Below are 228,617 nucleotides of genomic sequence, written 5' to 3'. Positions count from 1 at the left end.
GACCGTGTTCGCGGGCGTGGACCCGGACTCGACGATCGCGCAGGAGGAGATCTTCGGCCCCGTGTTGTCGATCATCCCGTTCGACGACGAGGAAGACGCGCTGCGGATCGCCAACAACTCGAAGTACGGCCTGCACGGCGCGGTGTGGTCCGGGGACCAGGACCGCGCGCTGGCGTTCGCGCGCCGCGTGCGCACGGGCCAGATCGACGTGAACGGCGGCGCCTACAACCCGCTGGCGCCCTTCGGCGGCTACAAGGCCTCCGGCGTCGGCCGCGAGATGGGCCGCCCCGCGCTCGACGAGTTCACCGAGATCAAGTCCATCCAGCTCTGAACCAGTTCTCAAGCGCGACGAAGGAGAAGACACCGTGGTCAAAGCCGTGGTCGTGCGCGAGCCGGGTGCCGTGCCCGAGGTCCGCGACATCGTGCTGCCGCCCGTCGGACCGGCCGACGTGCGGGTGCGGATCGCCGCCGCCGGCGTCTGCCACTCCGACCTCTCGATGGTCGACGGCACGCTGAAACCGCAGTACCCGTTCGTGCCCGGGCACGAAGCTTCGGGCATCGTCGCCGAGACCGGCGCGGAGGTCACGCACGTGAAGCCCGGCGACCGCGTCGTGCTCAACTGGGCCGCGGCGTGCCGCGAATGCTGGTTCTGCCAGGCCGGGGAACCGTGGCTGTGCTCCACGATCGAAGGCATCACGACCTTGCCGCGTGGCGAGGTCGACGGCGAGCCGCTCAACGTCGTGCTCGGCGTCGGCGGCTTCGCCGAGGAGACGGTGCTGCCCGGCAAGTCCGTGGTGCCGCTGCCCGACGGGGTGCCGCTCGACCTGGCGGCGCTGATGGGCTGCGCGGTGCTCACGGGCGTCGGCGCCGTGCGCAACACCGCGAAGGTCCGCAGCGGGCAGTCGGTGCTCGTGATCGGCCTCGGCGGCATCGGGCTGTGCGCGGTGCTGGGCGCGAAGCTCGCGGGCGCGTCGCCGATCATCGCCGTGGACGTCTCGCCGGAGAAGGAAGAGCTGGCCCGCGCGGCGGGCGCGACGCACTTCCTGCTGAGCGAGGAGAAGCTCGCCAAGCAGGTGCGCGGCCTCACCGAGGGCCGCGGTGCCGACCACGCCTTCGAGTGCGTGGGCGCGGCCGCGACGATCCGCACGGCGTGGAGTTCGGTGCGTCGCGGCGGGCACTGCACGGTGGTCGGCGTCGGGCGGCGCGACCAGGAGGTGGTCTTCAACCCGTTGGAGATCTTCCACTTCGCGCGCACGCTCACCAGCACCGTCTACGGGGCGTCCGACCCGGACCGCGACATCCCGGTGCTCGCCGAAGAGGTGCGCGCCGGTGAGCTGAACCTGGAAAGCCTGGTGACGCACCGCATCTCTCTCGACGAGGTGCCCGAGGCGTTCGACCGGATGCGCGCGGGCCAGGGCGCCCGCTCGCTGATCCGGATCGCGGCGGAGGCCTGATGGGGGAGCTCGACACCGAGGAACAGGCCATTGTGGACACAGTGGCCGAGTTCGTCGACCGCGACGTGCGCCCGGTGACGCGCGACCTCGAGCACTCGGACACCTACCCCGAGGCGCTGATCGAGCGCATGAAGGAGCTGGGCGTCTTCGGGCTGGCCATCCCGGAACCCTACGGCGAGGTCAAGGTGTCCACGCCGTGCTATGCGCTCGTCACGGCGGAGCTCGCGCGTGGCTGGATGAGCCTCGCGGGCGCGATGGGCGGCCACACCGTCGTCGCGAAGCTGCTGCTCATGTACGGCACGGAAGAGCAGAAGCAGAAGTACCTGCCGCGCATGGCGACCGGTGAGCTGCGGGCCGCGATGGCGCTCACCGAGCCGGGTGGCGGCTCCGACCTGCAGGCGATGCGCACGCGCGCCCGCCGGGTCGACGACGGGTACGTGGTCGACGGAACCAAGACGTGGATCACCAACGCGCGTCGCGCCGGCCTCGTCGCGTTGCTGTGCAAGACGGATCCCGAGGCCGAGCCCCGGCATCGGGGCATCAGCGTGCTGCTGATGGAGAAGGTGCCCGGCTTCGAGGTCTCGCGCGACCTGGGCAAACTCGGATACAAGGGCGTGGAGACGTGTGAACTGTCCTTTTCGGACTGTCATGTGCCCGCGTCGGCGTTGCTGGGCGGGGAAGAGGGCCGCGGCTTCGCGCAGATGATGCGCGGCCTGGAGATCGGCCGGATCCAGGTCGCCTCGCGCGCGCTCGGTGTGGGCCGGGCCGCGTTCGACGACGCGTTCCGCTACGCGCAGGAACGCGAATCGTTCGGCAAGCCGATCTGGAAGCACCAGGCGGTGGGCAACCACCTCGCCGGCATGGCGACGAAGCTGACGGCCGCGCGGCAGCTCATCCTGCACGCCGCGCGCCAGTACGACTCCGGCGCGCGCTCCGACCTCGAGGCCGGCATGGCGAAGCTGTTCTGCTCCGAGGCCGCGATGGAGGTGGCGCTCGACGCCATCCGCGTGCACGGCGCCTACGGCTACTCCACCGAGTTCGACGTGGAGCGCTACTTCCGCGACGCCCCGCTGATGATCGTCGGCGAGGGCACCAACGAGATCCAGCAGGACGTGATCGTGCGCCAGCTGATCGCCCGCGGTGGTCTCTGACCGGCCGCGGGCGATCGGCGCGTCAGTCCGCGACGTCCAGCGCGGCGCGGATGATGCTGTCGGTGTCGATGCCGTGGTGGCGGTACACGCTCTCCAGGTCGCCCGACTGCCCGAACCGCGTCACACCCAGGTGCGCGGCCCGCACGCGGTGCACGTTGGCCAGGAACGCGAGCGTGTGCGGGTGCCCGTCGAGCACCGTCACCATCGGCGCGGAGCGCTCGGACGGCAGCGCCGAGTCGAGGATCCACGTGTCTGCGGTGTCCTGGCCCGAGCGCGCCTGCAGCGCGCGGAAGAGCAGGCCCGCGCTCGTCACGCACACGACGTCGGCGTGCTTGCCCAGCGCGTCGAGGCGGTCGGCGGCGGCCAGCGCCTCGGTGACCATCGCGCCCATCGCCACGATCGTCACGTCCGGGCGTGCGACCGCGGCCGTGCGGATCGGGTAGGCGCCGGCCACGACCTGGCGGCGGCGGCGTTCACGCGCGGCCGGGTCGGTGGGCACCGCGGCCAGGTTCTGCTCCACGGGCCGGGTCGAGAGCCGCAGGTACGCCGACGTGCCGTCGGGCCGGCCGAGGCGCGCCAGCGAAGCCAGCAGCGTCCACTCGACGTCGATCGCGAACGCCGGCTCGTAGGTGATGCAGCCCGGCTGCTCGAGCCCGACCGACGGTGTGGTCACCGACTGGTGCGCACCGCCTTCCGGCGCCAGCGTGACGCCCGAGGGCGTGCCGACGAGGATCGACTGCCCGCCGCCGTAGATGCCGAACGACCACGGTTCCAGCGCACGCTCCACGAAGGGGTCGTAGAGCACGCCGATGGGCAGCAACGGCCGGCCCCAGCGCGACCACGTGGTGCCCAGCTCGCCCAGTGCGCTCACCAGGTTCACCTCGGCGATGCCCAGCTCCAGGTGCTGTCCGGTGGGCCGCTCGCGCCAGTGCAGGATGGTCTCGGGGTCGTCGGCGAACCAGTCCACGCGCTCCTGCGGCGACCACACGCCGACCTTGTTGACCCAGCCGCCGAGGTTGGTGCTCGACGAGACGTCGGGGCACAGCGTCACCACGAGCTTCGCGGCTTCGGGTGCTTCCCGCGTCAGGTCGAGCAGCGCGCGGCCGAGCGCCGCCTGCGTGGTCGTGCGGCCCGACGGCGTCCGGCCGATGTCGGTGGGAATGGCCGGAACCTCGTGGGCGACAACGGGTTCGCGGTGCAGCCTGGTCGCTGTTTCGGCGCACAGCCGAGCCGCGGCCGAGCCTTCGGGGAACTTGTGCCACGGGTCGTCGAGCGACGTGCCGACGCGCTCGGCGAGCTGCCCGAGCTGCTCGGCCGTGAGCAGCGACGAGTGGTTCTGCGGGTGGCCCTCGCTCGCGAGGCCGAAGCCCTTGACGGTGTAGGCGAAGATCACCGTGGGGCGGCGGTCGTCGATGGCGTCGAACGAGTCGAGCAGCGCCGACAGATCGTGGCCGCCGAGGTTGCGGATCGCCGCGTGCAGCGTCTCGTCGTCGAGCGAGTCCAGCAGCGGGGCCAGCTCGGCCGACGCGAGGCGCTCGCGCAGCTGGGCCGGCGTGCAGCGCAGCAGGCGCTGGTACTCGGGGTTGGGCATGTCATCGATGCGCCGGCGCAGGGCCTCGCCGCCCGGGCGCTCGAACAGCTCCTGCAGCAGGCGGCCGTACTTGACGGTGAGCACCTGCCAGCCCGCCGCGTCGAACATGCCCTGCAGGCGCGTGGCGCCGATGTTGGGCACCACGCGGTCGAGCGACTGGCGGTTGAGGTCGACGATCCACACGACCTCGCCGAGCTCCTGGACGTTCGGGTCGAGGATCGACTCCCAGACCGCGCCCTCGTCGAGCTCCGCGTCGCCGACGAGCGAGTACTGGCGGCCGGTGCCCGCGCCGCCGGTGGTCGACTCGACGTAGCGCCGCGCCAGCGCGCCCCAGATCGGCGCGGTGGCGCCGATGCCGACCGAGCCCGTGGAGTAGTCGACCTGGTCGGGGTCCTTCGAGCGCGACGGGTAGCTCTGCAGGCCGCCGAACTCGCGCAGCGACGTCAGGTACTTCTCGTCGAGACCGTCGAGCAGGTAGTTGATCGCGTGGAGCAAGGGGGAGGCGTGCGGCTTCACCGACACCCGGTCCTCGGCACGCAGCCGCGCGAACCACAGTGCGGTCATGATCGAGACCATCGACGCGCTGGAGGCCTGGTGGCCGCCGACCTTGAGCCCGGTCGGGTTCGGGCGCACGCGGTTGGCGTGGTCGATGATCGCGGTCGAAAGCCAGAGCACGCGGTCCTGCACCTCGCGCAGGACTTCCGTGTCCGATGCGGTTCCCGGTGTGCGCTCGGCGGCTGGACTGCTCACGACGACAACGACCTCTCTGCGATCTTCTTGGGCGTAACGCGGTCTTCAGTCCAACAGAGCTGGGTATGCTGCACAACCGATGGTCTATTCAGTGAGCAGAACGCCCAGAATCGCGCCTCAGCGCGCCGAGAGGACTGCGCATCATGCCCAGTGGCCAGCGGCTCGACGCCACCGACGCCCGGATCCTGCTCGCGCTCAACCGCAACCCGCGCGCCACCGCGGTCGCGCTGGCCGATGAGCTCGGGCTCTCGCGCAACACCGTGCAAAGCCGCCTCGCGCGGCTGGAACAGGGCGATTCGCTGCGCTCGGTCGAGCACCGGATCGACCCCGCGGCGCTCGGCTACCCGCTCACGGCGTTCGTGACCGTGCAGGTCACGCAGCGGCTGCTCGACGAGGTCGGCCGCGCGCTGGCCGCCGTGCCGGAGGTGCTGCAGGTGCGCGGGCTGACCGGGCAGTCCGACCTGCTGGTGCACGTCGTGGCCCGGGAGGCCGACGACCTCTACCGCATCGCGGGGCAGATGCTCGAGATCCCCGGCGTGGAGCGCACGCACAACGCGCTCGTGATGCGCGAGATGGTGCCCTACCGGATCACACCGCTGCTGGAGCGTGCCGTGGCCGGGAAGTGAGCCGCGAGGGCACACTGGAGCCGTGAACGATCTTGTCGCGCGGGCGCGGGAGCTGCGGCCCCTGCTCACCGCCGAGGCCGCGCAGGGGGAGACCGACCGCAGGCTCACCGACAAATCCGTGCGCGCACTCGACGACGCCGGTCTGTTCCGGCTCGGCACGCCGGCGCGCTTCGGCGGCCACGAGGCGAGCCTGCGGACGCTCCTCGACATCGGCGCGGAAGCGGGCGAGGCGGACGGCGCGACGTCGTGGGTGCTCACGCTCGTGAACGCGTGTGGGTGGGTGGTGAGTCTCTTCCCGGAGCGAGCGCAGGAGGACGTTTTCGGGGCGGACGCGCGGGCGAAGATCGCGGGCGCGCTCGCGCCGACCGCCCGGGCCGAGCGGGTGCCCGGCGGGTACCGCGTCGGCGGGCGCTGGCCGTACGCGTCGGGGATCGCGCACGCGGGCTGGGCGCTGCTCGGGATTCCCGTGGGGGAGAGCGGCGAGCCCGCGATGGCGCTCGTGCCGGCGCGCGACTACGGCATCGAGCACACGTGGGCCGTCGCCGGCATGCGCGGCACGGGCAGTGACACCGTGGTCGCGGACGAGCTCTTCGTGCCCGAGCACCGCGTCGTGCGCACGGCCGCGCTTCTGGAACGTGTTTCAGTCTTCGCGCCGTACCTGACCGTGGTGCTGGCGGCGCCGCAGCTGGGGCTCGGCCGGGCCGCGCTGCGCCTGGTGCGCGAGGCCGCGTCGGCAAAAGGTGTGACCGGAACCGCCTATGCGCGCCAAGCCGACTCGGCGGTGTTCCAGGTGCGCTTCGCCGAAGCCGCGTTGAAAATCGACACCGCGCACCTGCACTCCGCGCGGGCCGCGGACGACGTCGACGCGGCCCTCTCGAGCGGCGAACCGATGACCGAACTGGCGCGGGCGCGGGTGCACGGGGACATCGGACTGGCCGTGCAGAGCGTCGTCGACGCGATCGGGATTCTCGTGGCGGCGCACGGCACGGGAGGGTTCGCCGACGGGCACCCGTTGCAGCGCATCTGGCGCGATGCGAACTTCGCACTGACCCACGCGATGGCACAGCCGGCGGTGAACCACGAGATCTACGGCAAGGCGCTGCTCGGTGTCCGGCCGAACATCACCGCGATGCTCTGAGTCTGCGCTAGGCCTTGGCGTCGTCGGCCGTGTGGTCGCGCTTGCGCATGAGGATCGACCGGTGGATCCAGACGAGCACCGGGATCGTGACGAGGCCCCACAGGAACATGCCGGTGCTGCCGGCCAGCAGCCCGACCACGATCATCAGCACCACGGTGACGTCGGCGAGGATCAAGGTGGTGAGCCACGCGCGTGACCGCACGGGCGGGGCGCCGGCGCTCAGGGCCGCGACGAAGTCGGGGTCGCTCGCGGCCAGCTCTTCTTCGATCTTCCGCAGTGCACTGCGGTCACGATGGGGAAGCATGACCCCCTCCTCAGGACGGATCGGGCCGGGTGATCGCCCTACCAGTTCAGTCCTCCGGCCCACCCCACGTCAAGCGCCGCTTTTCCAGGAATAATCGCCAAACCGGACGGGCGGTGCGGTGCTCCGTGGCTCGAAGGCCACCTGCTCCCTGTAGAACACTTCCGGCGGCCAGGCGGATTTCGTTGCAAACTGAAACACGTTCTAATACTGTCGGGAGTCGTGAGATACGGCATCGTGCTCTTCACGAGCGACCGCGGGATCGCCCCCGCGGCGGCGGCGCAGGCGGCCGAATCGGCCGGGTTCGACACCTTCTACGTCCCCGAGCACACGCACATCCCGGTCAAGCGCACGGCCGCGCACCCGCGCACCGGCGACGCGAGCCTGCCCGACGACCGGTACCTGCGCACGCTCGACCCGTGGGTCTCGCTCGCCACCGCGGCCTCGGTCACCACGCGCATCCGCCTGGCCACGGCGGTCGCGCTCCCGGTGGAGAGCGACCCGATCACGCTCGCCAAGGCGATCGCCACGCTGGACCACCTCTCGGGTGGGAGAGTCACGCTCGGCGTCGGGTTCGGGTGGAACACCGACGAGCTGGCCGACCACGGCGTGCCCGCGGGCAAGCGCCGCACCGTGCTTCGCGAGTACCTCGACGCGATGCGTGCCTTGTGGACCGACGAGGTCGCGAGCCACGACGGCGAGCACGTGGCGTTCGGTCCGAGCTGGGCGTGGCCGAAACCGGTGCAGGAGCGGGTTCCCGTGCTCGTGGGCGCGGCCGGAACCGAGCGCACGTTCCGCTGGATCGCGCGCTCGGCCGACGGCTGGCTCACCACACCGTCCGAAGTGGACGTCGAGGAGAACGTCGGCCTGCTGCGCGAGATCTGGCGCGCCGAGGGTCGCACCGGCGAGCCGCAGGTGGCCGCGCTCGGCCCGCGGCCCGATCCGGAAGGCCTCGCGCGGCTCGAAGCGGCGGGGGTCACGGAGGTGATCTTCGGGCTGCCGGACCGCGAGCCGGCCGAGGTCGTGGCCTGGCTCGGGCGGCTCGCGGGCAAACTCGATCACGGAACCCTCATCCGGCCCTGACAAGTTCCTGACCGGTTCGGCCCGCCGTTCTGCCAGCCTGGCGCGGTGCTGAAGAGAGTGTGGGCGACCGCGGTCGCCACCGGCTCGATCCTCGTGCTCGCCTCGAGTACGGCGGTCGCCGCCCCGAGCCCCGGGTCCGACGGCGTCGGCGACCCGCTGTTCCCGCAGGACGGCAACGGCGGCTACCGCGTGAGCCACTACGACGTCGCGCTGGACTACGACCCCGCGAAACCCGATTTCCTCACCGGCGACACGACGGCCGACGCCGTCGCCACCCAGGACCTGAGCCGTTTCGACCTCGATCTCGAGGGCTTCACCGTGCAGAGCGTGACGGTGGCGGGCGTGCCCGCGGCTTTCACCCGCACCGGCGAGCACGAGCTCGTGATCACGCCCGCCGAACCCCTGCGGCGCGGGCAGTCCTTCCGGGTGCGGGTGCGCTACCAGGGCACGCCGGGCTTCTTCTGGATGACGGCCGACGACGCGGGCGCAGTGCACGCGTTCGGCGAGCCGCATTCAGCGTCGAGCTGGTACCCGGTGAACGACCACCCGTCGGACAAGGCGACGTTCCATCTCGCCGTGACGATGCCGGACCTGCCGGGCTGGGCCGTGGTGGGCAACGGGGTGCCCGCGCCGCCGGTGGTGCGCGGCGGGCGCAAGACGTTCTTGTGGACCGAGGACCACCCCGTGGCTTCCTACCTGACAGGCGTGGCGATCGACCGGATGACCGTCCACACGGGACGCCTTGCGAACGGGACCCCGGTCGTCGACGCGTACACCACGGGCGCGGAGGCCGCGAAGCCGTTCGAGGACCGGCTGCCCGAGGTGCTCGGCTTTCTTTCCAACCGCTTCGGCGAGTACCCGTTGTCCTCGGCGGGCGGGATCTTCTACCTCGGCGACACCGGTGGCGGGTTCGAACTGCAGGACCGGCCGGTCTACCCGGGCGGGGTCCCGCCGGAGCGGTTCACCGACATCGTGCACGAGCAGGCGCACCAGTGGTTCGGCGACAGCGTCTCGGTGGCGCGCTGGTCCGACATCTGCCTCAAGGAGTGCTTCGCCACCTACGCGGAATGGCTGTGGCGGGAGGCGAAGGAGGACCACGACCTCGACGCCGACTACCGCGCCGCGCTCACCGCCGCCGCCGACCCGGGCTTCTGGAAGATCCCCCTCGCGAACCCGGGCGACGGGTTCTACGGCGGCTCTTACACCGTCGGCCCGCTCATGCTGCACGCGCTGCGCCGCACCGTCGGCGACCCCGTGTTCTTCCGGACGCTGCGCGATTTCCTCGGCCGGCACCGTGACGCCAACGCTTCCTGGGCCGACTTCGAACACCTCGTGGCCCGCGAGTACGGCCACGACCTCACCGGTTTCTTCACCGCGTGGGCCCACAGCACCGTGATCCCGCCCGAGCCCTACCTCCACCCCGGAACCCTGAAGGAACAAGCATGAGCTGGTACAAAGCGCTGGCACTCGTCGCGAGCGGAGCGGCGGCGCTCGGCATGGCGCGGCCGTCGGCGATCGGCGCGGACGGCGTCGGCGACCCGTACTTCCCGCAGGACGGCAACGGTGGTTACGACGTCTCGCGCTACGACGTGAAGGCGTCCTACGACCCCGCGAACCCGGGTTCCTTCACCGGCGACACCACGGTCCACGCGGCCGCGCGCCAGGACCTCGACCGGTTCGACCTCGATCTGGAGGGCTTCACGGTCTCGGCGGTGACCGTGAACGGCGTGCCGGCCAAGGCGATCGCCCGGTCGGGCGCGCACGAGCTGGTGATCACGCCGCGCACGCGGGTGCGGCGCGGCAGCACCTTCGCGGTGCGCGTCGTGTACTCGGGCCCGCCGGTGGGCGCGAGCTGGCACCGGCTCGTGGGCGGCGGCATCGACGTGAGCGGCGAGCCGCACTCGGCCACGGCGTGGTTCCCCTTGAACGACCACCCCTCGGACAAGGCGGCGCTGCACCTGGAGGCGACCGTGCCGACCGGGTGGACGGTGGTGGGCAACGGGCTGCCCGGCCCGACGACCACGAACGCCGGCCACACGACGTTCCGCTGGCACGAGGACCACCCGATCGTCTCCTACGCCACGACAATGGCGATCGACAAGTTCACCGTGCACACCTCGAAGCTCGCCGACGGCACTCCCGTGATCACCGCGTATGGGCAGAACACGAGCATCCTCCCCGACTCCGAGGCGCTGCTGCCGAAGATCATGGGCCTCCTGACCGACACGTTCGGCCCGTACCCGTTCGACTCGACCGGTGCGATCGTCGTCGAGCCGGAGGCCACCGAGGGCAGCCTCGCGCTGGAGACGCAGACCCGCCCGACCTACGACGGCGCGTTCTTCGACGCGTCGGCCGTGCACGAGCTGGCGCACCAGTGGTTCGGCGACGCGGTGTCCTTTTCGGACTGGCGCGACGGCTGCCTGGCCGAATGCTTCGCCCAGTACGCGGGGCAGCTGTGGGACGAAGCCGAGAACGGGGCCGACCTCGACGAGAGCTACCGCTCGATCGTCGAGCAGAACGCGGGCGACGCGGCCTACTGGCAGGTGCCGATCTACGACCCGGGCAAGGACCGGCCGCTCGACTACGCCCTGTACGACCGCGGCTCGCTCATGCTCCACGCGCTGCGCCGCACGATGGGCGACGACAAGTTCTTCGGCCTGCTGAAGCACTGGATCGCCGCGCACCGCGACGGCAACGCGTCCTGGCCCGACTTCGAGCACTTCGCGTCGGCGCAGGCGGGGCAGGACCTGTCGGGCTTCTTCACCGCGTGGGCGCACAGCTCCGTGATCCCGCCGGCCCAATACCTGTACCCGGGCTCGCTCGCGCGCTGAGCGGGGCACACTTCACTCGAAAAGGTGACGTGCGTCCCCACGCGTCATTCTGTTCACCGGATGGCCTCTCGGTGGGTGTGGCGGTGACCGGCCGGCACGCCCCCCGACTGGCCGGTCACCGCTGTACGCATCCGGCATTCGGGTGCCGCCCGGCGAGGCGATTGGCGCGCCCCGGCGCGGGCCGCGACACTGGGCCGGTGCAGAGCCCGACCGCCTCCGGATCACCGACCCCCGACGTTTCGCCCGAGCTGGCCGAGCTGGCCGCCGCCTACGGCGTGGCGACCCACTACGAGAACTCCGACCGCGTGGAAGTCCGGGTCGAGGCCGAGGTGGTCGTCGCCGTCCTCGCACAGTTCGACGTGGACGCCTCGAGCGCGGAGTCGATCCGCCGGGCACTGGAGCGCGTCCGGGAGTCCCGGGCGTCGGCCGACCTGCCGCCCACGATCGTCGTACGCGCCGGTGACAGGCGCGAGCTGGGCCGCGAGGTCACCGTCGAGCTGGAGGACGGCACGACTCGCGACGTCGGCACCACGCTGCCGGCCGACCTGCCGCTGGGCTGGCACCACGTCGTCGCCGGCGAGCGCCGGGTGCCGCTGGCCGTGGTCCCGGCGAAGCTGCCCGAGGTGCCCGCCGCGTGGGGCTGGATGCTGCAGCTCTACGCCCTGCACTCGGCCGGGTCGTGGGGGATGGGCGACTTCGGCGACCTCCGGACCACGGCCACGCGCTCGGCCGCCGAGCTCGGCGCGGGTGTGCTGCTGGTCAACCCGGTGCAGGCGTTCAGCCCCGCGCACCCCGTGGAGCGCTCGCCGTACTCGCCGTCGAGCAGGCGCTTCGCGAACCCCGTGTACCTGCGGGTCACCGACACCGAGGCGTTCGCCAAGGCCGACGAGGCCACGCGCACGAAGGTGCTGGCCCTGGCCCCGGACGCGGTTCCGGACCTGATCGACTACGACGCCGTGTGGGACGCCAAGCGCACCGCGCTCGAGCTGCTGCGCCCGCACCACCCGCGGCCCGTCGAGCTCCGCGGCGATCTGCGCGACTTCGCGACGTTCGGCGCGCTGGCCGAGGTGCACGGCGCCGACTGGCGCGAGTGGCCCGAGGCCCTGCGCGACCCGGCGAGCACCGAGGTGGCCGCGGCCCGCGAGAAGCTGGCCGACCGCGTCGAGTTCCACGGCTGGCTCCAGCAGCTGTGCCACGAGCAGCTCGACGAGGTCCGTCTCGCGGCGCGTGAGGCCGGGATGACGGTGGGTGTCGTGCACGACCTGCCCGTCGGCGTGCACCCCGGCGGCGCCGACACGTGGGCGCTGCGCGACGTGTTTGCGGCGCGTGTGCGCGTGGGCGCGCCGCCCGACGCGTTCAACCAGCAGGGCCAGGACTGGAACCTCCCGCCGTGGCGGCCCGACCGCCTCGCCGAGGCCGGGTACGCGCCGTTCCGCGACGTCATCCGCGGCGTGTTGCAGCACGCCGACGGCATCCGCGTGGACCACATCGCCGGACTGTGGCGCCTGTGGTGGATCCCGCCGGGCGAGCCCGCCGGCCGCGGCACCTACGTGCACTACGACGCCGAGGCGATGCTCGGCGTGCTCGCGCTGGAGGCCCACCGCGCCGGCGCCGTGGTGGTCGGTGAGGACCTCGGCACGGTCGAGGAGACCGTCACCGAGACCATGCACGAACGCGGCGTGCTCAGCTCCGCCGTGCTGTGGTTCCAGCGCGACTGGGACGCACCGGGCAAACCGTTCGTCCGCCCTGCGGACTGGGACCCGCACGCGATGGCGAGCATCTCGACCCACGACCTGCCCACCGTGTCCGGCTGGCTCGAAGCGGAGCACGTGCGCGTCCGGGCCGAGCTGGGCCTGCTCGACCGGCCCGTGGAGCAGGAGTACACGGAGGCGGCGGCCGAACGCAGCGCGCTGCTCGACCTCGTTGCGCGCGAAGGCATCCCCGCCGACGACCCGGTGGTGGCCTTGCACACGCTCCTGGCCTCGGCGGCGTCACGCCTGGTGCTCACCTCACCTGCCGACGTGGTTGGCGAACGGCGCCAGCCCAACCTGCCCGGGACGATCGACCAGTACCCTAACTGGCGGATCCCGCTCCCCGTCAGTGTCGACGGGTTCTTCGCCGACGCGCGGGTGCGTGCGGCGGTCGCCCCGCTCAAGGCCGCCCGCCCGCTCCCGTAACCGCCCGGGCCGGCCTTCGTGGTTCGAGACCCGCCCGCGCGGGTAAGTCAGTCTTCCCCGAGAAACCCGACAAACCGATGTCCCCCAAGGAGAGTCCCGTGCGTCCCTGGCCCGGAAGGCCCTACCCGCTCGGCGCCACCTACGACGGGGTGGGCACGAACTTCGCCCTGTTCTCCGAGGTCGCCGAGTACGTGGAGCTCTGCCTGTTCGACGAGGACGGCACGGAAACGCGTTCGCGCCTGGAGGAGGTCGACGGGTTCGTCCACCACGGCTACCTGCTCGGCATCGGTCCCGGCCAGCGCTACGGCTTCCGCGTGCACGGCCCGTACGACCCTGACCGCGGCCTGCGCTGCAACCCGAACAAGGTCCTGATCGACCCGTACGCCAAGGCGCTTTCGCGTGGCGTCGACTGGTCGGAGGCGCTGTTCGGGTACGAGTTCGACAACCCGGAGACGCGCAACGACCAGGACTCGGCCGGGCACGTGCCGTACTCGCTGGTGGTGAGCCCGTTCTTCGACTGGGCCAACGACCGCGCACCGCGCACGCCCTACCACGAGACTGTGATCTACGAAGCGCACGTGCGCGGCATGACGATGACGCACCCGTTCGTGCCCGACCGCCTGCGCGGCACGTATGCCGGCCTCGCGCACCCCGCCGTGATCGAGCACCTGAAGAAGCTCGGCGTCACGGCGGTGGAGCTCATGCCGGTGCACCAGTTCGTGACCGACCACGGCCTGGACCAGAAGGGCCTGCGCAACTACTGGGGCTACAACACCATCGGCTTCTTCGCGCCCCACGACGCCTACGCGGCGATGCCGGGGCAGGGCGGGCAGGTGCAGGAGTTCAAGGGCATGGTCCGTGCCCTGCACGAAGCCAACATCGAGGTGATCCTCGACGTCGTCTACAACCACACCGCCGAGGGCAACCACCTCGGGCCGACGCTGTCCATGCGCGGCATCGACAACGAGGCCTACTATCGGCTGGTCGAGGACGAGCCGAAGTACTACATGGACTACACGGGCACGGGCAACTCGCTCAACGTCCGCAACCCCCACACGTTGCAGCTGATCATGGACTCGCTGCGCTACTGGGTCACCGAGATGCACGTGGACGGGTTCCGCTTCGACCTGGCCTCCGCGCTGGCGCGCGAGTTCTACGACGTCGACCGCCTGTCCACGTTCTTCGAGCTCGTGCAGCAGGACCCGATCGTGAGCCAGGTCAAGCTCATCGCCGAGCCGTGGGACGTCGGCCCCGGTGGCTACCAGGTGGGCAACTTCCCGCCACTGTGGACGGAGTGGAACGGGCAGTACCGCGACACCGTGCGCGACTTCTGGCGCGGCGAACCTTCGACGCTGGGGGAGTTCGCCTCCCGCATCACGGGCTCGTCGGACCTCTACCAGGACGACGGCCGGCGGCCGTTCGCGTCGATCAACTTCGTCACCGCCCACGACGGCTTCACCCTCGAGGACCTGGTGTCCTACAACGAGAAGCACAACGAAGCCAACGGCGAGGACAACCGCGACGGCGCCGACGACAACCGGTCGTGGAACTGCGGCGTGGAGGGCCCGACCGAGGACGAGGAGGTCCTCGCGTTGCGCGCCCGTCAGCGCCGCAACCTGCTCGCCACCGTGCTGCTGTCCCAGGGCGTGCCGATGCTGCTGCACGGCGACGAGCTGGGCCGCACGCAGCAGGGCAACAACAACGCCTACTGCCAGGACTCCGAGCTGTCCTGGATGGACTGGGCGCTCGCCAAGGAGAACGCCGACCTCGTCGACTTCACCGCGGCGCTCACCGCGTTCCGCAAACGCCACCCGGTGTTCCGCCGCCGCCGGTTCTTCCAGGGCAAGCCGGTGCGCAAGGGCGAGGAGCTCGGCGACATCGCCTGGTTCACCCCGGCCGGCGAGGAGATGACCGAGCAGAACTGGGACGACGGCTTCGGCAAGTCCGTGGTCATCTTCCTCAACGGCGAGGGCATCTCCGACCTCGACCCGCGCGGCATGGCGGTGGTCGACGAGTCGTTCCTGCTCGCGTTCAACGCGCACTACGAGGACATCGCGATGACCTTGCCCGCCAACGGGTACGGCACCGAGTGGACGGTCGTCGTCGACACGGCCACCGGCCAGGTCGGACAGTCCGATGTGGACCCGGTGCCCGGTGGCGGCAAGCACACGCTCGCCGCGCGGTCGCTCGTGGTGCTCCAGCGCACCGGCCGGGAGGAGCAGGCGTGAACGCGCCGTCCTCGACGTACCGCGTGCAGCTGCGCCCGGAGTTCACCTTCACCGACGCCGCCGGGATCGTCGACTACCTGCGGGCCCTGGGCGCGGGTGCGCTCTACGCGTCGCCGGTGCTCGACGCGACCACCGGCTCCGCGCACGGCTACGACGTGGTCGACCCGACCCGCGCGCGGCCGGAGCTGGGCGGTGAGGAAGCCCGCCAGGTGCTGGTGGCGCGGCTGAAGTCCGCCGGGCTCAAGCTCGTGGTCGACATCGTGCCGAACCACATGTCCGTGGAGGTCCCGAAGCTCAACCGCTGGTGGTGGGACGTGCTCCGCCACGGGCAGGCGTCGGAGTACGCGGGGTTCTTCGACATCGACTGGAGCCACGGCAAGGTGCTGCTGCCCGTGCTCGGCGAGGACGCGGCCGTCGCCGAGCTGACCGTGGACCGCTCCGGTGACGACGACGAACTGGTCTACTACGACCACCGCTTCCCGATCGCGCCCGGCACCGGCGAGGGCACGCCGCAGGGGGTGCACGCGCGCCAGCACTACGAGCTCGTCGGCTGGCGCCGCGGCAACGCCGAGCTGAACTACCGCCGCTTCTTCGACATCACCAACCTCGCGGCCGTCACGGTCGAGAAGGCCGAGGTGTTCGCCGAGACCCACGGCGAGGTGCTGCGCTGGGTGGCCGACGGCGACGTCGCCGGCCTGCGCGTGGACCACCCGGACGGCCTGGCCGACCCGGGCGGCTACCTGCGCCGCCTGCGCGCGGGCGCGCCCGACGCGTGGCTGGTCGTGGAGAAGATCCTGCACCCGGGCGAGGCCCTGCCGCAGAGCTGGCCGGTGGACGGCACCACCGGCTACGACGCGCTCAACGAGATCACCGGCGTCTTCGTGGACCCGGCCGCGAAACCGGTGTTCACGCGGCTCGCGGGTGAGCTGGGCGGACGCACCGACTACCTCGCTGTGGAAGAGGAAGCGCGGCGCCTGGTCACCGACCGGATCCTCGTGGCCGAGGTGCACCGCATCGCGGGCCTGGTCGAGGGGATCGAGCCGGACGCCGCGCGCGCCGCGGTGGCCGAGGTGATGATCGCCTTCGGCGTCTACCGCTCCTACCTGCCGGAGGGCACCGCCGAGTGGACGGGCGCCGTCGAGCGCGCACGCTCGCGCCGGCCCGACCTGGGCGAAGCCTTGTCCGCGCTGGACACGCAGGTCCGCGCGGAACCCGGCGGCGAGCTGGCGACGCGCGTCCAGCAGACGTCGGGCATGGTCGTGGCCAAGGGCACCGAGGACACGACCTTCTACCGCTTCACCCGCTTCGCCGCGCTCAACGAGGTCGGCGGCGACCCCGACCGCTTCGGGCGCGGCGTGGCCGAGTTCCACGAGCTGGCCGCGGGGCGCGCCGCCGGACGTCCGGCGAGCATGACCACGCTGACCACGCACGACACCAAGCGCTCCGAGGACACGCGGGCGCGGCAGGCGGCGTTGTCCGAGCTGGCCGAGGAGTTCGGCGCCGCCGTGCGCCGCTGGACGAAGCGCCGCGGCATCGACGAGCCGGCGTTGAACCTGCTGGCCTGGCAGACGCTCGTGGGCGCGTGGCCGATCGCGCCCGAGCGCCTGCGCGACTACCTCGACAAGGCGGCGAAAGAGTCGAAGCTCCGCACCACCTGGACCGACCACGACGAGGCGTTCGAGCAGGCCGTCGCCGCGTGGCCCGAGCAGGTGCTCGGCGACGCCGAGCTGGTGGCTGAGGTCGAGGAGTTCGTCGCGAAGCTCCGCGGTCCGGGCTGGGTGACCTCTCTGGGCCAGAAACTGGTGCAGCTGGCCGGGCCGGGCGTGCCGGATGTCTACCAGGGCACCGAGTTGTGGGACTTCTCGCTCGTGGACCCGGACAACCGGCGCGAGGTCGACTACGGCGCGCGCCGCGAGATCCTCGAGCGCGTGCTGGCCGGCGAGCAGCCGGAGGTCGACGAATCCGGTGCCGCGAAGCTGCTCCTGGTCCACCGGACGCTGACGCTGCGGCGCGAACGGCCCGAGCTGTTCACCGGCTACCGCCCGCTGAAGGCCGAGGGCACGACCGCCGAGCACCTGCTGGCGTTCCAGCGCGGGGAGGACCTGGCGGTGGCCGTGACGCGGCTGCCCGTCGGGCTCGAGAAGTCCGGCGGCTGGCGCGACACCGTGCTGCCGCTGACCGACGGCTTCTGGACCGACGTGCTCACCGGCCGCGCGGTCGGCGACGCGCCCATGGCCGCGACGCTGTTCGACAAGTACCCGGTGGCTCTTCTGGTGCGAGGGGATTCCTGAATGTTCACCGTGTGGGCGCCCGCCGCGGAGCGCGTGCGGGTGCGGGTCGACGGCTCTGACCACGAGATGCGCCAAACCGCCGGCGGCTGGTGGCAGGCCAAAGTCACCGGTACCGACTACGCCTTCCTCCTCGGCGACGACGACAAGCCGCTGCCGGACCCGCGTTCGCTGCGCCAGCCGGCCGGCGTCCACGAGGCTTCGCGCGTGTACGACCACGCCGAGTTCGAGTGGACCGACGGCGCGTGGACGGGCCGTCGGCTGCCCGGCGGCGTCGTGTACGAGCTGCACCTGGGCACCTTCACCGAGGGCGGCACGTTCGACTCGGCGATCGAGCGGCTCGGCCACCTCGTGGACCTCGGCATCACGCACGTCGAGCTGCTGCCGGTGAACTCGTTCGACGGCACGGCCGGCTGGGGCTACGACGGCGTGCTGTGGGGCGCGGTGCACGAGCCCTACGGCGGACCGGACGGCTTCAAGCGGTTCGTCGACGCGTGCCACTCCCGCGGCCTCGCCGTGGTGCTGGACGTCGTCTACAACCACCTGGGTCCCTCTGGCGCCTACCTCGACCGCTTCGGCCCGTACTTCGCCGGCCACACCGACTGGGGCGCGGGCCTCAACCTCGACGGCCCGGGCTCCGACGAGGTGCGCCGCTACGTGCTCGACAACGCGCTGGGCTGGCTACGCGACTTCCACGTGGACGCGCTGCGACTCGACGCCGTGCACGCGCTGGTGGACAAGCGCGCCACGCACCTGCTGGAGGAGCTGGCCGCCGAGGTCGGCGAGCTGTCCGCGGCCGTGCGACGCCCGCTCACCCTGATCGCCGAGTCGGACCAGAACGACCCGCGGCTCGTCACCCCGCGTGAAGGTGGTGGCTACGGCGTGCACGCGCAGTGGTCCGACGACCTGCACCACACGCTGCACGTCCGCATCACCGGCGAGACCTCCGGTTACTACGCGGACTTCGCCGCGCCCGGCGCGCTCGCGAAAACGTTGCGCGAGGTGTTCTTCCACGCCGGAAGCTGGTCGTCGTTCCGCGAACGCACCCACGGCCGTCCGGTGGACACGCGCAAGGTGCCGGGCGACCGGTTCCTCGCGTACCTGCAGAACCACGACCAGATCGGCAACCGTGCCACCGGCGACCGGCTCTCGGCCACTGTCGCGCCGGGCCTGATCGCGGCCGCGGCCGCGGTGGTGTTCTGTTCGCCGTACACGCCGATGGTGTTCATGGGCGAGGAGTGGGCGGCGAGCACGCCGTGGCAGTTCTTCGCTTCCTTCCCAGACCCGGAGCTGGCCGAGGCCGTGCGCACGGGCCGGCGGCGCGAGTTCGGCCGCCACGGCTGGGGCGAGGCCGACGTGCCGGACCCGATGGACCCGGCGACCGTCGCGCGCTCGCGGCTCGACTGGTCCGAGCCGGAGCAGCCGGCGCACCAGGAGATGCTGCGGACCTACCGCACGCTGATCCGGCTCCGGCGCGAACGGCCCGAGCTGGCCAACCCGAGCCTCGACGGATTCGTCGTGCGGGCGGCACCGGACGATTCGTGGCTCGTGCTGCACCGCGGCGCACTGAGGCTCGTCTGCAACTTCGGCGAAACCACGGCGACCGTCCCACTGGCCGGGACGCCGGGGGAGGTCCTGGCGTCCTGGGACACGCCGGAGTTCGACCATGCCGGTGAATCCGTGCGGTTGCCTCCCGCGTCTTTCGTGCTGGTGGCGACCTCCTGACCGGCGTTTACGCGGGAAATCCGGCACTTTCCCCGGAAAGTTCAGCCGGGTAGCCGGACCCGCGGGACGGGCCGGTTTGGGAGGATCTCCCCATGGCAACACGACCCGCTTCCGACACCCAGGTCCTGGCCGGCCGCCCCTTTCCGCTCGGCGCTCACCCGGAAGCCGGAGGGGTGCGGTTCGCCGTAACCTCGGCGGTGGCCGACGCAGTGGAGGTCTGCCTCCTCGGTGACGACGGCACCGAGCGCCGCATCGAGCTGACCGAGCGGACGTTCGGCGTGTGGCACGGGCTGGTCCCGGGCGTCACGCCGGGGCAGCGCTACGGCTACCGCGTGCACGGCCCGTACGACCCGGGACGAGGGCTGCGCTGCAACCCGGCGAAGCTGCTCGTGGACCCATACGCGCACCGGATCAGCGGCCGGCTGACCGACCTCGCGGCCGCGCAGGGGTTCGTGGGCGACCCGGACCGCGGTCCCGCGTCCACTGTGGACTCACTCGGCAACGTGCCGCTGTCGGTGGTCACCTCGCCCGGCGGGCCGGACACGGGCGTGAGGCCCGAGGTGCCGTTCGAGGAGTCGGTGATCTACGAGCTCCACGTGAAGGGGTTCACCGAGCTGCACCCGTTCATCCCGGAAGCGCTGCGTGGCACCTACCTGGGTCTCGCGCACCCGGTGGCGATCGAGCACCTCACCCGGCTCGGCGTGACCACAGTGGAGCTGCTGCCGGTGCACGCGTTCGCCGACGAACCGTCGCTGGTGAGCGCGGGCCGGCACAACTACTGGGGCTACTCGCCGCTGGGCTACTTCGCCCCGCACCCGGGGTACGCGAGCGAACCCGGCCGCGAGATCGAGGAGTTCCGGACGATGGTGGCGGCGCTGCACGCGGCCAACATCGAGGTGATCGTCGACGTCGTGTTCAACCACACCTGCGAGGGCGGCCCCGACGGGCCCACGCTGTTCCTGCGCGGGCTCGACGCGCCGGCGTACTACCTGCACACCAAGCGCGGGCAGATGGCCGACATCACCGGCTGCGGCAACACCCTCGACTCGGGCTCGCCGACCGTGGTCCGGCTCGTCACCGACTCGCTGCGGTACTGGACGCAGGAGCTCGGCGTGGACGGCTTCCGGTTCGACCTCGCGAGCACGCTGGGCCGCCCGCGCGGCGGCATGTTCGACCGCGACTCCACCATGCTCACGGCCATCACCACCGACCCGGTCCTCTCGCGGTGCAAGCTCATCGCCGAACCCTGGGACGCGACGGGGGAGGGCTACCGCGTCGGCGACTTCGGCGCCCAGTGGGCCGAATGGAACGGCCGCTATCGCGACACCTTGCGCGACTTCTGGCGTGGGGTCACGGGTGTGCGCGACCTCGCGTTCCGGCTCTCGGGTTCGTCGGACCTCTACGACCACAACCTGCGCCGGCCGTGGCAGTCGGTCAACTTCGTGACCGCCCACGACGGCTTCACGTTGCGGGATCTGGTGTCCTACAACGAAAAGCACAACGAGGACAACGGCGAGGACAACCGCGACGGCACCACCGACAACCGCTCGTGGAACCACGGCGTGGAGGGCGAGACCGCCGACCAGTCCATCGTCGCGCTGCGCACCCGCCAGGCGCGCAACCTCTTCGCCACGTTGCTGCTGTCCACCGGCACGCCGATGTTCGTCGCGGGCGACGAGATGTGGCGGACCCAGGGCGGCAACAACAACGCCTACTGCCTCGACGACGAGACGTCGTGGGTCGACTGGACGCCCTCGGCCGCGTCAGAGCCGATGCTCGCCTTCGCCCGGCGCGTGGTGCGCCTGCGCGCGAGCAGCCCCGCGCTGCGCCAGCCGGAGTTCTTCGAAGGCCGCACCACGCCGACCGGCAAACCGGACCTCATCTGGTTCCGGCCCGACGGCGAGGAGTTCGACGAGATCGACTGGTTCGACGAGAGCCGCCGCACGCTGTGCATGTGGATCGACGGGTCCAACTCCCAGGCCCGCAACCGCGAGGGCGAGCTCGTCACCGACCACTCGTGGCTGCTGATCCTGCACGCCGGCGAGGACGATGTGGAGGTGGTGCTGCCCGGACCCGAGTACGGTGCCACCTACAAACCCACGCTCGACACGGGCACGGCCGACGGCAGCCCCGCGTACGTCGGGGTGCTGGAACCGAAGAGCCGCATCGTCGTGGCGGCCCGGTCGTTGCAGCTGCTCCGAGCGCCGCGGGACTTCGTGTCGGGCCCCCAGCCGCTTTAGCGCGGGGACCCGGCGGTCCCCGAGGTGCATCGATCAAGAGGTTTCGCAGAAATCGGTCAAGAGATCACTCTCACCTCGGATCGCCGGAATCCCCCTCGTCATCCGGATCGTTGGATGTTGAAATCCAGCGTGGCTATCCCCGAGGAGAAGTGCATGAGCGACGACGGCACCGGATCCGAGCCCGGTCTGCGTATCGGACTGGTCGCGGAGTCGACGAAAACCGAGACCCGCGTCGCGCTGACGCCGGACACCGTGCGCAAGGCCATCGGCCTGGGTTACCGCGTGCTGGTGGAGTCCGGGGCCGGCGTGCGATCGGGGTTCGACGACGAGGCCTACCTGTCCGCGGGCGCCGAGGTGTCGGCCGATCCGGTGTGGGACGCGGACGTCGTCGTCACCATCAACGCGCCCGACCCGGGCGAAATCGAGAACTTGCGCCCGGGCACGACCCTGGTGTCGATGCTGGCTCCGGCGCTGGAGCCGGACCGGCTGGCGGCGCTGGCCGCCCGCGGCGTCACGGCGCTCGCGATGGACGCGGTTCCGCGGATTTCGCGGGCGCAGTCTCTGGACGTGCTCAGCTCGATGGCGAACATCGCCGGCTACCGCGCCGTGATCGAGGCCGCGCACGTGTTCGGCCGGTTTTTCACGGGCCAGGTCACCGCGGCCGGGAAGGTGCCGCCGGCGAAGGTGCTGGTGGCGGGAGCCGGGGTCGCCGGGCTCGCGGCGATCGCCGCGGCCAACAGCCTGGGTGCCGTGGTCCGCGCGACCGACCCGCGGCCGGAGGTGGCCGACCAGGTCCGTTCGCTCGGTGGCGAGTACCTCGCCGTCGAGGTCGAGCAGGAGGCCAGTACCGACGGGTATGCGAAGGCGACCTCGGAGGCCTACGACCGGCGGGCGGCGGAGATCTACTCCGAGCAGGCCGCGGACGTGGACATCGTCATCACGACCGCGCTCATCCCTGGCCGGCCCGCGCCGAAGCTGCTCACGGCCGAGCAGGTCGCGTCGATGAAGCCGGGCAGCGTCGTCGTCGACATGGCCGCCGCGCAGGGCGGCAACGTCGCCGGCACCGAGGCCGGCGAGGTCGTGACGACCGACAACGGGGTCACGCTCATCGGCTACACGGACCTGCCGGGACGGCTGCCCACGCAGGCCTCACAGCTCTACGGCACCAACGTGGTCAACCTGCTGAAGCTGCTCACGCCCGAGAAGGACGGCCGGCTCGCCCTCGACTTCGAGGACGTGGTGCAGCGCGGGCTGACCGTGGTCCGCGACGGTGAGGTGTTGTGGCCGCCGCCGAAGGTGTCGGTGAGCGCGGCACCGCCGCCCGCACCCGCCCCGCAGGCTGCGGCACAGCCGGAGAAGCCCAAGTCGCCGTGGGCCCGGGCGGTGGTCGCGGTGATCGGCGCGGTGGTCCTGTTCCTGGCGTCGGCGTTCGCCCCGCCGGAGCTGGCCGGGCACCTGACGGTGTTCGTGCTCGCCATCGTGATCGGCTTCTACGTGATCGGCAACGTGCACCACGCGCTGCACACGCCGTTGATGTCGGTGACCAACGCGATCTCGGGGATCATCGTCGTCGGCGCGATCCTGCAGATCTCCGGCGGCGGGATCGCCACCACCATCCTGGCCGCCGCCGCCGTGCTGCTGGCCGCCATCAACGTCGTCGGTGGGTTCATGGTGACCCGCCGGATGCTGTCGATGTTCTCGAGGAGCTGAGTGACCAGTGCACGCTGAAACGTGGAAGTCGGCGGCGTACCTGATCGCCGCCTTGTTGTTCGTGGCCAGCCTCGCGGGGCTCGCCAAGCACGAGACCTCGCGCCGCGGGGTCTGGTTCGGGATCGCCGGCATGGCGATCGCACTGGTCGCGACCGCGGCCACCGCGCTGGGCCTGGCCTCAGGCCTCGGCATCACGCTGCTGCTCATCGCGCTCGTGATCGGCGCGGCGATCGGAGTGTGGCGGGCGCGCGTGGTCGAGATGACCGGCATGCCCGAGCTGATCGCGCTGATGCACAGCTTCGTCGGCCTGGCCGCGGTGCTGGTCGGCTGGAACGGGTTCCTCGAGGTCGAGGGGAACGACGCACAGACGGAGCTCGTGGGGTCGCTGCTGGGCATCCACCACGCCGAGGTCGTGATCGGCGTGTTCATCGGCGCCGTGACGTTCACCGGCTCGATCATCGCCTTCCTCAAACTGTCGGCGCGGATCCCGTCCAAGCCGCTGCAGCTGCCGGGCAAGAACGTGCTCAACCTCGGCGCGCTGGTCGCGTTCGCGGTGCTCACCGTGTTCTTCGTGATCACCCCCGCCACGTGGCTGCTCGTGGTGGTCACGGTGCTCGCGCTGGCGCTGGGCGTCCACTTGGTCGCCTCGATCGGCGGCGGCGACATGCCGGTGGTCGTGTCGATGCTCAACTCGTACTCGGGCTGGGCCGCGGCCGCGTCGGGTTTCCTGCTGGGCAACGACTTGCTGATCATCACCGGCGCGCTCGTCGGCTCTTCCGGTGCCTACCTGTCCTACGTGATGTGCAAGGCGATGAACCGCTCGTTCATCTCCGTCATCGCGGGTGGCTTCGGCGCGCCGGCGACCAGCGGCCCGGCGGAGGTCACGGGCGAGCACCGCGAGATCGACGCCGCCGGGGTGGCCGAGCTGCTGTCGAACGCGAGCTCGGTGGTCATCACGCCGGGTTACGGCATGGCGGTCGCGCAGGCGCAGTCGCCGGTGGCCGAGCTGACGCGGCGGCTGCGCGAGCAGGGTGTGAACGTCCGGTTCGGGGTACACCCCGTCGCCGGCCGGCTGCCCGGGCACATGAACGTGCTGCTCGCGGAGGCGAAGGTGCCCTACGACATCGTCCTGGAGATGGACGAGATCAACGACGACCTCGCCGACACCGACGTCGTGCTCGTGATCGGGGCCAACGACACGGTGAACCCGTCGGCCGCGGAGGACCCGGGCAGCCCGATCGCCGGCATGCCGGTGCTGCGGGTCTGGGAAGCCGGCAACGTCGTGGTGTTCAAGCGGTCCATGGCACCGGGCTACGCGGGCGTGCAGAACCCGTTGTTCTTCCGCGACAACAGCCAGATGCTCTTCGGCGACGCCAAGGAGCGGGTTCAGGACATCCTCGCCGCGCTCCCGGCCCGCGTCGGGTAGCACCCCGAGCAGTCCCGCCTGACACCCGCGCCGCCGGCTCCCGGAGCCGGCGGCGCGGTCGTGTTCGGAGCCCATTGTGGACAGTCGGGTGCGAACCACCGCGCGGCGACTCACGCCTGATTGTGAACGGCGCTCGACTTCCGTGTTACGGGAAAACCGCGGAAACCATGCGCGGGTGATTGTTCCGGCGTTCGAGTTGCGATCGAACCGAACGTGTGGGAACGGCGAAAACTTCGTCCGGCCGGAGCCGTTTCGCCCGACCGGGTGGCGGGTACAACCGTAAAAGGCCCCGCTGTCAAGGGCTTTGAGGGAATCAGGCACACTGACCGTGCTCGCGTTCGCGGGGGATCAGCGCAGTCAAAAGAGGGGCGTTGCCATGACCGGCCGGCTCGGTATCGACGACGTCAGCCCCACGGTCAGCTGCGGCCGGTACCCGGCCAAAGCCGTTGTGGGGGAACACTTTCCGGTGTCCGCGACGGTGTGGCGCGAAGGTCACGACGCCGTGTCGGCCACCGTCGCGTGGCGCGGTCCTGGCGACCGCGTGTCGCGGCAGACGCGGATGGCCGAGCGCGGCAAGGGACTGGACCTCTTCGCCGCGGTGATCGTGCCCGACACCGAGGGCCTGTGGACCTACCGCGTCGACGCGTGGAGCGACCCGTGGGCCACGTGGGAACACGCCGTGGAGGTCAAGATCGCGGCGGGGCAAGGGCCCGAGGACCTCGCCAACGACCTCGAGAACGGCGCGCGCCTGCTCGAGCGCGTGTCCCGCCGGCCCGAGCGCAGGGCCGAGCGCGCGTTGCTCGCCGGCGCAGCCACCGATCTGCGCGACGCCGGCCGCGACCTCGCCGAGCGCGTGGGCGCCGCGCTTTCGCCCGAAGTGCGTCACTTGATGCACGAATTCCCCGTGCGGGAACTGATCACCAAGGGCAAACCGCTGAAGCTGTGGGTCGACCGCAAGCGCGCGGCCTTCGGTTCCTGGTACGAGGTCTTCCCGCGTTCCACCGGCGGGGTCGACGAGTACGGCAACGCCGTCCACGGCACCTTCGCCACCGCCGCGCGTTCACTCGACCGGGTTGCGGACATGGGCTTCGACGTGGTGTACCTGCCGCCGATCCACCCGATCGGGCGAGTGAACCGCAAGGGCCCCAACAACACGCTCGTCGCCACGCCCGAGGACGTCGGCTCGCCGTGGGCCATCGGCGCCGACGAGGGCGGGCACGACGCGATCCACCCGGACCTCGGCACGTTCGAGGACTTCGACGCCTTCGTCGCCCGCGCCGACGAGCTCGGCATGGAGGTGGCGCTCGACCTCGCGCTGCAGGCCGCGCCCGACCACCCGTGGGTGCTCAAGCACCCGGAGTTCTTCACCACCCGCCCGGACGGCACGATCGCCTACGCCGAGAACCCGCCGAAGAAGTACCAGGACATCTACCCGGTCAACTTCGACAACGACCCGCGCGGCGTCTACGACGAGGTGCTCCGCGTCGTGCTCCATTGGGTGTCGCACGGGGTGCGCATCTTCCGGGTCGACAACCCGCACACCAAGCCGCCGGACTTCTGGGCGTGGCTCATCCAGTCGGTCAAGGACGCGCACCCGGACGTGCTGTTCCTGGCCGAGGCGTTCACGCGCCCGGCGCGGCTGTGGGGCCTGGCGAAGCTCGGCTTCACCCAGAGCTACACCTACTTCACCTGGCGTACGAGCAAGGAGGAGCTGACCGAGTTCGGGACCGACCTGGTCGAACACTGGAACGAGGGCCGCCCCAACCTGTTCGTGAACACCCCGGACATCCTCCACGAGTCGCTGCAGCACGGCGGCCCGGGAATGTTCGCGCTGCGGGCGGCGCTGGCCGCCACGCTGTCGCCGACGTGGGGCGTCTACTCCGGGTACGAGCTCTACGAGCACAAGCCGGTGCGCGAGGGCAGCGAGGAGTACCTCGACTCGGAGAAGTACCAATTGCGTCCGCGCGACTTCGAGCGGGCGCTGGCCGAAGGCCGCTCGCTGGAGCCGTGGATCACGAAGCTCAACACCATCCGCAAGACCCATCCGGCGTTGCAGGGCATGCGGACCCTGCGGTTCCACCACGTCGACAACGGCGCGCTGCTCGCCTACTCCAAACAGGACCCGGCGACCGGCGACACCGTCGTCACAGTGGTGAACCTCGATCCGCACGGTGCGCAGGAAGGCACCCTGTGGCTCGACCTGGAGTCGCTCGGCTTCGACTGGCACGAGCGGCTCATCGCCCACGACGAGGTCACCGGGGAGACCTGGGACTGGGGCCAGGCGAACTTCGTCCGGCTCGAACCGTGGCGTGCGGTCGCGCACGTGGTCGCGGTCCGACGCCGGCTCGCGGCATAGCCGTGCTTCTGGTTCCCGATCCGACCACAGCCACGGCGGGAACGGTTGCCACACGCAGTAACGCTCAGTTGGGTGCCCGCCTACTTTTGGTCGGATCGGGAACGGGGCCCTGAACGATTTTTTGCAGCCACCCTGCACGCACGGCACGCGGCAGGGACGATCGAACGTACCGCCGGAACGCGGGACGAGGTGGAGTTTGATGGACGACGAGAGCCGGCCCGACGCAGCTCTGGGCCTGGACGGTGTTCCGCACACGGGTGAGGCGATGACCGCCGAGGGCCTGCTCGTGGAACCGCAGGCCGACGAGTTCGCACACGCCGAAGCGGCGCCGCGCGACCCGCACTGGTTCAAGGGCGCCGTGTTCTACGAGGTGCTCGTGCGCGCCTTCACCGACTCGAACGGGGACGGCACGGGCGACCTGCGCGGCCTCGCGAGCCGGCTGGACTACCTGGAGTGGCTCGGCGTCGACTGCCTGTGGCTGCCGCCGTTCTACGCTTCGCCGCTGCGCGACGGCGGTTACGACATCAGCGACTTCCGCTCGGTGCTGCCGGAGTTCGGCACCGTCGAGGACTTCGTGTACCTGCTCGGCGAAGCGCACAAGCGCGGCATCCGGGTCATCACCGACCTGGTGCTGAACCACACCTCCGACGCGCACCCGTGGTTCCAGCAGTCGCGTTCGGACCCGGACGGCCCGTACGGCGACTACTACGTGTGGAGCGACGACGACTCGCGCTACGCCGACGCGCGCATCATCTTCGTCGACACCGAGACGTCGAACTGGACCTACGACCCGGTGCGCGGCCAGTTCTACTGGCACCGCTTCTTCAGCCACCAGCCGGATCTCAACTACGAGAACCCGGCCGTGCAGGAAGCGATGATCGACGTGCTGCGGTTCTGGCTCGACCTCGGCATCGACGGGTTCCGGCTCGACGCCGTGCCGTACCTGTTCGAGCAGGAGGGCACCAACTGCGAGAACCTGCCGCGCACGCACGAGTTCCTCAAGCACTGCCGCAAGGTCGTCGACGACGAGTTCCCCGGCCGGATCCTGCTGGCCGAGGCGAACCAGTGGCCCTCGGACGTGGTCGAGTACTTCGGCGACCAGGCGGTCGGTGGCGACGAGTGCCACATGGCGTTCCACTTCCCGCTGATGCCGCGCATCTTCATGGCCGTGCGGCGCGAGTCGCGGTTCCCGATCTCGGAGATCCTGCTGCAGACCCCGCAGATCCCGAGCGGCACGCAGTGGGGCATCTTCCTGCGCAACCACGACGAGCTCACGCTCGAGATGGTGTCGGACGAAGAGCGCGACTACATGTACTCCGAGTACGCCAAGGACCCGCGGATGAAGGCCAACATCGGCATCCGCAGGCGCCTGGCGCCGCTGCTGGACAACGACCGCAACCAGCAGGAGCTGTTCACGGCGATGCTGCTGTCGCTGCCGGGCTCGCCCGTTCTGTACTACGGTGACGAGATCGGTATGGGAGACAACATCTGGCTCGGCGACCGCGACGCGGTCCGCACGCCGATGCAGTGGACCCCGGACCGCAACGCCGGCTTCTCCTCGTGCGACCCCGGCCGCATCTACCTGCCGGTGATCATGGACCCGGTCTACGGCCATCAGGCCGTCAATGTCGAGGCCCAGTCGAACAACGCGTCCTCGCTGCTGAACTGGACCCGGCGGATGATCGAGGTGCGCAAGCAGCACCACGCGTTCGCCGAGGGCGACTTCGTGGACCTCGGCGGGTCCAACCCGAGCGTGCTGGCGTACAAGCGCGAGTGGCGTCGCCCCGACGGGTGCATGGACGTGGTGTTGTGCGTGAACAACCTGTCGCGGTTCCCGCAGCCGGTGGAGCTCGACCTGTCCGGTCACCGCGGGTCCGTGCCGGTGGAGCTCACCGGCGGGGTGCGATTCCCGGAGGTCGGTGAACTGCCGTACCTGCTCACGCTGCCCGGTCACGGGTTCTACTGGTTCCAGCTCCTCGAGCGGGAAGCCGAAGGCGAAATGAGGTGAGTGCCTTGACCGACCACGGGCACCTGGTGGAGCAGCTCGTCGCCGAGCTGCCGGCCTGGCTTCCGGCGCAGCGGTGGTTCGCGGGCAAGGACCGGCCGATCACGGCCGTCCGCGCGCTCGCGTCCACCGAGCTGGTCGAAGGCGACCCGCAGCTGCTGCACGTGGTCGTCGAGGTGGTGCAGGGCGAGCGGTCCGAGCCCTACCAGCTGCTGGTCGGGCGCCGTTCGCACCCGCCGGAGATCTCGTCGTCGGCGTGGCTCGGCGCCGATGGCGGCCTCAACTTCTACGAGGCGAGCGGCGACGCGGACCTCACCGCGGTGCTGCTCGACCACATCGTTGCCGGCGACCGCGTCGGCCCACTGGTGTTCGAGCACGAGCCCGGCGCGCAGCTGACCGGCGGGCTGCGCGCGCGGCCCATCACCTCCGAGCAGAGCAACACGTCGCTGGTGTACGGCGGGCAGTACATCCTCAAGCTGTTCCGCAAGCTCAGCCCCGGGACGAACAAGGACCTGCTGCTGCACCGCGCGCTGCAGAAGGCGGGCTGCGAGCACATCGCCGAAGTCGTCGGCTCGATCACCGGCGAGCTCGCCGGTGAGCCGGCGACGATCGCGATGCTGCAGGTGTTCCTGCCCGACGCCGTCGACGGCTGGGCCATGGCCACCACGAGCGTGCGCGACCTGATGGCCGAGCCGGAGCTGCGCCCGGACGAGGTCGGCGGCGACTTCGCCGGCGAAGCCGAGCGCCTCGGCGCGGCGGTGGCGCACGTGCACACCGACCTCGCGGCGGCGCTGGGCGCGCACCCGGTGGACGAGTCCGAGCTCGCCCGCACGGTGGCGGGCATGACCGAGCGGCTCGACCGCGTCGCGCGCGACGTCCCGGAGCTGGCCGAGCACGCACCCGCACTGCACAAGGTGTTCGCCGCGCTGCACGAGCTGCCACCGGGCCGGCCGGAGATCTCGATGCAGTACATCCACGGCGACCTGCACCTGGGCCAGGTGCTGCGCACGGTCGGCGGCTGGCTGCTGCTCGACTTCGAGGGCGAGCCGGCCGCGCCGCTGGAGGAGCGGCACGCGCTGCGCTCGCCGCTGCGCGACGTCGCGGGCATGCTGCGCTCGTTCGACTACGCGGCCCGGCAGCTGCTGGTCGGGCAGCCGGAAGACCCGGCCACGACGGAGCGCGCGCTCGAGTGGGCGCTCCGCAACCGCACGGCTTTTTGCGACGGGTACGCCGGGGCCGCGGGCCCGATCGGCGACCCGCGCGAGCACGGAGAGCTGCTTCGTGCGTTCGAACTCGACAAAGCGGTGTACGAAGTGGCCTACGAGCACGCGAACCGGCCCGACTGGCTGGCCGTGCCCATGGCGGCGATCGCCCGCATCGCCCACGGAGGTGTGTGAAGACGTGAACGCGGTTTCCAGGGATCTGCCCGCGGCGGCTCCGTCCCCGCAGGACATCGACCGGCTGCTGGCCGGCTCGCACCACGACCCGCACTCGGTGCTCGGCGTGCACGCCCAAGGCACGGTGGGCATCGGCAGCACGAGCCCCGGCACCGTCGTGGCGCGCGCCTTGGTGCCGGGGGCGAAGTCCGTCTCCGTGCTGGCGGGAGACCGGCGGTTCCCGCTGGAGCGCGTGGCCGACGCGTTGTTCGCGGCCCCGCTGCCCGAGCACCCGGGCGACTACCGCCTCGAGGTCGACTACGACGGGCACACCGTGGTCACCGACGACCCGTACCGCTGGCTGCCCACCGTCGGCGAGCTCGACCTGCACCTCATCGGCGAAGGCCGGCACGAACGGCTGTGGGACGTCCTCGGCGCTCACGTGCGCGACTACGACACGCCCCACGGCGCGGTCGGAGGCGTGTCGTTCGCGGTGTGGGCGCCGACCGCGCGTGGCGTGCGGGTGATCGGCGACTTCAACGGCTGGGAGGGCCGCGGGCACGCGATGCGCTCGCTCGGCTCGTCGGGCGTGTGGGAGCTGTTCGTGCCCGACGTGCCGGTCGGCTCCTGCTACAAGTTCCGGATCCTCGGCGCCGACGGGCACTGGCACGAGAAGGCCGACCCGATGGCGTTCGCCACCGAGGTGCCGCCCGCGACCGCGTCGAAGGTCACGAAGTCGGCCTACACCTGGGCCGACGACGAGTGGACCGCGCGGCGCGAGGCGACGAACTGGGCCGACGCCCCGATGAGCGTCTACGAGGTCCACCTCGGCTCGTGGCGGCCCGGGCTGAACTACCGCGAGCTGGCCGACCAGCTCGCCGACTACGTGAGCGACACCGGCTTCACCCACGTCGAGTTCCTGCCCGTGGCGGAGCACCCCTTCGGCGGTTCGTGGGGCTACCAGGTCACCTCGTACTACGCGCCGACCTCGCGGTTCGGCTCGCCCGACGACTTCCGCTACCTCGTGGACCACCTGCACCAGCGGGGGATCGGCGTGCTCGTGGACTGGGTGCCCGCACACTTCCCGCGCGACATCTGGGCGCTCGCGCGCTTCGACGGCAGCCCGCTCTACGAGCACGAGGACCCGCGCCGCGGCGAGCAGCCCGACTGGGGCACGCTCGTGTTCAACTTCGGCCGCAACGAGGTGCGCAACTTCCTCGTGGCCAACGCGCTGTACTGGCTGGAGGAGTTCCACCTCGACGGCCTGCGCGTGGACGCCGTCGCGTCGATGCTCTACCTCGACTACTCGCGCAAGGACGGCGAGTGGCTGCCCAACGAGTACGGCGGCCGCGAAAACCTCGACGCCGTGCGGTTCCTGCAGGAGCTGAACGCGACCGTCTACAGGCGACACCCGGGTGTGGTGATGGTGGCCGAGGAGTCCACGGCGTGGCCGGGCGTCACGCGGCCGACGCACCTCGGCGGGCTCGGCTTCGGCTTCAAGTGGAACATGGGCTGGATGCACGACACGCTGCGCTACCTCGGCCACGAGCCGATCCACCGCGCGTACCACCACAACGAGATGACGTTCTCACTCGTCTACGCGTGGAGCGAGAACTTCGTGCTGCCGCTCTCGCACGACGAAGTGGTGCACGGCAAGGGTTCCCTGTGGCAGCGCATGCCGGGCGACGACTGGAACAAGGCGGCGGGCCTGCGTTCGCTGCTGGCCTTCATGTGGGCCCACCCGGGCAAGCAGCTGCTGTTCATGGGCGGCGAGTTCGGGCAGCCGCGGGAGTGGTCGGAGTCGCGCTCGCTCGACTGGCACCTGCTGGAGCAGCCGCTGCACCGCGGGGTGCAGGACCTGCTGCGCCGGCTCAACGACATCTACCGGTCCACGGCCGCGCTCTTCAGCGGTGACGTGCGGCCGGAGGGTTTCCAGTGGATCGACGCCAACGACTCGGCCGGCAACGTGCTGAGCTACCTGCGCATCGGCTCCGACGGCTCGCGGCTGGCGTGCATCGCGAACTTCGCGGGAGTGCCGCACCACGACTACCGCGTGGGCCTGCCCGCCGCCGGGCGCTGGACCGAGCTGCTGAACACCGACGCCGAGGTCTACGGCGGGTCCGGGGTCGGCAACCTGGGCGCGGTCGAGGCGGTCGCCAAGCCGTGGCACGGCCTGCCGGCGTCGGCGGTGCTGCAGCTGCCGCCGAACGGTGTCCTGTGGCTGTTGGAGGAGGCCACGGTTACCGCCTAGTGATGCTGTCGGAAAATTCCTCACGTTAATCCTTGCCGGTGAACAACCGGTCGGGTTAGCTTTGTTGTGATCCACAACAAACCCGGGGTGGCGCCGCCAGGCCGCCCCTCGAGTGACGAGGGATGACGACGATGAAGTCTCTGAAGACGTCTGCCCGGTGGCGGCTGCTGGCGATTCCGGCGGCATTGGCGGTGGCCGGCGCCGTGACGCTCACGGCGACACCGGCCGGCAACGCGGCTCCGGCGAGCCCGGCCGCCGCGTTCACCGACGACTTCGACGGGCCCGCGGGCAGCCCGGCCGACGGCTCGAAGTGGAACTACGAGACCGGCGACAACGTGAACAACCACGAGCGCGAGTGGTACACCTCCGGTGCGGCCAACGCGGCGCTCGACGGTCAGGGTCACCTGGTGATCACGGCGAAGAAGGAGAGTTCGGGCAACAACTGCTGGTACGGCCCGTGCGAATACACCTCGGCGCGGCTCAACACGTCCGGCAAGTTCTCCACGAGCTCCGGCCACGTCGAGGTCCGCATGAAGCTCCCGCGCGGGCAGGGCATGTGGCCCGCCTTCTGGATGCTCGGCGGCGGCAACTGGCCGACGGACGGCGAGATCGACGTCATGGAGAACATCGGCAAGGAGCCGAACACCGTGCACGGCACGATCCACGGCCCGGGCTACTCCGGCGCCAACGGCATCGGCGCGGCCTACAACGGGCCGAACTTCTCCGACGACTTCCACACCTACGCGGTGGACTGGTCCACGAACAAGATCGTGTGGTCGGTGGACGGCAACGCCTACGAGACGCGCACGCCGGCCGACCTGAACGGCAACAAGTGGGTCTACGACCACCCGTTCTTCCTCATCCTCAATCTCGCCGTGGGCGGCGACTGGCCCGGTGACCCGGACGGTGGCACGCAGTTCCCGCAGCAGCTCGTGGTCGACTACGTGCACGTGAGCTGAGCGTCCACTTCGGACGTTTCACCCGGGCGGTTCACGCCACCGGACGCCTCCGCGAATTCGGGCAGCGGCGGCGGGCGGAGATCAGGCGGGCGCGGATCTCCGCGGCTTCGCCCGGCTCGACTTGCGGCGAGCCGGGCGAAGCTCCGGAAACCCGGCCGCCCGGGGTGATCAGACCTGGCCCGGGCCGGGGTTTTCCGTTGCGGCGGCAGGAAACCCCGGCTCGGGCCGGAACCACGTCCGCGGTTCTCTGGACCTAAAGCCAGCCGCGAGCTTTCGCGTTCATGCCGGCCTGGAACCGGGTCGTGGCGTTGAGCTCGGTCATCAGCCGCTGCACCCGCCGCTGCGTGGTGCGGGGGCTCCAGCCGAGGGCGCGGCCGATGCCGGCGTCGGTCTGACCGGCGGCGAGCAAGGTGAGCAGTGTCGTCGTTTCGGGATCGCGATCCGGGGCCGGGTCGGTGAAGGCCTCGCCCATCGGCACGGCGCGGTCCCACTCCGCTTCGAACAGCGTGACGAGCGCGTCGAGCAGGGCCGAGGCGTGGATGATGTAGGCCGCGTCCACGACGTGCGGTGACGAGCTGATCGGGATCACCGCGACCTCCTCGTCCGCCATCACCATCTTGATCGGCAGCTGCGGGCGCACGCGCGAGCGTTCGCCGTGGGTGCCGCTGACGAGGATGTCGTTCTGCAGCCGGCCGGGGAAGGCGATCGCCTCGCGGTCGTAGATCACGCGGAAGACGATGCCGGCCTTGAGCCGCTGCCGTTCCAGGTCGAGGTTCTCCCCGGGCACGCTGACGTACGGCGGCCGGTCGAACCCGCGGATCTGCGTGCGGGCCTCGTCCTGCAGCCGTCGCACGCGGACGTCGATGTTCTCCGCGCCGGTCACGACCTCGACGAGCTCGGCGGGGTGGGTGAACCGGCTGGCTTCGCGGTGCACGGCCATGAGGTCCTCGATCGCCGCGCGGGCGCTGCGCAGCTCGGCCGCGCGTTCGGCCGCGAGCGCACCCAGTGCGATGTCGGGGGCCGCGGCGAGGTAGCGCGGGGGGCGGCCGGGCACCCGGCTCGCCATGCCGCTCGCGGTGAGCCGCGAGAGCGCCCGCGCCACCTGCTGGGCGGAAAGTCCGCATTGTTCCACCAGGTCCACGGCCCGAGTGCGCGGATGGCCGAGCAGTGCCGTGTAGACACGCGCGTCGGTGGCCGGGACGCCGAGCGCGTCGAGGTCCCGCAGCTGCTGGCGGGAACCCGCCACCTGGCGACTATTGGTCATGGTGGCTATCTTGCGCCACCGCTGCCACGGCTGGGAAATTGATCCGATCACTGGCCGACCGCACAGTGTTTCCCCGCCAACGACCCTGTGAACTCCCCGTCCCCCCGACCCGAAAGGGAGCCAGGTGCCCCGCGCCCGAACGATCCCGTTTCGCCGTGTCCTGACCGCTGTCACCGCAGCCGTGACCCTCACCGGTCTCGCTGTCGCACCGGCCACCGCCGCACCCGAGCCCGATCAGCCACCACCGTCGAGACACGTCGCGATGCCCGACGGCGGCGCCATCACCGTCGCCCCCGACGGCACCGCGACCCGCGCCGACGCCCACGGCAAAACGCTCGGCAAGACCGTGCTCGCGCTGCCGCAGGGCACTTCCGCCCTCGGCTCGCTGGCCCCGACCGACGACGCCGTGCGCGCCGCCTTCACCCAGGGCGCCACGCCCGAGCAGCCGAGTGACGTCCTCGTGCAGCTCGCCGCGTCCACCGCCGTGACCGGCGCCCCGCTCGCGGCCGGTCGCCGCGCGGCCAAGACGTCGGACAACGGCGTCAACGCGGCCCTGTCCGCGGTCGGCGCGACCTCCGTCGAACCGGTCTTCCCCGACGCCACCGACGTGCCCGCGCTGGCCAAGACCGTGCTCGTGCACCTGGCCGACAGCTTGCACACCGATGCCGCCGTGCAGAAGCTCGCCGCCACGCCCGGTGTGGTGAGCGCGCAGCCCGACCGTCGCGTTTCGGCGATGTCCACCGGCCCCGTGCCCTTGCCCCAGCCGGCAGTCAAAGCGGCGAAACTGCCGCAGGCGCACCAAAAGCCGCCGACCGGCCTGCCCTCGAACTACGGCGTGACGTCGTCGGCGCAGAGCTACCTCAACGCGGGCGGCACCAACGCCCTCGGCGCGTACAGCCTGCTGCACGGGAAGCTCCCGGGCAGCGGCGAGATCATCACCAACGTCTCCCTCGGTGACCTCACCGACCAGGGCATGGCCGACGCGGGCGACACCTACGTCCGCAACTACGGCCCGACCACGGTCGTGCAGGGCGGCCAGCGCTACCTCGACGTGCCGTCGATGCCGCTGATCCCCACCTACACCGCCGACTCCTCGGGCCGGCTCGACCCGCTCGGGTCTGTGGAGAACGAGGATCCCGCGCTCGGCGAGGTGCTGCTCGACTTCGGCGTGATGGCCCCGCTGCCGCACGACGCGCAGCGCGCCGGCGCCCAGGGCGACGGCTTCACCGACCTGCTCGGCATCGCGCCCGGCGCGCAGTACCGGCTGGTGGTGCCGCAGGAGCCGACGCTCGACCAGATCTCCGTGGCGCTGCTGGCCGCCGCGCGCCAGACGCCGCGGCCGGACGTGATCACCGCGAGCCTCGGCGTCGGCACCGACAGCGCGGGCTTCCCTGGCCGCTACCTCGAAGACGACCCGGTGGCGCAGGCCGTGATCTCGACGATCGTGAAGCAGTACCACATCGTCGTCACGATCTCCTCCAACGACGGCACGCGCCTCTACACCCCGGCCGCGGTCGGCCCGGACGGCGGCAGCACGCCCACCGACGTGACCAAGGACGCCCGCGACACCACGGACATCGCGGACGACCAGTTCTCCACCACACCGACGAAGGTGGTCGACAGCGGCGCGATCGCGGTCGGTGGCACCACGCTGGACGACACGCTCGCCGTGCCGCAGCAAGCCGGTGGCGCGGCCGCGCACAACCCGACCTTCGCCACCACCCGCACCGACGGGGCCGGGAACTTCTCCTCGGGCTTCGGCACGCGCGTGGACGTTTCCGCGCCCAGCGACGGCATCCTCGTCGTGGAGCACACGCAGCGCGGCGGCGCGCAGGACGTGACGCCGGTGCTCAACGGCGGCACGTCGGCGTCCGCGCCGATGACCGCGGCCGCGGCGGCGGTGGTGCTGCAGGCGGCGAAGCTGGCCGGCCGGTCACTGAGCCCGGCCGACGTCCGGTCGGTCCTGCAGCACACGGCGCGGCCGGTCGCGTCACCGCCGCAGATGGACCGCCCGGTGACGGTCGGTCCGCAGATCGACGTGACCGCGGCCGTGCAGTCGGTGCTCGGTGATCGTCGTGGTGACCCGGCGATCACGAGGGTTTCCGTAGCGCACCGCGTGACGGTGGGCGGGCTCGGCGGTTCCTTCACCGAGAACGCCGACGGCGGCCGCATCGACCTCGACACCGGTGGCACGGGGGAGGGGCTGGTCGGCCCGGTCACCGTCGGCGCCGACGTGGTGGGTGCTCCGGCGAACGCGACCTACGCGGTGAAGATCCACGGCCACGAGTTCACCTCGGCCGTGCCCGCCGTGCGGCTGAGCCCGAAGGAAATCCTGGCGGCAGCGGGACTTCCCGTAGTGTCCACAGAGGACCGCTCGGTGCCCGTCACCTTCGAGGTCCGCTCGGGGCACCGCGTGGTGGCGTCGGCAGCGCAGACGCTCACCCTCGGCCCGACCGACGGCACCTACGCCGAGGCGCTCGCCCCGGTGGCGCCGGCGACCGTGGCCGTGGGCAAGGACGTGCGGGTGCACTACGACCTCACCGGCGTGCGGAACCTGTCGAACCCGCAGGTGGTCGTGTCCACGCTGGGGCACTGGAACCCGGTCAGCGCGCCGCTGTTCGGCACGGGGTTCGTCGCGCCGATCACCGCGACCTCCGGTGACGTGGTCGTGCCGGCTTCGGCTTTCGCCGGCGGCGCCGGGATCTACGGCATCGGGATCGTGCAGCGTTCGGTGACCGGCACCGCCGGTGACCCGACGTACGGCGAGTTCACCGCGATCCGCGTCGGTGGCGCGGCGCAGCGGCCCGACGCGCCGATCCTCACGGCGGGAGGGACTTCCGGGCACTTCGCGGAGATCACCCGGGCCGCGCCGGCGTTCTCGCTCGGCTACGACGTGCGCGGCGTGCCGGGTGCGACCGGTGCGGCGGTGGAGGTGTCGGCTCCCGCGCCGACGTTGTACAACTCGCTCAACACCGTGACCAACGCCAACGGCGACCGGCGCGACCAGGGTGGCCCGAGCGCGGGATCCGTTGCTTATCAACAGCTCCCGGCGCGCAACGGCGTCGCGAAGCTGGACGCGGTGAAGCTCGGGCTGGGTGGTTCGGTGGCGTACGACGTGCGCGTGCTCGCCACCGATAGCCACGGCAAGGTGCTCGGCCAGGCGTCGCCGACGTCGTTCCTCGCGGTCGACGACGGCTACGCACCCGGCAACACCGTGGTGACGAGTTTCGCCGCGGCGGTCCAGGGAATGTCGTACGCCGCGCTGCGCACGCCCGGCGGTGGTGAGTCGGTGCAGGAGTACGACGCCGTGAAGGGCACGTACGGGCGGGTTCTCACGTCCGACGCGTCCGGCGACGGCGGCTACCAGGTGCTCGGCGCGGACGCTTCGGCGCACCGGCTGGCGTTGCTGCACTTCACGAACGCCGGGTGGACGCTGGAAACGTACGACACCACGTCGTTGCAGCGGGTGGCTTCCGTGACCGCGGACGGCTACTCGGTGCAGGGCGGCCGGGTGGACGCGACCCGGCACCGCGTGGCGATCCTCGCCAAGCGGACGGCGGACAACACCGACTTCGTCCTGCCGCTGACGCTGGCCGACGGCGCGCTCGGCACGCCGCTGCTCGCGGACCCGCCGGGTGCCGTGGCGGGCGCGTTCAAGATGATCGAGCTCGACCAGGCCACCGGGCTGGTCTACCTCGCCCGCACCGGCGGCGGCCCGATCTGCTTCGGCGGCGGCGCGGCCTCGATGGCGAGCGTCGACCTCGACTCGGGCGCGACGACCTTGTCGGGCGCGGGCAGCATCTGCGCGAACGCGATGGCCTACGACGACGGCGCGAACAAGCTGTACCAGCTGGTGTACCGCTCGGTGAGCCTCAACATCGTCGGCACCACCTCGCTGGGCTCGATCGCGGGCGACACGCTGACGGCGGGGGACTCGTACACCGTGCGCCAGCAGCAGGCGGCGTTCCTCGCCGTGGACGGGGTGCACCACCTCGGCCTCGTCGCGTTCCGCACGCCACCGGTGATCTCGCAGTTCGGCAAGGTGGGCGGCGTGATCACGGACAACAACGCGACGAGCCAGCTTGCGGTGATCGACCTGGCGACCGGCAAGCAGCTGTCGGTGGTGTCCGGGCTGAACTTCGTATCGGGCCCCTTCGGCGGCGAATACAACTCGCTCACCGAACGCTCGGTCCAACTCGACCCGGCGACGCGCACGGGCTGGGTGCCTTCGTACGACGGGAGGCAGCTGCAGCAGTTCCGGTACTGAGGGTTTGGTGATTGCGGTTTGGTGATTGCGGCGGGGCCGGTCCGAAATGGACCGGCCCCGCCGTGGTGCGGGTGGACAGAACGGGTGGCTTCCGGGTCGGCCGGCGGTTGGCCGCGGATCGGTGTGGCCCGGACCCGAAGGCCGCGCGGTTCGTGCTCGCTCGGTGTGGGCGCGCCGGACGCGTGCCTTCGTGGACCAGCCGTTCGCCGTGATCCGGCGACGCGGGTTAGATCGGGATCATGAACGGAGCTTTGGCGGGCAAGATCGCGGTGGTCACGGGCGCGACCCGGGGCGTGGGCAAGGGCATCGCCCTCGAGCTGGGTGCGGCGGGGGCGACGGTGTACGTCACGGGCCGCACCGCCGAACCCGGGCCGTTGCCCGGCACGCTCGCCGAGACGGCCGCCGAGGTGACCGCCCTGGGCGGCACCGGCATCGCCGTGCGGTGCGACCACCACGACGACGCCCAGGTGGAGGCGGTCTTCGCGCGCGTCGCCGAGGAAGCCGGGCGGCTCGATGTGCTCGTGAACAACGTCTTTTCCGCGCCCGACATGGCAGCCTGGCTGAACCGGCCGTTCTGGGACCTGCCGCTGACTGCGTGGGACGAGGTCCTCGGCATCGGCGCACGCTCGCACTACGTGGCGAGCGTGTTCGCCGCCCCGCTCCTCTTCACCGCGGGCGGCGGCCTGATCGCCAACATCTCGTCCTCGGGCGCGGCGGCGTACCAGCAGAACACCGTCTACGGCGTCGGCAAAGCCGCGGTCGACAAGATGACCGCCGACATGGCGCTGGAACTGCGCGACCGCGGCGTCGCGGCCGTCTCGATCTGGCCGGGCCTCGTGCGCACCGAACTGCTCGCCTTCGCCGGCCGCGCCACCCGCGCCGGCCGCACCGTCCTGGACATCCCGGGCGCCGGCGAGTTCGACCTCGCCGCGGCGGAGTCCCCGCGCTTCGTCGGCCGCGGCGTCGCGGCCCTCGCGGCGGACCCCGCCGTACTCACCCGCTCGGGCCGTGTCCACACCACCACGGACCTCGCCACGCACTACGCCTTCACCGACCTCGACGGCACGCTGCCGGGTGAGGTCGCCGCGTCCTGACCCGACGTCGGCGTTGGGCGGTTGCTTTGGTGTGCCGTCGCGCGAGGTGCGGGGTGGGCTGTCGCGTCTTGGCGGCCACTCGTCGGCTCGGCCGCGCCGGTTCGTCGGGCACAGTTCGCCGCATCGGCCACGTGCGCCGGGCGAAACAGCTCGGCCTCGCTCGTGAGGGGTCCGCGGGGCGCGTGCTCTGGACCGCAGCCGAGACGGGTCGCCGGGCTCGCCGAAGCCACCGTCCCTGGGAACTTTCCAGGGACGGTGGCCGTTTTGTCACCCGCCGATCCGAGGGCCGACCTCCAGCAAACGCCGCCTCACGGCCGAAAAGGGCCGGGCGAAATAACCCTCATTGAGCTGGTTTGACCGAAAAATCCCCGACATACGGCGACAGATCCCCGCAGGTTCACCGCACGGGCCGAGAGGAACACCACTCTCGACCTTCGCTTAGGTTTGCCTAAGCTCACCTTGCCCGACCTGCCGGGCAGTCCTCTTGAGTCCGGAAAGGACCTTCGCCGTGAGTACCCCTGTCACTCAAGCCGCGCCTGTCGCGGGTTCCGTGTCCCCCACCTTCCGGCGGCTGCACGCCGCTGCCGTCGCCCGGATCGTGTTCGGCGTGGTGTGGGCGATCGACGCCACGTTCAAGTGGCTGCCGGGCTTCGTGCACGGCCAGACGCTCGGCAAGGAGCTGGGCAAGGCCGACAAGATCACCATCCCTGTGGTGCACCAGTGGCTGGAGCTGTGGCACACCGTCGCGAGCTGGAGCCCGGCGGCGTTCGCCGTGGGTACCGCGGTGATCGAGACGCTGATCGCGCTCGGGCTGATCTTCGGGGCGTTCTCGAACCTCGTGTTCATCGGGAGCGCGGTGTTCTCGTTCGGCATCTGGTCGGCGGCCGAAGGCTTCCACCTGCCGTGGGACGCGCCGGGCATGACGGACCTCGGCCCGTCCGTCGGCTACATCTTCGCCTCGCTCGGCCTGTACTACGCGGCCGCCGGCTCCGTGTGGAGCGTGGACACGGTCCTGCGGCCGAAGCTCGGCAAGCTCTCCTGGCTGGCCGCCAAACCGGCCACCGTCTAGTCCGAGCCGCCGCCGGACCGCTCGTGGCCGAGGTCGAGCAGCTCCTCGAAGAACCCCCCGATCCGCCGTTCGCGGTCGACGAGGTGGACCTCGAGGATCCAGTGCGACGTCTGCCCGTTGCGGTCCGGCCGGCGCATCGGCCGGTCGCTGCCCGGCGCGATGTAGGACTCGATCCGCTCGCCGTCGATCGTCTCGTGGGGGAACTGGCCGACGAGATGCCCGGAGTGCGCGCCGCCGAACTCCCAGCCGGCCTCGGCGGCGAGCTTGGTGACGTGGTCGTACAGCTCGGCGCCGGTCACGTCCGGGTGGGCCTCGAAGTACTCGCGCCCGGCCTGCCACACCACGGGCAGGCTGTCGCGCAGCCGCAGCTTCACAGGGTCGTCGCCGAGCACGAACGTCCGCCCGAAGTCCGCCTCGAACTCCTCGAAGATCGGCCCGAAGTCGACGAACACGATGTCGTCCTCGGCGATCGCGCGGTCGGGCGGGTTCTCCCGGTACGGCCGCAGCGTGTTCTCGCCCGCTCGCACGATTCGCTTGTGCCAGTAGCGGTCCACGCCGAACAGTTCGGCCGCGAGGTCGCGCACCGCGTTGCTCGCCTCGGTCTCGCGCACGCCGGGCGCGAGCAGCCCGCGCCGCTCGACCTCTTCGAACAGCTCGACGGCCTTGGCCTGCGCGTCCAGCAAACGCGCCGCGCGTCGTGCCTCGTCCTCGATCAGCTCACCCATGCCCCTGACGGTAACCACCGCCGCGCGCGGCCACCAGGCGAGTCCGATTTGGGCGCCTGCGGGAGGAATCACCCGATCCGTGGCCGAACCTGGGAGAACTCCACAGGTTTCCCACGGAGCCCGGCAAGGAAAATCTCAGGTACGGGGTGTGTTCTGGTCGAGGCGGTAGCCAGGAGCGGGACGAGGCTGGAGCGGGAACATGAGCGAACAGGAGCCGGGGTCGACCGGTGAGCAGACCGGCGGTTGGCCGTACGGACACGGTGACCAGACCCAGCCGGGCGCGTACGGGCAGTACGGACAGCCGGGTGCAGCGGGTCAGCCGGGCACGCCGGGTGCAGCGGGTCAGCCGGGCACGCCGGGCGCGGCGGGTCAACCGGGCACGCCGGGTCAGCAGGGTCACTACGGCCCCTACGCCGGCTACAACCAAGGCTGGGCACCGCAGGGTGCGTGGGGCCAGCACCCGGGCACCCAGCAGTTCCCGCAGACCCCGTACCACCGGCCGCCGCGGCCGATGCGCAGCGCGGCGATCGCTGTCGGCGCCATCGGGCTTTCGGTGGTGCTCGGCCTGGGCATCGGGCACTTCGTGTGGACGCCCGGCTCGGAATCCGCCGGGGGCAACCAGAGCTTCGGGTCCGTGGCTCCTCCCGGGGGCACGTCGAGCACGTCGATCGACCCCAACGGGATCGCGACGAAGGTCGACCCGGGCCTGGTCGACGTGAACACCGAGCTCGGCTACCAGAGCGCCGCCGCGGCGGGCACCGGCATCGTGCTGACCTCCGACGGCGAGATCCTCACCAACAACCACGTCGTCGAAGGCGCCACCAGCATCAAGGTGACCGACATCGGCGACGGCAAGACCTACACCGCCTCCGTGCTCGGCTACGACCGCAGCCACGACATCGCGGTGATCAAGCTCAACGGCGCCTCCGGCCTGAAGACCGCGACGCTCGGCAACTCGTCCGCGGTCGCGGTCGGCGACGCCGTGGTCGGGATCGGCAACGCGGGCGGCGCCGGCGGCACCCCGGCCGTGGCGGCCGGCAAGGTCACCGCGCTGAACCAGTCGATCACCGCGTCGGACGAGTCCGCCAGCTCGTCGGAGCAGCTCACCGACCTGATCCAGGTCGACGCCGACATCCAGTCCGGCGACTCCGGCGGCCCGCTGGTCAACGCCAACGGGCAGGTGATCGGCGTCGACACCGCCGCGTCGCAGGGATTCCAGTTCAACGGCGGCCAGGGCCAGGGCGGGCTCGGCCGCGGCCGCGGCGGGCTTGGCCAGGGGCAGGGCGGACTCGGGCAGGGAGGTCTCGGGCAAGGCGGTCTCGGGCAGGGCCAAGGCGGTCTCGGCGGCCTCGGCCAGGGCGACGGCGGTCTGGGCCAGGGGCAGGGCCAGGGCGACGGCGGTCTCGGCGAAGGCGACGGCCAGCAGGGCACCTCGGGCGGGCACCAGGGCTTCGCGGTCCCGATCAACCAGGCGATCGACCTCGCCCACCAGATCATCGGCGGCAAGTCGTCCGACTCCGTCCACATCGGACAGAGCGCCTTCCTCGGCGTGTCGGTGAGCGACGCCGGCCAGGCGCAGCAGTCCCCGGGCGGGCTCGGCCAAGGTCAGGGACAGGCGCAGGGCGGCCAGGCCCAGGGCGGCTCGACCGGCGCTCAGATCCAGGACGTCGTCGCGGGCGGCCCCGCCGCCTCGGCCGGCCTCGCGGGCGGCGACGTGATCACCGCGGTCGACGGCAAGGCCGTCGACTCGGCGACCGCACTCACCACCCTCATGGACACTCACCACCCGGGCGACAAGCTCACCATCACCGTGGTGGATCAGACCGGCCAGCAGCACGACGTCTCCGTGACCCCGGTCAACGGCCCGGTCGGCTGACCTCGAGCACATCAGGAGGGGTTCCGGTCCATCACGGACCGGGACCCCTCTCGTCGTTTCGGCGGCAACTTCGCTGGCGGTCGCCCGGCGCGCACGGCATGTCGGTGACACCGGCAGGTCGGGTCGGCTGGGCGCAAGCACGCCAGGCGGGGCTCACGACCGCGGACCGGGATCCCTCCGCCGTGCAGCAACTAATTCCTCTCGGAACGAGGGAGGGGTGTCATGGACCGCGGAATGATCCACCCCGTGGCAGTCGCCAGGTGCAGGACGGCATGTTGGTGACGCCGGTCGGTCCGGGCGGCTGAGCGTAAGCACACCAGGAGGGGCTCCGGCCATCGCGAACCGGGACCCCTCCCGCCGTCGCGGCATTACCTTCCTCCCGACGCGAGCGAGCGCGCGAGGGAGGGAAGAAGCCCCCATGAACCGCAAATGGCTCACCCCGTTGCTGCTGGCGGTCGCCGGCTGCAGTACCAGCACAACCGGCCAGGCACACCCCGCCGGTGGGGCACTGCCGAACGCGGCCGACGGGCGGAACTACGCCGCCTGCGCCGACGGCAACTGCGAAGTGCTCGTGACGAAGCCGGTCGACCTTCCGGCCGGTGGGCGCGGCAACGTCGACACGCTGGCGATCACCCGCATCGGGCCCGGCGGTGTGGACTACGAGCTCAAGGGCGCGCACGGCAGCGGCTCCGGGAACCTGACCACCGGCTGTGTCTCGACGTTCTACGAGGGTGGGGGCGGGTCGGCGTGCTACTCCGGTGACGTGCCGCAGCCGGATGCGCAGACCGGGGTGCTCGCGGTGCGGCTGACGGGGGCGTCGGCGGTCGGGGCCGTGGTGCAGCTGGTTTCGGGGCCGCCCGGGCCGCCGCCGGAGTCACTCGTGCCTCACATTCCCGGTTTCGGAGGCTGAGCGCGGCCTATTCTCTTCTGCGGCACCGTCGCCGAAGCCGGGAGAGGAATCCGTGGACTCCATCAGCACCCTGTCGTACGAGCCGCTCACCCCGACCGCCTACCTCGACCGCGCAGCGGCCGCGCACGGGGAGCGGATCGCCGTGGTCGACGGTGAAGACCGCTGGACCTACACGGAGCTGCACGAGCGATGCCGCCGGCTGGCCGGGGCATTGGCGCCGCTCGCGGACGGGCGGCCGGTGGCCGTGCTGGCGCCCAACACCCACGTTCTCCTCGAGGCCAACTTCGGGGTGCCGTGGGCGGGCGTGCCGCTCGTCGCGGTGAACACGCGGCTCGCGGCGCGGGAGATCGCCTACATCCTGGAGCACTCGGGGGCGGCGGTGCTGGTGCACGACCCGGTGTTCGACGAGCTCGTCGAGGACGCCGTCGGGCTGCTGTCCGAAACCGCGCCGCGCCGGATCCGCACGGGTGAGGAGTACGAACGGCTGCTCGCGGCCGCCGAGCCGCTGGCGATCACGCCCGAGGACGAGCGGTCCGTGCTGTCGATCAACTACACCTCCGGCACCACCGGCCGGCCGAAAGGCGTGCTCTACAGCCATCGCGGCGCGTACCTGCAGGCGCTGGCGATGGTCGGGCACACCGGCCTGTCGCCCTCGGCCGTGCACCTGTGGACGCTGCCGATGTTCCACTGCAACGGCTGGTGCTTCCCGTGGGCGGTCACGGCGGCCGCGGCCACGCACGTGTGCCTGCCGAAGGTCGAGCCCGCCCGGGTGTGGCAGCTCATCCGCGAACAGGGCGTGACGCACCTCAACGGCGCGCCGACGGTGCTGTCGATGCTCGCCTACGCCCCGGAAGCGGCACCGGTCGAGACGACGGTGCGCGTCGCCACCGGGGGAGCGCCGCCGTCGCCCGCGATCCTGCGGCGCATGAGCGAGCTCGGCTTCGACGTGACGCACCTCTACGGCCTGACCGAAACCTACGGCCCGGCGATGATCTGCGACTGGCGCCCGGAGTGGAACGCGCTCGACGAGCAGGAACAGGCGCGGCTCAAGGCACGCCAGGGCGTGGGCAACATGATCTCCTGCACCGCCCGCGTGATCGCCGACGACGGCACCGACGTGCCCGCCGACGGCGCCACCGTCGGCCAGATCGCCTTGCGCGGCAACAACGTCATGCTCGGCTACCTCGACGATCCCGAAGCGACGCGCGCCGCCGTTCCCGACGGCTGGTTCCGCACCGGCGACCTCGGCGTCGTGCACCCGGACGGCTACGTCGAACTGCGCGACCGCAGCAAGGACGTGATCATCTCCGGCGGTGAGAACATCGCGTCGGTGGAGGTGGAACAGGCGATCGCCGAGCATCCGGCCGTGCTGGAGGTGGCCGTGGTCGCCGTGCCGGACGAGCGCTGGGGCGAGGTGCCCGCCGCGTACGTGACCTTGCGCGACGGCGAGAGCGCCACGGAGGCGGAAATCGTCGAGTTCGTGCGCGAGCGGCTGGCGCGGTTCAAGGCGCCGAAGTCGGTGACGTTCGGGGACCTGCCGAAGACGTCGACCGGGAAGATCCAGAAGTACGTGCTGCGCGAAAAGGCCTGGGCCGGCGTGGAGCGACGCATCCAGTGAACACCTCAGCCCAGCCGGTAGAAGCGCCACATGTCGTGGTCGATCGGCAGGGTCTCGACGCGGTCGAACCCGGCTTCGCGCGCATACGCCTCGACGGTCGAGCGGCGGATCGCGGTGCCGGTGGCGGCCGAGCTCGGGCTGCTCATGCTGTCGGGCAGGCAGATCGACACGCTGAAGCCGTACATCAGCCGCTCGACGGCGTCGCCGGGTGCGGTGAACTCGTCGGCGACCTTCATGTCGGCCACGAGCACCGTCCCGCCGAGGCCGCGCATCGCCGCGAGCGCGCGGACGGGGTAGGGCAGGTCGTGGAGGCATTCGAAGGCCATCACGAGGTCGTACGGCTCGGCCTCGACCGTGCCGATGTCCTGGCGGTGCACGGTGATCCGGTCGGCGAGGCCGGCTTCGGCGACGTTGGTCCGGGCGAGATCCACTGAGGCTTGGTCGAGGTCGTACGCGTCGACGTGGGTCTGGGGGAACGCGCGCGCCAGGGCGATCGCCGCCCAGCCGCCACCGCAGCCGATGTCGGCGACGCGCGACGGTCCGTCGGCCAGGCGCGCGAGCACGTCGGGCATCGCGGGCAACCACTGGGGCGCCAGCAGGTGCAGGAAACCCGGACGGTTGAGCGCCGCCTGAGATTCGCGCATGTCGGCGCCGTAGCCTGCCCACGGGAAGCCGTGGCCGGTGCGGAACGCCTCCGCGACCTCGGGCACGTGCCCGGCGGCGCTCACGAGCTGGCGCGCGAGCGGGCTGAGGTAGGCGAGTGAGTCCTGGTCGGCGAGCACCGTCTCGGCGCCGGGGGCGAAGCGGTAGTGCCGTTCGGTGTCGGTGCCCGTGACCTCCAGGAACCCCGACACCGCCTGCTGTTCGAGCCATTCGCGGGCGCATCGCTCGTCGGTGCCGGTCGTCTCCGCGAGCTGGGCGGGCGTGCGGTCGCCGCCGGCGAGGGAGCGGTAGTAGCCGAGGCGGTCGCCGAGCGCGATGGCGATGACGTCGGAAGTCGCGACGGCGGCGTCGAACACGCGCGCGGCCATGGCTTCAGCGGGGTCTTCGGGCATCACCCAGTATTCGCAGAGCGGTCCGAACCGGACAACGACGGGCTTTTCACCGGGGCCCGGGCTCGTGGCCCGGGCCCCGGCGGTGATCAGCGGGCGATCGCGCTGAGCAGTTCGGCGTTCGTGGTGTCGCCGGAGAGCTCCCACGCGAAGACGCCACCGAGCCCCTGCGACTTCGCGTAGCCGGCCTTGGCCGACGCCGTCGCGGGGGTGTCGTAGCTCCACCACTGCGAGCCGCACTTCGCGTAAGCGGTGCCGGCGATGAGGCCGTTGGACGGGCACGTGGTCTTGAGGACCTTGTAGTCCTCCACGCCGTCCTCACCCGTGGTGGTGCCCTTCACCGGGCCGGTCGCGGTGCCGCCGGGCTGCTTCTGCGTGACGCCGTCCCAGCCGCGGCCGTAGAACCCGAGGCCCAGCAACAGCTTCGCCGACGGCACGCCGTCACGGCGCAGCTTCTGGACGGCGGCGTCGGCGTAGAACCCCGCGGTGGGAATGCCGTAGTACGAGCGCAGCGGCGAATGCGGCGCGGTGGGACCGGTCGGGGTGGCGCCGGCGACGAAGTAGTCGTAGGTCATCACGTTGTACCAGTCGAGGTAGCGGCTCGCGCCCGCGTAGTCGGTGGCGTCGATCTTGCCGCCGGGCGTGCCGTCCGCGGTGATCGCCGCGGTCACGAGCTGCTTCCCGAACTTGGCGCGCAGCGCCTGGACGACCTTGGTGAAGGCGTCCGGGCCGCTGGCGTCGCACTCGAGGCCGCACGCGTTGGGGTACTCCCAGTCGACGTCGATGCCGTCGAAGAGCCCGGCCCAGCGCGGGTCGTTCACGAGGGCGTAGCAGGAGTCCGCGAACTTCGCGGGGTCTTTCGCCGCCTCGGTGAAGCCGGGGGAGAACGTCCAGCCGCCGAACGACCACAGGATCTTCAAGTTCGGGTGCAGCTTCTTGAGCTGCAGGAGCTGGTTGAAGCTGCCGTGCAACGCGCCGGGTTCCGCGCTGTCGGCCTGCCCGTCGACGCTCGTCGCGGCGTCGTAGGGCTGGTCGGCGTCGGCCCACTCGTCGCCGAACGCGCACTGGCCCGCGGAGACGGTGCCGAACGCGTAGTTGATGTGGGTGAGCTTCGCGGCGGAGCCGGAGGTCTCGATGTCCTTGACGTGGTAATTGCGGGCGTACACGTCCCAGTCGGCGAAGTAGGCCATGACCTTGTGGTCCTGCTGGTGGTTCGCTGCCGCTGGGGTAGGTGCCAGTGTGGTCGCCGAGCTCGGCGCCGCGAGCGAGGCGAGCACCAGGGCCACCCCGGCCCCGGCCGTGACCAGACGTCTCAGCACGATCGTTTCCCTTCGACGGGGGAAGAAGACCGCCGGACGCTAACAGGTCCAGACCAATGGGGACAGGGTTCGCCGTGAGAGCGGGCAGCAACGCGGCCCGTTTTGACCAGGTCGACGCGCGGGCACGGGCGGGGCTCCTGGTTCTGGCCCCGCTCGGGTGGTTCTGGCCCCGCTCGGGAACAGGCCGCCGCTCGAACGTGCCGCGGACGAGTCCCCGGCTTGGATCAGGCGGGCTTGACCTCGCAGCGCCACGCGCCGCCGGCGCCGCGGGTGCACGTGAGCTGCTGCTCGTCGGTCGCGCCACCGGGCCGGAGCCACGGCATCACGGTGTCGCCGGCGATGAGCGCGTCGAGCGTCTGCAGCTGCGGGTCGCGCGGCTCGGGGTGGTGCTCGTACCCGGCCCGCCCGAGCGCCAGCGCGATGGCCATCCCGAGCAGGTTGACGTCGTTCGCGTCGGTCGGCAGCTCGCCTCCCTCGGGGCGCAGCCGCACCCCGGCCTCGGGCGAGGGGACGATCGCTGCGATGTAGCTGTCGGACATCAGCCGGCACTCTCCGTTCGTGGACCTTCGGACGGGGTTCAGCCTATTTCGCCCGCTCACCGGTGTCACCGGCGACCCGCCGGGGCTCAGCCCAGCGCGCGCCGCAGCCGGGGTGCGCGCACCAGGACCCGGCACGCGTACCGGATCTGCGCCCAGTGGCCGCTCCTGGTCCGGGCGAGGTCGTGCAGCTCCGAGAGGAACAGCTCGGCGTACTCGGCCCGGCTCCCGGCCGGCAGCAGCGCCGCCGCGCACGTGGCCGTCACGCGGGAGAACGCGATCACCTGCGCCGGGCTCGCCGCCGGTCCCGCCCACCCGCGCCAGCGGGGACGCCGCGAGCCGAACCCGTGGTCGGAGAGCACGGCGGCCACGTCCGTGCGCGCCGCGCAGAGCTGGTCCACCACCTCGATCACGCAGCGGCGCGCGAGGTCGTGGTCGTCGCGCCCGGTGCCCTCGCCGACCAGCGCCAGCGCGCGCCACGCGTAGGCGCGGGCGTTGCCGAGCGCGGGTCCCAGCTCGGCGGCGCCCGCGAGGTCGCCCGTCACGTCGAGCTCGCGGCACAGGTCGTCGAGCCGCCCGCCGACGAGCGGCAGGTCGATCACGCGGTGCGAGCTGCTCAGGTAGGGAAGCAGCTTCGCTGCGACGCGATCATGGGTCCGGCCGAGCAGCCGGTCCAGCCCGAGCAGCAAGTCGAGCGGCGGGTTCACCGCGCGTCCCCCGCCAGGCCCGGGCGCAGCCGCGTCAACGCGCGCGCCGAGGTTTCCGCGCTGTGCAACGCTTCCCGAGCTGCCTCGAGGCCGTCGGGGTCGAGCCGGTAGTAGCGCCGCCGCGGCCGGCCCGCCTCCGACGGATCCGCTTCCTCCCACCGCGACCGCAGCCAGCCCGCCTTCTCGAGGCGCGCGAGGATCGGGTGGATCGTGCCGCTGGGCAGCCCGGCGACAGCGCAGATCTCGAGCCCGTACAGCTCCTGGGCGGGTTCCCGCAGCAGCGCGTGGAGCACCAGCTGGGTCGGGAGGGTCATCCGGGGACCGGCCATGCAAGAACTCTACCTAGCCCCCGTACCCGGGGGAAGCCCCGGCCGCGGCTCGGCGTCCGGGTGGGCTTCGGGAAGTGGTCTGGACATTTCACGCATTGGTCCAGACAATAGGCACCTCCCCGCCGAAGCCGGAGGTACGCGATGAGGCGTTCCCGACTGTCCGTGTTCCTGGCCGCGTTCGCCGTGGCCCTGGGTGGGCTCGTGGCCGTGCCCGGCAGTGCCGGGGCCGCGAACCTGCTGGTCAACCCCGGGTTCGACGGCGGGTCGACGGCCGGGTGGGAGTGTGCGGGCGGGGCGGCCACCGTGGCCTCGCCGGTGCGTTCGGGGGCGGGGGCGCTGGCCGTGACGGCGTCCGCGGCGGACACCGGGCAGTGCAGCCAGACAGTGTCTGTGCGGCCGAACACGACCTACGCCGTCGAGGCGTGGGTGCGGGGCAATCCGGTGTACCTGGGGGTCGCCGGAGGGCCTTCGACGTGGACGGGCTCAGGTGACTACACGCGCCTGGCGCTGTCGTTCACCACGGGCGCGAGCCAGACGTCCGCGCAGCTCTACCTGCACGGCTGGTACGGCGGCGGCACCTACTACGCCGACGACGTCAGCCTCGACGGCCCGGGCGGCGGGACCCCCGGCGCACCCGCCGCGCCGGCAGCGCCCAAGCTCGGCGCGGTCACCAGCACGTCGATCGGCCTGACGTGGACCGCGCCGGCGGGCACCGTGACCGGCTACCGCGTCTACGAGGACGGCACGCTGCGCACGGCCGTCACCGGCACTTCGGCGACGTTGACCGGGCTGTCGCCGTGCACCTCGCACAGCTACACCGTCGCCGCGTACAACACGGCGGGGGAGTCGCCGCGCAGCGCCACCGTTTCGGGCAGCACCGGCGGCTGCACCAACGCCGGCCTGCCGAAGCACGCCCTCATCGGCTACCTGCACGCCAGCTTCGCCAACGGCTCCGGCTACGTCCGCATGGCCGACGTGCCCGACGCGTGGGACATCATCGACCTCGCGTTCGGCGAGCCGACCACGCCGACGTCCGGCGACATCCGCTTCAACCGCTGCCCGGCGACTGAATGCGCCGGCGTGGAGAGCGACGCGGACTTCATCGCGGCGATCCGCGCGAAGCAGGCGCAGGGCAAGAAGGTGCTCATCTCCATCGGCGGCGAGAAGGGCCAGGTGCAGCTCACCACCGCGGCCGCGCGGGACGCGTTCGTCAGCTCCGTCTCCGCGATCATCGACAAGTACGGCCTCGACGGGCTCGACGTCGACTTCGAGGGCCACTCGCTGTCACTGAACGCGGGCGACACCGACTTCCGCAACCCGACCACCCCCGTCGTGGTCAACCTGATCTCCGCCCTCAAAACGCTGAAAGCCCGCTACGGCAGCGGGTTCGTGCTCACGATGGCGCCCGAGACGTTCTTCGTGCAGGTCGGCTACCAGTTCTACGGCGGCTCGTCGGCCGGCGACCAGCGCACCGGCGCGTACCTGCCGGTGATCAACGCCCTGCGCGACTCGCTGACCGTGCTGCACGTCCAGGACTACAACTCCGGGCCGGTCATGGGGCTGGACAACCAGTACCACACCATGGGCGGCGCCGACTTCCACATCGCGATGACCGACATGCTCAAGGCCGGCTTCCCCGTCGCCGGCGGTGCGTTCTTCCCCGGCCTGCGCGACGACCAGATCGCGCTCGGCGTCCCGGCGACCGTCAACGCGGGCAACGGCTACACCGCCCCCGCCGACGTGCAGACCGCCCTGACCTGCCTGGCGAAGGGCACCGGCTGCGGCGGCTACACCCTGCGCGGCGGCACCGTGCCGGGCCTGCGGGGGCTCATGACGTGGTCGATCAACTGGGACCACTTCTCGGGCTGGGCGTTCCAGAACGCGCACGCGCCGTTCCTGGACACGCTGCCCTGAGACAGCCTGCCTGAGACCCACGAGACATGGCGGGACGTGGGCGATCTTCGGCAGACTGGGAACCACCGGCGAAGATCGTGAGGACAACCGATGGACCTGAAACTCCGCGGCAGGCGCGCCCTGGTGACCGGCGCGTCGAAGGGCATCGGCGCGGCCGTGGCCGAGGTGCTCGCCGCCGAGGGCAGCCACCTGCACCTGGCCGCACGCAGCGGCGAGGCGCTCGAAGCCCTCGCCCGGAAGCTGCGGGAAGCGCACGGGGTCGAGGTGACCGTGCACGTCGTCGACCTGCGCGAAACGGCCGATCTCGAACGGCTCGCCGAGGCCACGGCCGACGCCGACATCCTCGTGAACAACGCCGGCGACATCCCGGCCGGCACGCTCGACCAGGTCGGCCCCGACCGGTGGCGGCACGCGTGGGACCTCAAGGTCTTCGGCTACGTCGACCTCACCCGGCTCGTCTACTCGCGGCTTCGCGAGCAGGGCCGCGGTGTGATCGTCAACGTGATCGGTGCCGGCGGTGAGCGGCCGAAGCCGGAGTACATCGCCGGCGGCACGGGCAACGCGGCGCTGATGGCCTTCACCCGGGCGCTCGGCGCCGAAGGTCCGCGCGACGGCGTGCGCGTGGTCGGCGTGAACCCCGGCCCGGTCGCGACCGAGCGGATCACCACCATGCGCGCGGCCAACGACGACGTCGACGCGAGCTTCGCCGCGCTGCCCTCGCGCCGCGTCGCCGAGCCGGGCGAGGTCGCTGACCTGGTGGCGTTCCTTGCTTCGGCCCGCGCCGACTACATCAGCGGCACCATCGTGACCATCGATGGCGGGATGTCCGCCGCGTCCTGATTCACCCGGCGGCGAAGACGTGCCGCCACCGTTCGGCCGAGTCGGCGAGGTCGCGGCCGACGTGGTCGAAGTAGTCGCCCATCGCGGCCAGCCGCGCGGCGGCGGGGGAGCCGGCCAGCAGGCCGGCGCCCTCGCGGGCGGAGGTGGCCCACGCGGTGCAGACGTCGGCTTCGCGGCGGCACGAGCGGTACCACGCGTCGTCGTCGACCCGGTAGTGCTCGCGGCTGCCGGGCTCGCTGACGCGGCGGACGAGCTCCAGCTGCTCCAGGTACGCGATCGCCTTGGACACCGACGCCGGGCTCACGCGCACGCGCGCCACGAGGTCCGTCGCGGAGAGCGTGCGCCGGTCGCTGGTGAGGAGCGTGGCGAGCACGCGGGCCGGCATGCGCGGGAGTCCGGTGTGGACCATCATCTCCGTGAACCGCTCCTCGAACCCGCTCACCGCCGGGGCGCCCGCGGGCACGCGCCGGCCCCGCTCGTGCGTGGCCTCCTGGGCGTGGTCGGCCCGGTAGCCGCGCGGGCCGCCGTTGCGCTGGACTTCCCGGCTCACAGTCGACGTCGGCCGCCCGAGCAGCCGCGCGATCTCGGCGTAGGCGAGCCCGGCTTTCAGCCCCTCGGCGACGCCTTGACGGTCCTCGTGGGTCAGACGGCTTCCCGGCATGCGCCCGAGCGTACCCCGTCATTGCAACAAGGGCGCCCCGTTGCACTCGTGACAGCCATTGCAATACAAGGAAAACCCGAGTTGACGGACCCGGTGATCAGTCGTAGTTTCCGGATCGGGAAAAGGGGGTCACCATGGACACGACGGCGTTCACCGCGGTGGAGAACAGCCTGTACCTCACGCTCGACGGCCGCGCGCTCGACGCCCGCGCACCCCGCCCGGTGCTCGGCGACCCCACGGCCGCGGGCGTCGTGGCGGCACTCGGGCACGACCCCGCGGCGGGGCCGCTGGTGAAGAGCCAGGTGTTCGACATCGCCGTGCGCTCGCGCATGCTCGACGACGTGGTGCGCTCGTTCGTCGGCCGCCACCCCGACGCCGTGGTGCTGGAGCTGGGCTGCGGGCTCGACGGCCGGATCGAACGCGTGCGGCCACCATCCACAGTGGACTGGTACGACCTCGACCTGCCCGCCGTCGTCTCAGTGCGCGAACGGCTCCTGCCGCCGCCCGCGAACGTCCACCCGGTGGCCGCCGACCTCACCGACCCGGCGTGGCTCGAGCGGATCCCGGCCGACCGGCCCGCAGTCGCGGTCGCCGACGGGCTCGTCGCCTTCCTGCCGCAGGACGCGTTCGTCGCCCTGCTCGCCGGGATCGCCGGGCGCTTCCCGACGGGCGAGATCGCGTTCAACAGCTACACGCGCTTCCACGTCTGGGCCATCAAGCACTACCGCGGTACCGGTTCCATCGCGGGCGTCGTGGCCAACCCCGGCTTCGACGACCCGCGCGCCCCGCAGCGCTGGGTGCCGCAACTGGAGCTGGTCGACGAGCAGTTCGCGTCCCGCGCGCCCGAGGTCGCGTTGCAGCCGCCGGCGCTGCGCTGGTTCACCCGGCTGGCGGCTCGCAGCACGGCGATGGCCAGGCGGGGGACGTGCGTGCTGCGCTACCGCTTCTGACTCACGGGCCGGCGTGTCGCGGCCGACGCCGCTGCCTCACGCGTCCGGATACCGCGTATCCAGCGCGACCGCCTCCCACTCGGCCAGGTCCGCCAGCTGCTTCTCCAGCTTCGCCCTGATCCGCGTCACCGCTTCAGGGCCGAGTGGCAGCCGCAGCGGTGCGTCGGGGGTGTCGACGAGCTTCAGGATGGCCGCGGCGGCGCGGGCGGGGTCGTTGGGCTGGTGGCCGTCCTGACCGGAGAACTGGGAGCGCAGCCGGCCGGCAGGGGTGTCGGCGTAGTCGGCGATCGGGTCGGCGAACGTCATGGACCGGCCGGCGAACTCGGTGCGGAACGGGCCCGGCTCGACGATGCTGACGCGGATCCCGAGTGGCCCCACCTCGCCGGCGAGGGCTTCGGACAGGCCTTCCAGCGCGAACTTCGACGTCGCGTAGATCGCGTGGCCCGGGTTGCCGACGACGCCGCCCACCGACGAGAGCTGCACGATGTGCCCGCTGCGCCGCGCGCGCAGGTGGGGCAGGACGGCGCGTGTCACGGCGAGCACGCCGAACACGTTGGTCTCCATGACCTTGCGCGTCTGCTCGTCGGTGAGCTCTTCGAGCGCGCCGATGAGGCCGTGGCCCGCGTTGTTCACAAGGACGTCGATCTGCCCGTACTCGGCGAGCGCGGCGTCGACGGCCGAGCGGATCGACGCGGGGTCGGTCACGTCGAGGCGCGCGACGAGCGCACGGTCGGCGAAGTCCTTCACCGACTCGACGTCTCGCGCGGTGGCCACGACCCGCTCGCCCCGCGCGAGCACCGCCTCGGCGAGCACCCGCCCGAAACCGGCGCTCGTGCCCGTGATGAACCAGACCCGGCTCATGTCCGTCTCCTCGATTCGCGGTATCTTGATACTCAAACCAAACTACCTTGAGACTCAAGGGAGTGTCCAGTGGACCAGGACTCGGTCGGCGCCGGCCTCGCGGCGTGGCTGCGCGTGATGCCCGCCGGGGTCGACGCGGACGTCGAGGCCGCGCGCCAGCGGATCGGCCGGCTGTCGCGGCAGTTCGAGCAGGTGCTGGGCCGCGCGGCCGCCGCCCACGACCTCACCCCCGGCGACTGGCAGGCACTCTCGGCCCTGCACCGCTCCGGAGAACCGCCCGTGCTCACGCCCAAGGAGCTCGGTGACCTGCTGGGTGTCACGTCGGGCACCGTCAGCGTCCGCATCGACCGGCTCGCCCGCGCGGGGCTGATCGAACGCGTCGCGGCCGCCGACGGACGCAGCCGACCGATCCGCCTCACCCGCAAGGGCCGCGCCCGCTGGGCCGCCGCCACGAAGCAGCGCACCGACGACGAACGCGGCCTCTTCGCGGGCGCACTCGAACCCGACCGCCTGACGGCCCTCAACACACTGCTGGCCGATCTCCTGGCCCGCTTCGAATCGGAGTTCGGCCCGGCGTCCACAGTGGACCGGATCGGCGGCGAGGGCTGATCGGCCCTTACGAAAACCGGGCGAGGATGTTGTGCGGGAACGGCAGCTCGGGCGCGCTCACCTCCGTGAGCCGGTCGAGCACCGCGGCGGGCAGGTCCAGCGCCAGCGCTCCGAGCGTGTCCGTGAGCTGCCGCGCCGAGCGCGCCCCGACGAGGGTGCCCGCGATTCCGGGCCGCCGCAGCACCCAGTGCATCGCGACCTGCGCCGGCGTCTGGCCGGTCTCTGCGGCGACCTCACGGACGGCGTCGAGCACCGCCCAGCGCCGTTCGGAGTGCTTCGTGCCGTCGAGCCGGCCGGACCCGGCGCCGTCGCGAGAGTACTTGCCGGTGAGGAAGCCGCCGGCCAGCGCGCTCCAGGGCTGTACCGCGATGCCGAACTCCGCGGCGAGCGGGAGGTGCTCGGTCTCGATCGTGCGCTCCACCAGCGAGTACTCCAGCTGCATCGCCGTGATCGGTGGTCCGCCGAGCATCGCGGCCTTCGTGGCGTACCAGGCGGGCACATCGCTCAGCCCCACCGCGCGCACCTTGCCCGCGCCCATGAGATCGGCAAAAGCCGCCACGACCTCCTCGGCCGGGGTGAACCCGTCCCACACGTGCAGCCAGTACAGGTCCACGTGGTCCACGCCCAGGCGCCGCAGTGACCGCTCCAGCGACGCGATCATGTTCTTGCGCCCGTTGCTGCGCCCCAGGACGTCGCGCACCGGCTCGCCGTCGACGAACCGCGGGCCCGAGTACTTCGTGGCCAGCACCAGCTCGTCGCGGTCGGGCACCTCGCGTAGAAACTCGCCGACGAGCTCCTCGCTGCGCCCGTCGCTGTAGTTGTCGGCCGTGTCGACGTAGTTGCCACCGGCGCCGACGTAGGTGCGGAACACCTCGCGCGAGGTCGCGTCGTCGGAGGAGAGGCCGCTCGGGCCGAACGTCATCGCACCCAGGGCCAGCGGCGAGACCCGCAGCCCGGAACGGCCCAGGGGCCGGTAGTCGTCCAAACCAGTCATGCCCCGAGCGAACAACCCGGACCGAGGTCCGGGTCAAGTCCCGAACCCGGAGCTTGACCTGGAGCGCGCTCCAGGTGGGAGTCTGGACGGGTGGATTCCTACTCACCCTCCGAAGTGACCGCCCGGACCGGCTTCAGCATCGACACGCTCCGCTACTACGAACGCATCGGCCTGCTGCGCGACGTCCACCGCACCGCGGGCGGGCGCCGCCGCTTCACCGAGGACGACCTGCGGTTCCTGCACCTGCTGCGCTGCCTGCGCGACACCGAGATGCCGATTGCGCAGATGCTGCGTTACGTGGAGTTGCTGCGCGAGGGCGACGACACCCAGGCCGAACGCCTCGCCGTGCTGCAGGATCACGAGACGCGCGTGGCCGAGCAGATCGACCGGCTGCGCGGGCACCAGGAGCACATCCGGATGAAGATCGCCTTCTACGGTGCCGCGGTCGACCAGACGCCGCTGGATCAGACCGAAAACCTGGCAAAAGTCTGAGCCGAGCCGGTGGAGCGGCGCCGCGACGCCACCCCACCGGATGGTGCTCAGTTGAGCAGACCGTGCGGGTCCAGCACGTACTTGCGTGCCGCGCCCTGGTCGAACTCGTGGTAGCCGCGAGGCGCGTCGCCGATGCTGATCGGCGTCGCGTTCACAGCCTTTGCGATCTGCACGCGGTCGTTCAGGATCGCCATCATCAGCTTCCGGTGGTACTTCATCACCGGGCACTGGCCCGTGGTGAACGAATGCGACTTCGCCCAGCCCAGCCCGATCCGGATCGACAGCGAGCCCTGGCGCGCCGCCTCGTCGCCGGCCCCGGGATCCCCCGTCACGTACAGGCCGGGAATGCCCAGCGCCCCGCCCGCACGCGTGAGGTCCATCAGCGAGTTCAGCACCGTCGCCGGGTGTTCGGTCGCCGACTCCTTGCCGTGCCCGCGCGCCTCGAACCCGACGGCGTCGACCGCGCAGTCGACCTCCGGCTCACCCACGATGGCGGCGAGCTGGTCCTTCGGGTCGCCCTTCGACACGTCGATGGTCTCGCAGCCGAAGCTGCGGGCCTGCGCGAGCCGTTCGGCGTTGAGGTCACCCACGATCACCACCGCGGCGCCGAGCAGCTGCGCCGACGCGGCCGCGGCCAGCCCCACCGGGCCGGCTCCCGCCACGTAGACCGTCGACCCCACCGTGACACCCGCCGTGACGCAGCCGTGGAAGCCGGTCGGGAAGATGTCCGAGAGCATCGTGAGGTCGAGGATCTTCTCCATCGCCTGGTCGCGGTCCGGGAATTTCAACAGGTTCCAGTCGGCGTAAGGAACCATCACGTACTCCGCCTGGCCGCCGACCCAGCCGCCCATGTCGACGTAGCCGTAGGCCGAACCCGGCCGGTCCGGGTTCACGTTCAGGCAGATCCCCGTCTTGCCCTCCTTGCAGTTGCGGCAGCGTCCGCACGCGATGTTGAAGGGCACCGAAACCAGGTCGCCCACCTTGATGAACTCCACGTCACGGCCGGTCTCGATCACCTCTCCGGTGATCTCGTGACCCAGTACCAGTCCCTGCGGTGCCGTCGTGCGGCCACGGACCATGTGCTGATCGGAACCACAGATGTTGGTCGCTACGTTCTTAAGGATCACCCCGTGCTGGGTTTCCCGGCCCACGTTCGCCGGATTCACCCCCGGCCCGTCCCGGAGCACGAAGCCGGGGTATTCGATCGACTCGACCTCGACCTTGCCCGGTCCCACGTAGCTGACTGCCTTGTTGCCTGCCATGATTTTCTGGCCGCCTTCCTCGTTCGTCGGTGAACAGGTTTGGCGCGGCGTTGGGTCTCCCCGTCACGTCAGGCAGTCCATGCTAACCCTGTTGCTGGTTCCGGCGCGCTGACTTGCCTGCGGCCTCCCCGGTGGGCAAGATCGACGACGGCGGGGGGCCGGTCGTGCAAAGCCTTCGGCATGAGGAGCCAGCGTGGAGATCGTCGAGTTCACCCCCGAACGCGAGCAATACGCGTGGACCTTCGGCGGGGTCGCCCCGATCCGGACGGTGAAGCCCGGCACGGTGTTGAAACTCTGGACCGAGGACGCGTTCAGCGGCCGGCTGCAGAGCGCGTCGGACAAACCGAGTGAAAAACTCGACATGCGGGAGGTCAATCCGCAGACGGGACCGTTCTTTGTGGACGGCGCGGAACCCGGTGACACGTTGGCGCTGCACTTCGTGGACCTGGAACCGGCGCGCGACTGGGCCGCGTCGGCGACCATCCCGTTCTTCGGCGGGCTCACCGCCACCGACCGCACGGCGATGCTGCACGAGCCGCTGCCCGAGCTGACCTGGATCTACCAGCTCGACCGCGAGAAGCAGATCGTGGTGTTCGAGGCGCTGCGCGGCGACTTCCGCGTGGACCTGCCGGTGGAACCGATGCTCGGCACGGTCGGCGTCGCGCCGGCGGGGCGTGAGGTGCGCACGTCGCTGGTGCCGGACATGTTCGGCGGCAACATGGACACGCCCGAGATGAAGGCGGGCGCGACCTGTTACCTCGGCGTGAACGTGCCGGGCGCGCTGTTCTCGGTCGGCGACGGGCACTACCGCCAGGGCGAGGGCGAGGCCTGTGGCACGGCCGTGGAAGGCGCCATGAACGTGACGCTGATCGTCGAGCTGATCAAGGGCGGTGCGCCGGTGTGGCCGCGCATCGAGCAGGACGAGAACTACGTGGTGGTCGCTTCCTCACGCCCGCTGGAAGACGCATGGCGCTCGAGCCAGCACGGCATGATCGGCTGGCTCGGCGAGCTCTACGGGCTCGACCCGCTCGACGCCTACCAGCTGCTCACGCAGATCAGCCAGGCCCCGCTGGCCAACGTCGTCGACGCGAACTACAGCGCCGTCACCAAGATCGCCAAGCGCTTGCTGCCCACGGGCGAGGCGTACGGCGGAATGCACCGGTACCTGCGCGAGCAGGCCGCGAAGCTCTAGGAGGAAAACGCATGGATCTGCGGCTGGCCGGGCGCAAAGCCCTGGTGACCGGCGGTACCAAGGGGATCGGGCGCGCGGTCGTCGCCTCGCTCGCGGGTGAGGGCGCCGCGGTGGCGTTCTGCGCGCGTACCGAATCCGAGGTGCGCGCCACCGAGAAGGAGTTCCGCGACGCCGGCGCGACGGTGTCGGGCGAGGCCGTGGACGTCGCCGACGGCGCGGCGCTGACCGCGTGGGTCGAGCGTGCCGCGGCCGACCTGAACGGCCTCGACATCGTCGTGGCGAACGTCAGCGCCCTGGCCATCGGCCCGACCGAGGAGAACTGGCGCTCCAGCTTCGAGGTCGACCTCATGCACACGGTGCGCGTCGCCGAGACCGCGCTGCCGCACCTGGAACGCAGCGAGGCCGGCTCGATCATCGCCATCTCGAGCGTCTCGGGCCGCGAGATCGACTTCGCCGCCCCCGCGTACGGGACGATGAAGGCCGCCGTCGTGCACTACATCCAGGGCCTGGCGCTGCAGCTGGCGCCGAAGGGCATCCGCGCCAACACGGTGTCGCCCGGCAACACCTACTTCGAGGGCGGCATCTGGCACAGCACCGAGAGCGGCAACCCGGAGCTGTTCAACCAGGCACTGGGTCTCAACCCGATGGGCCGCATGGGCACGCCGGAGGAGATCGCCTACGCGGTGACCGTGCTGGCCAGCCCGCTGGCGTCGTTCATCACCGGCACCAACCTGGTGGCCGACGGCGCTCTCACCCGGGGTGTGCAGCTGTAGGTCTCAGTTCTGTTGGACGCTGTGGTGTTCGGCGCTCCGGGTCCTCGGGCTCGGAGCGCCGAGCTGTTCGCGGAGGAAGTCGATGCCCGCGGTGGTCATGGTTTCGCGGGTACCGAGACCGTAGATGTGGCCGGCGTCCTCGAGCCACCTGAACTCGGCATCGGCGCCTGCCTGCCAGTACGTGGCGACGAGGGTTTCGCTCTGGGTGATGGGCACGACGTCGTCGGCGGTGCCGTGCACGACCAGCAGCGGCGCGGCCGACTCGCTCACGTGCGTGAGCGGGCTGGCCGCGGCGGCGAGCGCCGGGTGCTGCGCGGGCGCGCCGCCGAGAAGCCACGCGTGCGGGTCTTCCCCTGTGGCGTGGAACGGTGAGCTTGGCGGAGGCGGCGGCAGCCGCGTGAAGTCCGACGGCGGGCTCCACGCCACGGCCGCCTGCACGCGGCTGTCCGGGCCGAGCACGCCGATGTCGCCTTCCAGCTCCGGCCGGCCGCCGGTCACGGCGAGCATCACCGCGAGGTGCCCGCCCGCGGCGTGGCCCCACGCGGCGAACCGCTCCGGGTCCAGCGCCAGCGTCGTGTGGTGTTGACGCAGCCAGCGCACCGCGGCCTTCACGTCGTGCAGCTGTGCCGGGTACACCGCTTCGCGGCTGTGTCTGAAGTGGACTAAGCCCACGGCGAACCCGGCCGCGGGCAGGCGCTCCGCGAGGTACCGGCCGAGCGGCGCGTGCTTGGGCGAACCCACGGCGAACGCGCCGCCGTGCACGAACACGACCACCGGCCACCCGGTGGGCGGCGGCGGACCGGCCGGCACGGCGAGGTCGAGCAGCAGCGGCCGGTAGCCGAGCAGGGGCGCGACCACGGCGTCGCGGTAGAGCACCCGGCCGGCGGCGGGCTCGGGGTCTGGCGGGGCCGTCTGCGGGAGAACGGGGAGCACCTGGGTCACGAGCCGACTATCACCCACCCCGGCCCCCGACAGGTAGCCGTACCAGGAAGCGGGACGAGGTGGTGTTTTCCCGGCATCCGGACCGATTTCGCGCAGGCCGTGAGGTGCTGCCCCTCGCCCGGGCGGTGAGGGGCAGCCGTCACAGGGCGAACGCGATCGACCGCACGATCACCGCCGCGAAGAACACCACGGTGAACGCGAGATCGATCGACAGCCCGCCGGCGCGCACGGGTCGCAGCACGCGGCGCACGGGGGCGATCACGGGCTCGGTCGCGCGGTGGCTGTAGTAGCGCGCTTTCCCGAGCCAGGGCGGCCCGGTCGTCGCCAGGCGCGTCCAGTCCAGGATCATGCGCGCGATCAGCAGCAGGATGAACACGGTCAGCACGTACCCGACCAGCGTTCCGATCAGGCTCATCACACACTCCTCAGGGTGGGTCGTTCACCTGGCTCAACGCAGGGAGCGCCCGCGGAGTGTCCCGTTTGCCGGAGTTCTCAGCGAGTTATCAGCCGGGGACCACCGTGACCCGCGGCTGGAGCACGCGGTCGAACCCCAAGACGCGCCGCGATCCCGTGATCGGCACCGCCAGCACGGTGTGCGCGACGGCGCTCGACGGGCCCACGAGCAGCTCCACCGGCCCGGTGTCGACGATCCGGTCGTCGGCCCGCCCGGTGTAGGAGGCGAGGTCCGCGTGCAGGTCCAGGTGCACCACGCGGGTCTGTCCGGGCGGGAGCGGCACGCGCGGCGCGGCGATCAGCTGCCGCAGCGGACGTGCGACCTCGGCGACCGGATCGTGGAGGTAGACCTGCACGACTTCCGACGTCTCCGTGTCGTGCGGGTTGTGCAGCGTCACGCTCACCCGGCACGAGCCGTCGGCCGGCCACACGGGCCCGCCGGCCACCGAGACCCACGTGGCCGGGTGGTAGGTGAGACCGTGTCCGAACGGGAACACGGGCGTGGGGTCGACCGAACTGACGTCGCTGCGCGCGGCCAGCGCCGCGCCGAGGTAGGTCGACGGCTGGCTCGCCCCGGCGGCGGGGAAGCTCACCGGCAGGCGGCCCGACGGCTCGACCCGGCCCGTGAGCACCCCGGCGAGCGCCGCCGCGCCCTCTTCCCCGGGGTAGAACCCGCACACGACGGCCGCCAGGCGCTCGACTTGGCGCGAGAGCTCATAGGGCCGGCCGGACAGCAGCACCAGCACCACGGGTGTGCCCGTCGCCAGCACCGCTTCGAGCAGTTCCTCCTGCCGGCCGGGCAGGCGCAGGTCCGAGGCGTCGCAGCCTTCGCCGGAGGTGCCGCCGCCGAACAGGCCCGCCCGGTCGCCGAGCACGGTTACGCAGACGTCCGCCGCCGCGGCCGCCTCGACGGCCGCGGCGAGGTCTTCGTCCGTGCCGCCGGTGACGCCGCAGCCCTCGGCGAAGGTGACGTCGAACGACTCCCGCAGCGCCTCGGCGACCGTGGGCACGTCGAGGCCGAACGGCACGTCCGGGTGGTGGACGCCGACGTGCATCGGGAACGAGTAGCAGCCGAGCATCGCGCCCGGTTCGTCCGCGCGGGGGCCCACGACCGCCAGCCGAACACCGGAACGCAGCGGCAACGCTCCGGTGTTCGACAGCAGCACCACCGACCGCTCGGCAAGCTCTCGCGCGAGCGCCCGCGACTCGGCGTCGTCCAGCTCGGTCACGGCCGGGTGGGGCGACCACTCGGGATCCAGCAGGCCCAGCTCGAACTTCTGCGTCAGCACGCGGTACACCGCACGGTCCACAAGGGACTCCTCGACGCTGCCGTCGGCCAGCGCGGCCAGGAGCGGCGTGCCGTAACAGTCCACTGTGGGCAGTTCGACGTCGATGCCCGCGCTCAGTGCCTGCCCCGCCGCGTCCGCCGCTCCGGTGGCGACGTGGTGCAGGGCGTGCAGGAACGCCACGGAGAAGTAGTCGGACACCACCGTGCCGGTGAATCCGTAGCGCTCGCGCAGCAGGGTGGTGAGCAGTTCCGGATCGGCCGCGGCCGGCAGCCCGTCGAGGTCGGTGTAGGAGTTCATCACCGACCGCGCCCCGGCGCGCAGCGCGTGCTCGAACGGCGGCAGCAGCACGTCGGCGAACTCGCGCGGCCCGACCGACACCGGCGCGAGGTTGCGCCCGGCCTTGGACGCGGAGTAGCCCGCGAAGTGCTTGAGCGTCGCGACGATCCCGGCCGACTCGAGCCCGGCGACGTAGGCCGCGCCGATCGTGCCGACGAGGTACGGGTCCTCGCCGATGGTCTCCTCGACGCGGCCCCAGCGCAGGTCCCGCGCGACGTCCAGCACGGGCGCCAGCCCCTGGTGCACGCCGAGGGCCCGCATCGTCCGCCCGATCTTCTCGGCCATGCGCCCCACGAGGTCCGGGTCGAAGCTCGCGCCCCAGCACAGCGGCGCCGGATACACCGTGGCCTGCCACGCCGCCAGGCCTGTGAGGCACTCCTCGTGCACCACGGCGGGGATGCCGAAGCGCCCGCGCGCCACGATCTCCTCCTGTGTCCGCGCGAGTCCCCGCGCGCCGATCTCCGGGTCGACCGGCCGGGTGCCGAACGCGCGGGTCAGCTGCCCGACCCCGTGCGGCACGTGCGCGTCCCAGTCCGGCGGGTCGTGGGCGAAGTCGTGCTGATGCGGCGCGACCTCGCCACCGGAGTCCATGCCGACCCAGATTCCCGACAGCTGCGCCACTTTCTCGCGCGTGGTCATCCGGGCCACGAGATCGCGGACACGCTCGGCCACGGGCAGCCGCGGGTCGCGCCAGGGCTCGGGCGCGGTCTCGGTCGTCACGAGCCGGCCCGCGGCGCGGCGCTCGACGAGCGCACCACCAGTTCCGTGTCGAGCACCACGGGTTCACGCTCCTCGGGGTCGCCGTTGATGAGTCCGATGAGGACGGTGATGGCGCGGTGCCCCATCTCGCGGATGGGCTGTTGCACCGTGGTGAGCGGGGGAGTGCACAGCGCCGACTCGGGGATGTTGTCGAAGCCGACCACCGACACGTCGTCCGGTACGCGCAGGCCCAGCGCCGCCGCGGCGGCCAGGGTCGCGATCGCGGAGGTGTCGTTGGCGGCGAACACGGCCGTCGGCCGGTCGGGGCGCGTCAGCAGCTCCCGCGCCGACGCGGCCGCCAGCTCGCCGTCGTAGTCGCCGGCCACGACGAGGGTTTCATCCACCTCGACGCCGGCGGCGGCCAGCGCGCGCCGGTAGCCGGTCTCGCGAAGCTGCGCGGACTGCAGGTCCGGCCGGCCCGCGAGCAGCGCGATCCTCCGGTGCCCGAGCTCCAGCAGGTGCTCGGTCGCCAGCTGTGCGCCGCGCAGGTTGTCGGAGACGATCGCCGGCAGCGGCGAGCGCCCGGTGTGCGGATCCACCGCGACGACCGGAGTTCCGGGCAGGCCTTCGAGTTCGGCCGCGGGCGTCACGAGCACCGCGCCGTCGACGAGCGTGCCGCTCAGCCGCGACAGGTACCGGCGCTCCCACCCCACCGGGTCGCCGGTGCGCCCACCCGCCGAGTACACGACGAGCTCGAACCCGGTGCCGCGTATCGCGTCGGCCGCGCCCTTGAGCAGTTCGGTGCTGAACGGCTCGAGGTCGGCCACGAGGATGCCGATCACGTTGGTCTTGTGGTTGCGCAGGCTCTGCGCCACGAGGCTCGCCTCGTACCCCAGCTCGTCGATCACGGCGCGGACGCGCGCGAACGTGTCGGCGGCGACGCCGTAGCGCTGGTTGATCACCTTCGAGACCGTCGCGACCGACACTCCGGCACGGGCGGCGACGTCACGGATCGTGACACGGGAACGGGGCTGCACCGGCTCAGCCTAGCGATGTAAAACGTTATCGACAACGATTGACACGGGAATTTCGGGCGCGCAGACTCTTCGCCATCCCGGGTGCCGTCACGCCCCGTCCAACTCGGCCGAAGTCGTCAGGAGTGGATCCGTCATGCGTCCCAGCCGGAGATTTCCCCTCGCCGCGCTCGTCGCGGCAGCCGCGCTCGTGCTGTCCGCGTGCGGGGGAGGTGGCGACGAAGGCCCGGCCGCCGCGTCGGGACCGGTCACACTGACCTGGTGGCACAACGGCACCGCGGAACCCGTGCGGTCGCTGTGGCAGCAGGTCGCCGACGACTACCACAAGGCGCACCCCGACGTGTCGTTCACGGTGCAGCCGATCCAGAACGAGGAGTTCCCGACGAAGGTGCCGCTGGCGCTGCAGTCGAACACGCCACCGGACCTCTACCAGCAGTGGGGCGGCGGGGACGAGGCTTCGCAGGTCGAATCGGGTCGCGTGGCCGACCTGACGTCGTCGGTGCAGAGCTGGATCGGGAGCGTCGGTCCGACGGCGCAGGGCTGGCAGGTCGGCGGGAAGCAGTACGGCGTGCCGTACGTGCAGCACGTCGTCGGGTTCTGGTACCGCAAGGACCTGTTCGCCCAGGCCGGGATCACGGCTCCGCCGACGACCATGGCGGACTTCAACGCCGCCATCGGCAAGCTGAAGGCCGCGGGCATCGCGCCCATCGCGCTCGGTGGCAAGGACCGCTGGCCCGACGCGTTCTACTACGACTACTTCGCCGTGCGCGCGTGCTCCGCGCAGGTGCTCAAGGACGAGATCACGGCCGTGAAACTGCAGAACCCGTGCTGGGTCAAGGCCGGCCAGGACCTGCAGGGCTTCCTCGCGACGCAGCCCTTCCAGACCGGGTTCAACGGCACGCCGGCGCAGCAGGGCGCCGGCAGCTCGGCCGGGCTCGTCGCCAACGGCAAGGCCGCGATGGAGCTGCAGGGCGACTGGGACCCGAGCACGATGTCCTCGCTCACCGACGACAAGGACCTCGACTCGAAGCTCGGCTGGTTCCCCTTCCCGTCGGTGCCCGGCGGCGCGGGTGACCCCGCCGTGCTGCTCGGTGGCGGCGACGGGTTCTCGTGCACGACGCGCGCCGCGGCCGCGTGCGCCGGGTTCCTGCAGTACCTCACGAGCACGCCGGTGCAGCAGAAGATCGCCGAGGCCGGCTCGGGCCTGCCGGTGAACGCCGACGCCGTGGCGTCGTTGAAGAGCGAGTCACTCAAGGCCGTGGCCGAGCAAACGCGCAAGGCGTCGTACGTGCAGATGTACTTCGACCGCGCGTTCCCGACCGCCGTCGGGCAGGCGCTCAACGACGCCGTCGCGAACCTGTTCGCGGGGCAGGGCAACCCGGAAGCGGTGGTGCAGGCCGTGAACCAGGCCGCCACCGGGAACAAGTGATGGCGGCTCCCGCTCCGCCGCGGCCGCTCGCGCGGACCGTCCACAGTGCACCCCGGCGCCCGTCGCGGCGCCGGGGCCGCACCCGGCTCGAGCTGGCGCTGCTGCTCGGCCCCGCGCTGGTGCTGTTCGCCGGGTTCGTGCTCGTGCCGATCGGCATCGCGGTGTACTACAGCTTGTACTCGTGGAACGGGTTCGGCCCGCTCACGGACTTCGTCGGGTTCCAGAACTACGCCGACGCGTTCGGCGGCGCGGTGTTCCGTGGCGCGATCGCGCACAACGTGGTCATCGCCGTGCTCTCGATCGTGGTCCAGCTGCCGCTGAGCATCGGCATCGCGCTGCTGCTGGACCGCAAGCTCAAGGGCCGCACGTTCCTGCGGATGGTGGTGTTCGCGCCGTACGTGCTGTCGGAGGCGATCACCGCCGTGATCTGGCTGCTCATGCTGCAGCCGAACGGGTTCGTGGACGAGCTGCTGCGCGGCGTGGGCCTGGGCGGGCTCGTGCACCAGTGGCTCGCGGACCCGGGCATCGTGCTGTACACGCTGTTCGTGGTCATGACCTGGAAGTACCTCGGCTTCGGCATCATCCTGTTGCTCGCGGGCCTGCAGGGCGTGCCGCCGGAGCTGCGGGAAGCCGCCGCGCTCGACGGTGCCACCGCGTGGCAGACCACGCGGCACGTGGTGCTGCCGCTGCTCGGCCCGACGATCCGGATCTGGGTGTTCCTGAGCGTGATCGGTTCGCTGCAGCTGTTCGACCTCGTGTGGATCATGACGCTGGGCGGTCCGGCCAACGCGTCGACCACGATGGCCAGCTACCTGGTGGACCACGGGTTCAAGCGCTACGAGTTCGGCTTCGGCAGCGCGGTCGCGGTGGTGCTGTTCGCGGTCTGCTTCGTGTTCGCGTTGCTGTACCAGCGGTTCGCGCTTCGCCGTGACACCGCGGGTGCGCTGACCAGGGTGGTGGGCTGACGTGGCGGGCCGGCGCTGGGGCCTGGTCGCGGGCTACGCGGCCGCGGTCGTCGTCGTGGTGGTCACGGTGGTGCCGCTGCTGTTCGTGGTGCTCGGCGGCTTCCGCACCAACGGGCAGCTCAACACCGATCCGGCCGGGCTGCCGGGGCCGTGGGTGTGGAACAACTACCGCAGTGTGGTCACCTCCCCGGACTTCTGGCGGTTCCTCGGCAACAGCGCGCTGATCGCGGTGATCGCGACGGTGCTGGCCGTGGGCCTGGGTTCGATGGCGGCGTTCGCCTTGTCCCGCTACGCCTTCAAAGGCCGCGAAGCCGTGTATGTCCTGTTCACGCTCGGCCTGCTGTTCCCGCTGGGCGTCGCCACGCTGCCGCTGTACCTGTGGTTGCGCCAGCTCGGGCTGCTGGAGAACCCGCTGGGCGTCGCGATCCCGGAGGCGGCGTTCTCGCTGCCGGTGACGATCGTGATCCTGCGGCCGTTCATGCACGCCGTGCCCGGGGAGCTCGAGGACGCGGCCGTGCTCGACGGCGCGAGCCGGCTCGGGTTCTTCTGGCGGATCATGCTGCCGCTCTCGGCGCCCGCGCTCACCACGGTGGCGGTGCTCGCGTTCGTCACGAGCTGGAACGCGTACCTGCTGCCGCTGCTGGTGTTCAACGACAGCGCGCACTTCACGCTGCCACTGGGCGTGGCGACGTTCCAGTCGCAGTATTCGCAGGACACGGCGCGGGTGCTGGCGTTCACCGCGCTGTCGATGGTTCCGGCGCTGGGGTTCTTCGTAGTGGCGCAGCGACGGATCGTCGGTGGGCTGACCGGGTCGGTCAAGGGCTGATCACTTGCCCCACCGCGTGGTCTGCGGTGGAGTGGGGGTTCGGGCACCGGGCACGGGAGGTTCGCGTGGAGCAACGGCAGGGCGAGCGGCGCAGCGCGGCTTGGTTCGGCGCGTCGGGCCGCGCCGGGATGATCCACCGGTCGTGGATGCGGTCGCAGGGCTTCGGCTCGGACGTGTTCGACGGCCGGCCCGTGATCGGGATCGCGACGAGTGCGTCGGAGCTGGCGCCGTGCAACGTGCACCTGACGCGCGTGGCCGAGGCGGTGAAGCGCGGTGTGTGGCAGGCCGGTGGGTTCCCGTTGGTGTTCCCGACGATGGCCACCGGAGAGACGCTCATGCGTCCCACCGCCATGCTCTACCGCAACCTGATGGCGATGGAGGTCGAGGAGCTCATCCGCGCCAACCCGCTCGACGGTGTGGTGCTGCTGTCCGGTTGCGACAAGACCACCCCGGCGATGCTGATGGGCGCGGCGAGCGTGGACCTGCCCGCGGTGATGGTGACCGGCGGGCCGATGCTCAACGGCAAGTTCCGCGGTGAGGACGTGGGGTCCGGCACGCACGTGTGGAAGTTCGAGGAGGAGCTCAAGGCCGGGCGGATGAGCCAGGAGGAGTGCTTCTTCGCCGAGGGCTGCATGGCACGGTCCAACGGCCACTGCATGACCATGGGCACCGCGTCCACCATGGCGTGTCTCGCCGAGGCGCTCGGCATGCAGCTCCCCGGCTCGGCGACGTGGCCGGCCGTCGATGCGCGCCGCTTCGAGACGGCGCAGGCGGCGGGGCAGCGGATCGTGGCGATGGTGGACGAGGAACTGCGCCCGTCGTCGATCCTGACCCGTGAGGCGTTCGAGAACGCGATCCGGGTGAACGCGGCCATCGGCGGCTCCACCAACGCGATCATCCACCTGCTGGCGCTCGCCGGCCGCGTCGGCGTGCCGCTGGAGATGGCGGACTTCGACGCGCTGGGCCGCGACGTGCCGACGCTCGTGAACCTCATGCCGTCGGGCAAGTTCCTGATGGAGGACTTCTGCTACGCCGGCGGCCTGCCCGTCGTCGTGCGGCGCTTGGCCGAAGCCGGTCTGCTGCACCCCGGCACGGTCACGGTGACCGGGAAGTCCTTGACCGACAACGTGTCCGACGCCGAGTGCTGGAACGACGAGGTGATCACCCCGGTGGCCGAGCCGTTCCAGCCCACGGATTCGGGCACGGCCGTGCTCAGCGGGAACCTCGCGCCCGACGGCGCGGTGATCAAGCAGTCGGCCGCCTCGCCGGAGCTGCTCACGCACACCGGCCCGGCTCTGGTGTTCGACACCGCCGAGGACTACCACCGCGTCGCCGACGACCCGGATCTCGACGTCACGGCCGACACCGTCCTGGTCATTCGCGGCGCCGGCCCGAAGGGCTACCCAGGCATGCCGGAGGTCGCCAACGTGCCCCTGCCCGCCAAACTGCTCAAGGACGGCGTCACCGACCTCGTGCGCATCTGCGACGGCCGCATGTCCGGCACCGGCTACGGCACGGTCGTGCTGCACGTCAGCCCCGAGTCCGCCGCGGGTGGCCCGCTCGCGCTGGTGCGCACGGGCGACCGGATCACGCTGGACACTCCTGCGCGTTCACTGACCCTGCACGTGTCGGACGAGGAGCTGGCGGCCCGGCGTGTGGAGTGGTCGGCGCCGGAATCGCCTTATGTCAGCGGGTACACGTGGCTGTACACGCACCACGTGACCCAGGCGCACCAAGGTGCGGACTTCGACTTCCTGCACGGCTCCCGCGGCCCTGGTGTGCCGCGCGATTCGCACTGAGATCCACGCCCGCGGGTACGACGCCGAGCTCAGACGTGAGAAAGCTTGTCCGGGTTGATCACCCTGCGGTACGCGGTGATCAGGCCGTCGGTGATCTGCACGGTGTCGACGGAGTAGACGCGGCCCTGCCAATGGCACACCAGGGCGAGCTCGCCGCCCACCTCGATGAACCCGATGTGGTGCGGTCGCCACATCCGGCCCACTCGCACCATCACGTCGGCCATGCGCTCGGCACCGCGGAGGATCTTGCGTGCCGCCGTGACCTTGCCGCCGCCGTCGGTGATGTAGACGGCGTCCGGGTGCAGGAGCCGGACCAGGCCGGTCAGGTCACCGGATTCGTAGGCGGCGCGAAAGGTCGCCAGCAGCCGTTCGCGTTCCTCCTTCGGTGCGTCCGGAGTGGACTGCTTTGCCTGGGCCACTCGCCGTCGCGCCCGGGAGGCGAGCTGGCGGGAGCCGGGTACGGAGACGTCGAGCACTTCGGCGATCCGGCCGAACTCGAAGCCGAAGACGTCGTGCAGGACGAAGGCCACCCGCTCCGGTGGGGTCAGCTGGCCCACGGTCAGGCCCTTGGTGCCGTAGCCCAGTTCGACCACGACACCCGACACGTCGTGCCCAGCCACGCTCGGCGTCCGATCCCGGCCGGCACGGTCGTTCCACGTGCCCGGCCAATCCAGCTCGCCGGTGGTGAAGCCGGCGGCGTGCACCCGCACGAGAACGTCGTTCTCCGCCGTGCGTGGACAAGGTATGTCCTCAACGGACAGTCCGGCGACACCGGCGTCACGTTCGCGGACGGTGATGGCTTGCATGGAGGTCCTCATCTGGTAGCCCGGTTGTCGTCAGGGAGACGAGGCAGCCCCGGCGCGTGTGACAGCCCGAGCGGTCCGACTTGATCACCCCATCGTGGGCACGCTCTCCACCCGACACACGCTCTAGTAGTCGGTTTCGGCTGTCGTGCGGGTGAACCACGCGGCCAGCGCCGAGCGGGGGCGCACGCCCAGTTTGGCGCGGATGCGTTCCAAGTGGGTGGCGACCGTGCGGGGCGCGATGCCGAGGCGGCGCGCGATCTGCTGGTTGGTCAGGCCGTCGGTCACCAGGGCGGCGACGGTGTGCTCCTGGGGGGTCAGCCCGCCGTGGCCCGTGGCGTGGAAGTGCGCGCTCGCGTCGAGGGCGTGGGCGACGGCGGCGGCGAGGGAGACGCGGGCGCCCGCGCGGGTGGCCGCCCGAGCACGGCGCGGGTCCAGACCAGCGGTCGCCGTGTCCAGGGCGTCGCGGACCCGCCGGCGCCACGCGGGTTCCGCCCCGGCGCCCAGGCTCCGGCGGACGGCGTCGGCGCAGGCGAAGAGGCTCAGGGCGCGCTCGTGTTCGCCTCGGGTGGTCAGGACGACGGCGACGCCTTCGGTGAAGTAGGGCACTTTGAGGCCGTCGGTGGGGTTCGTGACGAGCAGGGCCTCCACGAACCGCGCCTCGGCCGTGGCGTGGTCGCCGGCGGCGAGGGCGACGGCACCGGCGGTGTGCAGCACGCTCGCGAGCCGGCCGGGTGTCGCGTGGGTGCGGGCGAGGGGCAGGCCTTCGGTCAGCACTTCGCGGGCGCCGTCGAGGTCGCCCGATTCCAGGGCTCCCCACGCGAGGTCGTTGAGCAGCAACGAGATCACGGCCGGATCGGCGAGGCCACGCGCGATGGCCAACGCCTCGTGGCAGCGCGCGGCGGCGTCCGCTCCCGACGCGCGCAGCCCGGCGGCGAGCAGGTCGAGGACCGAGGCGACCCGAGCAGGGCGGTCCAGTGTGGACTCCAGCGCCAATGCCGCTTCCCCGAAGCGCAGCTGCTCGGCGAACCGGCCGGCGCGGTGCGCGGCCTTGCACAGCCCGGCCAGCAGCGACGCGGTGAGGTCCGGCCGATCGGCGACGTGCGGCAGAGCTTCGCGCAGCAACCGTTCGCTGTCGGCGAGGTTGCGGCCCAGCGCGAGCCACGACCGCGCGAGCCCGCACGCCAGCACCGCGAGCCGGGCGTCGCCGCGGCCGGTGAGCCGGCGGATCACCGCGAGCACGGGCTCGGCGCGCGCGACGAGCCGCCGGCAGAGACCGTCGGGCAGGAGGAAAGCCGGCAGGTGCGGCTCGACCTGAGCCACGAGGTGGGCCGTCAGCAGTTCGAACGCGGCGTCGGTGCCACTCTCGGCGTCGAGTGCCTCGCGGCCGAACGCGCGCGCGGCCGCCCACAGCCGCAGCCCGGTCGTGCCGTCGGCGGCGGGCTCGGGCACCAGCAGCGACACCGCGACCAGCCGCTCCAGCACCTCGGGTCCGGCGCCCAGAACGGCCGCCAGCTCCGGGTCGAACGGACCGGGCAGCACCGAAAGCCGGTGCCACGCCTCGCGTTCGGCGGGTGAAAGCCGCCGGTGGTCGCTCTCGAGGTCCGCGCGCACCTTGCCCGGGGCCAGGTCGAGGGCGGTCGTCAGGCCTTCGGCCGCCCCGGCCGCGCCCAGAAGCCGCACGCGCGGCGCGGCCAGCTCCAGCGCCGCCGGCACCCCTTCGAGCACGCGGCACAATTCCGTGACGTCGGCCGGCGCAACGGTGAGGAACGGGTCCAGCAGGTGGATCCGCTCCACGAGCAGCTGGGCCGCGTCGGCGGGGGAGAGGCCGCGCAGCGGCAGCACCTGCTCACCCTCGACCCCGAGCGCGACGCGGCTCGTGGCCACCACCCGCAGGCCCGGGCGCTCACGCAGCAGCCGCGTGACGAGTGCCGCGCACGCGTCGAGCCCGTCTTCGCAGCCGTCCAGCACGAGCAGGTCCCCGAGCTCGGCCGGAAGCTCCACAGTGGACGGATCGACGCGCACCGCGCCGGTCAGCTCTGCCGCGAGCCGCGTCTTGCCGACGCCGGCCGGGCCCGTGATCGTCACGAGCCGGTGGCCCGTGAGCAGCCGGCGCAGCGTCGCCGTCTCAGCTTTCCGGCCGGTGCACCCGGCACCCGGCCGACGCGCCCGTACCCGCCGCCGGTATGCGCGCTGGCGGCAAGCGCCGGAGCAGAACCGCGGCCGTCGTCCGCCCTGACGCCCGGCCGCTGCCGGCAACGGTGCACCGCAGGTGAGGCAGAGCGTCGACATGGCAGAAGCCTAGATGTAACGCCGCCATTGGCCAATTGATGCGCCTGGTTCTGTGGTTTCGTAACGCCAGGCCGTGCTGCCGACTGGGCTCCCCGTGTTCGACTCCCTAAGTTGAATTCACATATCTGCCAGTTATTCAGATACTTGAACGGAGTTGCAGTGCTGCCTCCTTCACGGTCCCGTTTCCGGCTGGTTCGGATCTCCCTCGTCTTCGCCACCGTCGCGGGCCTGCTCACCACCACCGCGGGCGCGGCCGGAGCCGCCCCGGCGCAGCAGCCACCGAAGTCGGTGTGCGACCTGCCGATCGTCTCGCTCGCTTGCCAGCCCGACACCGTCGTGCTCGACGGGGCGCGGCTGACGAAGAACCGCGTCGGGTTGCTGCTCGGCGGCAGAACCCTGCGCACGTCCCTGACCGACCTTCTCAAGCAGGCCGACACGGCGCTCACCAAGGGCCCGTGGACGGTCGTCGACAAGGAGCGCGTGCCGCCGAGCGGCGACAAGCACGACTACCTGAGCCTCGCGCCATACTGGTGGCCCAGCCAGCCCGCGACGGCCGACAACCCGCAGGGCTGCCCCTACGTTCAGCGCGACGGCGTGCTCAACCCCGAGACCACCGCCGTCCCCGACAAGGCCGAGCGGCTCACCGCGTTCAGCTCGATCTACCAGCTCTCGCTCGCCTGGTTCTACACGCGCAAGCCCGAGTACGCGCAGCGCGCGGCCCTCGACCTGCGCACCTGGTTCCTCGACGCGGCCACGAAGATGAACCCGAACCTGAACTTCGCCCAGGGCATCCCGTGCAAGAACGACGGCCGCGGCATCGGCATCATCGAGTTCGCCTACACCTTCACCCAGGTCCTCGACGCGGCGCGGATCCTCGACGCGGGCGCACCCGGCTGGTCGAAGACCGACGCCACGGCGATGAAAGGCTGGTCGGGCGACTTCCTGACCTGGCTGCGCACGAGCAAGAACGGCACGGACGAAGCCGCCGAGACCAACAACCACGGCTCGTTCTACGACATGCTCTCCGCCGGCATCGCGCTCTACACCGGCGACAAGGCGCTCACGAAGCAGATCGTCGTCGACGCGGAGAAAACCCGCCTCGACCACCAGATCGCGGCCGACGGCAGCCAGCCCGAGGAGTCGACGCGCACGCGCAGCTTCCACTACCACACGTTCAACCTCGTCGCGCTGACCCGCCTCGCGCAGATCGGCCGCCACGTCGGCGTGGACCTGTGGGCCTACCGGACGCCGGAGGGCGGCAGCCTGTTCAAGGCCGTCGACCACCTGCTGCCCGCCGCGACCGGCGGGGCGTCGCAGTGGCCGCTGCCCGACCTGAACTTCCTGCAGTACGCGGCGCTCGACAGCGTCCACGCCGCCGCCGACGCGGGTGACGCCCAGGCGAAGGCCGCGCTCCCGCACATTCCCGCCCCGCCGGGAGGTGATCTCTACCCGGTCCGCCCGGCCGCCGAGCAGCTCGACGACATCTCGGTCACCGGCTGAGCCCGGCGCCGCGGCGGGGGTGCGTTCCCGCCGCGGCAGGCTCGGTCTTGTTATCGGACTCAGCACGTGGGAACGTTGGTTGGAAATTCCTACCGATGGAGGACTCCTCGTGACCGAGCTGCCGCGCAAACTCGCCGCCCACCCGTCGGTGCGGGCCGTGCTGGAGCGCGGCACGCGGCCGAAGCCCGGTCCGATCGACGCCGCGTGGCTGCGCGAGCTCGCGCTGGCCGCGGGCGCCGACGACGTCGCGGCTGTGTCGCTGGAGCACCCCGACGTGGCGGGGGAGCGTCCGCACGTGCTCGCCGCACTGCCCGGCACGCGCAGCCTCGTCTCGCTCGTCGTGCGGATGAACCGCGACAACGTGCGCACGCCGGCACGCAGCGTCGCGAACCAGGAGTTCCACCGCAGTGGTGAGATCATCAACGAGGCGGCTCGCACGATCACCCGCGAGCTGCAGGACGCCGGCTACCGCGCGCTCAACCCGTCGGCGACCTTCCCGATGGAGATGGACCGGTTCCCCGGCCGGATCTCGGTGGTGGCGCACAAGACCGTCGCGGTCGCGGCCGGTCTCGGCGTGATGGGCCTGCACCGCAACGTGATCCACCCGAAGTTCGGCAACTTCGTGCTGCTGGCCACGCTGCTCGTCGACGCCGAGGTGACCGGCTACGGTGAGGCGCTGGACTACAACCCCTGCGTGGAGTGCAAGCTGTGCGTGGCCGCGTGCCCCGTCGGCGCCATCGCCAAGACGGGCGAGTTCGACTGGGCCGCCTGCTCCACGCACAACTACCGCGAGTTCATGGGCGGGTTCACCGACTGGGTGGAAACCGTGGCCGACAGTGCCGACGGCGCGGAGTTCCGCGAGCGCGTCACCGATTCCGAGAACGCGTCGATGTGGCAAAGCCTTTCCTTCAAGGCCAACTACAAGGCGGCCTACTGCATGGCGGTGTGCCCGGCGGGCGAGGACGTGCTCGGGCCGTACCTCGAAGACCGTCGCGAGTTCATGCGCACGGTGCTGCGACCGTTGCAGGACAAGGAAGAAACGATCTACGTGACCCCGGCATCGGCCGCGAAGTCCCATGTGGAACGCCGATTCCCGAACAAGACGGTGAAGGTCGTCCCCGGCCGCACGGCGTGAGTTCACCCGGACGGGCAGGCGGTTCTCACGCCCGCGAGCCCGAACGCGTGGAACGCTTTTCGGTGCAACCAGCCGGAAAGCGAAGGGAAGCGCTCGTGATCAAGACCAGCCGAGGTGGCGGCGGGGTGCGGAAGGTGACGTTCGTCCTCCCGCTCGACACCCCGCCGGGGCCCGTCAGCGTGGTCGGCGACTTCAACGACTGGCAGCCCGGGTGCCACGAGATGCGCAAGCGGTCCAACGGCACGCGCTCGGCCGCCGTCGAGGTGCGGCCTGGTGTGAAGCTGCGCTTCCGCTACCTCGCGACGGGCGGGCAGTGGCTCGACGACCCCGACGTGACCATCCGCGACGGGCACGACTGCGTGTTCGTCGCCGAGTAGAGGAACGTGTGCTCCACAACACCGTTGTTGTGGAGCGCGTGTTCCTTTACTCTCGGGTTCGTGCCCAGGCCGCGGATCCACGACCCCGAACGGCTGCTCGACGTCGCCGAGCGGCTCGTCGCCGAGCGCGGTCCGGAAGAGGTCACCGCGCGCGGGCTCGCGCTCGCCGCCGGCGTGCCCAACAGCGTGATCTACCACAGCTTCGGCTCGCTGCCCGCGCTCGTCGGGCGCGCTTGGCTGCGGGCCGCGACCCACTTCGTCGACGTGCAGGAGGGCCTGGTCGACGCCGCGCTGGCCGAGGCCGGCCCGGTCTCGGCCGTGGTCGCCGCGGCCGACGCGCCGGCCGTCGTGGCTGCGCGGCGCCCCGACGCCGCGCGCCTGATGATCACCGTCTCACCCGACCGCGTGCTCGGCCCGCAGCTGCCCGACGAGGTCGCCGACGCGCTGCACGCGCTGGACAAACGCCTGGTGCGCCTGCTCGTGCGCCTCGCGCGCGAGCTGTGGCAGCGCGGCGACGGCGTGGCCGTCGAGGTGATCACCACGTGTGTCGTCGACCTGCCGAGCGCGATCTACCGCCGTGAGCTGGCCGAAGGCCGCGTCGGCGAGGACAGCCGCCGTCGGCTCGCCGCCGCCGTCCGCGCGGTGCTCGCTCTCCCGCCGCCGAAGCGGCGTTCGTCCCGTACCGCAACCACCGGCTGAAAAGGACTCTCGCGATGCCCGCACTGACTAGCCACGATGCCGTCCGCGTCCTCGACTTCGGCGCCGACGAGAACCGGTTTTCACCCGCGTGGCTGGAGGAGGTGAACACCCACCTCGACACCGTCACGGCCGGCTCCGCGCCCGCCGCGCTCGTGACCACGGGCAGCGGCAAGTTCTACTCCAACGGCCTCGACCTCGAGTGGCTGACCACCCACGGTGACGAAGCCGGCAAGTACGTCACCGACGTCCACGAGCTGCTCGCCCGCGTGCTCGCGCTGCCGGTGCCGACCGTCGCGGCGGTGAACGGGCACGCGTTCGGGGCCGGCGCGATGCTGGCGATGGCCCACGACTTCCGCGTGATGCGCACCGACCGCGGGTTCTTCTGCTTCCCCGAGGCCGACATCAACATCCCGTTCACACCCGGCATGGCCGCGCTCATCCAGGCCAAGCTCACGCCGGCCACGGCGGTCGCGTCGATGACCACCGGGCGCCGTTTCGGCGGCCCGCAGGCCCGGGAGCTGGGCCTGGTCGACGCGACGGCCGACGAGGCCGCGCTGGTCAGCACTGCGACCGAGGTCGTCGCTCCGCTGGCGGGCAAGGACCGCGGCACGCTCGGGGCGATCAAGTCCACCATGTTCGCGCCCGCGTTGACGGCCCTGCGCACGCCGGCGGATCTGGTCCGCTAAGCTGCTCGCGCGGCGGTGGGGCTCGCCGCTCCGGGCCTTCCGGACAACCGCAGCACTCGCTGCCAACAGTCCCTACTCGAACCGAGGGCGTTAGCATGCCCACGTGGAGTAGGAGACGCTGTGCCCGAATCACCTGGGTCTTCCCAACGGACGCCGCTGTGGCGCCGCACGGCCGTGCGGGAGAACGCGCCAGTCCTCGCCGCGGTCGCCCTCGGCGGCGGCCTCGGCGCGCTCGCGCGGTACGGCCTCGCGGAACTGCTGCCCACCGCACCCGGGCACTTCCCGCTGGCGACGTTCCTGATCAACGTCTCGGGCTGCTTCCTCATCGGCGTGCTCATGGTCGCGGTCACTGAGGCGTGGACCGCGCACCGGCTGGTGCGGCCGTTCGCCGGGGTCGGGATCCTGGGCGGCTACACCACGTTCTCGACCTACGTCGTCGAGATCCACGGGCTGCTGCGGCCGGGCACGGTCGGGCTCGCGTTCGGCTACCTCGCGGGCACGCTCGTGGCGGCGCTGCTCGCGGTCGTCGCCGGCATGGCGCTCGCGCGAAGACTGTTCATCCGTCCGGAAAGGACGGTCGAGTCGTGACGGTACTGCTCGTGTTCCTGGGCGCGGTGGTCGGGGCGCCGCTGCGGTACGTCACCGATCGCTTCATGCAGGCACGCCACCACGGCGGGTTTCCGTGGGGCACGTTCACGGTCAACCTGGTGGGATCCTTGGTGCTGGGCTCGCTCGCCGGCGCCGGGTCGGCGTTGCCCGGCACCGTCTCGATTCTGGTGGGCACGGGGTTCTGCGGGGCGCTGACGACGTACAGCACTTTCGGCTACGAGACCGTGCGCCTGCTCGAGCGGCGGGCGTACGGCACGGCGGTCGCCAATTCGGTGCTGAGCGTGGCCGCCGGACTGGGGGCGGCCACGCTCGGGTACGCGGTGGTCCACGCGCTCGTCTGAGTTACGTGGCGAGGTTGGCGTACACCACGATGTTGTCCTCATAGCTGTGCTCGGCGTGGTCGAACACACCGCCGCAGGTGATCAGGCGCAGTTCGGGTTTGGTGCTGTTGCCGTAGACCGCGTCCTGGGGAAACTGGTCCTTGGGGACCTGGGTGAGGTGGTCGACGGTGAACTTCAGCTTCTTGCCGTCGCTGCGGTCGATGTCCACCTCGTCGCCGGGGACGAGATCCTTGAGCTTGTAGAAGATGCCGGGCTTCTTGTCGCCGTCCACGTGGCCGAGGACGATGGCCGGACCGACCTCGCCGGGGACGGGGGAGAGGCGGTACCACGCGGCCTGCATCGGCGTTTTCACCGAGGGCACGGAGATCTTGCCCTCGAGGTTCACCGCGACGGAGACCAGGCTGGACTGCGCCCCGATCTTCGGGATGCTGACGGAGGTCGGGCGCAGGCCCTTGAACGGTTGGGTGACGGCGACGCTGCTCGGGACCGGCTTCGCCGCGGCGGCCGGCGCCGGGGTGGGAGAAGAACTGCAGCCGGCCAGCACCGCGGTGACGGCCAGCACGGTGGCTGCTGTCGCCACGAGTTCGATGCGCTTCATCGGCTCAGAACCAGAACCGCGCGGTGCCGCCGAAGCCGGTCTCGACGCCGCCCTGGGGCGCGTAGCGGACCTGGACCGCCGGGCGGGTGACGACGGGGCCGGGGGTGGCCTTCGGAGTGTCCGAAGTGGACGCCGAAGTGGTCGGGGAGGTGGTGCTGCCGGTCGGGGTGTCGCTGGTGGCCGGGGTTTCGCTGGTGTCCGAAGTGGGCGGTGCGACCTGCTCGAAGGTCACGTCGCCGTGCCCCTCCTGACCGTCGCAGGTCCAGCTGAACGGCGCGGTGGTGCCGGTGAACCCGTCGATCACGCGCACGTCGTAGTTCCAGTAGCGGCCGTCGGCGCCGTCCTGGTCCGGTCCTGCGGTCACGGTGAGGCCGACGGTGGCGACGTTCCCGGGCGCGCCGGACGCGCAGGCGATGACCAGCACACCTTCACCGCCGAGGCCGACGAAGCCGTGGCCGGCGTTGTCGGTGTACGGGTCGGTGGGGGCGGTGGTTTCGGTGGTCTCGTCGGCGTTCTGGCCGTCGTCGGAGTCTTTGGCGTCTTCAGCGGCGCGGGGCTTCGCGGCGGCCGGGGCGTGGCGGCCTTCGGTGGTCTGCACCTCGGGGTCGGCAGGCGTCTCGATGTCGTCGGTCGTGCTCGGCGGAGTGGCGGACGTCGGGGTGCTCGAGTCGCTGGTCGGGGTCTCGGCGGTGCTGGAGTCCGATGTGGTCGGTGCCGGCGAGTCCGTCGACTCGGACGTCACCGTGGTCTCGACCGGCGCGGTGGGGTCGTCCTGTGCGAAGGCGGCCGGCGCGGACGCGAGCGTGAGGGCGGCGCCGGCGAGCACGGCACCTGCGAGACGGCCCAGCGGTTTCTTCACGATGACTCCCTGCTGCGACAGTGCCCGACGTTGGGCAATGGCGGGATTCTGCCGCAGAAAAGCGTCGAAGGGAAATGATTCCCGGGTGGGGAAAACCACGCTCGAATTCTGTAACGTTCCGCGTTTCCGGGCCGATTGAATTGATCCGGTGTGGCCCTCAGGAAACGACCTGATAACGAAGCTGGTGGGCGTGATAACGAAACCGATCGTAACACGCCCACCATTCCAGTGGGCTATCCGGCACTTCTTTTCGATCTTCAGGCGCGGCCGCGGACGAGGTCGATCAGCCGGCCGAGCACGTGCTCGCCCGCCGCGCGCAGGCCGTTGTGCTCGTACTCGTTCGTGACCCACGGGCGCATCGTCGGGATCAGCCCTGCGGTCTCTTCGGAGAACCGGCGGTCCACATACGCGTCCTCGGCGTAGATCGCGGCGGCGCACGGCACTTCGCAGCTTCGCAGCACGTCGGCGTCGTAGAGGCGCGGCCACTCGCGCTCCGCGAGCAGCTCGGCGGCTTCGCGCAGCGGGGCGAGGCCGGGCAGGTCGGTGAACACCGAGGGGAAGACGTGCTCGCCGGTGAAGAGCGTGGCGTCGTCGTCGTACTCCGCCGGGCGCGTGCGCTGGGCCGACCAGCGGGTGGTGTGGCCGTCGGCGTAGCAGGCCTCGTGGATCACCGCGTAGAGCGGGTTGCGCGCCGAGAACGGCAGCGTCGCCGCGACGTCGTGCGCGAAGGCCGGGGAGTCGGGGTCGCGCTCCAGCAGGTAGTGCAGCGTCTCGGCGCCCTCGCTCGACCCGAGGACGTGGCCGAGCTGGCGGAACAGCCGGGACGTGATCGGCGTGCCGTCGGGCAGCGCGAGCTCACCTGCGTCGAGGCGCGTGTGCAGCTTCCGCACGCGCTCGCGGTCTCCGGGGTAGCGCCGGTGTAGCGGCGGTTGCGCTCCAGCAGCGTCGCGTACGTCGCCTTGTACACCTCGTCGGGGTGCCGCTCGACGGGTGGCAGGCCCCCGGTGAAGAACGCTTCCCGCAGGCCCTCCGGCGCTTGCGAGAGGTAGGCGAGCGAGGTGAACCCGCCGAACGACTGGCCCAGCACGCTCCACCGCTCCACGCCCAGCCGCTGCCGGATCAGCTCCGCGTCCCGCACGATCGAGTCGGCGCGGAAGTGCGCCAGGTACTCCGCTTGCTCGGCGGGCGTGCGCCCGGGCAACGTGCCCACGGGGGTGGAGTTGCCGGTGCCCCGCTGGTCCAGCAGCAGCACCCGGTAGTCCCGCAGGGCCCGCCCCAGCCACCCCGCGGCCCGACCCGCGGGCCGCGGCGCCTCGTGCCCGGGCCCACCCTGCAGGAAGACGAGGAACGGCCGCTCCTCCCCGCCACCCGGCTCCGCGACCTCCCGCGCGAACACGGTGATCCGCTCGCCCTCGGGCCTGCCGTGATCCAACGGGACGTCGAACTCGTGCTCGGTGAGAACCAGACCGGGGACGCGCACGGAGGTAGGCATGGGGTCGATCAAATCACGCCGGGGCCTGGTGGGTGGGGTGGTTTTCGGCGGGTTCTTCCGTCCGGGTCTCGGCGGGTGCGGGTTGGGGCGCGAGTGGTCCGCTCGCACTGCTGCTGTGGCGCGAGCGGTCCCGTCGCGGGTCCGGCGGTGTGTGAGTGGGCGGTCCGCGCGGGCCAGGCGCCGCGAGTGGTCCGGTCGCGCCGGGCCGGCGGGAGGGTGTCGATGCGGGTGGTCCGCAGTGGGCGAACGGGAAGCGTCCCGTCTAAACGCCCCCAGGCGCGGCTACGGTGATCTTGTCCGGACTGCGAGGGGAAACCACCTGTGGGCAAGCACCTGTTCTTCGTCGCCGCGCCGGCGGCGGGGCATGTCAACCCGGCGTTGCCGCTCGTGGCGGAGCTGGTGGAGCGCGGGCATCGGGTGACGTTCGCGAGTGGGCCGGCGCACGTGGGGGCCATTGAGGGGGCCGGGGCGGAGGCGGTGCGGTTGCCGTGGACGCTGGATCCCACCGCGTTGTCGCGGGAGACGTTCAGCACCACGAGCTTCGTGAACCTGCTGGACGGGCTACTGGAGGCGGCGGCGCCCGGGATCGATGCGCTCGTGGAGAAAGTCCGAGACGCCGACGTCGTGTGCTTCGACGCGACCGTGGCGCCTGTCGCGGCCGCAGTTTCGCACCGGCTGGGCGTGCCGGCGGTCGCGTTGGTGGCGAGCATGGCCGTGAACGAGCACCTGCCGCTGGCGGAGCTGCTGCCGCCCGACTTCCGGCCGGACAACGAGGCGTTGGTCCGGTTCGCGACGCGCCTGCACGAGTTCTCGCAGCAGCAGGGTCTGTCCGCGCCGCTGGTGCCGATGGCGGCCCCGCCGGTGCCGTTGACGCTGGTGTTCGTGCCGGCCGCGTTCCAGATCGCGGCGGAGACCTTCGACGAGACCTACCGGTTCGTGGGCCCGACGGTGCGCGCGGACGAGGTGGAGCCGCCGGCTGGAAAGCCGGTGCTGCTCGTGTCGCTGGGTACGGCGTTCACCGACCGGCCGGACGTGTTCCGCGCGTGCGCGCAGGCGTTCGCCGACACGGAGTGGCACGTGGTGATGTCGCTCGGCCGCACGGATCCGGCGCTGCTGGGCGAGCTGCCGCCGAACGTCGAGGCGCTGCCGTCGGTGCCGCAGCAGGCGGTGCTGGGCCACGCGAGGGCGTTCGTCTCCCACGCCGGCATGAACTCGATCATGGAGGCGCTCTCGCGGGCCGTGCCGCTGGTGACGCTGCCCCAGGTGCCCGAACAGGCCCTCAACGCCCGCCGCGTCCGGGAACTCGGCCTCGGCGAGGTGCTCGACTCCGAGGCCCTAACCCCGGAGCTCGTGCGTGAGACGGTGCTGCGCGTCGCCGGCGACCCCGTCGTGCACGACCGGCTGGCCTGGCTGGCCAAGGAGATCACAGCCGCCGGCGGCGCGAAAGCCGCGGCCGACGCCGTGCTGGACCTGCTGGGCTGACCGTCCACAAGGGACGTTACTGCTTGCCCATCGACCGGCGGATCTCGGCGAGCTTGTCCTTCGCGGCCTTGTCGCGGTCGGCGATCTTCTTGTCGAGCGACTCGATCGTCTCCGGCCCGCCGATGCCCGCGAGCTCCTGCGCGCCCACCGACGTGTTGTAGCGGTTCTCGATGCGGTCGCGGACGAAGTCGAACGACGGTACGCCGCCCTCGCTGTAGTCGGGCTCGGGCAGGTCCGCCGCCGGCACGCCAGGGGCCGCCGGGCTCTCGACAATCTCGGCGTCCAATGGCTCCTGGTCGCCGGGCTGGTTCGTAGTCATGTGGCACTCCTGTCGTCGCGGTCCCCACCCCCGACCCTAGCCGTTTCCGCAACCTGTCGGCTTTGCCCGGTACCGCCACGGCAGGGGCGTTCCGGACTTTCGGCTGTCCCGGTCACCGACAGGCGCCTTGACACCGGTGAGCCCGGCTCGGAAATGTCGGTGGCGCACGGATTCCTCGGCCCGCACACGCCGCCACGTGTCGTGTCGTGTCGAAAGGACGGTCTCCCCGTTGCCAGCACAGTCCGAACACCCCGACCAGACCCTCGCGAGAAGAAGCTTCCTCGCGCTGGGCGCCGGCGCCGCCCTCGCGGCGACCTCCGCGCTCACCCTGGCGAGCCCCGCCGCGGCAGCACCCGCGACGGAAACCGCGAAAGTGACGAAAACCCCGAACCAAGCCCCGCCCCCGGCCACCCACACCGCCGGCCAGCCCGACTTCGGCCCCAACGTCCACGTCTTCGACTCGAGCACCGCGAACATCCAGGCCACCCTCGACGCCATCTACGCCCAGCAGCGCGGCAGCCAGTTCGGCGAGGGCCGCTACGCGCTGCTGTTCAAACCCGGCGCCTACTCCGTCGACGTCAAGCTCGGCTACTACACCCAGGTCGCCGGCCTCGGCCTGCAGCCCAGCGGCGCCAGCATCACGGGCTCGCTCGGCGTGGAGGGCGACGCGCACGGCAACGGCACGCTCGTGAACTTCTGGCGCGGCGCCGAGAACCTCAACGCCGTCCCGAAGAGCGGCGTCGACACCTGGGCCGTCTCGCAGGCCACCTACTACCGCCGCATCTATCTGCTCGGCGACCTCAAGCTGTCCGACGGCGGCTACTCCAGCGGCGGGTTCATCGCCGACTGCCAGCTCACCGGCCAGGTCAATTCCGGCACCCAGCAGCAGTGGCTGACGCGCAACTCGGTGGTCGGCTCGTGGGTGGGCTCGAACTGGAACTTCGTGTTCGTCGGCTCGCCAGGCGCGCCGGCGACCTCGTTCCCGACGCCGCCGTACACGTCCGTCGAGCGCACGCCGATGATCTGCGAGAAACCGTTCCTGTACGTGGACGGCGCCGGTGCCTACCAGGTGTTCGTGCCCGCCGTCCGCACCGACGCGGAGGCCACCAGCTGGGAGGCGCGCAAGCCCGAGGGCACCTCGCTGCCCATCGACGCGTTCCACATCGCCAAGCCGACGGAGTCCGCCGCCGACCTCAACGCCGCCCTCGCGCAGGGCAAGCACCTGCTGCTCACGCCGGGCATCTACCACGTCGACCAGCCGCTCACCGTCACGCGCGCCGACACCGTCGTGCTCGGTCTCGGCTACGCCACGCTGATCCCGGACAACGGAGTCACCGCGCTCGACGTCGCCGACGTGGACGGCGTACGCGTCGCCGGCCTGCTCGTGGACGCGGGACCGGTCGCGTCCGACCCGCTGATTCGCTTCGGGCCCGACGGGTCGCGCCGCGGCCACGCGCGCAACCCGAGCTCGATGCACGACGTGTTCGTGCGCGTCGGCGGTGCCGGCGTGGGCAAGGCCAAGCGGTGCGTGGTCGTCAACAGCGACGACGTGCTCATCGACAACATGTGGCTGTGGCGGGCCGACCACGGCGCGGGCGTCGGCTGGGACGCCAACACCTCCGACGTCGGCCTGGTCGTGAACGGCTCGGGTGTGATCGCCTACGGCCTGTTCGTCGAGCACCACCAGAAGGCCCAGGTGCAGTGGAACGGCGAGGGCGGCCGCACCTACTTCTTCCAGAACGAGATGCCCTACGATCCGCCGAACCAAGCCGCGTGGATGGACGGGACCCACCGCGGCTTCCCCGCCTACGCGGTGGGCGACAACGTCCGCACGCACGAAGCGTGGGGCCTGGGCAGCTACTGCATCTTCTCCCGTGACCGCACGATCGTGTCCGACCGCGCCATCTCCGCGCCGCACCGACCGGGCGTGCGGTTCCACAGCATGATCACGTTCTCGCTCGGCGGCGGCCAGGGCACGATCGCCCACGTCGTCAACGACACCGGTGGCCCGTCGGACGCCGTCACCGGGCTGGCGATGCTGAAGTCGTACCCGTAAACACCCGACCCGGGCGAAGAAACCCGCGCCGCGACCGTCCATTCACGACGGTCGCGGCGCGGGACCCTCAGTCTGCGAACCCGCGCTCCTTGAGGATCGCGTCGATCCGGGCCTCGTGGTCGGCGTCCCACTCGTCGAGTGTCTGCGCCTCCTCCTTGGCCAGGCGCGCCTGCGCGGCCAGGAGGATCCGCTCCGCGTCGGCGGCCGGCGTGACCACGACGCCCTCCTCGTCGGCGGTGACGATGTCACCCGCGTGCACGGTGACCCCGCCGCAGCTCACGGGCTGACCCAGCGGCGCGACAGCCGCCTTCGTGCCGGGGATCGGGATCAGGCCGCGCGCGAACACGGGGAACCCCAGTTCGCGCACCTCGGCGAGGTCGCGGATCACGCCGTCGAGCACGAACGCCGCGATCCCGTTGCGCTGCGCCACGGCGCAGACGTTGCCGCCCGCCAGCGCGTAGTCCAGGTCGCCGGACTCCACCACGACGATCGAGCCCGCTGGGGCGCGGTGAATGGCCGCGTGCAGCATCAGGTTGTCGCCCGCCGGGCACTGGACGGTGTAGGCCGGGCCGGCGACGCGCGGCACCGGGCCCCATAGCGGGCGCACGCCGATGTCCATCACCTGGTCGCGGCTCAGCAGGTCGGCGAGGGTCGTGGTCGGGATGTCGCGGAATCCGTCGGGCATGGTCCTCCTGTCACGTCTTGGTGTCCCCTGGACGAGACCGCGATCGTCGCAGGAAAGTGCCCCGGAGTCGCGGACTCCGGGGCACGTGTGACGCAGTTCGCTCAGTGCATGATCGGCGGGCCGAGCGGGAGCGCGGACCCGCCCGTGGCCGTCGAGGCCGAGCTGAAGAACAGGTACACACCGACGGCGGCGAACACGAGCACGACGTACCCGCCGACCTGCAGGATGCCGGCCGAGCCCTGCAGCGTGCCGACCAGCACGAGCACGAGCGCGACCTCGATGAGGGCGAACAGCAGGGTGTACGCCACCGGCAACCGCAGGGTGGCGAGTGTCAGCATGCCGACGATGACGAGCCAGGAGATGAGGAACAACCCCTGGGTGGCGACGGCTGCTGTCGCGTCGATCCCGAACCAGTTGTGGGTCAGGCCGAGCACGAGCAGCGCGTAGCTCAGCCAGAACCCGGAGAAGATGGCGAACACGCCCGCCACCGCGCTCTGGCCCACGGCGGCGGCCCAGATCGCCGCGATGACCAGGCCGAGGCCGGTCGCGGCGATGATGACGGCGAGTGACGCGCCGACGGCGGTCGCGGGCACGTAGCCGATGAGGACGAGCCCCAGCGCGACGGATCCGACGACGAAACTGGGCAGACCGATCATCATCGGGTCGGCGGCCGGGGGCGCTTCGGGAGCGGCCTCCGCGGTGTGCTGGGCAGGTACTCGGGGGACACTTTCGGCACTGGCATCGAGGGTGGTCATGAGCGGGCTCCCTGGTCGGGCATCCGGAATGTGCCTGGTCGTGTGCCTGGTCGTCGCGGTGGCACATCGCTCGGTATACGCCTGTCCCCGCAGGGCGGGAGTCTCATTTAGAGACGCCGCCGACCAGGTGGAAACCGGGGCACACCGCCCACATCCGGCCCGTACGCTGCGGTGATCGCCCTCACAGGCCCCGGCCGACGGCGCCGCGTGGCGCTTCACGCGGAGCAACGACTGGGCCACGAAACGGCCTAGCTCCGGCTACGCCGAGTGGATCCGGCGAAATGTCACGCAGGGTGACCGTCGGAGTGCTCCGGCCGGGGAGCCGGTTTCCCGCCCGCGTGGCCCGGAGGTCGTAGTCCGGTCGGACAGGTCCGAACCGGGCGCCCGGGCCGGGCGCCCGGGCCGATACCGTGCTCGCATGTCGCGGGTGCGGAGCCCGTCCACGGCCGGGCTGCTGGCCCGGTTCACGATCGCCGGGGTGGTCGTGCTCGCGGCGCTGGCCGGTCTCATCGCCTACCTCGCGCGCGAAGCGGGCACGGCGCAGGCCACGCAGTCGGCGGTGCAGACCACGTCCGTCACGGCCCGCGGCGTGGTCGAACCGCGGCTCGACGCGGCGGTGGTGAACCGCGACCCGGCCGCGCTGACCGCGTTCGACGCGGCGATCCGGCGCTACGTGCTGCAGGGTTCGCTGGTGCGCGTGAAGGTCTGGGCCGCGGACGGCACGATCCTCTACTCCGACGCGTCCGCGCTCATGGGCGAGCGCTACCCGCTCAGCGGCCAGGAGGCCGAGGCGCTGCGGGTGCAGGGGAGCGTGTCCGAGGTCAGCGACCTGACGCGGCCGGAGAACCGGCTCGAGACGTCGTTCGGGAAGCTGCTGGAGGTCTACGTCGGGATCCGCGCGGCCGACGGGCGCCCGCTGCTGCTGGAGGCCTACTACCGCTACGACGCCGTGACGCAGGCCGGGCAGGCCGCGTGGGCGCGATTCGCGCCGCCTTCCCTGGGCGCGCTGGTGGTGCTGGAGGTCGTGCAGGTGCCGTTCGCGTGGTCGCTGGCGCGGCGCGTGCGGCGCTCGCTGCGGGAGCGGGAACGCCTGCTGCAGCACGCCGTGGACGCCTCCGACGCCGAGCGCCGCCGGATCGCGCGCGACCTGCACGACGGGATCGTGCAGGACCTGTCCGGGCTCACGTTCAGCCTCGACGCCGCCAGGCTCGGTAACCCGGACGAGACCCGCCGCGCCGAAGTCATCGCCGACGCCGCGGGGAGGCTGCGCACGAGCGTCGGCGCGCTGCGCTCGCTGCTCGTGGACATCTACCCGCCGAACCTCGCCGAGGAGGGCCTCTGGCCGGCTCTGGCCGAGCCGGCGGGCGGCCTGGAACGCACGGGCGTGGCGGTGGACCTCGACGCGGACGACGCCGACGGCCTGCCCCGGCCGCGTCGGCGCTGCTGTTCCGCACCGCGCAGGAGGTGCTGCGCAACGTCGTGGCCCACAGCGAGGCCCAGGCGGTGCTCGTGCGCGTGACCAGGGCGGAGTCCGCTGCCACCCTGGTGATCGACGACGACGGCCGCGGCTTCGACGGCGACCGGCTCACCGAGCAGGCGCGCGACGGGCACTTCGGGCTGCGGGCTGTCGGCGACCTGCTGGCCGAGGCCGGTGGCAGGCTGTCGGTGCGCGCCGCGCCCGGCCGGGGCACGCGCGTGGAGGCGGAGGTGCCGCTGTCATGATCCGAGTGCTGATAGCCGACGACCACGCCATCGTGCGGACCGGCCTCACCCAGCTGTTGAGCACCGCGGGCGACCTGCAGCTGGTCGGCGCCGCGGGCGACGGCGAGGAGGCCGTGGCGCTAGCGGCGGAGCTGGGTCCGGACGTGGTGCTGATGGACCTGTCGATGCCCGGCACCGACGGGGTCGCGGCCACGGCGCGGATCGTCGAGGCCAACCCCGAGACGCACGTCCTGGTGCTCACATCGTTCTCCGACCAGGCGCGGATCCTCGACGCACTGCGCGCCGGTGTCCAGGGCTACCTGCTCAAGCACAGCGAGCCGGAGGCGATCCTGGCCGGCATCCGCGAGATCGTGGCCGGCGGCTCGCCACTGGACCCGAAGGCGGCGCGGGTCCTGCTGAGCGATCGGCGGGCCGCGCAGCCCGCGGCGAAGCTGACCGACCGCGAGCGCGAGGTGCTGCGCATGGTCGGCGAAGGGCTGCCGAACAAGTCCATCGCGCGCCGCCTCGGGATCACCGAGCGGACCGTGAAGGCGCACCTGACCAACGTCTACCAGCGGCTCGGCGTCACCGACCGGACGCAGGCGGCGCTGTGGGCACAGCGGCACGCCGACCGGTACTAGGACCACCGGACAATGGCGCCGCACTCGGGTGATCGCGAGGATGAGGCGGTGACCGATCCCGCCGCCGACACCCGGCCCGTGGTGTTCGAGACCCGCGCCGACGCCGGCCCACGCGCGCCCCGGCGGGGGCGGCAGGCGCTCGGCGCGCTCGCCGGAGCCGTGGTGGCGGCCGGCGCCGCGGCCGGGATCGTGTGGGGCGGCACGGCCGTGTGGTCGCTCGTGGACCCGGGCAGCACGGCGAACGCGCCGGCCCCGTTGTGGATCCCGCCGCCTCCGCTCGTCACGGCGGTGTCGACCCCGCCGTCGGACGACAACCCGCACGCCGGCGACAATCCTGGCGCGGGCGAAGGGCATCGCGGCGAGAACACCACGACCCGTGCCTCGGAACCCGGCGACGATCACGGCGGTGGCCGCGGTGGCGATGACGGTGGCGGGCGTGGCCGGGGTGGTCCGGGGCGCTGAACCGCCGTCACGTGAGGAAGAAACCCAGCCCCACCGCGAGAAGCACCCCCACCAATGATGGCACGCGCGCGAGCAGGAGCACGGTGCCCGCGGCGACCAGGGCGCCCGTCAGCCAGCCGGTGGTCGCGTGGGCGGCGAGAGAGCCGCTGGACACCGTGAGCAGCGCGATGACCATGAGGCTGAGCGATTGCAGCACGGCGTGGAACCGTCTGTTGTGGACCAGGCGGCTGCGCACGCGCTCCAGCACGAGCACGAGCATCGGCGGTAGCAGCACCGCCGCGAATGCCACCAGTGCGCCCACCGTGCCGTGGGTGAAGTACCCGATCACCACGAGGTAGAGCCCGTTGGGGCCGGGGCTGATGTTGCCCACCGCGAGCGACTGCAGGATCAGCGCGTCGGGTGCGACGCCGGCCGCGGTCAGCTGGCCCCGCAGCACCGGCAGGGAGCCGAGCCCGCCGAAGCCGAGCAGGCTCGCCAGGAACACGGCGACGAAGAGCTGGTCAATCCGCATCGCCGTGCGCGCCCTCCCCGTCGCCGTCCGGTCCACTGTGGCCGGTCGTGAACACCTGGGGTGCCACGAGCGCGGCCAGCACCGCGATGCCCATCAGCACCAGCGGGTTGTCGATCAGCAGCGCGAGCACCAGGAACGCGCCGTAGCAGAGGAAACCGCGCAGCAGCCGGCCGCGGCGCAGGACGTCGCGGACCAGTTGCAGCGCCAGGGCGATCGCGAACCCGGCGGCGACCGCCGCCACAGCCGCGAGCGGACCGGCCGCGCCGGGCAGGTCCGCCACGCGGGTGTAGCACCACGCGAGCGCGATCGTGATGGTGATCGACGGCGCCATCAGCCCGAGCATTGCCGCCGCCATGCCGGCGAGCCCCGCCACGGCGCGGCCGATGAGCAGCACCTGCGCGAGGATCGTGATGCCGGGTGTCAGCCTGCTCGGCACCACGGTGTCGAGGAACTCGTCCTCGGTGAGCCAGCCCCGCCGCAGGCTCGTGCGCCGCATGGCGGCGATGGTCGCGCTGCCGCCGCCGAACGACGTCGCCCCGATCCTCGCGAAGGCGAAGAACACCGCCGGCCAGCGCCGATCGGAGGACCGACGCCGTGCGCGTCCGGTCGCCGTCATCGATCCCCCGATCGCGTCGTCGGCCTCTCCTGCTGATCCGGTCAGAACTTCCAGCTACGGTCGGGCGTCGCCACGTCGATCTCGACGCCGTCCGGGTCGAGGAACTTGAAGAACCGCGGGGGCCACTGCTCCTTGTCCTCGCCGTAGATTTCGATGCCGAAGTCCTTGAGGGAGTCGACCACGGCAGCGGTGTCGGCGATCTCGACACCGATGTGGTTGGGGCCGAGGGTGCCCTGCGCCCACGGTGCCGTTTCGACGCGCTCGTCCGGGCAGAGCAGCGAGTAGTTCACCTCGCCGTCGGACAGGTCGAGTGCCTTGCCCGGGTAGTGTCCGGGTGTCCGCACGTCACCGAGGCGCTTGAAGCCGAAGACCTTCTCGTAGAAGGTCGCCGTCTTCTCCAGGTCCTTGGTCACGATGCCCATGTGCCGGATCCTCATCGGTCCTCCATGTCCTCATGTAAGAAACTCTGTCCATAGAGCGGACAGTTGAGGACATTAGGCGGGTCCGCGGCACGGGTCAAGGGAACATGTCGCGTTAGTAGAAGAACATCCTTATGATGTCTGCTATGGAGAAAGATGAGGCGGCTTCCGCGCCGAGCTACCCGATCTCGTCGGTGGACAACGCCCTGCGACTGCTGCTGCTCTTCCGGGAGCGCAAGTCCGTGCGGCTCACGGAGGCGTGCGCCTACCTCGGGGTCGCGCACTCCACCGCGCACCGGCTGCTCGCGATGCTCGTGCACCACGGTTTCGTGCGCCAGGACAAGGGAAGCCGCACGTACCGGCCGGGTCCGACGCTCGTCGAGATCGGCCTCGCCGTGGTGCAGAACATGGACGTGCGCGCCGAGGTGCGGCCCTTCCTCGTGCGGCTGTCCGAAGAGTTCGAGGAGACCATCCACCTGGTCGCGCTCGAGGGCAACCAGGCGAGGTTCCTCGACTCGGTCGAGTGCGACCGGGCCCTGCGCGTCGCCGCGCGCACCGGGAAAGCGCTGCCCGCGCACTGCACGTCGGCCGGCAAGGCGCTGCTCGCGGCGTTGTCCGAAGACGAGGTGCACGCGCTCTACCCGGACGGCAACCTCGCCGCGCAGACCGGCCAATCGCTGCGCTCGATGCGCGCGCTCGACGCCTCTCTGGACGAGGTGCGGGCCCGCGGATACGCCACCAACTCCGAAGAGAGTGAAGAAGGTGTCGGGTCTGTCGCGATCGCGCTGCTCAACAAGGCCGGGCACGCCGTGGCTGCCATCGCCGTGGCGGTGCCGGTGAGCAGGCTCAACCCCCGGATCGAGACCCATATCGTGCGGGCGCTGCGGGAAGTCCGCGACGAGTTCCGCGAGGTGTCGGACTGATCCTCGTGCCCCGCCGGCGTCGTCCGCGCGCCGCCGCAGTGGTCTTGACCGCCCGGAGACCGGCTCCTAGTCTGTGCGTCTTGCAGACATCATTTCTGTCCAATGGAGGACTGAAGTGCGCAGAGTCGAAGTTGTCTCCGGTGTTGTCGTCTCGATAGTCGGTGTCGGTGCCTTGATCCCGGCGCTCGGCATGGGTTTCTTCGGGCCCGACGGCGGACTCGGCCCGGGGTTCTTCCCGGTGACGTTGTCCGCCGCGCTCATGGTGCTGGGCGGTGTCCTCGCCGTGCAGGGCACCCGCCCGCAGCAAGTGGAGGTGCGAGCCGTCGGCGGGGCGGTGAGCCAGGTGGAGAAAGCCGCGAAGGCCGCCGTCGCCGAGGACGACGGCCCACCTCCGACGGGGCTGCGAAGGATCCCGAAACCGGCGCTGGTCTGGCTTTCCTTCGCCGCGGCCGCGGCGGTGATGCCGTTGTTCGGGTTTGTGGTCACCGCCGTGCTCCTGCTCCTGGCCCTCTTCTTCGGCATCGAGCGCCGGCGCGGTGTGCTCCCGCTCGTGGCCGCGTTCGCGGTGCCGATCGCGCTGTACGAGCTGTTCGTCGACCTCCTGGCCATCCAGCTGCCGGTCGGCCTGCTCGACACCGGCGTGCTCGGGATCTGACGGCGGACCGAAGGGACCTCGCATGTCCGTGTTCTCGAACCTCCTTGACGGGTTCGCCTCCGCGCTGACCCCGATGAACCTGCTGTGGGTGATCATCGGCGCGATCCTCGGCACGATGATCGGGATCCTGCCCGGCCTCGGCAACCCCGCGGCGACGCTCGCGGTGCTGCTCCCGCTCACCCTCCAGCTCCCCGCCACGACCGGCCTGATCACGATGGCCGGGATCTACCACGGCGCCAAGTTCGCCGGTGCTACCACCGCGATTCTGCTGAACATCCCGACCGAGACGTCGTCGGTCGTCCTCTGTTACGACGGCCACGAGCTCGCCAAACAGGGCCGCGCGGGGCCCGCGATGGGGATGTCCGCGATCTCCGGCTTCATCGCGAGCACTGTCGGGGTGATCGCCTTGACCTTCGCTGCCCCGGCCGCGGCGGCGGTGGCCGTGAAGTTCGGCCCGCCCGAGTTCGCGATGCTGATGCTCTTCGGTCTGCTGCTCGTGGTGACCATGGCGGGCAAGTCGCCGGTGAAGGGCCTCATCTCGATGGTCGCCGGCCTGCTGGTCGCCACCGTCGGCGTCGACCTGTTCACCGGCACCCAGCGCTACACGTTCGGCAGTATCGATCTCTACGACGGCATCGAGTTTCTCACCCTCACCCTCGGCCTGTTCGCCGTGGGCGAGGTTCTGGTGAACCTGCAGCGCAAACGCGGGGCCACCATCTCGTTCGTCGCCCCGAAGCGGCTGCGTGACTACTTGCCGAACCGGGAAGACTTCCGCCGCTCGCGCGTGGCCATCGCGCTCGGCTCCGTGATCGGGTTCTTCGTCGGTGCGGTGCCCGGCGGCGGGTCGACCATCGGCTCGTTCGTGTCCTACGCGCTGGTGAAGAACACCTCCCGGCGCAAGCACCTGTTCGGCAAGGGGGCGATCGAGGGTGTCGCCGGGCCGGAGGCGGCCAACAACTCCGAGTCGGGCGGCGCGATGATCCCCTTGCTGAGCCTCGGGCTCCCCGGCAGCGCCAGCACGTCGGTGATGCTCGCGGCGCTGGTGCTCTACGGCGTGCAGCCCGGTCCGCTGCTGTTCACCGACCACCCGGAGATCGGCTGGCCGGTGATCGCGAGCCTCTACCTCGGCACGATCGCGCTGCTGGTCCTCAACCTCCCGCTGATCCCGATGTGGGTGCAGATTCTGCGGATCCCGTACTGGCTGCTGTACCCGGTGATCCTCGTGCTCGCCATCGTCGGCGCCTACAGCGTGCGCGGCTCGATGTTCGACATCTGGCTGCTGCTCGGGTTCAGCGCGCTCGGCTACGTGTTCCGCAAGCTCGACATCCCGAGTGCACCGATGCTGATGGCGTTCGTGCTCGGGCCCCAGGCCGAGCTCACCCTCCGGCAGTCGCTGACGCTCTCGGACGACAGCCCGCTCATCTTCGTGCAGCGCCCGGTATCCGCCGCGATCCTCGGGGTGACCGTCGCGGTGGTGCTCTTCGCGGTTGTCAGCCGGCAGCGCAAGCGCCGGGCCGCCCTCGCCGTCGCCGCCCCCGGCGCGGAGCTCGTGACCGTCTCGGAAGGAGAACGCTGATGCACGTCCGCAAGCCGGTGACGGCGGTGCTCGGCCTGGCCCTCGTGGCCGGCGCGGTGGCCGGGTGCCACGTCGGCGCCGCGAGCGGCGGGACGCCGGTGAACATCCAGTTCGTGGTGGACACCGGGCCGGGCGGTGGCAGCGACGTGTTCGCCCGCGAGCTGGTGAAGATGGCGCAGCAGGCCAAGCTGATCGACGACAACTGGCCGGTGATCAGCAAGCCGCAGGGCGGTGGTCTCGGTGCCATGGCGTACATGGCGGGCCGTGGCTCGAAGACCAACGTGGTGGCCGCGTTCACGTCGAAGTGGGTCGTGAGCGGGATGGCCACCGGGGACGCACCGGCCACATTGGACGATCTGACGCCGATCGCCGAGCTGGCTGAGGAGCAGCAGGTGGTGGCGGTGCCGTCGAACTCGCCGTACCGCACCTTCGCCGAGTTCGTGGCCGACGCCAAGCGCAAGCCCGGCAGGCTCGTCCAGGTGGGCGGGGCAAGCTCGTCCGTGGACAACCTGGTGGCGCTGAAGTACGAAAAGGATGCCGGTACCACGTGGAAGTACCTGTCGTTCGCCGACGGCGGGCCGCGGATCACCGCATTGCTGCGCGGCGACGCGCAGATGATGATCGGCGCGGAGTCCGACTTCTCCGAGCAGGTGGCAGCGCACCAGATGAAGATCATCGGCGTGCTCGGCTCGCACCGGTCGCTGACCTACCCGGACGTGGCGACGCTCACCGAGCAGGGCCTGTCCGCCGACGGGTTGCCCCAGCAGTTGCAGTTCCGCGGCATCGCCGGGCCGCCCGGCATGTCCAAGCAGGCCGTGGACTACTACGTCGGGATCTTCGCCAAGCTCGTAAAGACCCCGGCCTGGGCGGCGTACATGCGCAGCGAAGGCAACGCGACCCGGTTCATCACCGGGGAAGCGCTGAAGAAACAGATCGCGACGTTCACCGAAACCATGAAACCGCTCGTCGCCCGATTGCCTCAGGGGAGCAAGTGACCACCATCGAACCAGTACTGACCCGTTCCCGCGAACTCGCGGCGTTCGGCGCCTCGATCACCGCGGACGCGCTGCCCGAACCGGTGGTGCACAACGCCCGGCGCGCGTTCGTCGACTGGACGGCCGCCGCGCTGGCCGGGTCCGGTGAGCCGGCCGCGGCGAAGCTGCGCGGTGTCGTCGCCGCGGTCGGCGGCGACGGGCCGTGCACCGTCGTCGGCACCACGCTGCGCACCAGCCCGCCGTTCGCGGCGCTGGCCAACGCGTATACCTCGCACCTGCTCGACTACGACGACGTCTACAACCCGAGTGCCACCACCATCCACCTCGGCTCGTGCGTGTGGCCCGCGGTGCTCGCCATCGGCCAGGCGCGCGGGCTGGCCGGGCCCGCGCTGGTCGCCGCGTACGTGGCCGGGTTCGAGGTGGGCGCGCGGGTCGCCTGCGCGGCCGGGCCGCAGCACTACGAGAGCGGCTGGCATGTCACCGGCACCGCGGGCCACCTCGCCGCCGCGGCCGCCGCGGCCAACGCGCTCGGGCTGTCCGCGGAAGCGACGACCCACGCGCTCGGCTGCGCGGCCACGCAGGCCGCGGGCGTGCGCGAGGTGTACGGCAGCGACACGAAGGCGATCCACCCCGGCAAGGCCGCGATGGACGGAGTGCTGGCGGCCCTGCTGGCGGAGAACGGGTTTACCTCCACCGACACCGCGCTGGAGGGGGAGCGCGGGCTGCTGCGCGCGATCACGCCCCGGCCGCACCCGGAACTGCTCACCGAGGGGCTGGGCACCGACGGATCGGACACGCACTGGCACGTGCTCGACAACGGCCACAAGCTGTATCCGAGCGCGTCGCTGACCCACCCGGCGATCGACGCGGTGCTGGCGCTGGATCCCGTCGACCCGGCCGAGGTGGCGGCGATCGAAGTGCGGATGGCGGGGTTCGCCGCGGCCGTCACCGCGCTCGCCCAGCCGGAAACGGGGGCCGCGGCGAAGTTCAGCACGGCGCACTGCGTCGCCGCCGCGCTGACCCGCCGGCACGCCGGACCGGCAGAGTTCACCGACACCGTGGTGGCCGACCCGGTCGTGGCGGCGTTGCGGGACAAGGTCACCGTGCTGGCCGACGAGGCGGTGACCAAACGCGGCTGTCTGCTCCGGATCACCCTGCACGACCGGACCGAGCTGCGGTCCACCGTCGAACAGAACAAGGGGACTCCCGCCGCCCCGCTCACCGACGCCGACCTGGAGGACAAGCTCGTGACTGCGGGCGACGCCACGCTGGGCCACCAGACGACCGACCTGCTGGTCAAATCGTGCTGGGCACTCGACCGGCTGGCGGGCCTCGACGAGCTGATGGCGTACGTGACTCCGGTGTCCCCGGTGTGCCACGCGGGCTGACCGGCCTCAGCGCGACTCGGCGACCGGCTCCTGCACCGGGGCGGTCGCCGAGCCGCGGCGGGCCTTGCGCCGCGCGGTGATGAGCACGACTCCGCCCACGGCGATCGCGCCGCCCGCCAGCTCGACGGGCGCGGGGACCTCGCCCAGCCAGACGTAGGCGACGGCCAGCGCCACCACCGGCACGAGGTAGAGCGCCGACGTCGCCGCGGTGACCGTGTTGCGCGCGACCCCGTAGCCCCACAGCACGAACCCGAGCGCGGACGGCAGCAAACCCAGGTACAGCACGGCCGCGTGCGCCGAAGTGGGTGCTGTTTCGAGGCCGTGCCAGGCCGCCGGAGCCAGCGGCAGCGAGAAGAGCGTGCCGGTCCACATCGCGTAGCAAGCGACTTCGAGGCCGGAGTAGTGGCGCAGCAACGGTTTGCTGCAGAAGTGGTACGCGCCCTGCACGAGCGCGGCGGCGAGAACCACCCACGCGGCGGTGGAGTACTGCACGTCGCCGCCGGACAGCGCGATGAGCGCCGAACCGCCGAGCGCGACAGTGCTGCCGAGGATACCGCGCGCGCCGAGCCGTTCGCCGAGGAACGCGGCGGCCAGCACCGCGCTGAACACCGGCGCCGTGGCCACCAGCAGGCTCGCCGTCCCCGCGGGCACGTGCACTTCGCCCCAGTTGAGCAGCACCTGGTAGGCCGCCATGCCCGTGAGCCCGCACAACGCGATGAGCGGCAGGTCCTTGCGCCGCGGCAGCCGCACGCCCAGGAACGGCGCCGCGACGGCCAGCGCGACCGAGGCCACGACGAGCCGCGCCAGCGACAGCCCGAGCGGGCCGTAGCCGTCGAGTCCCACGCGGATCGAGGGGAAGGCGGACGCCCACAGGACGACGGTGCCGCCGATGGCCAGAACGGGTTTCGAGGTGCTCACCTGGCCAGTGTGGGCGTTAGAATGCGGTAGATCCAGTTAGTCTTTGCTTCGAGATCGGGAAGTTCGGCTTATGTTGGAAGTCCGCCGCCTGAGGCTGTTGCACGAGCTCGCGCACCACGGCACCGTCGCTGCCACGGCCGAGGCGCTCAACCTGACCGGTCCCGCCGTGTCGCAGCAGCTCGCGGCCCTGGAACGCGAGGCGGGGACGCCGCTGCTGGAACGACGCGGGCGCACGCTCGCGTTCACCGCCGCCGGTGAGCTGCTGGTGTCGCACGCCGACGTGATCCTGAGCGACCTCGCGGCGGCCGAGTCCGCACTGGCCGCGGTGCGGTCGGATGGCGCGGGCACCGTCCGGGTCGTCGCGTTCCCGTCCGCGGCCAGGACTCTCGTCGCTCCACTGTGGACCAAGTTGCCCGGCGTGTCGCTGCGGCTGGTGGAACAGGAGCCGGAGTCGGCGATCGGCACGCTGGTGCACCAGGAGGCCGACGTCGCCGTGGTGCACAGCTACAGCCTGCTGCCGCGCGAAACCCCGGCCCGGTGCGAAGAACACCACCTCGTCGACGACCCGGTGCTGCTCGCCGTGCCGCCGGCACTGGCCGAGGCGCGGGCGCTGGCGGACGGCCAAAAGGTGCGTCTGGCGAGGTTTTCGAAGGAGCCGTGGCTGGTGCCGTCGAAGGAGTACTCGTGCCACGAGATGATCCAGCGCGCGTGCGGCGCGGCCGGGTTCGTGCCCGACGTGGTCGCCGAAGCCACCGATTTCGCCGTGCTGACGGCGCTGGTGGCGGCCGGTGCCGGCGTCGCGTTGATTCCGCGCATGGCCCTGCCGGCCTCGCACGCGCCGGTGAGCCTGCACCCGCTCACGAACCCGGTGTCGCGCAAGGTGTACGCGGTCACGCGGCTGGGCACGGGACGGCGGCCGGACGTGCGGGCCGTGCTCACCGGCCTCGGCGCGTAACGGCGCTGCGCAAGGAAGAACGGCGCGCGAGGGCACGGCGCGCCCCTCGGCCGCGCCGTGCCCGCCGCGTCAGAGGACGATCTCGGCCAGTCGCGCGACGTCGTCGACGTCGTCGGTGGTCGGGTGGAAGATGAGCTCGTCGGCGCCGATGTCCTGGAAGGACTTCACGGTTTCGCGCAGCACGTCGGCGCTGCCGTTCACGCCCGCGGACACGAGGTCGGCGTACTCGGGGCCGGCCACGGAGTAGTAGTGGTGGGCGTTGCCGCGGCCCTTCTCGACGTCGCCGAGCGCGAAGTAGGCGATGGCGACCAGCCGCGGCCCACCGTCGCGGCCTTCCGCCCGCCAGGCTTCCCGCGCGGCGTCGAACACGGGCACCACCTGCGGCGCCGGCATCGCGCCCGCGACGTACCCCTCGCCCCACCGGGCCATCCGGCGCAGCGCGGCGGGCGCGAACCCGCCGAACAGCATCGGCACCTCGACCGAACCACCCGGCACGCCCGCGTTGTCCCCGCCGCCGACGAGCTTGCCCGACCACAGGTCGCGGTACGCCTCGAGCGCCGCGTCCATCCGCTTGCCGAGGTCCTTCGTGCTCGTGCCCTCGACCACGAAGTCGTCGGGCCGCCCGCCCACGCCGACGCCGAACGTGAGCCGCCCGCCGGACACCGCCTGGATGCCCGCGAGCTCCTTGGCCAGCAACGTCGCCGGCCAGACCGGCGCCAGCATCACGGTGCTGAGCAGCCCGATCGTGTGCGTGGCACCCGCGGCCGCGGCCAGCGCGACGGTGTCGAGCACCGCCGGGTAGGCGATGCGCCCGACCGTGCCGAGCGTCGAGAACCCGGCTTCCTCCGCCTTCGCCGCCCACGCCGGGATCACCGTCGCGTCGACTTCGCGCACCTGGCTGGGCAGGCCGATACCGATTTTCATGCAACTCCTCGTGGTCGCGGTGGAACCCCCGGTGACCATGATCGAAGTCCGCCCGAGGGCCCTGCCACTCCACGTCGTGGGTACCCAGGTGCCGGGTCCACAAAGGACTATCCGGAACAGGTGCCGTTCGACGTCGCCCCGGTGGTGAAGAACTCGACGCCCGTCGCGGCGCACGGGAGGTGCGCGAACGACGAGTGCACGTCGTCGGCCACGGTCAGGAGTGCGCCGCCGACCTCCGCCTGCATCTCGCGCGCCCACGGGAACGGGGTGTTGGTCTCGAACTCGTGCCCGACGAGCTGCAGCGGGCTGGAGCCGCGCGAGAGCTCGGTGGGCTTCGGCGCGAACGGCCAGCCGGCGCACCGCGCGTCGCCACCCGGTTCGTAGGCGGCGACCGGGTACCGGGCGGCGAGCTCGCGGCCGTGCTCCCACGCCTGGTCGATGTCGCGGGCGCCGGGGGAGTCGTTGCAGTTCACGGCGGCCAGGACGAACCCGATCTCCCCGTCGCGGTAGCCGACGTCGAACCCGTTGCCGGCCGGCGCGGACGCGGGCGCTGCGGTGGTCGTCGGCGGCTTCCCGTCCCGCGCGGCGGCGAGCGCTTGCGCGGCGGTGGCCCAGTCGGCGCGCGGGGCGAGCAGTTGCTGGTTGGCCCAGTGGTCGTCGCGGTCGGCCAGGGGCTGGGCCGCGAGCCGGCTGCGCAGCGCGAGCACGGCCTCCGAGACGGCCGGGCCGGTGCTGCCGAACCCGTACGTCGCGTCGCGCTCGCCGAGCCAGCGCGTGAAGTCGTCGAAATGGGCTTCGGAAGCGGCGGTCTGGTCGTCGGACCGCGCGACGGCCTCGCCCGGCGCGAGCACGGAGTCCAGCAGCATCCGGTCGACGTGGCCGCCGAACAGGCTGCGGTAGGTGGCGCCGAGCGCCGTGCCCCATGAGTTGCCGAAGTAGCCGATCTTCTCCTCGCCCAGGGCCCGGCGGATCACGTCCATGTCGCGGGCGACGTCGGCCGTGGTCATCGACCGGGCGAGGTCGGGGTCCTTCTCGGCGCAGGTGCGCAGCCGGTCCGCGACGGTCTTCGCCTGGGTTTTGAAGCGCTGCTCGGCGGTGGCGGTGGCGGGCGGGCGCGGCACGTTCGCCGGATCCAGCTCGGGGCAGAGGATCTTGTCGCTGTAGTCCGAACCGCGGATATCGAACCCGATCAGGTCGTGCGTGCGGCCGATTCCCGCCAGCTCCGTCCGGGTGAGCTCGTCCGGGAAGGTCGTGCCCTGCTCGCCGGGGCCGCCCGGGTTGACGAGTACTACGCCTTGCCGGTGCGCGGGATCGCTCGCGCGGACCCGGCTGACGGCGAGGGTGAGCTGCCGGCCGCCGGGCTGCCGGTAGTCCAGCGGTACGCGCACAGTCGCGCACTCGCTCGCTTCGCCGTTCGCCCAGCCTTCGGCGATCTTCGCGCATTGCTGCCACTGCAGGCCTTGCGACGGCGGTGGCGCCACCGCCGTCGTGAACGGCACCGCCAGAATCGCCAGCACCACGGCCGCACCCTTGGCCACGTTGTCCGCCTTCCCTCGTCGATCTTCGTCGGGACCGACGGTGCCGGGCGGGTGTGCGCGGGCTGTCCGCGGCGCGTACTGGTTCGGTAACGGCTCAGCCGGTGCTCTCGTCGACGTCGAGGGTGTGGCCGAGGCGCTGCTGCTTGGTGCGCAGGTAGCGCAGGTTGTGCGCCGTGGCGGCGGCGGGAAGGCCGACGCGGTCGACGATCTCGAGGCCGTAGCCGTCGAGGCCGCCGTATTTCGCCGGGTTGTTGGTGATCAGGCGCAGGCGGGTGATGCCGAGGTCGGCGAGAATCTGGGCGCCGACGCCGTAGGAGCGGGAGTCGACGGGCAGGCCCTGTGCGGTGTTGGCGTCGACGGTGTCGAGGCCGGTCTCCTGCAGGGCGTAGGCACGGATCTTGTGCGCCAGCCCGATGCCGCGGCCCTCGTGGCCGCGCAGGTAGACCACGGCGCCCGCGCCCTCGGCGGCGATGGCGCGCAGGGCTTGTTCGAGTTGCGCACCACAGTCGCAGCGCAGGGAGCCGACGATGTCGCCGGTGAGGCATTCGCTGTGCACGCGCACGAGGGCGCCGCGCGGGCTGCGGCTCGCGGCGGCCGCGTCGCCGTGGACGAGGGCGAGGTGCTCGGTGCCGTCGGTCGTCGAACGGTAAGCGACGGCGCGGAACTCACCGAAGACGGTGGGCATCGCGGAGGTGGCGACGTGCTCCACGAACCGTTCCGTGGCCCGCCGGTAGCGCACGAGGTCGGCGATCGCGAGCACCGGCAGGTCGTGTTCGGCCGCGAACCGCGTGAGCCGTTCGCCGCGGCACATCGAGCCGTCCTCGGCGACGATCTCGCCGATCACGCCGACCGGTTCCTGCCCGGCCAGGCGCAGCAGGTCGACGGCCGCCTCCGTGTGCCCGGCGCGCACGAGCACCCCGCCTTCCCTGGCGCGCAACGGGAAAACGTGCCCGGGCCGCCGCAGCTCGCCGGGCCGGGTGCCCGGCGCGGCGAGCGCACGCAGCGTGGTGGCCCGGTCCGCCGCCGACACGCCCGTGCCGCTCCCGACGTGGTCGACCGTGACGGTGAACGCGGTGCCGTGGGCGTCGGTGTTGTCCTCGACCATCGGCGGCAGGCGCAGCACGTCGGCGCGCTCGGCGGTCATCGGCGCGCAGACGATGCCGGTGGTGTGGCGCACGACGAACGCGAGCTGCTGCGCGTCGGCGACCGCGGCGGGCAGGACCAGATCACCCTCGTTCTCCCGGTCGGCCGCGTCCGTCACCACGATCATCCGGCCCGCCGCGAGCGCCGCGACCGCGCGCTGCACCGCGAGCGTCGAGGGCAGGCCGGCCGGGGTGGGGGGCTGGGTCATCGTCGGCTCCTGGGAGGTCGGTGGTTACGGGCGTGGCGTGAGGCTACGAGGACCACGGCGGCCGGGATAGCCGTAACCCGCAGCGGAATGGCCGTTGTGCGTAACGGTCAGCCGCGCCCGCGGGGCCGGTTCGGCCCGCCGGCGCGATAGAGGTTGCTCGGCAGCCCGTGTCCCACGGCGCGTTCCACCACGGCGGCGGCTTCGAGCACCTTGCCGAGGTCGACACCGGTGTCCACACCGGACTCTTCCAGCAGGTACACCACCTCCTCGGTGGCGATGTTCCCGCTCGCTCCCGGCGCGAACGGGCAGCCGCCGAGCCCGCCGACCGACGCGTCGATCTTCGTGACACCCGCCTGCAGCGCGGCGAGCACGCACGCGAGCCCTGAGCCGCGGGTGTTGTGGAAGTGCACGCCGATCTCGACGTCCGGGCACGCCTCGCGCACCCGGCCCAGCAGCTCGGTGACCCGCCCGGGCACGGTGGTGCCGATGGTGTCGCCGAAACACAGCTCGTCCGCGCCGAGGTCGACGGCCCGCCGCGCGAGGTCCACGGTGCGGCTCACCGCCGTGCGCCCGTCGAAGGGACAGTCCCACGCCACCGCGAGGATCGCTTCCAGCCGTCCGCCGGTGTCGTGCGCGAGCTTCGCGATGTCCGGCACCGCGGCGACGGCCTCGTCCGTGGTCCGGCGCGCGTTGGCGAGGCTGTGCCCGTCGGACGCGGAGATCACGTACTCGAGGTCGGCCATCCCGGCGGCCACGGCCCGGCGCGCGCCGCCGCGGCCGGCCACCAGCGCGGAGAACGCGAGGTCCGGCCAGCGGCCGAGCTCGGCCGCGAGCTGCTCGGCGTCGGCGAGGGCGGGCACGGCGGAAGGGGAGACGAACGACGTCACCTCCACGCGCCGCACGCCCGTGGCGGCGACGGCGTCGAGGATGTCCAGCTTGGCGGCGAGCGGGATCGGTGCTTCGAGCTGAAGACCGTCGCGCAGCCCGACTTCACGCAGGTTCACGGAGCTCATGCTTGCCTCTCAGACGATTCCGGCTTCGGTGAGCTCGGCCAGCTCGGCGCCGGTGAGGCCGAGCAGTCCGGTGTAGACCTCCGCGTTGTGCGTGCCAGGCTGAGCGGGCCCGGCCCAGCGCACCGCGCCCGGCGTACCGCTCAGCACCGGCATCACCCCAGGCCCCAGTACCTCCTTGCCGATCGCGTCGTCGAAGTGCGGCAGCAGCATGTCGCGTGCCTGGAATTGCGGGTTGGCGACCACGTCGGCGACGGTGGCGACCGGACCGACGACGACGCCGGCGGCTTCGAGGATCGAGGTGAGCGTGGCGGAATCGTGGCGTGCGGCCCATTCGCCGACGAGCGCGTCGATCTGGTCCTGGTTGCGCCCGCGCGCCACGTGGGTGGCGAACCGCTGGTCGGTCACGAGGTCCTCGCGCTCCATCGCCGTGCACAGCCGCGCGAACACCGTGTCCTGGTTGGCGGCGATGACGATCCAGCGTTCGTCGGCGCAGCGGTAGAGGTTGGACGGCGCGAGCCCGTCGAGCCGCGTGCCCGACGGTTCGCGCACCAGCCCGGTGGCGTCGTAGTCGGGGATCACGGACTCGAGCATCGCCAGGCACGCCTCGGCCAGCGCGACGTCCACGATCTGGCCGCGCCCGCTCGTCCCGCGTGCGTGCAGGGCCGCGAGCACCCCTTGCGCGGCGAACATCCCGCCGAGCGAATCACCGAGCGACAAGGCCGCGCGCGGCGGCGGGCCACCCGGGAACCCGTTGAGGTAGCGCATTCCGCCGATCGCCTCGGCGACCGACGCGTAGCCGGGTCGCTCGGCGTGCGGGCCGGTCTGCCCGTAGCCGGACACGCGGGCGAGGATCAGACCGGGGTTGCGCGCGGCGAGCACGTCGAAGCCGAGACCCCAGCGTTCGAGCGTGCCAGGCCGGAAGCTCTCGACCACGACGTCGGCGGTGTCGACCAGGCGCAGGAACAGCTCGCGTCCCTCGGGACGGCGCAGATCGAGCGTGACACAGCGTTTGTTGCGGGCGTGGACGGTCCAGAAGAAGTGGTGCCCGTCGAGCTCGGCCTGGCCCCACACGCGCAGCGGGTCGGGCCGGTCGGGGGCTTCGAGCTTGATCACGTCCGCGCCGTGGTCGGCGAGCAGCCGACCGCAGAACGGGCCGGCGATGAGCGTGCCGAGCTCGAGAACGCGGATCCCGGCGAGCGCGCCGGCGGGGAGGTCGGTGGCAGACACGACGCACACCGTAGGAACGCGGGCGCGCGGCGAGATATCCGATCGCGGTGGCGGGTTATCCGTCCTGTGCGCCGCCGGGAAAGCCGGTCCGCGCGCCGCGGCTATTCGCCCGCGGTTGGCGGATGGTGCCGGGACGGAACTGCTCTTACCGTTGCGGCGCATGGACAACCGGACACGCACCGAGCCGCCGCAGGTCGAGCCCACGCATATGCGGGAGGTCCTCGGGCACTTCGCCTCCGGCGTCGTGGTCGTCACGGCCCTCGCGCCGGGCGGCCCCGCCGGGTTCACCTGCCAGTCGTTCAGCTCGCTCTCCCTCGACCCGCCGCTGGTGTCGTTCGCGCCCGCCCGCTCGTCCACGAGCTGGCCGAAGATCCGCGCCGCCGGCCGCTTCTGCGTCAACGTCCTCGCCGAAGACCACGCCGAGCTGAGCAGCGCGTTCGCCCGCTCGGGCACCGACAAGTACGCCGGCGTCGAGTGGCGCCCGGCCCCGTCCGGCGCACCCATCCTCTTCGGCGTCGCCGCGTGGATCGACTGCACTCTGGAACACGAATACGCGGGCGGGGACCACACGATCGTCGCCGCCCGCGTGCAGGCGCTGGGCGCGGATCCCTCGCGCACACCGCTGCTGTTCCACCGCGGCGCCTACGGGATCAGCGCGAAGAGCTGATCCCGGCTCAGGCCGACACCGCGCGCAGCGTCTCGCGCGGCAGCTCGCCGAAGCGTTCCCGGTACTGCTGCGCGAAGCGGCTCTGGTGGAAGAAACCCCACCGCAGCGCGATGTCCGTGACGCGCGTGAGGGCCGGGTCGCTGCGCAGCAGCTCGGCGCGCACGTGGTCGAGGCGGATGCGGCGCAGGTGGTTCATCGGCGACTCGCCCAGGACCTGCTGGAACGTGGCGTGCAGCGTGCGCACGCTCATGCAGCCGACCTTCGCCAGCTCCTGCGGCGTGAGGGGCTCGTCGGCGTGGGCCTCCATGTACTCGATCACCGGGCCGAGGCGGCTCTGGCGCACGGGGTCGTCGGGCGCCGCGAGGTCGTCGGCGAACTGGTGCCGCCCGGCGTGCAGCAGCTGCGTCATCACGAACGCCTCGAGCTGCTCGCGCGCGATCGGCATGTCGGCGAGGCCGCCGGGCCGTTCGAGCTCGCGGGCGAGGAACTCCACCGACGAGAGCAGGGTGCTGCCGGCGGGCGTGGTGAAGTCGATGCCGAAGTCGAAGTCGAGCACCTCGTCGACGGGGCGGTTGAGGTGCTCGCCGAGGTGGGTCTCCAGCGTCCGGCGGCCGATTTTGAGGATGAGCTGCGCCGCGTCCGGCGACCAGCGCACGGTGTTGACCTGGTCGGGCAGCAGCACGACGCCGCTGGTGCGAGCCCGCGTGGTGGCGCGGCGCCCGTCGGTGCGGTCGGCGTCCGTGCGGCCGGCGATGGTCAGGTTGACGTGGTAGCAGTCGTCGGTCGGCGGCATCACGAGCTTCGCGCACGACTGGTAGCTGAGGTAGCCGACGGTGAACATCCGGTCGGCGGTCGAGTTCAGCGTCATGTCGAGCTCGTTGCCGGGCACCGTCAGGTCGTGGTCCAGGTAGATCCTGGTGACCGCGTCGCGGGCCTCATCGAGGGAGCGGGTGCCGAGCACCCGGTAGCGCGACAGCGGCGCCTCGGCCGGGACGCCCTCGGGACGGGCAGCCATCCGACACCTCCTTGTGTCGTCTTTCTGCTCAGTGTCGGTTCTGTCCGGCGGCCTCGAACGGTGAGGCCGGTGCTCCGGGCGAGCTCGACACTAGGTGGTCGCCGCGGCCCCTTACTAGCCCGAAAGCGCGTGGCGCTATCCGCTGAGTGCAGCACTGCCCGGCCGCGTGTGCTTCTCGTCTCGCCGGGTGGGACGGGCACCTTCGCGCTGAGCGGATCCGCGGCTGCCGTCCGGGGATATCGGCGGGCCGTCGCCGATCCCTAGCGTTTCCCGGCATCCCCAGGCGCCAGCCCCCTGCAACGAAGGAGAGGTCGATGACGACCACCTCAGCGCCACCGCTGGAGGAACTCAAGCTCTTCATCCACGGCAAGTCCGTGGACGCCCGCTCGGGCCGGACCTTCGAGTCGCAGAACCCCTACGCCGGCAAGGCGTGGGCCCGGCTCGCGGACGGCGGTCCCGAGGACGTCGACGAGGCCGTCGCGTCCGCGCGGGCGGCGTTCGAGGGCGAGTGGGGCGCGATGACCGGCTTCCAGCGCGCCGCGATCATCCGCCGCTGCGGCGACGCGATCGCGGCCAACGCCGAGCGTCTCGCCCGGCTGGAGGTCAACGACTCGGGCAAGCTGCTGCGCGAGATGCTGGGCCAGCTCAACAGCCTGCCGCAGTGGTACTACTACTTCTCCGGTCTGGCCGACAAGATCGAGGGCCGCACCGTCCCGCCGCTGAACCCGAACTACTTCGGCTACACCCGGCGGGAACCGGTCGGCGTGGTCGGCGCCATCACGCCGTGGAACTCGCCGCTGCTGCTGCTCACGTTCAAGCTCGCCCCGGCGCTCGCCGCGGGCTGCACGATGGTGGTCAAGCCGTCGGAGCACGCGCCGGCCTCCACCGTCGCGTTCGCCGAGGTGCTGCACGAGGCCGGGCTGCCCGCGGGCGTGCTCAACGTCGTCACCGGCTGGGACCGCGCCACCGGCGAGGCCCTGGCGAAGCACCCGGGCATCGACAAGGTCGCGTTCACCGGCTCGTCGGCGACCGGTGCCAAGGTCGCCCAGGCCGCCGTGGCGAACTTCAACCGCGTGACGCTGGAGCTGGGCGGGAAGTCGCCGCAGGTCGTGTTCCCCGACGCCGACCTCGACGCCGCCGCCAACGGCCTGATCGCGGGCGTGTTCGCGGCCACCGGGCAGACCTGCATGGCCGGCTCGCGCCTGATCGTGCACGCCGACGTCCACGACGCACTGGTCGAGAAGGTCGTCGCACGGGCCAACGCCATCAAGCTCGGCGACCCGACCGACGCCGCCACGGAGATGGGCCCGGTCGCCAACCGGCCGCAGTACGAGAAGGTGCTCGGCTACCTGCAGGGCGCGGCTGCGGAGGGCGCCACGTTCGCCTGCGGCGGCGAGCCCGACGCCGCCCGTGGCGGCCTGTTCGTGAAGCCGACCGTGGTCACGGGCGTGACGGCGGAGAACACCATCGTCCGCGAGGAGGTGTTCGGCCCGGTGCTGGCCGTCTACCCGTTCCACGACGAGGACGAGGCGCTCAAGCTCGCCAACGACACGCCCTACGGCCTGGCCGGCGCGGTCTGGACGAAGGACGTGCACCGCGCCCACCGCGTCGCCGCGAAGCTGCGCGCCGGCACCGTGTGGATCAACGCCTACCGCGTGATCGCCCCGAACATGCCCTTCGGCGGCTTCGGCGCCAGCGGCATCGGCCGGGAGAACGGCGTCGACGCGATCAACGAGTACACGGAGAACAAGTCCGTGTTCGTCGAGCTCACCGGCGGCACCCGCGACCCGTTCCAGCTCGGCTGAGCCACCCCCATTCCGCGAAGGAGACCCCCATGACGATGACCGCCAACGAACGCCTCGGCCTCGCCCCGACGGACCTGCGCCCGGCCGACGAGACCCGGCCGCTGGTGGACCGGGCCGAGACGAACCCGCTGTTCGGAGACCAGAAGATGAAGCTGGGCCTGTTCGGCACCAACTGCTCCTACGGGCTGATCATGAGCCACGCCCCGAGTACCTACAAGATCACCTGGGAGCACACGCGCGAGATCGCGCAGCGCGCCGACGGCCTTGGCTTCGACGTGCTCGTGCCGGTCGCGCGCTGGAAGGGCTTCGGCGGCTCGACGAACTTCAACGGCAATTGCTTCGAGACCTACGCGTGGGCCGCCGGCCTGGCCGAGGCGACGGAGCGGATCGCCATCGCGTCGACCTCGCACCTGCCGACCGTGCACCCGATCGTCGCGGCGAAGGCCGCCACGACGATCGACCACATCTCGGGCGGCCGCTTCGCGCTCAACCTGGTGATGGGCTGGGTGCCGCCGGAGATGGAGATGTTCGGCGGCGAGCAGCGCCAGCACGACGAGCGCTACGCGTTCGGCCAGGAGTGGATCGACTACGCCATCCGGCTGTGGACCGAGGAAGGTTCGTTCGACATCGCCTCGAAGTACTTCCAGGGCAACGACGTCGAGGCCTACCCGAAGCCGCACCAGGCGCCCCGCCCGGCGCTGCTCAACGCGGGCAACTCGCCCGCGGGCATCGAGTTCTCCGCCCGCAACGTGGACATCAACTTCGCCTCGCTCGACACGCTGGAGAACATCAAGGCCTACACCGCGAAGGTGAAGGCCAAGGCCCGCGACGACTACCAGCGCGACATCAAGGTGATGACCTACGGCCTCGTCGTCTGCCGCGACACCGAGGAGGAGGCCAAGCGCGCCTTCCAGCAGGTCGTGGACGAGGGCGACTGGGGTGCGGCCGGCAACGTCATCAAGATCGCCGGGTCGGGCGCGAGCCAGTCGTTCGACCACGCGGTGAAGGAGATGCAGGAGCGCTTCATCGCCGGCTGGGGTGGCTACCCGATCGTGGGAACTCCGGAGCAGGTCACCGAAGAGCTCGGCGCGCTCAACGAGGCCGGGATGGAGGGCATGATCTTCGGCCTCATCGACTACAACGAGGAGCTGAAGTACTTCGGCGACAACGTGATGCCGCTGCTGAAGCAGGCCGGTCTGCGCCACTGAGCCCTGCGGCCGGACGTGCGGTTCCGGGCGGGTGGCGGACCCGTCCGGAGCCGAACGCCTTTCCAGGCTTGCGAAAAGCGGCGGTAGGATCACCGGCCGCGATTTGCGAGGATGGGTGGTGTGAACAGCCCGGACGAGCTGGCGTCGACGCTGCGGGGCTGGCGGGAACGGCTGGTACCCGGCCGGGCCGGCCTGCCGGTGCACGGGCCGAGACGGGCGCGCGGGCTGCGGCGCGAGGAGCTGGCCGTGCTGGCCGGGCTTTCGGTCGACCACGTCGTGCGCCTGGAACAGGGCCGCGCACCGGCTCCTGGGGTGCAGGTGTGCGTCGCGCTCGCGCGGGCGTTGCACCTGTCCGACGCCGAGCAGGAACGGCTGTTCCGGCTCGCCGGCCACGAGCTGGGCGGCGGCCGCGTCGGGCGGCTGGTGCCCGAGAGCACGCGGCGGCTGCTGGAACGCCTCGACGACCACCCGATCGCCGTGCACGACGCGATGTGGACGCTGATCGCGTGGAACCGGCCGTGGGTCGCGCTGCTGGGCGAACCCGCCGCGCGCGACGACGAGCGCAACGCCGTGTGGCGCCACTTCACCGGCTGCCCGACGCGTACGGTGCTGACCGCGGCCGAGCGCGAGGACTACGAGACCGCGCTGGTCGCCGACCTGCGGCTCGCGCAGTCGCGTTACCCGCGTGACCCCGACCTGTCGGCGCTGGTCGGCCGGGTGGGCTCGGCGAGCGAAGGGTTCCGCAGCCGGTGGGACACCCCCGGGGTCGACGACCTCGCACGCCAGCCGACCTGCCTGACCGTGGTGCACCCCGACGTCGGGCGCCTCGACCTCGACCGCGACGTGCTCGCCAGCCGCCACGGCGACCTGCGCATCGTCGTCTGCACGGCGCGGCCCGGCACGGAGTCGGCGGCACGGCTCGCGTTGCTCGGGGCGCTGGAGTTCGAGTCGATGGCCCCGCCGGGTTAGGCGCTACCCACGCTCGAGGTCCGGTGCGGCGAACCCGCCGATCTCCCGCTCCAGCAGCTCGGCCAGCCGCAGGGGAGTGCGGTCTTCGAACATCGGCCCGACGAGCTGGACCCCGACTGGGAGGCCCGCGTCGTCGAGACCCGTGGGCACGACCGTGGCCGGTAGTCCCGGCAGGGTGGCGAGGCCGGCCCACACCAGCTGGTCGCCGTAGGCGTGCTCGACGCCGTCGACGAGGACGTGCCGCAGCTCCTGGTGTGGCGAGTGGTCGTGAACGAACGCGGGGGTCGGTGAGACGGGGCAGAGCACCACGTCGTACTCGGCGAAGACCGCGCGCCAGGCGTGGCGCAGACGTTCGCGGGCCAGGTCGGCCGCGAACCAGTCGCGGTAGCTCAGCCGGGTCCCGCGCACGCGGGCGGCGTGGAGGCTGTCGTCGCCCGGCGGGAGGTCCGCCAGCAGCCTGCCGAACCGTTCGTAGACCTCGGCGGGGAAGTTCGTGCCGAAGGTGGCGAACAGCAGCCGCAGGTACAGCCGCGCCGACTCGGTGAGGTCGGGCAGCAGCGCGCTGCCACGGTCCACGCGGGCGCCGGCCGCGGTGAGCGCGCCGGCCACGCGGGTGAGACCGGCGCGCACGCTCGCCGACGTCGGGATGTCCGGGTGGTCTTCGAGCACGAGCACGCGGAACTCCGCCAGGCGCTCGTGGCGGGCCGGCGGCAGGCGCAGCTCGTAGGCGACGCCGAGTGTGAGCGGATCCGGCTCGGCGAGCAGGTCGAGCAGCACGCTCAGGTCGGCGGCGCTGCGGGCCATCGGGCCGATCACGGCCAGGTCCACCTCGGTCGGCAATGCAGGGGCCGGCGGCGGCGTGTGGCCCCGCGACGGCAGCAGCCGGTACGACGGTTTGTGCGTGTAGACCCCGCAGAAGTGCGCGGGGGTGCGCAGCGAGCCACCGATGTCCGAGCCCATCGACAGCGCGCCGAACCCCGCGGCCAGCGCGGCCGCCGAGCCGCCGGACGAACCGCCGGGCGTGCGGGCGAGGTCGAACGGGTTGGCGGTGGTGCCGTAGATGTCGTTGTAGGTCTGCAGATCGCCGAGGGCGAGCGGCACATTGGTCTTGCCGAGCAGCACCGCGCCGGCCGCCTTGAGCCGGGCGACGGGCAGCGCGTCTTGGGTCGAGACGAAGCCCGCGAACGGCGGGAGACCCCACGTGGTCGGCAGCCCGGCCACGTTGAACGACTCCTTGACCGTGATCGGCACGCCGAGCAGCGGACCGTCCGCACCGCGGGCGCGCGCCGCGTCGGCCGCGCGGGCGGCGTCGAGCGCGCGATCGAAATCGGGCACGCAGATCGCGTTGACGGCCCCGTCGTACTTATCGATGCGCTCGATCGCCGACTCGGCCAGCTCGACGGCCGTCACCTCGCCGGCGCGCAGGGCCGCGGCGAGCTGCCCGGCCGAAAGCAGGTTCGGGTCCATGCGTTCCTCTCGCGATGTCGACGTTCGAGGGCGACGTTAGCGGCTCGTCCGACCGGCCGTCCCGGACTTCGCCGGACTATCGTGGCGCGGCGGGAAGTCGCTCGCCTCGCGGATCTCACATTCGGGCGTGCCCACGCGTCTACCTGGTGAGAGGCGAGCAGAAGGGAACGGGGACATGGGCGTTCGGCACACGGTCACGGCGTCGCCGGTCGGCGACCTCACGCTGGTCGCGGACGGCACGGCGCTCGTCGGGCTCTACTTCGAGGGCCACAAGCGCGAACCGCGGCTGGCGAGCCTGGGACCGCGCTCGGACGAGGGCTTCGGCGACGCGATCCGGCAGCTGGGGGAGTACTTCGCGGGCGAACGCCGGGAGTTCGATCTCGAACTGGCGCCGCGCGGATCCGGCTTCGAGCGCCTGGTGTGGGATCTGCTCACAAAGATCCCGTACGGCGAGAAGCGCACGTACGGCGAGCTCGCGGCCGAGCTGGGCGACCCCGGCGCCGCGCAGGCGGTGGGCAACGCGAACGGCTGGAACCCGATCAGCATCGTCGTGCCGTGTCACCGCGTGGTCGGCGCGAGCGGGGGCCTGACGGGGTACGCGGGCGGCGTGGACCGCAAGCGGTTCCTGCTGAGCCTGGAGGAGCCGCCCGCCGAGGACAACGGCAGGCTGTTCTGAGCGCGCGCCCGTTCGACGAGCTCGTCACCGACCACGGGGCCATGGTGCTGCGGGTCTGCCGGGCGGTGGTGGGCCCGCACGACGCCGAGGACGCGTGGTCCGAGACGTTCCTGGCCGCGCTCAAGGCCTACCCCGACCTGCCGGCAGGGGCGAACGTGGCGGCGTGGCTGGTCACCATCGCGCACCGCAAGGCCGTGGACATCACCCGTGCCCGCGCGCGGCACGCCGTGCCCGTGGAGCGGACCCCCGACGAGCCGAGCCGCACCGGCCGTCCGGAGGACTGGGACGGCGATCTGTGGGACGCGCTGGCCGCGTTGCCGGACAAACAGCGGCAGGCCGTCGCCTACCACTACCTCGGCGGGTTCCCGTACGAGGAGGTCGCCGCCATCACGGGCGGCACCGCGGCCGCCGCCCGCCGCGCGGCCGCCGACGGGGTGAAGGCCCTGCGCGCGGCGTCACGCCGAGGAGAGCTGGAAGGAGCCGCGCCATGACCACCGATCTGTTCGCCGCGCTGCCGGCGGACGACGCGGCCGCACAGGCCCGCCTGCGCGCCCGGCTGCGCGCCGCGGCCGAACGCGACGGTCTGCTCGACGTCGCGTACCGCACGGTCGACTCGCCCGTCGGCCCGCTGCTCCTTGCCGCGACCGACGCCGGGCTCGTGCGGGTCGCGTTCTCCGTGGAGGACCACGGTTCCGTGCTCGCCGAGCTGGCCGCGGCCATCAGCCCTCGGGTGCTCGCCGCGCCGGCCCGTCTGGACACGGTGTCGCGTGAGCTCGACGAGTACTTCACCGGCCGGCGCCACACGTTCGACGTCGCCGTGGATCTGCGGCTGGCCAAAGGTTTCCGCCGCGAGGTGCTGCGCCGGCTCGGCGAGATCCCGTACGGCACCACGCGCAGCTACTCCGAAATCGCCGCCGCGGCCGGCAGCCCCAAGGCAGTGCGCGCCGTCGGGACGGCGTGCGCGCGCAATCCGGTGCCGCTGGTCGTGCCGTGCCATCGCGTGGTGCGTGCCGACGGCAGCTCCGGGCGGTACCGCGGTGGCGAGAACGCGAAACTCGCGTTGCTGGCCCTGGAGAAGGCTTCCTGACGCGGCTTCGTCAGCGGTGGTCCTGGGCGAGGCCGTCGGCGGCGTCGAGGCCGAGGATCGCGAGCAGCAGCGCGCAGTCGTCGACGTCCTCGGCCGCGGAGGCGACCAGGCGGACCACGTGGCGGCGCTGGTCTTCGGGGAGCTCGTGGGCGCTGTGCAGGTCGGCGACGGACGGCACCGTCGTGCGCTTCACGGCTGCCCGCCAGGGGTTCCGGTGCAGGTGCGTGGGGCAGAGGTGCGTGGGGCAGAGGTCCATGGGGCAGGGGCGGTCATCGGGCCCTCCGTTCTTCCGGCCGCTGGAGCTGCCGCCGGGGGCCGGGGCGGACCGTTCAGCATATCCCGTTCCGGGCTCGCCCGGTGGGGTGACGAGAGCCGGGAAAACGCTTCCTCGCGGAGCTCCGAAGAGGTTCCGGTCCACTGTGGATCTTCGATTCGGACACGGACTGTGCCCGGCCGCTCGCCGGAACCACCCGGGTGGCCGAGCGACCACCGGCCTGCGCGGGCCTAATCTGTGAACTTCTTGCCCAGGACCCCGGCGACCAGAGATGTTTTTCACGCGGGATCGGGGTGACCGGCGGTGTTGGGGGACGACAGTCCGCGCGATCCGTCCGTTGAGGGCGGCGATCTGAAGACCGGAAGCGCTTTCCATGGCTGGCCACTTCGCCACGGTGGCGGGTATCCGCGGGGCTGGCAGGTGCGGTATCGGTGCCGGGTGCGCCGTGCCGCCAAGGAATCCGCGGAACCTGCGTGGCAGGAGAAGACGGGCACGATCGCGGGCCGGAGCCTGCGCGACGAGCACACCAGCACCACGTGGGTCCCGGTGCGTCCGCGCGGCGCCGCCGCCGACACCCCGGTGAGCCTCGTGCGGGCCACGGACATCCTCGACGCCTGCCCGCCTTCCGAGAAGGCGAGCCGCGCCGGGGAAACGCCTTGACCGCCCGAATGATCCACTGAGGACGGTGCGACTGTTCGGGTGAAAAACCCGGAAACCGGAAATCATGAGGTAGATTCGCGACGAGGGCGTCAGCCCGCCCCCGGAACCGGCTTCCGCAATCCTGGGGCCGGTGAAGGGTGGAGGCGGATGACCAACGGAATCGAGACGGAAACCGGGCCGTTCGCGGTGGGGCGGAAGTTCGCCTACCTGGCTCGGGAAGACAACGGCGTGACTGTGCGGACCGGGGTGGTCGCGGGCGAGTGCGTCGACGCGGCGGCGGTTTCGCACGTGCCGATCGTCGACGCCGAAACCCCGGATCCGAGTTCCAGCAAACTGGTTCCGGTCACGGACGTCACCGACGTGGCATCGGGCCATAACCGCCATTCGGCGGGGAACCGGCCGCGTTCGTTGCCATGGCGGGTTTTTCACGTCGGGCGCCATCGGCGCGCCTGAGCGGGTTCAGCGTGCGGCGCCGGACCGGATGACGGTCGTCGGGCCGGGCGGGGGAGATTCCACGGAGTCGTCGGGGGCTTCGTGGGCGACTCCCGCCCTGTCGAGGACGGTTGTCACACCGGGGTTTCCGGCGCGCACGCGGAACCGGTCGCCGGCGAGCGCGGCCACGGACTCCGGGCCGAGGGCGGTGCACGCCGTCAGGTCCACCACCACGTCCGCGGCGCGCAGGGTCACGGCTTCGGCGAGGTGCGCGGCGAGCACGGCATCACCGGCGGGACTGAGCGCGCCGGAGACCTCGACGGTCACGAGCCCGGCGCTCACGAGCGTGCGCACCCGCGAAACCCCGGGCAGCGCAAGGGCTTGCGGTACGTCGGCCTTCGGCTGGTTCTCCACGGACATCCCGCGCCTTTCCCCAAACCCGAGGTGGCCGGGGGCTGGGGTCCACGTGTTCGGTCAGTCTAACCGGCCGGGCGAGGCGTAACCTCGGTCCGTGGCCGGACCGCGGGTGATCACTGTCTTCCTCGTCGACGACCACGAGCTGGTGCGCCGCGGCGTGGCCGACCTCGTGGAGGACGAGGACGACCTCACGGTGGCGGGCCAGGCGGCCTCGGTCGCCGAGGCGCTGGCCCGGATTCCCGCTGTGCGCCCAGACGTCGCGGTACTCGACGTCCGCCTCCCCGACGGCGACGGCGTCCGCCTGTGCCGCGACCTACGCGCCGCGCTGCCCGGCCTGCGCTGCCTGATGCTCACATCCTTCACCGACGAGCGCTCGATGGTCGACGCGGTCCTGGCCGGCGCCGACGGCTACGTCATCAAGGACATCAAGGGCCTCCAGCTCGTCGACGCCGTCCGCCGCGTCGCGGCCGGCCACAGCCTGCTCGACGAACGCGCGGTCGCCGCCCTGATGGCGAAGCTGCGCGAGAGCACCCGAGGCCCCGGCCCGCTCGCCGCGCTGACCGACCAGGAACGCGTGCTGCTGGACCTCATCGGCGAAGGGCTGACCAACCGGCAGATCGCCGAACGGATGTTCCTGGCGGAGAAGACGGTGAAGAACTACGTTTCCCGCCTGCTCGCCAAACTCGGTGTGGAACGGCGCACCCAGGCGGCCGTTCTCGTCACCGCGCTCCACGACGAGGAACGCCGCGCCGGAGGCTGATCACTGCCGCTGGAGAATGGTCGTTCCCCTCAGGGGGCCGCGATTTTGCCAGGTGCGGCATGCGAGGTCACCGAAACCGGCGCAGTGGAGCACCTGCGCTACACCCGCCGCTGTGTGGCCGACCGCGCTGCCTGGCGAAAAGTGTTGTGCGGGAGGGTGATCACGGCCGATCGTGAGAGAACGGGCGTTCTCCGTGCGTGGTGGTGCGTCCGGCTCGGGGCCGGGGCGATCACGGCCAGCCGCGGGAGAACGGGCGTTCGTCGCTCGTGACCACGGCGTCGAGGCCGATGTGGGGTCGCAAGGGGACGGGCGCTCCGTGGCCGAGGCGCAGCACGGCCTGGGGCCACATGCCGCCGCCGAGAAGGCGGCGCAGGTCGCGGCGGCGGGCGGGGGTGAGGGTGTCGGACCAGTGGGCGGCGGACAACCCGGCGGCCGCCGCCGTCAGCAGGACGCGTTGCACGGCCTGGCCGGCCTGCAGCTGGGCGAGCGGGGTGTCGTGCAGCGAGCCGACGGCGACGAGCAATCGCCCGGGCGCCGCGGCGAAGTCGGTGCACGCGGCGCCCCCGGGAAGCATGATTTCGCACAGCTGCGGCAGTTGTGCGTCGCCGATCGTGGCGAGCCAGGCGCGTTCGAGCTCGGCCGCCTTGCGAAGTTCGCGTTGCACCGCCGGGGGCACCAGGGCCGCGCTGAACGGGCTGCGGTTGCCGCGCCTGAGCCGGATGGCTTCGATGAGGCGGCGGTCGACCGGCGTCACCGGTTCGAGCCCGCGCGGGCGCACCACGGCGAGCAAGTCGGGCTGCGTCGCGGCGGGCAGCAGCCGCACGTCGGGATGGCAACCCTGGGCCTTCACCGCGAGCCGGAGGTTCAGCAGGGCCGCGCCGCAGTCCAGCAGCTGCCCGCGGCGGCCGCCCGCGGGCGGGCCGGCGTGGAGCTCGATGGACCCTGGCGTGCACAGGAACCGCCACGGCCGGGTGTCGTGCAGGGGCGGCGGGGTCGTCGCGGCGAGCAGAACGGACCGGACCTGGCGCGCGCTCAGCCGCCCGACGGGTATGAGTCCGGCCTTCATGGGTCACCTCCGCCTCCGATCCCACCCTGCGCCCGCGCGCCGGGCCGGGCTAGTGCCGAACGTCCCGCGCGCCGGGTCCAAGGTCGCCGTTCACGGGTGACCCCGGGCTCCGACTGGTGTGCCACAGTGACGGGATGCCGGACGTCGACCGGGTACCCGCAACCGCTCCGGCCGGGGAACGCGACCGGCTGGACGCGCTGCTCACGGCCGTCCTCGGGCTGTCCGGCGGCCTGGAACTGGACGGCACGCTGCGCCGGATCGTGGCGACCGCCGCGGACCTCGTCGACGCCCGCTACGGCGCGCTCGCGGTGCTCGACGCCGACGGCGCCACCACCGGCTTCGTCGTCACCGAGTTCGACCACCGCGACCGCGCGCGGACCCGTCGAGCCGGCCGAACTTCGCTTCGCGTCGCACTGCGAGCGCGCGGCACACTGCTCGGGCGCCTTTACCTCACCGGAAAACGAAGCGGCACCGGGTTCACCGACGACGACGAGCAAGCCCTCGCGGCGCTCGCCGCGGCGGCCGGCATCGCCGTCGACAACGCGCGGCTCTACGAAGAAACCCGCAACCGCCAGCGCTGGCTCGAAGCCATCGGCGAGATCTCCGCCGCTCTCCTCGGCGGCACCGAGATCAGCGAAGTCCTGCGCTTGATCGCGAGCCGCGCCGCCGGCCTCACCGGTTCCGTCGACGCGCTGATCGCCGTGCCCGCCAACGAAGACGCACTCGTGGTCACCGTCTGCGCCGGTCCGGATTCCGACGCCCTCACCGGCCGCCGGATCCCCGTCGCCGGGTCGACGTCCGGTGCCGTGCTGCGCGACCACGTGCCGCGCAGCGTCTCCGGGCTCGCCGTGGACCTCGCCGACGGCCCCCGTGTGGACCTCGGCCCCGCGCTCGTGGTGCTGCTGCGCTCGGGTGAGTCGATCGCCGGCGTCCTGCTCGCCGTGCGCGCTCCGGGCGCGGCGCGGTTCGACGAGCAGGAGCTGCAGATCGTGTCCGCGTTCGCCGACCAGGCCGCGCTCGCGCTGCGCGACGCCGGGAACCAGGCCGCCCGCCGCGAGCTCGACGTGGTGACCGATCGCGACCGGATCGCCCGCGACCTGCACGACCACGTGGTGCAGCGGCTGTTCGCGGTCGGGTTGCAGATGCAGGACACGCTGCGCCGGGCGGGGACGCCTGCCGTCGCGTCGCGGCTGGGCCGGCACATCGACCAGCTGCAGGAGGTCATCGAGGAGATCCGCAGCGCGATCTTCGCGCTGCACGCGGGCCCGGGGCGCCGTGGCGGCCTTCGCGCGAGCCTCCGGCACGCCGTCACCGAAACGACGGGCGACTCGGCGATCCGCACCACCGTGCGGCTGTCCGGCCCGCTCGAACGGGTGCCGCCGATCCTCGCCGAACACGCCGAAGCCGTGGTCCGCGAAGCCGTGAGCAACGTGCTGCGCCACGCCCGCGCCGACGAGCTTGCCCTCACCGTGACGCTCGGCGAGCACCTCGCGGTCGAGGTGTCCGACACGGGCGTGGGCCTGCCGGCGGGGGTGACGCGCAGTGGCTTGCGCAACCTCGAGCAGCGCGCGAGGGAGTCGGGTGGCACGTTTCGCGTGGAGCGCCAGTCGTCGGGCGGCACCCGTCTCGTGTGGACGGTCCCCGTCAGCCCGGCCGCCGCGGTGGTCTCCGGAGGGTCACGGTGAACCCGCCGCGGCCCGCGGCCCTGGTGGGTGCGGTCACAGCGTGCAACACTCGAAGCCTGTCCTTCCCCTTCGGGCGCTGCCCGGCGCAGGCCCCGGACCTCGGCGAGGTGGGACTCCACCGAGCGCCCGGGAGGCTCCGCACCGGTCGCACCCGCGGTGCGCCACCCGTCGGCTCCGGCGGTTGCCGCGCAGAGGAGTCCACTTCGGACCGAAGCGGGCATCCGCGGCCTCACCGGTGGCCGAGGTGAAGGAGGTACGACCGTGTACACCGTCTACCCTGTCCGCGTCGAGGCCGAGCTGGACGAGCCGTTGTCCCGCTGGCTCTGGCTCGTGAAGTGGCTGCTGGCGCTGCCGCACCACCTCATCCTGGCGGTCCTGTGGATCGCCTACCCGTTCGTGGGCCTCGCGGCGTTCTTCGCGATCCTCGTGACGGGGCGCTACCCGCGTTCGCTGTTCGAGTTCACCGTGGGCGTGCTGCGGTGGAGCTTCCGCGTGCAGTACTACTCCTACGCCGCGCTCGGCACCGACCGGTACCCGCCGTTCACGTTCGGCGACGTGCCCGAGTACCCGGCGCGGCTGCAGGTCGAGTACCCGCAACGGCTCTCCCGCGGGCTCGTGCTCGTGAAGTGGTGGCTGCTGGCGCTGCCGCAGCTCATCATCGTCGGGCTGTTCGTCGGCGGCGGCACGTGGCTGTTCACGCGGTCGGGCCGGTACGACTTCACCTGGGCGGCCGGCGGGCTCGTCGGCATCCTGGTGCTGATCGCCGCGATCATCTTGCTGTTCACCGGAAAGTACCCGCGCCCGCTGTTCGACTTCATCCTCGGGCTCGACCGCTGGGTGCTGCGGGTGGCCGCCTACGTGTCTCTGCTGACCGACCGGTACCCGCCGTTCCGACTCGACCTGGGTGGCAGCGAACCGGGCGGACCGGCGCCCTCGCCGGAACCGCTGACCCAGCCGCCGCCCGGTTCCGCGACCGAGCCTGCGACACAGCCGTTCGCCCCGCCCCCCACCCCGCCGGCGAGCGGATCCGGCCCGGCGGCCACGCGCTGGACGGGCGGCCGAATCGCCGCCGCCGTCTGCGGCGCAGTGCTCGTGCTGTTCTCCACCGGTCTCCTCTCGGGCGGCAGCGCGCTGATGTGGGCCGACCGCAACCAGCGCGACGCCGACGGCTACTTCTCCGGATCGGCCCCGTTCAGCGCTTCGGGTTACGCGCTCGCGAGCGACCCCGTGCAGCTGCACGGCCTGGGCACCGGCGGGCCGGACCTCGCGGGGATCGTCGGCGACACCCGGATCCGCGCCACCGCCGTCGACGCCACGCAGGGCGTTTTCATCGGCATCGCGCCCGCCGCGAGCGCGGCGAGGTACCTCGCCGGCGTCGAGCACACGACCGTGACCGATTTCGGCGATCGCGGCGCGGTCGGCGTCGACAACCCGGGCGGCGCGCTCACGACCCCGCCGCAGCAGGCCGGCATCTGGGCCGGCCAGGCGTCGGGTCCCGGCACGCAGTCCGTGGCGTGGCCCGTGCGCGACGGGGACTGGACCGTCGTGGTGATGAACTCCGACAGCTCGCGCGGCGTCGCCGTCGAGGCGGAGGCCGGCGCGACCGTGCCGGCGATCGGCTGGCTGTCGGTGCTGCTCGTCGTGGTCGGCGTGGTGTTCCTGGCCGGTGGCGTCGCGTGCATCTGGCTCGCGGCCCGCGGCGCTTCGGGGCACCGGGACCGCACGCCCGTGCCGGTGGCCGGAGGAGGTCCCGACGACAGGGGGCGAGCACCGTGACCCGCTCGGCCGACTGGTTCAGGCAGATGTGGCACGCCCTGTTCCCGCGGGGCGGCGTGGTGGTCCGGCCGTCGGACCGGTTCCAGGCGGCGGTGCTGGCCGCCTTCGTGGTGCTCGCGCTGGTGGCGGTGCCGTTCGCGGGCGTCCTCGGGTCGGAAACCGCCGCGCAGCGCGGAAAACAGGCCGCCGAGGAAGCGGCGAGCCGCCACCGCGTCGAGGCGACGCTGCTCGTCGACGGGCCGCCGCAGCAGACCGTCGGCCCCGACGGCGTGCCGGGCGGACCCCAGCCGCGCGACGCCCGGTGGCGGTTGCCCGGTGGCGGTTTCCGCGTCGCGCAGGTCGACGCGGACCCGCTTACCAAGGCCGGCGACCCGGTCGTGGTGTGGCTCGACCGGGCCGGCGACCCGGTGCCGCCGCCGCTCGACCCGCGCACGGCCCCGGTCGAGGGCGTGATGACGGGATTCGGGGTGTGGGCGGGGTTCTGCGCGTTGCTGAGCCTGCTCTACGGAGTCCTCGTCCTCGGGCTCGACCGCATGCGGCTCAGGCACTGGCAGCAGGAGTGGACGCTGGAACTGGACGGCAAGACGAGGTCCTGACCGGCCGGAGACGAAGAAGGACCGGAGAAACGACCGGAGGAAGGCGGGATGGCGGATGCTCACCATGACCCGATCGGCGATCGCGGCGATCGACCGGATCACCGAGGCCCACCACGTCGGGCGGCGCGGCGGCTGCCGCCTGGTCCTCGACGGGCCGCCCCGGGCGGGGGCGGCGGTCGAGGTGGAGGTGGCAACGTGTCCGGGCAAGGGAGATGACGTCGTCGCGATCGACGACACACAGCTGTTCCTTTCGCGCGAGGCCAGGGTCGGGCTCGCGGAGAAGGTCCTCGACGTCCGGGAGGACCTGGAGGGCCACTACACGTTCCTGATCGAGAACGCCGGCCGGTGACGTCGGCGGGCGCCGGCCCTCCGAGGTGAGTCCCGACGGCGGAAATCGGCACACCGCGAGCGAACGTGGTGGCCGCGTCCGGTGCGGGTGAGCGCGGCGACGACGTCGTCGGCGGGGTGTGCCGCGCCTTCGCGCGCTGATGCCGCTCCACAGTGTTCTTGTACGCGGCTCTTGTACGCGCAGCGTGCCACGGCGTCGCTGGTCGCGGGCGGCGCGAGTTCGGGTACTTCGCGGACCCGGTGAGCGCCACCCTCGCACGAGGGCGCGGCCAACGTCGTCGCGCGACGGGTGGAGTTGGACGCGTCCGAGGAAAAAGGTCCAATATGGGTACTACGCGCGAGATCGGGGAGGTGACCGCCGTGGGCGACCGGGAGCGGTTGGTGATCAGGGCGTTCGTCACGATGGCGGACACGATGGCCGAGGGGTACGACGTCGCCGACCTGTTGCACGGCCTGGCGCAGCGGTGCGTCGAGCTGCTCGAGGTCGGGGCCGTCGGGCTGACGCTCGCCGACGAGCGGGGGAGCCTCCAGGCGCTGGCGTCCCCGGGGGAGCAGGACGGGCTGCGGGAGCTGGTCGAGCTCGGTGTCGACGAGGGCCCGGGTGTGGACTGCTTCCGGTCCGGGGCCGCGGTGCACGCGACCTCGATCGGCGCGTACAGCCAGAGGTGGCCGCGCTTCGCCGCGGCGGTGCAGTGGGCGGGGTTCTCCTCGGTGCACGCGCTGCCGCTGCGGCTGCGCGGGCTGACGATCGGTTCGCTGAACCTGTTCGGCCGCACGGCGGTGCCGGACGGGGACCTCGAGCTGGCGCAGGGCCTCGCGGACACCGCCACGATCGGGATCCTGCAGCAACGCGCCATCAGCCGCGGCGAGGTGCTCTCGGACCAGTTGCAGTCGGCGCTGAGCAGCCGCGTGATCATCGAGCAGGCGAAGGGTGTGTTGTCGGTCAGCGGGCGCCTGTCGATGGCCGACGCGTTCACGGCGCTGCGCCGGTACTCGCGCAGCAACAACGCCCGGCTCAGCGAAGTCGCCCGCTCGTTGGCCGAACGCGAGCTCGACCCGGCCGTGGTGCTGATGCGGGCGTACCGCGGGAACTGATCACGGGTTCGCCCGCTCCACCGGAGCTTTCTCCCCGGCGGCCGGCGCCAGTCCGGATCCGACCGTCCCTTGTGGACTCCCCGGGCCTCGCGCCCGGACGCGGTCGATCATCCTCTGTGCCTCGGCCTCGGTGAACCGGCCCTGGCGCACGTAGCCGACGATGGCGGCCACGGTGCTCAGGTGCGGTTCGGCGATGCCCGTCAAGTCCACGGAATCCACGGCGGCCCCTCACCCCGTTGGCTCGCCGCCGGGGGCAGGGGCGGCTCTTCGCACCCTACGCGCTCGGTGTGCCGTTGTGCGGGACTCGGACACACCTTCTGCGGCAACGATTTCAGCGGTCCCCGGCCACCGCGGGGCAGCGCTGGCAGGAAAAATCCCTGTCGACGTGGGGGAAAACGGTACGGATCAAGCCTTCCCGGCGGGGGCGACGGCGGCCATCGCCCGGTCGAGGCACGCGGCGAACGTCTCCGCGGCCCCGCCGGCGAGCCACGCGTGCTGCGCGGCGAGCAGGCACGAGAACGCGGCGCCGGCGACGGCGGGGAGCGCCGGGTCGGTCGGGTCGGACGGCGTGCCACGGGTTTCGGCGCGTTCGCGCAGCACGGTCTCGGCCGCCGCCGCCATGCGGTGCAGCTTCTCGAGGTAGCTCGCCAGCAGGGCGGGCGTCGCGAAGACGATGCGCTGCATGGGTTCGGCGACCTCGTGCTTGCCGGGCGCGTCGACGTAGGGCACCAGCAGGTCGAACACCCTGCGCAGCGAGGTCCAGGCCGGTTCGTCGAGCGGCCGCTCGCGCAGCCGCTCGACCATCGTCTCGGCCAGCACCTCGAACTTGCCGACGATCAGGTCTTCCTTGGTGGGGAAGTAGCGGAACAGGCTGCGCCGCGACAGGCCCGCGGCCTCGGCGACGTCGTCCATCGTCGTGCGCTCGTAGCCGTGCTCGACGAACAACCGCTGCGCTGCCTCGGTGATGTCCTGCTGCACGGCCCGGCGGGTCCGTTCGCGCAGGCCGGGGCGGTGGTCGGTCACCGGGCCACCCTAGCAGCGCCCGGCAGAGTTGGCACTGAGTGCCACAAGTGGCGTACAGTGCCGATTGAGCAATCCGAGAACGAGGAGCGTCATGTCCGAACCGAAGACGATCGTGATCACCGGTGCCAGTGACGGCATCGGTGCGGCCGCGGCCCGCCGCCTGCACGCCGACGGCCACCGGGTCGTGGTCGTCGGGCGCTCGCCCGCCAAGACCGAGGCCGTCGCCAAGGAGCTCGGGGTCGAGCACTACGCCGCCGACTTCGCGCGCTTCGCGGAGGTGCGCGACCTGGCCGCCGCGCTCGACGCGGCCCACCCGCGCATCGACGTGCTCGTGAACAACGCCGGCGGCATCTTCGGTGACCGCGCGAAAACCGCCGACGCCTTCGAGAAGACCCTGCAGGTCAACCACCTGTCGCCGTTCCTGCTCACCACGCTGCTGATCGACAAGCTGCTGGCGTCGCGCGCGTCGGTGATCCAGACGTCGAGCTCCGGCGCCCGGCTCTTCGGCGACCTGCGCCTCGACGACCTCGACCACGACGCGGCGTTCACGCCGCACAAGGCCTACGGCACCGCGAAACTGGAGAACATCCTGTTCACCCGCGAGCTTCACACCCGCTTCCACGCGCGGGGCCTGTCCGCGGCGGCCTTCCATCCCGGTGCCGTTGCCACGGCCTTCGCGACCGAGAGCTCCAGCTTCTTCCGGCTGGTCTACACGAACCCGCTCGGCCGGATGGTCATGGTGAGCCCGGAGAAGGGCGCGCGACAGCTGATCTGGCTGGCCACCACGGCGCCGGGCGTCGACTGGGAGTCCGGGGCGTACTACGAGCGCGGCAAGATCGCCCGGCGCGTGAACCCGCAGGCGACCGACGACGACCTCGCCCGCCGGCTGTGGGACCGCTCGGCCGAGCTCGTCGGGGTGAAGACCGCCTGAGGCTCAGTGGGGCCGGAGGCCGGCCACGACCAGGTCCAGCAGTCGCGACGCCAGCTCGCGCTGGTCTTCGTGGCCCGCGATGAGGGTGACGCCGCCGATCGCCATCATCACGTCGTCGGCCGGGACGTCGGCGCGTAGCGTTCCGGCCTCGGCCGCGGCGGTCAGCATGCGTTCGATCGCCGCGCGCAGCAGGTCGCGGCTGTGCGTGCGCAGGCCTTCGCGGGCGGCGAGGATGCCGGGCAGTGCTTCGGCCATCCCGTTCTTGGTGAGCATGTAGTCCACGAACCGCTCCGCCCACGCGCGGAGAGCGGCGTCGGGTGCCAGCTCGGCGAGCAGGTCCGCGGCGGATCCGGCCAGGCGTTCGGTCTCGCTGCGGTAGGTCGCCTCCACGAGGTCTTCCCGGGCCGGGAACCGCCGGTACAGCGTGGCGATGCCGACGCCGGCCTCCTTCGCGATGGCCTTGAGCGAGGTGTCCGCCCCCTGGCGGGAAAACGCGCGCGCCGCGGCCTCGAGGATGCGGTCCTGGTTCTCCTGCGCGTCGGCCCTCAGCGACCGTCCGGTGTTCGTCACGCCACTCCTCTTTGCTAAGTGGACCCGCATCCGCTTATAGTTCGTAAGTGGAACCGGCTCCACATGCGAGACTAGCGGACCAGAGAGGACAGCACCATGACCCAGCGAGTGACCACGCCCTTCGGCGCGACGTCCACGGCGGCCGAAGTGGTCGCCGGGGTCGACCTGAGCGGCCGGCGCGCCGTCGTGACCGGGGCGGCGTCGGGGATCGGCGCGGAGACGGCCCGCGCGCTCGCGTCGGCCGGCGCGGAGGTGACACTGGCCGTGCGCGACCCGGCGGCGGGTCAGCGGGTGGCGCGGGAGATCGTGGCGAGCACGGGCAACGCGGCCGTGCACGTGGCCACGCTGGACCTGGCCGACCCGGCTTCGGTCAGCGCGTTCGTGGCGGCCTGGGAAGGGCCGCTGCACATCCTGGTGGCCAACGCCGGCGTGATGGCCACACCCGAGCGCCGGACGGCGCACGGCTGGGAGCTGCAGTTCGCCACCAACCACCTCGGCCACTTCCAGCTGGCGACCGGCCTGCACGGAGCGCTCGCCGCGGCGGGGCACGCCCGCGTGGTCGTAGTCAGCTCGGTGGGACACGTCAACGGCGAGGTCCTCTTCGACGACGTGTCCTTCGCCCGCACGCCGTACGACCCGTGGGCGGCCTACAGCCAGTCGAAGACGGCCAACATCCTCTTCGCCGTCGAGGCCGCCCGGCTCTGGGCGGCCGAGGGGATCGCGGTCAACGCGCTCAACCCGGGCCGCATCTGGTCGACGAACCTCGGCCGGAACATGGACAACCCGCCTTCGGCCTTCGATCCCTCCGGTGCGACCGGCGTGTCCGTGAAGGACATCCCGCAGGGCGCCGCGACCTCGGTGCTGCTCGCCGCGTCACCACTCGTGGAGGGCGCGACCGGGAAGTACTTCGAGGACTGCCAGGAAGCCGAGCCGTTCACCGCCGGTGTGCGGCGCGGCGTCGCCGACTTCGCGCTCGACCCGGCGAAGGCGCGGCGGCTGTGGACGCTTTCGGCGGAACTGCTCACCGGAGCGGGGTATCCGGTCGCGTGACCGGCACGCCGGTGTGGTGCCGGGTGCACGGATGCACCACACCGGCGCGGGCCGTCACTCGCGCAGGAACGTGAGCAGTTCGGCGTTGAAGGTGGCGGCGTGGGTGACGTTGAGGCCGTGCGGGGCGTCCTCGACCAGCACGAGCCGGCTGTCGGGGATGGCCTCCGCGGTCCGCTTCCCGCTGACCTCGAACGGCACGATCGCGTCCGAGTCGCCGTGGATGACCAGCGTCGGGATGGTGAAGGCCTTCAGGTCGTCGCGGAAGTCGGTCTTGGTGAACGCGGTGGTGCAGTCCAGCGTGCCCTTCGGGGAGGCGAACGCGGCGATCACCGTGTTGTAGGCGTGCACCGAAGGGCTGACCAGGTCGGTGCGGCCCTTCACGGAGAAGAAGTTCGTGACGAACCCTTCGACGAAGGCGGCGCGGTCGGCGCGGATCCCGTCGTGGAAGCCCGTGAGCGCGGCCTCGTCGAGACCGCCGTCGGGGTTCCCGTCCTCCTTGAACAAGTACGGCGGCACGGCCGCGGCGAACACGGCCTTGGCGACGCGGCCGGTGCCGTAGCGACCGACGTAGCGCGCGACCTCGCCGCCGCCCATCGAGAACCCGACGAGCGTGACGTCGGTGAGGTCGAGCGCCGCGAGGAGCTTGTCGAGGTCGTCGGCCAAGGTGTCGTAGTCGTAGCCGTCCCACGGCTGCGACGACTGCCCGAACCCGCGGCGGTCGTAGGTGATCACGCGGTAGCCGTCTTCGACGAGCGCCGGCACCTGGCCCTCCCACGAACGGCTCGAGAGCGGCCAGCCGTGGATCAGCACGACCGGGCGGCCCGCGCCGTGGTCTTCGTAGTAGAGCTCGATCGGCGCGCCGTTTTCTTCCCCGACTGTCACCTTGGGCATGAACTGTCCTCTCACCGGCGAAACGAAGTGGGTGCGGAGCCTCGGGTCGTGGCCTCGTTGCCGGCACCGGTGCTGCCGAGTGAACGGTATTACGGGGCGGTGGTGTGGCGGCAGTACCGCGACCGGTGAACTTCCCCGAACGGCCTTGTGCGCTGCCTAAGTCGTCGCCGGGGTGCTCGGCGTGCTCGTCGAGCTGCCGCACACGGAGACGACGGCGCCGACCGCCGTCGCGACCTGCGTCGCGGCCGTGCGCAGCGCGGTGACGTCGAGCGGCTGGGTCGTCAGCACGTCCTGCAGTTGCTGGAGCGCCGTCTCGGCGGCGTCGAGGTCGGATCGCGCTTCCGGCCCGAGCTCGGCCTTGGCGGCGTCGAGGGACGACCGCAGGTCACGCGCCGCGGTGGTCACCTCGTCGCGACTCGCTTGGCCGGTGACGAGCGAGGCCGTCTTGGTCGCGAGGTTCTGGGCCGCCGTGGCGACCGAGGCGCACGCGACGTGCCCTCCGCCCGAGCTCGGCGCGGGCGAGGCCGGGGCGGACGCCGGCGGCGGCGTCTGTCCATTTTGGCCACCCGAGCACGCGGCGGTGATCGCGAGCGCGCCGAGCAGTGCCGCGACGGCCGCGACGGCCCGCCGCGCCCTGGGGTGGCGTCCGGCGCCGGTTTCCTCGGCCACGTCCGCCTCCTCGTCTGCGCGCCGACGGTGGTCTGCCCACCATCGTCGCGGCGCGGGCCGCTCGCCCGCCTCGCCCGGTCCGGGTGAGCTGCACTGCCCTTGACGTCTTCGGCGCACGCGACTTACACCCCTATCACTAAATGATTTGCGGACATCACACAGTGATAAATGAGCGGTGATAACAGTGGAGGTGGCGTGATGACGCGCTCGGACGGCGCAGGGCTGCCCGCCACGGCGCGGGCGAGCGTGGCGCTGCCGGACGCGACGGGTGAGGTCCGCTCGTTCGACCTCGTGCCGGCCGGTCCCGGCGAAGGCTGGCTGGAGGTCATCGCGTCGGGGATCTGCGGCACCGACGTGGGGTTGTTCGGCCGGGGTGTCGCCGAGCCGACGGTGCTGGGACACCACGTCGTCGGCCGGGTGGCGGCGCTCGGTGCCGAGGCGGCGCGGCGACGTGACCTGGCCCTCGGCGATCGCGTGGTGCTGGAGGAGTACCTGCCCTGCGGCCGGTGCCTGACGTGCGCGACCGGGCCGTACCGGCTGTGCCCGGAGACCGACCTGTGGCGCGGCGGCCGGCGCGTGGGCCTGATCCCGGCGGCCGAGCGCCCCGGCCTCACCGGCGGCAACGCCGAGTTCACGTTCCTCCCGGCCAACGCGGTGACCCACCGCGTGCCGGCCGGGCTGAGCGACGCGCTCGCGGCCTGGGTGCTCCCGTACGCCAACGCGATCGACTGGGTGACCGGCGCCGGAGCGCTTCGCGGCGGGGAAACCGTCGTGGTCCTCGGGCCGGGTTACCACGGGCTCGCGGTCGCCGCGGCGGCGCGGCGTGCGGGTGCCGGCCGGGTGTTCGTGACGGGCCTGGCCCGCGATGCGCAACGGCTGGAGATGGCCGAGGCACTGGGTGCGCATCCGGTGGTCGTGGCGGACGAGACCGTCCGGTTCGGACACCTCCCCGAAGGCGCGGCGGACGTCGTCGTCGACACCGTGGGCAGCGACCCGTCCGTGCTCGACCCCGCCGTCGCCCTGCTCGGCCACGGCTGGTCGGCGCGGTGTTCGCCGGCACCGGATCGTTCCTCGCGGCGTTCGCGACGCTGGCCGCGGGGCCGCTGCTGGCGATGGTCCTGATGCTCGGGGTGCGCGAAGGCCGCGGAGAGCCCGAGCCGGCGGGGGCGCCGGCTCGGGCTAGCGCGGGTCGAGCGCGTGGCTGAGGTTCGCCGCCGCCTCGCGCACGCGGTCGATCACGAGGGCCCGGCGTTCGTCGTCCATCCGGAACGCCGGGCAGGGTGCGGAGATCGCGGCCACGACCTGGCCCCCCTCGTGCACCGCGGCCGAAGCGGCCCACACGCCCTGGTCGATCTCCTCGTTGCTGACCGCCCAGCCGCGTTCGACGTCGTGCTCCACCTCGCGCAGGAACTCGTCGCGACCGCGGGCCGGCGGCTGGGCGCCCGACTCGAGAGCGGAGTCGACGTAGGCCGCCCGCTCGGCGGGGGTCTTGGCGCCCAGCAGCAGGCGCACGCTCGCGCCCCGCAGCAGGGGCAGCGGCTGGCCGGGCTCGAACGACAGCCGGAACCGGCTCGGCGTCTCGATCCGGTGGAAGCACACGGGCTGCCCGGCGACCATCCGCATGAGCAGCACGGCTTCGCCGATCTGCTCGGCCAGCCGGCGCATGTGCGGCTCGGCCAGGTCCACGATGGGCGTGGCCTGCCGGGCGGCCCGCCCGAGGGCCGCGACCCGCATCGACAGGTGGTACCGGCCGCGGTTGCCTTCTTCGATGAGGCCCATTTCCCGCAGCATGGCGACGTAGCGGTGCGCCGAGGGCACGGGGACGTCGACCTTCTCGGCGAGGTCCTTCACTGACGCCGTCGGGTGCTGCTCGGTGAACGCGAACAGCATCTCCAGAGCCCGCCGAGCGCTGTCCGCTCCGGTTTTCGCGCCTGCCACCCGAGTGTCCTCACCTGCCGTCGGGAGTCCCGCCGAAGCTGTCGCACCGGCGGGGACCTTGGCGGAAATCTATCATGGAATGATCGCGAATTATCACAGGTTGATACAGGAGGGCATGGTGTCCCATCCCGACGACGCGGTCAAGCGCTCGGTCTCGGCACGGATCTTCGCACTGCTGGACGTCGTCGCCGAAGCGGCCACGCCGCCGACGTTGAGCGCGATCGCCCGCGACGCGCGCCTGCCGGTGTCGACCGTGCGCCGGCTGCTCGGTGACCTCCTGCGCTCGGGCGCGCTCGTCCGCACAGCCGACGGCGGCTACCAGCTCGGGGAGCGCATCTGGAGCCTGGGTTTCGCGGCGCCGTGGGAACGTGAGTTCCGCGCGGCGGCCGCGACCCACGCCCACGCGCTCGCGCGGCGCACCGGCTCGGCGGTCGCGTTGAGCGCCCTGGACGGCACCCGCCTGATCTGCCTCGACTCCGTCGCGGGCCACTGGGAGACGGTCGTGCTGAGCCGGTCGGGCGACGCCCTGCCGACGGCGGCCACCAGCGCGGGGAAGATCCTGCTCGCCGGTGCGGCTAAGGACCGCGCGCCGGCCGTCCTGAGTGGACGGCTGCCGCGGTTCACGCCCTTCACCCCGTCGCGCCCGGGCTGGTCCGGTCGCAGCTGGACCGCGCGGCGCGGGTCGGGTACGCCACCGCGCACGCCGAGTACGTCGTCGGGCAGTCGTCCGTGTCGGTCGCGGTCGAGACCGGCCCGCACCGTGTCCCGCTGGCCCTCACCCTGCTGGCGCCGGCGTCGTTCCCGGATCTGGTCACGCTGGTCCGGCCGCTGCGGGACGCGGCGGCCGCGATCTCCGCCGCCCTCGGCTCACCGGCGCGGTCGTCTCGGTCCGCGGCGCCGTGGCGAGCAGCAGTTCGGTGAGCTCCGACACCCGCGAGAAGAACGGCGAGTGGTCGGTGTCGAGCGAGACCACGTCGGTGATCCCGGCCGCGGTGTGCATCGCCCGCTGCGAGGCGAGGGGAAGCGCCCTGTCCCGCAACGTCTCCACGTAGGTCCGTGCCACCCCGTCCAGCGCGCCGTCCGGCAGCGACACCGGGTGTGTGCCGAACGCGAGGCTCTCCGGGACCAGCCGCGCGACCGCCCGGCGGGCGATCTCCGGGTCGCACGCCTCGAGGAACGCCTCAACCTCGTGGGGTACCGGCGGGTACGTAAGCCCCGCGGCGACGTCGATCTTCTTGTGCCGCGCGACGACCGACACCCGGAACTGCTCAGTGGACGCGAGGTCGCGGAAGCTCTGCCCGTGGCCCGGCACGAACGCGCCCACATACACGAGCCGTGCGATCCGCTCCGGGACGCGGGCGGTGACCTGGGTGGCCGTGATTCCGCCCAGGCTGTGCGCCACGAGCACGACCTGCCCGGACACCGCCTCGACGGACCCGCGCACCGTGGCGACGGCGTCCTCCAGCGTCGCGGCGCCGGCTGCGGCCGGGTCGGTGCGACCGGGCAGGTCCACCGCGTCGACGTGGTGCCCGCGCGAGCGCAGCTCCGCCGCGACCGCGTCCGAGCACCACCCTTCGTGCCAAGCCCCGTGCACCATGACGAACCGCGTTCCGGCCACTGCTCCTCCTTGAACACCCCGCGGAAACCAGGTGCCCCAGGAAACCCCGGGCGAGCGTGCGCGCCAAGCATTTCTTCCCGCTTGGCGGAAAAGACCGGTCGCGGGGTCAGCGAAAGGACAGCGACGTGGTCCGCTCGGGGTGGCCGGGGGAGTACGAGTAGCTGATCGACCGCTGCGTCGCGCCCGCGACTCGAAGTGCATCAAGGCTTGCGGCTGCGGCCATTCGGGCTAACCGCGCCGTCACTGTCCGGCCGCGTCCACATCGGATTGTCGAACCGGCGCCGGCAGTCCTCGGCGACGCTGCGCCCGAACGCGAAGACGAACTCGCCGAAATGCGGCATTCGCGGCGGCCGAATGGGCGTGGTTTGCAAGTGAAGTGGCGTGTTTCACAGTTGTACCAACACTGCGTGAACCGTGAACCGGCACTCGCCCGGGCAGGTGAGCTGACGGCAAATCCGGAGCCGGCGGCCGCGATTCCCCGGCTGTGTCGTGGCAGTTCGCGCCGGTGATCGAAGGCGGAAAACGGTCCGAACCGCGATTCGGTGATCTTTTGACCGCGACCAGACCATTCCCTCGGTTCTGGGCCGGAGTGACCGAATGTGGTTGGTCTGATCGTGTGGGCCTGCAAGTGATCTTGCGTGGCCCGTTGGCCGAGAGTGGTGGTGTCGGTAGTGTCTGCGCTCGCAAGGGTGACCCCAATGGGCGATGATCGAGTCGGCCGGCCGGGTTTCGCACCACGAAGTGAACTCGGAGTCATTGCTGGAACGTGATCATCGGACCGACTCCGGACGTGCTGTGCGCGGATCTTGCCCACCCGTTCACCGGGGTATACCGGGTCTTCGGAATTCCATCCGATCCGTTCGTCCTTTTTCGATGCAGGAAGAAAGAATAGTGGATTTCGACGCGCTGGCCGCCGAGCTGAGAAAACTCCGGGAAAACGTCGCCGGCGTCACCGACACGGTGCTCGCGGCGGTCGACGGGATACCGATCATGGCCGACGCGGCCGACCACCTCGATCCCGCGAAGCTGTCCGCGCTCGCGGCCGCCGACCTCGGGATCGCCCGCCAGGCGTCGGAGGTGTGCGGGCAAGGCACGTTGAAGCAGACCGTGGTTTTCAGCAGTGACGGCTACATGGCCGTGTACGCCATCGGCCGGGTGGCGGTGCTGGTTGTCATGGGGGACAAGGGACTCAACGTCGGTCGCCTGCTGTTCGAGTCCCGCCCCGTCATCGAGCGGCTCGGCGCGATCCTGGCCGCCTAGCCGAACCCGGCACCCCGCCCACCACCAGTTCACAAGAGGAGATCGAGTGATGATGAACATCGACACCGCGTTGAAGGAAGCCATGTCCATCGCCGGCGCCATCGGCGTCGCCCTGGTCGACTATGACAGCGGGATGTCGCTCGGCACGAGCGGCGGCGGCGACTGGCTGGACCTCGAGGTCGCCGCGGCCGGCAACACCGAGGTGGTGCGGTCCAAGCTGCGGGTGATGGCCTCGCTCGCGCTCAACGACAACATCGAGGACATCCTGATCACCCTGCACCGCCAGTACCACCTGATCCGCCTGCTGAACTCGGTCGGTTCCCGCAACTCGCTGTTCCTCTACCTGGTGCTCGACCGTGAACGCGCGAACCTGGCGCTGGCGCGGCACTACCTCAAGCGCATCGAAACGGACCTGCAGGTCTAGCTCCACCCCCACACGAGGAGGCGGTGATGACCGGAGGCGGGTCCAGCGTCGCTCTCACCATCGGCTCGGCGTTCATGACCGACCTCGGGTCCCCGTTCCCGGCGAAGATGAACCTCGCGGGTGACGAGCTGGAGTTCACGTTCGTGCTGTCGGGCCACCCGCCCGGCGACGTCTCGGAGTGGGTGCGGCGGCGGTCCGGCGTCGGCCTGGCCGGCCGGGTGCCCCGCTTCACCGCCGACGCGGGCGGGCGCCGGCTCCGCGTCGAGCTCACCGGGACCGCGATCGGTGCCTTGATCGTGCCGTTGGCGGACCTGGCGCCGGCCGGAGTCAACGCTCCGCACCCCGGCCCGTGGCAGGACCGGATGACCACCATGGTGCAGCTCGCCGTGGACGAGATCGCGCGAATGCTGTCGAGGTGCCGGCACCGGGCCGGGGGCGCCGAACCGCTGATCGACCTGGAACTGTCCTACGAGCCGGACCGCGAGTACCGCACCCGCGTCACCGAGGTCCACGAGCAGGTGCGCGCCTTCGTGTCCCCGGTCCGGCCCGTGCTGGAACTGCGCTGGCGCGCGGTGACCCCGGCGCAGCGCAAGGCCCTGCTCGACGAGCTGCCCGACATCGCCCCGGCCCGCAGGTGGTTCCGCCGCAGCCGCACCACGACGATCATGGGACTCGAAGTCGAGCTGCCGTCCTGAGTGGACACTCCGCTAGGGCAGCACGACGAGTTTCCCGATGGCTCGGTCGTTTTCCAGGTAGCGGTGGGCCGCGACGATGTCCTCGAGGCCGAAGACCCGGTCGAGGCTGGGCCGGTAGACGCCGGCCTCGACCCCGTGGACGATCCGCTGCAGCACGGGCGTGCTGCCCTTGAGGTTGTCACTGTGGAACGCAGTGAGCTTGGTGCCGGAGGGGATCATCGCGATCGGTTCGAGGTCCGGGATCACCCACCCGCTCAGCGAACCCGCCACGCACACCGTCCCGGTCCGCCGGACCAGGTTCAGCGAGTCGATCGCCGTGCTTGCCCCGACGAGGTCCAGCACGTGGTCCGGTCCTGCGGGCCAGAGTGCGTGCACACTCGCCGCCAGCGAGCCACCGGGGTCGACGAGCACGTGGTCGACACCGGCCGCCTTCAAGGCGTCGACCTTGTCCGGACGCCGGGTCGTGGCCGCGATCTTGACCCCGCGGGCGGCCGCGATCGACGCGGCCGCCAGCCCCACCGACGACGTCCCGCCGCGGATCAGCAGCCGCCCCCGGGTGGCCGCCAGGGTGTCCAGCGCGCCCTGCGCGGTCAGGTAGGTCTCCGGCAGCGCGGCCAGGACGTCCCACGGCAACGTGGTCGTGATCGGCATCAGCAGCGGGTTCGGCACCAGGGCGTACTCCGCGTAGCCACCGTCGAATTCGCGGCCCAGCTCACCCATCACCGCCGCGACCGTCGTGCCTTCCGGCAGCAGGGGATCGGTGGAGACCGCCACGGTTCCCACGCACTCGATGCCCAGCACCCGCGGGAAGGTGACATTCGGGGAGTGCCCCTGGCGCGTCCTCAGTTCCGACCGGTTCAGGCCCGCGCCCCGCACTCGCACCAGGCTCCAGCCCTCCCGCACAGCCGGCACCGGCACCTCACGGATCTCCAGGACCTCCGGCCCGCCCGCCCGGACGCAGACCGCCGCTCGCATCGTCGTACCCATGCCCTGCACTCTCGCCCGGACGCGCGCTGACTGGCCACCGGTAGAATGCCAACCCATGCCCGACGGCCGCCAACCTGCCCGCTCGCACGTCTGGCCGTCCGGCGGCGCGCACGTCTGGCCGTCGGGCGGAACGAGCCCCGTGCAATCGCACCCGCGCGGCCACCTCGTGTACGCCGCCCGCGGCGTCCTGTCGGTCCACACCGGACAGGGCACCTCGATCGTCCCGGCCAACCGCGTCGCCTGGACTCCCGCCGGTGCCACCCACCACCACCGCGCCCACGGCGACACGGACATGCGGATCGTCTTCCTGCCGCCGTCCCTCGCCCGGCTCGTGCCGGGCCACCCCGCCGTGTTCGCGGCCTCCGATCTCGCCCGCAGCGCCCTGCTGACCCTCACCGGCCCCCGCAACTACGACCCTTCCGCGCGCCCCCTCGACCCCGCGCCGCGCGCCCGCCTCCGCCGCGTCCTCGTCGACGAACTCCACGAGGCCCCCGAACAACCCCTGCACCTCCCGCAACCCCACGACGACCGCTTGCGGGCCCTCGCCCGCGCCCTGCACGAAACCCCCGCGGACAACACCCCCCTCACCGACCTCGGCCGCACCGTCGGCGCCAGCGCCCGCACCCTCAGCCGCCTGCTCCACGACGAACTCGGCATGACCTTCTACGAGTGGCGCACCCAGCTGCGCATTTACCACGCCCTGATCCTCCTCTCCGAAGGCCACGACACCACGCACGTCGCGCACGCCTGCGGCTGGGCCAATCCGAGCCACTTCATCGCCGCGTTCACCAAACTCGTGGGCACGACACCGGGGCGACACCGGGCCGGCCGGCAGGGCGACGTTTTCGCTGGGGCTTGAGTGCATGCTCACGTGGCTTGAGGCCGGCGAGATCTCTCGGCGGGGCCGTCTACTCCGCCGACGACCCCGCCGAGCGCAGCGCGTGGTCCGAGGTCACCCCACCGCGCCCACCAGGTCGGGACGGCCCAGCGCGTCGCCCGCGATCCAGGTGGCGACCTCGAACAGCTCCGCATCGCGGTTGGTGCGGCCCAGTACCTGCAAACCGAGCGGCAGACCTTCGTCGGCCAGGACGGGGAGGGTCAGGGCGGGGCAGCCGAGCAGTGAGGCGGTCACGTTCATGGCGACGTTGCCGGTCGAGTCGAGGCCGGTCGGTGCGGCGCCGCAGGCGGCGACGGTGATCATCGCGTCGAAGTCGGCCGCGGTGTTCTCGTAGGTGGCGCGCACGGTGGTGCGCTGATCGAGGAGCTCGCGGTATTCCCGCTGTGTCATCGCTTCGGCGGTTTTCAGGCGGTCGCGGGCGTCGAGGCTGAGCTTGGCGGCGTCCATGTCGGCGTAGGTGTTGAGCGGCCAGCGACCTTCCCAGGCGACGATCGCCTGGGTGAGCCGCAAGGCGTCGGCGACCGCCTTTTCGACCGTTTCGACGCGGTCGTCCTGTGTGCGGTCCAGCACCTGGACGCCGTGGTCCTGCAGGCGTTGCTTCACCGCGGCGAACGCCCTGCGCGCGCCTTCGGTCGTCGCGCTCCACCCGGCGGTCTCGAGGACGGCGAGCTTCACCGGCTTGGTGCGCCTGGTGAAGTCCACGTCGCCGGCCAGGCCCCCGTAGCCCGGATCGCCGCCCGCACGGTCGGCGATGGCGCGCAGGACCGCCCAGGTGTCGGCGAGCGTCGCGCCGATCGAGCCCTGGCAGCTCTGGCTGAAGTGGTCGTGCGAACCGCTTCGGTTGATCGCGCCGACGCTCGGCTTGAAGCCCACGGCGCCGCAGAAGCTCGCCGGGCGCAGGATCGAGCCGAGCAGTTGCGTACCGAGGCCCACCGGCGCCATCCCGGAACCGACGGCCGCCGCCGTGCCGCTGGACGAGCCACCCGGCGTGCGGCTCGGGTCGTGCGGGTTCGTGGTCTCGTGCCACGGGTGTTTCGAGGCCAATTCGGTCGTGGTGGTCTTGCCCAGGACGATCGCGCCGGCCTCGCGCAACGCGTGCACGCTCGCCGAGTCGCGCTTCCAGTCGGTGCCCTCCCACAGCGGCGAGCCCTGACCGGTCGGCATGTCGGCGGTCTCGATGATGTCCTTGATCGCGACGGGCATGCCGTCGATCGGCGACAGCGGCTTCCCGGCGGCCCACCGCTGCGCCGACTCGTCCGCGGCGCGCCGCGCCCCCTCGCGGTTGACGACGACGAACGCGCCCACCGTGCCGTCGAGCTCGTCAATGCGAGTCAGCGTTTCTTCGAGGTACGTACGGGGGCTGAGCCGGCCGGACCGCAGTTCCTCGCCGTGCGACACGTAGCCCCGCAGCCGGCGTCCGGGCATCGTCGGTTCGGTCACGCGTGCACCCCCGGGACCTCGACGTTCGTCCCACGCAGGCGCCAATTCAGATACGAAAGCATGCCCACATCCTGCGCTACGGGGCGAGAAGACGCCACGATCGTGGCGGATCGCCGAAGTGATGTTCACGCCGGCCGGCGGATGGGCACGAGGCGCTCGCGGCCTTTCGGCACCATCCGCCGGCGGTGTTCACGCCCTGGTTGCGCCGTTCGTCCCGGTCGGCGCGGTGGCCAGGTTCAGGACCTCGGGCAGCAGCTCCTGCGGATGGGTGGCCAGGGCTTCGACTTCGACGTCGAGGTAGGGGAACAGCGGCAGCGAGGTGAGGATCTCGTGCAGGTGGGTGGCGTCCCGGGCCTCGTACAGGGCGAGCGTGCCGTGCTTGCCGGGCAGCCGCCAGAGTTTCGTCAGGATGCCCTCGGCGCGCAGCCGCATGGCGAGAGTGCGCTCTTGTGCGCGCAGTTCGCCGATGTGGTCCGCGGTCAGGTGCGGGGGGAAGCTGGTGGTCGATCGGACCAGGAACTCCATGGAGGTTCTCTCTGTTCGGAGTGGACGCGGCGTCGGCCGGTTCAGACGGTGATGCGCCGCAGCGAATCGGCGAGCGCGGCCGGAGCGGTGACCATGGCCTCGTGCCCGGTGCGCAACGCCTCGACGTCGTACCCGCGCTCCGCGGCTCGCTTGGCGTACGGCGCGAACACGGCCATCCAGTCGGTGCAGTCGAGGTAGGTCGCCGGCAGGTCTTGTGGCAGTGCGGCGCTCACGGGATCCAGGTAGGTCTTCCAGGGATGGGGTGACAGGCGCGGGGCCAGCCAGTCCAGATCGTCCTGTTCGGTCACGCCGAGAACTTCCAGCGAGCGCGGGGGGATCAGCCACCCGAAACCGGGTCCGGCCACGGATTCCCGGTAGTGCCCGGCCACGTGTTCGGGCAGCAGGTCGATCGCGCGCTCGCCGGCGTCGGCGACGAAGGCGTCCAGGTACACCGCGCGCCCGATCCGGGCGCGGCTCCTCGCCGCCACCTCGGTGACGACCTGCCCGGCGTAGCTGTGCCCCACCAGCACCACGTCCGTCAGGTCCCACGCCTCCAGCAGGGCGAGTACGTCCTCGGTGTGCGTTTCGAGCCCCACGTCCGGGGAGATCAGGTGGCGCCGGTCGCTGATCCCCGTCAGCGTCGGCGCGAAGACCCGGTGCCCGTGCCGCTGGAGCTCGGCTGTCACCCGCTGCCAGCACCAGCCGCCGTGCCAGGCCCCGTGAACCAGTACGTAGGTGCTCATCCCGCCCCTTCGTTATGTGAACTACATCCTCACGCAGATTGCGCGACAGGATTGTTAACAATAAAGTACAACCAGATCAGCGACGAGGGAAGGACACCTTCAGTGCCGAACGAGCGTCTGGCCCGGGCCGCGGTCACGACCGGCCGCCGGACCGTCGAGTTCCGCGAGCTCCCCGTCCCGGACCTGACCGGCGGCGACGGCCTGCTCGCCGTCGAGGCGGTGGGGATCTGCGGTTCCGACGTGGTTTCCTTCGATCGGGCCGACGAGCCCGCTCGCGTCATGGGCCACGAGACCGTGGGGGTCATCGCGGACGCGACGGCGTCCGCGATCGCGAGGTGGGGCGTGGCGCCGGGGGACCGCGTGCTGCTGGAGGAATACCTCCCTTGTGGACACTGCCGGTTCTGCCGGTCGGCGGAGTTCCGGTGGTGCCTCGAATCCGATCCGTCGGCGACCCCGGACGCGCTGCGGTACGGGACCACCGCGCTGACCGTCGCGCCGGGACTGTGGGGCGGGTTCAGCCAGCTGCAGTACCTGCACCCGCGCACGGTGCTGCACCGCGTGCCGGACTCGCTGCCGTCCGACATCGCGACCATGGCGCTGCCGGTGGCCAACGGGTACGAGTGGGCCTACCGCAGCGGCGGCGCCGGCCCCGGCTCCGCGGTCGTCGTGATCGGACCGGGCCAGCAGGGCCTCGGGTGCGTCCTGGCCTCCCGGATCGCCGGCGCGTCGGTGATCGTCGCGGTCGGACTCGAACGCGACGGTGTGCGGCTCGAAGCGGCCCGGTCCCTCGGTGCCACCCACACGCTCACCAGCGGCCCCGACCTGGTGGAGCGGGTTCGGGACGCCACCGGCGGCGAAGGCGTGGACCTGGTCGTCAACACCGCGTCCGGCACGGCCGCGGTGTTCAACGACGCGATCGCCATGCTGCGCAAATCGGGCCGGCTGGTCATGCCCGTGCGCGAGCGGAAGCCGCAGGACGGAGTCGATCTCGGGGCCCTGTCCCGAAAGTGCCTGACCGTGGTCGGCATGCGCGGGCACAGTTTCGACGCGGTGGAGTCGGCCCTCGGCATCCTGCAGGACAACCTCGAGCTCGTCCGTCCACTCGCGACGATGACGGTGCCGTACGACCGGGTGGCCGACGCCATCCTCTCCACCGGTGGTTACGGGCCCGTCGCCGACGTCATCCACGCGACCGTCACCGTCGCACGGCCGTGACACCCCGCGCTGCTCTGGACACCGCAGCCTGACAGTTCCCCTCGGAGGCAAGATGCGCATCACGCGTGAACAGAACGAACGGCTCACCCGGGTCGAGGGCGAGGCCCCCATGGGGCAGGTCTTCCGCCGGTACTGGATCCCGGCAGTCCTGTCCGAAGAAGTCCCCGAGCCCGACAGCCCGCCCGTGCGGGTGCGGCTGCTCGGCGAAGACCTGGTGGCGTTCCGGGACTCCAACGGCGAGGTCGGTCTGCTCGACGCCTACTGCTCGCATCGGCGGGCGCCGTTGTTCTTCGGCCGCAACGAGGAATGCGGTCTGCGCTGCGTGTACCACGGCTGGAAGTTCGACGTGAACGGCAACTGCCTCGACACGCCTTCGGAGGAACCAGGTGCGCGGCTGCGGTTCCGCGCCGGCATCAAGGCGTACCCGGTGTACGAGGCCGGCGGGATCGTCTGGACCTACATGGGACCGGTCGACACCATGCCCGAACCGCCGGACTACGAATGGCTGCGCGCGCCCGAGACGCACCGCGGCGTCTCGAAGACCAACGAGCCGTGCAACTACCTGCAGGCGATCGAAGGCGGCATCGACACCGCCCACTCGTCGTTCGCGCACAACAACGACCTGTCCAACACCAAGTCGCTGCGGGCGCTGGACCGGCACCCGAAGCTCGAGGTCCAGCTGCAGCCGCACGGGTTCACCTACGCGAGCCTGCGCCGCGTCGGCGGCGGGCGCCGGTACCTGCGCGTGTACCAGTTCGCCATGCCGTTCATGCAGATCCGCAGTGTGCTGCTGAGCTGGCACGGACAGGGCGAGGACGCCGAGTATCCCGCGCTGCACGGCCACATCTGGGTGCCGATCGACGACCACAACACCGCCATCTACAACTTCGTGTACTCCGCGCGGCCCGAGCAGCCGATGCCGCAGGGGTGGTTCGCCGAGCACGAGGACGAGATGGGCCGCGGCCCGCAGGACTTCAAACCCGGGACCTACTGGCTGGTCCGGGAACCGGAGAACGATTTCATGATCGACCGCGAGGTGCAGCGCACGCGGACCTTCACCGGCATCGAGGGCGTCAACACCCAGGACTTCGCGATCCAGACCGGCATGGGCCGGATCGTGGACCGCAGCAAGGAAGCGCTCGGCAGCACCGACCTGGCGATCACGACCGCCCGCAAGCTCCTGCTCGACGCGACCGACCGCGCCGAGCGAGGGGAGCCGATGGTCGGTGCCGGCCCCGAAGACCACCGGGACACCCGTGCGGCAGACCTGCTCGTGGCCGAGGGCGACGAATGGCGCGAGGCCGCCAAGGACCTGCAGTCCGCTTGGTACTGAGCCACCGCCGAACTCACGAAAGCGACCCATGACCTACAAGATCGTGACCATCCGCGCCACCGGCCTCACGCCCGAGGCCGTGTCCGAAGAGCTCGAACGCGAGCTCAACAACGCCGTCGCCGAGGGGTGGACCTTCGACCGGATCCAGCCGATCATCTACAACTCCTCGACCACGGGCTACCTGCTGCTCATCCTGAACAAGGCGGGGGAGAGCGCATGACGCGCCGGCTCACCGTCGCCCTCACCGCCAACACGTTCACCCGCCCGCTGCTCGACGGTCGCGTCGGAATCGCCGGCGTCGACCCGACACTGCTGTCCTACCACCCGTCGGAGCTGTTCTGGCGGCAGCTGCACTTCGCCGAGTTCGACGTCTTCGAGGCGTCGCTGTCGACCTGCTTCCGCCTGGCCTCGCTGGACGACCGGCGGTTCGTGGCCCTGCCCGTGTTCACCACCCGCACGCTGTGCCACCTCGGCATCGTCGTCGGCGAGCGCTCGGGTATCGAGAGCCCCGCGGACCTGCGCGGGCGGAAGATCGGCGTGCCGGAGTACCAGCAGACCTCCGCGGTGTGGAGCCGCGGCGTGCTGCAGCACGACTTCGGCGTCGATCCCGCCGACGTCCACTGGGTCATGGAACGCGGCGCCGCCCACAGCCACGGCGCGGCCACCGACTTCCGGCCGCCCGAGGGCGTGCGCGTCGACGTCATGTCCCCGGAGGAGAACATCGGCACTCTGCTCGCCGAGGACTACCTCGCCGGATCCCTGCTGTACCTGTCGGAGAAGAACCTCGTCGACCGCTCGCCCGAGCGCAGCGAAGCCGAGCTGAGGGTCCGCCGGCTGTTCGACCCCGAGGCCGAACGCGCCCGCTACCTCGCCGGCGGCACCGGGCTGCACGCCACGCACTGCGTCGCCGTGCGCCGGGAGCTCGCCGAGGAGCTGCCGTGGCTGGCGCTGAACCTGTACTCGGCCTTCACCGAGGCCAAGGCCGCCGTGCTGGCCGAGGCCGCGCGGAGCTTCGAACCGTGGCGGTTGCTGGATCCCGCGACCGCGGACGCCGCCCGCGGGGTCGCCGCGACCGACCCCGTGCCCTACGGCATGGAGGCCAACCGCACGATGCTCGACCGGCTTCGCCAGTACGTGGTCGAGCAGGGCATCGCCGTGCGCGAGGTGCCGCTCGACGAAGTCTTCGCCCCGCAGACCCTGGACCTGTAGGCCACCGCGCCCGTTCCCACCCCCCATCCGCACGAAGGAGAAACGCATGGCTGAGATCGTCGCCGCGGCGGCCGCCGTCCACGCGCCGCAGCTGCTGAGCCGGCCCCGGCACGAGGAGCTCGACAAGCTCGACAAGAGCACGGACGCGCTGGTGGCGTTCGGCGCCGCCATCGAGGAAGCCGCTCCCGACGCGGTCCTCGTCATCGGTCTCGACCACCTCGAGACCTTCTGGCTGGAGGCGGTGCCGACCTTCACGATGGTGGTCTCGCAGGAGTGCGAGGCGCACTACATGGAACAGCGGATGCAGAAGAAGGTGCACACCGAGGTCGCCGTCGACCTGCTGAAGAAGGTGATCGCCGACGGCTTCGACGTCACCTACTCCCAGGAAGCCGTGCTGGGACACGCGTTCCTCACGCCGTTCAAGTACATCCTCGGCAAGACCGACGCCCCGGTGATCCCGCTGCTGGTCAACACCTACCTGCCGCCGATCCCGAGCCCGCGCCGCTGCTACGAGCTGGGCCGGGCCATCGGCCGCGCGCTGGAGACCCGGGACGAGCGCATCGCGATCATCGCGAGCGGCGGCATGTCCCACTTCCCGGGCACCTCCCGCTACCTGGCGCCGAACTACGAGTTCGACCGCTGGGTCATCCAGGAGGCCGCCGCCGGCCGCTACCAGGACCTGCTCGACCTCACCCCCGTCAACCTCGACGAGGTCGGGGAAAGCGAGCTGCTGACCTGGTTCGTGCTGCTCGGCATCATCGGCGAGCTGCCCGGGCACCTGCTCTCGTACCAGGAGCTGGCCCACCACGGCCAGGGCGTCGTCCAGTTCCTGCCCAAGGCCGCCGACGACACCGTGCACGAGGCGAGCCGGGAGGTGTCGGTGCCGAAGTACGGCGGGTACGAGTTCACCAGCGAGGACTTCATCTACTACAAGTTCCCCGAGCCGGAGTCACTGCCGCTCAACCGTTTCCTCCACCGCCTGATCGTGGAGGAGCAGCTGCGCGACGACTACGCGCGCGACGCCGACGCGGTGATCACCGCCAGTGGCCTCGACGCCCGCTTCCAGGACGCGTTGCGCCGGCCGGGGTTCGACGCGCTCGTCGAGGCAGGGGCGCACCCGTTGCTGGCACTGTCCTCGCGCCAGGTCGTGCGGCTGGCCGCCGACCGCATGGGGACGGGTTCGTGACCGCGCCGGAAGGGACGGTCGAGGTCGAGGTCAGCGGGCGGCGGATCGTCGGGAACGGTGTGCTGGAGGTCGAGCTGCGCCCGGTCGACGGCAGCCCGTGGCCCGGCCACGGGCCGGGAGCGCACGTCGACGTGCATTTGCCCAACGGCCTGATCCGGCAGTACTCCCTGCTGGCCGCGTCCGCGGGCGCCGAGACGGCGAAGATCGCGGTGCTCAAGACCGCCGACTCCCGGGGCGGTTCGCGGTTCGTGCACGAGCGGCTGCGGCCCGGGCACCGGATCCTCGTGAGCGAGCCCAAGAACACGTTCGAGCTCGGGGAGGACGGCGCGCACGTGGTGCTGATCGCGGGTGGCATCGGTGTGACGCCGCTGCTGGCGATGGCTCGCCGGCTCGCCGCGCGGCACGCCGGCTTCGAGTTCCACTACCGCGTGCGCACGCCCGACCGGGCGGTCTACACCGCCGAGCTCGAGTCCCTCGTCCCCGCCGGCGCCCTGCACGTCGGAGCGGACTCCGACGGGAGCACGTTCGCCCCGGAGGACGTACTGCGCGCGGCCGGTCCACACTCGACGGTCTACGTGTGCGGGCCCGAGCCGTTCATGGACTACGTGCGCAAGGGCGCGCTCGCCGCGGGGATCGGAGCCGAGGCGTTCCGGGTCGAGCACTTCAAGCACGAGGCCGACACCGAAGGGCGTCCGTTCGTGCTGACCGCGGCCCGGAGCAAGGTGACCGTGGAGGTCGGCGCAACCGAGACGCCGGCCCAGGTCCTCGACCGCGCGGGCGTGTTCGTCCCGACGGCGTGCGAGCAGGGCGTGTGCGGCACCTGTGTGGTGGGGGTCCTCTCGGGAACGCCGGACCACCGCGACGTCGTGCTGACTCCGCGGGAGAAGGCATCCGGATCGGTCATCACGCTCTGCTGCAGCAGGGCCACCACTTCCGAGCTCGTCGTAGACCTCTGATTGTCCAACAATATTGCTAGTCATATTGTTCGACATCACGTAGTCTCTGTACGCGGGTGCGCGGAGCGCAGCCGTTACCGGAATGAGGAGCAACGATGCTCGAGAAGCCGCGGCAGCGCCTTGCCTGCCTGCTCGCTGTGGCCTGCCTCGGCGGCCTGACGGCGGCCTGCGGGTTTCCCCCTGTGAACACCGAGGCGGTCGCGGTCTACGCGAAATTCGCCGCCATGAAGGGGAAATCGCGCCACGACCAGCTCGTCGACGCCGCCAAGGCCGAGGGCCAGCTGGTCATCTACGTCACCAACACCGCGATCGAGAAGAAGATCGTCCCCGCGTTCGAAAAGGAATACGGGATCGACGTCGCGGTCTACCGCGCGACGACGGAACAGGTCCGCGGGCGCGTGCTGCAGGAAGCGGGCGCGCACCGGGTCCTGAACGACGTGGTCGAGACCAAGGACTCCGAGATGGCGATCCTGGGCCAGCAAGGACTGATCGCCCCGTACACGAGCGACATCGCCGGCACGATCCCGGCCGAGGCGAAGACCGACGACATGGTCGGGGCCTACTACATCGCCACCCTGCCGATCCACAACGTGCGGCTGGTCCAGCCCGGCCAGCTCCCGCCCGATCTCGCGGGTTACGCCGATCCGAAGTGGCAGGGCAAGGTCGCGGTCGACCAAGGCGACTTCAACTGGTACGAGGACTTGTACAACTACTACACGAAGCAGAAAGGCATGTCCGACAACGACTTCGCCGCCATGATGAAGCGCGTGGCGAAGAACTTCCGGGTCGTCGACGGCCACGTCTCCAACACGACGCTGCTGCAGGCGGGCGACTTCCCGGTCTTCCTGTCGGACTTCCTCCAGTACGTGCCCAGCCGCGCGAAGGACCTTTCGTTCCAGCCGGCCATGGACCCCGTGACACTGCAGATCCTGGGGGCCGACCCGATGAAGGGCGCCGCCCACCCGGCGGCCGCGCTGCTGTTCTGCGACTACTACCTCACCGAGGCGCAGAAGTACCTGCACGACGCCGGATACATCCCCACCAACCCCGCGGCGATCCCGGGCTACCAGCCGCGCCTGCCGGAAGGAACCGATTTCGTGTACGACGACTGGCGGACCCTGGCCTCCGACCGGGGCAACGCGTGGCAAGAGGCGTGGAGCAACCTGCTCAAGGGCAAGGACCCGGTGCTTCCCCGATGACCCAGACCGTTCTCGACCGGCCGCCTGCCGGTCACGACCCCGGGCCGGGCCCCGGGATACTGCGCCGGGTACTCGGCCGCGTCGAGGCGAAGCACGTGGTCGTGGCGGTGGTCGTACTGCTGCTCGGCTACCTCGTCCTGGTGCCGCTGGGCTTCCTGCTCTGGCGCACCTTCGTCGCCGACGACGGCTCGGCCGGTCTCGGGGGCTTCGCGCGGGCGTTCCCGAACGACTCCGACACCTGGGCGATGATCGGGAACACGCTGGCGTTCGCCTTCGGCTCGATGGTCGTGTCGATGGTGATCGGCGGTGGGTTCGCCTACCTGGCCGAGCGCACCGACGTCCCGTTCCGGCGGCTGCTGAGCCTCTCGGCCCTGATCCCGCTGATCATCCCGGCGATCCTGTACGCGCCGGCGTGGATCTTCCTCGGCAGCTCGAACATCGGCCTGCTCAACAACGTCACCGGGTTCCTGTTCGGCATCCGGCCGTTCGACGTCTACTCGGTGTGGGGCATGATCTGGGTGCAGAGCCTGCACTCCGCGCCGATCGTCTTCCTGTTGCTGTCGGCGGCTTTCCGGGCCGCGGACCCGTCGATGGAGGAGGCGGCGAGGGTCGCCGGGCTCGGCCGGTGGCGGGTGCTGACCCGGATCACCTTGCCGATGGTCAAGCCCGCGCTGGCGGGCGCCGCGCTCATCGTCTTCGTGCAGTCGCTGGAAGTCTTCGAGATCCCCACGTTTCTCGGGCTCTCGGGTGGTCACTACGTGCTCACCAGCAAGCTCTACTACCTGTACCAGGAATACCCCACCGACTACCAGGCGATCGGGGCGATCGGGATCGGCCTGCTGGTGATCGCGTGCGTCGGCGTCTGGCTGGCCGGGCGCGCCGGCGGGTCGCTGCGCGAGTCCGGGACGATCAGCGGCAAGGCGTTCCGCCCGCGGCGCGAGAAACTCGGCCGGGGCAGGTGGGTCGCGGCATTGTTCGTGCTGGGCTACTTCGTCCTCGCCGTGGTGCTGCCGCTGCTGGTCCTGCTCTACTCCTCGCTGCTGAAGAACTACGAACAACCCAGCCTCCAGGCAATGGGTGATCTGAACCTCGACAACTACCGCACGTTGTTCGGCGACAGCGGGATCATCCGGTCGTTCGAGCACACCGCTATCGTCGCCGTCTGCGCGGCCACCGCGGCGATGGTCCTGTCCGCGGTCGCGTCCTGGGTCGTGGTCCGCACGAGGTCGTCGGGCCGGCGGCTGCTCGACGCGCTGGCGTTCTCTCCGCTGGTGATCCCCGGTCTCGTGTTCGGGGTCGCGCTGGCGGTGGTGTACCTGCGGACGTCGCTGCCGATCTACGGGACGCTGATCATCCTGTTCATCGCTTATACGACCCGGTTCATCCCCTACGGCATGCGCTACGCGGGCTCGGCGCTCGCGACGGTGTCGGCCGAGCTCGAGGAATCGGCCCACGTCTCCGGGGCTCGCTGGTTCGAAACGATGCGGCGCGTGCTGCTCCCGCTGGCCGCGCCGGGCCTGATCGGCGGATGGGTCTACATCCTCATCGTCAGCTTCCGGGAGCTGCAGAGCAGCATTCTGCTCTACACCCCGGGCAAGGAAGTCCTCTCCGTCACGATCTTCCAGGAGTACCAGGACGGCAACACCACCCTCGTGTCGGCGATCGGCGTGGTCCTCGTCGTCGTGCTGACGGTCCTGGTCGTCATCTCGCAGCTCATCTCGGCGCGCCGCGGCGTGCGCAACCAGTAGCCCGAACCCAAGGCGGTCGAAGTGATGCTCAAGATCAACGACGTGGTGAAGAAGTACGATCCCGCCTCGTCCGGCCGGCTGCGGCGGCGGGGGATCGACATCGACAAGCACCGTCCCGCGCTGGGCGGGGTGAGCCTGCGGGTCGAGGAGGGGCAGTTCCACACGCTGCTGGGGCCCTCGGGGTGCGGCAAGACCACGCTGCTGCGTTCGGTCGCGGGGCTCGAGCACCCGGACTCCGGCGAGATCGAGCTGGGCGGCGACACGCTCTTCTCCGCCGAGCGGTCCGTCGACCTCTCGCCGGACCGGCGCAAGCTCGGCATGGTCTTCCAGTCCTACGCGATCTGGCCGCACATGTCCGTGCGGCAGAATGTCGCGTTCCCGATGCGGGTGGGCCGGGACAAGCGGCCCAAGGCCGAGGTCGACAAGCTGGTGGTGGCGGCACTGGAGTCGGTCGGGCTGAGCGAGGCCATCGACCGGTCGGCCACCAAGCTCTCCGGCGGCCAGCAGCAACGCCTCGCGTTCGCCCGCGCGATGGTCGGCCGGCCGCGCCTGCTCCTGCTGGACGAGCCGCTGTCCAACCTCGACGCCCAGCTGCGCGCGTCGATGCGCCTGGAGCTGAAGCGGTTGCAGAGCGAACTGGGGCTGACCACCCTCTACGTCACCCACGACCAGGCCGAGGCGCTGGCGATCTCCGACGTGATCACCATCATGAGCGGCGGCCGCATCATGCAGCAGGGCACCCCGCGCGATATCTACGACAATCCGGAGAACCTGTTCGTGGCCCGGTTCATCGGGTCGCCGAACCTGCTGTCGGCGAAGATCGACGACGGCTCCGGCCGCCGGACGGTGCTCACGGACATCGGGCCGCTGGTGCTCGACGAAGCGGTCCCGGCCGGCCTCACCGACGTCGTTCTCGTGCTGCGCCCCGAAGACCTCGAGCCGCGGCGACGCGCTGACGGCACCCACGGGTCGCCGGGGGCCAACGAACTGTTCGGCACCGTGGTCGCGCAGTCGTTCGAGGGCGAGTGCATCCGGCACATCGTGGCGGTCGGCGACGAGCGCATCGAGTGCCGATCGGCCCGGCACTCGGACGTGCGTCCCGGCGACGAGGTGTCGGTCCCGGTGCCTGGGCGGGCGTTGTCGGTGGTCGACGCACACGACGAACCGCACTGAGCCGACGGTGAAACACCCGATCGTCCAATCAGATTGCCAACGATCCTGTTAGGGTAAAATGGCAACGATCCGGCTGGACGGCCGGCCTGGAAAGGAGGGCGGCCGCCTGTGGAAAACCGAGAAACGCTCGTCGACCGGTTGCGGACCGCCATCGTCCACGGCGAGCTCTTTCCCGGCCAGCGGCTCGTCGAGGTCGACCTCGCGGCCGCGTTCGGATCGTCGCGCGGGAGCGTGCGCGAGGCCCTGGTGATGCTGGAGAACGAGGGCCTCGTGATCCGTGAGCGCAACCGCGGCGCGTCGGTGCGGCCGATCTCGCTGCGCGAGGCGATCGAGATCACCGAGGTGCGCGCCGTGGTCGAGGGGCTGTGCGCGCGCAAGGCCGCGTCGGCGATCGGTGCGGAAGACCGGCGCCGCCTTCAGAAGCTCGCCAAGGCGATGCGCGCGGCGGTGAAGGCCGGCGACATCGCCGCCTACAACGACATCAGCCAGGAATCGCACCACGTAATCCGCGAGCTGGGCGACCAGCGGACGGCGGTCGAGGTGCTGGAACGGCTGCGCTACCCCAGCGTGCGGTACCAGTTCCAGGTGTCGTTGCTGCCGGGGCGGATCGAGGAAGGGCTCGCCGAGCACGTCAGCGTCATCGAGGCGGTTGCCTCCGGGGACGGGGACCGGGCCGAGGCCGCGATGCGAGCTCACTTGTCGAGCCTGGTCGGGTCCTTGCAGAAGCTCAGCGAGCTGGGCGGCCTGCCCAAGACGACGCTCGGTCGCACGCCGGCTTCGTGACGCGTGCGGCCGAGCCGCGTGGAGTTTCGCTTCGACGAGGTGATCGGCTTGGGTGAGCACGGAGCGGGGACCGGCGGCGTGTCGGCTGCTCGGTTAAGGGAACTGTCGGGGCCGGTGACGTCGCGTGCAGCCTGACGTGGTGGACACCGAAGGTGCGACGTGGCCGTCCGCGGAAGAACGAGAACAGCCGCTCGGGCCCACGGCGGCCCCTGCGATCAGCGACGCCATCCGCGACACGATCCTCCGGGGTGAGTTCGTGCCGAACCAGCGGCTGGTCGAAAGCGACCTGGCCGACCAGTTCGGCGCGAGCCGCAGCGCGGTCCGGCTCGCACTGCTGGAGCTGATGAACGAAGGGCTGATCGAGCGGGTCCGGAATCGGGGAGCCCGCGTCCGCGCGGTGTCGCTGGACGAGGCCGTCGAGATCTGCGACGTCCGCCTGATGCTCGAACCGTTGTGCGCGTCACTCGCCGCGCTGCGGGCCGATGCGTCCGAGCGTCGTGGCCTGCACGCACTCGGGGACGCCATGCGCGTCGCCGTCGACGACGCGGATCTGGCCGGGCAGTCGGAACTCAACCACCAGTTGCACACACTCGTGCGAAAGCTCAGCGCTCACCACACGGCGACGCGCATCCTGGAACGCCTGCGGGCGCAGTCGGTGCTGCACCGCTTCCGCCTCACCACACGGCCGGGCCGAGCTCGCGAATCCCTCACCGAGCACCTCGCCATCATCTCCGCGATCTGCGACGGAGACGCGGACCGAGCAGCCGACGCGACGCGCCGGCACTTGCGCGCTGTTCTCGATGCTTTGCAACAGACTGGCGCCACGTCGTAGACGTCAACTTGACCGGCGTTCCCAGCGAACGTTCAACTCCGGTCGGCTCGGGTGAGGTGAGCTCCGTGCACCCGCGGTGGGGCGGTTTCGGTCCGCGGTCCATTGCGCACTTTCCGTAATATCCGCAGGTCCGGGTGGTCTAATCTGGACTCGACAGACCGATGTGCCGACTCTTGTGCGGCCCGGGACACTGGTCTAATCTCTCGGGATGCAGTCTTCAGACCACTCCGAGCGTGCCTCGTTGCCGCAGCGGCGGTACTTGCGTGTAGCTCAGGCGCTTCTGAGTGAGATCCAGCAGGGGGGTTGGACTGCTGGGGCTCGACTGCCCTCGGACCGCGATCTCTCCGCCAAGTTCGAGGTGTCGAGGGCGAGTGTGCGCGAGGCACTGTTCGCGCTGGAGCTGAGCGGTGCCATTGTGGTGCGGCACGGTGACGGTACCTACGTGGCAGACCTGAGCCGGGGGCTGTTCAAGGGCTCCGGACGTGAGATCGGCTCAACGCCCGAGCACGTCATCGCCGCACGGCTGGTGGTCGAGCCACCGCTTTCCCGCCTGCTCGCGGCAAATCCCGGTGATCTTGACCTGGAAAAGGTGCAACACGAGGTCGACCTGGCCGCCGGCTTGATCGACGAGCCGGCACAGCTTCCCGACTTCGTCAACCACTCGATGGCGTTCCACGCCGACTTGGCCGCGATGTGCCCGAATCACATTCTCAGCCACTTCGCGTTGGAACTGGTCGAGATCGATCGGCAGCCGTTGTGGGTCTTGATCAACCAGATCGTGCTGCAGGACCGCGAAAATCGCCTCAAGCTGATCAACGATCACCAGCGCATCCTCGACGCGATTCGCAGTGATGGCCCGCGCGGTGCGGAGGATGCCATGAGGGATCACTTGCGGCTGAACAAGGAACAGCTCTTCCCCGGGCAGGCGGGGGTCGAGTGGCCAGGTCTCTGACCGCATCCCAGAAGAGGAATCATGACTGACAGTGTCACGGGAAAGTACGTCCAGGTCACCTACGATCCCGCGAACCCACCGGCTGACGGCCTGTTGCTGAGTGCGGCCGACGTCCCCGAGATCCAGAACTGCCTCGGAGTGGTGACGATCCCACCAGGATCGCCCAAGACCGACACGATCGCGCACGCCACTTCCGAGGTCATGTACGTTGCCCAAGGGGCTGGTCGGCTGCACACCGACCAAGGCGTTCTGGATTTCGAGCGAGGCCAGGCGATTTTCATCCCTGCGGCTTCGTGGCACGCGCTGGAAAACACCGGAGGCGAGGACCTCGTTTCCGTGTTCTCCTTTCCCTCTCCTTCGCGGCCGTCAACGCGCGCCCAAAGGGTGTCCTGAGGACCCGACAGGCAATACTCAAACGTAGGAAGTAGAGTCATGGCATTCGATGCGAAAGCCGCCATGAGCAAAAAACCCAGGTCACTCGGTGAAATCATCGATGGCATGGGGCTCACCAGAACCCACTATCTGGCACTTGCTCTCGTGGTGCTGGGCGGCCTCTTCGAGGTTTTCGAGCAGCTCATTCTCTCGGCGCTCGGCCCCTCTCTTCAAAAAGATCTCGGCATCGATGCCTCCGCCTTGGCGCTTCTCTCCACGGTAAGTCTCATCGCCATTGTCATCGGCGGCATCGTCGGCGGTGTGATCGCGGACCTGCTGGGCCGCAGGAGCCTGCTGGCCGTCAGCCTGGGAATCTACTGCCTGGGCTCGGTGCTGTCGGCCATGGCGCCGAACTCGACCGTTCTCGGTGTCACCCGGGTCGTGACCGGCCTGGGGGTCGGCGGTGAGATCGCGGTCGGGCTCACCTACCTGTCCGAGCTGACCCCGACCAGGGTCCGGGGCGTGTTCGTTTCCCTGTTCAACACAATCTCCGCGGGCGTCGGCTTGTTTCTCGCCTACGCCTACACGTTGTTCGTGATCGGCCCGTTCGCCTCGGCGGTCGGCGCCGGCGACAACGACTGGCGGTGGGCCTTCGGCTTGCTGGGGCTTCCCGCTGTCTTGATCTTCTTCTTCAGGCGGTATCTGCCCGAGACGCCGGCCTACCTCTTGAGCCGTGGCAAGATCCTGGAGGCGAACGAGGCTCTCACCCGCCTGGCGACCGGCAGGCTGCGCGTGCGAAGCGGCGACATCCACCCCTACGTCGACAGTCAGACCGCCGCCGTCTCGGAGAGCGCACAGGGCGACGGGCCCGCATCTCAGGCGTTGAAGAGTGTCCTCACCAAGCCACTTCGCCGGCGCACCATCGCGTTGGGGATCGCGGCGTTCCTGGCGTGGGGCGCGCAGTTCAGTGTGGTGCTGCTGATGCCGATCATGCTGGTCAACCGGGGTTATTCGGTGCAGGGCAGCGTGACGTTCACCATGCTGCAGAACCTGGGCGGTCTCATCGGCTGCGCGATCGCCTCGTACGGCGGATTTGCCATTTCTCGCCGGACCGTGGTCTGTGTGGGTGCGGTGTGCAGTGCCGTCGCCGTGCTCGCCTTCGCCATCTTCGCTCAAGGCGATGCGCTCATCCTGACACTGGGATTTGTGTTCCAGATCTTCGTGCTCCTCGTCAACACCACCATCTGGACTTGGGCGCCGGAGCTCTTTCCGACCCGGGTTCGCAGTTTCGGAACGGCTGTCGTCGTCAACACCGGTTTTGTCGGCGGTGCGATTCTTCCGTTGATCGCCAGCTCTCTTCTGCAGGGTGTCGGCCAGTTCTGGGTGTTCGCCATCGTGGCCGTGATGTATGTGGGGTTGGGGCTGGCGGCGCTGTTCGTTCCGGAAACCCATCGGGTTCCCCTTGAGGTTCTTCACGGCTCCGGGCAGTGATTTCGTGAGTGAGGATATGAGGTCGATGCAAGAAATTTCGAGCAACCTGAGCCGAAACCTGGTCGGCTATGGCAAGGATGTCCCGGTCGTCCGGTGGCCCAACGGCGCCAATGTGGCCGTCAACCTCGTGGTGAACTACGAGGAGGGCTCCGAGTACTCCCACGAGATGGGAGATGACGAGAACGACAGTCTCGCCGAAGTGGAATACGCCTTTCCGGCTCATCTGCGGGATCTGGCCAAGGAATCGATGTACGAGTACGGCAGCCGCGTCGGCGTGTGGCGACTGCTTCGCCTCTTCGACGAGTACGACGTCAAGGCCACGTTTTTCGGCTGCGCGGTGGCCTTCGAGCGCAACCCGGAGGTCGCCTCGGCGGCCCGGGAAGCCGGGCACGACCTGCTCGGGCACGGGTGGCGCTGGGAAGAGCAATGGCGCTTGTCGCGCGAGGAAGAGGCGAACCGGATCAAGAAGGCTGTCGCGTCTTTCAAGGAGACGTGGGGGGAAGCGCCGAGTGGCTGGTACTGCCGCTACGGCCCCTCGATCAACACGCGGGAGCTGGTCGTGGAGCACGGAGGATTCCTCTACGACTCGGACGCCTACAACGACGATCTGCCGTACTACGTCGACGTGAGCGGAGTCCGGCATCTCGTGGTCCCCTATTCGCTGACCTACAACGACATTCAGGGAACCCGCTCACCGAGCCTGTTTCTCGACTACCTGAAGCGTGGCTTCGACGAACTGTGGCTCGAAGGCTCGAGGGGCCGTCCCAAGATGATGTCCATCGGCCTTCATCCCCGGCTGGTGGGGCAGGCCGCGCGGACGGGGGCGTTGCGGGAGTTCATCGAATACGCCCAGGCCAAGGGTGGGGTCTGGTTCGCGCGCCGCGCGGATATCGCCCGCTGGTGGAATGAGCACTCGGCGGAATTCGTCACGGGGCAGGCGTAGGCAGTGCCCGCTCTGAGATTGAGATCGGCTGACCGGTCCTGAGGACGGGACGGGTCTTTCGGTGACAGGGCGAGACGTTCGGCCAACTCGTCCGCCGAGCCGGAAGACCCGTCCCGGTATCACCGCCCACGGCGCCGGCGGCGAACGCGCCGGTCACCCCTCGCCTGGCGCGATGCCGCCCCCAGCCGATGGCGGCGGCGGTGATGCCCGCGCTCACGATTTCCCGGGCGGCACCTCCCTTGAATGCCTTTGGGCGCGGCCGGTCGCGGAGAGCGTGAGCAACCCGCCGCCCATCAGGAGCCGGGCGGTACTTGCGGGTCATGAGCTTGCGGATGCGAGCGGTTTCGTCGCGGTCCGCGCGGCGAGTGGTTCCCTCGCCGCCCGCCAGGGAAGGGCCATCGAGGTGTTCCTGGCCGGGCTGATCATCCCGGTTGTGTGATTGCGAAGAGGCCGGCTCGGTCGCGGCGACTGATCCGACAGGGTGGGGGAGCGGGCGGCTCCCGGCCCCATCCGGCCGACCGCGTCGAGCGTCGGACCCGGAGCGTCGGCCCGACGAAGAAGCCGTCGCCGGTGACCGGTTCAGGAGCCTGGGCCACGTGGCGGCCGGGGTGGGGTCAACGCCGCACAGGTGATCACCAGCGCGGCGAGGATCAGCAGCGTGAGGAAGAGTTCGACCAGGGCGTTGACGAGCAGTTCGGTTGCCATGGCTCAATCCCGTCGGTTCTCGGCGGGCTCGGGTGTGCGGCGTGGCAGGAGGCTGGTGGTGGTGACCGTGGCCAGGACGAGGACGATGACCGCCAGGGAGATCGGGGTGGGGATCTGCGGCACGGCGGGCCAGACGCCGTGTGCCCAGTGCAGGACCAGTTTCAGCCCGATGAACGCGAGGATGACGGCCAGGCCGTGGTTGAGGTGGCGGAGTTTCGCCAACGCGGTGTGCAGCACGAAGTACAGGGCGCGCAGGCCGAGCAGGGCGAAGGCGTTGGTGGCGAACACCAGATAGGGGTCTTCGGTGATGCCGTAGACCGCGGGCACCGAGTCGATCGCGAACACGACGTCGGTGGTGAACACCGCCACCACCACGACCACCAGCGGAGTGAACACCCGTCGCCCGTGCCGGCGCACGGTCAACCGGGCTCCCTGGTAGTCGTCGGTGATCGGGATGAACCTGCGCAGCAGCCGCACCGATCGCATCCGTGAGGGGTCCGGCTCGGCATCGGCGTCCGTGAGCGCCTGGTGCAGGATCTTCACCGCCGAGGCGAAGAGGACCAGCCCGAACACGAGGAACGCCCAGGTTCCCGCCGCCAGCAGTGCGGCGCCGGCCGCGATGAACGCTCCCCGCAGCACCAGTGCGCCGACGATGCCGTAGAGCAACACCCGCTGCTGCAGCGCGGACGGGACCGCGAACGCGGCCAGCAGCAGCATGAACACGAACAGGTTGTCCACCGACAGGGACTTCTCGACGACGAAACCGGTCAGGAACTCCACCGCCTGGCCGCTCCCGAACGCGACCCACAGCCAGGCCCCGAACACCACCGGCAGCGCCAGGTAGAACACCGACCAGCCGACAGCCTCCCGCATCGACACTTCGTGCGGACGCCGTGTCACCATGAAGTCGGCGACCAGCAGCAAAAGCAGGACCGCGATGCTGATCAGCCACAACCAGAGCGACCCCACCGACTCGGCCGGAGCCGCCGCAACAACTTCCGCGGGCATAAGTACCTCCTCGAACGAGCGCATACCGCGCGTGTTCGAGGTCTCCTTCACCCTGTGCCGACGACACCCCGTGTCACCGACCTGGGCGGGCTCCCGAGGACATCACCGGGATGTCCGTATTGACCGGGTAGCCCCTGCGGAAGTACTCCCCTCGCGGTCAGTATGGCTTTGCCGTTCGAGAAAGTAAAGAATCATTAAAGGTGGACGAACGTGCCGGCGATCCCGCTCCCGCACCAGGTTCGACGCCGTGGGTCAGCCTGCCGTGCCGAATCCGTTGCGGGAGCGCAGTTCCTGCGTCAGGCTGCCCGCCAGTCCGGACAGTTCGGCGGCGGTTTCGGCGAGGCGTGGCGCGAGCGTTTCCATGCGTTCGTCGGTCAGCTGCAGGCTCGGGCCGGCGATGCTCACGACCCCGAGCGGTGCCCGTGTGTCCGGGTCGATCAGGGGGGTGGCCATCGCGGAGATCCCTTCCTCGACGCTGTCGTGGACGCGGGCCCAGCCGCGCTCGCGGGCTTCCTGGATCCGGGACTGGACCTCGGCCAGGGTCGTGGGTGCGTTGTGTCCCGCCGGGTAGCGTTCGTCGAAGTCCTGGCGGGCGACGAGGCGTAGAGCGTCGTTGTCGCTGAGGCCCGAAAGCCACGCGACGCCGCTGGCGGTCGACGCGAACGGGACCTCGGAGCCGTGGTCGGGGTCGTAGCGCAGGCCGGCGCGGGAGCCCTGGGACTTCGCGACCCACAGCAGCTGCTCGCCGTCGACGAGACCGAGCCGGACCAGTTGCCCGGATTCGGTGGCCAGTCTTGCCAGCACGGGCACGGCGAGCTCGAAGATCGTGCTGCTCGCCAGGTGTTTGAGGCCCAGGCTGACGATCCGCAAGGTGAGCGCGTAGTTGCCCGACGGCTCGTGCTGCCGGGCGAACCCCTCGTCGACGAGGTTCACCAAGATGCGGTGCGCGGCGCTCTTGGGCAGGTCCACGGCCTCGGCGATGCGGGTGAGCGGCAGGCCTTCCGGTGACCCGACCAGGCACTGCAGCACGGCCAGGCCGCGTGACAACGCCCCTGCTGGCATGGCTCCCCGCTCTCCGCCGCACCGAGGTCCGGCCGCCGTCTCCGGGCGTCGTCGGCGCGTGCCCGGTCTTCTCGTCAGTCGTTTGACATCATAACAGAACGGTGTTCCACTCTTGAAGGCCGTTCCATCGTATGGTGCACTTTCGACGCCCGGCCCCGGTCTCCCCAGGACGGCCGTGCCGGCAACGGGTCGCGCTGGGCCGGTTTCGCAGTCAAACAAAGGAGTTTGAATGTCTTCGTCGTTGTCGGCAGCAAGAGACGCGTCGCCGCCGGGTGACACTCGGCGGGTGACCGGGGGCAACGGCGAGCGCAGCAAGGCCGCACGCCGCAAGCGAGTCCGCCGCCGGATCTGGAGCGTCGTCCCGATCGCCACGTTCTTGGGCATCATCGCGCTGTGGGCGCTGGTCGTCGCCGTGCTGGACATCCCCAACTACCTGCTGCCGAGCCCGTGGGCGGTGTTCGAGCAGATCGTGAGCGGCTGGTCCGTGCTGTGGGAGAACGCGCAGACGACGATCGCCGAGATCCTCCTCGGCTTCGGTATCTCCATCGTCATCGCGATCCCGCTGGGGCTGCTGGTCGCCCGGTCGCTCGCGGCCCGGCAGATCATCTACCCGCCGGTGATGCTCGTGCAGCTCGTGCCGAAGGTCGCCGTCGCACCGCTGTTCGTGGTGTGGCTCGGGCTCGGCTTCAGCTCCAAGCTCCTGCTCACGGTCCTGATGACCTTCTTTCCCCTGCTGGTTTCCAGCATCAGCGGATTCTCCATTCTGGACACCCGCCTGCTGTACCTGACGAAGTCGATGGGCGCGAGCGGCTGGCAGACCTTCCGCTACCTGCGGTTCCCGGCCGCGCTCCCGGTGATCTTCTCCGGCCTCAAGACGTCGGCGACGCTGGCCGCGACCGCCGCGATCGTCGCCGAGTTCGTGGGGGCCAACAGTGGGCTCGGGTACGTGCTGCTGCAAGCCACCAACACGCTCGACTCCACCACCGTGTTCGCGGTCCTGGTGCTGCTGACGCTGCTGGGCGTGATCCTGAACTACCTCGTCGAGCTCATCGAGTTCCTGCTGACCCCCTGGCAACGCGCGAAGCTCACCTGAGCCGTCGTTCGCGAAAACTCCCCTCCCCGCAACGAAAGGTCTTCCCATGCACACCGCGTTCAGAAGGGCCGTGGCCGTCGTCGCCGCCGTCGGTTCCGTGAGTCTCGCCGTCGCCTGTTCGTCCGACGGGTCCGGGTCCTCTTCGGACGGTTCGGGCGGGACGAAGATCAGCTTCCAGCTCAACTTCCCGCCGGGCGGGTCGAACGCCGGGTTCGCCGCCGCGGTCGAGGAGGGCTACTACAAGGCCGCCGGCCTCGACGTGACGATCGTGCCCGGTACCGGTTCGTCGCTGACCGCGCAGATGGTCGCCTCCGGGCAGGCCTCGATCGGCTACGCCGACTCCACCGCGACCGCGCAGCTGATCGCCAAGCAGGCACCGCTGTCGGTGCTGGCCACCGTCTACCAGTCCAATCCGAACGCCGTCCTCGCCCTCCCGGGCAGCGGCATCACGTCGGTGCGGGACCTGAAGGGCAAGAAGGTGGGGACGCCGGTGCCGTCGTCGCAGGCGACGATGCTGCCGCTGTTCCTGGCCGCGAACGGGCTGTCGGCCAAGGACGTCAACCTGGTCAACCTCGCGCCGACGTCGCTGGTCCAGTCGCTGCTGCAGCACCGCGTCGACGCCATCCTCGGGTCGACCGACGCCTACCAGGTGCAGCTCGAGCAGCAGAACGCCGGGAAGCTGTTCGTCGCGCCGTTCGCGACGAACGGTGTGCCGACGGTCAGCACGTCGATCTTCGCCGACAAGGACTGGGCGGCGTCGCACGCGACCGAGGTGAAGGCGTTCGTCAAGGCTTCGTTGCAGGGCTGGCATTTCGCCGCCACGAACCCGGACAAGGCGACCGCGGACGTGACGAAGCTGTGGGGTGCCAAGGCGGACAAGGCCTCCGGCGCCGAGCTGAAGGCCATCATCGGCAGCAACCTGCTGTGCGCGGGCGGTGCGAAGTTCCTCGGCAAGGCCGAACCGGCCCAATGGGTCAAGACGCAGGACCTGCTCTCCCAGGTCGGCCTGCTGCCCAAGGGCGTCGACCCGACGAAGTACTACAGCTACGACTACCTGCCGGCCGACTTGCAGCCGTGCCCCGTGAAGTGAGGACCGGCCTGATGAAACCGCACGCAGAACCCGCATCCGGGAGGCCCCGACCATGACCGCCGCACAGTCCGCCGGCCCCGGTACCCGGGCGGCGAGCACCCCGATCGTCGTCGACGGGGTCAGCAAAGTCTTCGGCGAAGACACCGACAAACCGTTCGAGGCGGTGCGGAGCGTGTCGATGGACATCGCACCCGGCGAGTTCGTCTCGGTCGTCGGCCCGTCCGGCTGCGGCAAGAGCACGCTGATGCTTATGATCGCCGGCCTGCTGGAGCGTTCGACCGGCACCATCACCGTGGGCGATGCGACCGTCGACGGTCCGATCACCGACGTCGGCATCGCGTTCCAGGACCACCTGCTGCTCGATTTCCGTACGGCGGAGAAGAACGTGCTGCTGCAGGCCGAGATCCGCGGGCTGGACAAGGCCCGGCTCAAGGCCCGTTCGGACGAGCTGTTCGAGCAGCTGCGCCTGGGCCAGGCGAAGTCCCGCTACCCGCGCCAGCTCTCGGGTGGCATGCGCCAACGCGTGTCGCTCATCCGGACGCTGGTGCACGACCCGTCGGTGATCCTGATGGACGAGCCGTTCGGGGCGCTGGACGCCCTCACTCGGCTGCAGGTGCGAACCGACCTGGAAGCTCTCTGGCTGGAGCGCCGTCCGACGGTCGTGTTCATCACGCACTCGGTGGAGGAGGCGGTGGGCCTGTCCGACCGGATCTTCGTGATGAGCCCGAGCCCGGGGGAGATCGTCGACGAGGTCGTGGTCGAGCTGCCCCGGCCGCGGCCGATCGTGCTGGGCGAGTCGCCCGAGTTCTTCGCCTACGTCGACCGCATCTACAAGCAGTTTCAGCGGATGGGTGTCCTGCACGGGATCGACGTGCCCACCACCAGCGGGGAGGCCTGACCGGCTGTCGGCGGCGGTGTCCCGGTGTTCGCCGCCCGTGCGGGCGCCGGGGCACCCCCTCAGGTCAGCTCGACACGCCGGGTTCGGTGCGGGTCCGGATCTCCTGCGACAGGCTGCCCGCCAGCCCCGACAATTCCGCCGCCGTCTCGAGCAGGCGGGGCGCGAGTTCCGTCATGCGCTCGTCCGGCAGCTGGAGACTCGGGCCGGCGATGCTCACGACGCCCAGCGGCGCACCGCTGTCGGGGTCGACCAAGGGGGTCGCCATCGCGGAGATGCCTTCTTCGACGCTGTCGTGGACGTGGGCCCAGCCGCGTTCGCGCGCTTCGTGGATGCGGGACTGGACCTCGGCCAGGCTGGTGGGCGCGTTGTGTCCCGCGGGGTAACGCTCGTCGTAGTCCTGGCGGGCGACCAGGCGCAGCGCTTCGTCGTCGGTGAGCCGCGACAACCAGGCGACGCCGCTGGCCGACGACGCGAACGGGATCTCGGAGCCGTGGTCGGGGTCGTAGCGCAGGCCGGCCCGGGCGCCCTGCGACTTGGCCACCCACAGCAGTTGCTCACCGTCCACCAGGCCCAGGCGGACGAGCTGGCCGGACTCCGCGGCCAGCCGGGCGAGCACGGGCACGGCGAGTTCGAAAATGGTGCTGCTCGCGAGGTGGCGCAGCCCGAGGCTCACGATCTTCAACGTGAGCGCGTAGTTGCCCGACGGCATCTGCTGCCGTACGAACCCTTCCTCGACGAGGGACGTCAGGATGCGGTGCGCGGCGCTTTTCGGCAGGTCCAGTTCCTCGGCGATGCGCGCCAGCGGGACGCCCTCCGCGTGCCCGACGAGGCTCTGCAGAACACCCAGACCGCGCGACAATGCCCCTGCTGCCATTGCTCCCTGCTCTCCGCCGAACCGACGTCCGGCAAGCGTAGCCGAGCGCTGGTGCGACGGCGCTCAGTGTGGTCACCAGCCGATTGACAATTTTTCAGAACGATGTTCCACTCTTGAAGTACGTTCCATTTATGGCGGATGCTGCCGCCGCGAGAGACAAAGGAGTCGGAGTGCCTGCCGTCGAGACCGTGCTGAGCCAGGGCAGCTTCCTGCACCTGGACACCGGTGAGTTCGTGACGGCGGCGGCCGGAGCCGGGTTCGACGCGGTGGCGGTGTGGCGCCAGGCGCCGGGATACCGCGGAGCCCGTGCGACGGCGAAGGAGGCCGAACGCGCGGGGATCCGGGTGGACACGGTGTGCCGCGGCGGTTTCCTCGGCCACTCCGAGCACGACGAGACTGTGCGCGCGCTCGACGAAGCGGCCGAGTTGGGCGCAGGTGTGCTCGTGGTCATCGCCGGGCCGCCGCGGCCCGGCGATCCGCGCGCGGCCGAAGCCGACCTCGAGGCCGCACTCGAACTCGCCCTGCCGGCCGCGGAACGGGCCGGCGTCGTCGTGGCGCTGGAGCCCTTCCACCCGGTGCTCGCCGCCGACCGGTCGTGGCTCGTCACGTTGGCGCAGGCGACCGACGTCGTCGAGAGGCTCGATTCGCCGTTCCTCGGGATCGCCGTCGACAGCTACCACCTGTGGTGGGATCACCGGCTCGCCGCCGGGCTCACCCGGGCCGGGCGCCGGATCGCCGCCGTGCAGATCGCCGACTGGATGGTGCCGGAGCCTGGCCGCCTGCCGCCCCGGGGTCTCCCCGGTGAGGGCGTCGTCCCGCTCCGCGAGTTCGTCCGGCTCACCCGGGAAGCCGGCTACGCGGGCGCGCTCGAGATCGAGGTGCTCGGCGACCGGTTCCGGTCGCTGCCGCCGCTCGATGCCGCCCGTTCGCTCAAGACCGCTCTCGACGACACCGGTGTCGGGGCAGAGGAAGGAAGCCACGCATGAGCAAGGAGATTCCCCGGCAAGGACTGCTGTACGAGGACCTGTCCGTCGGTCTTTCGTTCCGCAGCCCCGGCCGCACGATCACGGATGCCGACGTCATCGGCTTCGCCGGGCTCACCGGGGACTTTTCCGAGGTGCACACGAGTGACGTGTACGCCAAAGCCAGCCAGTTCGGCCGGCGGATCGCCCACGGCATGCTCGGGCTGGCCTACGCCCACGGGCTGATGTGGCCGCGCACGGAACTGCTGCGGAACACCGCGATCGCGTTCCTGGGCATCAAGGAGTGGCGGTTCGTCGGGCCGATCTTCATCGGCGACACGATCTTCGTGAACTACTCGGTCGCCGAAATGCGCGACTCGAAGTCCAAGCCGGACCAGGCGATCGTGACCTTCGACGTCGAGGTGGTCGACCAGGACGGGCGGGTCTGCCAGCAGGGGCAGAAGGTCGAACTGCTGTCCAAGGTGCCGCTGGGTGGCGTCGCCGCGAGTGAGAAGGCCGGCGACTGATGGCGGGACGGTTCACCGGCAAGCGCGCTCTGGTCACCGGCGGGGGCCGGGGCATCGGCCGCGCGATCGTGGAGCGTCTCGCGGCGGAAGACGCCGCGGTCGTGGTGGCCGACGTCGACCTCGCACACGCCCGGTCGGCGGCGGAAGCCCTGCGGGACAAGGGCTTCACCGTCGAGGCACGAACCCTCGACGTCGGCGACCCCGCCTCGTTCGCATCGTTCGACGAGCGGCTCGACGTGTTGGTCGCCAACGCGGGCATCCAGACCTTCGCTCCCGCGAGCGAGCTGACCGTCGCCGACTGGGACCGGGTGCTCGACGTCAACGCGCGCGGCACGCTGCTCACGCTGCAACTGGCCGCGCGATGCCTGCGCGAGGGCGGCGCGGCGGTCACCGTCGCCTCGATCCAGGCGCTGCTGCCCAACGCGCTTTCGGCGAACTACGCCGCCTCCAAGGCCGCCGTGCTCAGCCTGACAAAGTCGTTCGCGGCCGAGCTCGCACCGCGCGGGATCCGTGTCAACGCGGTGGCGCCGGGCCGGATCGACACCGCCCTGTCCGACTTCGGCAGCGAACAAGTCGGGCGCATCACCGGGCAAGACGCGGCGGAAGCGCTGCAACGCCGGCTCTCGACCAACCCGCTGGGCCGCATCGGCCGGCCCGACGAGGTGGCGGCCGCGGTGGCGTTCCTCGCGTCCGACGACGCGTCGTACATCACCGGCGAGTGCGTGAACGTGTGCGGCGGGGACGTGATGGCGTGATCCCGCTCGACGCGGCGCCCTCCGGCCGGGACCGCACCGACTTGCACCTTTCGCCCGAGGCGGCCGTCGCGCTCGTGCCCAGCGGTGCGACCGTGGCGGTCGGGGGCACCGGCTCCCTCCTGCAGGTCCCCGAAACGCTCCTCGCAGCGCTCGAACAGCGCTGGGAGGACGGTGGTTCGCCGTCCGGTCTCACGGTCGTGCACGTGATGGGGCTGGGCGACCACGAAGGGCGGGGTGTGGACCACGTCGCGATCCCGGGGCTCGTCCGCCGGTTCGTGGGCTCGCACTTCGTGCTCTCACCGCGGGAGCAGGGGGTGATCGCGCGCGACGAGGTCGAGGCCGTCGGCCTGCCCGCGGGCACGATCTCCTTGCTGTACCGGGAGATCGCTGCCGGCCGGCCCGGCCTGCTCACCGACATCGGCCTGGGCACCTTCGTCGACCCCCGTCGGCAGTGGGGGCGGATGAACGAGCGCACCACCACCGGGCTGAGCGAGCTGGTGACCCTCGGCGGGCAGGAGTGGCTGTTCTACCCGCGGTTCGGCGTCGACATCGCGCTGCTGCGCGCCACCGAAGCCGACGTCGACGGCAACATCGGCATGGACGACGAAGCCGCGTTCGGCGACAACCTCGCGATCGCGCAGGCCACGCACGCCAGTGGGGGACTGGTGCTCGTCGAGGTCAAGCGGCTCGTGGACCGGGGCGAAATCCCGGCGAACCGGGTCCGGATCCCCGGACCGCTGGTCGACCACGTCGTGCTCACCGACTACCCCAACCAGACGCCGATCACGGTCGCCGACCCACGCCGTACCGGCACGCTGCCCAACCGGCCGACGGAGGTCGAGCCGCTGCCGTTCGACGAGCGCAAGGTCGTCGCGCGCCGGGCGGCGATCGAGCTGCACGAGGGCGACCTCGCCAACCTGGGCGTCGGCATGGCCAACGGCATCAGCTACGTCGCGTTGGAAGAAGGGTTCCTCGACCGCTTCACCCTCACTGTGGAGCAAGGCGTCTTCGGCGGCTTGCCCGGTGTCGGGCTCGACTCCGGTACCGCGATCAACCCGTCGGCGATTGTGGACATGCCGAGCCAGTTCGACCTCTACGACGGCGGCGCGCTCGACTTCGCCGGGCTCGCCTACGCCGAGATCGACCGGCACGGCAACGTCAACGTCGCCACGGCCGGCGGCAAACCGATCGGTCCGGGCGGATTCATCGACATCAGCCAGAAGGCCCGCACGGTCGTGTTCTGCGGGACCCTGCGTGGCGGAGGGCTCGACGTCGGCGTCACCGACGGCCGGCTCGTCATCGCGAAGGACGGCCGCTACCCGAAGTTCGTCGACGAGGTTTCCCACATCTGCTTCAGCGCCGAACGCGCCCACGCGCAAGGACAGCAGGTGCTGTACGTGACCGAACGCGCGGTGTTCCGGTTGTCGGCCGAGGGGGTGGAACTCGTCGAGATCGCCCCCGGCGTCGACCTGCGGCGCGACGTACTCGACCAGATGGGCTTCGTGCCCCTGATGCGTTCGGAACCCAGCTTGATGGATTCCCGCTTCTTCCGGCCCGAGCCGGCCGGGCTGAAACCGCGCCCGCGGCGTGACAAGACCACAGAAAGGCCGTAGTTCTCATGACCGATGCGTTCGAAGGTGTCCGCATCCTCGATTTCACCCAGCTCGAGCAAGGCCCGTCGGCCACGCAGGTGCTGGCCGACTTCGGGGCCGAGGTGATCAAGGTCGAGCGGATCGACGCCGGCGAGATCGGCCGGTTCCAGCCGCCGTTCCTGGCGAACGGGTTCAGCCCGCACTGGTCGGCGACCAACCGCAACAAGAAGAGCATCAGCGTCGACGTGAAGTCGCCGGAGGGCAAAGCTCTCGTCCACCGGCTCGCGAAGGACGCCGACATCGTCGCGAGCAACTTCCGGCCCGGCGTGATGGACCGGCTCGGCTTCGGCTGGGACGAGCTGTCGAAGCTCAACCCGCGGATCATCGTCGCCTATGCCTCGGGGTACGGGCTGTCCGGGCCGTACGTGCACCGCCGCGGCCAGGATCTGGCCGCCCAGTCGATCAGTGGCCTGATGGCGCTGACCGGAAGCCAGGCGACCGGCCCGGTGCCGGTGGGCACGTTCATGGTCGACTACCTGGCGTCCATGCAGTTCGCGCAGGGCATGATGATCGCGCTCGCCGCCCGGGCGAAGACCGGCCGCGGCCAGGTCGTCGACTCGAACCTGCTCAACGCGGCGATCACCAGCCATTTGCAGGAAGGCACGACCTACCTCAACACCGGGCAGCGGTTCGACCGGCCGTCCGCCGGCATCGCCCACGCCCACAACACCGCGCTCTACGGCTACTACGAGGCCGCCGACGGCCTGTGGTTCACGCTCATCGGCGAGTTCTACGTCGACGAGCAGTGGAAACGCTCGGCCCGGGCCGGCGGGCTCGCGCAAGAACACGTGGACGACCCGCGGTTCCAGACCATCGAAGGCCTGCGCGAGCACACCGAGGAGACCCACCGGCTGCTCGCCGAGGCGATCCGGAAGTTCCCGCGCGCCGAGATCATGGCCCGCTTCGAAGCCGAGGACGTGCTCGTCGCGCCGGTCCACGAGTACGACGCCGTGTTCGAGGATCCGCAGGTGCGCCACAACGGCCTCGTCATCGAGTCCGATGTGGACGGAGTGGGGCCGGTCAAGTGGGTCGGCATGCCCGTCGCGCTCTCGGAGACCCCGGCGCGGCTGCGCCACGTCCCGCCGAAGATCGGCCAGCACAACGACGACGTCCTCACCGCCGCGGGCCTCACCCCCGAACAAATCGCGCACCTCAAGGCCACGGGCGTGATCGGCTCCGAAGCCGACCGCGAACGCACCGGCGGCACAGCCGCCTGGTCCTGACCCCCAGCAAGGAGATTCCCCGCAGTGACCACCCTGAATTCGACGTCGCTCGTCGTGCCCACCCTGGACGGCGGCACCACCCGGCACGTGATGCACGAAGCCGTCGACTATCCGCGCCACCCGGCGCCGTTCGCCTCGCGCACCGTGCTCGCGGCCGCCCACGTGGTCGCCGACGCGCGCGCCGACTACCAGCCGGGGCACCGGCCGCCGGTCGACTGGGAAGCGACCATCGCCTTCCGGCAGCACCTGTTCTCCTACGGTGTCGGCATCGCCGAGGCCATGGACACCTCCGAGCGCGGGCCCGGCGGCCTGGACTGGTCCCAGGCCCAGGAGCTCATCCGCCTCGGAGTCGCCGCCGCCCGGGAAGCAGGGGCCGCCGTGGTCGCCGGGGCCGGCACCGACCAGCTCACCTCGGCCCGGCCCGAGCTCGCGGAGATCGTCGACGCCTACACCGAACAGCTCGAGTTCGTGCAGGCGCAGGGGAGTGCCGCGGTCCTGCGCGCGAGCCACGCCCTGGTGTCCGTCGCGAAGACCTCGGACGACTACCTCTCGGTGTACCGCGACGTGCTGTCGAAAGCGGACAACCCCGCCATCGTGCACTGGCTCGGCACCGGGTTCGACCCGAGCCTGGCCGGGTACTGGGGTCACACCGACGTGCTCTCGGCCATGGACGTGGTCGTCCAGCTGGCCCGCGACAACGTCGAGAAGCTCGAAGGCATCAAGTTCAGCCTGCTCGACCACGAGCTGGAGCAGGAGTTCCGCCGCCGCCTGCCCGCCGGCGTGAAGGTGTTCACCGGCGACGACTACGGCTACACCGACCTGCTGCTGGGTGACGGCGAGCACCACAGCCACGGATTGCTCGGGGTGCTCGACCCGATCGCGCCCATCGCGGCGGCCGGATTCGCGGCGCTCGACGCCGGCGACGAAGCCGGCTTCACCGAGACGATGAACCGCTCGATCCCGCTCGCGGTCAAGATGTTCGAGGCCCCGGCCGACCGGTACAAGGTCGGCACGGTGTTCGTCGCCTGGCTCTCGGGCCACCAGGACCACTTCCGCATGGTCAGCGGCCGCGAAGGCATGCGGTCGCTGCAGCACCTGACCGACCTGTTCGTGCTCACCGACGAGCTCGGTCTCTTCCCCGACCCCGAGCTGGCCGCCCACCGCATGCGCCTGCTGCTGGCCACCGAGGGGATCGAGTGACCCCGGGGACGCTGCCGCCGGTCCGTGGTGTCCCGGTCGAGCAGGTGCGGCGCGCGCTCGCCGGTGCCCGCCAGGTCGCGGTGCTCGACGACGACCCCACCGGCACGCAGACCGTGCGTGAACTGCCCGTGCTCACCCGCTGGACGGTCGAGGACATCCGCTGGGCCCTGCGGCAGGGCACGGCGGGGTTCTACGTGCTGACCAACACTCGGAGCCTTTCGCCCGAGGACGCCGCCGCCCGTGACCGTGAGGTCGCCGAGGCCTGTCTCGTCGCGGCGGAACAGGAGAACGTCCGGCTCGCGTTCGCCAGCCGCAGCGATTCGACGCTGCGTGGCCATTTCCCGCTGGAGACCGACGTCCTGGGCGACGTGGTGTCGCGCCATGGTGCGGCGGTCGACGGGGTCCTGCTGGCACCGGCCTATGTGGACGCCGGGCGCGTCACGATCGAGGGCACGCACTGGCTGCGCGGTGCCGGCGGTCTCGTGCCGGTGGCCGAGAGCGAGTTCGCCCGCGACGCGTCCTTCGGCTATCGCTCGTCGAAGCTCTCCGAGTGGGTGGAAGAGAAGAGCGCGGGCCGCATCCCGCGAGGCGAAGTCGCCGAGCTGACGCTGGACGTGATCCGCACCGGCACGGACGGCACGTTGCGCGCCCGGCTGAACGACGTCCGCGACGGCCGGGTAGTCGTGCTCGACGCCGACGAGGACGACGACCTCCGCGCGAGTGTGCTCGCGATCCTCGCGGCGGAACAGGACGGAAAAACGTTCCTCTACCGCGTCGGCCCGTCGTTCGTGCGAGCGCGGGTCGGGCAGGACGCGCAGCCGCCGATCGACGACGGGACGCTCGCGCGGCTGGTCGAGGGCGACGCGCACGGCCTCGTCGTCGTGGGGTCCCACGTAGGACTCACGAGCCGGCAGCTCGAGCACCTCGCCGTCCGGCGCCGCTTCACCACCGTCGAGCTCGACGTGCCGACGATCCTCGACGACCGACGTTCGGAACAGCACCTGCGCGACGCTGTCACCGCGGCCACGACGGCGCTGACGGACTCACTTGTCGTCCTGCGAACCTCGCGAACCCTCGTCAAGGGCCGGGACGAAGCGCACAGCCTGGAGATCGCGCGGCGGGTCAGCGCCGCGCTGACCCGGGTCGCGGGGGAGACCGTCGCGGCGCGGCGTCCGTCCTATGTGGTCGCGAAGGGCGGCATCACCTCGTCCGACGTGGCCACGGAGTCTCTCGGGATCGACCGGGCGTGGATCCGGGGCTCGCTGCTGCCGGGCATCGTTTCTCTGTGGGAGCCGGCGTCGGGTCCGGCGCGGGGGCTGCCCTACATCGTGTTCGCGGGGAACGTCGGCGGCGAAACGTCACTGGCCGACGTCATCGACCGACTGGAGAAAGCATGAGCACGCGCATCGTCATCACCGGTGGCGCCGGATTCCTCGGCGCGCTGCTCGCCCGTCGTCTGCTCGAAGCCCCGATCGGCTTCGGCGGCGCGGCACCCGAAGAGATCGGTCAGCTCGTGCTCGTCGACTTGGTCACCCCGCCCGCCGACCTCATCGCCGACGAGCGGGTGCGCTCGGTCGTCGGCGATCTCGCGACAGCACTCGACGATCTCGGTCCAGTGGACGCGATCTTCCACTTGGCCGGTGTGGTCAGTGGCGCGGCGGAGGCCGATTTCGACCTCGGCATGCGCACCAATCTCGACGGCGCTCGCACGCTGCTGGAGTACGCGCGGGCGCTGGCCGTGCCACCGGTGGTGGTGTTCTCCAGCTCGCTGGCGGTGTTCGGCAGTGATCCGGCGATCGGCCCGATCGGCGCCGTCGACGACGACACCTTGCCGCGGCCGCAGTCCAGCTACGGCATCCAGAAGTTCATCGGCGAACAGCTCGTGGCCGACTACACCCGCAAGGGATTCGTGCGCGGCCGGTCGGTTCGGCTGATGACCGTGTCGGTCCGGCCGGGAAAGCCCAATGCGGCAGCGTCGAGCTTCCTGTCCGGCATCATCCGCGAGCCGCTGGCCGGAAAGCGCGCCGCTTGTCCGGTGCCGTCCGACACGCCGATCGCGTTGTCCTCCCCGCGCAAGACTCTGGAGGGGCTGCTGCGTGCGGCCGAAGTCGGCGACGCAACGTGGGGAAGTCCGACAGCGATGAACCTGCCGGCGCTCACGACCACCCCGCAGGAGATGGCGTTCGCCCTCGACCGCGTGGCGGGTGCCGGTACCAGCGACCTCATCGACTGGACGGACGACGCGGGCGTCGGCGCCATCGTGCGCAACTGGCCGGCCCGGTTCCACACCCCCCGCGCGGACAAGCTCGGCCTGGCAGCGGAACGTTCCTTCGACGACATCGTCCGCGCCTACGTCGACGGCTTGAAGTAAGGAAGCGCACCAGATGACAACGGCAACGAAGCCACCGTCCCTTTGCGACGGAGGCCGGGCATGACCATCCGCGACCTGGAGCCAGAAGTGTCCCTCCGCACCGCGAAAGAGGTTCGCCGCGTCGGCTTGGCCGGCGGTATCGGCACGCTCATCGAGTACTACGACTACGCCCTCTACGGCTACGTCTCGGCGATCATCGCGCCCTTGTTCTTCCCCGGCAAAGACCCCGTGGCGTCCCTGCTGGCGGTCCTGGCCGTGTTCGCCCTGTCGTACGTGATCCGCCCGATCGGCGGGATCGTGTTCGGCTGGGTCGGCGACCGGTTCGGGCGCAAGCGGGCGCTGCTCGTCACCGTCGTCGGCATCGGGCTCGCCAACACCGCCATCGGCGTGCTGCCGACCTACGCCATGGCCGGTGTCCTCGCACCGGTCCTCCTGCTGGTCGTGCGGCTGGCGCAGGGCTTCTTCGCCGGCGGCGAGGTCGGCGGTGCCGCGACCGTGATCTCGGAGGCCGCGCCACCGGGCAAGAAGGCCCGCTACGGCGCGTTCACCCCGATGGGCACCAACGCCGGCTTCGCGATCGCTTCGGCCGCGGTCGGCATCGTGTCCGGAGTGCTGGCCGCTGACCAGCTGAGCTCCTGGGGCTGGCGGATCCCGTTCCTCATCGGCCTGCCGCTCACCGTCGTGTGCTACCTCGCGCGGCGCATGCTGCCCGACATCGACCGCGACGTCACGACCGCCCGCCACGGTTTCCCCTTGACATCCGCCCTGCGTGACTACCCCGGGGCACTGGTCAAGGCGACTGCGCTCGGCATCGGCGTGCAGGGCGCGGCGTACATCGGCTCCACGTTCATCTCCATCTACCTGGTCACCAACCTGCACTACGCGAAATCGCCGGTGTACTGGATCACCGCGGCGGTCACCCTCGTGGCGGTCGGTCTCATGCCGTTCACGGGGCGGCTCGCCGACCGCATCGGTCCGCTCAAGGTCGCCGTGATCGGGCTCGTGGGCTACGCCGTGATCACCTATCCCGGCTTCCTGCTCATGGACGTCGGCAACCTGGGGCTCGCCGCGCTCGGCTACGTGCTCATCATGGTCAACATGGCGTTCCTCCAGGTCGCCTCCTACACCGTGACACCGCAACTGTTCCCCGACGAGGTCCGCTACACCGGCACCGCGCTGGCCACGAACATCTCCGTGGTCATCGCCGGCGGCACCGCGCCCTACATCGGCACCTGGCTGGTCAGCGCGACCGACGACCTGCGCTCGCCGTACTACTTCGTCCTCACCACGTCGCTCGTCGGGCTGATCGCGGTGGCGGCGATGCGGAAACGGCGCCCCCTGGCGCAACCCACCGTCGCCGCCTGAGGACGCCGCCGAACCACGGGTGGCCGCGACCGCTGTCGAAGCGGCCGCGGCCACCCGTGTCGGTTTTGGCCTTTCCTGTCGAGACCGAGGACCGCGCTGACGCAGCAGGCCAGTTGACCCGCACTGGCCTGGCATCCCTCCCGGGGCCTGACGCACCGTTGCACGAGCCGACGGAGAAGCGAGCTGTCCTGGTCGGACGGACGCGCCGGCGCGAGATCGTGGATCCGTCGTGCCCGCATCAGTCCTTAATGGAGAGGATGACATGAATGGATGCGCGACGAACACCGGCTGAGCCGGACCCGGTCGACGGCGGGAAGTCGCCGATGCGGCGTCGAGTCGTGGCCGCCAGCATCATCGGCAGCGCTCTCGAGTGGTACGACTACGCTCTCTACGGGCTCGCGTCGGCGTTGGTGCTGAACAAGTTGTTCTTCCCGGACCTCGGTTCGGAGGTCGGCACGATCGCGTCGGTGGCCACCTTCGCCGTCGGGTTCGTGGCGCGGCCGCTCGGCGGTGTGGTGCTGGGCAACCTCGGCGACCGCCACGGCCGCAAGGCCGTGATGATCACCACCCTCGTGCTGATGGGCATCGCGACGACGTTGATCGGCGCGTTGCCGACCTACGGCAGTATTGGCGTCTGGGCGCCGATCCTGCTCGTGTTCCTGCGGCTGTGCCAGGGCTTCGGCGCGGGCGCCGAGTTCGGCGGCGCGGTGGTGATGAGTGCCGAGTACGCGCCTCCCGGGAAACGGGGCCTGTTCGCGTCGACCGCGCAGGTCGGCGCCGAGATCGGGATGCTGCTCTCGACGGCCGCCTTCGCGGTGATCGGCACCCTGCCGGAGAACCAGCTGCTCTCGTGGGGCTGGCGAATCCCGTTCCTGGTCGGGATCGTGCCCGTGGCGGTCGGTCTGTTCCTGCGGCTGCGGGTGCAGGAAACGCCCGAGTTCCAGCGGGTCAAGGGCACCGGCGAGCAGCCCCGCGTCCCGATGGCGGAACTGTTGCGCACGGCACCGAAGCAGGTGCTCCTCGCCGCCGGCGCGCGGCTGATGGACCCGCCGCTCGGCTACCTCTACACGGTTTTCGTCACGGTCTACGCGGTCAAGCAAGTCGGCGTCGCGCAGCAGACGGTGCTGACCGGCCTGCTCATCGCGTCCGCCCTCGGCATCGGGTCCGTGGCGCTGTTCGGCCACCTCACGGACCGGCTGGGCACCAAACGGGTCTACCTGACCGCGGCCGCGTTCGCGATGGTGCTCGCGTTCCCGTTCTACTGGCTCGTCGACACCGGGCAGCCCGTGGTCATCTGGCTCGCGCTCATCCTCGGCACGTCGGTCGGGAAGGAGCTGAACAACGCCGGGCAGGCGGCCTACCTGACCGAGATGTTCGAGCCGCGGATCCGGGTGAGCGGCGTGTCCCTGGCCCGTGAGTCGGTGTCGGCGGTCGGTGGCCTGATCCCCGTGGCCGGGCTGAGCCTGGTGAATCTGGCGGGTGGTTCCTATTGGCCCGTGGCGTTGCTGATGGTCGTGCTCGGCGCGATCAGCTTCGTCTGCATCTCCCTGTCCAAGCCCGCGGTCGCGGCTGCGAACGATCCCGACGCGACTGCCGCGCCGGCCTACGCGAAAGACGGTGCCGCCTGATGAAGATCACGAAGGTCGAGCCGATCCTGGTCGACCGCTACCTCTTCGTCCAGGTCCACACCGACGAAGGCCTCGTCGGGCTCGGCGAGTCGGGGGCGTGGGGCTTCCACGAGTCCGCCGCCGCCGCGGTGGTGAAGTTCGGCGAGTACCTGCTCGGCGAGGACCCGCTGCGGATCGAGCACCACTGGCAGTACCTCTACCGCGCCTTCCACTTCCGCGGCGCCGACATCATGGGTGCGCTCAGCGCGATCGACATCGCCCTGTGGGACCTGGCCGGCCAGTACCGCGACGCCTCGGTCCACGCGCTGCTCGGCGGCCCCGTCCGTGAGCGCGCGCGGGTGTACCAGCACGTGGTCGGTACGACCCGCCAAGAGCTCGTCGCCGGCGTGAAGGCGGCCAAGGAGCAGGGGTTCACGGCCGTCGGGCACCTGACGCCGTTCCTCGACGAAGACCGCTCCGTGCCGTACTTCGAGACCCACGCGGCGAAGATCGGCCACGCGATCGAGGCCGTCGGCGCCTACCGCGACGCCGTCGGTGACGACGTCGACCTGTGCATCGAGATCCACCGGCGCCTCACCCCGGCCGAGGCGGTGCAGCTCGGACTGGGCATCGCCGAGTTCCGCCCGCAGTTCCTCGAAGACCCGGTGACGCCGGACAACTTCGACGAGATGGAGTACGTCGCGAGCCGGGTCGACGTGCCGATCGCGACGGGGGAGCGGCTCACCTCGATCTGGGAGTTCGCCATGCTCCTGCGCCGCTCGGCGGTGCAGTTCGTGCGGCCGAACGTCGGCATGGTCGGCGGCATCACGGGAGCGAAGAAGATCGCCGCGCTCGCCGAAGCGCAACACGTCGGGGTCGTGCCGCACAACCCACTCAGCCCCGTGCTCACGGCCGCGTCGCTGCAGATCGCGGCGGCGATCCCCAACTTCGCCCTGCTCGAGTACCCGGGCCGCACCTGGCATTCGCTGCTGGCCGACCGGCCGGACGGCGGCGAGATCGTGACGGGTCAGCCCGAGTACGACGGCCGTGGGTTCCTCCTGGTCGACGCGAGCCCGGGGATCGGGGTGAAACTGCGTCCGGACGTGACCGAGCGCGTGCCGTACGTGCCACGGCCGGTCAAGGCGCGCCTGAGCATCGACGGGTCCGTGATCGACCAGTAGGTACCGTCGGGCCGGGAGGAGGACCGGATGCCACCGTCGGAAGGGCGGGTCGAGCCCGCGCGGCTCGCGCGGATGCTCGGCGACTGGCCGAGCAACGACCGTGGTTTGGCGCGCGCGCTCGCCCTGGGGATCAGCCAGCTGATCACCGACAGCCACCTGGCCGACGGGGCGCTGCTGCCCTCGCAGCGCAAGCTGGCCGAGGCGCTCGGCGTCTCCCGCAGCACGGTCACCGAGGCCTATGAAGCACTGGTGGCCGCCGATGTCGTCGAGTCTTTCCAGCGCTCCGGGTGCCGGGTGCGCCGGAAGGGCTTCGGCGCGATCGGTGCCGACCAGGGCGCCGCGCCGGTCCTCGGCCCGGACGCACTGGCGTCCTACGACATCGCCCGCGGAGCGCTGCCGGGGCTGCCGACCGTGGCCGACGCGATCGCGGGCATCGACCGGCGCCGGCTCATGGGCCACGTCGCGGCCGGCGGGTTCTTCCCGGCCGGTCTTCCGGAGCTGCGCGACGCGGTCGCCGCGTACTACGCGAACCTCGGCACACCGACGACGCGGGAGAACATCCTCATCACCGGCGGCGCCCAGCAGGCCACCTGGCTCGTGGCGCAGCTGCTGATCGGGCCCGTCGACGAGGTCGTGGTCGAGGACCCCACGAGCCGCCGGACGCTCGACGTGCTGCGGCGGGCGGGGACCCGGCTGCTGCCGGTCCCGTTCGCCGGCTCGGCGCTGCGGCTCGACCTGCTCGAACAGCTCGTCACGCGCCGGCGACCACGGCTCGTCTACTGCCAGCCGGTCGTGCACGACCCCACGGGGCTCACGATGGACGCGCGGTCGCTGCGCACGTTCGCCCGGATCCTGGACGTCCACCACACCTTCTGCGTCGAGGACGCCTCTTCGGCCGAGCTGCTGTTCGCCGACGAACGCCGACCCGGGCTCGCCGCCCTGCTGCCGCCGGACCAGCACCTCACCGTCAGCACGCTGTCGAAGCTGACGTGGGGTGGTCTGCGAGTCGGCTGGATCCGGGGGAGTGTCCCCGTCATCGAGCGGCTGACGGAGCTGAAACGGTCGATCGACCTCACGTCGTCGGTGCTCGACCAGCTCGTCGCCGTCGATCTGCTGCAGCGGCTCCCCGACCTGCGGGCCTTGCGGACCGCCGACCTGCGCGGCGGCTACGAGATCGCGCGGCGCGTCCTGACGCGCGTCCGGCCGGACTGGCGGTGGACGGAGCCCTCGGGCGGAACCGGCCTGTGGGTGGACACCGGCGCGGACGCGGGGGCGATCGGGAGCGCACTCAGATCCGGCGGTGTCCGCGCGCTGACCGGGTTCGAGCACTTCTCGCCGTTCGGTGGTCTGGGCACCTACCTGAGCCTGCCGCTCTGGTACTCCGAGGAGCACCTCGAGCCGGCGCTGCGGGCACTTGACCGGATCCTCCCGGCGCAGCGCTGAACCGTTGTGCCCCAACGGGTCCGACGGCGTTCTTGGTGTCCGGTCCGGAGCGGCTCCTCCTCACCGTGCAGGGGCGGATTTTCCCGGCCGTCATCAAGAAATCGTCAACGCCGGGAAATCCCGATGGTCTGAACCTCATCCTGTGCCTCGTGACCACTACTGTTGCGCGCCGCGAGGCCGGCGCGTCCACCGGCCGCGGTGATCGGCACCGGCTTTCCGTGGTCGGGGGGCTGGCCGCGTTGTCGCTGGACGCGATGGCGTCGGTGGCGTACGGGCCGGAAGCCATCGTGATCGTGCTCGCCGTGGCGGGTGGGAGCGGGCTGGGGTTCACCTTGCCGGTCACGTTCGCGATCGCTGGGTTGCTGGGCGTGCTGACGCTGTCGTATCGGCAGGTGATCGCCGCGTTCCCGGACGGCGGCGGGGCCTACGGGGTCAGCCGCGCTCACCTCGGCCGGCGGGCGTCGCTGGTGGCCGCGGCGTCGCTGATCGTGGACTACGTGCTGAACGTCGCGGTGTCGGTCGCGGCGGGGGTCGCGGCCTTGACGTCGGCGTTTCCCGTGCTGCTGCCTTACACGTTGTGGCTGTGCCTCGCGGCGCTGGCCGTGGTGACGGTGGTGAACCTGCGCGGCATCGCCGAGAGCGCGCGGGTGTTCATCGCGCCGACGGCCGTCTTCGTCGGGGCGATCCTGACGGTCGTGGTGGTCGGGCTGATCCGCACGGAGCCGGCGGCGGCCATCGTGGCTCCCGGGCACGCCGCGAGTCTGCAGACGGTGGGAATCCTCCTGCTGCTCAAGGCTTTCGCCAACGGCTGTGCCGCACTGACCGGTGTCGAGGCGATCGCGAACGCGGTCCCGTCGTTCCGGAAACCGCGCGTGCGCCGGGCGCAGCGGGCCGAGGTCGCGCTGGGCGGGCTGCTCGGGGTGATGCTGATCGGCATCGCCGTGTTGATCGGGAAGTTCTCGATCCGCCCGGTCGACGGCGTCACCGTGCTTTCGCAGGTGACCACCGCTTCCCTCGGCGACGGGTTCGGCTACTACGTGGTGCAGTTCTCCACGGTGGTGCTGCTCGCGCTCGCGGCCAACACGTCGTTCGGCGGCCTGCCGGTGCTGGCCCAGCTGCTGGCGAAACACAACAACCTGCCCCACGTGTTCGCGCTGCGCGCCGAACGGCGGGTGTACCGCTACGGCGTCGGTTTCCTGGCGATCACCTCGGCGCTCCTGCTGATCGTCGCGGACGGCGACATGAACACGCTGGTGCCGCTCTTCGCGATCGGGGTGTTCGTCGGCTTCACCCTGTCGCAGACCGGCATGGTGCGGCACTGGCTGGGCGAGCGTCCGCGGGGGTGGCGCGGAAAAGCCGCGCTCAACGGGTTCGGGGCACTGCTCACCGGCGTCGCCGCGATCGTGGTGGCCGCGACGAAGTTCGGGGAAGGCGGCTGGCTGATCGTCGTCGCGCTGCCGTTGCTGGTGGCCGCGATGGAATGGGTCAACCGCAGCTACCGCCGGATCGGCGAGCGCCTCGAACTGGGCCGGACCCCGGCGCCGCCCCGGCCCGACCGGTCGCTCGTCGTCGTTCCGGTACACACGGTGTCGCGGCTGACCCGTGACGCGCTCGCCGCGGCCCTGTCCCTGGGTGAGCGCGTCGAAGCCGTGCACGTCGTCCATCCGGAAGACGAGGGCGCGGCGAGCGCGTTCGTCGAGGAGTGGGAGCGCTGGCATCCGGGGGTGGCGCTCGTCCAGGTCCACGACGAGCGCCGCCGCCTGGGTGCGCCGCTTGTCGAGCACCTGCGTTCGCACGGCGGCGGCCACGTGTTCGTCCTGATCGCCGAGGTCGAGCCCGCGCGCCCGTGGCAGCGGATCCTGCAGAACCGGCGCGGGGCCGTGCTCGCGCGGGCACTCCGGCGGCACACCGACGTGGTGGTCTGCCGGATGCGGTTCCGCCTCGGCGCCGAGCACTGAGCGCCGGCATCCACGGAACTGTTCAGCCCTTGCTGTTATATCAGTGATCGCTGTACTGTTCGGCGCATGCTGACGTGCGAAACGCGGGGTGCGGCGCTGGCCCGGTTGGGCAAGGCGCTGGCCGACCCGACGCGGTGCCGGATCCTGGTGACGCTGCTGGACGGGGTTCGGTATCCCGGGCAGCTGGCCGAGCAGCTGGGCCTGAGCCGTTCGAACGTGTCGAACCATCTCGCGTGCCTGCGCGGCTGTGGCCTCGTGATCGCGACCTACGAGGGGCGCCAGGTGCGGTACGAGCTGGCGGACGCGCACCTGGCGAAAGCGTTGAGCGAGCTGGTGCACTTGGTGCTGGCGGTGGACACCGACGAGGCGTGCCTGAACGAGGTCGCGCCCACGGCGTCGTCCGCGAGCGTGAAGGCGGCCCGATGAGCGAAGCCCACGAGCGCCTGAACCTGCCACTGGCCACGCCCGAAACGGACGGCTGCACGGACGGCTGCTGCGCGCCGGCACCCCAGCCGACGACCGCGGTTCCCACCGAGCGCCGCGCTGTGCTGTCCCGCCGGGTGCGGCTGCTGGTCGGTGCCACGATCTCCTACAACGTCGTCGAGGCCGTGGTGGCGATCTCCGCGGGGTCGCTCGCTTCCTCGACGGCCCTGATCGGGTTCGGACTGGACTCGGTCATCGAGGTCGCCTCTGCCGCGGCGGTGGCGTGGCAGTTCTCCGGCCGCGATCCGGAAGCCCGCGAGCGCACCGCCTTGAAGGTGATCGCGGTGTCGTTCTTCGCGCTGGCCGCCTACGTGAGCGTCGAGTCGATCCGCGGCCTGTTCGGCGCGGAGCCGGCGGAGCACTCGACGGTGGGCATCGTGCTGGCGGCGGTGTCGCTGCTGGTGATGCCGTTCCTGTCCTACGCCCAGCGCCGCGCCGGCCGCGAACTCGGTTCCGCCAGCGCCGTGGCCGACTCCAAACAGACCCTGCTGTGCACCTACCTGTCCGGCGTCCTGCTGGTCGGGCTGCTGCTCAACTCGTTGTTCGGCTGGTCCTGGGCCGACCCCGTCGTCGCCCTCGTCATCGCCGCGGTCGCGGTCAAGGAAGGCCGCGAAGCCTGGCGCGGCGAACACTGCTGCTGAACCCGGACACCGGCCCGCCGGCCGGTGAGCGCTGGGCTTCATCAGTGTCAGAGTCGTGTCAGCCGGATGTCAGTCCCGTGGGGGATCGTGGCCGCTACCGCCACGAAATCCTTATCCCACCGTGGATCTGACAGAACGGACACCGCGATGACAGTCGATCAGGTGCACAGGCCCGCGATTCGCGTGCAGGGCCTGAAGAAGTCCTACAAGAGCCTGGAGGTGCTGCGCGGAGTCGACTTCGACGTGACGCGCGGCAGCATCTTCGCCCTGCTCGGCTCCAACGGGGCGGGCAAGACCACGATCGTGAAGATCCTCTCCACGTTGCTCAAGGCCGACGCGGGGACCGCCGGCGTCAACGGCTTCGACGTCGCCACGCAGGCGGCGAACGTGCGGGACTCCATCAGCCTCACCGGGCAGTTCGCGGCTGTCGACGAGATCCTCAGCGGGCGCGAGAACCTCGTTCTGGTCGCCCGGTTGCGGCACCTCAAGAACCCGGGTGGGATCGCCGACGACCTGCTCCGGCGGTTCTCGCTGACCGACGCGGCACCGCGGAAGGTGTCGACGTATTCGGGTGGCATGCGCCGCCGTCTCGACATCGCGATGAGCCTCATCGGGAATCCGGAGGTCATCTTCCTCGACGAGCCGACGACCGGGCTCGACCCGCAGGCCCGCATCGAGGTGTGGCAGGCCATCAAGACTCTCGCCGAGCACGGGACGACCGTGCTGCTCACCACGCAGTACCTGGACGAAGCCGAACAACTCGCCGACCGGATCGCGATCCTGCACGAGGGCCGGATCATCGTGAACGGCACGCTCACCGAGCTGAAGCAGCTGCTCCCGCCCGCCAAGGTCGAATACGTCGAAAAGCAGCCGACCCTCGAGGACGTCTTCTTCGCGATCGTCGGTCACAACGGCACCGCGGACGTCGCGGCGTCGGCCCGGATCAGTGAGGAACGACGGTGACCAAACACTTCCTAGGCGACACCACTGTCCTGCTGGGACGGTCGCTGCACCACATCACGCGCAGCGTGGACACCATCATCACGACCACGATCATGCCGATCGCCTTCCTGCTGCTGTTCGTCTACGTGTTCGGCGGCGCGATCAAGGCCGGGTCGGGTTCGTACGTGAACTACCTGCTGCCCGGCATTCTGCTCATCACGATCGCGTCGGGCATCTCCTACACCGCGTTCCGGCTCTTCCTGGACATGAAGAGCGGCATCTTCGAACGCTTCCAGTCCATGCCGATCGCCCGCTCGTCCGTGTTGTGGGCGCACGTGCTGACCTCGCTGGTCGCCAACCTGATCTCGGTCGTGGTCGTTGTGCTCGTCGCCCTCGTCATGGGCTTCCGTTCGGGAGCGGGCGTGCTGTCGTGGCTCGCGATCGCCGGCATGCTGATCCTGTTCACCTTGGCGTTGACCTGGATCGCCGTGATCCCCGGCCTCTCCGCGAAATCCGCGGACGGCGCGAGCGCGTTCGCCTACCCGCTCATCTTCCTGCCGTTCATCAGCTCGGCCTTCGTGCCCACCGACACCATGCCCGGCCCGGTGCGGGCCTTCGCCGAGCACCAGCCGGTCACGTCGATCGTCAACGCCATCCGCGACCTGTTCACCGGGCAACCGGTCGGCAGCGGCATCTGGATCGCGCTGGCCTGGTGCGTCGGCATCCTTGTCGTGGCTTACTTCTTCGCTGTCTTGACCTACCGCCGCAAGATCTCCTAGCCGACGAGGGCACGCTTTCCGGAGTGGGACGGGCGCGGTCGTCAGTGTTCGGTGAGCGATCCGGTCGCCGGGCCCAGCGTGGACCACCCCATCGTCATGACGTCGACCTCGTCGAGGAGGACGGTGCCGTTGCTGATCACCTCCCGCAGTTGGGGCAGGAACGCCCGGATCTTGTCTGGCCGGTCGATGAGCAGGACGAGGATGGGCATGTGATCGGCCATGCTCAGTAGCCGTGTCGTGTGGATCATGCGGTGCAGGCCGTACCCTTCGCAGCCGCGCAGCACCGTGGCCCCGGCGAGGCCGGCCTTGCGTGCGCGGTCGAGGATCTCGCGGTGCAGCGGTGTGTGCTGCCAGAGGTCGTCTTCGCCGATGAGGATCGTCATGCGCAACGCGGTTCCCGTGAGCTGCATCGTCATCGCACTCCCTCTCGAGTGGGTGGCCACCGCTGGACCGTGAAGGGATGGGACTCGAGCTCGTCGATCACCACCGGCGCGGTGAGCTCGAGGTCATCCAGCTGTGGCAGGAACTCCCGGATCTTCTCGGGCGAGTCGACGATGACGATCAGCAACGGCAGGTCTGCGCCGAGCGGCAGCCGACGTTGCGTGTGGATGCGCAAGTTCGCGCCGTAACCGGCGATCCCGCGAAACACGCTCGCCCCGGCCAAGCCCGCCCGGCGCGCGCGGAACACGATCTCGACGTCCAGTGGCCGGTGGTGCCAGGTGTCCCCATCGCCAAGGAAGATCGACAATCGCAGAAAGTGATTGGTTGTCGTCATGACGTCCTCCCGGTCCGCTGCAGCACGCATCGTCCAGGAAGCCATCAGCCGTCGCATCCGGCGGTTCGGGCCGTGTGGCCCCGGCGGGATCCATCGCCGCTACCAGTACATCCCCGCTGGTCCGATGGGTCAAGTACCGAGGCAGAAGATGAAGGGGCCCGCGTCAGCTCCGCGTAGCGGCCAGCACTTCGTTGAAGGCTTCAGTCGACGACGGGTGTGTGTAGATCCCGTCGCGCAGATCCGCGGCGGTCACCCCGTGCCGCATGGCCAGCGTGACCAGGTTGATCAGCTCCTGCGCGTCGACGCTCAGCAAGGCGGCGCCGAGGATCTGGTCCGTCTTCGCGTCGATCACGAATTTCATCAGCCCCCGGGTTTCTCCGAGGATCTTCGCTTTGGGCATCGCCACGATGTCCGCGACCGCTTTTTCCGCCACCTTCACCGCGTACCCCTGCTCGCGCGCCTCCCGTTCGGTGAGTCCCACTCGTGCCAAGGGGGGCGTCAGGAAGAGCGTGTAGGGGATGTGCACGCGGTCGGCAGTGGATCGGGTGCCGAGGCCGGCGAGCTGGTCGGCGACGATCCTGCTGTCGTCGAGGGAGACGTAGGTGAACTGCGGTCCGCCCTTGACGTCGCCGACCGCGAAGATGTGGGGCTGGCTGGTGCGCAGCCGATCGTCCACTTCGACCGCACCGCCGGCCGTGGTCGCCACACCCGCGAGGTCCAAGCGCAGGCCTTCCGTGGCGGGCTTGCGGCCGGCCGCGACCAGCACGGCGTCGACGACGATTGTGCTGCCGTCTTCACCCTGGCGATAGTCGAGTCGGGCGCCCTCGGCCGTCTCGGACAACCGGGTGACCTGAGCGCCGAGAACGAACCGGACTCGGGTGTCGGCCAGCACCTGTTCCGCGGCCGCGGCGACGGCGTCGTCCTCGCGGCCCAGGATGCGCGGCGCCTGGTCGAGCACCGTCACCTCGCTGCCGAACTGCGCGAACATCGACGCGAACTCGATGCCCACGTGCCCACCGCCGAGCACGGCCAACCTGCGCGGGAGGTTGTCTCGCCCGATGAGGTCGGTGCTCGTGTGAACGCGGTTGCTGTCGGCGAACCCGGGGATGGCGGGCAGGACGGGCTCGGCCCCGGTGTTGATGATGATGGTGTCGCCGGTCACGGTCAGGCGTTCGTCGCCGGCGCTGACCTCCACCGTTTTGGGGTCGACGAACGCGGCCCGTCCGGTGAGGACCGTGACGGAGTCGATCGAGTCGAGGGTGGAGAAGTTGATGCCGCGCAGCCTCGTGGTCAGGTTCCGCGTCTTTCCGACGGCTTCGCCGTGGCCGGTACCGGTTTCGGCGTGGTGGATCAGCGACTTGGTGGGCACGCACCCGACGTTGGGGCAGGTACCGCCGTACATCTGCGCCGACCGCTCGATCACGGCGACACGCTTGCCGCGCCGCCCCATCGCGGCGGCCAGTGTTTTGCCCCCTCTGCCGAATCCGATCACGACGAGATCGAAGTGCGTGGAGTCCACGGTGGACATTGCTCTCCTCCTGGCTGCGCTGTGCGTCGGGGTTCCCCTCGGGGACCCACTCAAATGTACGTACATTTGAATATAGGACGACATCCGCAGAGTGGGCCCGAGTGTGTCGGGCGCGACAGCCCGGACGAAGTGACCGTCACCTCAAGGGGCACAGGTGCTCACGCAGCACGCCTGTTCAGTCCGCCGGCACCACGTTGTGGTTTGCCCGGAACATGTTGCCCGGGTCATACGTCGACTTGACGGCCGCGAGGCGTTCGTAGCGCTCCGGTCCGTAGATCGCGGCAGCGTCGAAAGCCTCTTCGGGGGCGAGGTTGTTGACCAGCCGCCGGTCGCTTTGCCAGGGCCGCATGCCCTCGAGCAGTGCGGCGACCGACTTCTTGAGCTGGTTTTCCTGCGACAGCGGACCGACCTCGACGCCCAGCAGGCTGTATGGCAGGCCCCTGGTTGCCACGGCGTTGGGCACTGCCGGCTCGCGGTCCCACGCCCCGCCCAGCGCACGCAGTTCGGCGATCCACATGGTGGTGTCGGATTCCGGGCCGACGAGTTCGATGAGCTTTTCCTGTGCCTCCGCGGGGAACTCTCGCAGCATGATGCCCCTCTCGTAGTAGGGCAACGGCTCGGTCGGCTCGTTGTGGATCGACGCGACCTCGCTGTACGGCATGTCCCGCACGGTGTCGAGGATCGCCGGAGCCACTGTCCGCAATGGAGCCACCATGCGCTCGCCGTCCTCGGCCGTGCCGTTGTACGCGAACCGCAGAGACACCGAGAACGCCCCGCGCAGCGGCTCGGGCAGTTCGGGCAGCGGTGGCAGCCGCAGCACGGCGAACGACGAGACCATGGTCTCCGGTGTGCCCGGGTGCCAGTCGGCCCAGGCCTGCAGCACGTCGGCCATCCGCTCACCGGGGAAGTAGAGGGCGCCGCCGTAGAGGCGGGGCACCGGGAACAAGTCGAACTCCAACGCGGTCACCACGGCGAAGTTGCCCTTTCCGCCGCGCAGCGCCCAGAACAGTTCGGGTTCGGACTCGGGGTCGACGTGGCGCAGTTCGCCGTCCGCGGTCACCACCTCGAGCGAGCGCACGTGGTCGGCAGCGTAGCCGTGGGAGCGGCCCAGCGTCGGGCTGAGGCCGCCGCCGAGGGTGTAACCGGAGACTCCCACCGTGGGATTCGACCCGTTGAGCGGGGCCAGTCCGACCTTCGCCGCTTCCGCGACGACCTCGGCCCACAACGCCCCGGCGCCGACCCGGGCCGTGTGGCTGACGGCGTCGATCACCACGTCGTTCATCCCATGCGTCGCGATCACGACGGCGCCGTGTGCCGGGCCGACCATCTGGTGGCCGGTGGTCTTCACCAGAACCGGCCGGTTCCCGCCCGCCGCGAACGCGATCGCGGCCTGCACATCGGCCGCGCTCTCGGCCACCACGATCACCGCGGGCGCCAGCTCGTGGTTCAGGTTGAAGACGGCACGTTCGTCGTCGTATCCCGCGTCGCCCGGCAGCAGAACCGAACCCGCCACCACGGCAGCCAGGGACGCGGCGTCATCAGGCAGCACCGGCGGCAAAGAAGAATCGTCGAAGGTCATGGTATTTCTCCTGGTGAACTGTGAATATCGGGAAACCGGGCCGGTCGGACAAGGCCGGCGCGGCGCTGTCACCACTCAGGAAGCGTCCTGGACAACATCGTGATCAGCCCAATAGCGAACGTGCGGCAGGTCGTCGTCGAGCCAGTACGCGGTGTCCTCGGTCACCACGAGAACCTCGCCCCATTTCGCGCCGACGTCGCCGCGGCCGATGTGCGGCTCGAACGCCCACAAACCCGGCTCGCACGGCCGGTCGGACCTCGGCTTCCAGAAGGGCGCGGAGCGAACGTCCAGGCGCAGGGCCGATCCAACGACGTCGCCCGCCAGATAGCTGACCGTCTGCGGGCTGAAACCCTTCACGTTGAACGTCGGCAACCGCAGACCGGGCACTCGGCCGACGCGGTGCGCGATCGCGGACCCGGGGTACATCGAGTGGATGTTCACATAACCGTGATCTTGGGTGTAGTCGTCCACCGCTTTGTCGATCCTGGCCTGGGCATCGCCATTGCGCACCATCTCCAGAATCATCGGACGAAAGGCGGCGAGTGCCATTCGGGTTTCGTGGAATTCTTCCGTCGGCTCGCCGAGTGTGCAAGAGTACCCGATATCGGCGGCTCCACGCCGATAGATGGGGCCGATATCGAGAATGACCGCATCACCCTGAGTCAACCGGCGACCGCTCGGCCGATAATGTCCACTGCCACGAACGGTTTTGGCCTCGAAGAGGTCTCGCACCCGACGGGGAAGCGGCGGAAAGTCCAGGAACCGAGTACGGTCGCCGAACCAGACGAAGCCGTAGTGGAAGAAGTGGGAAACGCCACGCGCACGAAGCCAGCGCTCGAGCTTCCCGGCCGCCTGCTGCTCGGTGATCCCTTCGTGCAATTCGGCTTCGATCGCGACAGTCGCGTCGAAGGCGAGACGTTGAGCCGCCTTGAACGCTACGAGTTCTTCTTCGGTAAACAGTTCGCGGGTCAAGGTCCGGTGCCTCCGGTGGTGGCGTCGATGTTGATCAGCACCAGCGTCTGCGAGCCAGGTACGGCACTGAAGAGCAGAACCTGACGAAAATCCCACAGATCCGGACAGAATCGGACCACCTTGCCGACTCGGCGCAGTCGCGTCCGAATTTGTGGGATGCCGGTCACCCACCGCCTGGCCGGGACTTTGCCGATCACCAAAACTGGAAGCAGGAATCCCCCGTCTCACTGGAGCCCTCGTGTGCGCAAGCGGCGACGCAGCAAGTGGATCGACCTCGGTTACTTCGTCGTCAGCGATGGCCAGTTACGACTGGGTCTGCGAAACGAACGGCGTACTGACTCGCGCCGAGCGTTCGTCCGTCCGCGCCGGCATGCGAAAATTCCTCCTGGAGACGATCGGTGGTTTCATCACGTGGCCGATGAACCGGCCACACTCGACGGAAAGCCTCTTTCCGGACGTTCCCGACACCGAAGTCGCGAGCACCGCTGTCGAGATGGCCAAGAAGCAAGGCACCACGCTTCTCTTCCACGGCTACCGAACCTGGCTGCTCGGCACAGCGTTGGCCCAGGCGGACCAGACCGAGGTCGATGCGGAACTTCTCTTCGTGACGGCACTGCTGCACGACTCGGGAATGCTCGTCAGCGTGCCCGGGGAGGATTTCACGCGGCGATCTGCGGACACCGTTCTCGAGGTTTTCGACCGCGCCGGCGCGCCGCGCCGCAGAGCCCTCGAAGCCGCCGATGCCGTGGTCGCGCACGCGACACCCGGCCTCGACAGGTCCACGGACCCGATCGGCTACTACGTCCAAGCCGGTGCCATGGCCGATCTTGCCGGTATCCGCAGGTGGCAGCTGCCGCCCGGGGCCATAGGTCAAGCCTATGTCCTGTACCCGTCCCACGACATCCACCGCACTCTTTCGGCACTGGCTCGCCGAAACGCCGAAGAACTACCCGGCGGTCGAATGTCGCTGCTCGTTCCGAAACCACTGGGCAAGGCACTTCGCTTGGCACTGAATTTCTCGACCGGATGACCGGCACGAATTCTATGGCCTGCCCGTGCTCTTGAACCGGTCGCGATACTGACTCGGCGAGAGCCCTAATCGAGCCACAAAGGTGCGGCGCATCGTCTCCGGGCTCCCGAATCCCGCGCCCGCCGCCGCCTCTTCGACGTTGTGTCCTGAATCCAGCAGCGACTTCGCGTGATCAAGCCTGACTTTCTCGACATATCTCGCGGGCGTCATGTCGAACTCCGCCTGGAAGAGCCGGATGAGGTGCCGAGCGCTCACCCCGACCCGGTCGGCGAGCCGGCCGGCGCTGTGATCCAGGCCGGGGTCCGCGGAAATGAGATCGACGACGTCTCGCAGCGTCGGCGTCCGCGCGGGCTTGATCTCCAGAGGGGCAGAGAACTGCGACTGGCCACCGGGGCGTTGCATGAAAACGACAAGGTTTCGAGCAACGGCACGCGCGAGGTCAGGGCCGTTGTCGGCCTCGACCAAGGCCAGGGCGAGGTCGATCCCGGCGGACACCCCCGCCGACGTGAACACACCTCGGTCCTCGACGAAGAGAGCATCCGGGAGGACGTCGACGTCCGGGAACGCACGAGCGAAAAGCTGCGCGTGGCGCCAATGTGTGGTTGCCCGACGCCCGGACAACGCGCCCGCGGTGGCCAGGGCGAAGGATCCCGTGCAAATGGAGACGAGCCGGCGGGTCCGCTCGCGAAGCACCCGGATGGCAGCCACGAGCTCGGGATCGATGGGGGCGCCGACAAGGACATCGCCGCCGCAGACCACGACGGTGTCCGCGCGCGCCACGCTGGCGGCGGGACCGTCGACGGGCATGGTCGACCCGGTCGAGGTGGCCACGGCCTCACCCGAAGGTGACACATAGGACAGCGAGTAGTCCGCCCCGAAGAGGTTCGCTTCGGCGAAGACCTCTGCCGGCCCGGCCACGTCCAGGCTTTTCACCCCGTCGAAGATGACGAACACCACGTTCCTCGAGCTGGGCACTGACCTGACCTCGCAATCGTCGAACCCGGCGCGCGGTTGCCGAAGCGCCGGGTTGTCCGAAGCGTTGCATCCCTGGCTCCCCATGCCGAACCGATGTCCGGATCTGTGGGAACCCGGTCGGTTTTCGCTCTGCAGCACAGCTCACCACTCCCGGCAGACTGACAGAGTCCGCCCGGAAGTCGTGGTAGGACAACGCTTCCTGCTCGGTCGGCCGACCCCCTCGTCGAACCAGCAGGAAACTCGTCGACGACAACGCGAAGGACAGACACCGGAATCACGCGAAACCAGGTTGATCCGGTTTCACGCCGACTTCGGGTCGGGCAGATCAGCGCGGGGGAACGAACCGGGTCGGTAAGGAAAGCGGTGCCACGTTTCTCGGCCGTTCGCCGATCACCTGCGACATGACCACGCTCCCCGCACCGCCCGTCGGGCGCGCTCCCGGAGCTCTGGGCCGCTGGCTCGCCGGCGGTGCGCTCGTGGCCGTGACCGCCGGCCTCGCTCACCTGCTCTCGGCGGCCGGTAGCTCGCTGCCGCACGTGCTTCCCGGCTACGACGTGTGGCAGGAGCAGGCGTACGCCCGGATTCCCCCGTTCCTGCGCTGGTGCCTCGGCGACACGACCGAGGCGCAGTCGTTCAAAACCGATCTCGGCGGGCTCGGCCTGCTCGCCGGCGGCTGGATCGCCCACGTCGCGGCGACCCGGCGGCGCCGCTGGGCCGGGTTCCCGATCGCTGCCGGCACCGGGTTGTGGCCGTGGCTCACCGGATCGGCGCTGCTCGGGCTGCTGCTGTCGAACCTCGCGTGGGGCTGGACGATCCCCGCCACGGGCGCGTGGCAGCCGACGTTCGTCGCGTTCGTGTCGATCCCGCCCGCGGTCGTGCTGATCTACGGGCCGGGCTGGCGGGTGGCCCTCACCGGCGCGGTCCTCGGTGTCATGCTGACAACGCCGATCGCGATCGGACTGGTCCGGTTCGTGTGCTACCCACTGGGGCTGCCCACCTCGATCGGCACCGCCAGTGGGATGTGGCTCAGTGCGCTGCTCGCGTTCCCGCTGTGCCGGATACTGCCGTGGTTCCCACAGCTGCCGACACCGGCACCCGATCCGGTCGATCCGTCACGCCAAGGACCTGCGTGGGTCGTCCGCCGCGTACTTGCCGACTTCACCGAAGCACCGTTCCACGGCAACGAAATCAGCTCGGCCGGCCTGCTCGTCGGCACGCTGCTCACATACCTGCTCAACCCGCTGACCCCGGCGCACGGCACCGCGCTGCTCCCGGCACTGCTCACCACCCAGGTGCTGACCTCGACGCTCGGCGTCCTGCTCTACCGCCGCCAGTGGGCCCGACACGGCTGGTACCCGACTTTTGTCCCCCTGGTCTCCGTCGCACCCGCCGTAGTGCTCACCTACGGCCCCACCGTCCCGGCCATCGTGGGTGGCGCCGTCCTGGGCGCGATCCTCGCCCCGCCCCTCGCCGCGTACACCTCACGAAGGCTCCCGGACGCGTTCCACCCCTTCGTGGGCAACGTCGTGTCCATGACGGTGTGCACGGCAGCGGTGGTCCCTGCGCTCGGGTTGCTTCCCGGATTCGTCCGCTGAGGGGAACCAACGCGGGCTCCGTCGGGCCGAGGACTACACGCGCGAGCGTCGTCTGCGCCTCGATCGGTGCGTTCGAGGCGCAGACCGAGCCGAGTCGGTGGCATCGCTCGGTCGGGACTTCAATCAGGGTGACGGTGCACCGCTGTACGCCGGCCGCTGAGCAGCCGGTCGAGCAGGACAGTGAAGCTGGTCGCCGATGCCCACCACGGCCGGCCGGTTCCACGATCCACCCAGCCTGAGCCGAGGGTGAGCATCCCGATAGGGGAGGCCCACCCCCGGTGTGTCACAGCAATGCGTCCAGGGTGATCGGCAGGGACCGCACTCGTACCCCGGTTGCGTGGTGCACCGCGTTGGCGACCGCGGCAGCCACGCCCACCAAGCCGACCTCGCCGACCCCTTTGGTCCCGATCGGGTTCATGCGGTCTGGCTCGCCGACGAAGGTGACGTCGATGTCGGGGATGTCCGCGTGCACGGGGACGAGGTAGTCGCCGAAGGTCGCGTTCGTGATGCGGCCGGTGGTCGGGTCGGTGACCGTGTCCTCGAACAGCGCCATGCCGATGCCGCCGATCACGCCGCCGATGATCTGGCTGGTGGACGTCTTCTCGTTGAGAATGCGGCCACCGTCGATCACCGACACCACGCGCGTCACGCGGACCAGGCCGAGGTCCTCGTCGACCCGGACCTCGGCGAAGTGCGCTCCGAACGCGCCCGCGGGTGCCATGCCGAGGTCACGGGGATCGGCCGGGGTGCTGCTCCCTTCGGCGGAGAGGTCCGGCAGTCTGTGGCGGGCCAGGATGGCGGTGTAGGTTTCGGCGCGCTCCGGCTCGTCGCGCCGCCGGAGCCGTCCGCCGGCGGCGACCACGTCCGCGGGGTCACTGCCGCGCAATGGCGATCGGGCGTCGTCGCGCACGAGGTCGAGCAGCGCGCCGAGCAGCCGCGCACATGCGTCGTGGACGGCCGAGCCGAGCGCGCCGGTGAGGCCGGACCCGCCCGCCTGGGGTGCCTTCGGCAGGTCCGAGTCGCCAAGCTCGAAACGCACTCGCTCCGGTGGTAAGCCGAGCAGCTCCGCCGAGAGCTGGGTCATCACCGTGTAGGTACCTGTGCCGATGTCGATGGCCGCGCTGCTGACGGTGGCCTGCCCGTCGGCCGCCACCGTCGCTCGTGCCGAGCACGGCGCTTGGTACCACGGGTAGCTCACGCCCGCCATGCCCTGGCCGACCAGCCAGTGCCCGTCGCGCAGGGTGCGCGGCTCGGCCGGGCGCCGGGACCATCCGAACCGCTCGGCGCCCACGGTGCAGCACTCCCGCAATGCCTTGCCCGACCACGGCAGGCCCAGCGCGGGATGCGTGTCGGCGTAGTTGCGCAGCCGCAGGTCCACCGGGTCCATGCGGAGTGCCAGCGCCAGTTCGTCCATCGCGGATTCGAGCGCGAAGTTCCCCTGTGCCTCGGCCGGCGCCCGCATCGACACCGGCGCCGGGATGTTCACCCGCACCTGCTGGTCCCACGTGCGGACGTTCGGGCAGGCGTAGGCCACGGCCGAGCCCGCTGCGAAGGGTTCGTAGTCGTCGTCCTCGACGGCCAGCAGCGAGCGGCTGCGGTGCTCCAGCGCCAGCAGACGGCCGTCGGCGCTCGCGCCGAGCCGCACCCGCTGGACGCCTTTGGGCCGGTGGCCGACCGAAGTGAACATCTGCGGCCGGGTCAGTACGAGCTTCACCGGCCGGCCCAGTTCACGTGCCGCCATCGCGGCGAGGATCACGTGCGGCCACGCCCGCAGACCGGCACCGAATCCGCCGCCGACAAACGGGCTGAGCACCCGCACCGACTCCTCGGGCAGGCCGAAGACCACCGCGAGCGTCTCCTGCACCATCGACGGCCACTGCGTCGAGTCGTGCACCGTGAGCCGATCGCCTTCCCACTCGGCGAGCGTGGCGAACAGGCCCAGCGGGTTGTTGGTGTTGTCCGACGTGGCGTATTCGGCCTCGACCGTCACGTGCGCCGCGGCCAGACCCGCCGCGAGGTCACCTCGCTCGCGGTCCAGGCCCCACGGGTTGTCGACGATGACCGCACGAGGATCTTCCGGGTCGAGGACCGGTTCGGCGGCCGCGTACTCGACGCGCACCAGGGCCGCGGCCGCATCGGCCTGTTCGCGGGTCTCCGCGACGACCAGCGCGACGTGCTGCCCGTGGTGCAGCACGCGGTCGTCCTGCAGCGGAGCCGGCGGCGACGAGCCCAGTGGGGTCATCGGCCCCCGCGCCAGCGAGGGTGCGTTCAGATGGCTGAACACCTTCACCGCTCCGGGTGCCGCTTCGGCGGTGGCCGCGTCGATCGCGGTGATCCGTCCCGCCGCGATGGTGCTCCGTACGAGGACGGCGTGCACTTGTCCGGGCGCGCTGAAGTCCGACGAGTAGGGCGCCTGACCGCTGACTTTGCGGGGTCCGTCGACCCGGTTGAGCCCGGCGCCGATGAACGGCAGCGCCTGGAAGGTGGTCATCGGGACATCTCCGATACCGTCTGGAGCTGCCGGACCAGAGCCCGCTCGGCCAGCTCGACCTTGAACGCGGTGCCCGGCACGGTCCACGCCCCGGTGACCGCGGCGTCCGCGGCCTCGCGGTAGCTCGCCTCGGTCGCCGGCGCGCCTCGCAGCACCTCCTCGGCCGCCAGGGCCCGCCAGGGCTTCGAACCGACGCCGCCGAGGCCGATCCTCGCCTTGCTCACGACTCCGTCCTCGATCTCGAGAGCTGCCGCCACCGAGACCAGGGCGAACTCGTACGACACCCGGTCCCGGACCTTCAGGTAGCCCGAGCGCATGGTCTCCGGCAACAGCGGGATCTCGACCTCCGTGATCAGCTCACCGTGTGCCAGCACGGTTTCGGAGCTCGGCGTCGTGCCCGCCTCCAGGTAGAACTCCGTAAGCGGCACGGTCCGCGTTCCCCGGGCGCTCTCAAGGTGCACCACGGCGTCCAGCGCCACCAGGGCCACGGCGAGGTCGGACGCGTGCAGGGCGATGCACCGCTCGCTGACGCCGAGGATGGCGTGCATCCGGGCGGGTCCGGCGACGGCGGCGCAGCCGGAGCCCGGCGCACGCTTGTTGCAGGCGGCGACCGCCGGGTCGCGGAAGTAGCGGCAGCGCGTGCGCTGCAGGAGGTTGCCGCCGATCGTGGCCATGTTCCGCAGCTGCACGGAGGCTCCGAGCAGGAGCGCCTCGCGCACCACGGGCAGCCGGTGCGTGACGAGCGGATCCGCGGCCAGCTCCTCCATTGTGGTCAGTGCGCCGACGTGCAGCGAGTGCCCGGTGCCGAGGACCCCGCGCAGCGGCAGCCGGGTGATGTCGACCAGTCGATCGGGTGCGAGGACTCCGTCTTTCATCAGGTCGACCTGGGTGGTGCCTCCGGCGAGGTAGGCGGCGCCGGCGCGCTCCGATGCCGCCAGCGCGTCGCCTACCTCGGACGTCCGGACGTACTCAAACGCGCGCATCGGTACCTCCGATGTCCGCCACTTCCCGGATCGCGGCCACGATGTTGGGGTATGCGGCGCAGCGGCAGAGGTTCCCGCTCATGAACTCGCGGATGTCCTCGTCGGTCTTCGCGCGGCCTTCGGCCAGCAGTGCCACGGCCGACATGATCTGGCCGGGTGTGCAGTAGCCGCACTGGAATGCGTCGTGCCGGACGAACGCATCCTGCATCGGGTGCGCGCGCCCGTCGCGGGAGAGCCCCTCGATGGTGGTCACCTCACGGCCTTCGCATTGGGCGACGAGCGTCAGGCACGAAAGCACCCGGTGCCCGTCGGCGAGCACCGTGCACGCGCCACACGCGCCCTGGTCACAGCCCTTCTTCGTGCCCGTGAGGTCCAGCCGGTCACGCAGAGCGTCGAGCAGCGTGACGCGCGAGTCGGCGACCACCACCCTCGGTTCTCCGTTCACGACGAGTGCCGTGGTGGTCTCGGTGGCGCCTGGGGCGAGAGTCCGCGACGCCGTGCTCAGCTTGGGCGTAGAGGTCATCCGTTCAGAGTGGGCCGCGGCGGCCGTCGCCGGACCCGGGAGTCACCCCGGTCGGCCTCGGTCGGGCCCGGGGTGGGCCGGCTTCGCCCACGTGCGCAGCTGTTTGCGCGACGTGACGCCGAGCTTGCCGAAGACCTTGCCCAGGTGCCATTCCACCGTGCGCGGACTGAGGAACAGCCGTGTCCCGATCTCGGCATTCGACAGTCCTTCCCGCACCAGCCAGGCGATCTGCACTTCTTGCGCGGTGAGCTCGGAACTTCCTTCGACAGCGGGCCGGCGCGGCAGTTCCCCGCCCGGACGCAGCTCCCGCTCCGCCCGGCGCGCGAACGCGGCCATCCCCATCTCCGTGAACAGGCCGTGTGCGGTCCGCAGCTGCTCGCGCGCGGCCCGCCGCCGCCGGTTGCGGCGCAGCCACTCGCCGTACAGCAGGTGGGCTCTGGCCTGTTCGCCACGCACGCGCGTCCGGCCGAGCCGTTCGACGGACTCCACGTAGTTGTCCTCGGCGACCGAGCCTTCGGTGACCAGTGCCCGGCAGCGGGCCTCGATGCCGAGTGCCCATTCGGTGCCACTGACCCTGGTGTGCGCCGAAAGCCGTCGGAACGCCCGGGCGGCTTTATCCGGCTGCCCGTTCCGGGCCGTCGCTTCGACGCGTTCGGCCAACATCCACAGGCCCGCTCCGACCAGCAGCTGTTCCTGCCCCGCGAGGTCGGTCGCGGCCACCGCGTCGGCGTAGCGGCCCACGCTGTTGCCCAGCAGCGCCTCCGCCCACGCGTAGATCTGCGCCCCGGCGCCCTCACCGCGAGCCAGCACCTCGCCCCGGGTGGCGGCGACCATCGCCGAAGTCTCTTCCTCGCGGCCCTGCCAAGCGGCGAGCATGACCGCCCCGTAAGGCGCGAGGCCGACGCCGATCGCCTCGGCCAGCACGTCGATCTCACCGACCAGCGCGGCGGCCTCGGCCAGCTCGCCCAGGACCACGTGCACCGCCACCCGCGAGGTCACGGCCAGCGGCAACGTGGTGAGCGCCCCGGCCGCACGGGCCCGCTCAACGTGGTGCGTCGCGAGCCGCTCCCAGCTCCGGTAGTCCCACAGGTCGGGTGCGGTAGTGCCGGCCAGCCAGAGCCAGCTCAGCTCGTCCACGCCGGCGTCGGCCTCGTCGCAGAACGCCCGCAGGGCCCGTTTCAACAGTTCGCTGCCGGCCGCGAGCTCACCGGTGTCGCGAGCGGCCAGGCCGTCGAGGAGCAGGTCGGCCGGGGTGGGCGGGCCGGGCGGGGCGGGCGCGCGCCGGGCCGCTTCCGCCACCTCCACGACGTTGCCGCCGACCGCGAGGTGGAGCGCGAACCGCGCTGCCGACAGGGCCTGCAAATAGGTGTCTCTGGCCAGGCGCGTGTCGAACGACTCCAGCTGCTGAGCGGTCTTGAGCAGCAGCATGGGCGCCTCCGCACCCCGGCTGACCGCGAACGCCACCTCGGCTCTGAGCAGGTTGACCTTCGCGTGGCGCAGGTCGTCGAAGCGGCCCGCCTGTGCCACCGACAGCAGGCCGAGCGCCATCTCGGGCGCGCCCGCGTCGAACGCCGCCCGCGCGGCGGTGAGCGCCCGCTCCGCCCGGCTCACCGGGTCGCGGGTCAGCTCGACGGCACGAGCCAGGAACGCCGCCGCGGCGGGAAGGCCGCCTCGGGCCTGCGCACGGGTCGCCGACCGGGTCAGCTCGGCCGCGACCTCCTCGTCCGGCCCGGCGACGGCCCGGGCCCGGTGCCACGCCCTGCGGTCCGGATCGGACTCGGGGTTCGTGCACTCCGCGAGCGCCCGGTGGGCACGCTGCCGCTGCTGCTCCGTGGCACCGTCGTATACCGCCGAGCGCACGAGCGGGTGCCGGAACCCCACCCGCGCGCCGAATTCGACGAGGCCCGCCGACACCGCGGGGGCTGCCGCGTCGACCCCCACACCCAGCCGTTCGGCGGCACTCCACACCAGCACCGCGTCGCCGAGCGGGTCGGCCGCCGCGACCAGCAGAAGCCACCGGGACGCTTCCGGCAATCGCATGACCCGCTCCTGGAAACTCGCCTCGATCCGGCCCGGCGAATCCCGGGCGGCCGGCAGGCCGAACCCGCCGGCGAGTTCCGAGGGCGGCATGCTCCGCGGCAACTCCAGCAACGCCAGCGGATTTCCCCCGGCGTCCGCGACGATCTGTTCCACCACGCGCTCGTCGACCGGCCCCGGCAGCGCCGTCCGCAACAGGGCCCGGGCATCCCCGGCGGGCAGACCCAGGACCGGCAGCTCGGTGACGCCGATCAACACGGCAGCCGGCACCTGTTCTCGCGTCGCGAAGATCAAGCCCACGGATTCGGCGAACAGCCTGCGCGCCGCGATCGCCAACGCATGAGTTGAAGCGTGATCGAGCCACTGCAAGTCGTCGATCAGGCACACCAGCGGACGCTCGGCCCCGGCGTCGGCCAGCAGGCCCAGCACGGCCAGCCCGACGAGGAGCCGGTCCGGCGCCGAACCCGCGGTCAGGCCGAAGGCAGTGCTCAGCGCCTGACGCTGCGGTGCCGGCAGCGTGTCCAGCTTGTCCAGCAGGGGCACGCACAGCTGGTGCAGCCCGGCGAACGGCAGTTCCATCTCGGCCTCGACGCCGGCCGTGCGCAACACCCGGCACTCCGCGGCGTGAGCGGCGGCGTACCGCAGCAGCGCGGTCTTGCCCGCACCGGGTTCGCCGACCAGCAGCAGTGCACGGCCCTGCCCCGCCCGGACGGCTCCGACGAGCCTGTCGAGCGTTGCGCACTCTCGGTGCCGGCCCAGCAGCACCTGATCGCCTCCGTCCACCAGATCCGCGGCTGACCCACGTCGACGTGGCGCTGCCGCGGAGGACCAGTTTATGGCGCGATGGGTCGCGTGGGACGATCCCCGAGGTAATTGTGGTGCCCGGGCCGGCACGCTGACTGCCGGTGATGAATCAACGGCGTGGCTTGCAGGACAGGGTGTCCACTCCCGCATCCGCGTTGCCACAGTCTATTGTGGACTCCGCCGTTCCGCCCGACGTCAGCCGTGAGCGGCCCACTCGCGCCGAATGCTCCACATCACGCGTTTTCGCAGGTCAGGGCCATTGAAACGCGGTGGCAGCATTGCGTCTGCCGCAGCGCGGACGGATGCTGGCCGGCATGACCGAAATGGAAGAGAACGAGTGGAAAGCCTTCATCGCGGAAGGCACCCGCACGGGCAAGGTGGCCACCGTGCGCGCGGACGGTGCCCCGCACATCGCACCCGTGTGGTTCCTCCTTGACGGCGATGATCTCGTGTTCACCACGGAGAACGTGACGGTGAAAGCCCACGACCTCATCCGCGACGGACGGGCCGCGGTCTGCGTCGACGACGAGGTGGCTCCCTACTCCCACGCTGTCCTGTGGGGACACACGGACATCTCCGAGGACCCCGGAGAGTTGCGCACCTGGGCGACCAGCATCGCGGCGCGATACATGGGCGAGGACCGTGCGCGCGAGTTCGGCGAACGCAACAGTGTTCCCGGCATGCTGCTCGTGCGGATGCGCATCGAGCACGTGAGCGCCTATGCGGCCATCGCCTGACATGAGCCGTCGATCGAGCGGGAAACTTTTCAAGGTCGCGCCTTCTGTTCCCGACGCTCGTCAGTTCAGAACGTGGTCCTGTTCCCGGCGTTCGCTGACGGTGAGAACGGTGCCGAGGTAGTCGGCGATGGCGTCTCGGTTGCGGGTCAGGAATTCGATGCGTTCGGACAGCCGGGCTTGCTCGTGTTGAAGTGTGACGATCATCTCGGGCGTCACGAACGGCGCGTAGATGGTGCGCGGCTTGTCCAGGCACGGCAGGAGCTGCTGGATGATGCGGGTCGGGAGGCCGGCGTCGAGCAGTCCCTTGATCTGCTGCACGACGTCCACGTGCGGCTCGCCGTACTCACGGTAACCGTTGAGGGAGCGGTTGGGCGCGAGCAGTCCCTGCTCCTCGTAGTAGCGCAGTAGCCGACGGGATACGCCGGTGCGCTCCGCTAGTTCTCCGATTCTCATGTGCTCCAGACTACCTTGACCTTCACATTGATGTGAGTGTTGAGACTTGCGGTAGGGATCGCCACAACAACCACCGCTACCTTGGAGGTTTCGAATGAAACTCGGACTTCGCCTGCCCCAGCGACTGGGAGTGGATCTGCAACACGACGTGGTCGAAGCGGCCAGAACGGCGGAAGCGGCCGGATACGCGAGCTTGTGGACCTATGAACAGTTGCTGTTCCCGGAGACGCCCATCGAACCGTATGCGCCGCCGAACGTGCCGTGGCCGGAAAGCGGGCGGCAGACCGCCGACCCCCTGGCGGTTCTCACGGCCGCGGCGGTGGTGACCGAGCGGGTGCGCCTCGGTACGGCCGTTCTGATCGCGGCCCTCCACACCCCCGTCCCGCTGGCGAAGGCGTTGGCCACGGTCGACCAGATCAGCGGCGGCCGCGTCATCGCGGGCATGGGCGCCGGCTGGTCCAGCGACGTGCTCCGGGCCACGGGCGCCACCCGAGCGGATCGCGGCCGGTTCCTCGACGAGACGCTGGACGTCTTCGATGCCGTGTGGGGCCCGGACCCGGTGACCATCCGGAGTCCGCGCGTCGTCATCGACAAGGCCTCGGTCCTGCCCAAGCCTGCTTCGAAAATCCCCGTTATGCTCGCCGGCGGTGCCAGCAATCTGGGTCGCAGCTCCAGTTCCACGGCCCTGGAGCGCATCGCGAAACGTGCGGACGGCTGGCTGCCGCTGCTCACCACACCCGGGCCGGCCGGAGCCGCGGCATTGCGCGAGAACTGGGACCGCATCCGGGAAATGGCTGCCGGGTACGGCCGGGACACGAGCCGGATGGAGCTGGTCGTGGTGGGGAACGTCACCTTCACCGACCGTCCGGCCGGATCCGACCGATCGGCGTTCGTCGGCACGCTCGATCAGATCCTGGAAGACATCCACACGGCCGAAGAGGCCGGCGCGGACGAGCTCATCGTGGACCTGAACCTGCAGGACTGGTTCACCAGCACAGGGCAGATGCTCGAGAAGGCGGTGGAGATCCGAGAACGGGCCGCCGCCTGACCGATGGTGCCCGCGGGTCAGCCGGCCTCGGCGAAGTCGGTCGAGGCGGCGACGTCGGTGACGACGTCGAGCAGTGCGTGCAGTGCGGCGGAGTCGTTGCCCGCCAGCCAGACCATCTCGGTGGAGACGAACTCTCCGGCGATCGGCACGAACACCACACCGGAGCGACGCAGGCTGCTGGCCGACTGGGCGAGCCGCGTGATCCCGGTTCCGGCCGCGACGAACCCGAGCAGCGCCTGCACGCTGGCGTCCCGGTGGACCACGTCAGGGGTGAATCCGGCGGCCTGGAAGGAGCTGTCGAACGCCTGGTGCCACGGCTCCCACGAGCTGCGCGGGGTCAGGACCCAGCGCTCGCCGGCCAGCTCGGAGAGCGTCAGTTCGGGGCGGTCGGCGAGCGGGTGATCTTCGGGCAGGACGGCGCACACCGGTTCGACCACGAGTGTCCGGGATTCCAGACCGACCACGAGCGGTGGTCGCGTGAACGCGACGTCGTAGCGTCCTTTTTGCAACCCGTCGACCAGCGGGGCGATCGTCGTCTCCTCTGTCGTCAGCCGGAGCCCGGGCAGCCGTTGCCGGACCGCGCGCACCACCGGCGGCAGCAGGTAGTTCGTCGTGGTCGCGAGGAACGCGAGGCGCAGACTGCCGACTTCGCCGCGCGTGGCCCGGGCCACCAGATCGAACGCTTCGTCCGCCCGGGCGAGCACCGCACGGGCCTCGGGGAGGAACAGCGCGCCGATCGCGGTCAGACTGGTGCCACGGGTGTCGCGGTCGAAGAGCTTGGCGCCCAGCATGCGCTCCAGCAAGGTGATCTGCTGCGACAACGACTGCTGACTGATCAGGAGCTGCTCGGCCGCCCGCGTGTAGCTGGACTCCTCGGCGACGGCGACGAAGTACCTCAGCTGCCGTAGATCAGGGCTCACAGGAAAATCCTACAACCACGACAGGTAACCGGTGTTGGACGGCACCGAGCTCTCGAGACGACCATTGACCTCGGTAAACACGAACGTGAGAGGCATGGGAATGACGAACGAAACACCGGGCCGCGTCTGGCTGATCTCCGGCTGCTCCAGCGGCTTCGGCCGCGAGCTCGTGCGGGCCGCGCTGGCCGCCGGCGACCGCGTGATGGCGACAGCGCGCCGCCCCGAGACCCTCGCGGACCTCGCGGAGGTCGGAGGCGACCGGGTCAGCACCGCGGCGATGGATGTCACGGACCCGGCGTCCATCCGCGCCGCGGTCGACGCGACGCTGGCCGTGTTCGGCCGCATCGACGTGCTGGTGAACAACGCCGGGGTCAGCGTGATCGGTGCCGTCGAGGAAACCCCGGTCGAGTACTTGCGCAGCATGTTCGACGTCAACTACTTCGGTGCTGTGCAGCTGACCCAGGCCGTCCTCCCCGTGATGCGCGAGCAGGGGAACGGCACGATCGTGGTCATGAGCTCCATCGGCGGCCTGATTACCTTCCCGGGCCTGAGCGGCTACAACGCCACCAAGCACGCGCTCAAGTCTCTGGGCGAGGCGCTGTCGCTCGAACTGACCCCTCTCGGCATCCGGGTCATGGTGGTGGAACCGGGAATGTTCCGCACCCAGTTCAGCACCAGTCTGCAGTGGACCCCCGAGAACCCCGCCTACCACGCGACCTCGGGCGCACTGCGGCAGATGGTCAAGAACGTCGTGGGCCAGGAACCGAACGATCCGGTCAAGGGCGCCGCGGCGATCGTGAAGGTCCTCGAGTCCGAGAACCCGCCGCTGCATTTCCTCCTCGGTGAAGACGCGATCGACGGCCTGCGCCAGCACAACGAGGCACTGCTAGCCGACGTCACCACGTGGGAGTCGCTCAGCCGGACGACCACGATTTCCTGACCCGTGGACATTGTGGACGGATTGCACCTGATGCGGTGAACCCGGTGTGGCCGCCGGCGTGAATCGGCTCGAGGTCGCGGACGGATCGGCAGACTTGTCGAGTGCGACGTCGACGGTACGGGGATGGTCCCGCCGTTGGTGAACGGCGGGACCATCCCCGTGGTTGTGGCGATCAGGGCGGCGGGAAGATCACTGCCCGGCCTGGTGTGGGTGACCCGGGTGTTCGACGACTGCGATGGTGAAGGTCTCGAGTGAGACGTTGCCTTGCAGGCCGTAGGACGCCACGGCACCGGCGACGGTGTTGGCGGCGGGCAGGTTGGGGTAGCCCAAGGCCCTCATCTGGTTGCGCAGCGAACTCGATACCTCGATCTTGATCGCGTTGGTGCCCGCCTTCAGCGCGGAGCTGACGTCGATGCGCCCGGTGATGAAGTCGTAGCCGGTGATCTTCTTGCCGTTGACCCAGACTTGGGCCAGGGCGCCACCCGTGGAGCCGATGTTCAGGTAGGCACCGTTCGAGGCATTCCACGAACTGGGCAAGCGGAACGTGGTGCTGTAGGTGCCGACACCGGATACCGACGCCGGATTCTGCGCCGTGAACGTCATGTCCTTCCAGGGGATGAGCTGGGTCGTGCCCACGTTGATGTCGGACTTCTTCGTGGTGAAGTACACCTCTTTGGTGGTGTAGCCCTGGCGTGCCTCGGTCAAGGTCTTCTTCTCGCCCGGTGTCCAGCTGTTGAGGACCAGGTTCCACTGCGCGTTCGTCAGGTTGATGTTGGCCGGTACGGAGATCTTCTTGGTCACGGTGGAGCCGTCGGCCAGCTTGGCGGTGTAGGTGCCCGAGTCGGTGGCGAGGATGGCCACGCCGTCGGCGGTCACGACGCCCTGTGGGGCGTTGGTGTTGCGCAGGGGCGCGGCGGCCTTGGTTTTCAGGTCTATGGCGATCACCGTGGTCTCGCCGGGCGCGAGAGTCACGTCGAACGAGGTGCGTCCGCCGGAGGAGTTGTACAGGGCAAGCGCCTCAACGCGGCTCGACCAGGTGTTGATGTGGTAGGGCTTGCCGATCGCGTCGACACTGATGGTCGTCGTCACGGTCTCCGAATCGATCGGATTGTTGAAGTAGTCACCGCGCTTCTCCATGTAGTTGTAGGCCCACAGGTACAGCGTGTCCTTGGTCCTGCGCATGGCCGTGAGCACGGTCTGGTTCGGCTTGGCGTATTCGGCGCGTGGCCGCGCTCCGAGTCGCTTCAGGGCGTCGTAGACCCCGGTTTTGCCGTAGTAGTACTTCTCTTCGTAGTCCTCGGCGTTCGGGTCGGGGGTGGTCGCGCTCTGGGGGACGTTCGCGTTGACCTCCCTGACGTTCGCGAGCTTCTTCAGCCGGGCCATCACCTTCGCCAGGTCGGCGTCGGTACCGTCGTTGCCGAGGGTGTGGACCGCCGCCTTGGCGTTCAAGTAGTTCCTGGTCGCGCTCAACGTCTCGACCAGACCGTTGACGATGACAACAGGCAGACCTTGCCGGGCCAGATCGTAGATCGCCTGGGCGCTTTTCAGCCGGATCGAGTCCTGGTAGATGACGACGGCCTGGTAGCCGACGTTTTCGGGAATCAGACCGTCGGTCTTGCTGTACTTGACGCTCTTGTTCTCAAGGATCTCGGGTGCGAAGTATTCGTAGGTGTACCCGTTGTCCTGCAGTTCGAGGTCCTTGAAGTAGTTGGCCCTCCGGTGCCGCATGAAGTCGGGGTGGGGGTGGTCGCTGTTGAAGGCGTAGTCGGTGCGCACCACCGCCAGGTCCATTTGCGGCTTGCCCTGTTGCAGCACGGCCTGGGTGCGGGCGATCATCGGCATGTAGTCGGTGTACTGCGTGGACTCCGGCTGGCGCGGCCCCCACCGCTCCGAGTACCGGGCGTACATGCCTTCGTGGCCCGGCCAGTAGGTGCCGTCCCAGGGGTTCGAAGGGTCGTGGGAGTCGGCGCCGGAAATGCTCGCGTAGCCGTGGAATACGGTGTGGCTGACGCCGGAGGCGAACTGGGTGTTGATGATCTGCATGAACCGGTCCTGGCCCCAGGTGTAGTTTTCGCCACTGATCGCCCCGGTCTCACTGGAGTACCGCAACCCGTGAGTGTGGGCCGCGCCCGCCAGCGTCCGCTGCGAATCCACCTGGTTCCCGAAATCAAGATTTTCGGTCTCTACATAGTCCACCCCTTGGGCCGGCGTGGTGATCTCATAACCCACGTTGTAGGAGATCTCGGCCCGCAGCTTCATGTTCATGTCGTTGTTCAGGTAGGCCCGGAGCGGCTTGAGAACATTGTCGGTGTACATGTCGGTGATCGTCTCGAAGAAGTCGTTGCGAACCTTGTCCACCGCGACCTGGTCGGCTCCGACGACCAGGAATGAGGTCAAGCCCGCCCTGCCGTCCTTCCTGATGACGTACGGCAGGTATGGTTCGAGGCTGTACCCGCGGCGCTTCTGGAACTCGCTCATGAGGGAGGAGCCCCAGAATTCGCCGCCGTTGGAGTTGCTGGTCGAGATTTCCAGCGAGTCCATGTACATCTCGCCGCGGCCGTTGTCGACGATGGCATTCTTCAGCTCACGGTCGTTGAAGACGTGGTTGCGGTAGTAGTTGATGAAGTCCTGCATGCCGGCTGGGTCGATGTAGTTGATGGTCACGTTCGTCGTGGACGAAGGTGTCGGCGCCTGGCCGGTCGCTTGCATCCAGAACGCGTAGATGTCCCACGTTCCCGTGCCTGCCGCCGGCGTCCAGTTCAGGGAATAGCTCGCCTTGCCGGTGAGGTCCTTCATCGTGCTCGGCGTGACCGGGGTGCCGTTGAGGGTGACTTTGCCGGTCAGCACGACCGACGTGTCGGTGTAGCTCATGGTGCCGGAGATGCTGCCGTCGGCGGTGACCGAGCCGGTGTTGCCAGCTGCTCGCTGGACCGCGACCACGGAGATCAGGTCCTGCCGCACGGTTCCGGCCACCGTCATCACCGAGCGCTTCAGCGTGCCGCTGAACGCGGTGCCGCCGGTGGTGGTCTGGATGGCGTAGCCCAGTGCCTTGCCGGCGCCGTCGTCGTCGAACTTCAGGTTCGCGATCGGCAGGTTCGCGTTCGCCCAGTGGGTGCCGCTGGTCATGGAGAAGCCCATGCCGTACCTGTTGGCCTCTTGGATGATGAGCTTCGTGTCGTTCTTCCACTCATCAGAGCCCCAGCTGTAGATCTGCTGCGGGGTCATTCCCGTGGTGTTGCTGACGAAGACCGTGTCGCTCAGGTCACTGTCCACATTGGGCTCGGGCATGCAGACGATCTCGACCGAGCCGATGCCCATGTCGTGGAGGGTCTTCATGTCGGCCTTGATGGTCGCGTCGGTGTGCAGCCCTTCGGCCAGCCACCACCGCGTGCCCGGCCGGTACTTGCCCTCCGGGTCGTCCAGCAGCGCGTGCTGGGCCTTGATGAACTTGTCGGCGACACTCGACGACGACGAAGCCGCGGCGGAGCCGGCACCGACCACACCGGAGAGCGCCAGCGCCATGCCGACACCACCGCTGATCTTGAGGAAATCTCTCCGGTCGAAGCCGGGCTTGCTGTCTTCCATCAGTCCTCCTGGGGCAGGCGGGGAACGGATCTTGCTTCAGTGAATGGATCTCGGAATGTTGCGATGCGGTACGGCTGGAAGCAGTTGCCGGCGATGGGGGTGGACCTGGTCGCGTTGACCAGGGCATGGGCACGCCACCATCGACGGCCTGGTCACCCGCGCGCGTAGCCGCGCCGGCGGGCGGAGGGCTCTTCCCTATGGTGATGGCCTCGAGAGCCGGCGTGAGCGGATCCGGCGCCGACAGTGCGTCGCCAGCCGCGCTGCGCAGTGCCCGCGAATCTGGTCGCGGACATCGATCGTCCATCGATGACATGCGGGTGAGGGTCGCCCGGCGGGCTCGATGCCGTCACGCAACGGCGCCTGCGACCAGGCGTCCGCGACAGCAAGCCGGCGCTCCTTCCGGCCGGTGCGGTACACCCGCGATGGTGCTGTGCGCACTCGCTGGCCTCTCCGTTGAGGGTTCGAATCATTTAAACGTTTCAATTCGAGCCACTCCAGTTTCCAGCTTCCCCGTGATCGTTGTCAAGCGTCAAACATCGCCTTCGCATGGCGGAATCGGTTCAGGATGCGGCGGGGAAGCGCGGGATTCTTCGCCGTGAGCCTGCGACACCCGCAGGAATCCGGGAAGTGGAGTTCGCGTCACGCGGAACGGAATCACCGGCCACCGTGAACTCGGAATTGTCCGCCGTTGACAACCCCGGGAAACCCTGGTTAAGTCGCCCTGTTGAAAGGTTTCATTCGAGCGCGGAGCTGATGGACAGCCGCCGGTGCCCCTTCGTCTTGTCGACGCCGGAGGCACATCCCTGCCAGCGGTCGATCTTCCGGATTTGGTTCTGGCGGCCGGCGTGCGACGGGATCGAGCTTGACGAGCCCGGGGCGGGGGAGTGGCGGGCGCGGCTGGGGCCATCGCCGGATCATCGCCATCTGACGGCTGAAGCCCCGACCCTCCGAGGAGGGACGGGGCTTCTGACCTGCGATTTTAGCTGGTGCGCGATACTGCGATCGAACCAGTGACCTCGTCCGTCGACTCCGCGCCAAACGGCAAGTACCCAGCCAGGTCGATCCAGCGCGCGTCGCGACCGACAATTCCGCGTTTCCGACTACGGCGAGACAGGACGAACGAGCCGGCAGGGATCGATGGTCATGTCCCCGGTGCGATGAAGAACTCGAGAGCGATGTTGTCGGGGTCGCGGAAGGAGACGCCCGAGCCGTAATGCGCCTTCTTGATGCCACCGTGGGTGATGGCGAGCTCGTCGAGGCGATCGCGCCACTGCTCGAGCTCCGCGAGGCCAGAGAGTGCGAAGCCCACGTGGTCGAGGCCGGTGCGCGTCTCGACGAAGCGGTCCTTCGACTCACGGCCAGGGTGGGTGTGCAGACCGAAGAGCATTCCGCCGTCGAGGGCGAAGACCGTGTGGTGGAACTCGCCGCCTTCTTCGTCCTCGTCGAGTACGGGTTCGGCATCGAACAGGCGGCTGTACCACTCGGTGCTGCGCTCGAGGTCCGAAACCGTGATCGCGACGTGCTGCAGGCCGGGGAAAGCCATGTGAGCGACTCCGTTCCTTGATCGGTATCGAAAAGGGGCTCCGGGCCGGCGATCGTGCCCGCCATCGAACTGAGGTGAGATAGCGGGGCGAACCTGTCTACGCCCGCGACCTGCCCCGTCCGGTCAGGCGAGCAGCTTCCGTAGCCCGGCGATGCCGCTGCCGTACACGTCCTGGGCGAAGGTGCGGTCGAGCTCTTCCTCTTGACCAGCGTCGGCGTCGTACTCGGCCCACCACTCGACGAAGGACTCGCCGGTGTCGGTGACCGGGCTGACCCGGACCGTCGAAACGTAGCGGCGCACGCCGAACGGATTCGCCCCGGTGAACGCGTAGGTGAGCGTGCGACCAGGGTCGTCGAGGACGAGCAGCCGTTCGTCGAAGGGGTCACCACCCGCATCGAGGGTCAGCCTCCGGACGGCTCCGACCTGCCCGTCGACGCCGTCGGCGATCTCACTGTGGCCGACTGCCGGCAGGAAGGCGGACACGTCGCCGAATGCGCGGACCTGGGCCCAGACCTTTTCGACAGGCGCTGCGACGACTCCGCTGGCGTACGGGCGCGGCATGGAAACCCCCAAATTGTCGGTCGAACGCTCTCGTTCCGGCGCGTCGTGGCAGCCGGCAGCGGCGACATCGGCACGAACTCGGAACTAGTAACCTGGCTCACGCTAACCGCGACGGATTCTCAACAGAAGATCTTTGTGACGACCGGCTGCACCTGCCCACTGAGCGGGAGGAGTGCCCCGTCGAACGGTTCACGCGATTGTCGTCCGTGCCGATCGAGCACTCCCGGCGTCATCAGGTTCAGGGCACCATCCACGAGAGCACAGCGGTGGACTGCAGGTAGACGAGCACGCACATCACCGCGAGGAAGAGCACGCTCCAGAGGAACACCCTGCGGAAGAGATCGCCCTCCCGCCCGGACATACCCACCGCCGCCGCGGCGATGGCGAGGTTCTGCGGGCTGATCATCTTGCCGAGCACCCCGCCGGACGAGTTCGCGGCGGCGAGCAGGGTGGCGCTCAGCTCGGCCTTCTGTGCGGCAACCACCTGCAGCGCGCCGAACAACGAGTTCGACGACGTGTCCGAGCCGGTCACGGCGACGCCCAGCCAGCCCAGGATCGGCGAAATGAGCGCGAAGATCCCGCCGGCACCGGCCATCCAGGTGCCGAGTGTCGTGGTCTGCCCGCTCGCGTTCATGACGTAGGCGAGCGCGAGCACGGCCATCACGGTCACGATTGCGGGAGCGAGCTGGCGATACGTGGCGAAGTAGATGTGCAGCGCGGTCGCGGGCCGGATCCGGATCACGGGAATGGTGAGCAGCCCGGCGATGATGAGCAGCGTGCCGGCCGCGGCGAGCCAGTCGAACTTGAACATCGGCAGCGTTGACACCTTCCCGCTCGCGGATGTGATGTGCAGGCCTGGCCAGGCGAAGGTGCGCGTGACGCTGGTGAGCGCGTGCTGGATCGCCGGGATCTGCGCGAGCCCGAACACCACGATGATGATCAGGTAGGGCGAGTAGGCGCGGAACACCTCGGCGCCGCTGTCGCGGCGGCCGGCTTCGGTGTCACCGTCGCCGCTTCCGCTCGGTGGACCGTCGCGGCCCGCCCGGGGCGCCTGCCGGTCGATCGTGGCGGTCGAGGTCGCCGCCGCCTCCGCGCGCCCGTCCGCGCCCGCGCCGGTGCGGGTGACCTCAGGTCCGCCGGTCTCGGTGAACCCCTCGACCGGCCGCCAGAACCGCAGGAACAGCACGACTGCGCCGGCGCTCAGCAGCGACGCGACGATGTCGGTGAGCGGTGCGCTCACGTAGTTCGAGATCGCGAACTGCGCGACGGCGAAGACCACGCCGCAGACGAGCGCCACGGGCCAGGTCTGGCGGACCCCGCGGGTGCCGTCGATGATGAACACGAGCGCGAGCGGGACGACGAACCCCAGCAGCGGGGTCTGGCGTCCGACCATCGCGGACAGGTCGTGCAGCGGCAGGCCGGTGACGGTGGCCAGCGTGGTGATCGGCACCGCGAGCGCGCCGAAGGCGACGGGTGCGGTGTTGGCGACGAGTGCGACGACCGCGGCCTTCAACGGCCGGAAGCCCAGCGCGATCAGCATGACGCTGGTGATGGCGACCGGGGTGCCGAACCCGGCCAACGCTTCGAGCAGCGCACCGAACGAGAACGCGACGATCACGCCCTGGATCCGCTGGTCGTCGCTGACCCGCGAGAACGAGCGGCGCAGCACGTCGAAGTGTCCGGTGTGGACCGTCATGTTGTAGATCCAGATCGCGTTGATGACGATCCACAGGATGGGGAAGAACCCGAACGCGGCACCTTCGGCCGCCGCCAGGAACGCCGGGCCTGCCGGCATCGGGTAGACGAAGATCGCCACCCCGAGCGCGACCGCGAGTGAGATCAGTGCCGCGAGCCACGCCGTCATCCGGAGGATGCCGAGCAGGACGAACAGCACGATGAGCGGGACAGCCGCCACGAGCGACGACCAAGCGAGCGAACCCGCGACGGGGTCGAGAATCTGCTGGTACATGTGTCACCTCATCGTTGAGGACGACAACCTGGGATTTGCCGGCTTACGCCCCGGAGCGGGACCTCCCGACCGCGTCCGCTGCCAGGCCACGGATCGAGGCATCGAGGACCTCGACGGTGTGCGCGACCTTCAGCTGCGCGCCGAGGCGCTCGGCGGACGCGGCCAGCTGCATCAGGCAGCCCGGGTTGGCCGTCACCAGCAGGGGTGCGCCGGTGGCGAGAACGTTGCGCGCCTTGCGGTCCCCGAGTTCCCCCGCGGCCTCGGGCTGCAGGATGTTGTAGATCCCCGCGGAACCACAGCACAGTTCGGCTTCGGCGATCTCCCGCAGCAGAAGCTCCGGGATGTCCCGCAAGAGCGCGCGGGGCTGCGTGCGGATCGCCTGCGCGTGCCCGAGGTGGCAGGCGTCGTGGTACGCGATCATGACCGGCAGAGGGTGGCGGGTGGCCACCGTTCCCCGCTCCACGAGGAATTCCGTGATGTCGCGGACGCCCTCGGCGAATCCTCGCGCGCGCTCGGCGTAGACGGGGTCGTCGGCGAGGAGGTCCGCGTACTCCTTCATCGCCGAACCACAGCCGGCGGCGTTGACCACGACCTGCTCGACCCCCCCCGCCGCGAAGGTGTCGATCAGCTTGCGGGCGAAGGACTGCGCCTCCTCCTCCCGGCCATTGTGGACACTCAGCGCACCGCAGCACCCCTGCCCGGCGGGCGCGATCACGTCGAAGCCCTCTGCGGTCAGCACGCGGGCGGTCGCCGCGTTGACGCCGGGGAAGAACTCCCGCTGCACGCAGCCCAGGAGCATGCCGACGGTGCCTCGCTTCGCACCCTGGGCAGAAGACTGTTCCGGCACCTGCTCGAACGGCTCGAGCTCGGGTGCCAGCGACTCCAGCGCAGCCAGCGCCGGGAAAGTCCTGCGCAGCAAGCGGCCACGCCGCAACCAGCGGCTGAGGCCGGTGGCCTGATAGGCCCGCAGCGGACCGCGCAAGGCGTGCAACCGCTTGGCGTACGGGAAGACGCTGAAGATCGCGCGGCGCATCAGCCGGTCGCGCGCGGGGCGGTGGTGACGCCGCTCCACCTGCGCACGGGTGGCTTCGATGAGCTTGTCGTACTGCACCCCGGACGGACACGCGGTCACACAGGCCATACAGCCGAGGCAGGCGTCGAAATGCTGCACCATCTCCGGTGTCATCGGCTCGCCGCCGAGGCCCATTTCCATCAGGTAGATCCGCCCGCGTGGAGAGTCCATCTCCTCGCCCCACAACGTGTACGTGGGGCAGGTCGGCAGGCAGAACCCGCAGTGCACGCAGTCACCGACGAGCGCCGCCGACGGCGGGTGGTGGTCATCGAAGGCAGGTTCGGACATCTAGATCCCTCCGGCGAAGCGACCGGGAGCGAGCCGGTGTTCGGGGTCGAACTGGTCCTTCACCCGGCGCATCAGGCTCACTCCTCGCACCGGTCCCCACGGGTCGAGAGCCGCCTTGACCGCAGGCGGAGCGTCCAGCACGACGACGTCCCCACCCCAGGTGGCCGACCGGTCTCGCAAGACCTGGACCAGCTCGGCGATCACGGCGGGCTCGACGGCGCCCGGCACCGCGGCGTACAGGAGACCGACGCCGGCCGAACCACGGGCCGAGACCGGTACACCGTGACGCCGCGCCTGCTCGTCGAGCGCGTTCAGCAAAGCCGGCAGGCCGGTGATCCGGTGCGTGAGGCGCAGGGCCACGTCGCCTCGCTGCCACGGGGCTCGGCCCCACCACTGCGGCGCGGCTTCGCGCGGTTCGGCGCCGGCCCCGAGCAGTTCGAGGAACTTCTCGACCCGGCCGGCGACTCCCTGCGGAATGCCCTCGACGAGCACCGCGAGCGTCCCCGTCGCGCCGGCAGGCCGGTCGAGTTCGACCGCGTTCGGCACGAGCTGGGCGTGCAGCACCCGCCGCAGACGCTCGTACGCGACGCCTGTCGAGTCCACCGGCACCACGACCCAGCGGGCCAGCGCCGGTCGCGGGTGCAGCCGGAACACCGCCTCGGTGACCAGGCCGAGCGTTCCCCAGGAACCGGCGAACAGCTTGCCCAGGTCGTAACCCGCGACGTTCTTCACGACCTTTCCGCCGGCCTTCGCCACCACACCGTCGGCTCGGACGACCGTGATGCCGATGAGCAGGTCGCGCACCGCACCGTGGGAGAAGCGCAGCGGGCCGGAAGCGGCGGTCGCGATGAGCCCGCCGACCGTTCCGGCGTCGGCCGCGCCAGGCGGCACCACGGGATCCGCGGCCAGCCGCTGACCCGCGGGGGAGAGGCGGTCCTGCAGCGTCGCGAGGCGGAGGCCCGCGTCCACGTGAACGACAAGGTCGCCGGAGCGGTGCTCGACGACGCGGTCCATGCGGCCGGTGTCCACGATCAGGTCGGCCTTCGCGGGCCGCTGCCCCCAGCCGAGTTTCGTCCCCGAGCCCCGGACGACGACGGCGAGCCCGTAGTCAGCGGCGATCCGCAGGACGTCCGCCGCTTCCGCGGTGCTGCCCGGTGCCGCGACCAACGCCGGCGCGATGCCGTCGACCTCGTCACCCGCCGCCGCGGGCCGGGCGTGCTTCGCGGTCGCCGCGCACAGCGCGTCCAGCGCCGCCGGATCGGGCCCGCTCATCAGAAGACCTCGGCGATTCCGGCTTCCTGCAAGGGATGCGCGCCCTTGTGCCGGCCTGGCACCTCACCGCACAAGCGCGGCGTCGGGAACACCTTGCCGGGATTGGCCAGTCCGGCCGGATCGAAGGCGCAGCGCACCAGCTGCATCGTGTCGAGGTCCGCCTCGGTGAACATCCGCGGCATGAACTTCGCCTTGTCCGACCCGACGCCGTGCTCGCCGGTGATCGATCCGCCGTACTCGATGCAGAGGTCGAGGATCGCCCCCGAAACCTCCTCGGCGCGCTCGGCTTCGCCGGGCACCGCGTCGTCGAACAGCACCAGCGGGTGCAGGTTGCCGTCCCCGGCGTGGAAGACGTTGGCGACCCGGACGCCGCTGCTGCGCGAGAGCTCCGTCATCCGGTGCAGCACCTCGGGCAACGCGGTGCGCGGGATGACACCGTCCTGGACGATGTAGTCGGGACTGATCCTCCCGACGGCGGCGAACGCCGACTTGCGCCCCTTCCAGAACAACGCGCGCTCCACGTCGTCCTTCGCGATGCGGATCTCGAAGGCCCGGTGCGTGCGGCAGTGCCGCTCGACCTCCTCGAACTGCCGCTCGACCTCGTCGGCCGGTCCGTCCAGCTCGACGATCAGCACCGCACCCGCACCACCGGGGTAGTCACAGTGCACGGCGGCTTCGGCCGCCTCGATCGCCAGCGCGTCCATCATCTCGATCGCCGCGGGCACGACTCCGGCGCCGATGATCTCCGAAACGGCCGCGCCGGCGTCGTCGGTGCTCGGGAAGGCCGCGAGCAACGTGCGGACCGCTTCCGGCAGCCGGGTGAGCCGCACCGTCACCTCGGTGGCGATGCCGAGCGTGCCTTCCGAACCCACGATGGCCCCGAGCAGGTCGTACCCGGTCGGATCCGGCGCCTTGCCGCCGAGCCGCACGGCTTCGCCGTCCGCGGTCACGAAGGTGATGCCAGTGACGTGGTTGGTGGTGAAACCGTACTTCAGGCAGTGCGCGCCACCCGAGTTCTCCGCGACGTTGCCGCCGATCGAGCACACCTGCTGGCTCGAGGGATCCGGCGCGTAGTAGTAGCCCTCGGGCTTGGCGGCCCGGGAAACGTCCAGGTTGATCACCCCTGGCTCGACCACCGCACGCTGGTTCTCCCGGTCGATCTCGATGATGTGCCGCATCCGCGAGGTGACGATGAGGACCCCGTCGGCGCGCGGCAGCGCACCACCGGAGAGGCCCGTGCCGGATCCGCGCGCGACGAACGGCACCTCGGCCTCGGCGCAGGCACGCACGGTCTCCACGACGGCGGCACTGTCCCGAGCGAGCACGGCGAGCGCGGGAGTGACCTTGTAGTGCGCGAGGCCGTCGCACTCGTAGGTACGCAGCCGCTGGTGATCGTCGATGACCGAATCAGGACCCAGCGCCGCCCGCAGGCGCTCGGTCAGCGCCGCGATCCGCGGTCGCACATCTCGTGGCTCGTAGGTCGTCATGCGCGCCCTCCCAGCCCGCTTGACTGTGGATCCGGACGGCTTTGAGCTACAGAAAGTAAACTCTGCCTTTCGGCACCGTAAGACGGTCCGGAAGGCCAGTCAACTCGGGTCCTCGGGCGACGGACAGCGCCTCCTGGGTCGCGGAGGAAACCGCAGGTGGGGCCGCGTGCGGCTACCCGGCCAAGCGCCGGATGCTGGGCCGTGCGGTGATCACGACCGAGCCGCCGCAACTCCAGCACTCGACCGCCTTCCCCGGCGGAGTCCGCCCGGCGACCTCGCAGCTGGCGCATTCCCACGCAGTGAGGACGACGAACTCCATCGAGCCGTCGTCGTCGGACTTCGCTTCCACGACGCTCCACCGATTTCTTGATCAGCATTGCTTCGACGCCCGTAAGGGGCAGCCGGTGCAGGACGAGGCAAGATAACGAAACGATATACCTTAAGTCAAGCCGGTGCGTGGTTTTTCGTTGCCCTTGACATCCCTGCGCGACCTGCGAATACGCTGCGTACAGCGCGATCCCGTTCAAGATGCGGCGTCGGGCCAGTGCCGTCCTGGTCTCGGGAGTGACCGAACGTCCTCGTGAGTCCGCCCGGGCCGTCACGGAAAGTAGCCCGCAAGCAGTCGATGTGGCGACCGCAACCGCAGTGGCGATCAGCGCCGGCCGGAGTCGTCGATGCCTGCCTCGGGGCGTGGGTACGGATCGCCGAACAGCGAAGGTCTTTTTTCAGAATTTCACATCGTCGACGAACTCAATTTTTTCGTAAATTCAGGCGTCGGTTTTTCTGTCGAACGTCGCCGATATGACCAGGAGGTTCACAGGTACTGACCCGAGAACGGCGGGCGAGCCAGATCAAAGGCCCGCAAACAGAGGAGAATTCGCATGCCAGAAGTAGTGTTCAGTGTCGACCAGACGAAATCCATGCGCGACCAGGCGGTGCCGGGCCACAACCGGTGGCACCCGGATGTACCGGTCGCCGCGATGGTCCGTCCCGGGCAGGAGTTCCGCGTGGAGTGCCGGGAATGGACCGACGCCCAGCTCGGCAACAACGACTCGGCCAACGACGTGCGGGACGTCGACCTGTCGCGCTGCCACATGCTCAGCGGTCCCATCGGCGTCGAGGGCGCCCAGCCCGGTGACCTGCTCGTCGTCGACATCCTCGACCTCGGCCCGGTTCCGCAGGAGACGGGCGACGCGCCGGGGCAGGGCTGGGGCTACACCGGGGTGTTCGCCAAGGCCAACGGCGGCGGGTTCCTGACCGACTACTTCCCCGACGCCTACAAGGCGATCTGGGACTTCCACGGTCAGCAGGCCACCTCGCGCCACCTGCCGGGCATCCGGTACACCGGAATCACCCACCCCGGCCTGTTCGGCACCGCGCCGTCGGCCGAGCTGCTCCAGCGGTGGAACCGCAGGGAGCGGGCGCTGGTCGCCCGCGAGCCCGACCGCGTACCGCCGCTGGGCCTGCCGCCGTTGCTCGACGGGACGCTCGCCGGAACGGCCGACAGGTCGACCGCGGAGCACATCGCCAGCGAGGGCGCCCGCACGGTGCCGGCCCGGGAGAACGGTGGGAACCACGACATCAAGAACTTCACCCGGGGATCGCGGGTCTTCTACCCGGTCTACGTCGACGACGCCAAGTTCTCCGGCGGAGATCTGCACTTCAGCCAGGGCGACGGCGAGATCACCTTCTGTGGCGCCATCGAGATGGGCGGGTACATCGACTTCCACGTCGACCTCATCAAAGGCGGCATGGAGAAGTACGGCATCACCACGAATCCGGTGTTCATGCCGGGAAACGTCGAACCCCGGTATTCCGAGTTCCTGTCGTTCGTGGGCATTTCGGTGGACCGGGAGACCGACGAGAACCTCTACCTCGACGCCACCATGGCCTACCGCAATGCGGCCCTGAACGCGGTGGAGTACTTCAAGAAGTGGGGATTCACTGGTGAACAGGCCTACCTGCTGCTCGGCTCGGCGCCCATCGAGGGCCGGATCAGCGGCATCGTGGACATCCCCAACGCGTGTTGCACGCTCTACGTGCCCACGGAGATCTTCGATTTCGACGTGCGCCCGACGAGCGAAGGCCCGGTGAGGGCCGATCGCGGACAGTGCGCGGTCGCGTCCTGACCTGCGGAGGGGTTTCAGCGAGGCCGGACTTCGTTCGGTGTCGACCGACAGTGGCGCAACGCTCGGCTGGGACTCCCAGCCGAGCGTTTCCCTGTGGCCGTGCTGCCGAGCCAGGTCTGTTGCGGTGGTCCGCCGTCCGAACCGGTTCCGCGCGACCGATCACGGGCGACCTGCGGCGTTCGTTGAGCACGGCTCGCTCAGGCCGGCCGTCGTGGCGACGAATGCGGCCGGTGGCCCGGACATCTACGGGTGCGGCACGACATCTGCCCGCCGCGTCTGGGCCGGGTACAGCTGGAGCAGGTCTGAAAATGCTGCGGTCCCGGTGATTCACTGCGTTGAGGACGATTGCGGGTTGGCAGACGGCGGCAAGTCGGTGGCCGAAACGGACAAAAAGGGATAACGAGACAGCGTTCTGTCGACCTTTCTTGAGCGCGCACTGATGCGGTCCGACGTACTCTCAGTCCCGGATGGGCCAACGGAACGCGCCGCCGGTTCGCACCGGACGTGCCGTCGTCACCGCGCTCTCAGCGCCCTCGCACGGCCAGGCGACGAGGGGTGACGGTTATTTGCCCGACCAAGCGCGAAGGAGGCTGTGCGTGAGCCCCGATTCACCGTGCGTCGTCGGCAAGCAAGCCGTCCTGCCGCCCGTGCCGCGCCGGCTCCCGGCGCGAACGCGGCTGGCGGTCGCGGCCGGGCGGCTCGGCGCGGCGATCTCGCGGGGAATGGGTCTCGGCAACGGCGGCGTCATCGGCGGGCGGATCGCACTCACACTGGATCCTCGCGTGCTGAGCCGGATCGGCGGCGGTCGGACAGTGGTGCTGGTGACCGGCACCAACGGCAAGACCACCACCGCGCTCATGCTCAGCCGGATCCTGGAGACGCTGGGCCAGGTCGCCACGAACAGCGACGGCGCGAACATGACCGACGGGGTAGTCGCCGCCCTGGTGGACAAACATCGCGCCCCCCTGGCGGTCCTCGAAGTCGACGAGACCTACGTGCCCGCCGTCGCCGCGCAGGTGCACCCGGCCTGCCTCGTGCTGCTCAACCTCAGCCGAGACCAGCTGGACCGGGTCGGCGAGGTTCGGACGACCGAACGGGCGTTGCGGGCGGTCGCCGCGGCATTGCCGGACACGACCGTGGTCGCCAACTGCGACGACCCACTGGTCACCTCGGCCGCCCTTGGCTCCGCTCACCCCGTGTGGGTCGGCGCGGGACAGCGGTGGCACGCCGACGCCGTGGCCTGCGCCCGATGCGGCCGAGCCGTGGTCAGGCACAACACCTGCTGGCACTGTGCGTGTGGTCTTACCCGGCCGGATCCGCTGTGGACTCTGACCGGTGATGCCGTGGAAACCATCGGGGGCTCGAAGATCACGCTCGGCCTCCGCCTGCCGGGCCGCGCCAACGCCGCGAACGCCGCGATCGCGGTGGCCACCGCCGCTCGGCTCGGTGTCTCGCCGGAGGTCGCCGTCGCGCGACTGCGTCCGATCGCCGACGTCGCCGGCCGCTACCGCCAGGCTTGGGTGTCCGGGCGCAGTGTGCGGGTGATGCTGGCGAAGAACCCGGCCTGCTGGGAGGAAACACTGCCGCTGCTCGACTCCCGGTCGCCGGTCGTGATCGCGGTGAACAGCGGTGAGGCCGACGGGCGGGACATGTCGTGGTTGTGGGACGTGCGGTTCGAGCAGCTGCGTGGACGGCAGGTCGTGGCCGCCGGTGAACGGGCGACCGATCTGGCCGTGCGCCTCACTTACGCCGAGGTGCGGCACACGCTCTGCCCCCGTCCGCTCGCGGCGGTCGCCTCACTGCTGCCGCCCGGCCCGGTCGAGCTCGTCGCGAACTACACGGCTTTCCGTGATCTCCGGCAGCAGCTCGGCGATGACTGAGTCAGCCGTCCGTATCGGGGTGCTGCTGCCCGACATCCTCGGCACCTACAGCGACGGCGGCAACGCCCAAGTGCTGCGGCGGCGATTGCAGTGGCGGGGCATCGCCGCGAGCGTGACGGAGACCCGCCACGGCGAGGCGGTGCCGTGCTCGCTCGACCTGTACTTGCTGGGCGGCGGCGAAGACGATGCTCAAGCTCTTGCGACGGCGCACCTGCACGAGCATCCCGGACTGCAGCGGGCGGTCACGCGAGGTGCCGTGGTGTTCGGCGTCTGCGCCGGACTTCAGGTCCTCGGCATGAACTTCACGACGCCCGACAACGTCTCCCATCGTGGGCTTGGTCTGCTCGACGTAGTGACGTCTCCCGGGCGGGGGCGCGCGGTGGGGGAAATCGTCGTCGACGTCAGACCCGAGCTGACGGCACAGCCCCTCACCGGCTTCGAGAACCACCTCGGCCGCACGCTCGTCGGCCCCGGCAGCTGTCCGCTCGGCTCGGTACGCGCCGGCGTCGGCAACGGGGATGGCACAGAGGGCGCGGGAACCGGCCGGGTACTGGCGACCTACCTCCACGGCCCGGTGCTGGCGCGCAACCCCGCGCTGGCCGACCGGCTACTGGAATGGGTGCTCGGCACCCCGCCATCGCCGCTGGCCCTGCCGGAGGTCGAGGCCTTGCGGGAAGAACGATTGCGCGCAGCGATGCACGGCCCACGGTGGTGATACCCCAGGACACCCGGCGCTCGCGTCGGACCACCGCAGCACGAAGCACGGCCGGTAGCCGGAACCGTCGGCGTTGCACCGGGGTGAAATCTCCAGGGCGCAGGCACGGAGTCGCCTGACTTCACCGCGACTCAGACATCGATCCGGGCCGCGCACCACCAGCCGCGTTCGGTGCGCTCGCACCGGACCTCCCGCCGGGACACGGCCTTCGGAATCGCCCCGGTCGGGATGACGGCGCCGAGGTCGGTCATCTGGCAGCGCAGCCGCACCGTCGAGCCGTCCACGACGATCCCTTCCGCGGTGACCGGGATCAGGCTCCGAGTCCGCATCATGAGGATGACCTTGTCGAGCAACGCGACCAGCACCGAACCGTCCGTCGGGCCGCAGACCTCGAACGACCAGGCCGCGGACCCGCGGTGCAGACGTGTCCGGGCGAAACTCTCCACCAGCGCTCGGACGGCTTCCGTCAGACACGCTTCCCGCGTCGGTCCCCACGCTTCGATACGCAGGTCAGCGGCGTGCACGACGCGTGACGTGCCGCGGGCGTCCTGCTTCGGCAACGGTTTCCGCTCGAACCTCCCCACCAGTGCAGCATCCGGGCGAGTGCCCGTGTCCGGCTTCACCCGGACCAGGCGAACCGTGGCCCCGGCCAACCCTGGCCCCGGCTGGTCGCCGCAGTACGACGATGGGTGGGGCTGACTCTGGCACAGACCGAAGAGGGGCACCCCTTTGCGACGGGAAGGCCGCTCCTTTGACTTTTCCGGCGGCTAATCCGACAAGGTCAATTCCCATACCGGCGCCAATCAGGGTATTCCAGCCGAACAACAGCACCGGCCTCTCCTCGGTAGGAAAGTTGCGGTCGGCCGGTCGTGTTCGTGACCGTGTGCCGGGAAACGGTGCAGCCGGATAATGCGGCGCTCGTGTGCAAATTTGCGCAGGCGACCGCCCTCTTGACGGAATGTGAATTAGGACACACCCTGTAGGGAGGTGTGAGGGAGCCGTCGAGCGCAGACCGCCTCGGAGACCCTCACGCAGGGGAGGTCCATGTGGGGACCACACCGGGCGAACAGCCACCGTCGAGCGAACCCTCTTGGCAGCAGGGCAATCCTGCCCATCGGATCAGCTATCCCACCCCGAGTACCGGGCGCACCGTGCTCGTCGCCGCGACGGCGGCGCTCGGCGGTTTCCTCTTCGGCTACGACACCGCGGTGATCAACGGCGCCGTCAAGGCTGTCGGGGAAACCTTCAACGCGTCGCCCTTCGTCCTCGGGTTCGCCGTCGCCGCGGCGCTGATCGGCTGCGCGATCGGCGCCTGGTTCGCGGGCGGGATCGCGGACCGCTACGGCCGGATCCGCGTCATGTGGCTCGCCGCGATCGCGTTCGCCATCAGCGCGCTGGGCAGCGGCTTCTCGTTCTCGATCTGGGAGCTCGCGTTCTGGCGGCTCGTCGGAGGTCTCGGGGTCGGCGCGGCATCCGTGATCGCGCCCGCCTACATCGCGGAGATCTCGCCGGCGCACCTGCGCGGCAGGCTGGGCTCGCTGCAGCAGCTGGCCATCGTGTCCGGCATCTTCGTGGCGTTACTCGTGGACTTCGCACTGGTCGCCGGATCGGGCGGGGCGTCGGATCCTCTGTGGTTCGGCCTCGCGACTTGGCGGTGGATGTTCCTGTCGCTGCTGATTCCCGCCCTCGCCTACGGCCTCCTGGCCTTGACGATCCCGGAGTCGCCGCGGCACCTGGTCCAGAAGGAGCAGCTGGCCAGAGCGGCAGAGGTGCTGCGGCGGTTCGTCGGCGGAGACGTCGACGCGAAGATCACGGAGATCATCCGGACGGTCAAAGGAAAGAACGAACGCACCGGCTTCGTGACCGTCCGTGGCCCGAGGCTGGGGTTGCTGCCGATCGTCTGGATCGGCATCGGACTGTCGGTTTTCCAGCAGTTCACCGGCATCAACGTGATCTTCTACTACTCCTCGGTGCTGTGGCAGGCCGTGGGGTTCAGCGAGCAGAACGCACTGGCGATCACCGTGATCACGTCGGTGACCAACATCCTCACCACGGTCATCGCCATCGCACTGGTCGACCGGATCGGCCGCAAGCCACTGCTGCTGATCGGCTCGATCGGCCAGTTCGTCTGTCTGGGCGTCCTCGCCCTGCTCTTCGGCACCGCGCCGATCGTGAACGGCACGCCGGACCTGGGTTCGGCCGCGCCGATCGCGCTCATCGCCGCCAACGTCTACGTCGTGTTCTTCGGAGCGACGTGGGGCCCGGTGGTGTGGGTGCTGCTCGGTGAGATGTTCAGCAACAAGATCCGCGCCATGGCCTTGTCCGTCGCCGCGGCGGCGCAGTGGCTGGCCAACTTCGCCATTTCCACGACCTTCCCCGCGCTGTCGGATGTCGGGCTGGGACTTGCCTACGGCGTCTACACGTTCTTCGCCTTCGTGTCGATCTTCTTCGTGATCAAGTACGTCAAGGAAACGAAGGGGCGTGAGCTGGAGGAGATGGCCTGACGATGACCGAGCCGACGTCGACGGTCCGAGAACTTCCCCACGCGTTGCGTGACGGTGATCGGTTCGCGCAGCGGCTGGCCGGACGGCGCCCGGCGGTGTTCCTCGACTACGACGGTGTGCTGGCCCCGATCGTGGACCACCCCGAGGACGCCCTGATCTCCGACCGCATGCGGGACACGGTGCGGGCGCTGGCGATGCGCTGCCCGGTTTGTGTGGTCAGCGGGCGTGACCGGCTCGACGTGCAGCGGTTGATGGGGATCGACGACCTGGTGGTCGCCGGCAGCCACGGCTTCGACATCTGGAGCCCGGCCGCGGGCGAGATCCAGCACGATGCCGCGAGCGGGTTCGAGGACGTCATCGGTGAGGTCACCGATCGCCTGCGCACCGAAACCGGCTCGATCCCGGGCGTGGTGATCGAACCGAAGAAGGCCTCGGTCGCGGTGCACTACCGACGCGTCGATCCGGACCGGCGCCAACGGATCGCCACCGTGGTCGAGACCCTCCTCGCCGAGCATCCGGACCGGCTGAAGATGACGCCCGGCAAGATGGTCTACGAGCTTCAGCCGAAGATCGACTGGCACAAGGGCAAGGCCGTGCTCCACCTGCTCCGCGACCTGCACCTGGACTCGCCGGACGTGGTCCCGATCTACCTCGGCGACGACATCACCGACGAGGATGCGTTCCGGGCACTGGCCGGTCGCGGGGGAGCCGGCATCTTCGTCGGCACGGCCGATGATCCCGAAGTGGGCGATCGGAACACGTCGGCCGACTTCATCCTCTCCTCCCCGGAAGAAGTGGCCCAGCTGCTGTCCACTCTGGCCGTCGGCGAGGGCCAGGCCCCGGACGAGGGGGAGTCCGGGTCCGATTGCGTGCTCGTCTACGACCACTTCGACCCCGGCGTCGAGGGTCTGCGGGAGTCGCTGACGTCGACGGGCAACGGATACTTCTGCACCCGCGGTGCGGCCGAGTGGGAGGACGCCGACAAAGTCCACTACCCGGGCACCTACGCGCACGGTGGCTTCAATCGGGAAACCACCATCCTCGGGGGACGCCCGGTGCAGAACGAGGACCTGGTCAACCTGCCGAACTGGCTGGTGCTCAAGCTGCGCATCGAGGGCGAGGAGGCGATCAGGCTCGGCAACGTCGAACTGATCTCCTACGAGCACTCCTACGACATCCGGCTCGCGACCGTTCAGCGCGTCCTGCGCTTCCGCGACCGCGCCGGCCGGGAGACGACACTGCGCAGCCGCCGCTTCGTGAGCATGGCCCACAGCCACCAGGCCGGCATCGAGTGGACGCTGACGCCCGAGAACTGGTCGGGTCGCGTCGAGGTGATCTCCGGGCTGGACGGCCGGGTGACCAATCAGATGGTCGCCCGCTACCGCGAGCTGGAGGGACGTCACCTCGACCCGGTGTCCCCGCGCACTTTCGGTCCCGAGACCATCGCGCTGAAGGTGCAGACCCGACAGTCGGACATCTATGTCACCGAGGCCGCCCGCACCCGCGTCTTCCTCGACGGTGAGCAGCTTCCGGTGGAGCGCACCCTGGATCAGATGGATGACTACATCCAGCAGGTCATCACCTTCGACGTGACGCGAGGCCGGCCGGTTCGGGTGGAGAAGATGGTGTCGCTGTTCACCTCGCACGACAACGCGATCACCGAGACGCTGGCGGCCGCGGGCCGGGGCGTCCTGCGCTACCCGGACTTCGCCGGGGCACTGGTGGAGCACGCTTCGGCGTGGAAGGAGCTGTGGGAGGTCTGCGACCTCGAGCTCCCACGGGAACCACGGGTCGAACTGCTGCTGCGGTTCCACGTGGCGCACGTGTTGCAGGTCTGCTCCCGGCACACCGCACGGCACGACGCGGGTGTCCCGGCCCGGGGGCTCAACGGCGAGGCCTACCGCGGGCACGTGTTCTGGGACGAGCTCTTCATCTACCCGTTCCTCAACTTCCGGCTGCCCGGCATCACCCGCGGCTTGCTCCTCTACCGCTATCGCAGGCTCACCGAGGCCCGCGCGGCTGCCCGGGAAGCGGGCTTCCAGGGCGCGATGTTCCCGTGGCAGAGCGGCAGTGACGGCACCGAAGAGACCCAGGTCGTCCACCTCAACCCGCTCTCCGGCCAGTGGGACCCCGACCTGAGCCACAACCAGCGCCACGTCAACGCGGCCATCTTCTACAACGTCTGGCAGTACTACCAGGCCACCGACGACCGGGAGTTCCTGCGCGACTACGGCGCCGAGCTGATGCTCGAGATCGCACGGTTCTGGGCCTCGATCGCCCGGTACGACCCGGAGCGCGACCGCTACGAGATCCACGGCGTGATGGGACCCGACGAGTTCCACGAGCGCTATCCCGGCAGCGAAGAAGGCGGTTTACGCAACAACGCCTACACCAACGTGATGGTGGCCTGGATCGCCGACACCGCTCCGCGGGTGCTGAGGCTCTTGCCGGCCAGCCGCCGCGCCGCGCTGCGCGCCCGCCTCGGACTGACCGACGACGAGCTGCACACGTGGGACGAGATGAGCCGCAAGATGTACGTGCCGTTCCACCCGGACGGCATCATCAGCCAATTCGAGGGTTACCTGGACCTGGACGAACTCGACTGGGAGCACTACCGGGCCGAACATGCCAACATCCAGCGGCTGGACCGGATCCTCAAGGCTGAGGGCGAAGAACCCGACCGCTTCAAACTGGCCAAGCAGGCCGACGCGGTCATGTTGTTCTTCCTGTTCTCCGACGAGGAGCTACGCACTCTCTTCCGCCGGCTCGGCTACGAGCACGATGCGGAGCTGACCCGGCGCACGATCGACTACTACGACCGGCGCACCTCCCACGGTTCGACGCTGAGTCTCGTCACCCACGCCGGCGTGCTCGCCGCGCTGGACCCGAAGAGTTCCTGGGACCGGTTCATCGTGGCGCTGGAGAGCGACATCGGTGACGTCCAAGGAGGAACGACCAAGGAAGGCATCCACATGGGTGTCATGTCCGGGACCTTGGACCTGCTGCAGCGCTACTACGTCGGCAGCGCGGTGCGGGACGGCGTGCTGTACTTCGCGCCGACCCAGCTCAACCGGCTCGACGGCCTGGTTTTCTCGATGCAGTACCGCGGCGTACCGCTTCGGGTGTCGATCACGGGCGACGAGCTGACCGTCTTCGCGCTTCCCCAGGGCTTCCGCGGGCCGGTCTTCGTCGGCGTCGGAGACGAGGTCCACGAGCTCGGGGCGGGGGACAGCCGGATCTTCACCCTGTCCCACGAGCCCAGGCCGGCGACGGTGGAGAGCCACCCGGGCCACGCGGAAGGGAGTCACCATGGCGAAGGGCTTTGAGGGCGCGATCTTCGACGTCGACGGCGTGCTCGTCGACTCCCCGCACGAGCGGGCCTGGAAGGACTCGCTGCGCGAGCTGATGGAGACCGAGTGGGCCGACATCCGCGAGCGGACAACGTGGTCGGACGACCGCTTCACTCCCCAGGTCTACCAGCAAGTGATGTCCGGCAAACCCCGGGCCGCCGGAGCGCTGGCCGCCCTCGAGTACTTCGAGGTCCCCGACGCGAAGGCGCGCGTCGAGGTCTACGGTGCGCACAAACAGGACATGGTCATCAAGCTCATCGAGGCCGGCGAGTTCGAGGCCTACCCCGACGCGCTGCGCTTCGTCCTCGCGGTGAAGGCCGCGGGCATCCCGACCGCGGCGGCGTCGTCGTCGAAGAACGCCGGGCTCTTCCTGCGGCAGATCCGCCTCGACACCTTCGCTGCGCAGAACGGCCTTTCCCACGACTTCGTGACGCCCGGACTGAGCCTGCTCGACTCCTTCGACGCCGACATCTCGGGCCGCGACTTCGCCCACGGCAAGCCACACCCGGAGATCTTCCTGACCGGCGCGGCCGAACTCGGCGTCGCCCCCGAAGACTGCTTCGTCGTCGAGGACGCGGCCAGCGGCATCGAGGCAGCCAAGGCCGGCAGGATGGCGGCGCTCGGTGTCGCCAGGGCCGACGACGAGGCGCTGCTCGCGGCCGCGCGGGCCGACCTCGTGGTGACCTCCCTCGACGAGATCGACGTCGCGGCGCTCGGGCGTCACGTGCTGGCCGGGCGGGCGTCGTGAACGCCCAGGCGCCGGCAGCGGAGACGGTTCCCCTGGCAGCCCGCGAAGCCCCTGAGGGGACGCTCGCCATCGGCGTCGACATCGGCGGCACCAAGATCGCCGCGGGGGTGGTCGACGAGGGCGGGCACATCGTCGCCCGCACCCGGCGTCCGACCCCCGCCGACGACCCGTCGAAGACCCAGGAGTCCATCGCCGACGCCGTTCGCGAGCTGACCAGCGAGTACACCGTGGTCGGGGTCGGCCTCGGCGCGGCGGGTTTCGTCGACGAGAAGCGTTCGACAGTGATGTTCGCGCCGAACCTCGCCTGGCGGGACGAGCATTTGCGGGAATCGCTCGAGGACCGGCTCGGCATGCCGGTGATCGTGGAGAACGACGCCAACGCCGCCGCGTGGGCCGAGGCCCGGTTCGGCGCCGCCCGCGGCGAGACCCACGTCGTCATCCTGACCATCGGTACCGGGATCGGCGGCGGTGTCGTCCTCGACGGGAAGCTTTTCCGGGGCCGCTACGGGCTGGCCGGCGAGATCGGGCACTTCACCATCGTCCCCGACGGACGGCGCTGCGGATGCGGCCTGCACGGCTGCTGGGAGCAGTACGGCAGCGGGCGTGCGCTCGTACTCGAGGCGCAGGAGCAGGCGACCGTCGCGCCCTCGATGGCCCCGGAGCTGCTGCGGCTCGCCGGGGGGCGTCCGGCGGGCATCACCGGCCACATCGTCACCGAGGCCGCACGGTCCGGCGACGTGACCGCCCTGAACTGCTTCGACGAGCTGGGCAAATGGCTCGGGCGCGGGATGGCCGCGCTGGCCGCGATCCTCGACCCGGGCATGTTCGTCATCGCCGGCGGCGTGTGCGAGGCCGGGGAAATTCTCCGCGCGCCGACGGAGGCCGTCTTCCGCAAGAACCTCACCGGCCGCGGACACCGCCCGACCGCGAAGGTGCGGATCGCAGAGCTGGGCAACGAGGCCGGACTCGTGGGCGCCGCCGACCTGTCCCATCTGCGGTGAGCCCGGCGGGTTCGGGGCGTCGGTCGGGATTTTCTACCGGCAAGTCCTTTGTGGACCTCTTGGCCCGGGCGGTGCGCGGGTTCCGCCTGGTCTCGAAGGCGACCGTCGCGGCCCTTGGCCCGTAGACCACGGCACGTGCGGCGACTTATCATGAGATTTCACAGCGTGTCAAGGGCTGACCGAGTGGGTGGTCTTCATGCGCAGTTACCTCGTGGTAGCGAACCAGACCCTCCTGGGTCCGGAGCTGCAGAACGAGCTCCACAAGAGAATCGAGGCGGGGCCGAGTTCCTTCTACGTGCTCGTCCCGAACACCGCCGCCGTGCACTACCACACGGTGCCCGCCGCCGGCGGCTTGATGCCGATGCCCAGCGTGGTGATGGACTTCGGTCGACCTGCCTCCGACGAGGAGGCGACAGCGCAGGCCCGGCAACGGCTGGACCAGGTGCTCGCCGACCTCGCCGAGCGGAAGGTTCAGGCGGACGGCGACCTCGGGAGCGCCCGGCCGCTCGAAGCCATCGAGAAGGTGCTCGCGGGCCGCGAGATCGACGAGATCATCGTGGCCACGCTGCCCCGGCGCGCCTCCCGCTGGCTCCGGGCCGACCTGCCGCACCAAGCAGAGCGCCGGTTCGGCCTGCCGGTCACCACGATCACCACGAAACGCTGACCGGCCCGCGCGGCAATGAAGTCGACGTAGAAGGAATCGTGGTCTTGTTTCCCGAGTGGGAAAGTCACGGACCTGGTGAGGTGAGGATCCCGAGGGAAACATTCTCTCGTGAGTCCGCGGCGGCTCACGCAGCTTTCCACGACGAACTTTTCACGGCACCGGCCCGGTCGCCGAAATCGATCCGCGGCCCGGGCCGGGTCCCGAGTTACGCAAGCATGCGACGGGTGCCTGCGAAGAAATCGTCGATCAGCCCGACTGTTTACCAGTGCTGTTTCAGGACGGCATGCCGCGCCAAGGCGGGTGAGCGCTGCCGGTCGCAGGAATTTTCACGTTAATGTGGATTCTACTCGGGTTCGGGGGTACTCGCCCTGCCGTGGAATGGAAGGAACTGGGATGACGACGACGGGCACCACGACCGAAGACAGATATCCGACGCGGATCGGCGGTGAACCGGCGCTGCTGCGCCGCGAGGTGCCCGCGGTGTGGCCGGGTCGGCTGCGCGAGCCGTTCACCCCGGCCGAGCTGGCCGCTCACGCCGAACGGGGATTTTCGATCGTCCCGTCGTCGGTCACGGAAGAGGAACTGGACCTGCTGCGTGCGGAGCTGGATCGGCTCTGCGCCGACGAGACGCTGGCAGCGGACGAACGCGTGGTGCGGGAGAAGGCTTCCGGGGCAGTGCGGTCGATCTTCGAAGTCCACCGCATGAGCCCGCTCATCGCACGGTTGGTGCGCGATCCCCGTGTGCTGGACAGGGCCCGGCAACTGCTCGGCTCGGAGGTGTACGTGCACCAGAGCCGGATCAACTGCATGCCCGGCTTCCGCGGCAAGGGTTTCTACTGGCACTCCGATTTCGAGACCTGGCACGCCGAAGACGGCATGCCCGTTCCCCGCGCGGTCAGCCTGTCACTGGCACTGACGGACAACCACCCCTTCAACGGCGGCCTCATGGTGATGCCCGGTTCCCACCGGGAGTTCGCGCAGTGCGCCGGCGCCACCCCCGGGGACCATTACCGGGATTCACTCAAGGAACAACAGGTCGGCGTGCCCGACGAGACCACGATCGCGCGCCTGGCAGCGGCCCACGGGATCAACCAGTTCACCGGTCCTGCCGGGCACGCGCTGTGGTTCGACGCCAACCTCATGCACGGATCCGCCAACAACATCACTCCCTACCCGCGTTCCAATGTGTTCGTGGTCTTCAACAGCGTGGAGAACACCTTGCGGGAACCGTATGCCGCTGCCTCGCCGCGTCCCCCGTTCGTTGCCGCCCGCGACTTCACGCCCCTCATGCCCACGCACTGACGTTCTCGAGGCGGTCGCGGCCCTCTGTGGTAGCAGGGATCGTATTGCTCGTCTGCGTGGCCGCCCCATGCCTGGGGGCCCCGCTCCGGACTTTCCTTGCGGTCACCGTTTTCCGCGCCACCGGAACGGATTCCGAGACCGACACGACCTCAGCTCAGTCGGGCGCGGAGGACGGCTTCGCGCCGGAACGGCCGCCGGAGAGCAGCGCTCGGCGGACGACGAGAGCGCCGCACAGCCACGCGGTCCCGAAGGCGATGCTGCCGATCACGTCGGTGGGCCAGTGGACGCCGAGGTACACCCGCGTCCACGCGATCGCCGCCACGTAGGTGCCCGCAACGATCCACACGGTCGCGCGCAGGACCGGCCGGTCGTGCAACCGTTGCGCCGCGAGCCACGCGAGCATGCCCGCGGCCAGGATCGCGTCCGAGGTGTGGCCCGAGGGGAATGACTGGCCCGACGCGGTGACGGCCCAGTCGGCCTCGGGAGGTCGTGGCCGCGCGATCAGCGCGGAGAGCCCGTACCGGCACAACACGCCCAATCCGACGACCCCGGTGACCCAAGCAGCACGCGCCAGGCGGGCGCCGAGCGAGCCTCGCGTCAGGGCGATCGCGGCGAGGAACACTGCCGGCACGGCGAACGCCGAGGACGCGGTGCTCGTCAAGGTTGCGGCGAACGAGACCACCGCGGCGCAGCGGTGCGCGACGAGCCACGAGTGCACGGCGAGGTCGAATCCCTTCGTCCAGGGCAGGGTTCCGGTCGCCGAGACCATCAACAGCAGGAAGACCAGCGTCGCGACTCCGGCGACGACGGCCGGGGCGAGCACCCGGCCGCCGGTCTCCGGTTCCGCGGTTTCGTGCACGAATCGACTGTAGGTTCTCGACGCTCAACGGGAGGTTCGACCGAGGTCAACGACTTCGCACGCGGATTTAACCGGCCGATAACCGTACGCTGACGGTCCGCTCAGCCACCCGTCGGTAACTTGCGTGAAAGAGACCCGGAGGCGCGAGTGCACGTCGTGATCGTCGATGACGAAGCCGCGCTGCGGGACTCGCTGTCGCGCACCCTGCGGTTCGAGGGCTACACGGTGTCGGTCGCGTCGGACGGGGCGCGTGGGCTGGAGCTGGTCAGGTCGCAGCGGCCGGACGGGGTGATCCTCGACGTGACCATGCCGGTCCTCGGCGGCATCGACAGCTGCCGGCTGCTGCGGGCCGAAGGCAACCACGTCCCGATCCTGATGCTCACGGCCCGCACCGGCATCGACGACCGGGTGGCCGGCCTGGATGCCGGTGCCGACGACTACTTGGTCAAGCCGTTCGCGTTGCAGGAGCTGCTCGCCCGGGTCCGCGCTCTGCTGCGTCGCACGGACTACGCCTCCGCCGCGACGGAGCTGCCGCCACCGCTGTCGTTCGCCGATCTGGTGCTGGACTCCTCGACCCGGGAGGTCGCTCGGGGGTCGAGGCCGCTTCGCCTCACCCGAACCGAGTTCTCGTTGCTGGAGACCTTCCTGCGCAACCCGCGCCACGTGCTGACCCGCGCGGTGATGTTCGAACAGGTCTGGGGATACGACTTCGGCGCGGCGTCCAACGGCCTCGACGTCTACGTCGGCTCGCTGCGCCGCAAGCTCGAGGCCGGGGGAGAGCCCCGGCTGCTGCACACCGTGCGCGGCGTCGGCTACGTGTTGCGTGAGGACCCTTTGTGAAACGGCGGCTCCCGGACCTGACGTTGCGGGCCCGGCTGACCGTGCTCGTGGTGGCAGCGGTCGCCGTGGCGGTGGTCGCCGTCTCGCTCACCTCTTGGCTGGTGACGCAAGCGAGCCTGTACCGGCAGTTCGACGCGCAGCTGCAGGCCTACGCCCAGGTGGCCGCGAAGTCCGCGTCACCGGCCGACGCGCTGGCCACCTTGCGCTCGGCCGACCGTGACGGGCGCAGCACCGACCCGGACCACGGCATCGGCCTCACCGTCCAGTTCCTCGACGCCGCCGGCGCGCCCACCGGGACCGCCGGGGAAGTGAGCGCCTTTCCGGTCGGCGCGCCGGCGCGGCAAGTCGCCGCCGGGGCGATCTCGGTCGGCTCCGAGGTCGACAAGATCGGTTCGGACCGTTACCGCGTCTGGATCGCCGCGCGTCCGGACGGCGGCGCGGTGCAGGTCGCCCGCGACTCGGAGGGTGTCGAGCACACTCTGGCCGACCTCGGGCTGTGGGAACTGCTGGTCGGCTTCGCCGGTGTCCTGGTCGCCGCGCTCATCGGCCGCGCCGTCGCGAAAACGGCCTTGCGGCCAGTGGACACGTTGACCGCCGCGGCCGGCGAGGTCGCCCGCACCCAGGCTCTGGCGGCCGAGATCACCGTCAAGGGCCGCGGCGAGCTGGCGAAACTGGCCGAGTCGTTCAACGAGATGCTCGCCGCGCTGGCCACCTCGCGCGACGAACAGCGCCGCCTGGTCGAGGATGCCGGCCACGAGCTGCGCACGCCGCTGGCCAGCCTGCGCAACAACATCGAGCTGCTCATCCACGCGCAGACCCGGTCCGGGCTGCCCTCGGACGACCACGCCCGCCTGCTGGCCGACCTCGACACGCAGTCCGCAGAGCTCACCGACCTGGTCGGCGAGCTGGTGGAGCTGGCCACGGGAGACCGTTCACCCGAAGGCGTGGAAGACGTAGAGCTTGACGACCTCGTGCGTACGGCGGTGGACCGCGCGCGGCCACACGCGCCCGGGATCGGGTTCGACCTGTCCGCCGAAGCCTCCGTGGTCCGGGGCCGGCCGGCCGCGCTCGAGCGCGCTGTGCTGAACATCCTGGGCAACGCCGCCAAGTGGAGTCCCGCCGGCGGCACCGTGACCGTCACCCTCACCGCCGAGCCGGGCGAAGCGCACCTCGTGGTGACCGACGAGGGCCCGGGCATCCCCGACACCGACCTGCCGCACGTGTTCGAACGCTTCTACCGGGCGGCGTCCGCTCGTTCACTGCCCGGCTCCGGGCTTGGGCTGGCCATCGTGCAGCAGGTCGTCGCGCAGCACCACGGCCGGGTGACCG

Annotated in this window: 205 protein-coding genes and 2 pseudogenes (2 of these 207 running past the window's edge); 130 read left to right on the top strand and 77 right to left on the bottom strand. The window is 70.6% G+C overall.

Annotated features, from left to right (window positions below; all coding sequences use genetic code 11):
- The 3 genes in view from AB0H62_RS18185 to AB0H62_RS18175 are tightly spaced (at most 34 nt apart) and all read left to right on the top strand, a layout consistent with a single transcriptional unit that may run on beyond the window.
- Nucleotides 1–331: the 3' portion of an aldehyde dehydrogenase family protein gene (locus AB0H62_RS18185; RefSeq protein WP_220241850.1), read on the top strand. 1,088 nt of this gene lie to the left of the window's left edge; the window shows 331 of its 1,419 coding nt (coding positions 1,089–1,419); its start codon lies beyond the left edge, outside the window; the stop codon is at nt 329–331.
- A 34-nt stretch (nt 332–365) separates the two neighbouring features.
- Entirely contained in the window at nt 366–1,454 is a 1,089-nt protein-coding gene (locus tag AB0H62_RS18180; RefSeq protein ID WP_220241849.1) for a Zn-dependent alcohol dehydrogenase, read from the top strand.
- Nucleotides 1,454–2,605 (top strand): acyl-CoA dehydrogenase family protein, encoded by a 1,152-nt coding sequence (locus AB0H62_RS18175; RefSeq protein ID WP_360586995.1) that lies wholly within the window; start codon nt 1,454–1,456, stop codon nt 2,603–2,605. The genes AB0H62_RS18180 and AB0H62_RS18175 overlap by 1 nt, the downstream gene beginning before the upstream one ends.
- 22 nt (nt 2,606–2,627) lie before the next feature.
- Here AB0H62_RS18175 and AB0H62_RS18170 read toward each other — a convergent pair whose 3' ends face one another.
- On the bottom strand, nt 2,628–4,946 hold the full coding sequence (locus AB0H62_RS18170) for a transketolase C-terminal domain-containing protein (protein WP_360586993.1): 2,319 nt from the start codon (nt 4,944–4,946) through the stop codon (nt 2,628–2,630).
- A 143-nt stretch (nt 4,947–5,089) separates the two neighbouring features.
- Between AB0H62_RS18170 and AB0H62_RS18165 the strand changes: the two genes are divergently transcribed.
- Both AB0H62_RS18165 and AB0H62_RS18160 read left to right on the top strand, forming a co-directional pair.
- Nucleotides 5,090–5,572, top strand: coding sequence for an Lrp/AsnC family transcriptional regulator (locus tag AB0H62_RS18165; RefSeq protein WP_220241846.1), 483 nt, complete (start codon nt 5,090–5,092; stop codon nt 5,570–5,572).
- Between the two features lie 22 nt (nt 5,573–5,594).
- Entirely contained in the window at nt 5,595–6,710 is a 1,116-nt protein-coding gene (locus AB0H62_RS18160) for an acyl-CoA dehydrogenase family protein (protein ID WP_360586991.1), read from the top strand.
- Nucleotides 6,711–6,717: 7 nt separating this feature from the next.
- Here the strand turns inward: AB0H62_RS18160 and AB0H62_RS18155 are convergent, their stop codons facing one another.
- Complete coding sequence (locus tag AB0H62_RS18155) at nt 6,718–7,014, bottom strand: DUF3040 domain-containing protein (RefSeq protein WP_220241844.1); 297 nt, start codon at nt 7,012–7,014, stop codon at nt 6,718–6,720.
- A gap of 219 nt (nt 7,015–7,233) precedes the next feature.
- Here AB0H62_RS18155 and AB0H62_RS18150 point away from each other — a divergent pair, with 219 nt between their 5' ends.
- The 15 genes and pseudogenes from AB0H62_RS18150 to AB0H62_RS18080 form a co-directional block, all read left to right on the top strand.
- Nucleotides 7,234–8,094, top strand: coding sequence for an LLM class F420-dependent oxidoreductase (locus AB0H62_RS18150; protein ID WP_360586988.1), 861 nt, complete (start codon nt 7,234–7,236; stop codon nt 8,092–8,094).
- Nucleotides 8,095–8,139: 45 nt separating this feature from the next.
- Nucleotides 8,140–9,540, top strand: coding sequence for a M1 family metallopeptidase (locus tag AB0H62_RS18145; RefSeq protein WP_360586986.1), 1,401 nt, complete (start codon nt 8,140–8,142; stop codon nt 9,538–9,540).
- Nucleotides 9,537–10,925 carry a M1 family metallopeptidase gene (locus tag AB0H62_RS18140; RefSeq protein ID WP_360586984.1) on the top strand — a complete coding sequence of 463 codons (1,389 nt, stop codon included), beginning with the start codon at nt 9,537–9,539 and terminating at the stop codon, nt 10,923–10,925. Before AB0H62_RS18145 ends, AB0H62_RS18140 begins: the two co-directional genes overlap by 4 nt.
- A gap of 197 nt (nt 10,926–11,122) precedes the next feature.
- On the top strand, nt 11,123–13,102 hold the full coding sequence (gene malQ, locus AB0H62_RS18135) for a 4-alpha-glucanotransferase (protein WP_360586983.1): 1,980 nt from the start codon (nt 11,123–11,125) through the stop codon (nt 13,100–13,102).
- 98 nt (nt 13,103–13,200) lie between these two features.
- A complete protein-coding gene (gene glgX, locus AB0H62_RS18130) occupies nt 13,201–15,330 on the top strand; it encodes a glycogen debranching protein GlgX (protein ID WP_360586981.1) in 2,130 nt (709 codons plus the stop codon).
- A complete protein-coding gene (gene treY, locus AB0H62_RS18125) occupies nt 15,327–17,621 on the top strand; it encodes a malto-oligosyltrehalose synthase (protein ID WP_360586979.1) in 2,295 nt (764 codons plus the stop codon). The genes glgX (AB0H62_RS18130) and treY overlap by 4 nt, the downstream gene beginning before the upstream one ends.
- A complete protein-coding gene (gene treZ, locus AB0H62_RS18120; RefSeq protein WP_360586977.1) occupies nt 17,622–19,343 on the top strand; it encodes a malto-oligosyltrehalose trehalohydrolase in 1,722 nt (573 codons plus the stop codon).
- A 92-nt stretch (nt 19,344–19,435) separates the two neighbouring features.
- Complete coding sequence (gene glgX / locus AB0H62_RS18115; protein ID WP_220241836.1) at nt 19,436–21,583, top strand: glycogen debranching protein GlgX; 2,148 nt, start codon at nt 19,436–19,438, stop codon at nt 21,581–21,583.
- A 153-nt stretch (nt 21,584–21,736) separates the two neighbouring features.
- Nucleotides 21,737–23,293, top strand: coding sequence for a Re/Si-specific NAD(P)(+) transhydrogenase subunit alpha (locus AB0H62_RS18110; RefSeq protein WP_220241835.1), 1,557 nt, complete (start codon nt 21,737–21,739; stop codon nt 23,291–23,293).
- A gap of 7 nt (nt 23,294–23,300) precedes the next feature.
- Entirely contained in the window at nt 23,301–24,719 is a 1,419-nt protein-coding gene (gene pntB / locus AB0H62_RS18105) for a Re/Si-specific NAD(P)(+) transhydrogenase subunit beta (protein ID WP_220241834.1), read from the top strand.
- 376 nt (nt 24,720–25,095) lie between these two features.
- The gene (locus AB0H62_RS18100) at nt 25,096–27,075 is read left to right on the top strand and encodes a maltotransferase domain-containing protein (protein WP_220241833.1); all 1,980 of its coding nucleotides are present in this window, start codon (nt 25,096–25,098) and stop codon (nt 27,073–27,075) included.
- 199 nt (nt 27,076–27,274) lie between these two features.
- Nucleotides 27,275–29,083 (top strand): maltose alpha-D-glucosyltransferase, encoded by a 1,809-nt coding sequence (gene treS, locus AB0H62_RS18095; protein ID WP_220241832.1) that lies wholly within the window; start codon nt 27,275–27,277, stop codon nt 29,081–29,083.
- 5 nt (nt 29,084–29,088) lie between these two features.
- Entirely contained in the window at nt 29,089–30,477 is a 1,389-nt protein-coding gene (locus tag AB0H62_RS18090) for an aminoglycoside phosphotransferase (RefSeq protein WP_220241831.1), read from the top strand.
- A gap of 4 nt (nt 30,478–30,481) precedes the next feature.
- A complete protein-coding gene (gene glgB, locus AB0H62_RS18085) occupies nt 30,482–32,707 on the top strand; it encodes a 1,4-alpha-glucan branching protein GlgB (RefSeq protein ID WP_360586973.1) in 2,226 nt (741 codons plus the stop codon).
- Nucleotides 32,708–32,847: 140 nt separating this feature from the next.
- Nucleotides 32,848–33,663: pseudogene (locus tag AB0H62_RS18080) on the top strand (glycoside hydrolase family 16 protein); the annotation flags it as partial.
- Nucleotides 33,664–33,919: 256 nt separating this feature from the next.
- Here AB0H62_RS18080 and AB0H62_RS18075 read toward each other — a convergent pair.
- A complete protein-coding gene (locus tag AB0H62_RS18075) occupies nt 33,920–34,930 on the bottom strand; it encodes a helix-turn-helix domain-containing protein (protein ID WP_220241828.1) in 1,011 nt (336 codons plus the stop codon).
- A gap of 181 nt (nt 34,931–35,111) precedes the next feature.
- On the opposite strand from AB0H62_RS18075, the gene AB0H62_RS18070 reads away from it, so the two are divergent.
- The 3 genes from AB0H62_RS18070 (at nt 35,112) to AB0H62_RS18060 (ending at nt 41,360) form a co-directional block, all read left to right on the top strand.
- Nucleotides 35,112–39,197 carry a S8 family serine peptidase gene (locus AB0H62_RS18070; RefSeq protein ID WP_360586970.1) on the top strand — a complete coding sequence of 1,362 codons (4,086 nt, stop codon included), beginning with the start codon at nt 35,112–35,114 and terminating at the stop codon, nt 39,195–39,197.
- 239 nt (nt 39,198–39,436) lie between these two features.
- Complete coding sequence (locus tag AB0H62_RS18065; RefSeq protein ID WP_360586968.1) at nt 39,437–40,291, top strand: SDR family NAD(P)-dependent oxidoreductase; 855 nt, start codon at nt 39,437–39,439, stop codon at nt 40,289–40,291.
- A gap of 508 nt (nt 40,292–40,799) precedes the next feature.
- On the top strand, nt 40,800–41,360 hold the full coding sequence (locus AB0H62_RS18060; protein WP_220241825.1) for a hypothetical protein: 561 nt from the start codon (nt 40,800–40,802) through the stop codon (nt 41,358–41,360).
- Here AB0H62_RS18060 and AB0H62_RS18055 read toward each other — a convergent pair.
- Nucleotides 41,357–42,085 (bottom strand): M24 family metallopeptidase, encoded by a 729-nt coding sequence (locus tag AB0H62_RS18055; RefSeq protein WP_220241824.1) that lies wholly within the window; start codon nt 42,083–42,085, stop codon nt 41,357–41,359. The genes AB0H62_RS18060 and AB0H62_RS18055 overlap by 4 nt on opposite strands.
- A 199-nt stretch (nt 42,086–42,284) precedes the next feature.
- Here AB0H62_RS18055 and AB0H62_RS18050 point away from each other — a divergent pair, with 199 nt between their 5' ends.
- The 3 genes from AB0H62_RS18050 (at nt 42,285) to AB0H62_RS18040 (ending at nt 46,489) form a co-directional block, all read left to right on the top strand.
- Entirely contained in the window at nt 42,285–43,961 is a 1,677-nt protein-coding gene (locus AB0H62_RS18050; protein WP_360586966.1) for a trypsin-like peptidase domain-containing protein, read from the top strand.
- Nucleotides 43,962–44,379: 418 nt separating this feature from the next.
- The gene (locus AB0H62_RS18045; RefSeq protein WP_220241822.1) at nt 44,380–44,871 is read left to right on the top strand and encodes a hypothetical protein; all 492 of its coding nucleotides are present in this window, start codon (nt 44,380–44,382) and stop codon (nt 44,869–44,871) included.
- 61 nt (nt 44,872–44,932) lie between these two features.
- A complete protein-coding gene (locus AB0H62_RS18040) occupies nt 44,933–46,489 on the top strand; it encodes an AMP-binding protein (protein WP_220247843.1) in 1,557 nt (518 codons plus the stop codon).
- A gap of 5 nt (nt 46,490–46,494) precedes the next feature.
- Here AB0H62_RS18040 and AB0H62_RS18035 read toward each other — a convergent pair whose 3' ends face one another.
- The 5 genes from AB0H62_RS18035 to AB0H62_RS18015 all read right to left on the bottom strand — a co-directional run bounded on the left by AB0H62_RS18035 (nt 46,495) and on the right by AB0H62_RS18015 (nt 50,432).
- Nucleotides 46,495–47,544 carry a methyltransferase domain-containing protein gene (locus AB0H62_RS18035; RefSeq protein WP_220241821.1) on the bottom strand — a complete coding sequence of 350 codons (1,050 nt, stop codon included), beginning with the start codon at nt 47,542–47,544 and terminating at the stop codon, nt 46,495–46,497.
- Nucleotides 47,545–47,630: 86 nt separating this feature from the next.
- Entirely contained in the window at nt 47,631–48,779 is a 1,149-nt protein-coding gene (locus tag AB0H62_RS18030; RefSeq protein ID WP_255638864.1) for a glycoside hydrolase family 18 protein, read from the bottom strand.
- A gap of 305 nt (nt 48,780–49,084) precedes the next feature.
- Entirely contained in the window at nt 49,085–49,399 is a 315-nt protein-coding gene (locus AB0H62_RS18025; protein WP_220241820.1) for a hypothetical protein, read from the bottom strand.
- A gap of 86 nt (nt 49,400–49,485) precedes the next feature.
- Nucleotides 49,486–50,103, bottom strand: a complete 618-nt coding sequence (locus tag AB0H62_RS18020) for a hypothetical protein (RefSeq protein ID WP_220241819.1) — start codon at nt 50,101–50,103, stop codon at nt 49,486–49,488.
- Complete coding sequence (locus AB0H62_RS18015; RefSeq protein WP_255638164.1) at nt 50,100–50,432, bottom strand: PadR family transcriptional regulator; 333 nt, start codon at nt 50,430–50,432, stop codon at nt 50,100–50,102. The genes AB0H62_RS18020 and AB0H62_RS18015 overlap by 4 nt, the downstream gene beginning before the upstream one ends.
- Before the next feature lie 141 nt (nt 50,433–50,573).
- Here AB0H62_RS18015 and AB0H62_RS18010 point away from each other — a divergent pair, with 141 nt between their 5' ends.
- Nucleotides 50,574–52,346 (top strand): glycoside hydrolase family 18 protein, encoded by a 1,773-nt coding sequence (locus AB0H62_RS18010; protein WP_220241818.1) that lies wholly within the window; start codon nt 50,574–50,576, stop codon nt 52,344–52,346.
- Nucleotides 52,347–52,436: 90 nt separating this feature from the next.
- On the top strand, nt 52,437–53,186 hold the full coding sequence (locus AB0H62_RS18005) for a short-chain dehydrogenase/reductase (RefSeq protein ID WP_220241817.1): 750 nt from the start codon (nt 52,437–52,439) through the stop codon (nt 53,184–53,186).
- 1 nt (nt 53,187) lies between these two features.
- Here the strand turns inward: AB0H62_RS18005 and AB0H62_RS18000 are convergent, their stop codons facing one another.
- Nucleotides 53,188–53,847: a helix-turn-helix domain-containing protein gene (locus tag AB0H62_RS18000; RefSeq protein WP_220241816.1), complete on the bottom strand. Its 660-nt coding sequence runs from the start codon at nt 53,845–53,847 to the stop codon at nt 53,188–53,190.
- 134 nt (nt 53,848–53,981) lie between these two features.
- On the opposite strand from AB0H62_RS18000, the gene AB0H62_RS17995 reads away from it, so the two are divergent.
- A complete protein-coding gene (locus AB0H62_RS17995; RefSeq protein ID WP_360586962.1) occupies nt 53,982–54,797 on the top strand; it encodes a class I SAM-dependent methyltransferase in 816 nt (271 codons plus the stop codon).
- A 36-nt stretch (nt 54,798–54,833) separates the two neighbouring features.
- Here the strand turns inward: AB0H62_RS17995 and AB0H62_RS17990 are convergent, their stop codons facing one another.
- A complete protein-coding gene (locus tag AB0H62_RS17990; protein WP_220241814.1) occupies nt 54,834–55,658 on the bottom strand; it encodes an oxidoreductase in 825 nt (274 codons plus the stop codon).
- A 69-nt stretch (nt 55,659–55,727) separates the two neighbouring features.
- On the opposite strand from AB0H62_RS17990, the gene AB0H62_RS17985 reads away from it, so the two are divergent.
- Nucleotides 55,728–56,267, top strand: a complete 540-nt coding sequence (locus AB0H62_RS17985) for a MarR family transcriptional regulator (RefSeq protein WP_220241813.1) — start codon at nt 55,728–55,730, stop codon at nt 56,265–56,267.
- 7 nt (nt 56,268–56,274) lie between these two features.
- Here the strand turns inward: AB0H62_RS17985 and AB0H62_RS17980 are convergent, their stop codons facing one another.
- On the bottom strand, nt 56,275–57,261 hold the full coding sequence (locus tag AB0H62_RS17980; RefSeq protein WP_220241812.1) for an aldo/keto reductase: 987 nt from the start codon (nt 57,259–57,261) through the stop codon (nt 56,275–56,277).
- A 90-nt stretch (nt 57,262–57,351) separates the two neighbouring features.
- Between AB0H62_RS17980 and AB0H62_RS17975 the strand changes: the two genes are divergently transcribed.
- Nucleotides 57,352–57,753: a MerR family transcriptional regulator gene (locus AB0H62_RS17975; RefSeq protein WP_220241811.1), complete on the top strand. Its 402-nt coding sequence runs from the start codon at nt 57,352–57,354 to the stop codon at nt 57,751–57,753.
- A gap of 47 nt (nt 57,754–57,800) precedes the next feature.
- Here the strand turns inward: AB0H62_RS17975 and fdhA are convergent, their stop codons facing one another.
- Nucleotides 57,801–59,015, bottom strand: coding sequence for a formaldehyde dehydrogenase, glutathione-independent (gene fdhA / locus AB0H62_RS17970; RefSeq protein WP_360586958.1), 1,215 nt, complete (start codon nt 59,013–59,015; stop codon nt 57,801–57,803).
- A 193-nt stretch (nt 59,016–59,208) separates the two neighbouring features.
- Here fdhA and AB0H62_RS17965 point away from each other — a divergent pair, with 193 nt between their 5' ends.
- Together AB0H62_RS17965 and AB0H62_RS17960 are read left to right on the top strand one after the other, a co-directional pair.
- Nucleotides 59,209–60,207: an acetamidase/formamidase family protein gene (locus AB0H62_RS17965; RefSeq protein WP_220241809.1), complete on the top strand. Its 999-nt coding sequence runs from the start codon at nt 59,209–59,211 to the stop codon at nt 60,205–60,207.
- A gap of 11 nt (nt 60,208–60,218) precedes the next feature.
- Nucleotides 60,219–60,980 (top strand): SDR family NAD(P)-dependent oxidoreductase, encoded by a 762-nt coding sequence (locus AB0H62_RS17960; protein ID WP_220241808.1) that lies wholly within the window; start codon nt 60,219–60,221, stop codon nt 60,978–60,980.
- Nucleotides 60,981–60,983: 3 nt separating this feature from the next.
- On the opposite strand, the gene AB0H62_RS17955 is transcribed toward AB0H62_RS17960, so the two are convergent.
- The 4 genes from AB0H62_RS17955 to AB0H62_RS17940 form a co-directional block, all read right to left on the bottom strand.
- Nucleotides 60,984–61,922, bottom strand: a complete 939-nt coding sequence (locus AB0H62_RS17955) for an alpha/beta hydrolase (RefSeq protein ID WP_220241807.1) — start codon at nt 61,920–61,922, stop codon at nt 60,984–60,986.
- 139 nt (nt 61,923–62,061) lie between these two features.
- Nucleotides 62,062–62,337, bottom strand: a complete 276-nt coding sequence (locus tag AB0H62_RS17950) for a YggT family protein (RefSeq protein WP_220241806.1) — start codon at nt 62,335–62,337, stop codon at nt 62,062–62,064.
- An 88-nt stretch (nt 62,338–62,425) separates the two neighbouring features.
- Nucleotides 62,426–64,720, bottom strand: coding sequence for a glycoside hydrolase family 3 N-terminal domain-containing protein (locus tag AB0H62_RS17945; RefSeq protein WP_360586955.1), 2,295 nt, complete (start codon nt 64,718–64,720; stop codon nt 62,426–62,428).
- Nucleotides 64,717–65,736, bottom strand: a complete 1,020-nt coding sequence (locus tag AB0H62_RS17940; protein ID WP_360586953.1) for a LacI family DNA-binding transcriptional regulator — start codon at nt 65,734–65,736, stop codon at nt 64,717–64,719. Before AB0H62_RS17940 ends, AB0H62_RS17945 begins: the two co-directional genes overlap by 4 nt.
- A gap of 133 nt (nt 65,737–65,869) precedes the next feature.
- Here AB0H62_RS17940 and AB0H62_RS17935 point away from each other — a divergent pair, with 133 nt between their 5' ends.
- The 4 genes from AB0H62_RS17935 to AB0H62_RS17920 all read left to right on the top strand — a co-directional run bounded on the left by AB0H62_RS17935 (nt 65,870) and on the right by AB0H62_RS17920 (nt 70,752).
- Nucleotides 65,870–67,162, top strand: coding sequence for an extracellular solute-binding protein (locus tag AB0H62_RS17935; RefSeq protein ID WP_360586951.1), 1,293 nt, complete (start codon nt 65,870–65,872; stop codon nt 67,160–67,162).
- On the top strand, nt 67,162–68,127 hold the full coding sequence (locus tag AB0H62_RS17930) for a sugar ABC transporter permease (RefSeq protein ID WP_220241802.1): 966 nt from the start codon (nt 67,162–67,164) through the stop codon (nt 68,125–68,127). The genes AB0H62_RS17935 and AB0H62_RS17930 overlap by 1 nt, the downstream gene beginning before the upstream one ends.
- Nucleotide 68,128: 1 nt before the next feature.
- Nucleotides 68,129–68,953 (top strand): carbohydrate ABC transporter permease, encoded by an 825-nt coding sequence (locus AB0H62_RS17925; RefSeq protein WP_220241801.1) that lies wholly within the window; start codon nt 68,129–68,131, stop codon nt 68,951–68,953.
- A 65-nt stretch (nt 68,954–69,018) separates the two neighbouring features.
- Nucleotides 69,019–70,752, top strand: a complete 1,734-nt coding sequence (locus AB0H62_RS17920; RefSeq protein WP_360586949.1) for an IlvD/Edd family dehydratase — start codon at nt 69,019–69,021, stop codon at nt 70,750–70,752.
- A 29-nt stretch (nt 70,753–70,781) separates the two neighbouring features.
- On the opposite strand, the gene AB0H62_RS17915 is transcribed toward AB0H62_RS17920, so the two are convergent.
- The gene (locus AB0H62_RS17915; protein WP_360586947.1) at nt 70,782–71,558 is read right to left on the bottom strand and encodes a sigma factor-like helix-turn-helix DNA-binding protein; all 777 of its coding nucleotides are present in this window, start codon (nt 71,556–71,558) and stop codon (nt 70,782–70,784) included.
- A 123-nt stretch (nt 71,559–71,681) separates the two neighbouring features.
- Nucleotides 71,682–73,847 (bottom strand): LuxR C-terminal-related transcriptional regulator, encoded by a 2,166-nt coding sequence (locus AB0H62_RS17910; protein ID WP_360586945.1) that lies wholly within the window; start codon nt 73,845–73,847, stop codon nt 71,682–71,684.
- 159 nt (nt 73,848–74,006) lie between these two features.
- On the opposite strand from AB0H62_RS17910, the gene AB0H62_RS17905 reads away from it, so the two are divergent.
- The 7 genes from AB0H62_RS17905 to crcB (AB0H62_RS17875) all read left to right on the top strand — a co-directional run bounded on the left by AB0H62_RS17905 (nt 74,007) and on the right by crcB (AB0H62_RS17875) (nt 79,194).
- The gene (locus AB0H62_RS17905) at nt 74,007–75,347 is read left to right on the top strand and encodes an alginate lyase family protein (protein ID WP_360586943.1); all 1,341 of its coding nucleotides are present in this window, start codon (nt 74,007–74,009) and stop codon (nt 75,345–75,347) included.
- 109 nt (nt 75,348–75,456) lie between these two features.
- Complete coding sequence (locus tag AB0H62_RS17900; RefSeq protein WP_360586941.1) at nt 75,457–76,482, top strand: 4Fe-4S binding protein; 1,026 nt, start codon at nt 75,457–75,459, stop codon at nt 76,480–76,482.
- A 95-nt stretch (nt 76,483–76,577) separates the two neighbouring features.
- Nucleotides 76,578–76,859, top strand: a complete 282-nt coding sequence (locus tag AB0H62_RS17895) for an isoamylase early set domain-containing protein (RefSeq protein WP_220241796.1) — start codon at nt 76,578–76,580, stop codon at nt 76,857–76,859.
- A 60-nt stretch (nt 76,860–76,919) separates the two neighbouring features.
- Nucleotides 76,920–77,558 carry a TetR/AcrR family transcriptional regulator gene (locus tag AB0H62_RS17890; protein WP_220241795.1) on the top strand — a complete coding sequence of 213 codons (639 nt, stop codon included), beginning with the start codon at nt 76,920–76,922 and terminating at the stop codon, nt 77,556–77,558.
- A gap of 14 nt (nt 77,559–77,572) precedes the next feature.
- Nucleotides 77,573–78,244: an enoyl-CoA hydratase/isomerase family protein gene (locus AB0H62_RS17885; RefSeq protein WP_360586938.1), complete on the top strand. Its 672-nt coding sequence runs from the start codon at nt 77,573–77,575 to the stop codon at nt 78,242–78,244.
- Between the two features lie 120 nt (nt 78,245–78,364).
- Complete coding sequence (crcB, locus tag AB0H62_RS17880; RefSeq protein ID WP_360586936.1) at nt 78,365–78,832, top strand: fluoride efflux transporter CrcB; 468 nt, start codon at nt 78,365–78,367, stop codon at nt 78,830–78,832.
- Nucleotides 78,829–79,194 carry a fluoride efflux transporter CrcB gene (crcB, locus tag AB0H62_RS17875; RefSeq protein ID WP_360586934.1) on the top strand — a complete coding sequence of 122 codons (366 nt, stop codon included), beginning with the start codon at nt 78,829–78,831 and terminating at the stop codon, nt 79,192–79,194. The genes crcB (AB0H62_RS17880) and crcB (AB0H62_RS17875) overlap by 4 nt, the downstream gene beginning before the upstream one ends.
- A 1-nt stretch (nt 79,195) precedes the next feature.
- Here the strand turns inward: crcB (AB0H62_RS17875) and AB0H62_RS17870 are convergent, their stop codons facing one another.
- The 4 genes from AB0H62_RS17870 to AB0H62_RS17855 form a co-directional block, all read right to left on the bottom strand.
- Entirely contained in the window at nt 79,196–79,792 is a 597-nt protein-coding gene (locus AB0H62_RS17870) for a class F sortase (protein ID WP_220241792.1), read from the bottom strand.
- A 4-nt stretch (nt 79,793–79,796) separates the two neighbouring features.
- Nucleotides 79,797–80,651 (bottom strand): hypothetical protein, encoded by an 855-nt coding sequence (locus AB0H62_RS17865; RefSeq protein WP_360586932.1) that lies wholly within the window; start codon nt 80,649–80,651, stop codon nt 79,797–79,799.
- 257 nt (nt 80,652–80,908) lie between these two features.
- A complete protein-coding gene (locus AB0H62_RS17860; RefSeq protein WP_360586930.1) occupies nt 80,909–81,322 on the bottom strand; it encodes a hypothetical protein in 414 nt (137 codons plus the stop codon).
- The gene (locus tag AB0H62_RS17855) at nt 81,319–82,143 is read right to left on the bottom strand and encodes an alpha/beta fold hydrolase (RefSeq protein WP_360586929.1); all 825 of its coding nucleotides are present in this window, start codon (nt 82,141–82,143) and stop codon (nt 81,319–81,321) included. Before AB0H62_RS17855 ends, AB0H62_RS17860 begins: the two co-directional genes overlap by 4 nt.
- A gap of 321 nt (nt 82,144–82,464) precedes the next feature.
- Between AB0H62_RS17855 and AB0H62_RS17850 the strand changes: the two genes are divergently transcribed.
- Nucleotides 82,465–83,625, top strand: coding sequence for a macrolide family glycosyltransferase (locus AB0H62_RS17850; RefSeq protein ID WP_220241790.1), 1,161 nt, complete (start codon nt 82,465–82,467; stop codon nt 83,623–83,625).
- Between the two features lie 16 nt (nt 83,626–83,641).
- Here AB0H62_RS17850 and AB0H62_RS17845 read toward each other — a convergent pair whose 3' ends face one another.
- Nucleotides 83,642–83,944 (bottom strand): hypothetical protein, encoded by a 303-nt coding sequence (locus AB0H62_RS17845; RefSeq protein WP_220241789.1) that lies wholly within the window; start codon nt 83,942–83,944, stop codon nt 83,642–83,644.
- Between the two features lie 229 nt (nt 83,945–84,173).
- On the opposite strand from AB0H62_RS17845, the gene AB0H62_RS17840 reads away from it, so the two are divergent.
- Entirely contained in the window at nt 84,174–86,000 is a 1,827-nt protein-coding gene (locus AB0H62_RS17840; protein ID WP_360586926.1) for a coagulation factor 5/8 type domain-containing protein, read from the top strand.
- A gap of 67 nt (nt 86,001–86,067) precedes the next feature.
- On the opposite strand, the gene AB0H62_RS17835 is transcribed toward AB0H62_RS17840, so the two are convergent.
- Nucleotides 86,068–86,685, bottom strand: a complete 618-nt coding sequence (locus AB0H62_RS17835; RefSeq protein WP_220241788.1) for an RraA family protein — start codon at nt 86,683–86,685, stop codon at nt 86,068–86,070.
- A 101-nt stretch (nt 86,686–86,786) separates the two neighbouring features.
- Nucleotides 86,787–87,440 carry a GPR1/FUN34/YaaH family transporter gene (locus tag AB0H62_RS17830; RefSeq protein ID WP_220241787.1) on the bottom strand — a complete coding sequence of 218 codons (654 nt, stop codon included), beginning with the start codon at nt 87,438–87,440 and terminating at the stop codon, nt 86,787–86,789.
- A 418-nt stretch (nt 87,441–87,858) separates the two neighbouring features.
- On the opposite strand from AB0H62_RS17830, the gene AB0H62_RS17825 reads away from it, so the two are divergent.
- From AB0H62_RS17825 to AB0H62_RS17810, 4 genes are read left to right on the top strand one after another with little or no spacing between them, the layout of a single operon-like run.
- Nucleotides 87,859–88,959 (top strand): histidine kinase, encoded by a 1,101-nt coding sequence (locus AB0H62_RS17825; RefSeq protein WP_220241786.1) that lies wholly within the window; start codon nt 87,859–87,861, stop codon nt 88,957–88,959.
- Nucleotides 88,920–89,162, top strand: a complete 243-nt coding sequence (locus AB0H62_RS17820; RefSeq protein WP_360586923.1) for an ATP-binding protein — start codon at nt 88,920–88,922, stop codon at nt 89,160–89,162. The genes AB0H62_RS17825 and AB0H62_RS17820 overlap by 40 nt, the downstream gene beginning before the upstream one ends.
- Nucleotides 89,159–89,782, top strand: a complete 624-nt coding sequence (locus AB0H62_RS17815; protein WP_360586921.1) for a response regulator transcription factor — start codon at nt 89,159–89,161, stop codon at nt 89,780–89,782. Before AB0H62_RS17820 ends, AB0H62_RS17815 begins: the two co-directional genes overlap by 4 nt.
- A gap of 48 nt (nt 89,783–89,830) precedes the next feature.
- Entirely contained in the window at nt 89,831–90,244 is a 414-nt protein-coding gene (locus AB0H62_RS17810) for a hypothetical protein (protein ID WP_360586919.1), read from the top strand.
- A gap of 7 nt (nt 90,245–90,251) precedes the next feature.
- Here AB0H62_RS17810 and AB0H62_RS17805 read toward each other — a convergent pair whose 3' ends face one another.
- The 3 genes from AB0H62_RS17805 to AB0H62_RS17795 are packed head-to-tail and all read right to left on the bottom strand — an operon-like array spanning nt 90,252 to nt 91,808.
- On the bottom strand, nt 90,252–90,755 hold the full coding sequence (locus AB0H62_RS17805; RefSeq protein ID WP_220241782.1) for a chromate transporter: 504 nt from the start codon (nt 90,753–90,755) through the stop codon (nt 90,252–90,254).
- Nucleotides 90,745–91,371, bottom strand: coding sequence for a chromate transporter (locus AB0H62_RS17800; protein WP_360586917.1), 627 nt, complete (start codon nt 91,369–91,371; stop codon nt 90,745–90,747). The genes AB0H62_RS17805 and AB0H62_RS17800 overlap by 11 nt, the downstream gene beginning before the upstream one ends.
- Nucleotides 91,372–91,412: 41 nt before the next feature.
- Nucleotides 91,413–91,808, bottom strand: a complete 396-nt coding sequence (locus tag AB0H62_RS17795) for a VOC family protein (RefSeq protein WP_220241780.1) — start codon at nt 91,806–91,808, stop codon at nt 91,413–91,415.
- 128 nt (nt 91,809–91,936) lie between these two features.
- Here AB0H62_RS17795 and AB0H62_RS17790 point away from each other — a divergent pair, with 128 nt between their 5' ends.
- The 5 genes from AB0H62_RS17790 (at nt 91,937) to AB0H62_RS17770 (ending at nt 97,327) form a co-directional block, all read left to right on the top strand.
- Entirely contained in the window at nt 91,937–92,713 is a 777-nt protein-coding gene (locus AB0H62_RS17790; protein ID WP_220241779.1) for an IclR family transcriptional regulator, read from the top strand.
- 115 nt (nt 92,714–92,828) lie between these two features.
- Nucleotides 92,829–93,368 (top strand): tripartite tricarboxylate transporter TctB family protein, encoded by a 540-nt coding sequence (locus AB0H62_RS17785; protein WP_220241778.1) that lies wholly within the window; start codon nt 92,829–92,831, stop codon nt 93,366–93,368.
- A gap of 22 nt (nt 93,369–93,390) precedes the next feature.
- Nucleotides 93,391–94,944 (top strand): tripartite tricarboxylate transporter permease, encoded by a 1,554-nt coding sequence (locus tag AB0H62_RS17780; protein ID WP_360586915.1) that lies wholly within the window; start codon nt 93,391–93,393, stop codon nt 94,942–94,944.
- The gene (locus AB0H62_RS17775; protein ID WP_220241776.1) at nt 94,944–95,939 is read left to right on the top strand and encodes a tripartite tricarboxylate transporter substrate binding protein; all 996 of its coding nucleotides are present in this window, start codon (nt 94,944–94,946) and stop codon (nt 95,937–95,939) included. Before AB0H62_RS17780 ends, AB0H62_RS17775 begins: the two co-directional genes overlap by 1 nt.
- Nucleotides 95,936–97,327 (top strand): MmgE/PrpD family protein, encoded by a 1,392-nt coding sequence (locus AB0H62_RS17770; RefSeq protein WP_360586913.1) that lies wholly within the window; start codon nt 95,936–95,938, stop codon nt 97,325–97,327. The genes AB0H62_RS17775 and AB0H62_RS17770 overlap by 4 nt, the downstream gene beginning before the upstream one ends.
- A 6-nt stretch (nt 97,328–97,333) precedes the next feature.
- Here the strand turns inward: AB0H62_RS17770 and AB0H62_RS17765 are convergent, their stop codons facing one another.
- Nucleotides 97,334–98,245, bottom strand: coding sequence for a DMT family transporter (locus AB0H62_RS17765; protein WP_360586911.1), 912 nt, complete (start codon nt 98,243–98,245; stop codon nt 97,334–97,336).
- Between the two features lie 70 nt (nt 98,246–98,315).
- Here AB0H62_RS17765 and AB0H62_RS17760 point away from each other — a divergent pair, with 70 nt between their 5' ends.
- Complete coding sequence (locus tag AB0H62_RS17760; RefSeq protein WP_360586909.1) at nt 98,316–99,200, top strand: LysR family transcriptional regulator; 885 nt, start codon at nt 98,316–98,318, stop codon at nt 99,198–99,200.
- A gap of 69 nt (nt 99,201–99,269) precedes the next feature.
- Here the strand turns inward: AB0H62_RS17760 and AB0H62_RS17755 are convergent, their stop codons facing one another.
- The 5 genes from AB0H62_RS17755 to AB0H62_RS17735 form a co-directional block, all read right to left on the bottom strand.
- On the bottom strand, nt 99,270–100,124 hold the full coding sequence (locus tag AB0H62_RS17755; RefSeq protein ID WP_360586907.1) for an LLM class flavin-dependent oxidoreductase: 855 nt from the start codon (nt 100,122–100,124) through the stop codon (nt 99,270–99,272).
- Nucleotides 100,125–100,231: 107 nt separating this feature from the next.
- Nucleotides 100,232–101,662 carry an alpha/beta fold hydrolase gene (locus AB0H62_RS17750; RefSeq protein ID WP_360586905.1) on the bottom strand — a complete coding sequence of 477 codons (1,431 nt, stop codon included), beginning with the start codon at nt 101,660–101,662 and terminating at the stop codon, nt 100,232–100,234.
- A 94-nt stretch (nt 101,663–101,756) separates the two neighbouring features.
- The gene (locus AB0H62_RS17745) at nt 101,757–103,013 is read right to left on the bottom strand and encodes a bifunctional 3,4-dihydroxy-2-butanone-4-phosphate synthase/GTP cyclohydrolase II (RefSeq protein WP_220241770.1); all 1,257 of its coding nucleotides are present in this window, start codon (nt 103,011–103,013) and stop codon (nt 101,757–101,759) included.
- A 107-nt stretch (nt 103,014–103,120) separates the two neighbouring features.
- Nucleotides 103,121–104,026 (bottom strand): hydroxymethylglutaryl-CoA lyase, encoded by a 906-nt coding sequence (locus tag AB0H62_RS17740; RefSeq protein WP_220241769.1) that lies wholly within the window; start codon nt 104,024–104,026, stop codon nt 103,121–103,123.
- 9 nt (nt 104,027–104,035) lie between these two features.
- Complete coding sequence (locus AB0H62_RS17735; protein WP_255638160.1) at nt 104,036–105,253, bottom strand: CoA transferase; 1,218 nt, start codon at nt 105,251–105,253, stop codon at nt 104,036–104,038.
- Between the two features lie 160 nt (nt 105,254–105,413).
- Here AB0H62_RS17735 and AB0H62_RS17730 point away from each other — a divergent pair, with 160 nt between their 5' ends.
- On the top strand, nt 105,414–105,920 hold the full coding sequence (locus AB0H62_RS17730; RefSeq protein WP_220241767.1) for a flavin reductase family protein: 507 nt from the start codon (nt 105,414–105,416) through the stop codon (nt 105,918–105,920).
- 7 nt (nt 105,921–105,927) lie between these two features.
- Here AB0H62_RS17730 and AB0H62_RS17725 read toward each other — a convergent pair whose 3' ends face one another.
- On the bottom strand, nt 105,928–106,935 hold the full coding sequence (locus AB0H62_RS17725) for an AraC family transcriptional regulator (protein ID WP_220241766.1): 1,008 nt from the start codon (nt 106,933–106,935) through the stop codon (nt 105,928–105,930).
- 314 nt (nt 106,936–107,249) lie between these two features.
- Here AB0H62_RS17725 and AB0H62_RS17720 point away from each other — a divergent pair, with 314 nt between their 5' ends.
- From AB0H62_RS17720 to AB0H62_RS17710, 3 genes are all read left to right on the top strand, one after another.
- Nucleotides 107,250–108,740: an aldehyde dehydrogenase gene (locus AB0H62_RS17720; protein WP_220241765.1), complete on the top strand. Its 1,491-nt coding sequence runs from the start codon at nt 107,250–107,252 to the stop codon at nt 108,738–108,740.
- 29 nt (nt 108,741–108,769) lie between these two features.
- Complete coding sequence (locus AB0H62_RS17715) at nt 108,770–109,948, top strand: LLM class flavin-dependent oxidoreductase (RefSeq protein WP_220241764.1); 1,179 nt, start codon at nt 108,770–108,772, stop codon at nt 109,946–109,948.
- Nucleotides 109,949–110,068: 120 nt separating this feature from the next.
- Nucleotides 110,069–110,917, top strand: coding sequence for a helix-turn-helix domain-containing protein (locus AB0H62_RS17710; protein ID WP_255638159.1), 849 nt, complete (start codon nt 110,069–110,071; stop codon nt 110,915–110,917).
- A gap of 3 nt (nt 110,918–110,920) precedes the next feature.
- On the opposite strand, the gene AB0H62_RS17705 is transcribed toward AB0H62_RS17710, so the two are convergent.
- Nucleotides 110,921–112,384 (bottom strand): amidase, encoded by a 1,464-nt coding sequence (locus AB0H62_RS17705; RefSeq protein WP_220241762.1) that lies wholly within the window; start codon nt 112,382–112,384, stop codon nt 110,921–110,923.
- A gap of 175 nt (nt 112,385–112,559) precedes the next feature.
- Between AB0H62_RS17705 and AB0H62_RS17700 the strand changes: the two genes are divergently transcribed.
- From AB0H62_RS17700 to AB0H62_RS17690, 3 genes are read left to right on the top strand one after another with little or no spacing between them, the layout of a single operon-like run.
- Nucleotides 112,560–113,060 carry a methylated-DNA--[protein]-cysteine S-methyltransferase gene (locus AB0H62_RS17700; protein ID WP_220241761.1) on the top strand — a complete coding sequence of 167 codons (501 nt, stop codon included), beginning with the start codon at nt 112,560–112,562 and terminating at the stop codon, nt 113,058–113,060.
- Nucleotides 113,057–113,551 (top strand): RNA polymerase sigma factor, encoded by a 495-nt coding sequence (locus AB0H62_RS17695; protein ID WP_220247836.1) that lies wholly within the window; start codon nt 113,057–113,059, stop codon nt 113,549–113,551. Before AB0H62_RS17700 ends, AB0H62_RS17695 begins: the two co-directional genes overlap by 4 nt.
- The gene (locus tag AB0H62_RS17690) at nt 113,548–114,147 is read left to right on the top strand and encodes a methylated-DNA--[protein]-cysteine S-methyltransferase (protein WP_220241760.1); all 600 of its coding nucleotides are present in this window, start codon (nt 113,548–113,550) and stop codon (nt 114,145–114,147) included. The genes AB0H62_RS17695 and AB0H62_RS17690 overlap by 4 nt, the downstream gene beginning before the upstream one ends.
- A gap of 10 nt (nt 114,148–114,157) precedes the next feature.
- Here AB0H62_RS17690 and AB0H62_RS17685 read toward each other — a convergent pair whose 3' ends face one another.
- Nucleotides 114,158–114,340: a hypothetical protein gene (locus AB0H62_RS17685; protein ID WP_220247891.1), complete on the bottom strand. Its 183-nt coding sequence runs from the start codon at nt 114,338–114,340 to the stop codon at nt 114,158–114,160.
- 519 nt (nt 114,341–114,859) lie between these two features.
- Between AB0H62_RS17685 and AB0H62_RS17680 the strand changes: the two genes are divergently transcribed.
- Both AB0H62_RS17680 and AB0H62_RS17675 read left to right on the top strand, forming a co-directional pair.
- The gene (locus tag AB0H62_RS17680; protein ID WP_220241759.1) at nt 114,860–115,081 is read left to right on the top strand and encodes a hypothetical protein; all 222 of its coding nucleotides are present in this window, start codon (nt 114,860–114,862) and stop codon (nt 115,079–115,081) included.
- 147 nt (nt 115,082–115,228) lie between these two features.
- A complete protein-coding gene (locus tag AB0H62_RS17675) occupies nt 115,229–115,534 on the top strand; it encodes a hypothetical protein (RefSeq protein ID WP_220241758.1) in 306 nt (101 codons plus the stop codon).
- A gap of 6 nt (nt 115,535–115,540) precedes the next feature.
- On the opposite strand, the gene AB0H62_RS17670 is transcribed toward AB0H62_RS17675, so the two are convergent.
- Nucleotides 115,541–115,933, bottom strand: a complete 393-nt coding sequence (locus AB0H62_RS17670) for a hypothetical protein (RefSeq protein WP_220241757.1) — start codon at nt 115,931–115,933, stop codon at nt 115,541–115,543.
- A 106-nt stretch (nt 115,934–116,039) separates the two neighbouring features.
- Here AB0H62_RS17670 and AB0H62_RS17665 point away from each other — a divergent pair, with 106 nt between their 5' ends.
- Nucleotides 116,040–116,690, top strand: a complete 651-nt coding sequence (locus AB0H62_RS17665; RefSeq protein ID WP_220247835.1) for a response regulator transcription factor — start codon at nt 116,040–116,042, stop codon at nt 116,688–116,690.
- Between the two features lie 229 nt (nt 116,691–116,919).
- Here AB0H62_RS17665 and AB0H62_RS17660 read toward each other — a convergent pair whose 3' ends face one another.
- Nucleotides 116,920–117,756 carry a hypothetical protein gene (locus AB0H62_RS17660; RefSeq protein ID WP_220241756.1) on the bottom strand — a complete coding sequence of 279 codons (837 nt, stop codon included), beginning with the start codon at nt 117,754–117,756 and terminating at the stop codon, nt 116,920–116,922.
- 134 nt (nt 117,757–117,890) lie between these two features.
- Here AB0H62_RS17660 and AB0H62_RS17655 point away from each other — a divergent pair, with 134 nt between their 5' ends.
- From AB0H62_RS17655 to AB0H62_RS17635, 5 genes are all read left to right on the top strand, one after another.
- On the top strand, nt 117,891–119,441 hold the full coding sequence (locus AB0H62_RS17655; RefSeq protein WP_360586899.1) for a GAF domain-containing sensor histidine kinase: 1,551 nt from the start codon (nt 117,891–117,893) through the stop codon (nt 119,439–119,441).
- A gap of 261 nt (nt 119,442–119,702) precedes the next feature.
- Nucleotides 119,703–121,217: a DUF4389 domain-containing protein gene (locus AB0H62_RS17650; RefSeq protein WP_220241754.1), complete on the top strand. Its 1,515-nt coding sequence runs from the start codon at nt 119,703–119,705 to the stop codon at nt 121,215–121,217.
- On the top strand, nt 121,214–121,813 hold the full coding sequence (locus AB0H62_RS17645; protein WP_220241753.1) for a hypothetical protein: 600 nt from the start codon (nt 121,214–121,216) through the stop codon (nt 121,811–121,813). Before AB0H62_RS17650 ends, AB0H62_RS17645 begins: the two co-directional genes overlap by 4 nt.
- A gap of 64 nt (nt 121,814–121,877) precedes the next feature.
- Nucleotides 121,878–122,162: a hypothetical protein gene (locus AB0H62_RS17640; RefSeq protein ID WP_220241752.1), complete on the top strand. Its 285-nt coding sequence runs from the start codon at nt 121,878–121,880 to the stop codon at nt 122,160–122,162.
- Nucleotides 122,163–122,485: 323 nt separating this feature from the next.
- A complete protein-coding gene (locus AB0H62_RS17635) occupies nt 122,486–123,256 on the top strand; it encodes a GAF and ANTAR domain-containing protein (protein WP_255638158.1) in 771 nt (256 codons plus the stop codon).
- On the opposite strand, the gene AB0H62_RS17630 is transcribed toward AB0H62_RS17635, so the two are convergent.
- Together AB0H62_RS17630 and AB0H62_RS17625 are read right to left on the bottom strand one after the other, a co-directional pair.
- Entirely contained in the window at nt 123,257–123,475 is a 219-nt protein-coding gene (locus tag AB0H62_RS17630; protein WP_220241751.1) for a hypothetical protein, read from the bottom strand.
- Nucleotides 123,476–123,661: 186 nt separating this feature from the next.
- Nucleotides 123,662–124,279: a TetR/AcrR family transcriptional regulator gene (locus AB0H62_RS17625; protein WP_220241750.1), complete on the bottom strand. Its 618-nt coding sequence runs from the start codon at nt 124,277–124,279 to the stop codon at nt 123,662–123,664.
- A 91-nt stretch (nt 124,280–124,370) separates the two neighbouring features.
- Here AB0H62_RS17625 and AB0H62_RS17620 point away from each other — a divergent pair, with 91 nt between their 5' ends.
- Nucleotides 124,371–125,210, top strand: a complete 840-nt coding sequence (locus AB0H62_RS17620; protein ID WP_220241749.1) for an SDR family NAD(P)-dependent oxidoreductase — start codon at nt 124,371–124,373, stop codon at nt 125,208–125,210.
- A 3-nt stretch (nt 125,211–125,213) separates the two neighbouring features.
- On the opposite strand, the gene AB0H62_RS17615 is transcribed toward AB0H62_RS17620, so the two are convergent.
- Nucleotides 125,214–125,780: a helix-turn-helix domain-containing protein gene (locus tag AB0H62_RS17615; RefSeq protein WP_360586896.1), complete on the bottom strand. Its 567-nt coding sequence runs from the start codon at nt 125,778–125,780 to the stop codon at nt 125,214–125,216.
- A gap of 96 nt (nt 125,781–125,876) precedes the next feature.
- Between AB0H62_RS17615 and AB0H62_RS17610 the strand changes: the two genes are divergently transcribed.
- On the top strand, nt 125,877–126,830 hold the full coding sequence (locus AB0H62_RS17610) for an SDR family NAD(P)-dependent oxidoreductase (protein WP_360586894.1): 954 nt from the start codon (nt 125,877–125,879) through the stop codon (nt 126,828–126,830).
- A gap of 54 nt (nt 126,831–126,884) precedes the next feature.
- On the opposite strand, the gene AB0H62_RS17605 is transcribed toward AB0H62_RS17610, so the two are convergent.
- Nucleotides 126,885–127,721, bottom strand: a complete 837-nt coding sequence (locus AB0H62_RS17605) for an alpha/beta hydrolase (RefSeq protein ID WP_360586892.1) — start codon at nt 127,719–127,721, stop codon at nt 126,885–126,887.
- Between the two features lie 156 nt (nt 127,722–127,877).
- Nucleotides 127,878–128,390 (bottom strand): hypothetical protein, encoded by a 513-nt coding sequence (locus AB0H62_RS17600; protein WP_220241745.1) that lies wholly within the window; start codon nt 128,388–128,390, stop codon nt 127,878–127,880.
- Nucleotides 128,391–128,588: 198 nt separating this feature from the next.
- Between AB0H62_RS17600 and AB0H62_RS17595 the strand changes: the two genes are divergently transcribed.
- Nucleotides 128,589–129,512: an alcohol dehydrogenase catalytic domain-containing protein gene (locus AB0H62_RS17595; RefSeq protein WP_220241744.1), complete on the top strand. Its 924-nt coding sequence runs from the start codon at nt 128,589–128,591 to the stop codon at nt 129,510–129,512.
- Between the two features lie 57 nt (nt 129,513–129,569).
- On the opposite strand, the gene AB0H62_RS17590 is transcribed toward AB0H62_RS17595, so the two are convergent.
- Nucleotides 129,570–130,328, bottom strand: coding sequence for an IclR family transcriptional regulator (locus tag AB0H62_RS17590; RefSeq protein ID WP_220241743.1), 759 nt, complete (start codon nt 130,326–130,328; stop codon nt 129,570–129,572).
- 79 nt (nt 130,329–130,407) lie between these two features.
- On the opposite strand from AB0H62_RS17590, the pseudogene AB0H62_RS17585 reads away from it, so the two are divergent.
- A pseudogene (locus AB0H62_RS17585) lies at nt 130,408–130,617 on the top strand (helix-turn-helix domain-containing protein); the annotation flags it as partial.
- Nucleotides 130,618–131,139: 522 nt separating this feature from the next.
- Here AB0H62_RS17585 and AB0H62_RS17580 read toward each other — a convergent pair.
- On the bottom strand, nt 131,140–131,946 hold the full coding sequence (locus AB0H62_RS17580; RefSeq protein WP_360586890.1) for an alpha/beta fold hydrolase: 807 nt from the start codon (nt 131,944–131,946) through the stop codon (nt 131,140–131,142).
- An 873-nt stretch (nt 131,947–132,819) separates the two neighbouring features.
- Here AB0H62_RS17580 and AB0H62_RS17575 point away from each other — a divergent pair.
- From AB0H62_RS17575 to AB0H62_RS17565, 3 genes are read left to right on the top strand one after another with little or no spacing between them, the layout of a single operon-like run.
- Complete coding sequence (locus AB0H62_RS17575; protein ID WP_255638156.1) at nt 132,820–133,206, top strand: roadblock/LC7 domain-containing protein; 387 nt, start codon at nt 132,820–132,822, stop codon at nt 133,204–133,206.
- A 52-nt stretch (nt 133,207–133,258) separates the two neighbouring features.
- Nucleotides 133,259–133,630, top strand: coding sequence for a hypothetical protein (locus AB0H62_RS17570; protein WP_220247832.1), 372 nt, complete (start codon nt 133,259–133,261; stop codon nt 133,628–133,630).
- A gap of 26 nt (nt 133,631–133,656) precedes the next feature.
- Nucleotides 133,657–134,325 (top strand): hypothetical protein, encoded by a 669-nt coding sequence (locus AB0H62_RS17565; RefSeq protein ID WP_220241741.1) that lies wholly within the window; start codon nt 133,657–133,659, stop codon nt 134,323–134,325.
- 12 nt (nt 134,326–134,337) lie between these two features.
- On the opposite strand, the gene AB0H62_RS17560 is transcribed toward AB0H62_RS17565, so the two are convergent.
- Entirely contained in the window at nt 134,338–135,312 is a 975-nt protein-coding gene (locus tag AB0H62_RS17560; protein ID WP_360586889.1) for a zinc-binding dehydrogenase, read from the bottom strand.
- Nucleotides 135,313–135,367: 55 nt separating this feature from the next.
- Here AB0H62_RS17560 and AB0H62_RS17555 point away from each other — a divergent pair, with 55 nt between their 5' ends.
- On the top strand, nt 135,368–136,171 hold the full coding sequence (locus AB0H62_RS17555) for a helix-turn-helix transcriptional regulator (protein ID WP_360586887.1): 804 nt from the start codon (nt 135,368–135,370) through the stop codon (nt 136,169–136,171).
- Between the two features lie 93 nt (nt 136,172–136,264).
- Here the strand turns inward: AB0H62_RS17555 and AB0H62_RS17550 are convergent, their stop codons facing one another.
- The 3 genes from AB0H62_RS17550 to AB0H62_RS17540 form a co-directional block, all read right to left on the bottom strand.
- The gene (locus AB0H62_RS17550) at nt 136,265–137,650 is read right to left on the bottom strand and encodes an amidase (protein WP_360586885.1); all 1,386 of its coding nucleotides are present in this window, start codon (nt 137,648–137,650) and stop codon (nt 136,265–136,267) included.
- Between the two features lie 189 nt (nt 137,651–137,839).
- Nucleotides 137,840–138,175 (bottom strand): muconolactone Delta-isomerase family protein, encoded by a 336-nt coding sequence (locus AB0H62_RS17545; RefSeq protein ID WP_220241737.1) that lies wholly within the window; start codon nt 138,173–138,175, stop codon nt 137,840–137,842.
- A 41-nt stretch (nt 138,176–138,216) separates the two neighbouring features.
- Nucleotides 138,217–138,918, bottom strand: a complete 702-nt coding sequence (locus tag AB0H62_RS17540; RefSeq protein WP_220241736.1) for an alpha/beta hydrolase family protein — start codon at nt 138,916–138,918, stop codon at nt 138,217–138,219.
- 102 nt (nt 138,919–139,020) lie between these two features.
- On the opposite strand from AB0H62_RS17540, the gene AB0H62_RS17535 reads away from it, so the two are divergent.
- The 15 genes from AB0H62_RS17535 (at nt 139,021) to AB0H62_RS17465 (ending at nt 154,310) form a co-directional block, all read left to right on the top strand.
- Nucleotides 139,021–140,133: a zinc-binding dehydrogenase gene (locus tag AB0H62_RS17535; RefSeq protein WP_220241735.1), complete on the top strand. Its 1,113-nt coding sequence runs from the start codon at nt 139,021–139,023 to the stop codon at nt 140,131–140,133.
- Nucleotides 140,134–140,185: 52 nt separating this feature from the next.
- Nucleotides 140,186–141,466: a Rieske 2Fe-2S domain-containing protein gene (locus AB0H62_RS17530; protein ID WP_220241734.1), complete on the top strand. Its 1,281-nt coding sequence runs from the start codon at nt 140,186–140,188 to the stop codon at nt 141,464–141,466.
- Nucleotides 141,467–141,494: 28 nt separating this feature from the next.
- Entirely contained in the window at nt 141,495–141,686 is a 192-nt protein-coding gene (locus AB0H62_RS17525) for a hypothetical protein (protein ID WP_220241733.1), read from the top strand.
- Nucleotides 141,683–142,675: an ABC transporter substrate-binding protein gene (locus AB0H62_RS17520; RefSeq protein WP_220241732.1), complete on the top strand. Its 993-nt coding sequence runs from the start codon at nt 141,683–141,685 to the stop codon at nt 142,673–142,675. Before AB0H62_RS17525 ends, AB0H62_RS17520 begins: the two co-directional genes overlap by 4 nt.
- A 46-nt stretch (nt 142,676–142,721) precedes the next feature.
- Nucleotides 142,722–143,861 (top strand): hypothetical protein, encoded by a 1,140-nt coding sequence (locus AB0H62_RS17515; RefSeq protein WP_220241731.1) that lies wholly within the window; start codon nt 142,722–142,724, stop codon nt 143,859–143,861.
- Nucleotides 143,858–144,817, top strand: coding sequence for a PDR/VanB family oxidoreductase (locus AB0H62_RS17510; protein ID WP_220241730.1), 960 nt, complete (start codon nt 143,858–143,860; stop codon nt 144,815–144,817). The genes AB0H62_RS17515 and AB0H62_RS17510 overlap by 4 nt, the downstream gene beginning before the upstream one ends.
- A 95-nt stretch (nt 144,818–144,912) precedes the next feature.
- The gene (locus AB0H62_RS17505) at nt 144,913–146,016 is read left to right on the top strand and encodes an ABC transporter substrate-binding protein (protein ID WP_360586880.1); all 1,104 of its coding nucleotides are present in this window, start codon (nt 144,913–144,915) and stop codon (nt 146,014–146,016) included.
- The gene (locus AB0H62_RS17500) at nt 146,013–147,764 is read left to right on the top strand and encodes an iron ABC transporter permease (RefSeq protein ID WP_360586878.1); all 1,752 of its coding nucleotides are present in this window, start codon (nt 146,013–146,015) and stop codon (nt 147,762–147,764) included. Before AB0H62_RS17505 ends, AB0H62_RS17500 begins: the two co-directional genes overlap by 4 nt.
- A gap of 24 nt (nt 147,765–147,788) precedes the next feature.
- A complete protein-coding gene (locus AB0H62_RS17495; RefSeq protein WP_360587085.1) occupies nt 147,789–148,937 on the top strand; it encodes an ABC transporter ATP-binding protein in 1,149 nt (382 codons plus the stop codon).
- 108 nt (nt 148,938–149,045) lie between these two features.
- Nucleotides 149,046–149,720 carry a GntR family transcriptional regulator gene (locus AB0H62_RS17490; RefSeq protein ID WP_360586876.1) on the top strand — a complete coding sequence of 225 codons (675 nt, stop codon included), beginning with the start codon at nt 149,046–149,048 and terminating at the stop codon, nt 149,718–149,720.
- A gap of 139 nt (nt 149,721–149,859) precedes the next feature.
- Nucleotides 149,860–150,552: a GntR family transcriptional regulator gene (locus AB0H62_RS17485; protein ID WP_255638155.1), complete on the top strand. Its 693-nt coding sequence runs from the start codon at nt 149,860–149,862 to the stop codon at nt 150,550–150,552.
- A gap of 208 nt (nt 150,553–150,760) precedes the next feature.
- Nucleotides 150,761–151,504, top strand: a complete 744-nt coding sequence (locus AB0H62_RS17480; RefSeq protein WP_360586874.1) for a GntR family transcriptional regulator — start codon at nt 150,761–150,763, stop codon at nt 151,502–151,504.
- Nucleotides 151,505–151,525: 21 nt separating this feature from the next.
- Entirely contained in the window at nt 151,526–151,897 is a 372-nt protein-coding gene (locus AB0H62_RS17475; RefSeq protein WP_220241724.1) for a cupin domain-containing protein, read from the top strand.
- 39 nt (nt 151,898–151,936) lie between these two features.
- Complete coding sequence (locus AB0H62_RS17470; protein ID WP_220241723.1) at nt 151,937–153,367, top strand: MFS transporter; 1,431 nt, start codon at nt 151,937–151,939, stop codon at nt 153,365–153,367.
- 25 nt (nt 153,368–153,392) lie between these two features.
- Nucleotides 153,393–154,310 carry a polysaccharide deacetylase family protein gene (locus tag AB0H62_RS17465; RefSeq protein WP_360586871.1) on the top strand — a complete coding sequence of 306 codons (918 nt, stop codon included), beginning with the start codon at nt 153,393–153,395 and terminating at the stop codon, nt 154,308–154,310.
- A gap of 579 nt (nt 154,311–154,889) precedes the next feature.
- Here AB0H62_RS17465 and AB0H62_RS17460 read toward each other — a convergent pair.
- The 3 genes from AB0H62_RS17460 to AB0H62_RS17450 form a co-directional block, all read right to left on the bottom strand.
- On the bottom strand, nt 154,890–155,015 hold the full coding sequence (locus AB0H62_RS17460; protein WP_255638153.1) for a hypothetical protein: 126 nt from the start codon (nt 155,013–155,015) through the stop codon (nt 154,890–154,892).
- Nucleotides 155,016–155,018: 3 nt separating this feature from the next.
- Entirely contained in the window at nt 155,019–156,023 is a 1,005-nt protein-coding gene (locus tag AB0H62_RS17455) for a TerC/Alx family metal homeostasis membrane protein (protein ID WP_220247829.1), read from the bottom strand.
- Between the two features lie 252 nt (nt 156,024–156,275).
- Nucleotides 156,276–157,085, bottom strand: a complete 810-nt coding sequence (locus AB0H62_RS17450; protein WP_220241721.1) for an IclR family transcriptional regulator — start codon at nt 157,083–157,085, stop codon at nt 156,276–156,278.
- Between the two features lie 229 nt (nt 157,086–157,314).
- Here AB0H62_RS17450 and AB0H62_RS17445 point away from each other — a divergent pair, with 229 nt between their 5' ends.
- The 3 genes from AB0H62_RS17445 to AB0H62_RS17435 are packed head-to-tail and all read left to right on the top strand — an operon-like array spanning nt 157,315 to nt 160,166.
- Entirely contained in the window at nt 157,315–158,178 is an 864-nt protein-coding gene (locus tag AB0H62_RS17445) for an ABC transporter permease (RefSeq protein ID WP_360586868.1), read from the top strand.
- Between the two features lie 46 nt (nt 158,179–158,224).
- Complete coding sequence (locus AB0H62_RS17440) at nt 158,225–159,268, top strand: ABC transporter substrate-binding protein (protein ID WP_220241719.1); 1,044 nt, start codon at nt 158,225–158,227, stop codon at nt 159,266–159,268.
- Between the two features lie 52 nt (nt 159,269–159,320).
- The gene (locus AB0H62_RS17435) at nt 159,321–160,166 is read left to right on the top strand and encodes an ABC transporter ATP-binding protein (RefSeq protein WP_360586866.1); all 846 of its coding nucleotides are present in this window, start codon (nt 159,321–159,323) and stop codon (nt 160,164–160,166) included.
- 64 nt (nt 160,167–160,230) lie between these two features.
- Here the strand turns inward: AB0H62_RS17435 and AB0H62_RS17430 are convergent, their stop codons facing one another.
- Complete coding sequence (locus tag AB0H62_RS17430) at nt 160,231–161,040, bottom strand: IclR family transcriptional regulator (RefSeq protein ID WP_360586864.1); 810 nt, start codon at nt 161,038–161,040, stop codon at nt 160,231–160,233.
- Nucleotides 161,041–161,210: 170 nt separating this feature from the next.
- On the opposite strand from AB0H62_RS17430, the gene AB0H62_RS17425 reads away from it, so the two are divergent.
- The 17 genes from AB0H62_RS17425 to AB0H62_RS17345 all read left to right on the top strand — a co-directional run bounded on the left by AB0H62_RS17425 (nt 161,211) and on the right by AB0H62_RS17345 (nt 180,129).
- Nucleotides 161,211–162,026: a sugar phosphate isomerase/epimerase family protein gene (locus AB0H62_RS17425; protein ID WP_360586862.1), complete on the top strand. Its 816-nt coding sequence runs from the start codon at nt 161,211–161,213 to the stop codon at nt 162,024–162,026.
- Nucleotides 162,023–162,529 (top strand): MaoC/PaaZ C-terminal domain-containing protein, encoded by a 507-nt coding sequence (locus AB0H62_RS17420; RefSeq protein ID WP_220241715.1) that lies wholly within the window; start codon nt 162,023–162,025, stop codon nt 162,527–162,529. The genes AB0H62_RS17425 and AB0H62_RS17420 overlap by 4 nt, the downstream gene beginning before the upstream one ends.
- Nucleotides 162,529–163,284 (top strand): SDR family NAD(P)-dependent oxidoreductase, encoded by a 756-nt coding sequence (locus AB0H62_RS17415; RefSeq protein ID WP_360586860.1) that lies wholly within the window; start codon nt 162,529–162,531, stop codon nt 163,282–163,284. The genes AB0H62_RS17420 and AB0H62_RS17415 overlap by 1 nt, the downstream gene beginning before the upstream one ends.
- Nucleotides 163,281–164,897, top strand: coding sequence for a malonate decarboxylase subunit alpha (locus AB0H62_RS17410; protein ID WP_360586858.1), 1,617 nt, complete (start codon nt 163,281–163,283; stop codon nt 164,895–164,897). The genes AB0H62_RS17415 and AB0H62_RS17410 overlap by 4 nt, the downstream gene beginning before the upstream one ends.
- A gap of 5 nt (nt 164,898–164,902) precedes the next feature.
- A complete protein-coding gene (locus AB0H62_RS17405) occupies nt 164,903–166,159 on the top strand; it encodes a CoA transferase (protein WP_220241712.1) in 1,257 nt (418 codons plus the stop codon).
- 24 nt (nt 166,160–166,183) lie between these two features.
- Nucleotides 166,184–167,359 (top strand): DUF993 family protein, encoded by a 1,176-nt coding sequence (locus AB0H62_RS17400; RefSeq protein ID WP_360586856.1) that lies wholly within the window; start codon nt 166,184–166,186, stop codon nt 167,357–167,359.
- Nucleotides 167,356–168,756: a four-carbon acid sugar kinase family protein gene (locus tag AB0H62_RS17395; RefSeq protein ID WP_220241711.1), complete on the top strand. Its 1,401-nt coding sequence runs from the start codon at nt 167,356–167,358 to the stop codon at nt 168,754–168,756. The genes AB0H62_RS17400 and AB0H62_RS17395 overlap by 4 nt, the downstream gene beginning before the upstream one ends.
- Nucleotides 168,753–169,730, top strand: coding sequence for a D-erythronate dehydrogenase (gene denD / locus AB0H62_RS17390; protein ID WP_360586853.1), 978 nt, complete (start codon nt 168,753–168,755; stop codon nt 169,728–169,730). The genes AB0H62_RS17395 and denD overlap by 4 nt, the downstream gene beginning before the upstream one ends.
- A gap of 60 nt (nt 169,731–169,790) precedes the next feature.
- The gene (locus AB0H62_RS17385; RefSeq protein ID WP_360586851.1) at nt 169,791–171,095 is read left to right on the top strand and encodes an MFS transporter; all 1,305 of its coding nucleotides are present in this window, start codon (nt 169,791–169,793) and stop codon (nt 171,093–171,095) included.
- Nucleotides 171,096–171,361: 266 nt separating this feature from the next.
- On the top strand, nt 171,362–172,723 hold the full coding sequence (locus tag AB0H62_RS17380; protein WP_360586849.1) for an MFS transporter: 1,362 nt from the start codon (nt 171,362–171,364) through the stop codon (nt 172,721–172,723).
- Entirely contained in the window at nt 172,723–173,883 is a 1,161-nt protein-coding gene (locus AB0H62_RS17375; protein ID WP_360586847.1) for a mandelate racemase/muconate lactonizing enzyme family protein, read from the top strand. The genes AB0H62_RS17380 and AB0H62_RS17375 overlap by 1 nt, the downstream gene beginning before the upstream one ends.
- Nucleotides 173,884–173,910: 27 nt before the next feature.
- Nucleotides 173,911–175,326 carry a PLP-dependent aminotransferase family protein gene (locus AB0H62_RS17370; RefSeq protein WP_360586845.1) on the top strand — a complete coding sequence of 472 codons (1,416 nt, stop codon included), beginning with the start codon at nt 173,911–173,913 and terminating at the stop codon, nt 175,324–175,326.
- 149 nt (nt 175,327–175,475) lie between these two features.
- Nucleotides 175,476–177,284: an APC family permease gene (locus AB0H62_RS17365; protein ID WP_360586843.1), complete on the top strand. Its 1,809-nt coding sequence runs from the start codon at nt 175,476–175,478 to the stop codon at nt 177,282–177,284.
- 66 nt (nt 177,285–177,350) lie between these two features.
- Entirely contained in the window at nt 177,351–177,710 is a 360-nt protein-coding gene (locus tag AB0H62_RS17360; RefSeq protein ID WP_360586840.1) for a metalloregulator ArsR/SmtB family transcription factor, read from the top strand.
- On the top strand, nt 177,707–178,408 hold the full coding sequence (locus AB0H62_RS17355; protein ID WP_360586838.1) for a cation transporter: 702 nt from the start codon (nt 177,707–177,709) through the stop codon (nt 178,406–178,408). Before AB0H62_RS17360 ends, AB0H62_RS17355 begins: the two co-directional genes overlap by 4 nt.
- A 147-nt stretch (nt 178,409–178,555) precedes the next feature.
- Nucleotides 178,556–179,371 carry an ATP-binding cassette domain-containing protein gene (locus AB0H62_RS17350; RefSeq protein ID WP_360586837.1) on the top strand — a complete coding sequence of 272 codons (816 nt, stop codon included), beginning with the start codon at nt 178,556–178,558 and terminating at the stop codon, nt 179,369–179,371.
- On the top strand, nt 179,368–180,129 hold the full coding sequence (locus tag AB0H62_RS17345) for an ABC transporter permease (protein ID WP_360586835.1): 762 nt from the start codon (nt 179,368–179,370) through the stop codon (nt 180,127–180,129). Before AB0H62_RS17350 ends, AB0H62_RS17345 begins: the two co-directional genes overlap by 4 nt.
- 41 nt (nt 180,130–180,170) lie before the next feature.
- On the opposite strand, the gene AB0H62_RS17340 is transcribed toward AB0H62_RS17345, so the two are convergent.
- The 5 genes from AB0H62_RS17340 to AB0H62_RS17320 form a co-directional block, all read right to left on the bottom strand.
- The gene (locus AB0H62_RS17340) at nt 180,171–180,545 is read right to left on the bottom strand and encodes a DUF190 domain-containing protein (RefSeq protein WP_354868271.1); all 375 of its coding nucleotides are present in this window, start codon (nt 180,543–180,545) and stop codon (nt 180,171–180,173) included.
- Complete coding sequence (locus AB0H62_RS17335; protein ID WP_220247825.1) at nt 180,542–180,904, bottom strand: DUF190 domain-containing protein; 363 nt, start codon at nt 180,902–180,904, stop codon at nt 180,542–180,544. Before AB0H62_RS17335 ends, AB0H62_RS17340 begins: the two co-directional genes overlap by 4 nt.
- A 163-nt stretch (nt 180,905–181,067) precedes the next feature.
- Nucleotides 181,068–182,432 carry an FAD-dependent oxidoreductase gene (locus AB0H62_RS17330; protein ID WP_220241701.1) on the bottom strand — a complete coding sequence of 455 codons (1,365 nt, stop codon included), beginning with the start codon at nt 182,430–182,432 and terminating at the stop codon, nt 181,068–181,070.
- Between the two features lie 175 nt (nt 182,433–182,607).
- On the bottom strand, nt 182,608–184,011 hold the full coding sequence (locus tag AB0H62_RS17325; protein ID WP_360586833.1) for an FAD-binding oxidoreductase: 1,404 nt from the start codon (nt 184,009–184,011) through the stop codon (nt 182,608–182,610).
- 75 nt (nt 184,012–184,086) lie between these two features.
- The gene (locus AB0H62_RS17320) at nt 184,087–184,983 is read right to left on the bottom strand and encodes a M24 family metallopeptidase (protein WP_360586831.1); all 897 of its coding nucleotides are present in this window, start codon (nt 184,981–184,983) and stop codon (nt 184,087–184,089) included.
- Between the two features lie 295 nt (nt 184,984–185,278).
- Between AB0H62_RS17320 and AB0H62_RS17315 the strand changes: the two genes are divergently transcribed.
- Nucleotides 185,279–186,013, top strand: a complete 735-nt coding sequence (locus tag AB0H62_RS17315) for a hypothetical protein (RefSeq protein ID WP_220241698.1) — start codon at nt 185,279–185,281, stop codon at nt 186,011–186,013.
- A 12-nt stretch (nt 186,014–186,025) separates the two neighbouring features.
- On the opposite strand, the gene AB0H62_RS17310 is transcribed toward AB0H62_RS17315, so the two are convergent.
- The gene (locus AB0H62_RS17310; protein ID WP_360586829.1) at nt 186,026–186,967 is read right to left on the bottom strand and encodes a GlxA family transcriptional regulator; all 942 of its coding nucleotides are present in this window, start codon (nt 186,965–186,967) and stop codon (nt 186,026–186,028) included.
- A 422-nt stretch (nt 186,968–187,389) separates the two neighbouring features.
- Here AB0H62_RS17310 and AB0H62_RS17305 point away from each other — a divergent pair, with 422 nt between their 5' ends.
- Nucleotides 187,390–188,583: a hypothetical protein gene (locus AB0H62_RS17305; protein WP_360586827.1), complete on the top strand. Its 1,194-nt coding sequence runs from the start codon at nt 187,390–187,392 to the stop codon at nt 188,581–188,583.
- Nucleotides 188,584–188,866: 283 nt separating this feature from the next.
- Here AB0H62_RS17305 and AB0H62_RS17300 read toward each other — a convergent pair whose 3' ends face one another.
- The 4 genes from AB0H62_RS17300 to AB0H62_RS17285 are packed head-to-tail and all read right to left on the bottom strand — an operon-like array spanning nt 188,867 to nt 195,400.
- On the bottom strand, nt 188,867–191,074 hold the full coding sequence (locus AB0H62_RS17300) for a xanthine dehydrogenase family protein molybdopterin-binding subunit (protein ID WP_360586825.1): 2,208 nt from the start codon (nt 191,072–191,074) through the stop codon (nt 188,867–188,869).
- Nucleotides 191,071–192,057, bottom strand: a complete 987-nt coding sequence (locus tag AB0H62_RS17295) for a xanthine dehydrogenase family protein subunit M (RefSeq protein ID WP_220241694.1) — start codon at nt 192,055–192,057, stop codon at nt 191,071–191,073. The genes AB0H62_RS17300 and AB0H62_RS17295 overlap by 4 nt, the downstream gene beginning before the upstream one ends.
- A complete protein-coding gene (locus AB0H62_RS17290; RefSeq protein WP_220241693.1) occupies nt 192,044–192,580 on the bottom strand; it encodes a (2Fe-2S)-binding protein in 537 nt (178 codons plus the stop codon). The genes AB0H62_RS17295 and AB0H62_RS17290 overlap by 14 nt, the downstream gene beginning before the upstream one ends.
- A 42-nt stretch (nt 192,581–192,622) precedes the next feature.
- Entirely contained in the window at nt 192,623–195,400 is a 2,778-nt protein-coding gene (locus tag AB0H62_RS17285) for an AAA family ATPase (protein WP_360586822.1), read from the bottom strand.
- Between the two features lie 335 nt (nt 195,401–195,735).
- Between AB0H62_RS17285 and AB0H62_RS17280 the strand changes: the two genes are divergently transcribed.
- Entirely contained in the window at nt 195,736–196,158 is a 423-nt protein-coding gene (locus AB0H62_RS17280; protein WP_220241691.1) for a PPOX class F420-dependent oxidoreductase, read from the top strand.
- A gap of 60 nt (nt 196,159–196,218) precedes the next feature.
- On the opposite strand, the gene AB0H62_RS17275 is transcribed toward AB0H62_RS17280, so the two are convergent.
- Entirely contained in the window at nt 196,219–196,611 is a 393-nt protein-coding gene (locus AB0H62_RS17275) for a MerR family transcriptional regulator (protein WP_220241690.1), read from the bottom strand.
- A 148-nt stretch (nt 196,612–196,759) separates the two neighbouring features.
- Between AB0H62_RS17275 and AB0H62_RS17270 the strand changes: the two genes are divergently transcribed.
- The gene (locus AB0H62_RS17270; protein WP_220241689.1) at nt 196,760–197,659 is read left to right on the top strand and encodes a TIGR03619 family F420-dependent LLM class oxidoreductase; all 900 of its coding nucleotides are present in this window, start codon (nt 196,760–196,762) and stop codon (nt 197,657–197,659) included.
- A 17-nt stretch (nt 197,660–197,676) separates the two neighbouring features.
- Here AB0H62_RS17270 and AB0H62_RS17265 read toward each other — a convergent pair whose 3' ends face one another.
- Nucleotides 197,677–198,579 carry a LysR family transcriptional regulator gene (locus tag AB0H62_RS17265; RefSeq protein WP_360586819.1) on the bottom strand — a complete coding sequence of 301 codons (903 nt, stop codon included), beginning with the start codon at nt 198,577–198,579 and terminating at the stop codon, nt 197,677–197,679.
- Nucleotides 198,580–198,679: 100 nt separating this feature from the next.
- On the opposite strand from AB0H62_RS17265, the gene AB0H62_RS17260 reads away from it, so the two are divergent.
- Complete coding sequence (locus tag AB0H62_RS17260; protein WP_220241687.1) at nt 198,680–199,519, top strand: oxidoreductase; 840 nt, start codon at nt 198,680–198,682, stop codon at nt 199,517–199,519.
- 189 nt (nt 199,520–199,708) lie between these two features.
- Here AB0H62_RS17260 and AB0H62_RS17255 read toward each other — a convergent pair whose 3' ends face one another.
- The 8 genes from AB0H62_RS17255 to AB0H62_RS17220 form a co-directional block, all read right to left on the bottom strand.
- Complete coding sequence (locus AB0H62_RS17255) at nt 199,709–203,104, bottom strand: glycosyl hydrolase (RefSeq protein ID WP_360586817.1); 3,396 nt, start codon at nt 203,102–203,104, stop codon at nt 199,709–199,711.
- 1,141 nt (nt 203,105–204,245) lie between these two features.
- Nucleotides 204,246–204,647, bottom strand: coding sequence for a VOC family protein (locus tag AB0H62_RS17250; protein WP_220241685.1), 402 nt, complete (start codon nt 204,645–204,647; stop codon nt 204,246–204,248).
- 123 nt (nt 204,648–204,770) lie between these two features.
- Complete coding sequence (locus AB0H62_RS17245; RefSeq protein WP_220241684.1) at nt 204,771–205,208, bottom strand: SRPBCC family protein; 438 nt, start codon at nt 205,206–205,208, stop codon at nt 204,771–204,773.
- Between the two features lie 238 nt (nt 205,209–205,446).
- The gene (locus AB0H62_RS17240; RefSeq protein ID WP_220241683.1) at nt 205,447–207,177 is read right to left on the bottom strand and encodes an L-lactate permease; all 1,731 of its coding nucleotides are present in this window, start codon (nt 207,175–207,177) and stop codon (nt 205,447–205,449) included.
- A 43-nt stretch (nt 207,178–207,220) separates the two neighbouring features.
- Entirely contained in the window at nt 207,221–208,537 is a 1,317-nt protein-coding gene (locus tag AB0H62_RS17235; protein ID WP_360586814.1) for a heterodisulfide reductase-related iron-sulfur binding cluster, read from the bottom strand.
- Entirely contained in the window at nt 208,538–209,809 is a 1,272-nt protein-coding gene (locus AB0H62_RS17230; RefSeq protein ID WP_220241681.1) for an FAD-binding oxidoreductase, read from the bottom strand.
- Nucleotides 209,809–211,296 (bottom strand): FAD-linked oxidase C-terminal domain-containing protein, encoded by a 1,488-nt coding sequence (locus AB0H62_RS17225; protein WP_220241680.1) that lies wholly within the window; start codon nt 211,294–211,296, stop codon nt 209,809–209,811. Before AB0H62_RS17225 ends, AB0H62_RS17230 begins: the two co-directional genes overlap by 1 nt.
- Before the next feature lie 172 nt (nt 211,297–211,468).
- Nucleotides 211,469–211,645, bottom strand: a complete 177-nt coding sequence (locus tag AB0H62_RS17220) for a hypothetical protein (RefSeq protein ID WP_220241679.1) — start codon at nt 211,643–211,645, stop codon at nt 211,469–211,471.
- 532 nt (nt 211,646–212,177) lie between these two features.
- Between AB0H62_RS17220 and fmdA the strand changes: the two genes are divergently transcribed.
- The 3 genes from fmdA to AB0H62_RS17205 all read left to right on the top strand — a co-directional run bounded on the left by fmdA (nt 212,178) and on the right by AB0H62_RS17205 (nt 216,020).
- Nucleotides 212,178–213,425, top strand: a complete 1,248-nt coding sequence (fmdA, locus tag AB0H62_RS17215) for a formamidase (RefSeq protein WP_220241678.1) — start codon at nt 212,178–212,180, stop codon at nt 213,423–213,425.
- A gap of 596 nt (nt 213,426–214,021) precedes the next feature.
- Nucleotides 214,022–215,305, top strand: coding sequence for a MurT ligase domain-containing protein (locus AB0H62_RS17210; RefSeq protein ID WP_255638149.1), 1,284 nt, complete (start codon nt 214,022–214,024; stop codon nt 215,303–215,305).
- Entirely contained in the window at nt 215,298–216,020 is a 723-nt protein-coding gene (locus AB0H62_RS17205) for a glutamine amidotransferase (RefSeq protein ID WP_220241677.1), read from the top strand. Before AB0H62_RS17210 ends, AB0H62_RS17205 begins: the two co-directional genes overlap by 8 nt.
- Before the next feature lie 131 nt (nt 216,021–216,151).
- Here AB0H62_RS17205 and AB0H62_RS17200 read toward each other — a convergent pair whose 3' ends face one another.
- Entirely contained in the window at nt 216,152–216,604 is a 453-nt protein-coding gene (locus tag AB0H62_RS17200; RefSeq protein ID WP_220241676.1) for an archease, read from the bottom strand.
- Between the two features lie 462 nt (nt 216,605–217,066).
- Between AB0H62_RS17200 and AB0H62_RS17195 the strand changes: the two genes are divergently transcribed.
- The 6 genes from AB0H62_RS17195 (at nt 217,067) to thpD (ending at nt 225,589) form a co-directional block, all read left to right on the top strand.
- On the top strand, nt 217,067–218,524 hold the full coding sequence (locus AB0H62_RS17195) for a sugar porter family MFS transporter (protein WP_255638148.1): 1,458 nt from the start codon (nt 217,067–217,069) through the stop codon (nt 218,522–218,524).
- 2 nt (nt 218,525–218,526) lie between these two features.
- On the top strand, nt 218,527–221,850 hold the full coding sequence (otsB, locus tag AB0H62_RS17190; RefSeq protein ID WP_220241675.1) for a trehalose-phosphatase: 3,324 nt from the start codon (nt 218,527–218,529) through the stop codon (nt 221,848–221,850).
- Nucleotides 221,834–222,622: an HAD-IA family hydrolase gene (locus AB0H62_RS17185; protein WP_220241674.1), complete on the top strand. Its 789-nt coding sequence runs from the start codon at nt 221,834–221,836 to the stop codon at nt 222,620–222,622. Before otsB ends, AB0H62_RS17185 begins: the two co-directional genes overlap by 17 nt.
- Nucleotides 222,619–223,623 carry an ROK family glucokinase gene (locus AB0H62_RS17180; RefSeq protein ID WP_360586809.1) on the top strand — a complete coding sequence of 335 codons (1,005 nt, stop codon included), beginning with the start codon at nt 222,619–222,621 and terminating at the stop codon, nt 223,621–223,623. The genes AB0H62_RS17185 and AB0H62_RS17180 overlap by 4 nt, the downstream gene beginning before the upstream one ends.
- Nucleotides 223,624–223,819: 196 nt before the next feature.
- Nucleotides 223,820–224,287 carry a hypothetical protein gene (locus AB0H62_RS17175; RefSeq protein ID WP_220241673.1) on the top strand — a complete coding sequence of 156 codons (468 nt, stop codon included), beginning with the start codon at nt 223,820–223,822 and terminating at the stop codon, nt 224,285–224,287.
- 393 nt (nt 224,288–224,680) lie between these two features.
- Entirely contained in the window at nt 224,681–225,589 is a 909-nt protein-coding gene (gene thpD / locus AB0H62_RS17170) for an ectoine hydroxylase (protein WP_220241672.1), read from the top strand.
- 154 nt (nt 225,590–225,743) lie between these two features.
- Here thpD and AB0H62_RS17165 read toward each other — a convergent pair whose 3' ends face one another.
- A complete protein-coding gene (locus tag AB0H62_RS17165; protein ID WP_360586807.1) occupies nt 225,744–226,448 on the bottom strand; it encodes a phosphatase PAP2 family protein in 705 nt (234 codons plus the stop codon).
- 147 nt (nt 226,449–226,595) lie between these two features.
- On the opposite strand from AB0H62_RS17165, the gene AB0H62_RS17160 reads away from it, so the two are divergent.
- Nucleotides 226,596–227,288: a response regulator transcription factor gene (locus tag AB0H62_RS17160; protein ID WP_220241670.1), complete on the top strand. Its 693-nt coding sequence runs from the start codon at nt 226,596–226,598 to the stop codon at nt 227,286–227,288.
- Nucleotides 227,285–228,617: the 5' portion of an ATP-binding protein gene (locus tag AB0H62_RS17155; RefSeq protein ID WP_360586804.1), read on the top strand. Its footprint extends 74 nt past the window's final position; the window shows 1,333 of its 1,407 coding nt (coding positions 1–1,333); its start codon is at nt 227,285–227,287; its stop codon lies off the right edge, out of view. The genes AB0H62_RS17160 and AB0H62_RS17155 overlap by 4 nt, the downstream gene beginning before the upstream one ends.

This window comes from Amycolatopsis sp. NPDC050768 (assembly GCF_040654155.1).
Lineage (GTDB): Bacteria > Actinomycetota > Actinomycetes > Mycobacteriales > Pseudonocardiaceae > Amycolatopsis.
Note: the sequence above shows the minus strand (reverse complement) of the source record. Positions and strands in the feature narration are given on the sequence as shown.

Excerpts from the sequence above, each read along its gene's own strand:
- AB0H62_RS18175 (WP_360586995.1), top strand. The coding sequence starts at position 1,454 with ATGGGGGAGCTCGACACCGAGGAACAGGCCATTGTGGACACAGTGGCC.
- AB0H62_RS18165 (WP_220241846.1), top strand. The coding sequence starts at position 5,090 with ATGCCCAGTGGCCAGCGGCTCGACGCCACCGACGCCCGGATCCTGCTC.
- AB0H62_RS18155 (WP_220241844.1), bottom strand. The coding sequence starts at position 7,014 with ATGCTTCCCCATCGTGACCGCAGTGCACTGCGGAAGATCGAAGAAGAG.
- AB0H62_RS18140 (WP_360586984.1), top strand. The coding sequence starts at position 9,537 with ATGAGCTGGTACAAAGCGCTGGCACTCGTCGCGAGCGGAGCGGCGGCG.
- treZ (WP_360586977.1), top strand. The coding sequence starts at position 17,622 with ATGTTCACCGTGTGGGCGCCCGCCGCGGAGCGCGTGCGGGTGCGGGTC.
- glgX (WP_220241836.1), top strand. The coding sequence starts at position 19,436 with ATGGCAACACGACCCGCTTCCGACACCCAGGTCCTGGCCGGCCGCCCC.
- AB0H62_RS18110 (WP_220241835.1), top strand. The coding sequence starts at position 21,737 with ATGAGCGACGACGGCACCGGATCCGAGCCCGGTCTGCGTATCGGACTG.
- AB0H62_RS18100 (WP_220241833.1), top strand. The coding sequence starts at position 25,096 with ATGACCGGCCGGCTCGGTATCGACGACGTCAGCCCCACGGTCAGCTGC.
- treS (WP_220241832.1), top strand. The coding sequence starts at position 27,275 with ATGGACGACGAGAGCCGGCCCGACGCAGCTCTGGGCCTGGACGGTGTT.
- AB0H62_RS18075 (WP_220241828.1), bottom strand. The coding sequence starts at position 34,930 with ATGACCAATAGTCGCCAGGTGGCGGGTTCCCGCCAGCAGCTGCGGGAC.
- AB0H62_RS18065 (WP_360586968.1), top strand. The coding sequence starts at position 39,437 with ATGAACGGAGCTTTGGCGGGCAAGATCGCGGTGGTCACGGGCGCGACC.
- AB0H62_RS18055 (WP_220241824.1), bottom strand. The coding sequence starts at position 42,085 with ATGGGTGAGCTGATCGAGGACGAGGCACGACGCGCGGCGCGTTTGCTG.
- AB0H62_RS18050 (WP_360586966.1), top strand. The coding sequence starts at position 42,285 with ATGAGCGAACAGGAGCCGGGGTCGACCGGTGAGCAGACCGGCGGTTGG.
- AB0H62_RS18045 (WP_220241822.1), top strand. The coding sequence starts at position 44,380 with ATGAACCGCAAATGGCTCACCCCGTTGCTGCTGGCGGTCGCCGGCTGC.
- AB0H62_RS18035 (WP_220241821.1), bottom strand. The coding sequence starts at position 47,544 with ATGCCCGAAGACCCCGCTGAAGCCATGGCCGCGCGCGTGTTCGACGCC.
- AB0H62_RS18025 (WP_220241820.1), bottom strand. The coding sequence starts at position 49,399 with ATGTCCGACAGCTACATCGCAGCGATCGTCCCCTCGCCCGAGGCCGGG.
- AB0H62_RS18015 (WP_255638164.1), bottom strand. The coding sequence starts at position 50,432 with ATGGCCGGTCCCCGGATGACCCTCCCGACCCAGCTGGTGCTCCACGCG.
- AB0H62_RS18010 (WP_220241818.1), top strand. The coding sequence starts at position 50,574 with ATGAGGCGTTCCCGACTGTCCGTGTTCCTGGCCGCGTTCGCCGTGGCC.
- AB0H62_RS18005 (WP_220241817.1), top strand. The coding sequence starts at position 52,437 with ATGGACCTGAAACTCCGCGGCAGGCGCGCCCTGGTGACCGGCGCGTCG.
- AB0H62_RS18000 (WP_220241816.1), bottom strand. The coding sequence starts at position 53,847 with ATGCCGGGAAGCCGTCTGACCCACGAGGACCGTCAAGGCGTCGCCGAG.
- AB0H62_RS17995 (WP_360586962.1), top strand. The coding sequence starts at position 53,982 with ATGGACACGACGGCGTTCACCGCGGTGGAGAACAGCCTGTACCTCACG.
- AB0H62_RS17990 (WP_220241814.1), bottom strand. The coding sequence starts at position 55,658 with ATGAGCCGGGTCTGGTTCATCACGGGCACGAGCGCCGGTTTCGGGCGG.
- AB0H62_RS17980 (WP_220241812.1), bottom strand. The coding sequence starts at position 57,261 with ATGACTGGTTTGGACGACTACCGGCCCCTGGGCCGTTCCGGGCTGCGG.
- fdhA (WP_360586958.1), bottom strand. The coding sequence starts at position 59,015 with ATGGCAGGCAACAAGGCAGTCAGCTACGTGGGACCGGGCAAGGTCGAG.
- AB0H62_RS17960 (WP_220241808.1), top strand. The coding sequence starts at position 60,219 with ATGGATCTGCGGCTGGCCGGGCGCAAAGCCCTGGTGACCGGCGGTACC.
- AB0H62_RS17950 (WP_220241806.1), bottom strand. The coding sequence starts at position 62,337 with ATGAGCCTGATCGGAACGCTGGTCGGGTACGTGCTGACCGTGTTCATC.
- AB0H62_RS17935 (WP_360586951.1), top strand. The coding sequence starts at position 65,870 with ATGCGTCCCAGCCGGAGATTTCCCCTCGCCGCGCTCGTCGCGGCAGCC.
- AB0H62_RS17930 (WP_220241802.1), top strand. The coding sequence starts at position 67,162 with ATGGCGGCTCCCGCTCCGCCGCGGCCGCTCGCGCGGACCGTCCACAGT.
- AB0H62_RS17915 (WP_360586947.1), bottom strand. The coding sequence starts at position 71,558 with ATGCAAGCCATCACCGTCCGCGAACGTGACGCCGGTGTCGCCGGACTG.
- AB0H62_RS17910 (WP_360586945.1), bottom strand. The coding sequence starts at position 73,847 with ATGTCGACGCTCTGCCTCACCTGCGGTGCACCGTTGCCGGCAGCGGCC.
- AB0H62_RS17885 (WP_360586938.1), top strand. The coding sequence starts at position 77,573 with ATGCCCGCACTGACTAGCCACGATGCCGTCCGCGTCCTCGACTTCGGC.
- AB0H62_RS17870 (WP_220241792.1), bottom strand. The coding sequence starts at position 79,792 with ATGAAGCGCATCGAACTCGTGGCGACAGCAGCCACCGTGCTGGCCGTC.
- AB0H62_RS17855 (WP_360586929.1), bottom strand. The coding sequence starts at position 82,143 with ATGCCTACCTCCGTGCGCGTCCCCGGTCTGGTTCTCACCGAGCACGAG.
- AB0H62_RS17845 (WP_220241789.1), bottom strand. The coding sequence starts at position 83,944 with ATGACTACGAACCAGCCCGGCGACCAGGAGCCATTGGACGCCGAGATT.
- AB0H62_RS17835 (WP_220241788.1), bottom strand. The coding sequence starts at position 86,685 with ATGCCCGACGGATTCCGCGACATCCCGACCACGACCCTCGCCGACCTG.
- AB0H62_RS17830 (WP_220241787.1), bottom strand. The coding sequence starts at position 87,440 with ATGACCACCCTCGATGCCAGTGCCGAAAGTGTCCCCCGAGTACCTGCC.
- AB0H62_RS17825 (WP_220241786.1), top strand. The coding sequence starts at position 87,859 with ATGTCGCGGGTGCGGAGCCCGTCCACGGCCGGGCTGCTGGCCCGGTTC.
- AB0H62_RS17815 (WP_360586921.1), top strand. The coding sequence starts at position 89,159 with ATGATCCGAGTGCTGATAGCCGACGACCACGCCATCGTGCGGACCGGC.
- AB0H62_RS17805 (WP_220241782.1), bottom strand. The coding sequence starts at position 90,755 with ATGCGGATTGACCAGCTCTTCGTCGCCGTGTTCCTGGCGAGCCTGCTC.
- AB0H62_RS17800 (WP_360586917.1), bottom strand. The coding sequence starts at position 91,371 with ATGACGGCGACCGGACGCGCACGGCGTCGGTCCTCCGATCGGCGCTGG.
- AB0H62_RS17795 (WP_220241780.1), bottom strand. The coding sequence starts at position 91,808 with ATGAGGATCCGGCACATGGGCATCGTGACCAAGGACCTGGAGAAGACG.
- AB0H62_RS17790 (WP_220241779.1), top strand. The coding sequence starts at position 91,937 with ATGGAGAAAGATGAGGCGGCTTCCGCGCCGAGCTACCCGATCTCGTCG.
- AB0H62_RS17780 (WP_360586915.1), top strand. The coding sequence starts at position 93,391 with ATGTCCGTGTTCTCGAACCTCCTTGACGGGTTCGCCTCCGCGCTGACC.
- AB0H62_RS17775 (WP_220241776.1), top strand. The coding sequence starts at position 94,944 with ATGCACGTCCGCAAGCCGGTGACGGCGGTGCTCGGCCTGGCCCTCGTG.
- AB0H62_RS17760 (WP_360586909.1), top strand. The coding sequence starts at position 98,316 with ATGTTGGAAGTCCGCCGCCTGAGGCTGTTGCACGAGCTCGCGCACCAC.
- AB0H62_RS17755 (WP_360586907.1), bottom strand. The coding sequence starts at position 100,124 with ATGAAAATCGGTATCGGCCTGCCCAGCCAGGTGCGCGAAGTCGACGCG.
- AB0H62_RS17745 (WP_220241770.1), bottom strand. The coding sequence starts at position 103,013 with ATGACCCAGCCCCCCACCCCGGCCGGCCTGCCCTCGACGCTCGCGGTG.
- AB0H62_RS17740 (WP_220241769.1), bottom strand. The coding sequence starts at position 104,026 with ATGAGCTCCGTGAACCTGCGTGAAGTCGGGCTGCGCGACGGTCTTCAG.
- AB0H62_RS17730 (WP_220241767.1), top strand. The coding sequence starts at position 105,414 with ATGGACAACCGGACACGCACCGAGCCGCCGCAGGTCGAGCCCACGCAT.
- AB0H62_RS17725 (WP_220241766.1), bottom strand. The coding sequence starts at position 106,935 with ATGGCTGCCCGTCCCGAGGGCGTCCCGGCCGAGGCGCCGCTGTCGCGC.
- AB0H62_RS17720 (WP_220241765.1), top strand. The coding sequence starts at position 107,250 with ATGACGACCACCTCAGCGCCACCGCTGGAGGAACTCAAGCTCTTCATC.
- AB0H62_RS17715 (WP_220241764.1), top strand. The coding sequence starts at position 108,770 with ATGACGATGACCGCCAACGAACGCCTCGGCCTCGCCCCGACGGACCTG.
- AB0H62_RS17705 (WP_220241762.1), bottom strand. The coding sequence starts at position 112,384 with ATGGACCCGAACCTGCTTTCGGCCGGGCAGCTCGCCGCGGCCCTGCGC.
- AB0H62_RS17700 (WP_220241761.1), top strand. The coding sequence starts at position 112,560 with ATGGGCGTTCGGCACACGGTCACGGCGTCGCCGGTCGGCGACCTCACG.
- AB0H62_RS17690 (WP_220241760.1), top strand. The coding sequence starts at position 113,548 with ATGACCACCGATCTGTTCGCCGCGCTGCCGGCGGACGACGCGGCCGCA.
- AB0H62_RS17675 (WP_220241758.1), top strand. The coding sequence starts at position 115,229 with ATGACCAACGGAATCGAGACGGAAACCGGGCCGTTCGCGGTGGGGCGG.
- AB0H62_RS17670 (WP_220241757.1), bottom strand. The coding sequence starts at position 115,933 with ATGTCCGTGGAGAACCAGCCGAAGGCCGACGTACCGCAAGCCCTTGCG.
- AB0H62_RS17660 (WP_220241756.1), bottom strand. The coding sequence starts at position 117,756 with ATGAAGGCCGGACTCATACCCGTCGGGCGGCTGAGCGCGCGCCAGGTC.
- AB0H62_RS17655 (WP_360586899.1), top strand. The coding sequence starts at position 117,891 with ATGCCGGACGTCGACCGGGTACCCGCAACCGCTCCGGCCGGGGAACGC.
- AB0H62_RS17640 (WP_220241752.1), top strand. The coding sequence starts at position 121,878 with ATGACCCGATCGGCGATCGCGGCGATCGACCGGATCACCGAGGCCCAC.
- AB0H62_RS17635 (WP_255638158.1), top strand. The coding sequence starts at position 122,486 with ATGGGTACTACGCGCGAGATCGGGGAGGTGACCGCCGTGGGCGACCGG.
- AB0H62_RS17620 (WP_220241749.1), top strand. The coding sequence starts at position 124,371 with ATGTCCGAACCGAAGACGATCGTGATCACCGGTGCCAGTGACGGCATC.
- AB0H62_RS17610 (WP_360586894.1), top strand. The coding sequence starts at position 125,877 with ATGACCCAGCGAGTGACCACGCCCTTCGGCGCGACGTCCACGGCGGCC.
- AB0H62_RS17605 (WP_360586892.1), bottom strand. The coding sequence starts at position 127,721 with ATGCCCAAGGTGACAGTCGGGGAAGAAAACGGCGCGCCGATCGAGCTC.
- AB0H62_RS17595 (WP_220241744.1), top strand. The coding sequence starts at position 128,589 with ATGACGCGCTCGGACGGCGCAGGGCTGCCCGCCACGGCGCGGGCGAGC.
- AB0H62_RS17575 (WP_255638156.1), top strand. The coding sequence starts at position 132,820 with ATGCAGGAAGAAAGAATAGTGGATTTCGACGCGCTGGCCGCCGAGCTG.
- AB0H62_RS17570 (WP_220247832.1), top strand. The coding sequence starts at position 133,259 with ATGAACATCGACACCGCGTTGAAGGAAGCCATGTCCATCGCCGGCGCC.
- AB0H62_RS17565 (WP_220241741.1), top strand. The coding sequence starts at position 133,657 with ATGACCGGAGGCGGGTCCAGCGTCGCTCTCACCATCGGCTCGGCGTTC.
- AB0H62_RS17560 (WP_360586889.1), bottom strand. The coding sequence starts at position 135,312 with ATGGGTACGACGATGCGAGCGGCGGTCTGCGTCCGGGCGGGCGGGCCG.
- AB0H62_RS17555 (WP_360586887.1), top strand. The coding sequence starts at position 135,368 with ATGCCCGACGGCCGCCAACCTGCCCGCTCGCACGTCTGGCCGTCCGGC.
- AB0H62_RS17545 (WP_220241737.1), bottom strand. The coding sequence starts at position 138,175 with ATGGAGTTCCTGGTCCGATCGACCACCAGCTTCCCCCCGCACCTGACC.
- AB0H62_RS17540 (WP_220241736.1), bottom strand. The coding sequence starts at position 138,918 with ATGAGCACCTACGTACTGGTTCACGGGGCCTGGCACGGCGGCTGGTGC.
- AB0H62_RS17530 (WP_220241734.1), top strand. The coding sequence starts at position 140,186 with ATGCGCATCACGCGTGAACAGAACGAACGGCTCACCCGGGTCGAGGGC.
- AB0H62_RS17525 (WP_220241733.1), top strand. The coding sequence starts at position 141,495 with ATGACCTACAAGATCGTGACCATCCGCGCCACCGGCCTCACGCCCGAG.
- AB0H62_RS17520 (WP_220241732.1), top strand. The coding sequence starts at position 141,683 with ATGACGCGCCGGCTCACCGTCGCCCTCACCGCCAACACGTTCACCCGC.
- AB0H62_RS17515 (WP_220241731.1), top strand. The coding sequence starts at position 142,722 with ATGGCTGAGATCGTCGCCGCGGCGGCCGCCGTCCACGCGCCGCAGCTG.
- AB0H62_RS17505 (WP_360586880.1), top strand. The coding sequence starts at position 144,913 with ATGCTCGAGAAGCCGCGGCAGCGCCTTGCCTGCCTGCTCGCTGTGGCC.
- AB0H62_RS17500 (WP_360586878.1), top strand. The coding sequence starts at position 146,013 with ATGACCCAGACCGTTCTCGACCGGCCGCCTGCCGGTCACGACCCCGGG.
- AB0H62_RS17495 (WP_360587085.1), top strand. The coding sequence starts at position 147,789 with ATGCTCAAGATCAACGACGTGGTGAAGAAGTACGATCCCGCCTCGTCC.
- AB0H62_RS17480 (WP_360586874.1), top strand. The coding sequence starts at position 150,761 with ATGCAGTCTTCAGACCACTCCGAGCGTGCCTCGTTGCCGCAGCGGCGG.
- AB0H62_RS17475 (WP_220241724.1), top strand. The coding sequence starts at position 151,526 with ATGACTGACAGTGTCACGGGAAAGTACGTCCAGGTCACCTACGATCCC.
- AB0H62_RS17470 (WP_220241723.1), top strand. The coding sequence starts at position 151,937 with ATGGCATTCGATGCGAAAGCCGCCATGAGCAAAAAACCCAGGTCACTC.
- AB0H62_RS17465 (WP_360586871.1), top strand. The coding sequence starts at position 153,393 with ATGCAAGAAATTTCGAGCAACCTGAGCCGAAACCTGGTCGGCTATGGC.
- AB0H62_RS17460 (WP_255638153.1), bottom strand. The coding sequence starts at position 155,015 with ATGGCAACCGAACTGCTCGTCAACGCCCTGGTCGAACTCTTCCTCACG.
- AB0H62_RS17455 (WP_220247829.1), bottom strand. The coding sequence starts at position 156,023 with ATGCCCGCGGAAGTTGTTGCGGCGGCTCCGGCCGAGTCGGTGGGGTCG.
- AB0H62_RS17450 (WP_220241721.1), bottom strand. The coding sequence starts at position 157,085 with ATGCCAGCAGGGGCGTTGTCACGCGGCCTGGCCGTGCTGCAGTGCCTG.
- AB0H62_RS17445 (WP_360586868.1), top strand. The coding sequence starts at position 157,315 with ATGTCTTCGTCGTTGTCGGCAGCAAGAGACGCGTCGCCGCCGGGTGAC.
- AB0H62_RS17440 (WP_220241719.1), top strand. The coding sequence starts at position 158,225 with ATGCACACCGCGTTCAGAAGGGCCGTGGCCGTCGTCGCCGCCGTCGGT.
- AB0H62_RS17435 (WP_360586866.1), top strand. The coding sequence starts at position 159,321 with ATGACCGCCGCACAGTCCGCCGGCCCCGGTACCCGGGCGGCGAGCACC.
- AB0H62_RS17430 (WP_360586864.1), bottom strand. The coding sequence starts at position 161,040 with ATGGCAGCAGGGGCATTGTCGCGCGGTCTGGGTGTTCTGCAGAGCCTC.
- AB0H62_RS17420 (WP_220241715.1), top strand. The coding sequence starts at position 162,023 with ATGAGCAAGGAGATTCCCCGGCAAGGACTGCTGTACGAGGACCTGTCC.
- AB0H62_RS17415 (WP_360586860.1), top strand. The coding sequence starts at position 162,529 with ATGGCGGGACGGTTCACCGGCAAGCGCGCTCTGGTCACCGGCGGGGGC.
- AB0H62_RS17405 (WP_220241712.1), top strand. The coding sequence starts at position 164,903 with ATGACCGATGCGTTCGAAGGTGTCCGCATCCTCGATTTCACCCAGCTC.
- denD (WP_360586853.1), top strand. The coding sequence starts at position 168,753 with ATGAGCACGCGCATCGTCATCACCGGTGGCGCCGGATTCCTCGGCGCG.
- AB0H62_RS17385 (WP_360586851.1), top strand. The coding sequence starts at position 169,791 with ATGACCATCCGCGACCTGGAGCCAGAAGTGTCCCTCCGCACCGCGAAA.
- AB0H62_RS17380 (WP_360586849.1), top strand. The coding sequence starts at position 171,362 with ATGGATGCGCGACGAACACCGGCTGAGCCGGACCCGGTCGACGGCGGG.
- AB0H62_RS17375 (WP_360586847.1), top strand. The coding sequence starts at position 172,723 with ATGAAGATCACGAAGGTCGAGCCGATCCTGGTCGACCGCTACCTCTTC.
- AB0H62_RS17370 (WP_360586845.1), top strand. The coding sequence starts at position 173,911 with ATGCCACCGTCGGAAGGGCGGGTCGAGCCCGCGCGGCTCGCGCGGATG.
- AB0H62_RS17360 (WP_360586840.1), top strand. The coding sequence starts at position 177,351 with ATGCTGACGTGCGAAACGCGGGGTGCGGCGCTGGCCCGGTTGGGCAAG.
- AB0H62_RS17355 (WP_360586838.1), top strand. The coding sequence starts at position 177,707 with ATGAGCGAAGCCCACGAGCGCCTGAACCTGCCACTGGCCACGCCCGAA.
- AB0H62_RS17350 (WP_360586837.1), top strand. The coding sequence starts at position 178,556 with ATGACAGTCGATCAGGTGCACAGGCCCGCGATTCGCGTGCAGGGCCTG.
- AB0H62_RS17340 (WP_354868271.1), bottom strand. The coding sequence starts at position 180,545 with ATGACGATGCAGCTCACGGGAACCGCGTTGCGCATGACGATCCTCATC.
- AB0H62_RS17335 (WP_220247825.1), bottom strand. The coding sequence starts at position 180,904 with ATGACGACAACCAATCACTTTCTGCGATTGTCGATCTTCCTTGGCGAT.
- AB0H62_RS17330 (WP_220241701.1), bottom strand. The coding sequence starts at position 182,432 with ATGTCCACCGTGGACTCCACGCACTTCGATCTCGTCGTGATCGGATTC.
- AB0H62_RS17325 (WP_360586833.1), bottom strand. The coding sequence starts at position 184,011 with ATGACCTTCGACGATTCTTCTTTGCCGCCGGTGCTGCCTGATGACGCC.
- AB0H62_RS17315 (WP_220241698.1), top strand. The coding sequence starts at position 185,279 with ATGGCCAGTTACGACTGGGTCTGCGAAACGAACGGCGTACTGACTCGC.
- AB0H62_RS17305 (WP_360586827.1), top strand. The coding sequence starts at position 187,390 with ATGACCACGCTCCCCGCACCGCCCGTCGGGCGCGCTCCCGGAGCTCTG.
- AB0H62_RS17300 (WP_360586825.1), bottom strand. The coding sequence starts at position 191,074 with ATGACCACCTTCCAGGCGCTGCCGTTCATCGGCGCCGGGCTCAACCGG.
- AB0H62_RS17295 (WP_220241694.1), bottom strand. The coding sequence starts at position 192,057 with ATGCGCGCGTTTGAGTACGTCCGGACGTCCGAGGTAGGCGACGCGCTG.
- AB0H62_RS17290 (WP_220241693.1), bottom strand. The coding sequence starts at position 192,580 with ATGACCTCTACGCCCAAGCTGAGCACGGCGTCGCGGACTCTCGCCCCA.
- AB0H62_RS17280 (WP_220241691.1), top strand. The coding sequence starts at position 195,736 with ATGACCGAAATGGAAGAGAACGAGTGGAAAGCCTTCATCGCGGAAGGC.
- AB0H62_RS17275 (WP_220241690.1), bottom strand. The coding sequence starts at position 196,611 with ATGAGAATCGGAGAACTAGCGGAGCGCACCGGCGTATCCCGTCGGCTA.
- AB0H62_RS17260 (WP_220241687.1), top strand. The coding sequence starts at position 198,680 with ATGACGAACGAAACACCGGGCCGCGTCTGGCTGATCTCCGGCTGCTCC.
- AB0H62_RS17255 (WP_360586817.1), bottom strand. The coding sequence starts at position 203,104 with ATGGAAGACAGCAAGCCCGGCTTCGACCGGAGAGATTTCCTCAAGATC.
- AB0H62_RS17250 (WP_220241685.1), bottom strand. The coding sequence starts at position 204,647 with ATGGCTTTCCCCGGCCTGCAGCACGTCGCGATCACGGTTTCGGACCTC.
- AB0H62_RS17245 (WP_220241684.1), bottom strand. The coding sequence starts at position 205,208 with ATGCCGCGCCCGTACGCCAGCGGAGTCGTCGCAGCGCCTGTCGAAAAG.
- AB0H62_RS17240 (WP_220241683.1), bottom strand. The coding sequence starts at position 207,177 with ATGTACCAGCAGATTCTCGACCCCGTCGCGGGTTCGCTCGCTTGGTCG.
- AB0H62_RS17235 (WP_360586814.1), bottom strand. The coding sequence starts at position 208,537 with ATGTCCGAACCTGCCTTCGATGACCACCACCCGCCGTCGGCGGCGCTC.
- AB0H62_RS17230 (WP_220241681.1), bottom strand. The coding sequence starts at position 209,809 with ATGAGCGGGCCCGATCCGGCGGCGCTGGACGCGCTGTGCGCGGCGACC.
- AB0H62_RS17225 (WP_220241680.1), bottom strand. The coding sequence starts at position 211,296 with ATGACGACCTACGAGCCACGAGATGTGCGACCGCGGATCGCGGCGCTG.
- fmdA (WP_220241678.1), top strand. The coding sequence starts at position 212,178 with ATGCCAGAAGTAGTGTTCAGTGTCGACCAGACGAAATCCATGCGCGAC.
- AB0H62_RS17205 (WP_220241677.1), top strand. The coding sequence starts at position 215,298 with ATGACTGAGTCAGCCGTCCGTATCGGGGTGCTGCTGCCCGACATCCTC.
- otsB (WP_220241675.1), top strand. The coding sequence starts at position 218,527 with ATGACCGAGCCGACGTCGACGGTCCGAGAACTTCCCCACGCGTTGCGT.
- AB0H62_RS17185 (WP_220241674.1), top strand. The coding sequence starts at position 221,834 with ATGGCGAAGGGCTTTGAGGGCGCGATCTTCGACGTCGACGGCGTGCTC.
- AB0H62_RS17175 (WP_220241673.1), top strand. The coding sequence starts at position 223,820 with ATGCGCAGTTACCTCGTGGTAGCGAACCAGACCCTCCTGGGTCCGGAG.
- thpD (WP_220241672.1), top strand. The coding sequence starts at position 224,681 with ATGACGACGACGGGCACCACGACCGAAGACAGATATCCGACGCGGATC.